General features: G+C 40.3%; 168 protein-coding genes, 8 tRNA genes and 2 pseudogenes (1 of these 178 running past the window's edge). 81 read left to right on the forward strand and 97 right to left on the reverse strand.

Annotated elements, in window-relative coordinates; translation table 11 throughout:
- From AC21OH_RS08170 to infA, 5 genes are all read left to right on the forward strand, one after another.
- Positions 1 to 432: the end of a type IV pilus assembly protein FimV gene (locus AC21OH_RS08170; RefSeq protein ID WP_487371380.1), read on the forward strand. Its footprint begins 1,515 nt before the window's first position; 432 of the gene's 1,947 nt are visible here — the last part of the coding sequence; its start codon lies beyond the left edge, outside the window; it ends in the stop codon at positions 430 to 432.
- A gap of 340 nt (positions 433 to 772) precedes the next feature.
- A complete protein-coding gene (locus tag AC21OH_RS08175) occupies positions 773 to 2,317 on the forward strand; it encodes a FimV/HubP family polar landmark protein (RefSeq protein WP_487371381.1) in 1,545 nt (514 codons plus the stop codon).
- Positions 2,318 to 2,586: 269 nt separating this feature from the next.
- The gene (locus AC21OH_RS08180) at positions 2,587 to 3,675 is read left to right on the forward strand and encodes an asparaginase (RefSeq protein WP_487371382.1); all 1,089 of its coding nucleotides are present in this window, start codon (positions 2,587 to 2,589) and stop codon (positions 3,673 to 3,675) included.
- A 102-nt stretch (positions 3,676 to 3,777) separates the two neighbouring features.
- Positions 3,778 to 4,644: a tRNA pseudouridine(38-40) synthase TruA gene (gene truA / locus AC21OH_RS08185; protein WP_487371383.1), complete on the forward strand. Its 867-nt coding sequence runs from the start codon at positions 3,778 to 3,780 to the stop codon at positions 4,642 to 4,644.
- Positions 4,645 to 4,824: 180 nt separating this feature from the next.
- Positions 4,825 to 5,049, forward strand: coding sequence for a translation initiation factor IF-1 (infA, locus tag AC21OH_RS08190; RefSeq protein WP_007395612.1), 225 nt, complete (start codon positions 4,825 to 4,827; stop codon positions 5,047 to 5,049).
- A gap of 141 nt (positions 5,050 to 5,190) precedes the next feature.
- On the opposite strand, the gene AC21OH_RS08195 is transcribed toward infA, so the two are convergent.
- The 4 genes from AC21OH_RS08195 to leuC all read right to left on the reverse strand — a co-directional run bounded on the left by AC21OH_RS08195 (position 5,191) and on the right by leuC (position 9,917).
- Positions 5,191 to 6,294 (reverse strand): L,D-transpeptidase family protein, encoded by a 1,104-nt coding sequence (locus AC21OH_RS08195; protein ID WP_487371384.1) that lies wholly within the window; start codon positions 6,292 to 6,294, stop codon positions 5,191 to 5,193.
- A 291-nt stretch (positions 6,295 to 6,585) separates the two neighbouring features.
- Positions 6,586 to 7,695 carry a 3-isopropylmalate dehydrogenase gene (gene leuB / locus AC21OH_RS08200; RefSeq protein WP_487371385.1) on the reverse strand — a complete coding sequence of 370 codons (1,110 nt, stop codon included), beginning with the start codon at positions 7,693 to 7,695 and terminating at the stop codon, positions 6,586 to 6,588.
- An 82-nt stretch (positions 7,696 to 7,777) separates the two neighbouring features.
- The gene (gene leuD / locus AC21OH_RS08205) at positions 7,778 to 8,440 is read right to left on the reverse strand and encodes a 3-isopropylmalate dehydratase small subunit (protein ID WP_487371386.1); all 663 of its coding nucleotides are present in this window, start codon (positions 8,438 to 8,440) and stop codon (positions 7,778 to 7,780) included.
- A gap of 37 nt (positions 8,441 to 8,477) precedes the next feature.
- Positions 8,478 to 9,917: a 3-isopropylmalate dehydratase large subunit gene (gene leuC, locus AC21OH_RS08210; RefSeq protein ID WP_486536695.1), complete on the reverse strand. Its 1,440-nt coding sequence runs from the start codon at positions 9,915 to 9,917 to the stop codon at positions 8,478 to 8,480.
- A gap of 229 nt (positions 9,918 to 10,146) precedes the next feature.
- On the opposite strand from leuC, the gene AC21OH_RS08215 reads away from it, so the two are divergent.
- Together AC21OH_RS08215 and putP are read left to right on the forward strand one after the other, a co-directional pair.
- The gene (locus AC21OH_RS08215) at positions 10,147 to 11,049 is read left to right on the forward strand and encodes a LysR family transcriptional regulator (RefSeq protein WP_486536694.1); all 903 of its coding nucleotides are present in this window, start codon (positions 10,147 to 10,149) and stop codon (positions 11,047 to 11,049) included.
- Positions 11,050 to 11,355: 306 nt separating this feature from the next.
- Positions 11,356 to 12,852 (forward strand): sodium/proline symporter PutP, encoded by a 1,497-nt coding sequence (putP, locus tag AC21OH_RS08220; RefSeq protein WP_487371561.1) that lies wholly within the window; start codon positions 11,356 to 11,358, stop codon positions 12,850 to 12,852.
- Positions 12,853 to 13,146: 294 nt separating this feature from the next.
- Here putP and AC21OH_RS08225 read toward each other — a convergent pair whose 3' ends face one another.
- From AC21OH_RS08225 to AC21OH_RS08250, 6 genes are all read right to left on the reverse strand, one after another.
- The gene (locus AC21OH_RS08225) at positions 13,147 to 14,709 is read right to left on the reverse strand and encodes a surface lipoprotein assembly modifier (RefSeq protein ID WP_487371560.1); all 1,563 of its coding nucleotides are present in this window, start codon (positions 14,707 to 14,709) and stop codon (positions 13,147 to 13,149) included.
- Between the two features lie 279 nt (positions 14,710 to 14,988).
- Positions 14,989 to 23,694, reverse strand: a complete 8,706-nt coding sequence (locus AC21OH_RS08230) for a transferrin-binding protein-like solute binding protein (protein ID WP_491139528.1) — start codon at positions 23,692 to 23,694, stop codon at positions 14,989 to 14,991.
- Positions 23,695 to 24,084: 390 nt separating this feature from the next.
- Entirely contained in the window at positions 24,085 to 25,461 is a 1,377-nt protein-coding gene (locus AC21OH_RS08235) for a hypothetical protein (RefSeq protein WP_487370944.1), read from the reverse strand.
- Positions 25,462 to 25,818: 357 nt separating this feature from the next.
- Complete coding sequence (locus AC21OH_RS08240) at positions 25,819 to 26,226, reverse strand: hypothetical protein (protein ID WP_487370943.1); 408 nt, start codon at positions 26,224 to 26,226, stop codon at positions 25,819 to 25,821.
- A 646-nt stretch (positions 26,227 to 26,872) separates the two neighbouring features.
- Positions 26,873 to 28,249 (reverse strand): hypothetical protein, encoded by a 1,377-nt coding sequence (locus tag AC21OH_RS08245; RefSeq protein ID WP_487370942.1) that lies wholly within the window; start codon positions 28,247 to 28,249, stop codon positions 26,873 to 26,875.
- A gap of 245 nt (positions 28,250 to 28,494) precedes the next feature.
- On the reverse strand, positions 28,495 to 28,773 hold the full coding sequence (locus AC21OH_RS08250; RefSeq protein ID WP_487370941.1) for a SlyX family protein: 279 nt from the start codon (positions 28,771 to 28,773) through the stop codon (positions 28,495 to 28,497).
- A gap of 340 nt (positions 28,774 to 29,113) precedes the next feature.
- Between AC21OH_RS08250 and AC21OH_RS08255 the strand changes: the two genes are divergently transcribed.
- Both AC21OH_RS08255 and AC21OH_RS08260 read left to right on the forward strand, forming a co-directional pair.
- The gene (locus tag AC21OH_RS08255) at positions 29,114 to 31,054 is read left to right on the forward strand and encodes an ATP-binding cassette domain-containing protein (RefSeq protein ID WP_487370940.1); all 1,941 of its coding nucleotides are present in this window, start codon (positions 29,114 to 29,116) and stop codon (positions 31,052 to 31,054) included.
- Between the two features lie 294 nt (positions 31,055 to 31,348).
- Positions 31,349 to 32,344: an LpxL/LpxP family acyltransferase gene (locus tag AC21OH_RS08260; RefSeq protein WP_487370947.1), complete on the forward strand. Its 996-nt coding sequence runs from the start codon at positions 31,349 to 31,351 to the stop codon at positions 32,342 to 32,344.
- 194 nt (positions 32,345 to 32,538) lie between these two features.
- On the opposite strand, the gene AC21OH_RS08265 is transcribed toward AC21OH_RS08260, so the two are convergent.
- Positions 32,539 to 34,410, reverse strand: coding sequence for a calcium-binding protein (locus tag AC21OH_RS08265; RefSeq protein WP_491139531.1), 1,872 nt, complete (start codon positions 34,408 to 34,410; stop codon positions 32,539 to 32,541).
- Between the two features lie 404 nt (positions 34,411 to 34,814).
- Positions 34,815 to 36,689 carry a calcium-binding protein gene (locus tag AC21OH_RS08270; protein ID WP_491139533.1) on the reverse strand — a complete coding sequence of 625 codons (1,875 nt, stop codon included), beginning with the start codon at positions 36,687 to 36,689 and terminating at the stop codon, positions 34,815 to 34,817.
- 386 nt (positions 36,690 to 37,075) lie between these two features.
- On the opposite strand from AC21OH_RS08270, the gene trpS reads away from it, so the two are divergent.
- The 5 genes from trpS (at position 37,076) to rluB (ending at position 42,099) form a co-directional block, all read left to right on the forward strand.
- Positions 37,076 to 38,170, forward strand: a complete 1,095-nt coding sequence (trpS, locus tag AC21OH_RS08275) for a tryptophan--tRNA ligase (RefSeq protein ID WP_487370936.1) — start codon at positions 37,076 to 37,078, stop codon at positions 38,168 to 38,170.
- A gap of 95 nt (positions 38,171 to 38,265) precedes the next feature.
- Positions 38,266 to 39,135 (forward strand): segregation and condensation protein A, encoded by an 870-nt coding sequence (locus tag AC21OH_RS08280; protein WP_486535645.1) that lies wholly within the window; start codon positions 38,266 to 38,268, stop codon positions 39,133 to 39,135.
- Positions 39,136 to 39,223: 88 nt separating this feature from the next.
- Entirely contained in the window at positions 39,224 to 39,895 is a 672-nt protein-coding gene (gene scpB, locus AC21OH_RS08285; protein WP_487370935.1) for an SMC-Scp complex subunit ScpB, read from the forward strand.
- A 103-nt stretch (positions 39,896 to 39,998) separates the two neighbouring features.
- Positions 39,999 to 40,982, forward strand: coding sequence for an alpha/beta fold hydrolase (locus AC21OH_RS08290; RefSeq protein ID WP_487370934.1), 984 nt, complete (start codon positions 39,999 to 40,001; stop codon positions 40,980 to 40,982).
- A 262-nt stretch (positions 40,983 to 41,244) separates the two neighbouring features.
- Complete coding sequence (gene rluB / locus AC21OH_RS08295) at positions 41,245 to 42,099, forward strand: 23S rRNA pseudouridine(2605) synthase RluB (RefSeq protein ID WP_491140417.1); 855 nt, start codon at positions 41,245 to 41,247, stop codon at positions 42,097 to 42,099.
- 97 nt (positions 42,100 to 42,196) lie between these two features.
- Here rluB and AC21OH_RS08300 read toward each other — a convergent pair whose 3' ends face one another.
- Positions 42,197 to 42,814: a hypothetical protein gene (locus AC21OH_RS08300; RefSeq protein ID WP_487370933.1), complete on the reverse strand. Its 618-nt coding sequence runs from the start codon at positions 42,812 to 42,814 to the stop codon at positions 42,197 to 42,199.
- Between the two features lie 117 nt (positions 42,815 to 42,931).
- Positions 42,932 to 43,519: a hypothetical protein gene (locus tag AC21OH_RS08305; RefSeq protein WP_487370932.1), complete on the reverse strand. Its 588-nt coding sequence runs from the start codon at positions 43,517 to 43,519 to the stop codon at positions 42,932 to 42,934.
- A gap of 146 nt (positions 43,520 to 43,665) precedes the next feature.
- Here AC21OH_RS08305 and AC21OH_RS08310 point away from each other — a divergent pair, with 146 nt between their 5' ends.
- On the forward strand, positions 43,666 to 44,259 hold the full coding sequence (locus tag AC21OH_RS08310; RefSeq protein WP_486535555.1) for a LysE/ArgO family amino acid transporter: 594 nt from the start codon (positions 43,666 to 43,668) through the stop codon (positions 44,257 to 44,259).
- Between the two features lie 261 nt (positions 44,260 to 44,520).
- Here the strand turns inward: AC21OH_RS08310 and AC21OH_RS08315 are convergent, their stop codons facing one another.
- The 3 genes from AC21OH_RS08315 to AC21OH_RS08325 all read right to left on the reverse strand — a co-directional run bounded on the left by AC21OH_RS08315 (position 44,521) and on the right by AC21OH_RS08325 (position 47,787).
- Positions 44,521 to 45,171 carry a MarC family protein gene (locus tag AC21OH_RS08315; RefSeq protein ID WP_486535556.1) on the reverse strand — a complete coding sequence of 217 codons (651 nt, stop codon included), beginning with the start codon at positions 45,169 to 45,171 and terminating at the stop codon, positions 44,521 to 44,523.
- A gap of 228 nt (positions 45,172 to 45,399) precedes the next feature.
- Positions 45,400 to 46,314 (reverse strand): carboxylating nicotinate-nucleotide diphosphorylase, encoded by a 915-nt coding sequence (gene nadC, locus AC21OH_RS08320; protein ID WP_487370931.1) that lies wholly within the window; start codon positions 46,312 to 46,314, stop codon positions 45,400 to 45,402.
- Positions 46,315 to 46,674: 360 nt separating this feature from the next.
- A complete protein-coding gene (locus AC21OH_RS08325) occupies positions 46,675 to 47,787 on the reverse strand; it encodes an NUDIX hydrolase (protein WP_487370930.1) in 1,113 nt (370 codons plus the stop codon).
- Positions 47,788 to 48,085: 298 nt separating this feature from the next.
- Between AC21OH_RS08325 and nadA the strand changes: the two genes are divergently transcribed.
- From nadA to AC21OH_RS08340, 3 genes are all read left to right on the forward strand, one after another.
- The gene (gene nadA / locus AC21OH_RS08330; protein ID WP_487370929.1) at positions 48,086 to 49,288 is read left to right on the forward strand and encodes a quinolinate synthase NadA; all 1,203 of its coding nucleotides are present in this window, start codon (positions 48,086 to 48,088) and stop codon (positions 49,286 to 49,288) included.
- A 91-nt stretch (positions 49,289 to 49,379) separates the two neighbouring features.
- A complete protein-coding gene (gene nadB / locus AC21OH_RS08335) occupies positions 49,380 to 51,416 on the forward strand; it encodes an L-aspartate oxidase (RefSeq protein WP_487370928.1) in 2,037 nt (678 codons plus the stop codon).
- A 167-nt stretch (positions 51,417 to 51,583) separates the two neighbouring features.
- Positions 51,584 to 52,510 (forward strand): LysO family transporter, encoded by a 927-nt coding sequence (locus AC21OH_RS08340; RefSeq protein WP_487370927.1) that lies wholly within the window; start codon positions 51,584 to 51,586, stop codon positions 52,508 to 52,510.
- Positions 52,511 to 52,565: 55 nt separating this feature from the next.
- Here the strand turns inward: AC21OH_RS08340 and AC21OH_RS08345 are convergent, their stop codons facing one another.
- Together AC21OH_RS08345 and AC21OH_RS08350 are read right to left on the reverse strand one after the other, a co-directional pair.
- Positions 52,566 to 53,831: an FAD-dependent oxidoreductase gene (locus AC21OH_RS08345; protein ID WP_487370926.1), complete on the reverse strand. Its 1,266-nt coding sequence runs from the start codon at positions 53,829 to 53,831 to the stop codon at positions 52,566 to 52,568.
- Between the two features lie 65 nt (positions 53,832 to 53,896).
- Positions 53,897 to 55,255 carry a UbiH/UbiF/VisC/COQ6 family ubiquinone biosynthesis hydroxylase gene (locus AC21OH_RS08350; RefSeq protein WP_487370925.1) on the reverse strand — a complete coding sequence of 453 codons (1,359 nt, stop codon included), beginning with the start codon at positions 55,253 to 55,255 and terminating at the stop codon, positions 53,897 to 53,899.
- Between the two features lie 418 nt (positions 55,256 to 55,673).
- Here AC21OH_RS08350 and AC21OH_RS08355 point away from each other — a divergent pair, with 418 nt between their 5' ends.
- The 3 genes from AC21OH_RS08355 (at position 55,674) to AC21OH_RS08365 (ending at position 58,013) form a co-directional block, all read left to right on the forward strand.
- On the forward strand, positions 55,674 to 56,777 hold the full coding sequence (locus tag AC21OH_RS08355) for a PhoH family protein (RefSeq protein ID WP_486535564.1): 1,104 nt from the start codon (positions 55,674 to 55,676) through the stop codon (positions 56,775 to 56,777).
- A gap of 122 nt (positions 56,778 to 56,899) precedes the next feature.
- A complete protein-coding gene (gene ybeY, locus AC21OH_RS08360; RefSeq protein ID WP_487370924.1) occupies positions 56,900 to 57,448 on the forward strand; it encodes an rRNA maturation RNase YbeY in 549 nt (182 codons plus the stop codon).
- A gap of 205 nt (positions 57,449 to 57,653) precedes the next feature.
- Positions 57,654 to 58,013: a hypothetical protein gene (locus tag AC21OH_RS08365; RefSeq protein ID WP_487370923.1), complete on the forward strand. Its 360-nt coding sequence runs from the start codon at positions 57,654 to 57,656 to the stop codon at positions 58,011 to 58,013.
- Positions 58,014 to 58,083: 70 nt separating this feature from the next.
- Here AC21OH_RS08365 and fumC read toward each other — a convergent pair whose 3' ends face one another.
- The gene (gene fumC, locus AC21OH_RS08370; RefSeq protein ID WP_487370922.1) at positions 58,084 to 59,472 is read right to left on the reverse strand and encodes a class II fumarate hydratase; all 1,389 of its coding nucleotides are present in this window, start codon (positions 59,470 to 59,472) and stop codon (positions 58,084 to 58,086) included.
- A 246-nt stretch (positions 59,473 to 59,718) separates the two neighbouring features.
- Between fumC and AC21OH_RS08375 the strand changes: the two genes are divergently transcribed.
- The 3 genes from AC21OH_RS08375 to AC21OH_RS08385 are packed head-to-tail and all read left to right on the forward strand — an operon-like array spanning position 59,719 to position 61,074.
- Positions 59,719 to 60,333: a 5-formyltetrahydrofolate cyclo-ligase gene (locus tag AC21OH_RS08375; protein WP_487370921.1), complete on the forward strand. Its 615-nt coding sequence runs from the start codon at positions 59,719 to 59,721 to the stop codon at positions 60,331 to 60,333.
- Entirely contained in the window at positions 60,330 to 60,617 is a 288-nt protein-coding gene (locus AC21OH_RS08380; protein WP_487370920.1) for a hypothetical protein, read from the forward strand. Before AC21OH_RS08375 ends, AC21OH_RS08380 begins: the two co-directional genes overlap by 4 nt.
- Positions 60,618 to 60,642: 25 nt before the next feature.
- A complete protein-coding gene (locus AC21OH_RS08385) occupies positions 60,643 to 61,074 on the forward strand; it encodes a hypothetical protein (protein WP_487370919.1) in 432 nt (143 codons plus the stop codon).
- Positions 61,075 to 61,158: 84 nt separating this feature from the next.
- Here the strand turns inward: AC21OH_RS08385 and AC21OH_RS08390 are convergent, their stop codons facing one another.
- A complete protein-coding gene (locus AC21OH_RS08390; protein WP_487370918.1) occupies positions 61,159 to 62,610 on the reverse strand; it encodes a Na+/H+ antiporter family protein in 1,452 nt (483 codons plus the stop codon).
- A 440-nt stretch (positions 62,611 to 63,050) separates the two neighbouring features.
- Here AC21OH_RS08390 and lon point away from each other — a divergent pair, with 440 nt between their 5' ends.
- The 5 genes from lon to AC21OH_RS08415 all read left to right on the forward strand — a co-directional run bounded on the left by lon (position 63,051) and on the right by AC21OH_RS08415 (position 71,570).
- The gene (gene lon, locus AC21OH_RS08395) at positions 63,051 to 65,423 is read left to right on the forward strand and encodes an endopeptidase La (RefSeq protein ID WP_487370946.1); all 2,373 of its coding nucleotides are present in this window, start codon (positions 63,051 to 63,053) and stop codon (positions 65,421 to 65,423) included.
- A gap of 871 nt (positions 65,424 to 66,294) precedes the next feature.
- A complete protein-coding gene (locus AC21OH_RS08400) occupies positions 66,295 to 66,861 on the forward strand; it encodes a superoxide dismutase family protein (RefSeq protein WP_487370917.1) in 567 nt (188 codons plus the stop codon).
- A 772-nt stretch (positions 66,862 to 67,633) separates the two neighbouring features.
- Positions 67,634 to 68,683 (forward strand): recombinase RecA, encoded by a 1,050-nt coding sequence (gene recA, locus AC21OH_RS08405; RefSeq protein ID WP_487370916.1) that lies wholly within the window; start codon positions 67,634 to 67,636, stop codon positions 68,681 to 68,683.
- A 28-nt stretch (positions 68,684 to 68,711) separates the two neighbouring features.
- The gene (locus AC21OH_RS08410; protein ID WP_487370915.1) at positions 68,712 to 69,761 is read left to right on the forward strand and encodes a regulatory protein RecX; all 1,050 of its coding nucleotides are present in this window, start codon (positions 68,712 to 68,714) and stop codon (positions 69,759 to 69,761) included.
- 423 nt (positions 69,762 to 70,184) lie between these two features.
- Positions 70,185 to 71,570: a hypothetical protein gene (locus AC21OH_RS08415; RefSeq protein ID WP_487370106.1), complete on the forward strand. Its 1,386-nt coding sequence runs from the start codon at positions 70,185 to 70,187 to the stop codon at positions 71,568 to 71,570.
- A gap of 34 nt (positions 71,571 to 71,604) precedes the next feature.
- Here AC21OH_RS08415 and AC21OH_RS08420 read toward each other — a convergent pair whose 3' ends face one another.
- Entirely contained in the window at positions 71,605 to 72,228 is a 624-nt protein-coding gene (locus tag AC21OH_RS08420) for a GNAT family N-acetyltransferase (protein WP_487370105.1), read from the reverse strand.
- A 173-nt stretch (positions 72,229 to 72,401) separates the two neighbouring features.
- Between AC21OH_RS08420 and truD the strand changes: the two genes are divergently transcribed.
- A complete protein-coding gene (gene truD / locus AC21OH_RS08425; protein ID WP_487370103.1) occupies positions 72,402 to 73,685 on the forward strand; it encodes a tRNA pseudouridine(13) synthase TruD in 1,284 nt (427 codons plus the stop codon).
- Positions 73,686 to 73,842: 157 nt separating this feature from the next.
- Here truD and AC21OH_RS08430 read toward each other — a convergent pair whose 3' ends face one another.
- The gene (locus AC21OH_RS08430) at positions 73,843 to 74,745 is read right to left on the reverse strand and encodes a PHP domain-containing protein (RefSeq protein WP_487370109.1); all 903 of its coding nucleotides are present in this window, start codon (positions 74,743 to 74,745) and stop codon (positions 73,843 to 73,845) included.
- A gap of 556 nt (positions 74,746 to 75,301) precedes the next feature.
- On the opposite strand from AC21OH_RS08430, the gene AC21OH_RS08435 reads away from it, so the two are divergent.
- The 4 genes from AC21OH_RS08435 (at position 75,302) to mnmC2 (ending at position 79,302) form a co-directional block, all read left to right on the forward strand.
- Positions 75,302 to 75,865 (forward strand): inner membrane-spanning protein YciB, encoded by a 564-nt coding sequence (locus AC21OH_RS08435; protein WP_487370102.1) that lies wholly within the window; start codon positions 75,302 to 75,304, stop codon positions 75,863 to 75,865.
- 195 nt (positions 75,866 to 76,060) lie between these two features.
- Positions 76,061 to 76,357: a YciI family protein gene (locus tag AC21OH_RS08440; RefSeq protein WP_486535579.1), complete on the forward strand. Its 297-nt coding sequence runs from the start codon at positions 76,061 to 76,063 to the stop codon at positions 76,355 to 76,357.
- A complete protein-coding gene (locus AC21OH_RS08445; RefSeq protein WP_487370101.1) occupies positions 76,314 to 76,943 on the forward strand; it encodes a hypothetical protein in 630 nt (209 codons plus the stop codon). Before AC21OH_RS08440 ends, AC21OH_RS08445 begins: the two co-directional genes overlap by 44 nt.
- A gap of 187 nt (positions 76,944 to 77,130) precedes the next feature.
- Positions 77,131 to 79,302 carry a tRNA (5-methylaminomethyl-2-thiouridine)(34)-methyltransferase MnmC2 gene (mnmC2, locus tag AC21OH_RS08450; protein ID WP_487370100.1) on the forward strand — a complete coding sequence of 724 codons (2,172 nt, stop codon included), beginning with the start codon at positions 77,131 to 77,133 and terminating at the stop codon, positions 79,300 to 79,302.
- Between the two features lie 39 nt (positions 79,303 to 79,341).
- On the opposite strand, the gene AC21OH_RS08455 is transcribed toward mnmC2, so the two are convergent.
- From AC21OH_RS08455 to AC21OH_RS08490, 8 genes are all read right to left on the reverse strand, one after another.
- Positions 79,342 to 80,274: a tRNA threonylcarbamoyladenosine dehydratase gene (locus AC21OH_RS08455; protein ID WP_487370099.1), complete on the reverse strand. Its 933-nt coding sequence runs from the start codon at positions 80,272 to 80,274 to the stop codon at positions 79,342 to 79,344.
- A gap of 81 nt (positions 80,275 to 80,355) precedes the next feature.
- Positions 80,356 to 81,216 (reverse strand): TatD family hydrolase, encoded by an 861-nt coding sequence (locus tag AC21OH_RS08460; RefSeq protein WP_487370098.1) that lies wholly within the window; start codon positions 81,214 to 81,216, stop codon positions 80,356 to 80,358.
- A gap of 240 nt (positions 81,217 to 81,456) precedes the next feature.
- The gene (locus AC21OH_RS08465) at positions 81,457 to 81,726 is read right to left on the reverse strand and encodes a hypothetical protein (protein WP_487370097.1); all 270 of its coding nucleotides are present in this window, start codon (positions 81,724 to 81,726) and stop codon (positions 81,457 to 81,459) included.
- Positions 81,727 to 81,799: 73 nt separating this feature from the next.
- Positions 81,800 to 84,172, reverse strand: coding sequence for a type II secretion system secretin GspD (gspD, locus tag AC21OH_RS08470; RefSeq protein ID WP_487370096.1), 2,373 nt, complete (start codon positions 84,170 to 84,172; stop codon positions 81,800 to 81,802).
- A gap of 247 nt (positions 84,173 to 84,419) precedes the next feature.
- Positions 84,420 to 85,391, reverse strand: a complete 972-nt coding sequence (locus AC21OH_RS08475; RefSeq protein WP_487370095.1) for a type II secretion system protein N — start codon at positions 85,389 to 85,391, stop codon at positions 84,420 to 84,422.
- Positions 85,391 to 86,227 carry a type II secretion system protein N gene (gene gspN, locus AC21OH_RS08480; RefSeq protein WP_487370094.1) on the reverse strand — a complete coding sequence of 279 codons (837 nt, stop codon included), beginning with the start codon at positions 86,225 to 86,227 and terminating at the stop codon, positions 85,391 to 85,393. The genes AC21OH_RS08475 and gspN overlap by 1 nt, the downstream gene beginning before the upstream one ends.
- Before the next feature lie 357 nt (positions 86,228 to 86,584).
- Positions 86,585 to 87,187 (reverse strand): single-stranded DNA-binding protein, encoded by a 603-nt coding sequence (ssb, locus tag AC21OH_RS08485; protein ID WP_486535588.1) that lies wholly within the window; start codon positions 87,185 to 87,187, stop codon positions 86,585 to 86,587.
- A 107-nt stretch (positions 87,188 to 87,294) separates the two neighbouring features.
- Complete coding sequence (locus AC21OH_RS08490; protein ID WP_487370093.1) at positions 87,295 to 88,659, reverse strand: MFS transporter; 1,365 nt, start codon at positions 88,657 to 88,659, stop codon at positions 87,295 to 87,297.
- Between the two features lie 438 nt (positions 88,660 to 89,097).
- On the opposite strand from AC21OH_RS08490, the gene uvrA reads away from it, so the two are divergent.
- The 10 genes and pseudogenes from uvrA to AC21OH_RS08540 all read left to right on the forward strand — a co-directional run bounded on the left by uvrA (position 89,098) and on the right by AC21OH_RS08540 (position 102,671).
- Complete coding sequence (uvrA, locus tag AC21OH_RS08495) at positions 89,098 to 92,082, forward strand: excinuclease ABC subunit UvrA (protein WP_487370092.1); 2,985 nt, start codon at positions 89,098 to 89,100, stop codon at positions 92,080 to 92,082.
- 335 nt (positions 92,083 to 92,417) lie between these two features.
- Positions 92,418 to 93,857, forward strand: a complete 1,440-nt coding sequence (locus AC21OH_RS08500; protein ID WP_487370091.1) for a hypothetical protein — start codon at positions 92,418 to 92,420, stop codon at positions 93,855 to 93,857.
- A gap of 94 nt (positions 93,858 to 93,951) precedes the next feature.
- Positions 93,952 to 94,161, forward strand: a pseudogene (locus tag AC21OH_RS08505) (hypothetical protein); the annotation flags it as partial.
- Between the two features lie 162 nt (positions 94,162 to 94,323).
- Positions 94,324 to 96,342: a carboxypeptidase-like regulatory domain-containing protein gene (locus tag AC21OH_RS08510; protein WP_487370090.1), complete on the forward strand. Its 2,019-nt coding sequence runs from the start codon at positions 94,324 to 94,326 to the stop codon at positions 96,340 to 96,342.
- Between the two features lie 476 nt (positions 96,343 to 96,818).
- Positions 96,819 to 97,559 carry a hypothetical protein gene (locus tag AC21OH_RS08515; protein WP_487370089.1) on the forward strand — a complete coding sequence of 247 codons (741 nt, stop codon included), beginning with the start codon at positions 96,819 to 96,821 and terminating at the stop codon, positions 97,557 to 97,559.
- Between the two features lie 261 nt (positions 97,560 to 97,820).
- Positions 97,821 to 99,884 carry a bifunctional metallophosphatase/5'-nucleotidase gene (locus AC21OH_RS08520; protein WP_487370088.1) on the forward strand — a complete coding sequence of 688 codons (2,064 nt, stop codon included), beginning with the start codon at positions 97,821 to 97,823 and terminating at the stop codon, positions 99,882 to 99,884.
- 317 nt (positions 99,885 to 100,201) lie between these two features.
- Positions 100,202 to 100,558 carry a DMT family transporter gene (locus tag AC21OH_RS08525; RefSeq protein WP_487370087.1) on the forward strand — a complete coding sequence of 119 codons (357 nt, stop codon included), beginning with the start codon at positions 100,202 to 100,204 and terminating at the stop codon, positions 100,556 to 100,558.
- A 272-nt stretch (positions 100,559 to 100,830) separates the two neighbouring features.
- Entirely contained in the window at positions 100,831 to 101,856 is a 1,026-nt protein-coding gene (locus tag AC21OH_RS08530) for a DUF368 domain-containing protein (protein ID WP_487370085.1), read from the forward strand.
- 274 nt (positions 101,857 to 102,130) lie between these two features.
- A complete protein-coding gene (locus tag AC21OH_RS08535; RefSeq protein ID WP_491140418.1) occupies positions 102,131 to 102,295 on the forward strand; it encodes a PAAR domain-containing protein in 165 nt (54 codons plus the stop codon).
- A 190-nt stretch (positions 102,296 to 102,485) separates the two neighbouring features.
- A complete protein-coding gene (locus AC21OH_RS08540) occupies positions 102,486 to 102,671 on the forward strand; it encodes a peptidase associated/transthyretin-like domain-containing protein (RefSeq protein ID WP_487370084.1) in 186 nt (61 codons plus the stop codon).
- A 153-nt stretch (positions 102,672 to 102,824) separates the two neighbouring features.
- Here the strand turns inward: AC21OH_RS08540 and AC21OH_RS08545 are convergent, their stop codons facing one another.
- Positions 102,825 to 103,925, reverse strand: coding sequence for an XAC2610-related protein (locus AC21OH_RS08545; RefSeq protein ID WP_487370083.1), 1,101 nt, complete (start codon positions 103,923 to 103,925; stop codon positions 102,825 to 102,827).
- A 246-nt stretch (positions 103,926 to 104,171) separates the two neighbouring features.
- On the opposite strand from AC21OH_RS08545, the gene gorA reads away from it, so the two are divergent.
- The 3 genes from gorA to AC21OH_RS08560 all read left to right on the forward strand — a co-directional run bounded on the left by gorA (position 104,172) and on the right by AC21OH_RS08560 (position 106,759).
- A complete protein-coding gene (gene gorA, locus AC21OH_RS08550) occupies positions 104,172 to 105,527 on the forward strand; it encodes a glutathione-disulfide reductase (protein ID WP_487370082.1) in 1,356 nt (451 codons plus the stop codon).
- A 323-nt stretch (positions 105,528 to 105,850) separates the two neighbouring features.
- A complete protein-coding gene (locus AC21OH_RS08555) occupies positions 105,851 to 106,051 on the forward strand; it encodes a hypothetical protein (RefSeq protein WP_487370081.1) in 201 nt (66 codons plus the stop codon).
- A gap of 219 nt (positions 106,052 to 106,270) precedes the next feature.
- On the forward strand, positions 106,271 to 106,759 hold the full coding sequence (locus AC21OH_RS08560; RefSeq protein ID WP_487370080.1) for a hypothetical protein: 489 nt from the start codon (positions 106,271 to 106,273) through the stop codon (positions 106,757 to 106,759).
- 11 nt (positions 106,760 to 106,770) lie between these two features.
- On the opposite strand, the gene AC21OH_RS08565 is transcribed toward AC21OH_RS08560, so the two are convergent.
- The 3 genes from AC21OH_RS08565 to smpB form a co-directional block, all read right to left on the reverse strand.
- A complete protein-coding gene (locus AC21OH_RS08565; RefSeq protein ID WP_487370079.1) occupies positions 106,771 to 108,681 on the reverse strand; it encodes an AMP-binding protein in 1,911 nt (636 codons plus the stop codon).
- A gap of 57 nt (positions 108,682 to 108,738) precedes the next feature.
- Positions 108,739 to 109,662: an SDR family NAD(P)-dependent oxidoreductase gene (locus tag AC21OH_RS08570; RefSeq protein ID WP_487370078.1), complete on the reverse strand. Its 924-nt coding sequence runs from the start codon at positions 109,660 to 109,662 to the stop codon at positions 108,739 to 108,741.
- A gap of 165 nt (positions 109,663 to 109,827) precedes the next feature.
- Positions 109,828 to 110,304: an SsrA-binding protein SmpB gene (gene smpB, locus AC21OH_RS08575; protein WP_487370076.1), complete on the reverse strand. Its 477-nt coding sequence runs from the start codon at positions 110,302 to 110,304 to the stop codon at positions 109,828 to 109,830.
- Between the two features lie 333 nt (positions 110,305 to 110,637).
- On the opposite strand from smpB, the gene coaD reads away from it, so the two are divergent.
- The 8 genes from coaD (at position 110,638) to AC21OH_RS08615 (ending at position 121,144) form a co-directional block, all read left to right on the forward strand.
- On the forward strand, positions 110,638 to 111,147 hold the full coding sequence (gene coaD, locus AC21OH_RS08580) for a pantetheine-phosphate adenylyltransferase (RefSeq protein WP_486535605.1): 510 nt from the start codon (positions 110,638 to 110,640) through the stop codon (positions 111,145 to 111,147).
- 241 nt (positions 111,148 to 111,388) lie between these two features.
- Positions 111,389 to 111,640, forward strand: coding sequence for a YfhL family 4Fe-4S dicluster ferredoxin (locus AC21OH_RS08585; RefSeq protein WP_486535606.1), 252 nt, complete (start codon positions 111,389 to 111,391; stop codon positions 111,638 to 111,640).
- 846 nt (positions 111,641 to 112,486) lie between these two features.
- Positions 112,487 to 115,045, forward strand: coding sequence for a YgiQ family radical SAM protein (locus AC21OH_RS08590; protein WP_487370075.1), 2,559 nt, complete (start codon positions 112,487 to 112,489; stop codon positions 115,043 to 115,045).
- Between the two features lie 37 nt (positions 115,046 to 115,082).
- Positions 115,083 to 115,919 (forward strand): DsbC family protein, encoded by an 837-nt coding sequence (locus tag AC21OH_RS08595; protein ID WP_487370074.1) that lies wholly within the window; start codon positions 115,083 to 115,085, stop codon positions 115,917 to 115,919.
- Positions 115,920 to 116,198: 279 nt separating this feature from the next.
- Positions 116,199 to 117,518, forward strand: a complete 1,320-nt coding sequence (locus tag AC21OH_RS08600; RefSeq protein ID WP_487370073.1) for a homoserine dehydrogenase — start codon at positions 116,199 to 116,201, stop codon at positions 117,516 to 117,518.
- A 120-nt stretch (positions 117,519 to 117,638) separates the two neighbouring features.
- Complete coding sequence (locus tag AC21OH_RS08605) at positions 117,639 to 118,820, forward strand: thiolase family protein (RefSeq protein WP_486535610.1); 1,182 nt, start codon at positions 117,639 to 117,641, stop codon at positions 118,818 to 118,820.
- 578 nt (positions 118,821 to 119,398) lie between these two features.
- A complete protein-coding gene (locus AC21OH_RS08610; RefSeq protein ID WP_486535611.1) occupies positions 119,399 to 120,247 on the forward strand; it encodes a DUF2382 domain-containing protein in 849 nt (282 codons plus the stop codon).
- Positions 120,248 to 120,502: 255 nt separating this feature from the next.
- The gene (locus AC21OH_RS08615; RefSeq protein ID WP_487370071.1) at positions 120,503 to 121,144 is read left to right on the forward strand and encodes a YsnF/AvaK domain-containing protein; all 642 of its coding nucleotides are present in this window, start codon (positions 120,503 to 120,505) and stop codon (positions 121,142 to 121,144) included.
- Between the two features lie 353 nt (positions 121,145 to 121,497).
- Here AC21OH_RS08615 and AC21OH_RS08620 read toward each other — a convergent pair whose 3' ends face one another.
- Positions 121,498 to 121,872 carry a hypothetical protein gene (locus AC21OH_RS08620; RefSeq protein WP_487370070.1) on the reverse strand — a complete coding sequence of 125 codons (375 nt, stop codon included), beginning with the start codon at positions 121,870 to 121,872 and terminating at the stop codon, positions 121,498 to 121,500.
- A gap of 363 nt (positions 121,873 to 122,235) precedes the next feature.
- Positions 122,236 to 125,025 (reverse strand): preprotein translocase subunit SecA, encoded by a 2,790-nt coding sequence (secA, locus tag AC21OH_RS08625; RefSeq protein ID WP_487370069.1) that lies wholly within the window; start codon positions 125,023 to 125,025, stop codon positions 122,236 to 122,238.
- Positions 125,026 to 125,452: 427 nt separating this feature from the next.
- Here secA and mutS point away from each other — a divergent pair, with 427 nt between their 5' ends.
- Both mutS and fdxA read left to right on the forward strand, forming a co-directional pair.
- Positions 125,453 to 128,665 carry a DNA mismatch repair protein MutS gene (mutS, locus tag AC21OH_RS08630; RefSeq protein ID WP_487370068.1) on the forward strand — a complete coding sequence of 1,071 codons (3,213 nt, stop codon included), beginning with the start codon at positions 125,453 to 125,455 and terminating at the stop codon, positions 128,663 to 128,665.
- 240 nt (positions 128,666 to 128,905) lie between these two features.
- Positions 128,906 to 129,229, forward strand: coding sequence for a ferredoxin FdxA (fdxA, locus tag AC21OH_RS08635; protein ID WP_486535616.1), 324 nt, complete (start codon positions 128,906 to 128,908; stop codon positions 129,227 to 129,229).
- Positions 129,230 to 129,410: 181 nt separating this feature from the next.
- Here fdxA and AC21OH_RS08640 read toward each other — a convergent pair whose 3' ends face one another.
- The 19 genes from AC21OH_RS08640 to AC21OH_RS08730 all read right to left on the reverse strand — a co-directional run bounded on the left by AC21OH_RS08640 (position 129,411) and on the right by AC21OH_RS08730 (position 152,844).
- Complete coding sequence (locus AC21OH_RS08640) at positions 129,411 to 129,806, reverse strand: pilin (RefSeq protein ID WP_487370067.1); 396 nt, start codon at positions 129,804 to 129,806, stop codon at positions 129,411 to 129,413.
- Positions 129,807 to 130,106: 300 nt separating this feature from the next.
- Positions 130,107 to 130,604, reverse strand: coding sequence for a type IV pilin protein (locus AC21OH_RS08645; protein ID WP_487370066.1), 498 nt, complete (start codon positions 130,602 to 130,604; stop codon positions 130,107 to 130,109).
- A gap of 181 nt (positions 130,605 to 130,785) precedes the next feature.
- Entirely contained in the window at positions 130,786 to 135,390 is a 4,605-nt protein-coding gene (locus tag AC21OH_RS08650) for a pilus assembly protein (RefSeq protein WP_487370065.1), read from the reverse strand.
- Between the two features lie 143 nt (positions 135,391 to 135,533).
- Positions 135,534 to 136,376: a hypothetical protein gene (locus AC21OH_RS08655; RefSeq protein ID WP_487370064.1), complete on the reverse strand. Its 843-nt coding sequence runs from the start codon at positions 136,374 to 136,376 to the stop codon at positions 135,534 to 135,536.
- On the reverse strand, positions 136,373 to 137,389 hold the full coding sequence (locus AC21OH_RS08660) for a PilW family protein (protein ID WP_487370063.1): 1,017 nt from the start codon (positions 137,387 to 137,389) through the stop codon (positions 136,373 to 136,375). Before AC21OH_RS08660 ends, AC21OH_RS08655 begins: the two co-directional genes overlap by 4 nt.
- Positions 137,389 to 137,958 (reverse strand): type IV pilus modification protein PilV, encoded by a 570-nt coding sequence (gene pilV, locus AC21OH_RS08665; RefSeq protein ID WP_486535622.1) that lies wholly within the window; start codon positions 137,956 to 137,958, stop codon positions 137,389 to 137,391. Before pilV ends, AC21OH_RS08660 begins: the two co-directional genes overlap by 1 nt.
- Before the next feature lie 326 nt (positions 137,959 to 138,284).
- Complete coding sequence (locus AC21OH_RS08670; protein WP_487370062.1) at positions 138,285 to 138,797, reverse strand: pilus assembly FimT family protein; 513 nt, start codon at positions 138,795 to 138,797, stop codon at positions 138,285 to 138,287.
- A gap of 204 nt (positions 138,798 to 139,001) precedes the next feature.
- Entirely contained in the window at positions 139,002 to 139,424 is a 423-nt protein-coding gene (locus AC21OH_RS08675) for a type IV pilin protein (RefSeq protein ID WP_487370061.1), read from the reverse strand.
- Between the two features lie 280 nt (positions 139,425 to 139,704).
- Positions 139,705 to 140,778, reverse strand: coding sequence for a ComF family protein (locus AC21OH_RS08680; RefSeq protein WP_487370060.1), 1,074 nt, complete (start codon positions 140,776 to 140,778; stop codon positions 139,705 to 139,707).
- A 20-nt stretch (positions 140,779 to 140,798) separates the two neighbouring features.
- Positions 140,799 to 142,124, reverse strand: a complete 1,326-nt coding sequence (locus AC21OH_RS08685; protein WP_487370059.1) for a phospholipase A — start codon at positions 142,122 to 142,124, stop codon at positions 140,799 to 140,801.
- Positions 142,125 to 142,306: 182 nt separating this feature from the next.
- Positions 142,307 to 144,886 carry a protein-disulfide reductase DsbD family protein gene (locus AC21OH_RS08690; RefSeq protein ID WP_487370058.1) on the reverse strand — a complete coding sequence of 860 codons (2,580 nt, stop codon included), beginning with the start codon at positions 144,884 to 144,886 and terminating at the stop codon, positions 142,307 to 142,309.
- Between the two features lie 290 nt (positions 144,887 to 145,176).
- Positions 145,177 to 145,623, reverse strand: coding sequence for a type II secretion system major pseudopilin GspG (gene gspG, locus AC21OH_RS08695; RefSeq protein WP_487370057.1), 447 nt, complete (start codon positions 145,621 to 145,623; stop codon positions 145,177 to 145,179).
- A gap of 205 nt (positions 145,624 to 145,828) precedes the next feature.
- Complete coding sequence (gene gspF / locus AC21OH_RS08700; protein ID WP_486535630.1) at positions 145,829 to 147,028, reverse strand: type II secretion system inner membrane protein GspF; 1,200 nt, start codon at positions 147,026 to 147,028, stop codon at positions 145,829 to 145,831.
- Between the two features lie 205 nt (positions 147,029 to 147,233).
- Positions 147,234 to 148,277, reverse strand: coding sequence for a hypothetical protein (locus AC21OH_RS08705; protein ID WP_487370056.1), 1,044 nt, complete (start codon positions 148,275 to 148,277; stop codon positions 147,234 to 147,236).
- Between the two features lie 443 nt (positions 148,278 to 148,720).
- Positions 148,721 to 148,796: transfer RNA gene (locus AC21OH_RS08710), tRNA-His, on the reverse strand.
- A 101-nt stretch (positions 148,797 to 148,897) separates the two neighbouring features.
- Positions 148,898 to 148,974, reverse strand: a tRNA-Arg gene (locus AC21OH_RS08715).
- Between the two features lie 101 nt (positions 148,975 to 149,075).
- Positions 149,076 to 149,152: transfer RNA gene (locus tag AC21OH_RS08720), tRNA-Pro, on the reverse strand.
- A 234-nt stretch (positions 149,153 to 149,386) separates the two neighbouring features.
- Entirely contained in the window at positions 149,387 to 151,057 is a 1,671-nt protein-coding gene (locus tag AC21OH_RS08725) for a 5-methylcytosine restriction system specificity protein McrC (RefSeq protein WP_487370055.1), read from the reverse strand.
- A 386-nt stretch (positions 151,058 to 151,443) separates the two neighbouring features.
- Positions 151,444 to 152,844, reverse strand: coding sequence for an McrB family protein (locus AC21OH_RS08730; protein WP_487370054.1), 1,401 nt, complete (start codon positions 152,842 to 152,844; stop codon positions 151,444 to 151,446).
- Positions 152,845 to 153,074: 230 nt separating this feature from the next.
- Here AC21OH_RS08730 and AC21OH_RS08735 point away from each other — a divergent pair, with 230 nt between their 5' ends.
- Positions 153,075 to 153,743, forward strand: a complete 669-nt coding sequence (locus tag AC21OH_RS08735) for a DUF4442 domain-containing protein (RefSeq protein ID WP_487370053.1) — start codon at positions 153,075 to 153,077, stop codon at positions 153,741 to 153,743.
- Between the two features lie 224 nt (positions 153,744 to 153,967).
- On the opposite strand, the gene AC21OH_RS08740 is transcribed toward AC21OH_RS08735, so the two are convergent.
- From AC21OH_RS08740 to AC21OH_RS08830, 19 genes are all read right to left on the reverse strand, one after another.
- Positions 153,968 to 154,477, reverse strand: a complete 510-nt coding sequence (locus tag AC21OH_RS08740; protein WP_487370052.1) for a DUF6586 family protein — start codon at positions 154,475 to 154,477, stop codon at positions 153,968 to 153,970.
- A gap of 268 nt (positions 154,478 to 154,745) precedes the next feature.
- The gene (gene rpoC, locus AC21OH_RS08745; RefSeq protein WP_487370051.1) at positions 154,746 to 158,966 is read right to left on the reverse strand and encodes a DNA-directed RNA polymerase subunit beta'; all 4,221 of its coding nucleotides are present in this window, start codon (positions 158,964 to 158,966) and stop codon (positions 154,746 to 154,748) included.
- Positions 158,967 to 159,085: 119 nt separating this feature from the next.
- Entirely contained in the window at positions 159,086 to 163,204 is a 4,119-nt protein-coding gene (gene rpoB / locus AC21OH_RS08750) for a DNA-directed RNA polymerase subunit beta (protein ID WP_487370050.1), read from the reverse strand.
- 634 nt (positions 163,205 to 163,838) lie between these two features.
- Positions 163,839 to 164,216: a 50S ribosomal protein L7/L12 gene (gene rplL / locus AC21OH_RS08755; RefSeq protein WP_486535638.1), complete on the reverse strand. Its 378-nt coding sequence runs from the start codon at positions 164,214 to 164,216 to the stop codon at positions 163,839 to 163,841.
- 127 nt (positions 164,217 to 164,343) lie between these two features.
- Positions 164,344 to 164,871, reverse strand: a complete 528-nt coding sequence (rplJ, locus tag AC21OH_RS08760) for a 50S ribosomal protein L10 (RefSeq protein WP_487370049.1) — start codon at positions 164,869 to 164,871, stop codon at positions 164,344 to 164,346.
- 445 nt (positions 164,872 to 165,316) lie between these two features.
- Positions 165,317 to 166,018, reverse strand: coding sequence for a 50S ribosomal protein L1 (gene rplA / locus AC21OH_RS08765; protein WP_486535640.1), 702 nt, complete (start codon positions 166,016 to 166,018; stop codon positions 165,317 to 165,319).
- Positions 166,019 to 166,450, reverse strand: a complete 432-nt coding sequence (rplK, locus tag AC21OH_RS08770; protein ID WP_486535641.1) for a 50S ribosomal protein L11 — start codon at positions 166,448 to 166,450, stop codon at positions 166,019 to 166,021. It lies immediately after the preceding gene.
- Between the two features lie 146 nt (positions 166,451 to 166,596).
- Positions 166,597 to 167,127 (reverse strand): transcription termination/antitermination protein NusG, encoded by a 531-nt coding sequence (gene nusG / locus AC21OH_RS08775; RefSeq protein ID WP_486535642.1) that lies wholly within the window; start codon positions 167,125 to 167,127, stop codon positions 166,597 to 166,599.
- A gap of 163 nt (positions 167,128 to 167,290) precedes the next feature.
- Positions 167,291 to 167,779, reverse strand: coding sequence for a preprotein translocase subunit SecE (secE, locus tag AC21OH_RS08780; RefSeq protein ID WP_486535643.1), 489 nt, complete (start codon positions 167,777 to 167,779; stop codon positions 167,291 to 167,293).
- A gap of 97 nt (positions 167,780 to 167,876) precedes the next feature.
- Positions 167,877 to 167,952, reverse strand: a tRNA-Trp gene (locus AC21OH_RS08785).
- A 322-nt stretch (positions 167,953 to 168,274) separates the two neighbouring features.
- Positions 168,275 to 169,465, reverse strand: a complete 1,191-nt coding sequence (gene tuf, locus AC21OH_RS08790; RefSeq protein WP_486535648.1) for an elongation factor Tu — start codon at positions 169,463 to 169,465, stop codon at positions 168,275 to 168,277.
- Positions 169,466 to 169,800: 335 nt separating this feature from the next.
- Positions 169,801 to 169,875 (reverse strand) — tRNA-Thr (locus AC21OH_RS08795).
- A gap of 28 nt (positions 169,876 to 169,903) precedes the next feature.
- A tRNA-Gly gene (locus AC21OH_RS08800) sits at positions 169,904 to 169,977 on the reverse strand.
- A gap of 93 nt (positions 169,978 to 170,070) precedes the next feature.
- Positions 170,071 to 170,154 (reverse strand) — tRNA-Tyr (locus AC21OH_RS08805).
- Between the two features lie 113 nt (positions 170,155 to 170,267).
- A tRNA-Thr gene (locus AC21OH_RS08810) sits at positions 170,268 to 170,343 on the reverse strand.
- A gap of 95 nt (positions 170,344 to 170,438) precedes the next feature.
- Positions 170,439 to 171,650, reverse strand: coding sequence for an FHA domain-containing protein (locus AC21OH_RS08815; protein WP_487371188.1), 1,212 nt, complete (start codon positions 171,648 to 171,650; stop codon positions 170,439 to 170,441).
- Positions 171,651 to 171,789: 139 nt separating this feature from the next.
- A complete protein-coding gene (locus tag AC21OH_RS08820) occupies positions 171,790 to 172,749 on the reverse strand; it encodes an RsiV family protein (RefSeq protein ID WP_487371189.1) in 960 nt (319 codons plus the stop codon).
- A 731-nt stretch (positions 172,750 to 173,480) separates the two neighbouring features.
- Positions 173,481 to 175,076 (reverse strand): peptide chain release factor 3, encoded by a 1,596-nt coding sequence (locus AC21OH_RS08825; RefSeq protein WP_487371190.1) that lies wholly within the window; start codon positions 175,074 to 175,076, stop codon positions 173,481 to 173,483.
- Positions 175,077 to 175,221: 145 nt separating this feature from the next.
- Entirely contained in the window at positions 175,222 to 176,136 is a 915-nt protein-coding gene (locus AC21OH_RS08830; RefSeq protein ID WP_487371191.1) for a hypothetical protein, read from the reverse strand.
- Between the two features lie 387 nt (positions 176,137 to 176,523).
- Here AC21OH_RS08830 and AC21OH_RS08835 point away from each other — a divergent pair, with 387 nt between their 5' ends.
- The 7 genes from AC21OH_RS08835 (at position 176,524) to AC21OH_RS08865 (ending at position 184,095) form a co-directional block, all read left to right on the forward strand.
- Positions 176,524 to 176,940, forward strand: coding sequence for an Ohr family peroxiredoxin (locus tag AC21OH_RS08835; RefSeq protein ID WP_487371192.1), 417 nt, complete (start codon positions 176,524 to 176,526; stop codon positions 176,938 to 176,940).
- A 288-nt stretch (positions 176,941 to 177,228) separates the two neighbouring features.
- Entirely contained in the window at positions 177,229 to 180,228 is a 3,000-nt protein-coding gene (gene polA / locus AC21OH_RS08840) for a DNA polymerase I (protein WP_487371206.1), read from the forward strand.
- Between the two features lie 362 nt (positions 180,229 to 180,590).
- Positions 180,591 to 181,145, forward strand: a complete 555-nt coding sequence (locus tag AC21OH_RS08845) for a DUF8453 domain-containing protein (RefSeq protein WP_487371193.1) — start codon at positions 180,591 to 180,593, stop codon at positions 181,143 to 181,145.
- 203 nt (positions 181,146 to 181,348) lie between these two features.
- A complete protein-coding gene (locus AC21OH_RS08850; RefSeq protein WP_487371194.1) occupies positions 181,349 to 181,855 on the forward strand; it encodes a hypothetical protein in 507 nt (168 codons plus the stop codon).
- 253 nt (positions 181,856 to 182,108) lie between these two features.
- A complete protein-coding gene (locus AC21OH_RS08855; RefSeq protein ID WP_487371195.1) occupies positions 182,109 to 182,879 on the forward strand; it encodes a hypothetical protein in 771 nt (256 codons plus the stop codon).
- 81 nt (positions 182,880 to 182,960) lie between these two features.
- Positions 182,961 to 183,731 carry a hypothetical protein gene (locus AC21OH_RS08860; RefSeq protein WP_487371196.1) on the forward strand — a complete coding sequence of 257 codons (771 nt, stop codon included), beginning with the start codon at positions 182,961 to 182,963 and terminating at the stop codon, positions 183,729 to 183,731.
- A gap of 208 nt (positions 183,732 to 183,939) precedes the next feature.
- A complete protein-coding gene (locus AC21OH_RS08865) occupies positions 183,940 to 184,095 on the forward strand; it encodes a hypothetical protein (RefSeq protein ID WP_487371197.1) in 156 nt (51 codons plus the stop codon).
- Positions 184,096 to 184,274: 179 nt separating this feature from the next.
- On the opposite strand, the gene AC21OH_RS08870 is transcribed toward AC21OH_RS08865, so the two are convergent.
- A complete protein-coding gene (locus AC21OH_RS08870; RefSeq protein WP_487371198.1) occupies positions 184,275 to 185,063 on the reverse strand; it encodes a hypothetical protein in 789 nt (262 codons plus the stop codon).
- A 56-nt stretch (positions 185,064 to 185,119) separates the two neighbouring features.
- On the opposite strand from AC21OH_RS08870, the gene AC21OH_RS08875 reads away from it, so the two are divergent.
- Together AC21OH_RS08875 and AC21OH_RS08880 are read left to right on the forward strand one after the other, a co-directional pair.
- Entirely contained in the window at positions 185,120 to 185,437 is a 318-nt protein-coding gene (locus AC21OH_RS08875; protein WP_487371199.1) for a hypothetical protein, read from the forward strand.
- A 123-nt stretch (positions 185,438 to 185,560) separates the two neighbouring features.
- Positions 185,561 to 187,183: a hypothetical protein gene (locus AC21OH_RS08880; protein WP_487371200.1), complete on the forward strand. Its 1,623-nt coding sequence runs from the start codon at positions 185,561 to 185,563 to the stop codon at positions 187,181 to 187,183.
- 757 nt (positions 187,184 to 187,940) lie between these two features.
- On the opposite strand, the gene AC21OH_RS08885 is transcribed toward AC21OH_RS08880, so the two are convergent.
- On the reverse strand, positions 187,941 to 188,468 hold the full coding sequence (locus AC21OH_RS08885) for a peroxiredoxin (RefSeq protein WP_487371201.1): 528 nt from the start codon (positions 188,466 to 188,468) through the stop codon (positions 187,941 to 187,943).
- Between the two features lie 433 nt (positions 188,469 to 188,901).
- Here AC21OH_RS08885 and AC21OH_RS08890 point away from each other — a divergent pair, with 433 nt between their 5' ends.
- Positions 188,902 to 189,771 (forward strand): MipA/OmpV family protein, encoded by an 870-nt coding sequence (locus tag AC21OH_RS08890; RefSeq protein WP_487371202.1) that lies wholly within the window; start codon positions 188,902 to 188,904, stop codon positions 189,769 to 189,771.
- A 314-nt stretch (positions 189,772 to 190,085) separates the two neighbouring features.
- On the opposite strand, the gene AC21OH_RS08895 is transcribed toward AC21OH_RS08890, so the two are convergent.
- On the reverse strand, positions 190,086 to 191,012 hold the full coding sequence (locus tag AC21OH_RS08895) for a DUF4424 family protein (protein ID WP_487371203.1): 927 nt from the start codon (positions 191,010 to 191,012) through the stop codon (positions 190,086 to 190,088).
- Positions 191,013 to 191,561: 549 nt separating this feature from the next.
- Between AC21OH_RS08895 and AC21OH_RS08900 the strand changes: the two genes are divergently transcribed.
- The gene (locus AC21OH_RS08900) at positions 191,562 to 192,719 is read left to right on the forward strand and encodes a catalase family protein (protein ID WP_486536298.1); all 1,158 of its coding nucleotides are present in this window, start codon (positions 191,562 to 191,564) and stop codon (positions 192,717 to 192,719) included.
- A 306-nt stretch (positions 192,720 to 193,025) separates the two neighbouring features.
- On the forward strand, positions 193,026 to 194,153 hold the full coding sequence (locus AC21OH_RS08905; protein ID WP_486536299.1) for a hypothetical protein: 1,128 nt from the start codon (positions 193,026 to 193,028) through the stop codon (positions 194,151 to 194,153).
- Between the two features lie 121 nt (positions 194,154 to 194,274).
- Here AC21OH_RS08905 and AC21OH_RS08910 read toward each other — a convergent pair whose 3' ends face one another.
- From AC21OH_RS08910 to AC21OH_RS08920, 3 genes and pseudogenes are all read right to left on the reverse strand, one after another.
- Positions 194,275 to 196,008 (reverse strand): amidohydrolase, encoded by a 1,734-nt coding sequence (locus AC21OH_RS08910; RefSeq protein WP_487371204.1) that lies wholly within the window; start codon positions 196,006 to 196,008, stop codon positions 194,275 to 194,277.
- Positions 196,009 to 196,162: 154 nt separating this feature from the next.
- Positions 196,163 to 197,238 (reverse strand): IS3 family transposase gene (locus tag AC21OH_RS08915; protein WP_491139564.1). Its coding sequence is split into 2 segments (ribosomal slippage): positions 196,163 to 196,983 and positions 196,983 to 197,238, totalling 1,077 coding nucleotides; the frame shifts between segments, so codons are not numbered across the junction.
- A gap of 50 nt (positions 197,239 to 197,288) precedes the next feature.
- A pseudogene (locus AC21OH_RS08920) lies at positions 197,289 to 198,053 on the reverse strand (glucose 1-dehydrogenase).
- Positions 198,054 to 198,453: 400 nt separating this feature from the next.
- On the opposite strand from AC21OH_RS08920, the gene AC21OH_RS08925 reads away from it, so the two are divergent.
- Together AC21OH_RS08925 and AC21OH_RS08930 are read left to right on the forward strand one after the other, a co-directional pair.
- Positions 198,454 to 198,996, forward strand: coding sequence for a ferritin (locus tag AC21OH_RS08925; RefSeq protein WP_486536302.1), 543 nt, complete (start codon positions 198,454 to 198,456; stop codon positions 198,994 to 198,996).
- 65 nt (positions 198,997 to 199,061) lie between these two features.
- Positions 199,062 to 199,274 (forward strand): hypothetical protein, encoded by a 213-nt coding sequence (locus AC21OH_RS08930; protein WP_486536303.1) that lies wholly within the window; start codon positions 199,062 to 199,064, stop codon positions 199,272 to 199,274.
- A gap of 165 nt (positions 199,275 to 199,439) precedes the next feature.
- Here AC21OH_RS08930 and hemH read toward each other — a convergent pair whose 3' ends face one another.
- The gene (gene hemH / locus AC21OH_RS08935; RefSeq protein ID WP_486536304.1) at positions 199,440 to 200,459 is read right to left on the reverse strand and encodes a ferrochelatase; all 1,020 of its coding nucleotides are present in this window, start codon (positions 200,457 to 200,459) and stop codon (positions 199,440 to 199,442) included.
- Between the two features lie 632 nt (positions 200,460 to 201,091).
- On the opposite strand from hemH, the gene metX reads away from it, so the two are divergent.
- A complete protein-coding gene (gene metX / locus AC21OH_RS08940) occupies positions 201,092 to 202,258 on the forward strand; it encodes a homoserine O-succinyltransferase MetX (RefSeq protein WP_491140419.1) in 1,167 nt (388 codons plus the stop codon).
- Positions 202,248 to 202,868, forward strand: coding sequence for a methionine biosynthesis protein MetW (gene metW / locus AC21OH_RS08945; RefSeq protein ID WP_487371597.1), 621 nt, complete (start codon positions 202,248 to 202,250; stop codon positions 202,866 to 202,868). The genes metX and metW overlap by 11 nt, the downstream gene beginning before the upstream one ends.
- Before the next feature lie 136 nt (positions 202,869 to 203,004).
- Here the strand turns inward: metW and uraH are convergent, their stop codons facing one another.
- The gene (gene uraH / locus AC21OH_RS08950; RefSeq protein ID WP_487371598.1) at positions 203,005 to 203,526 is read right to left on the reverse strand and encodes a hydroxyisourate hydrolase; all 522 of its coding nucleotides are present in this window, start codon (positions 203,524 to 203,526) and stop codon (positions 203,005 to 203,007) included.
- A gap of 547 nt (positions 203,527 to 204,073) precedes the next feature.
- Here uraH and AC21OH_RS08955 point away from each other — a divergent pair.
- Positions 204,074 to 204,655, forward strand: coding sequence for a tetratricopeptide repeat protein (locus tag AC21OH_RS08955; protein ID WP_486536309.1), 582 nt, complete (start codon positions 204,074 to 204,076; stop codon positions 204,653 to 204,655).
- A 272-nt stretch (positions 204,656 to 204,927) separates the two neighbouring features.
- Here the strand turns inward: AC21OH_RS08955 and AC21OH_RS08960 are convergent, their stop codons facing one another.
- The 6 genes from AC21OH_RS08960 to AC21OH_RS08985 form a co-directional block, all read right to left on the reverse strand.
- On the reverse strand, positions 204,928 to 206,115 hold the full coding sequence (locus AC21OH_RS08960) for an isovaleryl-CoA dehydrogenase (RefSeq protein WP_487370283.1): 1,188 nt from the start codon (positions 206,113 to 206,115) through the stop codon (positions 204,928 to 204,930).
- Between the two features lie 74 nt (positions 206,116 to 206,189).
- Positions 206,190 to 207,110, reverse strand: a complete 921-nt coding sequence (locus AC21OH_RS08965) for a hydroxymethylglutaryl-CoA lyase (protein WP_487370282.1) — start codon at positions 207,108 to 207,110, stop codon at positions 206,190 to 206,192.
- A gap of 129 nt (positions 207,111 to 207,239) precedes the next feature.
- Positions 207,240 to 209,417: an acetyl/propionyl/methylcrotonyl-CoA carboxylase subunit alpha gene (locus AC21OH_RS08970; RefSeq protein WP_487370281.1), complete on the reverse strand. Its 2,178-nt coding sequence runs from the start codon at positions 209,415 to 209,417 to the stop codon at positions 207,240 to 207,242.
- Positions 209,418 to 209,642: 225 nt separating this feature from the next.
- Complete coding sequence (locus AC21OH_RS08975; RefSeq protein ID WP_487370280.1) at positions 209,643 to 210,476, reverse strand: enoyl-CoA hydratase/isomerase family protein; 834 nt, start codon at positions 210,474 to 210,476, stop codon at positions 209,643 to 209,645.
- Positions 210,477 to 210,770: 294 nt separating this feature from the next.
- Positions 210,771 to 212,381 carry a carboxyl transferase domain-containing protein gene (locus AC21OH_RS08980; protein WP_487370279.1) on the reverse strand — a complete coding sequence of 537 codons (1,611 nt, stop codon included), beginning with the start codon at positions 212,379 to 212,381 and terminating at the stop codon, positions 210,771 to 210,773.
- A gap of 108 nt (positions 212,382 to 212,489) precedes the next feature.
- Positions 212,490 to 214,271: an AMP-binding protein gene (locus AC21OH_RS08985; RefSeq protein WP_487370278.1), complete on the reverse strand. Its 1,782-nt coding sequence runs from the start codon at positions 214,269 to 214,271 to the stop codon at positions 212,490 to 212,492.
- 463 nt (positions 214,272 to 214,734) lie between these two features.
- On the opposite strand from AC21OH_RS08985, the gene hslO reads away from it, so the two are divergent.
- Entirely contained in the window at positions 214,735 to 215,682 is a 948-nt protein-coding gene (hslO, locus tag AC21OH_RS08990) for an Hsp33 family molecular chaperone HslO (RefSeq protein ID WP_487370286.1), read from the forward strand.
- A gap of 330 nt (positions 215,683 to 216,012) precedes the next feature.
- Here the strand turns inward: hslO and AC21OH_RS08995 are convergent, their stop codons facing one another.
- The 7 genes from AC21OH_RS08995 to AC21OH_RS09025 all read right to left on the reverse strand — a co-directional run bounded on the left by AC21OH_RS08995 (position 216,013) and on the right by AC21OH_RS09025 (position 223,016).
- Positions 216,013 to 217,497, reverse strand: coding sequence for a PGAP1-like alpha/beta domain-containing protein (locus AC21OH_RS08995; RefSeq protein ID WP_487370277.1), 1,485 nt, complete (start codon positions 217,495 to 217,497; stop codon positions 216,013 to 216,015).
- Between the two features lie 217 nt (positions 217,498 to 217,714).
- Complete coding sequence (locus tag AC21OH_RS09000; RefSeq protein ID WP_487370276.1) at positions 217,715 to 218,380, reverse strand: fumarylacetoacetate hydrolase family protein; 666 nt, start codon at positions 218,378 to 218,380, stop codon at positions 217,715 to 217,717.
- 260 nt (positions 218,381 to 218,640) lie between these two features.
- Entirely contained in the window at positions 218,641 to 219,366 is a 726-nt protein-coding gene (locus AC21OH_RS09005; protein ID WP_487370275.1) for an ABC transporter permease, read from the reverse strand.
- 9 nt (positions 219,367 to 219,375) lie between these two features.
- Positions 219,376 to 220,116 (reverse strand): ABC transporter permease, encoded by a 741-nt coding sequence (locus AC21OH_RS09010; protein WP_487370274.1) that lies wholly within the window; start codon positions 220,114 to 220,116, stop codon positions 219,376 to 219,378.
- Positions 220,117 to 220,302: 186 nt separating this feature from the next.
- A complete protein-coding gene (locus AC21OH_RS09015; RefSeq protein ID WP_486536320.1) occupies positions 220,303 to 221,127 on the reverse strand; it encodes a transporter substrate-binding domain-containing protein in 825 nt (274 codons plus the stop codon).
- 340 nt (positions 221,128 to 221,467) lie between these two features.
- The gene (locus AC21OH_RS09020) at positions 221,468 to 222,271 is read right to left on the reverse strand and encodes an ABC transporter ATP-binding protein (protein WP_487370273.1); all 804 of its coding nucleotides are present in this window, start codon (positions 222,269 to 222,271) and stop codon (positions 221,468 to 221,470) included.
- Between the two features lie 427 nt (positions 222,272 to 222,698).
- Positions 222,699 to 223,016, reverse strand: coding sequence for a hypothetical protein (locus AC21OH_RS09025; protein ID WP_487370272.1), 318 nt, complete (start codon positions 223,014 to 223,016; stop codon positions 222,699 to 222,701).
- A gap of 518 nt (positions 223,017 to 223,534) precedes the next feature.
- On the opposite strand from AC21OH_RS09025, the gene AC21OH_RS09030 reads away from it, so the two are divergent.
- The 5 genes from AC21OH_RS09030 to gltS all read left to right on the forward strand — a co-directional run bounded on the left by AC21OH_RS09030 (position 223,535) and on the right by gltS (position 228,715).
- Complete coding sequence (locus AC21OH_RS09030; RefSeq protein WP_487370271.1) at positions 223,535 to 224,833, forward strand: glutamate-5-semialdehyde dehydrogenase; 1,299 nt, start codon at positions 223,535 to 223,537, stop codon at positions 224,831 to 224,833.
- A gap of 202 nt (positions 224,834 to 225,035) precedes the next feature.
- Positions 225,036 to 225,734 carry a ZIP family metal transporter gene (locus AC21OH_RS09035; RefSeq protein ID WP_486536324.1) on the forward strand — a complete coding sequence of 233 codons (699 nt, stop codon included), beginning with the start codon at positions 225,036 to 225,038 and terminating at the stop codon, positions 225,732 to 225,734.
- A 222-nt stretch (positions 225,735 to 225,956) separates the two neighbouring features.
- The gene (locus AC21OH_RS09040) at positions 225,957 to 226,805 is read left to right on the forward strand and encodes a ribonuclease domain-containing protein (RefSeq protein ID WP_487370270.1); all 849 of its coding nucleotides are present in this window, start codon (positions 225,957 to 225,959) and stop codon (positions 226,803 to 226,805) included.
- Position 226,806: 1 nt separating this feature from the next.
- Positions 226,807 to 227,148 carry a barstar family protein gene (locus AC21OH_RS09045; protein WP_487370269.1) on the forward strand — a complete coding sequence of 114 codons (342 nt, stop codon included), beginning with the start codon at positions 226,807 to 226,809 and terminating at the stop codon, positions 227,146 to 227,148.
- 292 nt (positions 227,149 to 227,440) lie between these two features.
- Positions 227,441 to 228,715, forward strand: a complete 1,275-nt coding sequence (gene gltS / locus AC21OH_RS09050; protein WP_487370268.1) for a sodium/glutamate symporter — start codon at positions 227,441 to 227,443, stop codon at positions 228,713 to 228,715.
- Positions 228,716 to 228,945: 230 nt separating this feature from the next.
- On the opposite strand, the gene glyA is transcribed toward gltS, so the two are convergent.
- Positions 228,946 to 230,202, reverse strand: a complete 1,257-nt coding sequence (gene glyA / locus AC21OH_RS09055) for a serine hydroxymethyltransferase (protein WP_487370267.1) — start codon at positions 230,200 to 230,202, stop codon at positions 228,946 to 228,948.
- Positions 230,203 to 230,686 lie beyond the last annotated feature (484 nt).

Below are 230,686 nucleotides of genomic sequence, written 5' to 3' on the forward strand. Positions count from 1 at the left end.
AATGGTGATGACTATTTTGCTTCTTCTGATTCGCTAAGTTTATCTACAATTGATCCCTTAGCACAAGTTAAGGTTGCCAATTCAGCGCTGCAAGATTTATATGAGCCTTCTTCAAATTTAGAAAATTTAAACTCGGATGTAGAGATAGCGGCGCCACGGTTTGAATCAGAACCAATACTTGTCGTAACTGAAAAGCGCACTGTTTTAAATTTAGAGGACGATTATCCTATTGAGGAAGACACATCGATAATAACCGTGCGACAGCCTAATAGTATTGAAGCCATTTTGAATTCTGTGAACGATGATTCTGCTATAACCAGTGACCAAGATGAGGTGCTCATAAGCTCAAACAAAAATATCACTGAAATAACTCAATTACCTACGTCCATGGCTTTAGAAGCCTCACTGTCTAGTCCAATCTATCATTTCTAGTTACAATCAGTCACAATCGAATTATGGCTTTATACCTAATAGATTGATCCATAAATGATTGATATTAAATAGACTGATACCGAATAGATTGACTAGTGCTAGTCTAGATACTGCAAAAATTACGTATCTTTGCTAATCTATAACCATTTATAAGATTATGTTAATGTATTATAGTTTGCATAGGGTCATGTATTCGATCTGAATCGTACTAAATTAGTTCTAAACACTGTCATTAGTTTTAAACGCTATATAAATTGACGCTTCATTCAAAAAACTTTCAAATCGTCTGCTATAGTAACCTTATATAATCGTTACCATTATATGAGACGAGGGATTACATATGTCTATAAGAGTTATAACTTTTATTGTTTTGATTGCTCTACTTGCACTATTAGTATTCATAATGCTGCGAAATAACCGATCAATACGTAAAGATGAAGACTTACTTCTCTCGCCTTCTGCACCCACGCGCCCACCCAAACAAGAAATCAATTATCTGGATAGTGCTCAAGAGATGATTGAGCAGCAGCGCTATGATGATGCCATTCTTGAATTAAAAATAGGGGCACGTAAACAACCTGATAATGACGCCATTACGCTTAAATTATTAAAAGTATATGCGCTGGTTAAAAAACCGCATGAATTTAATACGCTGTACAAACGTTTGATTGTCCATTCAAATCCTGAAATAGTAAAAGAAGCCAATCAAATAAAGGATATGATGGATGAAGAGAATCGACTGTCTTCACCAAATTCTTTAACCTCCCACTACTCCGATATACCTTCTACGCCTTCTATTCACTACACACATGCTGATTCAACTAATATTGAAAGTGCAGATAGCATAGATAGTACTTATATAGATAGTACAGATAGTATAGATAGAGATAGTACAGATAACTTATCATCTTCCTTAAATGAGAAACATGATGATATAGCTGATACTGCTAATTTTACTGACAACGTTCATACTAAGCAGCCTATCGCAAACACTGACCCTTCTCTTCAAAGTAGTGATGATGATATTGATTGGCAGATACATACCAATGACTCAGATCAAGCGCGCAATAACTATCAGCATCAAGATCAAGATCAAAACGATGAACAAAATTTATCAAGTGAAGATGCGGCTGAGTTTGATTTAGCGGAACTCGAGAAAAGTATAGAAGAGACTACTTTAGAGGGCCCTATAGAACAAGATATAGGTAATACAGATCTTGAAAACTTAGAGTTTAATTGGGATGACGATTCTGAGACGCTCGATGCGACTGATACGCAGTACGCTGTTTCGCAGACATCTGATAGCTCAGACACCAACGATATAATTGTAGATGAAACAGACTTAAAAGAAACAGATTTACTAAAATCGGTTACAGAGAATACGGCAAAGTTAGAAGATATAAGTAAGCCTGACGATAATGATATAGAATTTGATAGCCTTGAATCAGAAACCCTTGAATTAGATCATTCTAAGACAGCTAGCTATGATGCCGATGATATAAAGTTAGAGAGCACTGACGCCAAAACAAGTGTAGACGATACTACTTTAGATCCTCAAGCAGAACAAATTGATTCAACTGACTTTGATACCTCATCAGAATTAGACGAGCTTGATTCAGAAGATATTGAAGACGAAATAACTTCCGATGCGTCAGAATCTCCGGTAGATCTTGAAGATAGTGCTGTTGATATTACTAATGATATGCCAACGTTTGATGGTGTAAAAGATATTGACAGCTCGCAATTGACTTTGGATTTAGCGGAGCAGTATTTAGAAGTAGGAGAATATGATGGTGCTAAACGTTTGGTAAAAGAAGTTATTGAAGGTAAAGCTACGGATGCACAAAAAGAAACAGCCAAAAAGATTTTAGATAGCTTGTATTAGCCATCCAACAATTATGAGGGTTATTACTGTCTATCTATTGTTAAGTAATTATGGCCTCAAATAGATTATACTCATCATTTAGATAGTAGGTCTATACTTAAAGACGCTATACTTAGACATGGACAGGCAATTCAATTATCATTATATATACTCATAAGGTATGAAGCTTAGGCCTCATACCTTTTTTTATTTGAATCGCTTTGTTTCTTTAAATAGAGCGGTATAATGCATTATTTAAATTCAGAAACAACCTACCAATAGATCAAATTATGACCAACAAAGATTCACGCTTAATAAATACGTTAGCCGATCAAGCTAATCCTAATAAGGTAAAGCTTATTTATACTGGAGGTACTTTTGGAAGCTATGGTAAACCTTTAACAACGCTACCCGCTGACACCTTCTTACCCCTTTTAATAGATAAAATCCATCAAAATTTAAATACGAATATAGAGTCGATTGCAAATGACTGTGTAAAGGACAGTAGCCAACTCAATCCTGTTGATTTCACCCATTTTTTTAAGCTGATATTAGATCAATATGCAGAAGGAAATCGTCAATTTGTTCTCATAACTGGGACAGACACCTTAAGTTATTTGGGTGCGTTCTTAGCAGAAGCCTTTGCAGGTTCAGATATCTGTATTGTCTTAACTGCCAGTATGCGTCCACTGTTCGACACCAATGATATCTATGATTACAAGATTGATCCTAATAGTGACGCTTGGGGTAATTTATCCGAAGCAGTTGGACTAGCAACCTATGGGGAACCAGGTGTCATCATCACATTCTCAGGTGAAACCTGGCCGGCCCAAACGGTGCAGAAAATTCATAGTCATGACCTAATGGCGTTTACCGGTCATAGCCGTGCAGGCTATCCAGCCAATTCTTATACCAAAATCCTACCAGCTGCACGGCGTGAAAACTGGATTGAAGATACTCAAGAGAAATTGACTCAAATAAGTACTGCATCAAAGTCAATAGTTATACCGACACTCTATTGCGTCCCAAATGATGTCGAGTGGTTAAACACTCAACTTAATACATTGTTAGATGTATCTCCAACAGGTATTATTCTATTAGGATTTGGTACGGGAAATATACCTTACAGCGAGACTGTGGCGCAAACTATGGATACTTTATATCAACGTGGCCATATATTAGTCTGTTCCACTCAGTGCCCTTACGGGGGTGTGAACGACGCTTATGCAGCAGGCAGTTGGCAATATGATCACCATGTACTGTCTGCGGGTCGTCTGACAATTGCTGCTGTATATGCTCGATTGTTATGGCTTCATTTAGCCTTCGATACCCCAGCACGTAGGCGTCAACGCTGGACTTATAGTGTAGGGAAGGTATAGCTCATAAAAGCTAGTATTAATTTAGACTCATCGATAGGAGTCTGCTGCATCGCGTAATATGATAATTGGTAGTCATTTTTTAACAAGTAGGTCAAATGAATAATGAATTCTGATGTTTTTTCAAATAGATCTAATGACTTTCAACCGCACAGTCAGGCTGACACCCAAACTAAAACCTACGCATTAGGTATTGAGTTTGTTGGATCAAATTATCGAGGATGGCAAAGACAACAAGAAGTACTGTGCGTACAACAAGTGGTGGAAGAAGCCATAAGCAAGATCGCTAACGAAAAAGTCGAAGTCGTTGCAGCTGGGCGAACCGATGCTGGCGTGCATGGGGGAAACATGATAGCGCACTTTAAAACGAGTGCAGATCGCGGGATTTATAACTGGTTACGTGGTACTAATAGTATATTACCGGGTGATATCGCCATACGCTGGCTACAGCCAATGCCACATGATTTTCACGCTAGATTTAATGCTATAGCACGTCGTTACCGATACATCACCTTAAATCAACCTCAGCGTCCGGCCATGCTGAATCATATGGTGACACATATTCATGAACCTTTGAACGTTACAAACATGCAAAACGCTGCCGATTATATTCAAGGTACGCATGATTTTAGTAGTTTTAGGGCTGCCGCGTGTCAGTCGAATCAACCTATCCGAAACATTCACCATGCCAAATTGTTCGAGCACGGTCAGTTTTTAGTATTGGATATCAAAGCAGATGGCTTTTTACATCATATGGTAAGAAACTTGATGGGGACACTATATGCCATAGGTAAAGGCGAGATGGAAACCAGTGATTATTTAAGAATTTTGCATGCTAAAGATAGAACCATTGCACCCCCTACCGCTGCGCCTGATGGACTATACTTCATTAACGCCTATTATCCAGAGCCTTTGCAAGCATTGTTACCGCAACTGCCATTAACCCCTCAATGGTTAAATTTACCTAGCTAACTAACCTCTGCCTAACTGCTTAACTGTCTAACCCTAAATTGAACATTAAACTCTTATTTATCAAACAGCTTAAGAAATTAAATATACAATTGACACACATAGCATAATTTGCTTAAATCTTTAATTTTACGTATAATAATGACCTAAATTTTCATTCGTAACGGGTTAACCCAAATAATTATGGCAAAAAAAGACGATATTATTGAATTTGAAGGTGAAGTCATTGACACCCTTCCTAATACATTATTTAAAGTACGCCTTGAAAATGGGCATGAAATCATTGCTCATATCTCGGGTAAAATGCGTAAGCACTATATCCGTATCTTGACGGGTGATAAAGTTAAAGTTGAAATGACACCTTATGATTTATCAAAAGGTCGTATTACCTATCGTGGTAAGACTTAATATATCTGATTTATTGTAAAGTAAATGGTCTATATATATGGCCAAATAAAACCGCTCCTTATAAAGAGCGGTTTTTTAGTTTTTAAGATCAATTTGATAGCTTGTCGTTCCTATATATACTTTATCGTACCTATATATACCTTATCTGAATTCAACAGTTGCATCATCATCTATTGTACCCAATAATGCCAATGCATCCCAATTGGTCAGACGCACACAACCTGCTGACGCTTGACGACTGATACGTTCTGGATCAGGTGAGCCATGTATACCATACGAGGGTTTTGTTAATCCAATCCATACTAGTCCTACTGGGTTGTTAGGACCAGGCGGAATTATCACCTGTCCACCATTATTATCTGAATACGTATAGTTTGGCTCATGTACCTTAACTTCTACTTTATGCGTTCCAGAAGGTGACGGGGTGGCCGTACTACCGACGGTAGTCGGATAGCTGGCAACCAATTTACCATAACTATCAAAAGCGAATAACGTTTGAGTATTCTTATCAGCTATTACTCGGCTAACTGCGGTTGTATTAGGATCGCCAGGGTTATATACAGTCAATGTTTCCCCTGCTGTGAAACTTGCATTAGGATTGAGCACTTTTAGATACTTTAAACTCATATGAAATTTTTCAGCGATAGCCTCTGGCACACTTTCATAATACATTCCTTCAAGGTTGCCTTTCGCTTGGGCTCCTGCTGGTATATTTGTGGTTTTAATATTCACATCTGAGTTCTTGAGCGTATAATTTACCAATACTGGCTGCTCTGCAATGCTGCTATTACTATTTAACGCATCCCATGTTTCTTGGTTTAAGTTATTAGTCTGCTGTAGCCCATTAGCCTTTTGGAACGCTTGCATTGCTTTTCGTGTATTTTTCCCCCAATACCCATCAATAGCGCCGACGCCATGATTATTCCAGTTAAGCAAAGCTTGTAACTTTGTTCCGACCGTACGATTAATATCCTCACCTGCTTTCCATGAGCTATTATTAACTTTTTGTGCAGTTTCAGATAGATTGTTGGTGGAATACTTGATGGTAGGCAATATATCATTTAGCGTTGTACTGACAGAGTCACTGCCTTCAATTTTTTGGCTAATCCCGCCTTGTGCAGTAGCCAACCCGGATAATAAAGAAGCGCATGCAAACGCAAGTGTCTTTTTAGCTAATTGTTTTTTAAAAATATGTGCTTTATGAATATGTGACTGATATTGGTTGTATATATTATTAATAGACATTCAATTTTCCTCAAGGTTACTATATTTATTGGCGCTTAAAGCTAATTATATAATTATATGTTTCGTTATATTTTTAATGTATATTAACTTGAAAGGCTTTCTTAGATAAATTGTACAAGCGTAAAGCTATGCTAACTTATGTACCTCATCTTTGTATTTAATTATAATTACAAAACTGCGTTATCTATAACCAATCATGTGATACAAAAAGGTCGGAATATTGCTAATATTCCGACCTTATCAATTATAGACACCACAGTTCGGTTAAATTTAAGATAGCCGACTTTTACATTAGATAGCTGTTAATTTAGACAATACCGCTTCACCCATTTGTGTGCAGCCGACTAGATTCAAACCGGACTCATCTTCATCCATGATGTCTGCAGTACGTAGGCCATCATCAAGAACATCGCTGACCGCTTGTTCTATAGCTAATGCAGAATCTTCATGCTTAAAGGTATAACGCAACATCATAGCAACCGATAAAATTGTTGCTAAAGGATTGGCTTTATCTTGTCCTGCTATATCTGGCGCACTGCCATGGCAAGGTTCGTACATGCCTTTTCCTTGCTCATCTAAACTGGCTGATGGCAACATTCCAATAGAGCCTGTTAACATTGCAGCCTCATCAGATAAGATATCGCCGAACATATTACCCGTCACCATAACGTCAAATTGTTTCGGATTATTTACAAGCTGCATACAGGCGTTATCGGCATACATATGACTGAGCGCCACATCGCTATATTCAGCTTCCTGAAGCTTAATCATTGTCTGCTTCCAAAGCTCAGTAACTTCTAGCACATTGGCTTTGTCAATTGAACAGACTTTTGCAGGTACGCCTTTGGCTTTAGCACGTACTTTCGCTAAATTAAAAGCCACTTTACCAATACGCTCAATCTCAGAGGTTTTGTAAACCATGGTGTTGTAGCCTTGCTGCTCACCATTATCAAGTGTACGAATGCCGCGCGGCTCGCCAAAATATATGCCACCCGTCAGCTCACGCACAATCAATAAGTCAAGACCTGATATAACCTCAGGCTTTAGACTTGAGGCATTCACTAGCTGCGGATATAACTTAGCAACACGTAAGTTTGCAAACAGTCCTAATGCGCTACGAATTTGTAATAACCCGCGCTCAGGACGGATACTACGTTCAATTCCATCCCATTTTGGTCCACCAACAGCGCCTAATAATATGGCATCTGCTGCTACCGCTTTCTCAAGCGTATCCTCTGGTAAGGGCACACCCGCTCTATCAATAGCAGCGCCGCCCAAATCCCCTTCTTCAAGCGTCAAGCCTAACTCAAATTTATCATTCACAGCTTTAAGTACATTCACGGCTTGAGTCATGATTTCAGGGCCAATGCCATCGCCTGCTAAAGTTAATACGGTCGCCATATAGTGTTTTCCTAATTTATCGTTTTAAGTTTGATATTTATTTCAGCTAATTATGATCGGGTTCAGCTTATTAAGAGTTAGTTTAAGCCTTCACGTCGTTGAAAATCCAAGGTGTTTTTTGTTTCATTTTCTCTTCATACGCTCTAATAGCGTCTTCTTGTTGCAAAGTCAGACCAATATCATCAAGACCATTAAGCAAACAGTGCTTGCGAAACTCGTCGACTTCGAATGGAAATTCCTTACCTTCAGGAGTCACTACAACTTGACGCTCAAGGTCAGCGGTTAATTCATAGCCTTCATTTGCAAAGCACGCTTCAAATAATTCATCTACTTGTTCTTCAGGTAAAACAATAGGTAACATGCCATTTTTGAAGCAGTTGTTATAAAAAATATCTGCAAAACATGGCGCAATCACAGTACGAAACCCATATTCTGATAAAGCCCAAGGTGCATGTTCACGACTTGATCCACAGCCAAAGTTATGGCGAGCCAATAATATTATCGCATCTTTGTAACGGGGTTTATTTAATACAAAGTCTGGGTTGATAGGACGTTTGCTTTGATCTTGTCCCCCATTTATAGAAGGTACACCTTCATCTAAATAGCGCCAATCATCAAATAAGTTAACGCCAAATCCAGTACGTTTAATAGATTTTAAAAATTGCTTTGGGATAATTTGGTCAGTATCGACGTTTGAGCGATCAAGTGGACAAACAATACCTGTTTGGGTGTTATAAGCTTGCATAATATTTCCTTTTAAATATTTTTTATTAGCTATGGGATTAAAACGTTCTAACATCCACAAAGTGACCCGCCAATGCTGCTGCCGCTGCCATCGCAGGACTTACCAAATGGGTACGACCGCCATTGCCTTGACGACCTTCAAAGTTACGGTTGGAGGTCGAGGCACAGTGCTCACCTGGCTCAAGCTTGTCAGCATTCATTGCCAAACACATAGAGCAGCCAGGCTCGCGCCATTCAAAGCCCGCCTCAACAAACACCTTATCTAAACCCTCTTCTTCAGCTTGCTGTTTAACTTGTCCAGACCCTGCGACTACTATCGCCTCTTTTACATTATCTGCCACAGTACGACCTTTTATGACTGAGGCGGCAGAACGTAAATCTTCGATACGAGAATTGGTGCAAGAGCCGATAAAGATTCGGTCTAGGTTAATATCAGTAATCGCTTGATCCGGTTTAAGACCCATATACTCATAAGCGCGCTCCCACGCCTCACGCTGAACGTCGTCTTGAGCATCCGCTAAAGTGGGTATATGGTCAGTCACATCGATCACCATTTCAGGTGACGTGCCCCAAGAGACTTGCGGTGCAATATGATTACCATCTATTTCAACCACAGCATCAAAATCAGCACCAGCATCGCTATGCAGTGTATGCCAATATTCTACCGCCTGCTCCCATTGTCCACCTTTTGGCGCATAGGGACGGCCCTTTACATATTCAATAGTCGTATTATCGACGGCTACCATTCCCACGCGCGCGCCTGCCTCAATTGCCATATTACAGACGGTCATGCGCCCTTCCATGCTCATATTCTCGAATACGTCGCCTGCAAATTCGATGGCATAACCGGTACCACCTGCCGTACCTATTTTGGCAATGATAGCTAATACCACATCTTTGGCAGTAACACCTTCACCAAGCGTACCATCCACTCGAATAAGCATGTTTTTTGACTTTTTTTGAACCAAACACTGCGTTGCTAAAACATGCTCAACTTCTGAGGTACCAATACCATGCGCAAGACAACCCAATGCGCCGTGAGTTGCAGTATGTGAGTCTCCGCACACCACGGTCATACCCGGCAATACAAGTCCTTGCTCTGGACCAACAACATGGACAATACCTTGACGGTCATCATTTATGGTAAATTCTGCAATATCGAATTTGGCACAGTTATCATCTAACGTTTTCACCTGTAAACGTGAAACTTGATCTTTAATACCGCTAACCCCTTCTAATCTTTCTTTGCGCACTGTTGGCACATTGTGATCAGGCGTGGCTATATTAGCTGATAAACGCCATGGTTCACGATTTGCCAAAGCCAAACCTTCAAATGCTTGCGGGCTTGTGACTTCGTGCAGCAAATGACGATCGATATATATAAGGCTTGATCCATCATCTCGTTGGGTGACCAAATGGGCATCCCACAATTTGTCATAAAGGGTTTTGGCTGTATTTATTGGCGATGCTATTGACATGGAAACTGTCCTTACTGGCTTATAAATTTAGGGAGTAAAGCGTATTATATTCAGAATTGAACGAATATATGTGATTTAAATTAAGCTTATATTATTGACTATTTAACTATTGTGATTATAACATTTAAGTAATATAATAATAATTGATGATTTTTATAAACTAGCAAACTTTATATTATATGTTTTTATTTATACCTATTATAAATACTAATTTCCTCATAGGAAGATTATGAATACTACGAATTTGATAACCTTTATTACGGTGATGCAAACGGGCAGCATATCTGGCGCTGCTGAGAAGCTTTTTATAACTCAGCCAGCGGTTAGCAAACGTATTAAGAATTTAGAAGATGAATTTAAGGTTACCTTATTTGATACTTTAGGACGTGGTATTGTTCCTACTGCAGCGGCGAATGAGCTACTACCGCATGCAAAAAGATGGTTAGATGATTATGATAATTTCAAGATTAATATTCAAAACTCTCAGCAAACGATATCTGGAAAATTAGTAATTGGTACGAGTCATCATATTGGACTGCACCATTTGCCACCCGTCTTAAAGCAGTTTATCCAAACCTACCCCTCCGTACAGTTAGAAGTTCACTTTGTGGATTCAGAAACTGCGCATAAATCTGTACTAGATGGCGAGTTGTCTCTGGCATTTTTGACCCTGCCGCCTGTATATGACAAACGCTTAACTTACTACACTCTATGGTCAGACCCCCTATTCTTCGTCACAGGTACATTGTCGAGTCTTGCACATAAAAATAAAGTTACTTTGGAGCAGTTGGCCCACTATTCAGCAATATTACCAGCAGCAAATACATTTACCAGCCAAATTACGCTCGCTGAGTTTGCCAAACAGAATCTTAAACCTTATGCCACAATGACTACCAATCCATTAGAATCTATTCGTATGTTAGTCTCTGTGGGATTAGGGTGGTCAGTATTACCCCAAACCTTGATCAACCAAGAGCTTGCCTGTATTGATATGGCAGATGATGAGCTTGAGCTTCAACGCCATCTAGGTGTAGTGATAAATCCAAGTCTTACTCGCTCGGCAAGCGTGGAAGCATTAATGCAGATGCTTGCGCCCATCAATCAGTTTAATGCACCAGTCGATAAAGAATAATTGTTTTTAGTAGTCGTTTACAATGATCTTTTTAAATGTCTGTTTTTAATAATCATGTCTAATAATGCCATTCGTAATTAAGCCTAACTTCCTATATAATGCTACCATATTGCCAAAAGTTAATAGAATGTAACTTGCTATATAGAGTTTAAAATCTATCTCATTTTGTTAAAGGTTAGGACTACTAATTAACGCTATTAAATCTCATTAACTTTTGTTGATACATTTTATCATCCTAATTAACCATTATGATAATCGCTACATAATGGTTTTTTTGTGTTTATAAATTATCATAAGGATTACTTTATGAATGGAGTATCTACTGGAGTTTTAATTTCTCTTGGCCTCTATTTCCTACTAATGATTGGTATTGGTATTTGGGCCTACTTTAAAGCCTCTAACGATTCGTCGGGTTATATGCTCGGTGGTCGAAACCTAAGTCCTGGTGTGGCTGCATTGTCTGCAGGCGCATCAGATATGTCTGGCTGGTTATTACTTGGATTACCAGGATATATGTATAGTTCCGGTGTGGTTAGCATTTGGATTGCATTGGGTCTTACCATTGGGGCATTCGCAAACTATCTATTGGTAGCACCCAGACTAAGGGTTTATACAGAAATCGCGGATAATGCCATTACCCTACCAGATTATTTCGCCAACCGTTTTGAAGACAAGTCTCACTTGCTAAGAGTGATATCTGCATTGGTTATTATATTATTTTTCACCGTATATACAGCAGCCAGTTTGGCCGGTGGAGGTAAGCTATTTGATAGTGCTTTAGGCATGTCCTATTCTTCAGGTCTATGGGTCACAGCGGGTGTTGTTGTTATCTATACACTATTTGGTGGCTTTTTAGCAGTATCTACGACCGACTTTGTGCAAGGTATTATCATGCTTTTTGCAATGATAATCGTGCCTATCGTTGCTTTTACTGACCTTGGTGGCATATCTAATACTACAAATGCTTTACGTAATATCGACCCAAGCTTATTAGATATATTTAGTGGTATGAGCTTTGTAGGTATTATCTCGCTAATGGCATGGGGTTTGGGTTATTTTGGTCAGCCTCACATTATTGTGCGTTTTATGGCCATTCGCTCTGTTAAAGATGTGCCAACGGCACGACGTATCGGTATGAGCTGGATGATTGTGAGTCTGATTGGTGCGCTACTAACAGGGTTTGCAGGCCGCGCTTATGTTCAAAAAACGGCAATGACTTTAGATGATCCGGAAACCATATTTTTAGTATTTACTAACTTTTTGTTCCATCCTCTAGTTTCTGGATTTTTACTCGCAGCAATTTTGGCAGCGATTATGAGCACAATCTCCTCCCAGTTACTTGTCGTATCCAGCTCTCTAACTCGTGACGTCTATAAGCTATTTTTTGATAAAGAAGCGTCAGAAGCACGTCAGGTTTTTGTCGGTCGTATCTCAGTGGTTTTAGTAGCAGTTGTGGCTATATTTTTGGCCCGAGACCCTGACAGCTCTGTTCTATCCTTGGTTTCTAATGCATGGGCAGGATTTGGTGCCGCATTTGGACCGCTGGTTATCATCAGTTTAATGTGGCGACGCATGAACCGTAATGGTGCCTTAGCAGGTATGTTAGTTGGCGCACTCACGGTTATCGCTTGGATTTATGGTGGATTTGAGACTGCTAATGGTGTTGCATTAAATGATTGGTTGTATGCCATCATTCCAGGCTTTATTTTAAGCTCCATTGCTATTGTGATAGTGAGTTTGGCAACACCAGAACCAAGTCCTCATATACAAGCTAGATTTAAAGAAATGGAAACGAATCTATAGTTTTAATAGTAAAATTCATTTTGTTAGGTATCGTTTTATTTAATACGCTTTGTTCAATATCTTTTTATTAAACAGCAATGTATTAAAGGTTACTGGATATAGTTAACAAATCTTTAAGCTGTAGAAATTTCAAGTTATAGACTATTGAGTTATATACTTCTAAGTTATCAAAATACCACGCAAATGTGCGTGGTATTTTTTTGCATGTATATCTTAATATTATGAGTATATCTTACGATTATTATTATCTATATAGCATTAACTTGTTAAATTACCATCATATTAAGACCAGCATTAAAACGTTTTAGTCAGCAATATGGTTGCGCTTTTATCATCACGGTCATCATAATACTTAAAGTTACTGCTTGTTTTTTCATAGTCTAGAACCAATCGTGGTGTTAGACCAAGAACGGTCAAATCACGTTTCCATACTTGAATATCAATTGAAGCTGTTTTGTCTTCACGACTGGTATCGTTCCCCTCTATCCTATAGGTTCTATAGAAAAACTCTGCAATATCATCAGAAGGCTTATCATAATCTTTGATAGCGTAGCTGACAGACGTTAATGTAGAAATTCCTTTAGTCCACTCCCTACCCCACCCTGCATTGACCGAATTACGGTCATAGCTTAAAAAACTGGTTTTATCGACATCGTTATCGTAGCGCCCAACACCGCCGTAAAAATATTCATTGGCATCTTTAAGATATAGTGCATTTAATCCCAAAAATAAGCCATCTGCCTCACGAAGATCGTCGTCATCATCGTCTATGGTTTCATTAGAATACATCGTAGATGCTGTCAATTTCAATTTAGGCTTGATCCATTTTGACCCGCTAATGGTCACTCCTTTTCGCCAGCTATAAGGATCTTCATCATAAAAGCGCTTCGTCACAAATGGTGTGGCTGATACATCAATCTTCGCATCATCATAACCTACCCCAGCAGATGCCGTTACAAGATAATCATTATAATCGCTATTGTCCCAATAACCTTTTAACGAGACATTACTACCAGCAGTCGCATAAAAGTTTTTATCCAAATTAATGCGCTTTTTAGCACTTGCGGAGACTTGAACGCCCTTACCTGATTCAGGTTCGACAGTGGTCCCGTATAAGGATTCAATCGAACTTTCAGGAACCCCATTTAGATTGTCGTCTTGGATGTAGCTTAATGACGCATTGAATCGCCATTCTTCTTGCTGATCAATACGCGTAATTAAACGATCGACACTGTTTAAAACAGGCTGAGGTATATCTGCAGCTTTTAGTTTTTGCAACTGGTCACGTGCTGAGGCGTATTGTTTGTCTGCATACAAGGCTTGAGCCATGTTAAGACGAACGGGGTGAAAATCTGGATTATTAACAAGCATCTTTTTATAGATAGATATCGCTTTTTTATTTTCTCCCTGACTACGGTATACCAATGCATCTGCAAAATTAATGAGCATGGGATCATTCGTTTGCAGGGCTTTGTAGTGAGGAAGTAAGGCACTTACAGTGGCCATATCTTGAGCCGCTATAGCAGAATTTAAAAACTGAGTAAACGCTACAGGATCAGCTTTAAGCGCATTTAAATCGTAACCTAGCGCAGATTTTAGTTTTTGACGTTCATCCAAGGCTTTCTGAGCTTCTATATCTGATACTTTTGCGCTTGGAACGTAGGTGCCTGGAATGAGGTTCTGACGTTCACGCTTAATTAATTCTTCTGCTTGATCAGTATTTGCTTGAGTGTCTTCAATAAAATTTGAAGGGATATCATCGATATTATCCGTTGCCGCAAGTGCAGTGGATGAATAAACGGCACCGTAAATAACGACTGTTTTTGTAAGCGTCTTTAATAGATGTGATTGCGACATAGTTTTCCCTAACTTAATTCCTGAATAATAATATTCAGCGTCCATTTTTATATACTATCGTGTGTATTATACCTAGCCTAGGTAGGTAGTGAATTATTTAAATTTGAATAAATATATTACACTATTTAAAAAGTATAAGTATAAGATATTACTAAATTTTAGTAGTTGTTACTTGGTTTTTAGTAGTGATTATTAAATCCTGAGTATAAACAAAGCGCCCTAAGGCGCTTTTGTTGTTTAGCTATATTATAAAGTGTCTTAATTTATGAGCTCATTGACTTATTGCTTAGTAGCGCCAAACGTACCTTGGAAGGTGGTACCGGTGCCAGCACCTGTACCTGAGCCGCCTTTAGTTTGATTCTCTTGATAAATACCTCCTAAGAATTGAGCATCTTCACCAAAGAAACCACCTGAGGTATGTACTGAATTGGCTACATTATCATTAGCAAACGTATTACCAGTTATGCTAGCTTCGATACCAATTTGATTCCCCTGTGGCATATATTCATAATTACCCTCTGGGAATAACAATGTACCTTCAAGTTTTGAATTGATAAAGTCTACACTAAATTCTGATGAACCATTAAGTACAGGAGACATTGCAGTACCATCAAGTAAATGAATATTCTCAACGTATGTGGCATCACCTTGATATGCGACTAGTCCATCATTGATGTTGTTATTCACATTGTATTGAGCAAGGGCTTTCATGTAGTCCATATCTTCTTGAGCAGTAGCTTTACCTATAGCATAGACATTAGCATATCTAGACTTAATACCTGCAGCAAATCCTTCTTTGCGAAGATTACCGTACACATGCCCAATTTGCATGACTTCATTAAAATTCTTATACACTGAATTATAATCGACTTTTAATTCAATCTTACCAACTGGCGAATCGGCATTTTGAATAGCATCGGTATTCTGTGAATTTGATTTATAAAAACCATTTACGGCATCTATATCATCTGATCTTACAGTGGTTAGAACGACAGATTCTTCAAACTGTTCAGGTTTAACAGTATCTAAACGAGCATCAAACTTAGTAAAGTCTTTGAAATTTTGAATGCTGTCTTTTTCTTTTAGTATAGGCATTGTTTCGCCATTTTCATCTGTACCCGTTGCTGTAAAGTACTGTTTATCATTTACAAATTGACGGTATCCGATACGTTCCTCTGTTCCTAACCCTTCTTCACTGCTTAAAGTATTACTCATAAACCCACCGATATCTTCATTAGCAGGAGCAGTAGGATTTAAGGGTTCAACAGTAGGATCTATTGGATCAACTGGCTCAGTAGGCTCTGGTTCTGGTTTTACTCTTTCAGCACCATAGGTACCTTCAGCGTCATTTCCAGAATATACCCCACCTAATAGATCTGCACCACTACCATAGAAGCCGCCTGAGGTTTTAATACCATTAACATTACCAGCAAACTTATTACCTGAAATCGTAGCGCCAATCGTAATATCATCACTTGAGTCAAATTTAAGCTGACCATCAACTGACTTATTCACGAAGTCAACATTAAAGCTCGATTTACCATTTACATCAACAGTATCTCCATTTTTATAGGTAGCGACACCTGAATATTGGGCTTTACCGTTTTCAGTCTCTTTACCATCAGCAAGCTTTTGAATATCTGCTAAGTTAGTAGCGTTACCTTGAACATACGTAGTTGCAAGCTCATCTCTATCGAAAGTACGTCTCACCTTGCCATAGACATGACCAATTTGCATTTCATTATCAAAGTTATTATAAACTGACGTATAGTTGAAAGTACTTTGGACTGGCGTATTTACAGCATTTTTACCTAATACAGCAACTGAGCCATTACTTTGGGTAAAGCCATTACCAACATCCGTGGCATTTTCTGCGTCAAGATTTACAACAATAGGAGAGCGTACTATATTCTCATCTAATTCGTTAGTGCGAAGTACTAACTGATCATAACCTCCTGAGAAATTTTCGCCTTCGAAACTCTTATCGTCATATCCGGTATTTTGAACACCTGATAATGATGAGTCAGCAGCAACAAATTGATTTGCCAACTCTTCGGCTGCATCTGCACGAGCCTGAGCTTCCTGTGCAGCTAACTCAGCGGCTTCTTTCGCCTGTAATGCTTCATCTTTAGCCTCTTCAGCTGCATTTGCTTTTTGCTGAGCAGCTGTAGTAGCTGCATTGGCGGCTTCTACTTCTTCATTAGCCGTTTCAACTAATGCTTGAGCAGCTTCTACACGTGCATCAGCTTCTGCCTTAGCTTCACCAATGGCGAGCTCAGCTGCTGCTTTCTCGGCCTCAAGCGCTTGTTCTGCCGCTACTTTAGCTTCTAATGCTGCTTGTTCTGACTGTTGTGCGGTTTGAGCAGCTTGCTCGGCTGCTGCTTGAGCGTCTCTAGCCGCTTGTTCTGCTGCTTCTGCTGCTGCTGCTCGTTCTAATGCGGCTGCAAGTCCTCCATCTCCACCTTCGCCTGCATTGGCTAAGGCGTCTTCAGCTCTTGCTAAGGCTTCTTGGGCTCTAATCGCATCGGCTTGTGCCTGCTCTGCTGCTGCTTGCGCCGCTTCTGCTTTGGCTTGTTCGGCTGCTACTGCTGCTTGCGCCGCTTCTGCTTGCTCTTGTGCTGCTGTCGCGGCTGCTTCTGCTGCGGTTTGGGTGTCCGATTTAGCACCGTAGGTACCTTGAGCGCCATTGCCCTCATAGATACCACCGATGTACTGAGCGTCACCACCATAGAAACTACCTTCGGTTGCATAACCACTATTGGCTTCTGCAGAACCTGAGACCTGGTTACCGTTGATACCTGCTGTTAGACTAATATCACCTGCATTATCAAAGCTTAAGGTGCCATCAAGCGTCTTCGCGACAAAGTCTGCGGTAAATACTGATGATCCAAATTCAATTGCATTGCCTATACCAAGCGTGCGATACGTCGCATCACCGGTATAACCTGCTGTCCCTTCTGTTGGTACATTCGCCTCTTGTGTCGCATTACCTATGACTGCAATACCATCTACTGGAATTTCAGTACCTTGCAAACTTGCTGCGCCATCAATATGACCGATACGCATATCATCGCCATAGTCCTTATAAACAGATGTGTACTCTAATGGTAAGTCACCTAAAGCAGTCGGGATGATTGTATTGTCGGTATGACTCTTGAACCCATTCGCAAGATTAGTATCTTCATCACCTGATATATTAACGTCAACCTTTGGAAGAAGATCATTTGAAGCGATATCAGCTCTAGCAATAACATTGTCTTGTCCAATTTCAAAATCACGTGTAGTAACCACGAAATCTTCTAGACCAGCGACTGATGTACCCACATTAATAGATTGCACACCAGATTTGTCAGCTTCTGGATCATTCTTAATCTGTGCTGCTGTCTGTGCTTCTTGTGCCTCTGTCGTGGCTTGATTCGCTGCCACTATTTGTTCTTCCGCGGCTTGCTGTGCTGTCGCTGATGCCTGCTCTGCTGCCGCTTGGTCTGCTTGCGCCGCTTCTAGAGCTGCTTGACGACGCTCTACTTCTGCTTGTAGGGCGTCTGTGTTACCGCCGCCTGCTAGAGCATCTGCTAAGGCTTGTTCTGCTGCTTCAAGCGCTTCTTGCGCCGCTACTAGTTGTTCTTTAGCTTGCGCCGCTTCGTTTGCCGCGGCGTCCGCTTTCGCTTTTTCTGCTGCCGCTTGTTCTTGTGCAGTTTGGGCTGCTTGCTGCGCTGCTGCTGCTTCTTGCTGCGCTGCCTGTGTTTGTTCGTTTGCTTCGGCTACGGCTGCGTCTGCTTGAGCTTTTATCTCTTCGGCTTCTGCTTGGGTCGCTTCAAGTTGCGCGGCCGCCGCTACTGCCTGCTCTTTAGCCGCTTCGGCTTCAGCTTCTGCTGCTGCTACTGCCGCTTGTGCTTCTTCTTGCGCTTCCCCTATGGCAAGCTCTGCTGCTGCTTTCTCAGCCTCAAGCGCTTGTTCTGCTGCTGCTTGTGCTGCTGTCGCTGCTTGCGCGGCTTCTTGCGCTGTTTGCGCAGCTTGCTCGGCTGCTGCTTGCGCCGCTTCTGCTGCCGCTGCTCGTTCTAATGCGGCTGCAAGTCCTCCATCTCCACCTTCGCCTGCATTGGCTAAGGCGTCTTCGGCTCTTGCTAAGGCTTCTTGCGCGGCTGCTGCCTCTGCTTGTGCCTGCTCTGCTGCTGCTTGCGCCGCTTCTGCTTTGGCTTGTTCGGCTGCTACTGCTGCTTGCGCCGCTTCTGCTTGTTCTTGTGCAGCTGTCGCGGCTGCTTCTGCTTCGGTTTGGGTGTCCGATTTAGCACCGTAGGTACCTTGAGCCTCTTCATTGGCGTATACACCACCTAGGTACTGAGCATCACCGCCATAGAATCCACCTTCGGTTGCATAGCCTGCATTGTCTGCGGCTGCACCTGTGAATTGATTGCCTGTTATGTTGGCAGTTAGGTTGATATCCCCTACATTATCAAAGCTTAAGGTGCCATCAAGCGTCTTCGCGACAAAGTCTGCGGTAAATACTGATGATCCAAATTCAATAGCATTGCCTATGCCAAGCATGCGATACGTCGCATCACCGGTATAACCTGCTGTCCCTTCTGTTGGTACATTCGCCTCTTGTGTCGCATTACCGATAACGGCAGCACCGTTAACGGGTAAGGCACTGGTACCTAAGGCGGCTGATCCATCAATATGACCGATGCGCATGTCATCGCCAAAGTCTTTGTAAGTTGAGGTGTAGGTTAACGGTAGGTCTGCTGTGATTGGTGAGGTAATCGAAATGGTCGCTTCACCTTCGTATTCTTTAAAGCCATTTCCAGCATCTGCGTCATTATCTGATGAGGTGGTAATCTGTACGTCTGGTAGTAGACTATCCGAGGCGATATCTGAGCGTGCTTGTACACTGTCACTATCGGCTGTGAAGTCACGTGTGGTAGTGTTAAACACGCCAAGTGGGCCTGCGTTGACGTTAAGTGTTTGCACACCAGATTTGTCAGCTTCTGGATCATTCTTAATCTGTGCGGCTGTCTGTGCTTCTTGTGCCTCTGTCGTGGCTTGATTCGCTGCCACTATTTGTTCTTCCGCGGCTTGCTGTGCTGCCGCTGCTGCCTGCTCTGCTGCCGCTTGGTCTGCTTGCGCCGCTTCTAGAGCTGCTTGACGACGCTCTACTTCTGCTTGTAGGGCGTCTGTGTTACCGCCGCCTGCTAGAGCATCTGCTAAGGCTTGTTCTGCTGCTTCAAGCGCTTCTTGCGCCGCTACTAGTTGTTCTTTAGCTTGCGCTGCCTCATTTGCCGCGGCGTCCGCTTTCGCTTTTTCTGCTGCCGCTTGTTCTTGTGCAGTTTGGGCTGCTTGCTGCGCTGCTGCTGCTTCTTGCTGCGCTGCCTGTGTTTGTTCGTTTGCTTCGGCTACGGCTGCGTCTGCTTGAGCTTTTATCTCTTCGGCTTCTGCTTGGGTCGCTTCAAGTTGCGCGGCCGCCGCTGCTGCCTGCTCTTTAGCCGCTTCGGCTTCAGCTTCTGCTGCTGCTACTGCCGCTTGTGCTTCTTCTTGCGCTTCCCCTATGGCAAGCTCTGCTGCTGCTTTCTCAGCCTCAAGCGCTTGTTCTGCTGCTGCTTGTGCTGCTGTCGCTGCTTGCGCGGCTTCTTGCGCTGTTTGCGCAGCTTGCTCGGCTGCTGCTTGCGCCGCTTCTGCTGCCGCTGCTCGTTCTAATGCGGCTGCAAGTCCTCCATCTCCACCTTCGCCTGCATTGGCTAAGGCGTCTTCGGCTCTTGCTAAGGCTTCTTGCGCGGCTGCTGCCTCTGCTTGTGCCTGCTCTGCTGCTGCTTGCGCCGCTTCTGCTTTGGCTTGTTCGGCTGCTACTGCTGCTTGCGCCGCTTCTGCTTGTTCTTGTGCAGCTGTCACGGCTGCTTCTGCTTCGGTTTGGGTGTCCGATTTAGCACCGTAGGTACCTTGAGCCTCTTCATTGGCGTATACACCACCTAGGTACTGAGCATCACCGCCATAGAATCCACCTTCGGTTGCATAGCCTGCATTGTCTGCGGCTGCACCTGTGAATTGATTGCCTGTTATGTTGGCAGTTAGGTTGATATCCCCTACATTATCAAAGCTTAAGGTGCCATCAAGCGTCTTCGCGACAAAGTCTGCGGTAAATACTGATGATCCAAATTCAATAGCATTGCCTATGCCAAGCATGCGATACGTCGCATCACCGGTATAACCTGCTGTCCCTTCTGTTGGTACATTCGCCTCTTGTGTCGCATTACCGATAACGGCAGCACCGTTAACGGGTAAGGCACTGGTACCTAAGGCGGCTGATCCATCAATATGACCGATGCGCATGTCATCGCCAAAGTCTTTGTAAGTTGAGGTGTAGGTTAACGGTAGGTCTGCTGTGATTGGTGAGGTAATCGAAATGGTCGCTTCACCTTCGTATTCTTTAAAGCCATTTCCAGCATCTGCGTCATTATCTGATGAGGTGGTAATCTGTACGTCTGGTAGTAGACTATCCGAGGCGATATCTGAGCGTGCTTGTACACTGTCACTATCGGCTGTGAAGTCACGTGTGGTAGTGTTAAACACGCCAAGTGGGCCTGCGTTGACGTTAAGTGTTTGCACACCAGATTTGTCAGCTTCTGGATCATTCTTAATCTGTGCGGCTGTCTGTGCTTCTTGTGCCTCTGTCGTGGCTTGATTCGCTGCCACTATTTGTTCTTCCGCGGCTTGCTGTGCTGTCGCTGATGCCTGCTCTGCTGCCGCTTGGTCTGCTTGCGCCGCTTCTAGAGCTGCTTGACGACGCTCTACTTCTGCTTGTAGGGCGTCTGTGTTACCGCCGCCTGCTAGAGCATCTGCTAAGGCTTGTTCTGCTGCTTCAAGCGCTTCTTGCGCCGCTACTAGTTGTTCTTTAGCTTGCGCCGCTTCGTTTGCCGCGGCGTCCGCTTTCGCTTTTTCTGCTGCCGCTTGTTCTTGTGCAGTTTGGGCTGCTTGCTGCGCTGCTGCTGCTTCTTGCTGCGCTGCCTGTGTTTGTTCGTTTGCTTCGGCTACGGCTGCGTCTGCTTGAGCTTTTATCTCTTCGGCTTCTGCTTGGGTCGCTTCAAGTTGCGCGGCCGCCGCTACTGCCTGCTCTTTAGCCGCTTCGGCTTCAGCTTCTGCTGCTGCTACTGCCGCTTGTGCTTCTTCTTGCGCTTCCCCTATGGCAAGCTCTGCTGCTGCTTTCTCAGCCTCAAGCGCTTGTTCTGCTGCTGCTTGTGCTGCTGTCGCTGCTTGCGCGGCTTCTTGCGCTGTTTGCGCAGCTTGCTCGGCTGCTGCTTGCGCCGCTTCTGCTGCCGCTGCTCGTTCTAATGCGGCTGCAAGTCCTCCATCTCCACCTTCGCCTGCATTGGCTAAGGCGTCTTCGGCTCTTGCTAAGGCTTCTTGCGCGGCTGCTGCCTCTGCTTGTGCCTGCTCTGCTGCTGCTTGCGCCGCTTCTGCTTTGGCTTGTTCGGCTGCTACTGCTGCTTGCGCCGCTTCTGCTTGTTCTTGTGCAGCTGTCGCGGCTGCTTCTGCTTCGGTTTGGGTGTCCGATTTAGCACCGTAGGTACCTTGAGCCTCTTCATTGGCGTATACACCACCTAGGTACTGAGCATCACCGCCATAGAATCCACCTTCGGTTGCATAGCCTGCATTGTCTGCGGCTGCACCTGTGAATTGATTGCCTGTTATGTTGGCAGTTAGGTTGATATCCCCTACATTATCAAAGCTTAAGGTGCCATCAAGCGTCTTCGCGACAAAGTCTGCGGTAAATACTGATGATCCAAATTCAATAGCATTGCCTATGCCAAGCATGCGATACGTCGCATCACCGGTATAACCTGCTGTCCCTTCTGTTGGTACATTCGCCTCTTGTGTCGCATTACCGATAACGGCAGCACCGTTAACGGGTAAGGCACTGGTACCTAAGGCGGCTGATCCATCAATATGACCGATGCGCATGTCATCGCCAAAGTCTTTGTAAGTTGAGGTGTAGGTTAACGGTAGGTCTGCTGTGATTGGTGAGGTAATCGAAATGGTCGCTTCACCTTCGTATTCTTTAAAGCCATTTCCAGCATCTGCGTCATTATCTGATGAGGTGGTAATCTGTACGTCTGGTAGTAGACTATCCGAGGCGATATCTGAGCGTGCTTGTACACTGTCACTATCGGCTGTGAAGTCACGTGTGGTAGTGTTAAACACGCCAAGTGGGCCTGCGTTGACGTTAAGTGTTTGCACACCAGATTTGTCAGCTTCTGGATCATTCTTAATCTGTGCGGCTGTCTGTGCTTCTTGTGCCTCTGTCGTGGCTTGATTCGCTGCCACTATTTGTTCTTCCGCGGCTTGCTGTGCTGCCGCTGCTGCCTGCTCTGCTGCCGCTTGGTCTGCTTGCGCCGCTTCTAGAGCTGCTTGACGACGCTCTACTTCTGCTTGTAGGGCGTCTGTGTTACCGCCGCCTGCTAGAGCATCTGCTAAGGCTTGTTCTGCTGCTTCAAGCGCTTCTTGCGCCGCTACTAGTTGTTCTTTAGCTTGCGCCGCTTCCTCTGCCGCGGCGTCCGCTTTCGCTTTTTCTGCTGCCGCTTGTTCTTTTTGTGCAGCTGCTTCTTGTTTAGCACTTTCTAATTCTGCTTTTAAGGCTTGTAGTTCTTCATCGCTGATACTGTTTTCATTGCCACCGTTATCACCGCCACCGCTATCACCGCCGCCGTTATCACCGCCGCCGTTATCACCACCGCCGTTTTCACCGCCACCGTTATCACCGCCACCGTTTTCACCGCCACCGTTTTCACCACCGCCGTCTTCATCACCACCGTCTTCATCACCACCACCTGGAATAGTCGTTGTTGGTGGATTGACATAGGGGTCACTATTTGAACCGCCACAAGCAGCTAAGAGAACTGACGTAATCAGTACTACACTAGCTTTTAAAGGCGTGTTGATTTTTTTTGCTGATGAAAGCGATGAGATAGGTGCAATAGAAGTTTGCTGAAATGACATTAGTCTTCCTCCATGAAAGATGATAATAGTCCATTAAAATAATTGGTTCTTAAAGCTCAAAACTAAACTAACTAAATTATGAGGTTGATAATTTGAGTACTATTAAATATTAATATAACAGTTAATACAATAGTTTATAAAGTTTTTTGAAAATAATGCCCCGTTAGGACATTTAATTTGTAACATATTTTATTTAATACATACAAAATTATTATCCATCTAAACGTGTTATGTATTGATTTTTAAAAGGTTAAAGTAACTTAACCGCATAATAGCACAATGATTAATTTTAATTCAGAATTATAGAATTTAACAGGCAACTCTTTAAACTAAAAGCCCACTCATGTTCATAAGTAAGCTTTTTAAAATAAAATTATAATATTGTATGAGTTATAAACTTTGATAAGACAGTTTAACGCCAGCTATATAACCATCGTTTTCTTCAAACTTACTTACCGTACTTCCATTAGGTAACGCACCCGTTGCATCACCAAAGTTCAAATATTTACCACCGGCAGAAATAGCCCACTCAGGGGTCATATTAAACTTCATACCACCGCCAATACTATAATAACCATCAATGGTTCCTAATGTGCTCGTTGGATCACCTGCGCCGCTGTCCCAACCAACAACTATAGAGCCTGCCAACCTTTCATTAAATCGTTTAGCCAGCCCAACATCAACCTTCCATTGATCTTCGCCATATGCAATTAATGGTAATCCATCTGGATCATCGACAGAGGCTTTAGATAAAGCGTTATATAATGGTGGCACAATAGAAAAGTCACTCCACGGCACCCAGCGTACATCAAGTGTACCTAGAAGCTGGTATTTCTCGCTCAATCCAGTTTGGAAATTAAGATTAACAGACTCAGGGGTTTTAACGTTTGCTTCATTAACCCCTCTACCTCCATTTGCAACCGCATCCGTGATCAAAGTTGATGTACTTACTGATGGCGGAAGTTGACTCACAACTAATCCACTAATAGCACTACCTGCAATTGGTAAATATTCGGCAACAGGCGCTTCATGTTCAATTTTAGAGCGGTAGGTAAGATTCGCTTTTAATGCAATTTCTGGAACACTATATCCCACACCAGCCACCCAACCGACTGCCGAATCAGTGTTAATACTCGCATTATAACCAGTTAAGGGTCCGTAAGCTTGCCCGCTGAGTCTGACGTTCGCTTTAGCTTTTTGAAGAACGGGTCCACCAAAGATTCGTAAGCCGTCTGCTTTATAGCCAAGCAGTCCTGTCCATGACTCTGTATGTACAGACACTTTTGAGTTTGGTTTATAATTAGGATTATTAAGCTGAGGGTTTATAAGATCACTTTGAAAGCCAATCTGTAGTTTGCCACTGACTATATTTTGCTTACCAGGCTGTCCAACAAACTTACTATTGCCTTCATATTCAACTTCAGCGCCCCATGGCTCATCATAAAAAACGCCAATACTAAAAGCATCATTTACATCTGTCTTAACGCCATAACGCATAAAGGTATAACTATCTTGGGTCATGTTGCCAGTTGGGCCGCCTTTTATATAATCTTCATCAGCAGATACACCATAAATATTAGCATCGTTATCATAACCTGAAATATCAGTATCGATATAGGCATAGTCAACTTCTGCATAGGTACCATCGTTAAAGAATCCTTTGATATCTTGACCAGATCTATCAAGGCCGGCAGCATGTGTTAAAGAAGCTACGGGTAAGGATAAGATTGCAAGAGTAAGTTTAGAGATTGGTAAAATTTGAGACATTTGTGTTCCTCCTTAAAAATAGTCACCGAATGCGTCATGTATAAAACATAAACATTTCAGTGTGTGGCATTCCTTTGCCGTAATACTAGGGCGTGTACCTAGTCAAATGATTAGATAAGCTATCTACTTATAATATAAAAACACATCATAGTCAAAAGTCATTATAACAATGAACGCTTTATTATCACGTTGACGATGCTTAATGCTGTCTATAATTAATGTTTATAAGTATCAATTAAATTACCTTTAAATTAATAATGTTGCCCAATTAAAAAGTACTGGTCAATATAAAAGGTAGCATACTTATGCTCCCTCTATTTCAGGTTTTGTATAGGCAAAACCTGCGAGCCAGCCTGTTTAACGATCGGGCGTAATGGTCATGTTATAGCCATTAAATGGTCCATATGCTATACCACGAAGCTCAACCTCGCCTTCTGCACGTTGCAAGACTGGCCCAGCATATACCTGAAATTCTTTGCTTTGACCAAACTTAGCCCCTAATATGCCAGTTAAACCATAGGTACGCACACTGACATCCGTGCCGCTACCTGCTGTTGATTGGCTAGCAGCAAGCGCGCTGCCTTGAAGTAGTGCAGCTTGACTTGATGTTATAAATCCAGCGGCTACCGCATTTTGTAGGCTACCCGCCTGTGCGACAATAGCATCTATACGGTTTTGAAAGCCAGCCGCATCGTAAGCGCCATTTGCCACAAAGTTACTTGAATCGCGATAGGCAGCTTCTGCACCATAGGGCTCATCATACAATACTCCTATACTAAAGGTGTCATCAAGATCAGTCTTAACCCCATAACGGAAAAAGTCATACTCATCGGCAATATCACCAGTTTTATTACCAGAAGTATCTACACCTTTGACATCAACATCTTAATACGTATAGACGGCTTCAGCATAGGTACCATCTTGGAAAAAAGCACTTGTATCCTAACCTGATCGATCTCGACCAGCAGAATGTGACAATGATGCCAAAGACAGTGCAATAAGCACTAAGGTAAGTTTTGATAAAGGGGATTTTTTGAACATTTGGAACTCTCTATGAAAAATTATTCTCTATTTCATGTATATAAACATTTGTAGTAAAGAATTAGGTACATCCTGTACTTGATAATCCAGCGGTCCAAATTAAGACACCTTATATAAGGCGTTTAAAACAATAAAAAGGCTAACCATTTAAACTGATTTAAACATGAGTTTAAATCTGACAACTGTTGTCATCATAGTTAAAGTTTGGAGTGATATCAATCAAAGCATTTGTATTTGTCCATAAAAAAAGCGGCCCCAGAGCCGCTTATTTTATAAAACATTGATAAGACATTGAAATTGATAAAATCAATAAGTAGTGACTTAAATGTCTACATTTATAAGCGTATTTAGGCAACCTTGCCTCAAAAGCTTATTTGTCTTGGTAAGCCAATTTAACACCCGCTATGAATCCGTCATTGTCATCGAATTTACTAACAATTGAACCGCTAGGTATTCTGCCTTTTGCATCACCAAACATCAAATATTTACCACCTGCTGATAAGGCCCAGTTTTTATTTAGGTCATACTTGGCACCAAGTCCCACACTATAATAGCCTTCAATAGGTCCTAAAGAAGTGGTCGGATTGCCTGCGCCACTGTCCCAGCCTATTGAACCTGAAACTGCTAAATTAGGGGCAACACGTTTACCTAAGCCTAATTCAACTAGCCATTGATCGTCTTCATAATCTACAAGATTCAATCCTGATGGACCGAATCGACCCGAAGTTTTGGTTACGCCATTATATAAAGGCGGTGTGATAGCAAAATCACCCCATGGCACCCAGCGTACTCTTGCCGTAGCTAAGGTAGTAGGATTAATACCCGTTTGGAAATCGAAGTTAACGGACTCTGGCGTCGTAATTTTCATATCGTTGGTTTGGATAGGAGAAGTACCCACTAATGCCGCTAAAGGAAAGGTTTCAGCCGCCGTGACATCATGATCGATCTCAGAGCGATACGTTAAAGCTGCTTTTAGCGCAATTTCTGGCTTGCTGTATTTAAAACCTGCAATCCAGCCATAATCTGTATCTGGATTAACGTTTAAGTCGTAAGCCGTTGCAGTCTCATAAGCATCCCCACGCAAATGTACTTCTGCAGTTAAACGCTGAGCAACGGGACCACCATAAACTTGAAACTCTTTATTTTGACCAAAATTCACGCCTAAAATGCCTGTAATACTTTCAGAACGTACCTCCACATTGGTTTCATCATTGCTAGATAACACGCCATCAAGTACAGCTTCAAGCCCTCTTAAACGAGTAACATCAGCAACAGTTGCGCCACCAGGCTGTCCAACAGAACTTGCTACCACATTTACATATTGTTTGAACCCAGCGACATTAGTGATTGGTGTATTACCAAGGCTTAGCCCTTGAGATTGAATGACCTTATCTGCATAAATCGACGGCGGGGCGATAAAGGCGTTATCACCTTGATAATCAGCAGCAGCACCCCACGGCTCATCATATAAAATACCAATACTAAAGGTATCATCGATGTCTGCTTTTACACCATAACGGAAGAAGTCATAATCTTCAGCAATATCTTTAACTTTATTGCCATAAATATCTTTACCAGTGATATCTGCATCAATGTAAGCATAACTGGCTTCGGCATACGTACCGTCTTGAAAAAAGGCAGTAGTATCTTGACCTGAACGATCTAATCCTGCAGCTGATGCAACGCTTGCAACAGAAAATGTAGCAATAGCAGTCACTAGCAATTTAATATTTGAGTTTATCGACATAGATGTCTCCAAAGTCCATTTTAAGAACGGATATAGGTGTTAAATAGTGAATAAATAATAAAGATAGGAACACTCAAAAAATAGATAATATAGAAATATTAATCTCGGCTTTTAAGCTAACGCTAATATTACTCAAGTGTTAATTCAATTGCAACATATTGATACAATTAAACTTATCATTATACTCCTTTAACTTAGTGATTATTTATAGCAGTGAAGATAAAGGTAGCTATTCGGATCAGACCCTAATAGTGAGGGGGTACTTCAGATGCAGGATCAAAATGCGCAATGCTTGATTCGTTTTGACGGTTTATCTGACCATATAATAATTGCAGTTGTCGCTGCATGTCTTGAATTTGTTTGTCTTGACGAGCGATAACCTCATCTAAGCTATCAACAGATAATTCTAAATGCGCGACTTTAGACTGCAAATCCATAATGGTATTATGGTCATCTGAATCGTTGCTGGTTGAATCAGTACTAGCTAAGTTGATGCTAGATGGTAGGCTAGGTACATTACTCATAAGGCACATTACTCATAAATGATGGCTTCTCGGTTTAAAGCTAATACACGGTTGCTGAAATAAATTCACCGCCCCGGCTTTCAATGATTTCTATGCGAACACAATATATTACCTTACTCTCAACACATTGCGTAGGCTGTAGCTTTAGACCAGCATATAAAATTAATAGATACGTTTGGCTGGGCTAAAAGCATCAGCCTACAATGGATTGTAATAAGTTGAGAGTGAGGTATACGTTATATTTATATAACTAAAGCAATCAATGTATAGCCGCATGATATACTGTATCCAATATTAACATGTAATCCTTAATTAAATACACCGTGGTAATTTTATATATATGGCACTTATTAACTTAAAAGATGTACATCTGGCTTTCGGCATTGCCCCCATACTTGATGGTATCAATCTAAGTATTGAAGCTGGGGAACGTGTTTGTCTCATTGGACGTAATGGCGAAGGCAAATCTACGCTATTTAAACTTATTGATGGAAGAATCCAACCTGATGGTGGTGAAGTTATCATCAATAGCAGCGTCAAAGTGGCCATGCTCGAACAAGACGTACCTGAAACTAACGGACGTATTTTAGACATCGTTATGGGCGGAGATAAAAAAATAGCAGACTTATTAATTGCCTATAACCAAAAAGCGGATGCTTGTGCTTCAGGCGATATGGATGCCTGTGAAGACATGTCGCATCTGCAACATGATATTGATGCCGCTCATGGTTGGGATTTAGAGCGAGAAGCTCGTCAGATCATAACTACTATGGGACTTGACCCTGAAGATGATTTGTCTTCATTGTCAGGCGGACGAAAACGCCGTGTGTTACTCGCCCGCTCATTAGTCACTAAGCCGGATATTCTTTTGCTTGATGAGCCAACCAACCATCTAGATGTCGCCAGTATCGAATGGTTAGAGCAGTTTTTAAAAGACTGGCAAGGTTTAACCTTGTTGTTTGTTACCCATGATAGGGCTTTTGTCGACAAGTTAGCGACCCGCATAATCGAATTAGATCGTGGTAAGCTTTCAAGCTATGATGTGACTCAGGGGGCTCGCGGTTATGCCCGTTATCAAGAGCTTAAAGAACAGCAGCTTTTGGCTGAAGAGAAAAATAATGCTAATTTTGATAAAAAACTGGCCCAAGAAGAAGTTTGGATTCGTCAAGGGATAAAGGCGCGTCGTACCCGTAATGAGGGCCGCGTTCGAGATTTAAAGAAACTACGTGAAGAACGTCAGCAGCGTCGTGAACAAGTCGGTAATGTCAATATCACCATGACCAGCGGCGATAAGAGTGGCAAGCTAGTCTGTAAAGTTAAAAACCTGCATCTAGAATACGATGGTAATGTACTGGTAAATGACTTTAGTACTACTATTATTCGTGGTGATAAAATTGGCATTATTGGCCCTAATGGTGCGGGTAAAACTACTCTGATAAAAGCCATTTTAGGCGAGTCTGATGATGAGGTGATCAAAAGAGGTAGCGTCACTTTAGGTACTAATTTACAGATTGCCTTTTTTGATCAGCTGCGCGATCAGTTAGATCTAGAAGCGAGTGTGGCTCAAAACGTCTCTGAAGGTTCTGACTTTATTGAGATTGGTGGTAAAAAAACCCACATAATGAGCTACCTACAAGACTTCTTATTTGCACCAGAGCGCGCCCGAACACCAGTTAAAGCCTTATCAGGTGGTGAAAGAAACCGAGTGCTACTAGCTAAGCAGTTGTTAAAACCTGCCAATATTATGGTACTTGATGAGCCAACTAATGATTTAGACATGGCCACACTTGAGTTACTTGAAGAAGCGGTGGCTAATTTTGATGGTACTATTTTACTCATTAGTCACGACCGTGCCTTTATGGACAATGTGGTTACGTCAACTTGGGTGTTTGATCAAGATGATGATGGCAATGGCATTGTTAAAGAGTATGTTGGCGGCTATCAAGATTACTTAGTTCAAAAGCTGCGTGAAACCGCTCAATTGAATAAACCGAATGCGTCAAAAAATAAGAAACATACGAACACCACTGTTGTTTCTAAAGACAAAGAAGCAACACCTGCTAAACGCAAGCTAAGTTACAATGAACAACGTGAGTTCGATGCTTTACCTAATCAGATTTCTAAGCTTGAGCAAGAACAAAATGAACTACAGCAAAAACTGGCAGATGGATCTTGGTTTACTACTGATTTAAAAGCCGCAACGGCTGCTAGTGAACGACTCACTAAGATTGATGACGAATTGATGAGCAAATTGGAACGGTGGGATGAACTAGATAGTTAAATCGTTTTCTATTAGGCATTTTTAGTCACTCCTACCCCTATATTGAATATTATATTTATTATGACAGACGCTAAGCACACCGCATCAAGCACTACCAATCAGACGTCAAAAACGTCTGAGGACAATGCTGTTCAGCAGTTTAAACCGTCAAACACAGGTTCGGGTCATACCAAAATTAATACAGTCACTTTAAAAGATACAAAAAAGCATACTGAATCAGCAAAAGCTGGGAGCGCGATTAACAGTCAAAATTTTGGGCAAGGTCAGCCAAAGCCTATACCAATCCCTTCTGGTATGCCAAGTATCACTGAAAACCACAAACAAACCTACGTGACTGACAAACGTCCTTTTGAATGGTCATTCCTACATCCAAAGTATTGGAGTACTTGGCTAATTTTGGGACTTATACTTCCTTTGATTTATCTACCCTTACGTTTTCAATTTTGGATAGGTCGTAAACTGGGTATTTTAGTCTATACAGTTGCTAAGCGCAGACAGCGTGATACGTTAGTTAATCTTAAACTTGCTTTTCCAGAAAAGTCAGCAGAAGATCGTGAACGCATGGCAAAGCAGGTTTTTGTCAATCAAGGTATTGGTATTTTTGAGACCTTATGCGCTTGGTTTCGTCCTAATGTCTTCACACGTACTTTTTCAATATCAGGATTTCAGCACATCGTAAAGGCTCAAAAAGAAGGTCGCGGTGTTCTGCTATTGGGTGCTCACTACACCATGCTTGATCTAAGCGGTCGATTATTCGCTCAGTTTGCCCCCTTTCATTGTATGTATCGTCCGCAAAATAATGCGTTGCTGGATTGGTTTGTCTTCAATGCACGGCGTCATATGTGTGAAGAGCAGATTAGCTATCGCAACATGCGCGGTCTTGTTAAGAGTCTGTGGGAACGCAATATAGCGTGGTACTCTGTAGATCAAGATTTTGGTTTAAAACATGGGGTTATGGCGCCCTTCTTTGGGGTGCCTGCAGCTACTATTACCTCCCCGCGCCGCTTGGCTGAAATCGGTAAAAGCTCTGATCTAGAACCTGCACTTATTGGTATGCACTGTTATCGGCAAACGCCTGACAAATTACCTCGTGGTAAACGTCCGCATTATCATATAACGCTTACCCCACCACTTGAAAATTATCCAACAGAGGATGAAGTCGCAGATGCCACGAGCATTAATGAGATGCTTGAAGGCCTAATTCGTATTGCGCCCACGCAGTGGATGTGGTTCCATAAACGGTTTAAACATTCTGAAACGGGACGCTCAAAGTATTATGACGAGTCTTAAGGTTTTCAAGCTATACAAACATTATCGCTGATGGTATCCATACGCTTATTTAAATAACTTAGAAGTTTAGAATAGGAAAAGACGACAGAATTAATTCTGCCGTCTTTTTAAATGGTCATGTTAATTAATAAATAAACGTCAGCTCAATAAAGCAGCGCTCTAGCAATAAAAAAAGTTTGATATATAAACCAAGTTTAAATAATGATTGAATGACTGAGCACCTCATCTAAATGAGTATTAAGTACCGTCAATTGCTCGCCGCCATTTAAATTAATCATCACATTATCCACAACTTGAGCAGCGTGGCTTACAAGGTCAGAAACATCTTCAAACAAATCCGATGAAAATTGAATAATATCAATGTACCCAACGTCATTATTAAAATCTACGATAGTATCCGATTCAGAATCCTTATTGATAACAAACACATCATCACCAATGCCGCCTATTAATTCATCGTCACCAGCACCCCCATTTAAGACATCGTTGCCTTCTGCACCATACAACCGATCATTACCACCGAGTGCTATTATGACATCATCACCTCTACCGGCATGCAAAGTATCTTCGCTTTGAGTACCTTTGATACCGTCATCTCCTTCACGAGCGAAAACAATTTGACCAGCTAGCTCATCATCTCCGATAGTGCCTTCTTCGTGATCTAAAAAGCTTTTTTGACCACGTTTAAACCATTTCATAAAGAAACGACTGTCTTGTAAGCCACTGTTGGTAATGTCGTAATTAGAATAATGACTGAATACCTCATTTTGAAAGCTGACAGATTCCACGTTGTCTGCTTCAACTAAGTTAATGCCATCTTTATCAACAAAGAATAAGGTGTCATCGGACATTTTGTACATGTCCCAGTCACGACTACGCCCTTCTATTCGTACTTCATCATTACCCGTATTGCCATCGATATGATCAACGCCGATGCCAGCTCTGATAATATCATCACCTTGACCACCATCTATATAGTCATAGTTGGTGCCACCCGCTATTTTGTCGCCATACTTTGTGCCAATTAAAAAAGCTGAGGTGCCAAAGTGGCTTGAAGTAGGCGATGCATCATCTTCAACCCAAACCCTATTCCGTTTTGAGGCAGACAACTGGGACACTATCACGGTGCTATCTTGCTGAGTATCGTCATAAAAAGAGGAGCTGATAACGCGATTTATCGCATCCGTAGTAATACCATTTATATGAGTATAGCCACCAGACAAAAGGTTTATAAACGAAAAGGGGCTAATATCCCAAAGGGGTGAGGCGTACCAGTCGTTAAACAACACAAAGTTGTCGACACTACTACTAAAGTCTTTATCGGGATTAACAAGGCCAGGGTCTGTGGCTTGAAGAGCTGATAAAAAATCAGGTTCATTACCGGTAAAACGATGCGTGACATCATTCTCATAACCAACGTTTAAGACCACATCACTATTGTCATAAATTGTTGGCACGGCATGCCCGATGTAATCAGAATCGGTAAAAAAGCCATCTACGATGTTTTCTCGCTCTGCTGCCAATACGTTGGTAATGGATGCGCCTAAACTATAGCCACTAAATACAATATCTGATGCTTCAAGACCATTTTCTAACGCATAGTCTCTTACCATCTCTAAAATAGGCTCATACAGCTCAACACCCTCACGCGTATTCAGGTTAAAAAAGTCAAGTATGTCTGTTAGAGCATTAGTGCCCGCTACATTAAAGTTAATACGGACTAACTCTCCAGCATCATCATACTGACCAAAGATTTTAGCTTGAGGTCCTGGCAGAACAGTACCACTATAAAGACTTGGAATGGAAAAATAGCCAACTTTATCCACACTATCTTCACTTACGCCAAAGTCTGAAGGTGTCAACTCACGCCATCCATCGGGAATACCCACGTCAATAGTATTTGCAGAATAGTCGCCTAATAGTCCACCAAATGAGTTTAGGGCATCTACACCAGGAATAAAATTAAATAAGTTATACGAGTTGGTATATGCAGCGAGTTTACTGGTGTCTTCTACAAGTCTTGTAGATTCTTGAACAGAGTAGTTTTTATAATCGAACATACCCATAAAAGTGCATCCTTACATAGTTTGGGAAGTGGGGAGTGGAAAATTTGAGATATTATATAATGAGGAAATTGTATTCATGCAATAGCGTTTAATAATTAAGTACGCTATCGAGTGAAAGTATTATTCATAAATTTAGAATAAGCAATTTAAAGGTTTAATTAAGACTATACTAATAATAATAGATAACAATTTGTAATGATTTAAAGTTTTTGGTGCACATTTTAAAATATATATCGTGATCTAGTCGTCGCCACAATTTATTATTTTATCTACAAGTATAGTAATTTATTATCAATTTATTAATGTTTACTTCCTTCAAAATAAATTAAAAAACCTCAAACACATTAGTACTTGAGATTTTTGTTCAGTATATATAACTAGCACTTTAAATTAGCAATACTGATTTAAATAACGACAGCACAGCTTAACACGTCATCAACCATGCAGTTTTCAACCGTCAATACATAGTCATTGCCAAGCGCTACTGAAACATTGTCACCGTTTTGACTGGTTTGAGCGCTAAGTCCACTGACATCACTAAATAGGTCTGATGAGAACTGTAGCATGTCTGTATAACCTGCATCATTGTTAAAATCTTTGATGACATCATTTCCAGATAGGGCATCGAAAACAAAGGTATCATTGCCAACGCCACCGATTAACGTATCATTTCCCGCACCGCCATCAATAACATCATCGCCTTCAGCGCCATAGACACGATCATTACCACCCATCGCCATGATGACATCATCGCCACGTCCTGCATGTAAGATATCGGCCTGGCTAGTACCGGTGACAGTATCGTTACCTTCACGAGCGAAAACAGTTTGACCAGCTAGCTCATCATCTCCGATAGTGCCTTCTTCGTGATCTAAAAAGCTTTTTTGACCACGTTTAAACCATTTCATAAAGAAACGACTGTCTTGTAAGCCACTGTTGGTGATGTCGTAATTGGAATAATGACTGAATATCTCATTTTGGAAGCTTACAGATTCCACGTTGTCTGCTTCAACTAAGTTAATGCCATCTTTATCAACAAAGAATAAGGTGTCATCGGACATTTTGTACATGTCCCAGTCACGACTACGCCCTTCTATTCGTACTTCATCATTACCCGTATTGCCATCGATATGATCAACGCCGATGCCAGCTCTGATAATATCATCACCTTGACCACCATCTATATAGTCATAGTTGGTGCCACCCGCTATTTTGTCGCCATACTTTGTGCCAATTAAAAAAGCTGAGGTGCCAAAGTGGCTTGAGCTTGTAGGCGCATAATCGTCCTCTACCCAAACTCTGTTTCGTTTTGAGGCAGACAACTGGGACACTATCACGGTGCTATCTTGCTGAGTATCATCATAAAATGAAGAGTCGATAACACGTGAGATGGCATCGGAAGTAATGCCATTAACATGTGCATACCAACCGGTTGCTATGTTTATAAAAGAGAATGGGCTGACATCCCATATAGAAGACGCGTATACGTCATTATAGAGCACAAAGTTGTCAGTAGAGCTACTAAACTCTTTATCCGGATTAACAAGGCCAGGGTCTGCAGCTTGAATGGCAGATATAAAATCAGGCTCGTTACCAGTCACACGGTGAGTCACATCGTTTTCATAACCGACGTTTAAGACCACATCACCATTATCATAGATTGTTGGCACGGCATGCGCAATATAATCAGAATCGGTAAAAAAGCCATCGACAATATTTTCTCGCTCTGCTGCCAACACATTGGTAACAGATGCCCCTAAACTATAGCCACTAAATACCACATCAGTAGCATCTAACCCATTATCAAGGGCAAAATCACGGACCATCTCTAAAATAGGCTCATACAGCTCAACACCCTCGCGCGTATTCAGGTTAAAATAGTCAAGTATGTCTGTTAGAGCATTAGTGCCTGCTACATTAAAATTAATACGGACTAACTCTCCAGCATCATTATACTGACCAAAGATTTTGGCTTGAGGTCCTGGCAATGCGGTGCCCGTATAAAGACTTGGAATGGTAAAATAGCCGGCATTATCGACACTATCTTTACTGACACCAAAGTCTGAAGAGGTTAACTCACGCCATCCATCAGGAACACTGACATCAATAGTATTTGCAGAATAGTCGCCTAATAATCCACCAAGTGAATTTAGGGCATCTACACCAGGAATGAAATTAAAAAAGCTAAATGAATTGGTATATGCAGCCAGTTTGCTGGTATCTTCTACAAGTTTTGTAGATTCTTCAATAGAGTAGTTTTTATAGTCGAACATGCCCATAACGTGTATCCTTACGTAGTTGAGGGAGTATGATAATTGAGTTGGTGAAGGAAGAGGTAATAGCTTGTATGCAATAGCGTTTTATCCTTAAGTACGCCATATCACTCAAGTATTATGTAAAAATTTCAAATAATCAACTTAAAAATTTCATAAAGATCAGATTAATATCGATAGATAAGTAATTAGGAATGGGTTGAAAGATGATAAAAACCTCTTATGCTTGATAACTTTTGAACTCTCATTCAGAAAAACTACAAAGATTTGATATACTGTTGCATTACATATTTAGTAACTTATTCATCCGTTGAAAGTTATCTATCAACCTTAATTCATTAACTCCTTACCCATAATAAATCAAATAAGCTATTATATAAATCGGGAACATTATGAGCCACACTGACGTCAATCAAACCCAAACAACCTCAGCAGACAGCCAACCTAAACGTGTTCTTACTGGAGTCACAACAACGGGTATCCCGCATTTGGGAAATTATGTCGGCGCTATCCGCCCTGCTATACGGTCCTCACAAAATCGCCTGAATGATCAAGACCAGTCGTTCTTCTTTTTAGCAGATTATCATGGCATTATTAAATGCTATGACCCCAAGCAAATTCATGAGTCAACCAAAGCGATTGCTGCAACGTGGCTGGCTTGTGGTTTAGATCCAGAAAAAGTCGTGTTTTATCGTCAATCTGACGTGCCCGAAATACCTGAGCTTGCATGGGTTTTAAATTGTTCTTGCTCAAAAGGGCTAATGAACCGTGCTCATGCCTATAAAGCAGCGGTTGATGCCAACTTAGAGAAGGCCAATGTCGACGCTGACCATAATATTACCATGGGGCTATTTGGCTACCCTGTTTTAATGGCTGCAGATATCTTGATGTTCAATGCTACTCATGTGCCTGTCGGACGCGATCAAATCCAACATATTGAAATGGCGCGTGATATTGCCGGCACCTTCAATCATAAGTACAAAGACTTATTTACCCTACCGTCAGCAGTCGTTGATGATGACATACCCCTGTTGACAGGTCTTGACGGTCGCAAAATGAGCAAAAGTTATGGCAATACCATTCCTTTATTTGGGGAATACAACCCTCAAATGGACGCCGAAAAGCAGCTTCGCAAAGCGGTGATGCAGATTGTCACAAACTCACAAGCACCAGAGGAACCCAAAGACCCCGACGATTCGGTGATATTTGAGATTTATAAAGCGTTTGCGACCCCTGAAGAGGTTGCCGACTTACGCTCACAGTTTGAAGCCGGTATTGCTTGGGGCGATGCCAAGCAAATCCTATTTGAAAAGATCAATGGCGAAATTGCGCCCTTCCGTGAGCGCTATTTTAAGCTAATGGCTAATCCAAAAGAGCTGGAAGAAATACTACAGATGGGGGCGGATAAAGCTCGCCGCTATAGTCGTAAACAACTGGACAAGACCCGCCGAGCTATTGGTATTAAGCCATTGGCAAAGCTAAAGTAAATGTTGGGTGATCATTAGCGACTCCACTCACTTAAATTAAGGTAAATAAGGACTTGAATACGCTCTCAGGGAACTTGAAGCAGCAGGCAGTACAGATTGATAACGACTCTGAATCTACTCCTGCAAACGAGCTTAGTGTCCGGATCTATACCACGCCTGTGCAATCATTGCCTGAGGATTTATATATCCCACCTCAGGCGTTTGCAATTTGGTTAGAGCAGTTTGAAGGACCACTAGACTTTTTACTGTATCTGGTAAAAAAGAATAATTTTGATATTACAGATACCGCTATCTTGCCCATTACAGAGCAATATCTGGCGTATATAGATGAGCTAGATGCCGATCATTTTGAGTTGGCAGGTGACTATCTGCTAATGGCCTCTACTTTAATTGCTATTAAAACTGAGCTGCTATTACCTGCTCCAGAGAAGGTTGATGATGAGCGTGACCCAAAAGCTGAATTGATTTCACGTTTAGAGGATTACGCTCAAATCAAAGAAGCCGCTCGTCGTCTTGATACCTTAATACGCCTTGAGCGTGACGTGTTCTTAGCCATGACTAGCTTGCCTGAGCCCGAAATTATGGCCGCACAGTTACCCAGCTATCCTGCCGAGATGTTAGTAGAGAGTCTGCTTAAGATGCAATTAAAGCCTGACTATCAGATGCATAATATTAAAGTAGACCCAGTGCCATTATCGGATCGTATCGCTAGTATTAGTCGTCAGCTGAGTGCACGCGGTGAAGGCTCATTTGTAGAACTACTTGATAACCGTCAAGGACGATTGGGCGTAGTGGTCAGCTTTGTCGCTGTACTTGAACTGATGAAAAGACAGTTTATAGAAGTAATTGAAAACATAAGTGTTAATGAAGACGTTATAGACAATAAAACCGTGATTCTTGAGTTAGATAACCAAACCGATAACAGCGACACCCTATCGACTTTAAAACTGCGCTGGGTGGCTTAACTTAAGTCTTAGTCCATTAGCTACTTTCTAATCCTATTTAAGTTCAACACCTTTTCCAATTTTATATTTTAATAGCCAGTAAATTTTAATGCCGAAATTAACCAATGACCCTATGAATATCAAAGCAGAAGCAGATAGCACTCTTGATTCAGCAGTTAAAAAAGCAGAAGAAGCAGCAACCCCATCAGAAATACCCTCAATAAAACAGTCTGCAAATAAGGATGAGTTAACGACGTTCAATCGTTATGATTTATTAAGCCGCCGGATTGAGGTACTATTACACGCTTCAGAAACGCCACTAACTGCCAGCCAGCTTAGAAAATTTTTATCCTTGTCCAAGCAAGAATTAGAAACTGCACTGGTAGTTTTGCAGCAGCGACTGAGCACAGGGGTGTTATCTTTAAGCGAGTCAGCCAGTGGATATCGACTGCAAATACGTAGTGAGTATAGCGCGCTTATACAAGAGGTTTTCCCGCAGCGGTTGGAGAATTTAAGTCAGGCGTTGCTTGAAACCTTAAGCGTCATTGCTTATAAGCAGCCAGTCACCCGTAGTGATATTGAACAAGTGCGCGGCGTTACTGTCTCAAGTAATATCTTAAGACAATTGTTCGATAAAGGCTGGATAATTGAGAAAGGCTATCGCGAAACTTTAGGTCGCCCTGCTCTACTTTATACAACGCCTGAGTTTTTGGACGCTTTTGGGTTAGAGGGTCTGGCTCAGCTTCCACCTTTGCCAGAATTGAATCTGACACGTGATTAGTTGATACTTCTTATTAGTTGATACTTCTTATTAGTTAATACTACTATAGGGTATCCTGTTACATGGAGTACAGCCCACTACTTATAAGGATATAAGATACTTGATGACCATAAATAAAACCCTAAACTTAGTAACTACGACTGACAATCAACAGATAGCGGTTTGGAAAATAAACGATGCAGATGTCGTCGCTGAGCAAGCTGAAAACAAACTTTATTATGAGCAAAAGCAAACCATATTGTTTGTGCATGGTGCGTTCTCAGATAAAGGGGTATGCTTAGGGATTGCCAGTTATTTTGCCTCGTTAGGGTTTCAGTGCTACATCATGGAATGGCGCGGTCATGGCAGTAGCAGCAAACCGCAAACCGGTTATAATGTGGAAGATATTGGCCTTTATGATGTGCAAGCCACATTAAGCTATTTATTGAACGATCTTAAATTAGAAAACCTTCACTGCGTGACTCATAGTGGTGGTGGCATTTGTTTGACGATATGCTTAACTCAATATCCTCAGTTTGTTGACAAAATAAATAGCATTACTATGTTTGCTTGCCAAGCCTTTGCTGCCGCAAGCACTCCATTACACTTCGTAAAGTTAATGACTCTAAAGGCCATTACTCGCAAGCTTGGGGTTGTCAAAGGCAAATCTCTTAAGCTTGGTACCATGAATGAAAGCTATTATCTACTGTCGCAATGGATGGACTGGAATTTAAATCAGAACTTCAACAGCTATACACCTACCCCTATTAAACAGCAGCTATTACGTTCGACTGCTTTGTGCTACAAAGGACATAACCTTAAAACTCCTAATACGATCACAACCTCTCAAATTCTCGATTATTGCAGTCTTATGCCAAACATTACTACGCCAATCTATGCTATATGTGCTGCAGGTGATACGATCGCGCCTCCTAACGGCTGTCTTCAATACTTACAGGCTTTTAAAAAATCCAAAAACCGGTACCGAGAGTTTGCAGTGGCTAAGGGAGATTTAAACGATTATAACCATACAAGTGTATTTTTAAGTCGTCATGCTGCTAAAGAGGTCTGGCCAACGGTTTTGGACTGGGTTACTAAGCACAGTTAGATTCTTATTTAAGAACCAATAACATTACTTATATTTTATTTAACCCTACAATATCTTAATTGACGTATAATGCACTTCTAAAATCAGTCAATCCTGATTAAAAACTTATCTACATTGTGAAATGTAGCCACTCACCGATTCAAGGATGCATACTATGCCTCATTCAAATCAAAACGATATTAATCCTCAAACCACATCAACGCCTTCAACCACTCAGACCAGTACAGCTGGTACGGAAAAACTGCAAAAAGCCTTAGCCCGTATGGGACTAGGTTCACGTCGTCAAATGGAAGAAGTCATTAAGTCAGGTCGAGTTTCTATAAATCAAAAGCCTGCAACTATTGGCGACCGCGTAGAACAAGGTGATGAAATTCGTGTTGATGGCCGTTTAATCAAGTATAAATCTGAGCGTGAAAAACGTCGCCGTGTATTGGCGTATTACAAGCCTGAAGGTGAAATTTGTTCGGCTAATGACCCTGAGGGACGTACCACAGTATTTGAACGTCTACCAAAGCTAACCCATGATCGCTGGATTATGGTTGGCCGTTTGGACATCAACTCTACGGGTTTATTATTATTTACTAACGATGGTGAATTAGCGCATCGTTTAATGCACCCGTCTAATGAAATTGTTCGCGAATACGCAGTACGTGTATTGGGCGAATTGACCCCTGAAATGATGAGAAACCTAACTGATGGGGTTACCTTAGAAGATGGCTTGGCCAAGTTTGAAGACATTAGGCAAGGTGGCGGTGAAGGCGTTAATAAATGGTATCACGTTAAGCTTAAAGAAGGCCGTAATCGTGAAGTACGCCGCCTAATCGAATCTCAAGGTCTTAAAGTGAGTCGCTTATTACGCACCAGTTATGGTTCAGTGGATTTACCGAAAGAATTGCGTACGGGACGTTTTATTGAACTCGATAGAAAAGAGATTCACCGTTTGATTGATTTGGTAGGTCTACGCCCTCGTGAAGACATGGGCGTGCACGGCAAAGCGAAAGAGAAAAAAGAGCGCTTTAAAAAGAAACCGCTCAAAGCTCGCCCAGCTCGCAGCAACTCTAGAACTCGTAATAATACTTCTAATATAAGTTCTGGCAACCGCGGTAGCAAACGTTAAATTTGACTTTGTATAAGTTAATGTTTTAGATCTAAAAAGCCCTTAGTTTATGACTAAGGGCTTAATTTTGGGTTTATATAATTGATCATTTAAGCGTTTACTTTCGCTGTTCTAAATAACGTTGCATCACTTGCAAAGCGTCACTTTGACAACTCTCTAACAAGCCATCAAGTTTGGTTTCGATTTTAACCAGTATTTCCTCAAGCAATCCTAATGCACGTGCCTCATTATCACTGATTTGGTTTTCACTGATTAGAGCTCTATTTTTTGAGGCGGATGATATAGACTTTGTTTTGCTTTTACTTTTAGCTATATGCTCTGTTTGTTGCAGCATTTGCTCGTGATGTGCAATACGTTGATAACTGTTTATTAGTTCTGGCAATCGGGTTTGTAGCAGTTTACTCACCAAAAACTCATCTTCAGAAATGGCAGGCGTTTTACTGGCTGCAATTGCTTCATTACGCCACTGCTGAAAAATATCCGCTTTGCCATCAATACGTAAAAGCTGCTGAACCACGACAGTCGGTAAGCCATTAATTTGATCTTCAGTTAAAGTAAGCTGCAACATAGGCGGTGGTGCTAATTGTGCAGGGTCCACATACTCAAGCTTGCCCGGTGTAATACCTACCGCGCGGTGGAAAGCAAGCCATCCTTTTCGGCCAACATAGCCTGTAGCTACTATTGCCAATATGCCAGCCCCTATAAGCACACTCATTAAAACCCTATACTCCTACCTGTTAATTTATCTGTATACTCTATTTTCTAACTATACTGCTGTTTATAATAATGCTATAAAAAAATAAAAAAACTTTTGAGTTTAACTTTTTAAAGTTTAGTTTTCGAAACGTTGCTGTAAATAGCGATTGGTTGCTAATAGCTTTTGACCATCTTGATGGTATGCAGCATCTAACAATCCATCAAACTGACTGTCTACTGTATTCAATACTTCCATTAAAGCTTCTCTACCAGTCATATTCGAATTTTTGATCTTAGTGGTATCAGCGCGGCTCTCTTCACTGCTTTTTTCTGCAGAAAGCACAACAGTTTTATTGGGTTTGCTATCTAAGTCATGAAGGCGTCGATAATCAGCCACAGCTTCAGGGATGTGAGTGTCCATAACTTTTTTTATCATGATATAAGTTTCAGTTACCGCATCTGTATCATCAATCACACCGTCGTTATTGGTATCTCCATAAAGCGTTTTTAACTTCTCACCTTTGTCATTGATGACATCTAACTTCTGCCTTACGTCAGTAGGTAGACTCTTCTCAGGGATATAACCCAACTCTGGCATCGATTTATACTCAAGCATTTTTGGTTGAGTTAATTTTTTGATACCACGATAGCCTAAATATATTCCAGTTGCTGGTAGCAAACCGTATAGTATAAACATCAGTACCATTGCCGTTGCTTGAGTCATATTACCATCCTTAAGTTTTTAACAATTATTTGAGGAATTAAACTCATTTTAAGCTAATCTCCATTATAATTAAGCTTCCATTAAATTTTTTAGTCAAATTTATAACTTCATGACCCTATTTTAATAATTTACCCTGAGATAACTAGATGGATTATGTATCAGGCTTTGCCCTGGGCTTATCACTTATATTAGCAATTGGTTCACAAAATGCTTTTATTTTAAAACAAGGCTTAAAAAGACAGCATGTTTTCGCTATATGTTTGTTTTGTGCGGTATCAGATGCTTTATTAATAACAGCTGGAGTCGCTGGATTTGGGAGTATTACCGCTAAATATCCCGATGTGGTAAATATTGCAAAACTTGGCGGCGCTTTATTCTTATTAGTCTATGGATTACTAAGTCTTTATGCCAGTATTACTAAATCTCATGCCTTAACTCAAGATACCCAAAATGTAGCGAGTCTAAAAAAAGCCCTTCTTTTATGTTTTGGATTTACTTGGCTCAACCCGCATGTTTATTTAGACACTTTAGTCTTAGTGGGAATGGTATCTACTGGCGCAGACAGTAAACTGTGGTTTGGATTAGGTGCAGTGAGTGCATCGTTCGTGTTCTTTTTTTGCTTGGGCTATGGGGCAAGACTATTATCCCCTCTGTTTACTAAACCTAAAGCATGGAATATATTAGACGCCATGGTTGGGATATTAATGCTTTATTTGGCATGGCATTTATACAGCAGTTGACTCGTCTAGTTAGTAACAGAACTATTTGGTTGATTGATTTATTTATTTTTTACTTAAAAACCCCACACAACTTATTTCAAATCGATGTAAGCTGGTGCTTCAAGCCTAGCGTAATGTATTTTTACCCTGATACGCTGGGCTAAAACCCCAGCCTACGTCAAGAGTTGAAAGTGAGGTATAAAAAAGGTCTCTGCAAATCTACTGAGACCTTATTAATACCATGATAGATGCAATCAAGAGGGACATCTAAAGATTGTAATCCTACATGAGCTGAGGAAAAATAGTTCTTAAACCACTGACTAATATCTCAATAGATACTGCAGCCAATAACATCCCCATCACCCGGCTTATAATGTTTAGACCCGTATCGCCTAAAAAGCGGCTGAGTCTACCTGCAGCCATTAAAGAAATATAACAAAATATAGCGATAATAAGACCAGATACGATAATAGCAAGTTTTTGTTTCCAAGATGTCACTTGAGAAGAATAAATAATTACCGTAGAAATACCCCCAGGCCCGATAATCATAGGTATAGCTAGAGGAACAACTGCAGCAGCGATATTACCCTCCATAGGCGTCCAGTCCGTCCATTCATCCCATTCCACATTATCTTGATCTGGTTTAACCGGGTTACCCTCACCATTCATCATGTTAATGGCAATTAAAAATACCAAGATACCGCCCGCTACTTGGAAAGACCCTATCGAAATCCCTAAGGCACGAAGAAGCAATTCACCGGCTATAGTAAAAAAGGTGATGGTAATGAACACAGTAGCTACCGCAACTCTAGCGAAGCTACGTCTATCGTCGGGTTTAAACCCACGAGTAGAATCTAGGAATAAAGTCAAGGCACTAAATGGATTAATTAGTACCACAAATGCCAAAATTATTTTGACAATTTCGGTGTCCATAATGGGCGCCTCAGCCTACAAAAAGTGGCGATTTTAACACATACATTAAATTGTAAAAACCCTAGCTTATAAGGTTATCAGCCAATTGTGTATCTTCAATGTATCATATTGCAACATAAACCAAGTGAGACCTTATCGCATAGGTAATATCATATAATTAATATCGAATATTCAAATCGCATAAATAAAATACAACATTGTACCCAAAAATAGATATTAATTAGTACTTTATGCAGAAAAGTCCATACCAATATCTAGCGCTTTAGTACTATGAGTTAAATATCCCATAGCTATAAAATCAACCCCAGCTTTGGCGACTTCTACCACTTTATCTGGGGTGATGCCCCCTGAAGCTTCGGTCTTAATGCGACCACTTGGATGATTTTTGCATATTGCTACCGCTTTACTTAATGTTTCAGGACTCATATTGTCCAATAGTACCAGCTCTGCACCGGCATCAATAGCTTGTTGCAACTGCTCTAGAGTATCAACCTCAATCTCAATAGGTATTAAATGACCTGCCAATTGTTTTGACTGAGCGATAGCATTAGCAATGTTACCGGCTATCGCAATGTGGTTGTCTTTAATTAAGATGGCATCATCTAATCCTAAACGATGATTACGGCCACCACCGCAGCGCACCGCATACTTTTGCACTGTTCTTAAACCAGGTATGGTTTTACGAGTACAAGTTATTTGTGCCGGATAATCGGCAACCAAATCTACTACTTTTTTAGTTGCCGTAGCAATACCGCTTAAATGGGTCATAAAATTCAACGCCGTACGCTCAGCGGTTAATAACTTGCGGGCATTACCACTAATGGTTGCCAGAGTCTGACCGGCTGTAACCCAAGCACCATCCTGAGTGTGTGCTGTAAATTCGATAGAGGCATCCACTTGAGCAAATGCCAGTCTTGCTAGATCTATACCGCACACTACACCTTCATCGCGGACAGTCAATGTCAGCGTTGCTTGCTTAACTGCTGGAATAGTCGCTTGTGAAGTGACATCTCCTCTACGACCTAAATCCTCTATGAGTGCAGCTTCAACTAAAGGCGCTAATATGACATCATTTAAAGGGGGCTCAATGGTATTCTTACCTTTATTGTCAAGTTTAGCGATGTTATCAATAGAAGCAGGCATAGGTGGTCCTTAGCAGTTATATAGATTGGTATATATAGATTATTATGGTAGTCAGTTTTAAATATAACCTAAAAATACTAAAAACAAATAAACTTTAAACTCACATATCATATTTAAACTTGTTTTAATAATACTCATTATGAGCATAAATATAACGGAGATAAAAGAGATTAGCAATATATTATCTTTTATTAATTACTGCAAAGGTCGATTAAAGCCGTTTATACATACTTAGTTGCAGCCCATTTTGCATTGCAAATTATCATTGCAATAGCTATATATATTAATATCCCTACCTATTGAGGGCATAATAATTTAAGACCTATTTATTTAAGACCTATTTATTTAATGCCTATTTATTTAACGATAGCTACTCTTAGGCAGCTTACTGTCCATCAGTAAACTCTGTAAACCTATATCAAAACGGAAACGATACAGTTTAGCGGGTCTTCCTCGACCTGTTTGGCTACTATTACCTGTGGGCTGTAGTAGATCTTGGCTTTCAAGCAGCCGTCTAAAGTTTTGTTTATGTAACGGGACGCCAGACAAAGCTTCGACACTTTGCTGTAGCTGTAACAGGGTGAACTCTTCGGGCATTAACCCGAAAATCAGAGGACGATACTCAATCTTTGCTCGTAATCTTGAAATCGCAGTGGCAATCACCCGTCGGTGATCATAGTACATAGGTTCGCCGATGACTTGTTGCCAATTATTAGGAAGCTTGGTGGCATTATATTCTGGAGACTCTGGCAATAACCCAGCTTCATATAACATCTCATAACGCAGAAGCGCGTGTTCGGCCACCCATTTATTAAACATCTCTTTGGCCGAGCTGCTATGACTGTCTTTACTAGCCATCACCTCTTTAAAATCTGAATCTTGCTCCCAATCACCACCCCAACATAAATAAATACGCTGTAACCGCTTGGTTCGCTCTGTACTGATTTTTGCTGATTCCGCCCATTTTTTAAGCTTTTGGATGATTTGAGTATTATTATTTTGTGGTTGTAGATGGTTTTCCCAAGGAAAGTAATCGTACCAATCTCGCCAGCGCGCCCCATTTTCAGAACTCAATTGAGAGGAATATTGAGTAGCATTTGAGCGATAGTCATCGCTGTTTTTAGACGTAGCTTTTTGAACTGCTTCTTGTCTTGCTTCTTGTACGGCCTCTTGTACTAGGCCCATGTAACTGACATACACTAAAGCATGACCGTCTTTGTTACGACGGTTGGTATCGACGAAGGTATAAAGCTGTTCAATATATCCTAAAGGTTGTTGTGTCTGTTCTTCTACCCATTGACGCACCCCTGCTTGCAATGAACGGTGCAATGGCATAAGCGGCCCATTAGGCAATAACTTACCCCCATCTACGGTAAGAACTCGGGCCCGATTATTGGTTATTGCAATAAGTACCGCTACCACCTCGGTGGTACCACTACCTTCGCTGTGGGCGTGTGAAAAAGACAAAGTCATATTTATTATTAATCTAAATAATATTTATTATTAATCTAAATAAAGCGTTGCTGACAATTTAGATGATGCTATTTTAGTGCTGCTATTTTGAGGGTTTTGCAGTTCATAAAACCTAATCTATTAGTATATCGTTTAATCTTTACAATTACACTACGACTAACTTAAACACTACTTGATAAACATCACCTTAAACTCTAGATAAAAAAATTCTTGTAATTATGCTCAAAATGAGCATAATTAGAGTACACCTTTTGGAAATAGCTATCTATTAAATTTTAACCGTGTAATAGGGATTATTATGACAGCCTCTCAAGCCAGTCCAGTCTTCATAGATAAAGTAAGAACAGCAGAAAAAGTAGAGCTCTTTGCCTATGACGCCCCTACTATTTCGCAAAGTAACCATCCGTCTAAGGCTAATAATATAGCAATCGAGTATGCGCAAGCTAAGATACCCGCAGAGCTTTCTCGTAGTGAACGTCAACAAGTTGTCGCTAATATCAAACGTTTATTAAAACAACACAATGCGGTACTAGTAGCGCATTATTATGTCGATCCTTATATTCAAGATTTAGCCCTTGAGACTGGTGGCTGCGTTGGTGATTCCTTAGAGATGGCCCGTTTCGGTAAAGAGCATGAAGCCGATACCTTAGTAGTTGCTGGCGTTCGCTTTATGGGCGAATCGGCAAAAATTTTAAGTATGGAAAAGACAGTACTTATGGCTGATTTAGAGGCAGAATGTTCGCTCGATTTAGGCTGCCCGATTGATGAATTTAGTGCATTTTGTGATCTACATCCCGACCGCACTGTGGTGGTCTATGCCAATACCAGTGCTGAAGTTAAGGCGCGTGCTGATTGGGTCGTAACATCATCAGTTGGTTTAGAGATTGTCACTCATCTGCATGAACGTGGTGAAAAAATTATTTGGGGTCCTGACCGCCACTTAGGTAAGTACATCCAAAAAGAAACCGGCGCTGATATGTTGCTATGGCAAGGCTCATGTATTGTTCACAATGAGTTTAAAGCTAAAGAGTTACATCAATTAAAAGCCGATTACCCCGATGCGATAGTCTTGGTACACCCAGAGTCACCTGACAGTGTGGTGCAATTGGCAGATGTGGTTGGCTCAACCAGTAAATTATTAAATGCTACCAAAGAAATGGACGCTAAAACCTTTATCGTCGGTACTGACCTTGGGATATTGCACGAAATGCAAAAGCAGTCACCGGATAAGCTATTTTTGGCAGCACCGACTGCTGGTGAGAGCGCTACATGTAAAAGCTGTGCTTTCTGCCCGTGGATGGCAATGAATGGTCTAAAAGGTATTGAACAATGCTTAGAAGAAGGCACAGGTGAAATTCATCTAGATCCCAAATTAGCAGAAGCTGCCTTAAGACCTTTGCAGCGTATGCTCGATTTCGCTGCTGAACAAAAACGCCGAGTGGCTGCTAGTGGAGATTTTATTAAGGATCGTGAGCTATTTAAAAATGTAGGCGCAGCGTAATTGTACATACCGCTTAATTTATAAATTTGCCTAAGATACTACTGATTCAGTTTATAGCAGATCTAATTTAAACCTTTACGAGATAAAAGTTATGACAATATGTCAAACAGCTAAAATAGATAACCCATCGTATAATGCACAATCGGATTCACACTGTGATGTGTTGGTTATTGGGGCAGGTTTGGCAGGTTTGGCAACCGCTTTATCACTACCGAAGCATTTAAAAGTGACGGTATTGGCTAAAGAAGCACTCAGCGACTGCTCAAGCTATTATGCTCAAGGCGGTATAGCCGCAGTGATTGATAGTGATGATAAGGTCTGCGATCATGTAAGCGATACTTTAATCGCTGGGGATGGCTTGTGTGAAGCTGATGCAACCACCCAAATTTTAACCCAGGGCGCCTATGCCATTGAGTGGTTACTCGAACGCGACGTAGCTTTTACTACCAAGGCTCATGTACTTCCTGACTCATGCTCCAGGAATAATAATTCAAATTTATCAAATAACGCTACTTTAGCAGATTTACATCTGACTCAAGAAGGGGGACATGGGTGCCGCCGCGTAGCCCATGCCGATGATGCAACTGGCAGACATATTATGACTCAGTTACATCAGCAAGCCCAAGCTGCTGAAAACATTAATCTATTGCCTTACACTGAAGCGCTACAATTAATTACTGTTACTACTAAGGACGACGTTAATATTAAGAGTGATTTTGATAGTAGTGCTAGCAACTTAGAAGGTCATGAATGTCTTGAAGGTCATGGCAACGAGGTTAAAAAATGTGTAGGCGCAGAAGTTATAAATACCCAGACCAATGAATTATTAAGTATTATCAGTAAAACCGTCGTCCTAGCCAGCGGTGGTTTGGGCCAGTTATTTAGACGAGCTACCGCCCCTAATGTCTGTGTCGGTGATGGCATAATGATGGCTTGGGAAGCGGGTTGTCGTTTGGCCAATCTAGAATTTATTCAGTTCCATCCGACGGGCTTGTTCTATGAGGATAAAAATGGCAGCAGTAATTTTCTAATTTCTGAAGCTGTTCGGGGGGAAGGCGGTCTACTCCGCTGTCCATTAACTCATGAACGCTTTATGCCAAACTATGATGCTCGTGAAGAGTTGGCCCCACGAGATATCGTGGCAAGAGCCATTGCTAATGAGATAGCAAAAAATGGCTTAGGTTATGTGCATTTAGACATCTCGCACAAACCAGCTCAATTTATCAAACAACATTTTCCTGATATTTATGCTCAGTGTTTAAGTCTAGGTATAGATATAACTAAGCATCCAATACCTGTAGCACCCACCGCCCACTATACCTGTGGTGGGGTATTAACCAATGCTCGGGGACAAACGGATGTCCAAGGTTTGTATGCAGCAGGGGAAGTTGCCAATACCGGTTTGCATGGTGCCAATCGTTTGGCCAGTAACTCACTACTAGAGTGTGTGGTCGTTGGTCGCGCCATAGCCTCACAACTGGCTACACGCTTTAAATCAAATATATCTGACTCTGATGCGTTAGTTGAGTTGAAGACAGAGTCCTTGCAACTGCCACACTTTAATGTCTCTTTAGACTATTTGACTCAATCCAATTTCAATAGTGAGGAGTCAGCTTCTAATAAACAGCACCCTACTTCCCTGAACTTAAGGTCTCTATTAACTGACACAAAGCAATTAATGACCTCTAATATGGGCATACAACGCAATAAAAGCGATTTACAGCATGCCTTGCGTGAAGTTATGATGTCTAAGCAGCAGTTGCAGTATCTACCTTCAACCAACCAATTATCGAAGCCTAGTCATTTAGAGCTATTCCGCTTACGACGGCTACTAACTTTAGCATCGCTCATGTTGCAATCTGCCCTTACTCGTACTGAAAGTCGTGGTGGTCATTATAGAGAGGACTTTCCCACTCTTAACGAAACTGCTAGTACCAGTATTATCGCGCCTTTAACTGTTGAAAAATACAATGAAAGATACAGTGAAAAGTCCAATGAAAACTACATTAAAAACCGCTATAAAAACAAGGAACATACCAAAACATCATCTAATGATGATAATGAGCAATCAGCGACTACAAAGAAATTTAAACCATACCCTTATGATTCAATAGTTCAAGCTTCCTAGAATCCTTAACAACTATATAGGAATAGGATTGCCCCTAATCCATATAGCTATGGTAAAATCGCTGTCTGTTTGTCTTGGCTTGCGTGACTCAAAGGCTAGTTTGTTAACTACTTTGAATCGAGCAGCCAAGACGTAATCTACTCTACTGTGCCTGAATATTACCCCTCATGCAAACACCCCATAATATAGACAATTTGATCACCTTAATTCTGGTATTAACCCCATTATTTATCGGATTCGCCTTACCGTTAAATAAAACCTTGGTCCATTATTCAGAAAAAATGCTCGGCTATCTGGTCTATATTATCCTAACTTTAATCGGTATAGAGTTGGCACAGGTGGAAGGTTTGGGCAGTCAGATTAACGATATTATTTTTTATGTTGGGGTTTTATCAGTACTCACTATTGGTTGCGGTCTAGCTGGCTTGATGCTATTTGATCGATTGATACCTTGGCACCCCTCATCTAAGACTACTACCACTGAGCATAAAATTAGTATTCGTGGTAGTCTGATTCAAGTATTTTGTGTGTTATTTGGATTTCTGATTGGCGGAATATTACCACTAAGCATGACCCCTCCAGAGACCACCATGACCGGTCTTTTGATGTTGCTGATCTTGCTAGTAGGTATCGGTCTTAAAGGCTCAGGCATTACATTAAAAGAAGTCTTACTTAGTAAACGCGGTATGCAGACCAGTATCATTTTCACCCTGTCGGTATTGGTAGGCGGCGTTTTATTTTGGTTACTCATCGATGAAGTAAGCTTAACTCAAAGTCTGGCTTTAGCGTCTGGTTTTGGCTGGTATTCTTTATCAGCCATTGTAATGACCGATGCTTATGGTGCTGTCTGGGGTAGTATCGCTTTATTTAATGATTTGGTTCGTGAATTTTTCGCTTTATTATTTATTCCTTTTTTTATGAGACGTTATCCCTCAGCCGCTGTTGGGCTAGGCGGCGCCACAAGCTTAGACTTTACGTTACCGGTTATTCAACAATCTGGCGGCTTAGGTATTGTCCCTTTAGCGATTAGCTTTGGTTTTATTATTAATATAGTAGCGCCGGTGTTGATGGTGATTTTCGCTTCTTTTGGATAATGGTACATCTATACTACAAAGATTATAGTTTAATGTTTCCCAAAAATTAGTTCTTTTATATCCCACTCGCCTTCTGAGTAAAAAACCGCATTAACGGCTTAATTTTACCAACTTGATACATGCCTTCACTTCGCAACTGCTGTACCGGACGCAAAGTCGCAAAGTCACCAGCGAACAATCCGTTAATAGCTGAGAAACTATGCATCATTACACTATTATGAGGGCGGCGCGTACGCTCATACCGACGCAAGGTCGCAAGCTCGCCCCAACATCTACCGCCACTACGCTGATAATCCTCACCTAATATCTCAACCAAAGCTGCCACATCGAGCATACCCAAATTCAGACCTTGACCGGCTAAAGGGTGTACCCCATGTGCGGCATCTCCAATCAGCACTAAATTATCTTTCACGTAGTGTTTGGCTTGCTGAGCGTTTAATGGAAAGCTTGCAATGGATTCAAGCTGATCGATATCGCCTAAAGCATATTGGCTCGCCGCTGCCAACTCTCTGCGTAAAGTATCGCTATCTTGTTCATTAAGCTGTAGTAATTCAATGGCTCTATTACGCGGTAAACTCCAAACCACCGACTGCCAGTGTTGTGGATTGCTTTTATCTTCCTCAGTGACATCTGCCAATGGCAATAAGGCCAAAGTCCCAGTAGGCAACATCAATTGACGGGCTGTAGCACGATGTGGCTTTTGAGTCTTAATCGCACAACATATAGCCGTTTGATGGTAATCAAAAGTGTCTAGACCGATACCCGCCTCTCGTCTGACCAGGGATCCACGACCATCCGCGCCAACCAACAACTTACCTTGTAACTTATCGCCATTATCTAAGTGAACTTGATAGCCTTGTTCGCTGCCTAACCAATCCAGCATAGTCACTTTATGACCTGCTACTAAGTTTAAGTATTTAGCCACATCTTCTTCGCCTAACCTTTGATATAGGGCTTGTTCAATCACAAAAGGTTCGACCATTGAACCCAATAATTGTGGCACTTTTTCATCGCCAAAATTCAGCTCACCTTTACCATCTTGCTGCCAGACTTGCATTTGGGTGTAATCTGCTTTGCGTTTAGACTGAGCAATAATCTGCCAAGCACCGACCTGCTTTAATAGCTCAATACTGGCCAAACTTAAAGCAAATACACGAGCATCCCGTTGCAGCAGTTTTTGTTGCCATTGAGCCGCAGTAAGTTTGGGACGCGCATCAATCAAAATAACTTTGTGTTGCTGTAAGGCTAATTTTAAAGCCAAAGTGGCACCGACAATGCCACCACCAATTATTAGAGTTTGTGTTGAAGTAGGTGTTGCCATAAAGCAGTCCAGAGTTTTTATCAATCAGTTAAAATCAAAATTGCTGCCATCCAAATCTGCATAATTTAGGACTTAAGCCCCATTGCATAATTCGCTACCAAAGGTTTTACATTGGGTAGCTTATCAAAGGCAATCAATGCCACATTTCTTGCCAGTTTTACTGCCGGATTAGGATGGGTAAAGCCATGCACTACCGCATCACAAAAACGAATCACCCGTTTTTGATCTTTTTGACGCGCCTGTTCATAAGCTTTTAACGTTTGGTTATCGCCAATGTCTTCGCCGCGCATGACTTGATTACCTAGCATCTTTGCCAGCACTTGAGCGTCACGCATACATAAGTTAAACCCTTGCCCAGCAACAGGATGTAAGGTATGGGCGGCATTACCCATAATCACCACACGGCCCTCTACCTGACGCTCTGCCAATACTCGAGTCAACGGATAAGCACCACGTCTTCCCGTTTCTACAAAAGTACCAGCACGTTGACCAAAGGCTTGCTGTAGGGTCTTCATAAACAGCTGATCATTGTCCAAATATTGTTGCTCTTCACCTCTAGGACAGACCCACACTACTGAACGACGATAGCCCGCTTGAACGGGATTATTACCATCGCCATCCGCATCGGTTAATGGCAATACTGCCAATGGACCTGCCGGACTAAAGCGTTCAATAGCAATATGCTCGTGCGGCTTATCGGTCTGAACTACCCCAACAATAGCAGACTGACCATAATCATAATCCTTAGTAGAAATGCCTAATAAGTTACGTACTGTTGAATCACGTCCATCGCAAGCTACTATCAGCTCAGCAGTTAAGGTCTGTTGTTTTTCATCGTCTGTATCATAAGTGATGGTTGCTGATTTTGATGACTGTTTAACTTGAGTTACTGTGGCACCATCGATTAATACTATTAAGGGGTTTTGTTGTACCGCTAATAGTAACTTGCGCCCAAGCCATGCGTTTTCCATCACTTGCCCAAAAGACTCTACGTTTTCTTCTTCTTTATTGAGCTGAGCATAACCAAAGCTACCTTGCTCGCTTACTTGCACTGAGTCAATACGGCAAGCATGGCTTTGCAGCTCATCCCAAAGTCCTATTTCATTATAAATTTGTACCGTACGTCTGGACAAAGCCGTATTGCGACTGTCTAGGTAATGGGTTCTTTTAGCATCTTCGTTGGGACTGATCTTGGGATACGTATTACGCTCAACAATCGTACTGGCTATGCCTTGATTGGATAATAATAAAGCGAATGATAAGCCCACATGCCCACCACCCGCGATAATCACTTTTTGCTCAGTTATGGTATTTTTATTAACAGCAGTGTCATTTTTATGATCTAAAGTAGATTCAGGCTGCTTTAAGGTTTGATTATTATTTGCTGATTGAGTAATAGTATTACTATGTGATTGGTTTGTCATAATTTACTCTTAGAATTTTTCCACTTAAATAATTTTTGCATTTATTAATAAGAAAGACTTATATTTAATTTTTAATAAATTTCTTTAATTTTTAAGGACGATTCATTGCACTATTCTATGCTAGTCTTATTAGTATCTTAACATGATACCCTAAGGTTTGGCTTTATTATCACTGGCTTTAAATAGTATAGTTTGTTTGGCCTACTCTACGTAAGATAACTGATTTATTTAACGGTTACTCATATCTATAATTTAAGTTCAGCTTTTCAAAATTAAAAGCCATCTAAACTTATAATTTACAAAAATCGTCTAACACTGTGGCCGCATTCGCTTGAATTTCCCTATTAAACATCCATAATAATTAAGCAACCAAAATAAATATATTGCTTTAAAATATACATTACAAAAGGATTCTAACTTGACTGATACCGTCACTCGTAAAATTAATCTTGATTTTCTGACTTCTTCTCAGCTAAAGATTCTGGTTGGTGAATACAATAACAACCTTAAGTACATAGAAGAGCGTCTTGGCATCCATATCAATCAACGTCAACACAAGTTCATCTTAGCCGGAGATTTAACTGCTGTAGAGCGCGGGGATTTCATCCTTAATAAGCTGGCAGATGAGGCTCAGTCTGAAAAAGACATTACCCCTCAAGAATTGCATTTGGTTATCCAAGCCAGCATGTCACGTGATTTTGATACTTTTGCTAGTCCTAAAAAGACTGAAGAAAAACAAGATTCAGATGATTATGAGTACGATGAACAAGCCAATTATGACTCAATTGCACTTAAGACTCGAAAAGGTAAAATCATCCCACGCGGTGGCAATCAGCAGCGCTATGTGCAGCGTATCTTGACCTCTGATGTGTCTTTTGGTGTCGGTCCTGCCGGTACGGGTAAAACTTATCTAGCAGTAGCTTGCGCTGTCGATATGTTAGAGCGTAATGAAATCGAGCGTATTTTATTAGTACGTCCAGCGGTTGAAGCTGGCGAGAAGCTTGGATTTTTACCCGGTGATTTAACCCAGAAAATTGATCCCTACTTACGGCCTTTATATGACGCACTTTATGAAATGCTTGGCTTTGAGAAAGTAGGTAAATTAATCGAGAAGCAGATCATTGAAATTGCACCATTAGCCTATATGCGTGGTCGTACTTTGAACAATTCATTTGTTATTTTAGATGAAGCTCAAAACACCACACCTGAACAGATGAAAATGTTCTTAACTCGATTAGGCTTTGGTTCTCGAGCAGTCATTACCGGTGACGTCACCCAGGTCGACTTACCGCGTGGACACAAGTCAGGATTGGCTCAAGCCATTCAAATTTTAGGTAAAATTGATGAAATCCACATCACTAAATTTGAGTCTAAAGATGTGGTCCGCCATCAATTAGTACAAAAAATTGTTGAGGCTTATGGTGTTTGGGACGAAGAGCAAGAAGTACTTAAAGAATCTCGTAAGCAGGCACGTAGAGCAGAACATGAACGTAAACTAGCTGAAGCTAATAGCAACTCTTAACTGTTTTTTTGGTTAGGTTTAATTTTAAATTTGGTTTGATTTTATAACCAGTCGGATAGCATTATCCGGCTTTTTATTTTCTATAAACTTATCCCTCTTATTTTTATTGGATTAAACTGATCATGACTGACTCTGTTTCGCACATCATAGACGTGAGCACTTCTGACGCTGTTAAGAATGAGGTGGTGGAGAAGTTCTACCCTCAGTCTCACCTCCAAACCGTACTAAACACCACTTTGCAATATATACAAACACAGTTAGTAACCCTGCCCTATTTTGCAGAGTTTAATGAGTCAACTTGGCTATCAAAACCCAAGCAACTCGGGGTATATCTGACGGACAGCAATGAAGGTCGAGCACTTAATTTAGAAGCTCGCGGTAAAGACTATGCGACTAACATCCTCTCCTATCCAAGCGAATTACCTGGGTTTATATTATTAGAGATACCTGAAATACCCCTTGGTGAATTAATCATTTGTCATGAAGTGGTAGCCCAACAAGCTAAAGAGCAGTATAAGACCATTGCCGATCATGTCACCCATCTGCTGGTACATGGTATTTTACATTTACTAGGTTTTGATCATGAGCTTGGACAAGCTGAACAAGATGAGATGGAAAAGTTTGAAATTGACATTTTAAATGAGCTTGGTATTAACAATCCTTACGTATAACGTGCAGAATAAACAGCTTATTAAACCTAAAGTCTCAACGTTTTCATGGCTGTGTTACTACTTTTTAGGACTTATTAGGACTCTACCTTTACACAATTTAATATGTCAGGATAGAAGTTGAATAATATCAAAACGTTGATTGTGATTAATAACACCCTAACCAGTCAACGCTTCAAAAAATTATAATAGAAAAAGAAAACGCGTTATGACTCAATCGAAACAGGGCTACTTAGTTAATACATTGATTATTGGGATACTTTTATTTCCACTTATCGCTTATGGCATTCTGTTTAGTATCCGCTACTTACAGCTGCACAATGATGATTGGATACTGAATCATGCTCATATTAAGTATTGTAATGGCGCTGTAGGTCTCAGTGATACTTTATTCTCTTGTAATGCATCAACCGAATGTCTTTTGAAAGATAATAAAATAGACTTATTACTACCAAATCAAACGCAATGGCAAACTGTAGAGATTATAAAACGTGAAATGAGAATTGACCTTATGCCTATACTGTATATTAAACATAAAGAAGGCTTAAGTGAATACTGTGTTAAATAACCAATTAAAAAAACACCCTGCCATATCAATGACAGGGTGTTTTTTGAATGTTGGACTTGGCTAAAGTGGCTTATTTAGGCGTGACCATGTCTTCTGGGATAACCCACTCGTCAAACTGATCTTCGGTTAATAAGTCTAGCTCAACCGCAACCTGTTTTAGCGTTTTGTTTTCTTTATACGCCGTTTTGGCGATTAGCGCTGCATTTTCATAGCCAACATGACGGTTTAGCGCTGTGACCAGCATGAGCGAGTTGTGTAAGAAATGATCGATTTTCTCTTTCACGGGCTGAATGCCGCTTGCACAGTTTTCGTTAAAGCTGTTGCACGCATCGCCCAGCAGCTTGATAGATTGCAGTAAGTTATAAGCAATCACCGGCTTATAAACGTTTAGCTCAAAGTTGCCCGATGCGCCCGCCATGCTGATGGTGGTATCGTTACCCATTACTTGAGCCACGACCATGGTCATCGCTTCTGATTGAGTTGGGTTAACCTTACCCGGCATGATAGATGAGCCTGGCTCATTGGCTGGGATTTCTAGCTCGCCAAGACCACAGCGAGGCCCTGATGCCAACCAGCGTACGTCGTTGGCGATTTTGTTTAAGCTTGCGGCTAGGGTTTTTAGCGCACCTGAGGCGAAAACTTCGGCGTCACGAGCGGCCAAGGCTTCAAATTTGTTGGGGGCGGTAACAAATGGCAGACCGGTTAGCTCGGAGAGCTGCTTGGCAGCATTTACTGCATAATCAGGGTGTGAGTTTAGACCTGTACCGACAGCAGTACCGCCTAGTGGCAGTTGATACAGCCCTTGTAGGGCGTTATCGATACGCACTAGGGCGAGGTCTAGTTGGGCGACGTAACCGCTGAATTCTTGACCCAATGTTAACGGGGTGGCGTCTTGCAAGTGAGTACGCCCAATTTTTACGATACTGTCGAACTCTTTGGCTTTGGCGTCCAGCGTGTCTCGCAGGGCTTTTACCGCTGGGATGAGCAAGCTGTTGATTTGGCGAGCGGCGGCAACACGAATGGCAGTTGGGAAGCTGTCATTGGTAGATTGTGCGTGGTTTACGTGGTCATTTGGATGTACAGGCTTGTATGTGCCTCGCTCGCTACCCGCAATTTCGTTAGCACGGTTGGCAAGCACTTCGTTCATGTTCATGTTTGACTGCGTACCAGAACCCGTCTGCCACACCACCAGCGGAAACTGGTCGGTAAGACCGCCGTTAATGACTTCGTCAGTTGCTTTTACGATAAGATCCCGTTGTTCTTCTTCGATACGACCAAGGCTAGCGTTGGTGATGGCGGCCGCTTTTTTGACCATTGCCATCGCTTCAATCATCGGGCGTGGTAGGGTTTCGCCGCCAATTTTGAAGTTTTCACGGCTACGCTGGGTTTGAGCGCCCCAATAGGCGTCTGCTGGTACTTCTACGTTACCCATGGTGTCTTTTTCTATGCGAGTTGACATGATGTCTCCTGTTTTTTATAAAATTTGAAGTTTATTATGGTGTAAATAATTGAGATTTATACTTTGTTTCGATTTGTCTTTATTATAAAAACTCTAATAAATATGGTGCGATTATAATAGCACGAGTTGCGAGCAATCGCATTTATGTTAATGTATGAGGCTGCCTTGAACTTGGTGTGTAAAGTTAAATATTCACAAAATACACATCGAATTTATTTAATGAAACAGCCTTAAGGCCACAATAAGATGACTCAAAAAGTTGATAGACGTACCATTAACCGTCAACGTCGAGCATTATCAGACTCGCAAAGACGGACGGCCGCTAACCAAGCCAAACCTTTTTTAAATCGCCTTAATACACGTCTGCCAAAGCGTGCTAAAGTTGCCTTATACATTGATGATTTTGGTGAACTGCCCACACAGCCCATTTTAGATTGGTGTAGGCGAATGAAATTTGATGCCTACCTACCTGTTATCTATACGTTCGGCAAAGATAGTAGGCAGATGCGCTTTATTCGCATCAAGCACACTCATTTAACAAACGTACGTACGGTACGCCATGCATTTGGCATGAAGGAGCCTAAACAGCGTCATTTAGTACGCCCAGATGATTTGGATGTGGTTTTTTTTCCGTTAGTAGCCGCAGATGAAAATGGCAATAGAATGGGCATGGGCGGCGGTTTTTATGACACGACATTTACTAAATCTTACCAATACAGCAGTTCTAAAAATCTACGCAGACATCCGCTTCGGGTAGGTTGGTGTTATGAGTTTCAAGTGGTCAAGCAACTTGACACTCGACCTTGGGATGTGCCTTTAAATGCATTAATTACCCCTACCAAAATTAGGTGGTTTTCATGAGTAACGACTCATCAGATAAAATTAAAGACGCTACCAAAATCAATACCATGCAGACAGCTTCAAACCACACAGTTTCAAGTGCAGAAAATGTCGATCAGCATTTGCAGCAGATTGAAAACAATGCTACGGGTAATCCTCAACGCCAATTATCCCCAGAAGAGCAATTGTTTACCGAAGAGGAGCTTGCTCGCCTGGTTAATCCTGATAAACTTAAATTGCTAATGGAAAGTGGGGATGACTTAGTGGGCTATCTAACTGCTGAGATTGATAAGTTTGAAGACTGAGGAAAACGTTTAAATAAAGGATAATATGAAATATACAAGGCAGTATCTACCTTCAGTTATCGGTTATATCAAAGCCCATCCGTTTAAGGTTGTCTTTGTCATTTTGTGGGCAGTGTTCGTTTATCAAATTATTATGGCGGGATATACGCCTGACCCATTCGCTTTACTTTATTCTAAAGATTCTGATTCAAACAGCTATCCTATCGACTTAATTATCAATATGAATGCGGTGATGTTTTTTCATATAACTGTATTGGGGGTGATTGATTATTATATAAAAAGTCGCTGGAAGTTCCTGCTGATGTTAGCCATCACTTTGTTGCTACTCAGCTTCTTTATACTCTTTATTATGCACGCATCGCCACCACTGGCTAACCTTGTATTTTGGCTATTACTCTCTTTTGCTTATCTGTTATTAACCTGCATTTGGCAAGTGTGTCGCTATTTTTATAATTAGACCTAATCTCGATCCACAAAAAAACTAATATCGAACCATTGACACTCGCTTTTTTATTTTAAAATTTACTACATAAACAGTAGGTTACAATACCATTGCCGCAATCCAGCCAAAGATTAACAAGGGAATATTAAAGTGTAAAAAGGTTGGAATCACACTGTCTTTAATATGATCGTGCTGCCCGTCTACATTCAAACCCGAAGTAGGTCCAAGCGTCGAATCTGACGCAGGTGAGCCCGCATCACCGAGCGCACCCGCTGTGCCAATTATAGCCACAGTAGCTAATGGGGAGAAACCCATAGATATACACAGAGGCACATAAATGGCTGCAATAATAGGAATGGTTGAGAACGAAGACCCAATGCCCATCGTAACGATCAATCCAATCGATAACATCACGAACGCAGCAATTGCTTTATTACCTGCAAATAAATTGGTCGCCCCATCGATTAAAGGTGCAATCTGATCTGTTGCTTTCATAACCTCTGCAAACCCTTGAGCGGTGATCATAATAAAGCCAATCATCGCCATGAGCTTTATACCTTCATTAAATACGTTGTCGGCTTCATTCCATTTCACCACGCCCGTTGCCATGAATACGCCAAACCCAAATAACGAGCCTAATAATAATGAATCCGTGTATAACTGCACTACAAAGGCTGTAATAATGGCCAGCAGCGCTACAATCGTTTTCCCTGTACTCGGTAATTGAATATTGGTTGCGGTATTGGAGAATATCTCCTGGGTATTCGTAGCTTGTAATTGAGAAGATTGGGTTTGATTAGCGTGATTAACCTGGCTTTGATTAGCGTGGCTTTGATTAGCGTGGCTTTGATTAGCGTGGTTTTGAGAATCAGCAACCTCCACCGTCAGAGTATATTGACGCGGCTTTCGATAGCTAAAAAACACCGCTGTAAACAAACCAACTAACATACCTAATGCAGGAATAGCCATCGCTTTCATCACAGATATATTTTCGATATTCAACCCTGCTTCACCGACATTTTTTAGCATGATCTGCTTTAAATAAATCTCACCAAAGCCGTAAGGGATAAACATATAAGTAGTGACTAGCCCAAAAGTCATCAAGCAAGTTAAGACACGTCTGTCGATTTGCATACGATTAAATACCATCAACAAAGGCGGTATAATCAAAGGTATGAACGCAATATGAATGGGGATTAGGTTTTGACTAAATACACTCATTAGCACCAAACCAAAAAACAACACCCACTTAGTTGAACCAAGTCCAGAGCCTTGTTGATTATTAATTTGGTTAATGATCTTATTTGATAAAGTCTGCGGTAATCCTGAATGAGCAATAGCCACGGCAAAAGCCCCAAGCAAGGCGTAAGATAAGGCAATCAGCGCACCGTTTTTTATACCATCTTGGAACGCAGTAAGGGTAGCATCGACCCCTAGTCCGCCTACCAACCCTCCGACCATCGCCCCTATCAGCAAGCTTAATACCACATGCACGCGAGCCAGTGATAGACCTAACATGACTATAACTGCCAATAATACCGCATTAACCATTGTATGCCCTGTTTATAAGATCAATGAAAAAGTCGCAAAAGGTATATTTTACCGATTTTAGTAAGCTAAGACTATAATTGAGCGTAAATCACTACTAAATGCGCTTGTAATTATCACTACTTACCACCATTTAGATAGTCATAGCATAAAAAACTTCGACTATAGAAGATTTATGTCACATGATAATAGGAAAATATATGAGTAAATCAGATAAAAACTACAATAGTGACGCTGAGCAGATTGATGACGTTACCCCAACTGAGCTTGATCGAGGTGAGCTTGAGCAATTCGCTTTTGACACAATTAAAGCCAGTGCGCAATCTGCTGATGACTCTAATAACGATCCCATCTTAGAGTCTGATGATGACTCAGCTTCTGTTATTGATGAGCCAACTGAGCTACCTCTACTTGCTCTGCGAGATGTGGTGGTTTATCCGCACATGCAGATTGCATTATTTGTAGGCCGGTTAAATTCAGTCAACGCTATTGAGTTGGCTCAAGCTGAGTATGGTGACAAAGTATTTGTTGTGGCGCAAAAAGACTCTATTACCGAAGAGATTTATGAAGAGAACTTATATAGATATGGTACCGTTTGTCGTATTGTGAGCACTATGCCGCATGACAGCGATGACAACTGTATCAAAGTTCTAATTGAAGGTGAATATCGCGCCCATATGGATGAGGTCGACACCATCAGCCGTGATAATGTATTCACCGCGACTTTCACCCGTCGCGATATGTCCATTGATATGAGTGACAACCAACTCGAAAACACCATGCAGGCGTTACGTAGCCTATTTGCTCAATATGCTGAAGCGCGTCTACGCAATAGCCGTGAGCTTATTCGTGTGTCTGAACGCATTGATGACTTACTTGAATTGGTTTATTTTATTGCCACTCGAGTATCTATGGAGCTATCTACCAAACAGATGCTTCTTGAGAAAGACGATATCAATGAGCATATCAATACGCTGACAGAATACTTAGCAAGACAAAGTGCCGAGCAGTCAATTGAGCAAGACATTCAAGACGCGGTTCGCAGTCAAATGGAGAGTAACCAGCGTGAATACTTCTTGAATGAAAAGCTCAAAGCCATTAAGAATGAGCTGTCTGAAGTAAGCGATGGTGCTTTTGATGCAGATGATGACATTGAGGAGCTTGAAAAACGTTTAAAAGAAGCGGACTTGCCTGATGAGGTACGTAAAAAAGCGGAACAAGAATTTAAAAAGCTTAAAATGATGCCACCGGCCTCTAGTGAATCTTCTGTGGTGCGCAATTATATCGAGTGGATCTTAGATACGCCTTGGAAAAAGACCAGCAAAGTATCTATCAAGCTCGACAAAGCGCAGGAAGTATTGGACGCTGACCATTATGGGTTAAAAGATGTGAAAGACCGTATCTTAGAATATTTAGCGGTGCAGTCACGGGTTAAAAAAATACGTGGTCCTATTCTATGTTTGGTCGGTCCTCCAGGTGTGGGTAAAACTTCACTGGGTGAGTCAATCGCGCGTGCGACAGGCCGTAAATTTGTGCGCATGGCATTAGGCGGTGTGCGTGATGAGGCGGAAATCCGTGGTCACCGCCGTACTTATATTGGTGCGATGCCGGGTAAAATTGTTCAGTCATTGGCGAAAGTTGAAGTCAAAAACCCGCTGTTCTTGTTAGATGAAATTGACAAGATGGCACAAGACTTCCGTGGTGACCCTGCTTCTGCGCTACTAGAGGTTTTGGACCCGTCACAAAATGATAAGTTTAACGACCATTATCTAGATATGGATTTGGACTTATCGCAAGTAATGTTTATCTGTACGGCTAACAGTATGGACATTCCACCTGCACTTCTTGACCGTATGGAAGTGATTCGTCTACCGGGCTATACCGAAGATGAAAAAATCAACATTGCTGAGAAGTACTTAGTTCCTAAAGCCATTAAGCAAAATGGCTTAAAAAACCATGAGATTGAAATCGTACCAGAAGCGCTACATAGTATTGTACAGCGCTATACACGTGAAGCTGGCGTGCGTAACCTTGAGCGAGAGGTTAATAAAATTTGCCGTAAAGTAGTCCGTGAGTCCATTGAGAAGTACGGTATTCGCCCATCGAAGAAAACCAAAATCGAAACAGTGGTGGTTGACGATAAGAACATCAGTGATTACCTAGGCGTTCATCAGTACGATTATGGGTTGGCTGAAGAAGAGCCAGAAGTTGGCCGTGTGACTGGACTGGCGTGGACCAGTGTGGGTGGTGAGCTATTGACCATCGAAGCCATCACCATGCCAGGCAAAGGCGAATTTGTCTATACTGGATCGTTAGGTGATGTGATGAAGGAGTCTATCCGAGCAGCATTGAGCGTAGTACGAGCCCGCGGAGAGTTATTAGGCATTGATTATGAAAGCATTAAGTCACAAGACATACACGTCCATATGCCTGAAGGGGCAACGCCTAAAGATGGTCCTTCTGCAGGTATTGCCTTAACCACTGCCTTAGTTTCAGCATTAACTGGTATTGCAATACGTCCAGATATTGCCATGACAGGTGAGGTTACGCTACGTGGTAAGGTGCTGCGTATTGGTGGTCTAAAAGAGAAATTACTGGCGGCACATCGTGGTGGTATCAAACATGTACTGATTCCAGAGTCAAACGAGCGCGATTTGGATGAGATACCTGACAATGTTAAAGAAGGACTGTCCATTCAGCCTGTTTCAAGTATAGATGAGGTTTTAAAGGTGGCATTGATAAAAATGCCAAAACCTTTGAAGCCCTCTAAAGTAACGGTTGATACCACAAATTCAAAAAAGGTATTACGAAGCTAATATTCAAAGACCGCATGTAAATTATTTTTAATAAATTTGGGCTGCTCAATGAGTAGCCCTTTTTTATATCTAAGGGATCATTGAACATTCATCTTCTTAGGCAAAAATTAGCTCGTTTTCACAAGAAATAAAATTTTCATTGAACTTAAATGGCTAATTATAGTCAAATAAGTCTAAAATGGTTACTAGGCGGCCGAGTGCAAGTATTACTCAATTAGGCTTAGAGAGGTTAACGCCATAACTTTTTAGTAGTTCGCTGACTATAATATAGGTATAAATATTAAACAGACACTAGGGGCTGTATAGAATTGATTCATGGAACTGGCAGTGGCTATTTTTTAGTCAATATGCAGGGAAATTTTCGCAGCTTAGTTGTTCTAAGTTAGATAATTTCACAATATATTGGCAAAAAATAGCCCTGACCTGTAAGGCTGATGCTAAAATTGCCCCAAACGTTGTTGTAAACCTAGCTAAGGTCTAGACATTATCAGCGGTTTACGCCTAGTTTGGAACAATTTTAGCTATCAGCAGTCCTAATTAATCAATTCTATACAACCCCTAGTCTATTTACAATTTATAACCTATAGAAACGTATAGGCTAATGGGTTTATTGCCAGTTTGATTATAATTTAATAGAAGTACAATAAATTATTGATCAATCCAAAGAATATTGAATAGTGTCTCTTTCCAAAAAGTCTTCCCAAGAAGTTTTGGCAATGAGTATTGGCTAGAAGTATTGACCTCACTTTTTTTGTATCTTTAGGTCAATAGTAGATGCTCAATAGAGCGAACCACCAATAAGAATTTTATATTATTTTACTAGTTTTTATTTTCTCTTGAACTATCTATTATAAATAATAAGGAGTAACTCATGAAAAAGCTATTTACGACTACCGCAGCATTAGCGACTGCCTTAACTCTAAGTGCCTGTCAGAGTACACCTCAAACGCCTACCCCGACACCTGTCGCAATAAGCCCTGTCCTCACGTCCAGTATTCATACGACTGATCAAAACCAAACGCATATTGGCAACATGTACTTACGCCCTGTTCAAAGCGGCGTGCAAATATATGGTGACATTACAGGATTAACACCGGGTGAAACTGTGGCTATTCATATCCACGAATTTGGTAATTGTGGCAATATGGGCAAAAATGCAGGTGGTCATTATAATCCAACAAACCAACCACACGGTATTCCAAATTTAGCACAGAGTCATGCAGGAGACCTGCCAAACATTACAGCTAATGCGAATGGTGTGGCATCTTTGAACTTTGTTAAACAAGGTATTTCGCTATCTTCTAATGGCGTTAACAGTGTTTACAAGCGTGCCTTTATCGTTCATGAAGGACAAGACGATTACCGCAGCCAGCCGTCAGGTGATGCTGGTAGCCGTATAGCGTGTGGCATTATCGAACCTTATGCTATGGCGCGCTAGTCCATTGCTATGTCAGTATATACTTGAGTAGTTTTTTTAAGAATGCTCAATAGACCCTAGTGATGATATATATAAGTAAGCTATTTAAGTCAAAACTACTAAGTTAGATTTAGCTAAATAGTTCTATCTAAAACACTTAGGCTATTTTAAGACCAATTTCTATCATTAGAAATTGGTCTTTATTTTCTTTAGTCTTTAAGTCTATAGGTTTTAAATCTGTAAACCTTCAAATGTTTAGGGTTTTAAGTCTTTAAAGCATTTAAGTGACTACGATATGAACGTTATATATAGCCTTATAAAAGCATGAACACCTAACGACAGTATGTGTCGTTTACTGTCATCGTTACCCTATTCATTAGGTAGCTATTTGTTATAATAAGCACAGACAAACTAAATATATCCAGTTTCAAAATCTTATTATTAGCTATCAGGATCGTTTTAACGACTTACTAATTCTATATTTTCTTTCCAACACTGTTAATTTAAACCTTATACTCAGACTATCAACTTTACTCTCTTCATTATTTAAAAATTTGTAGACGACACTTTATTTAATCATCATTGTATCGACAACGTATCTTATTAATGAATGACTACTTACAGATCAATGTACAGCATTTTATAAATTCAATTTAAATAACACAATTTAAGTAATATAAATTATCGCGTAATAGATAATTATGGAATAAATCCATCATTTATCATTACTAAACTTTCATTTTAGCTTTATAATCTAAAACACTTTTCAATTATATATTATTAGGACATCATTATGGATGACAACAAAGCCAAAGCGTTAAAAGCGGCACTAGGTCAAATCGAAAAGCAATTCGGTAAAAACACCATCATGCATCTTGGCGATAATTCAGCCACTTTAGATGTCGATGTGGTTTCTACAGGCTCATTAGGTTTAGACATTGCGTTAGGAATAGGCGGCCTGCCTAAAGGTCGTATCGTAGAGATTTACGGCCCTGAAAGCTCAGGTAAAACAACGCTTACCCTTCAAGCCATTGCTGAATGTCAAAAGCAAGGCGGTACCTGTGCATTTATCGACGCCGAGCACGCTCTTGACCCAATTTATGCACGCAAACTGGGTGTGAATACCGATGATCTTTTGGTCTCTCAACCTGATAATGGCGAACAAGCCTTAGAGATTACTGACATGTTGGTACGCTCAGGTGCTCTTGATATGATCGTTATTGACTCGGTAGCTGCTCTTACCCCGCGCGCTGAAATCGAAGGCGAAATGGGTGACAGTCACATGGGTCTGCAAGCAAGATTAATGAGTCAGGCGCTGCGTAAAATTACAGGTAACGCCAAACGTTCAAACTGTATGGTTATCTTTATTAACCAGATTCGTATGAAGATTGGGGTGATGTTTGGCTCTCCTGAAACCACTACTGGTGGTAACGCCCTGAAATTCTACGCGTCAGTTCGACTAGACATCCGCCGTATCGGTGCAGTAAAAAGCGGTGATGAGATCATTGGTAACCAAACAAGAGTTAAAGTTATTAAAAACAAAATGGCACCGCCTTTCCGTCAAGCTGAATTTGAAATCACTTACGGCGAAGGCACCAACCATCTAGCCGAAGTTATCGATCTTGGTGTGGATATTGGTGTCGTGGGTAAAGCGGGTGCTTGGTATAGCTATGGCGATGAAAAGATTGGTCAAGGTAAAGCCAATTCAGTGTTGTTCTTAAAGGACAATTCTGCTATTGCCGAAGAGATTGAAGCTAAAATTCGTGCTGAAAAGCTAGCGGTCGCTAATCCTGAAGGGGAAGAAAAAGCCTCTGAAGAAGAGTTGCCAAGCGCAGATGCCTAACCTTATATAGATTTGCAAACGATATCTTATGCAGATAAAAACACTTGCTGAAATCCTTGCTGAAACGAGCAAGGACGATAACCCCTCAAAGCGTTCGACGAAACGCAAAACTTTAAATCAGCAAACTTACGTCCAAAAAAAACAATCGCGGGTAAAGGATCGCTTTGCCCGTGATTTTGACGTGTCTGAAGATTATGAAATACCAGATGCGTCATTAACTATAAAACCTACTAGAGAACCTACTAGAGAGCCACCAAAAAGAACAACTAAAAAACGCAAAAAGAAAAAAACCTTCCATCCGGCCTCTCCCTATCAACCAAAAACTCATATCAACGAGCCGATAAAAGAAGTTAATCCTAATAGTATTAAAAGTATATTGGCTCAAATCAAAGAAGAAGTCACTGATGAGCGCCATTCAGAGATTAATGATTCATCAAAAGAATTAAACAATCAAACTTTTGACTCCTTAACTTCCCTAGATAACTTGCCAACTGCGCTAAAAGCTTATCTAAAAACTCCTGAGCAGCGCCAAGCGGAAAAGGAAGAAATCAAGGCAAACAGTCGCTTGCGTTGGTTGGCCTTTTATTACTTATCGAGACGTGAACACTCAGCAGGAGAGCTGCGTCAGAAGCTTATTGACAAAGAGCAAGACCCGCAGAAAATTGATGAGTTGCTACAAGAGTTTGCGGAAAAAGGCTATCAAAGTGATTACCGTACTGCACTCATGCTGATTCGTGAAGGTATACGTAAAAGGCGTGGCCGCGTTCGTATTAAGAATGACTTTTATAAACGTAAGGTAGAAGTCCCTGCAAATATCGATGAATTAATTGATATGGCGACGGAGGACAACGAAGAGTTTGTGGACGTGTTATCAGACAATGATATGGTTGATGGTGTAGATTGGCTACGCTTAGCGGTAGAGGCTCGGGTAAAAAAATATGGTAAAGACATTCCTACAGATCCCAAAATCAAGGCGCGCCAGCTAAGATTTTTACAATATCGTGGCTTTAAACCAGACATTTGCTTTCAAGCTATTAACTACAACCTTGATACTATTGATAATAGATATTGGAAATAGGTCCTGATAATAGAGTCTGTTTAACTATAATCCTAAAGTATTTTTGTAAGATACTTATAAACCGTAGAACAATTATAAATCGTGGAATACTTATGAATCATAAACTATTTATAGGTGTTAAAATTTTTCATACAAAATTCTTATTTTTTACGCACTAAAGTCGCTCATCTATTTTCTTTTTTTGCTTTAATAAACGTATTCAGAGTTTAAACCTTATTTTTAATCCTAATAGTCCCTATTCAAATGTGATTTTTATTAAATAAGAAGGGGCTGTCTTTTTATCAATCTGAATAGTCACTATTAATTATAATGACATATGGATTAAATTTATTAATTTAATATAAACTATATAATGTCGTAAGTTTTACTACACCTAACCTGATAACTTTGATCTTACACATTAACTTAAGGAATATTTTAAATATGGAACTTTTCTCCTCTAATACTCATCAAGCCTCTAAAACAACATTTATGAGACGCAATGCGCTTTCATCTTTCAACAAAGATAAAATCGTTAATCAGTATCTTTCTACAATAGCAAATAAGTCTACATTCGCCCTCAAAGCGCTTACGCTTACTGTAGCATCAACACTAACCTTATCCGCTTACGCCCAACAAGTTATACAGCCTCAGCAATCTTATGCTGGTGAGCTCACAGAAAGTAGTATGGTAGATGAGTATAGTGGAAAGTTGCATAATTTATATACCTTAAAAGGTAGTCCTGGCAGATACCTAAAAATCGATATGATATCTAATCACATTGACCCACAACTATTGGTAGGAGAATCTCTAGCACAGTTCAATTCTTACTGTAACGAGTGTATAGAAGATGATGACAGTGGCATTGATACAAATAGCCGAGTCATTTATAAAGTCCCAAGTAGCGGTAACGTTTATATTCAAGCCAGATCTTATGAAGAAGAGCTGGGCCCTTATATTATAAGTGCTAACTATCTTCCAAAAACTTCAGCATCCCAAGTGATTGACCTGCCCAAAAACGGCATTGTTTCAAATGTATTCTCGACCACTACTACGATAGATGACTCAGGATATTTTTATAATCTTTACCGCCTGCAAGGGAAACCGGGTGAAGTTGTTAGACTTGAAGTCATCTCAGAAGATTTAGATGCCATTATTGGGCTTGGTGAGATGAAAAACGGCAAATTTGTTTCAATTGAAGATGCTGATTCAAGGTCATTAAGCCTAAGTGATGGCAATAAACGTAAGACATTTAAGCTAGATAGTACGGGTCGAGCTGTGGCAAAAGTGTCCTCTGATAGAGTCTGGGATTTGGGTGAATATTTGATTGCAAATACCTCTTTAAACGTTATGACAGATTATAAGCCTGTATATGAATTAGAAGCCAATCGAATTGCTAAAACTCAGCTAACAACCCTTGATCCTTTATATCAAGGTGATTATTACGCCCATACATATAAAATAAATGGAACACCAGGACAACGTTATAGTATTACCACAACCTCCGATGATTTAGACACGCGACTGTTGTGGGGCCGCATGGTTAACGGAAACTTTCTCATTGATCAAGAAAATGATGATGCAAGCGATGACGTAAGTGCTGATGAAATCTATGCAACAGAAGAAGCTTACGAAGAGATCTATATCGATGAAACGACTTCTGAAAGTTATGAGACATCTGAAGCTTATGTAGAAGAAATTGCATCAGTTGACGACATAGATTCGAAGCTATCCGTCATTTTGGATCGTACTGGTCAACAAATCCTTATAGTAACTACGTATGAGCCTGAACAAACTGGCAGTTACAGTTTGAAGGTTGTAGAAGAGTAATTATGACGTTATAGCTAATAAAAATGGTACGCTCTTATACCCGTTTTTCTAACTCAAGCAGCTCTAAGTCTGAGCGCTTGGGTTCCCCATTGTTACCATCGTTAGGAAAAGGTAAGCTTGCGCCAGTTAAAGCATATCCGCGCCGCTGGTAATAAGCGAGTAATTCTGGACGGTGGCTTAGTATACTCATGGTTAGCCGAATGGGTTTGCTAGCATTATTAGATTTTAAATGACGATTAGCAAACGTCTCTACCGCTTCTAGCATCTTATTTCCAACACCTAGACCCTGCAAATCGGGATGTACCGCAAACATACCTATGTAGGCGGTATTTATTTTGGTTTGAATTTGCACCGCAATACTGCCCAATATCTTTCCAGTCTCTATCGAATCGATTCGCTCAGGATAAACGAATAAATAATGGCGCTTATCATCAACTACTTTTTTTAATTCAGCTCCCGTTGTACGTATCCCGCCTATCAATTCAGATTCATTTGTCCAGCCTACATCGTCGCGATAGCAGAGGTTCAATAAACTTAATAATGCTGATATATCATTTAAGGTGGCTTGACGCAATGTGACAATAGGCTTAGTCGTAGTAGGCTTAGATTTAGTAGGCGTGGTCATAAAGGTTCTCCATACATCGTTATGTTTTGCCATAGTTTTCTACCATTTTTATTAATATTCTTTTTTAAACGAACTGTTATTAAAGGGTATGTTTTATTCAGTATATGGCATCCGCTTATTAAAGCTTGCATAAAACATGTTACTATCAAATACATAATTGATGAGGTTTAATTACCTTGTCGTTTCTTTCTTTGTATGAGCTTTATATGACAGCCTTATTGACTGACACAGACATCACATCAGAACACATTGCCAAATTAACTCAAGTAGAACGACTTAATCAACCTTATCTTGCTCCCATATTAAGTGCAGGCTTTAAAAACGCCCCAGAAGATTTTGAAGTTAATGAAGTGCTTGATATTAAGCTAAGCGCAGAAGGTGAGCATTTATGGATGCTGATAAGAAAAACAGGTATGAATACAATTTTTGTTGCACAGCTATTGGCTAAGTGGGCGGATATTTCAAATCGAGATGTGGGGTATTCGGGTTTAAAAGACCGACACGCGATCACAACCCAGTGGTTTAGCTTAAGATTACCTAAACGTCAATTACCAGAAATGAGCTTTGCAGATTTCGTGACTAATAATCAATCCACTACTTTACAATCACAATCACAATCACAATCACAATCACAATCACAATCGTCTCATACTATAGCTGCACCAATATCTAAGTCTAAATCTGGACCTACTTCTACTGACTCTACAGTCTTTTCGGTTAAGTCTTATGAGAAATTAGAAGTACTTGATTCAATGTGGCACAGCAAGAAACTACATAAAGGCGCCCACAAAGCCAATCACTTTATCATTACCTTACGAGATGTTCAGTTCAATCCAGAGCGCGAAGAAGCAATAGATGAAGTGGATGCGACACTACATCATATTAAAACCGCAGGCGTACCCAATTATTTCGGTTCACAGCGCTTTGGCAATCAAGGTAGCAATATTATCACGGCGCTTGAATGGTTAGAACAAGGTACTATTCATGGACGCAGACCTCATCCAAAAAAGGGGAGAGATACTCAGTCGATATATTTATCAGCTGCCCGTAGTGCCATATTTAATCAAATCCTCAATAAGCGTGTTAAAGCCGCTAACTGGAACACGGGGCTAGAAGGCGATGTCTTTAATTTAGATGGCTCGGGGTCGGTATTTACTACCGAAACCATTGATGATGAGATAAAACAGCGTTTAGATTCTGGCGATATCCACCCTACTGGTCCGCTTTGGGGTATAAAGAATGATAAAGTAGCAGCAGAGGCCAAACGTATCGAGCAGGATACTATTAAGGAAGATCAGATATTAAGTAGATTGGCGACTGGTCTTGAAGATAAGAAAATTAAAACCATGCGCCGATCGCTCAGATTACCAGTTGCCAACCTGTCATGGTCATGGAAAGACGACACGACATTGGTATTAGACTTTACATTAACAACAGGTAGCTTTGCCACCAGCGTACTTGCAAGCTTGGTAAAACAATTTGAAAACTAGGACTAGATTATAAATAGGGTAAATTATTATAAAAGTGGCTGTAAAAAAGGCGCTTGACTATAGTATAACTCAACCGTCAATCAATCGCTTAGTCATTGGTCGCGCTTAGTCATTGGTCGCTTAGTCATTGGTCAATAAAATATAAACGGCTATTTAACTAGTTAATTATCGCCTCTATCACAAGCATCTGACCCTCTGCTAAGCTTGGTACATCACCCAGCTTGCGCCACGGCATACTGCTACCATGAAAATCGCTTCCTATCGACACTTGTAAACCATGCTCAGCAATTGTGCGATCAATCATACGACGTTTACTAATAGGCTCATCATTACTGGGTAATTCGCAGCCATCACCACCAAGTTGAGCAAATTCGGCAATGAGCTTTCTAACCCGAGTGGCAGATAGGTTGTAGCGAGTAGGATGCGCCAATACCGCTTTACCACCGCAGCGATGAATCAATTCGATTGTTTGCTGCATACTTAAAGTCTCAATAGCCACGTATGCAGGTTTGTTATCTGCTAAAAATTTATCGAAGGCTTTTTGCATTGTCGGTACAATATCTTGCTCAACCAATACTTTAGCAATGTGCGCACGTCCTACCGCCTCAACATTGCCATTGGCTTTGTCTAACACTGAGGCCCATAACTTTTCAAAATCTTGTCCGGTGAGCTCTGAAACTTTCTCAACGATTTTTCGACCTCTGTTACCGCGGCTTGCTTGGATATAAATTAATTTCTCATTCATTTCTTCAAAATTATCAAAACCAAGCCCTAATACATGTATGACTTTGTCTTGGCTTTTATTTTTCCCATACCCTCCAGTTAAGGTATGCTGGCAGCTAATTTCTACACCGTTTATCAGTGTAATACCGTGCTTTTGGGCAAACGCTCGAGCTTCTACAATGCCTAACAGCGTATCGTGATCAGTTAAGGCGAACACATCGATACCTGCATCGCTTGCCTTTTGTAACAACTGCTCGGGGTCATTACTACCGTCTGAATAGGTACTGTGGCTGTGTAAGTCAATCTTTTTATAGGCGAGTGTACGAGACGGCGTCATATCGTTAACTGCTGCATCAGGATTGGTGGCATTAGTGACAGTATTAGCGTTGTTAGCACTGTTAGCGCTGTTAGCGCTGTTACCATTAGAAGTTTTGTTAGCATTTTTAACATGGTTAAACGCATTTGGTTTGAAATGTTTGGAGCATGATGTAGAAGATACTGCTGTACTTGATTGTGTCATATGCAAATTGTCTTGTGCGAGTGAAGGCGTTAAAATCTATTAAATAACAGAACTGTAATTGCACCTATGATGAGAATCTAAGCCCTATTATATATGCACTATTATAAAGGTTAATTAGTTTGAAGGTTGATTTATTAATAAGAGAATTGAATGAATACATTATAGTGACATCACTGTTTATAGTAACATCACTGTTTAGGTCTTCACTAAATGTTTTGAGATTAACAAAATTATGTGTAGCTTATAATATAAGCTGAGCTTTTAATCGTAGCGCTTTTTTTTAAGTGTCAGGGCGTGTAAACTATGGCATCTTATATTTTTCAACTTATTAAATTAATTATTAACCGACTTTTAACTAACTTTAGTGGTATCTATGAAAGCATTGCTTGATTTTATTCCTTTGATTGCATTTTTCTATGTTGCCAAAAAATATGGTATTTTGGCGGGTGCAGGTGCCATTCTGATTGCGACAGTAGCGGTGGCTATTGTTCATATGGTTACCCAGCGGGGTAAACTCGATAAGCAGCAATCTATAACCTTAATATTAACTATTGCGTTGTGTGGTCTCACTTTATTGCTTAATGATGATATATATCTTAAATGGAAATCTACGGTTATTAACGGTATTTTCGCTTTTGCGCTTATATTTAGCGTATTTATTAAAAAGCCTTTACTAAAAATGGCGATGAAAAATGTATTTTTACTTAAGCAATCAGGCTGGAATAAATTAACATTGACGTGGGCAGGATATTTTATATTAATGGCAGGATTGCAATACTACTTTGCTTTTTATACCAGCGATCAAACATGGATTGACTTTAAAACCTACGGCTGGATTCCATTCATGTTAGTATTTATGATAGGTCAATTTGTGGTACTAAAAAACCATTTAAACCCCAAGCTTACTGAAGACAGCACAACCAAAGACAAACAGTAATAGTTATAACGTTTTTATTTTAAAAAGTCTTATACTCATCTTTACCCTGTTGATCTTACTTAGTACTTAAATTACTTAGGTCTTAAAGTCTAGAGTACTTAAAGCAAATGGTACTAAAAGCGTTCCTCGATACTTTCGTTTATTTACAGTTAATAGCGGTTATTAACGGTTAGCCAAACTTTATAAGGATTTATCATGTCGTTATTTATGATAGTGGGTCACGATGTGGCAAATTCTACGGAGCTTAGAAAGCAAACTCGTGATGATCATGTTGCGAGGTTAAAGCTTCTTGAAGCCGAAGATCGTTTGTTATTGGCAGGTCCATGCCCTATAGAGCATGGTAGCAACGACATGTGTGGCAGTCTTATTGTGGCTGAATTTGAGGATTTAGAAGCGGTACAACAGTGGGCGAATGAAGAACCCTATCTAAAAGCTGGCGTATATAGCCATGTGGACATTAGGCCGTTTATTAAGACGCTACCGAGCCATTAGTTCACTGGTTAACCAGATACCCTATTTATTGGAAATGACTGTCATGTTCTTTGCAGCTTCACAATCTAAAAACGATAACTCTGTAGAACTACCAATGGCTCGCAGACGGGCCCTGCATATTGCATTGGCCTATGGTTTGTTATTGCATGTATTACCGGCGATGGCTGCAAATGAACCTACTGTAATTGTTCATAATCAAGACAATCAGCAACAAAATGGACAGCAGTCTACAGATCCTCAAGTCGCTCCGCAGCCAAACACGCCATTTGTTGAAAATACGGAACAATCTATTTCGGTAATATCCAATCAAGGCGCGCTTAATAACTCAAACCCACTCACTAATCCTGACAGTTTAGCCAGTAGCATGCAGCCTACGGAAGCTGAGCTAACCGCTGCCAATCAGGAGTTGTTGGGCCGTAATGCGCAGCTTCAGCGTGATGTAAATGAGTTACAAACCCGTGTCAACGTATTGGTTAATGAACATAGTGGTCAATTGTTTATGTACGGTGCGGTAACGGTAGCCGTCTCTCTACTATTGGGCTTCTTATTGGGCGTATTTGTATTTAGTCGCCGTGATCGCTGGTAACACTTAATTTATAAATGTTAGTTGATAAATGTTAGTTGATAGTAGGCACTAGTTGATAAATTATTAGTGGCCGTATATCAAGATTTAAATATATTTAACCTATTTGAAGACAGTTGTAAGACTGATGTTCTGATGAATTGAAACCCCGCTCTAATCACTATGCCTTTATATTTAAGTACTAAATATTATGTCACCCACTCCTGCTTCCACTCCTAAATTACCTCCCTCGCTAAACCTCAAAGATATCGATGACACCATATCACCTGCAACATTAGTATGGCGTGAAGATGAGCAGGGCAATATGGTGCCATTTTCAAATACGTTTGGCGATGTTTACTATTCGTTAAAAGACGGCTTAGCTGAATCTCGTCATGTGTTTATTGATAATAATAATCTTCCTAGACGCTTTGAAGATTTATTTGTTGCTGCAGAAGAGCGCGCCGATCATTCTACTCAGAATTTCACGATTGTAGAGTTAGGATTTGGTACAGGTCTTAATTTGTTAGCTACATGGCAGCTATGGGATGAGGTTAAACATCGCGCGTTTGGTGATAATTATACGTCAAAAACATCTACAACCAGCCTGCCTCGACTACACTTTATTAGTACCGAAAAATTCCCTTTAACTCATGAAGATATGCACCGCAGTCTGGAAAGTTGGAAAATTCAAGACGTACGCTTGAGTCCTTATATTGATGAATTCTTAGCACATTATCCTGTACTAATTAATGGCTGTAATCGTTTAATACTTGCCGATGATGTGACGTTAGATTTGTGGCTTGGCGATGCCGTCTTAAGTTTGCAAAATTTGATTCAAACGTATGAAAATGACTCGTGTGGTTTAAACCCTCCATATGTTGATGCATGGTATCTTGATGGGTTTGCTCCCTCATGCAATGAAGCATTGTGGGCGCAGCAAGTGTTCGAAAACATGGAGCGCTTGTCCAAACCTGGTACTACGGTGGCTACTTTTAGTAGTGCCGGTATTGTAAAACGGGGTTTAAAAAACGCAGGATTCGAAGTTACCAAAGTAAAGGGATTTGGTAAAAAAAGAGAGATGCTCACTGCTGTCAAACCTAGTGGCACTTCAACACATCATTATGCGGTAAAAAACCCTATTGCTCATGTTGCGGTAATTGGCTGCGGCATCTCAGGATTGATGGCGGCTTGGTCATTAGCCATGCGCAGTATTAAAGTGACCATAATTGATAAAGTAGCCCCGTTGGCGGGCGCATCAGGCAATCCTCGTGCGCTGCTTGCGCCAAAAATGACGCCGCTGCCTCATGTGGCTGAGCATTTACACACCATGAGCTATTTATACAGTCAACGACGCTATAAGCAATTCGATGCCAAACGAGACGGCTTAGATAGCGAAGATGGCGATAATAGTATCAGTAGAAACAGCAAGATATTTGAAGATACGGGTACACTCGATTTGCTACTAAAAACCAATGTGGATCAGGCACAAATTGCAGCCTACCCTAATGAGATGGCGACCTCACTGATAGGGGCTGAAGCTAACCGTATAAGTGGATTGGCGTATCATGATTTAAAGCATAATCTATATTTACCTCAAGCAGGCTTAGTAAATCCCAAAGCGTTATCAGATTATATATTGGCGCATTCCAATATCTCATTTCAACAATCAACAGTAGATCAAATTGAAATAAATAACGGTGCCCGCGGTGACTTAGAAAGAAGCACTGTTAAATTGAACACATCGACTGGCATGATACATTGCGATGCCGTAGTGATTGCGGCGGCTTATGAAAGTCAAAATTTAGACCCGCGTATCTTTGAATATCGTAAAATACGTGGGCAACTGTCTTGGTTTGAACCTACCGCCGCTCAGCTTATGAACTTACCAAAGCTACCGCTTAAATATGGCGGATATTGTAGTATATTTAGACCACAGCATGATGATCATAAAGTAAATCCTGTGTCATTCAATACCCCTACATTTTTGTTGGGGGCAAGCTTTGTGCGTAATCAAACTGATACCGGTATCCGCCAAACTGAACATGCTATAAATTATGTAAAGCTTACGACTGCCATACCAGAGCTTTTAAGCACGCTTGAAACAGATAAAGAGAATGGATTCAAAAACTGGCAGGCCCGAGTAGGCATTCGTGCTCAAACGCCAGACTACCACCCACTGGTAGGTAACATTGATGAGGACGCAAAGATATGGACACTAAGTGGCATGGGGTCAAAGGGTTATGCATTTGCGCCCTTATGTGCTGAAGTGCTGGCAGATATGATGACAGGACAGTTTGCGCCCCTACCCGCTGCATTACTGGCCAAATTGTCCCCTCATCGTAAAGTATTACAAAAGCCACTTAGTAAGCCATGCTCCTAGTAAACCGTACACTTAATAAAGCAGTATAGTTAAACTGTTTCAACTTTTACTAAGCAGCGTTAGCGTCTCACTGACCATAATCATACCCACCACAGATGTAATCACGACTGCAGAACCATAACCTCCACAATGCAATCCTCCAGTATGGCAACTTGCATCCGCTGACTTATTAACGATTGGAGGCTGGGTTGAATACACGCATTTGATACCGAACTTTTCTTTCATGTCTGTATTAATACCCATTTCGTGCCGTAATTTACTACGTAGACGAGCCAATAAGGGATCTTGATACGTCTCTTTTAAGTCGCTGACCGTTATTTGTAATGGATCAGTTTTGCCACCTGCGCCGCCTGCACATATCAGCTTTAATTTATTAAATCGGCAATGCAATGCGATAGCGACTTTGGCATTCATGTCATCGGTACAATCAAGCACAATCGTGCGTTCACCCTCTGCCAATCTTTGCTTGGCTTGTTGACGATTAGGTAATAAGGTCGCCACATTTTGGGGCGTCAAAAAATCATCTACTAATGTTAAACTAATATGGGGATTGATTTGTTTGGCACGCTCAGCCATTACTTCAATCTTGCTACGTCCGAATGTACTGTCCATCGCAGGTAGTTGCCGATTGACGTTTGACGCCACTAATACGTCCAAATCCACTAACGTCATCTTACCGACACCTGTACGCACCAAACCCTCTACCACCCATGTACCAACGCCACCTATACCAATAACGATGACATGCGCCTGCTCAAATTTATCAAAGCTATTTTCACCATATAAGGTTTTTGTGCCTTTATAACGTCGATCGTATTGAGCTGAATTTAGAGGAGAGTTTAGGTCTGAACTTAGGTCTGAATTTTGATCTAAGTTTTGGTCTGAATTTTGATCTAGGTTTTGGTCTAAATTCTGGTCTGAGTTAGGATCGGGATGTAGTTCAAAGTGCTGAGCTTGATTAAGTGTTGACATATAAGTTGGCATCCTAATAACTGCCTGACAGCAAAATAATGATAATAGCGTTTGTTTGGAAAAGTTAGGTATTAAGCCTATTTAAACTGGATAAGGCCAATCTACGTTTAGGGCATCGCAGCTATTTTGCCATAACTGTTTTGCCAGACTCGATTTTTCAATGTCTAGTAAACTGCTTAAACAATCCAGTACGGCGCTTAAATTAGCAGGCACATTACGCATTGACTCATCCCCCTTTTGACAACATACAGGTGTCATATCAGGGCAATCTGTTTCAAGCACCAAGCACTCAATACCATATTCTTTAACAGCTTCTGTTAACGCACGGCGCAGCTTTTTAGCGTTCGGATTGGTTACCTGTCCAGTGATACCAAGTTTAAATCCCAGCTTCACAAATGCTTTGGCTTCTTGCTCACCACCACTAAAGCTATGTGCAATACCGCCCAATTTATGAGCATCATAATCATGTGACTTGAGTAATGCCAAACACTCCGCATGCGCTTTTCTGATATGCAATAGCACTGGTAATTGATGGTTCACGGCCAAATCTAATTGCTTGGTGAAAAAATACTTTTGCTTTTCAACAGACGCCTCCGTTTTGAGCTCATCGGTAAACGTATCAAGTCCAATTTCACCAATCGCAATTTGCTGATACTCATCAACAAATTCTGTTAAGTACTCTAAATCTGCTTCGGTGTGGTCGTGAATATATGCAGGATGCAACCCTGATGCCAAATGAGCTTTAGGTACTTGATGCGACTGTTCATACGCTTCTAACTGCTGCTGCGTTTGGTTGAGTCTATCTAAGTATTTTGCTAGATATCCGATAAGCAATAAATGTTTAACGCCAGACTGATAGGCAGCTTTAGCTTGTTCAAGTCTGTCTTGATCGAATACAAAGTTATCAAAATGAGTGTGAGTATCTATGAGAGGATAATACACGTGTGCATCTCCTATAACTTAATATGTTTGGGTGTCATTTATCGACAAAATAAAATATTGAGTAAAGCAAATAAAGGGGGTTGTAAAATTGCAATTTTAAAAGCTGTTGTTTACATTCGGGTAGTTTAGTATTCAAGCAGGTGCACATTAAGATAATGGTAAATTAGCACCTCATTCGTATTTGGTTAAATCACACTGTTGGCTCAACTTAGATATGGTTTTGCTTATTGAAAGTGTTACTTATTTAAAATCCTGCTCACTAGAATCATACTGATCGTGATTGTAATTACCATCAACTTTGAGTCTGTCTTTGTCTTTGTCTTTGTCTTTGTCGTTGCCATTGTAATCGTCATGCCCGATATTATCGCACTCGGCATCGTCACCCTTGATTTGGCAACATTTACGATCGTCTTTTTTAGTGCTCCCATCTGCTTGATGGCTACTACGACGTGGAATCAATAACAAACCCAAACCAACAGCGCCAAGTTTTATCCATTTAGAATAACGCACAAACACCTCATGTATTGCTCAAATATTGCAGCATAAAAAACATTAAATCATAAAAATTGAATTTTATTTGTCACTACTGTGTTGTGAAATCTATAAAACCATCCTGCTGACTATTACCTAACGGGTTGCTATTTACAGGGTAGCTTACGTTTGGTGCTGACTGTGTAGGTTGGCTATATGCCGGCTGTCCATAAACAGGCGATGTGGATGATGGCGGTAGCGGTGCGGGACGGTTATAGTTAGATACAGGATGCAAAGGGGCAAGCTGATAATTTGGGGTTTGAGTATTGGGATCATCCCAGTCACTCGCCCCTGACATCGGAATCTTTTTAATGGTTCCATTTTGATCAATGATAAGCTGCATAACGCGCATTTGGTTGTATCTTTTTTCAGTCACACTAGCAACAGCGCCACCATCTCTTAAGATAGTAGGTTGTAAAAATATAATCAAATTACTTTTGTCCGTGTTGCTGTTATCAGAGCGGAATAATCGGCCGACGATAGGCACATTGCCAAGCCCAGGAACTTTTTGAACGCCTGATGTGGTGTTATCGCGCATCAATCCACCTAAGGCTATGGTCTGCTTGTCATCTGCTAATATTGTTGTGTTAATTAAGCTTTTATTAGTGATAAGCCCGTTAGCATTATTGGTAGTACCATTTACCACAGAGGAGACTTCTTGTGATACCTCTAAACGAACCGTACCATTTTCACCAATGTGAGGAATGACATTGAGATTAATACCAATATCTTGGCGTTCGATTGTCTGAAAAGGATTGGTTGAAGAGTTGCCACTGGTGGTATATGAGCCCGTCACAAAGGGTACATTTTGACCCACTAATATACTGGCCTTCTCATTATCTAGCGTCATGATAGACGGCATTGATAATAGATTGGCACTATTGGTTTGATCGAGCGCCTGTAGGATTGCACCGTAAAATTCTGTATTACCATTGCTGTCTTTACGGCTATCGCCAATACCCAAAAATGCTCCCGCTATCGCACTTGCGGCACTACTAACACCTGAGCCACTTAAGGCAGCTGAGGCTAGCGCAGTCGCACTGGCGCCGACATTATTGAAGTTAACCACGCCGTAGCCACTATTGGCATTGCCAAGTGCCCACTGAACACCCAATTGCTTGGCATCATTTCCTGATACCTCAATAATTGCCGCCTGAATCAATACTTGAGCACGGCGCGTATCTAGCTGAGTAATCGCCTCTTCTACTTCACTCATCAAAACCGGATCACCATTTACGATAATTGCATTTTGAGTTTCATCCGCAATAATACTAAATGGCTTGCCTGCACTACCGCCTGAACGCGATGAACTACCTGATAGGCTACCAGCAGTTGATGAACTGGCACGAGTTCCTGTATTTGAGCTCGATGCACCTTGAGCCGCTGTATCTGTTAATGAGGCAGACTCGAGGGTTGATATGGCTCCTGTGCTGTCGATTGATTGGTTAGATAACAACCCGCGCAGCATGCTTGCTACATGTGCTGCACTGGCGTATTTTAAACGAAAAACACGCAGTCCACTTAATCGCTTAGAGGAGGCCACATCTAGCTGATTTACCATGGCACGCACTTTGGCAATCATCTCAGGTGTGCCTTTTATCAATAGACGATCACTGGCAGAGTCGGCAATGACTTTTAGATGCCCCCTGCTACCTGAGCCACTTGTAGCACTGGCCGTAAGTCCGTCAATTAGCTCAAGCATGCGTTCAGCATCGACATAACGTAATGGGATGACGCTTAACGCATTGTTATTATTACTATCTAAATCGCGTATTAAGGTAGTGATCTGATTCAAGCTATCGGCTCTGTCCGATAATACCAGCGCATTCACATCGGGCACAGCGGCGGCATGTGCAGACTGCGGCATCAGCGGACGTATCACCGTTAAGATTTGAGCAGCTTGAGCGTTTTCAAGATAAACAACCCTTGTGTGCAGTGCCTCTCCTTGGCTGGTGCCTCTTAAATCAACAGAAATACCAGATTGTTTGGCCACATTATCTGGGACAAGCTTTGTGGTGGTACCGGTGTCAATCGCCGCTATACCATTTACTTGCATCACACTTAAAAACAGCTGATACACTTCAGCTTCTGATAAGGCACGGTTAGAAATGACAGTAACGTTGCCATTAATACGCGGATCAAGAACGAAGTTTTTATTCGTTATGGTCGCCACTTCATTGATAAAGGCTTTGATATTGGCATCTTGAAGGTTTACCTTCCAGCTCTCAGCATGTGCGGGCATGGCGATACTTACTGCTACTGGAATAATAACAGCGCTTATTGGACGCATAAATGGACCCGAAGGCAATGATCCATAAAGCGAGGTATACGTCATTCGCTTAGTTGAAATTCTTAAGCATAGCATAGCCTGCGAGAGCTTACTGGCTATGGGCTTGATGGTTTTTGAGTAACTCAAATTAAACATGCAATATCGTACCTAGGTTGTGACGTCTATACATTGTATATACTTAACATTTCAGATTTATGCAATGTAATTCTTTTAAAGACTTAAAGTTTATAAAATAAGGTGTATTGAATATTAAAATATTAGGGCTGCTTCATCGGTGACACTATCGTCATAGGTGATACTATAGTATGAAACGACACGATCTTAAAAAATAACACTATAGTAAAAGATTAAACTATAGTAAAAGACAGCATCTAGGCAAAAATTAATCAAAATTTTGGCGTACGGTCAAGGTCTGATCACCTCGTCTAATCTCAATAGTCGCCTGTCCAGATTGTTTAACCTCGTTTAGTAAATCAGCATCGCTAGCCGGATTATTACCGACAGTCTGTCCGTTAACCGACATGACGCGATCGCCAGGTTCAAGACCTATTTTTTTACGCAGATTTTCAGGCATTGCCTTAGTTACTTGATAGCCCTCTCCTGTTGCCATTACCCCCATGTTACTAAGATAATCTACAGGATTTTGTCGCAGCTCATTGATTGCAGTATCTAAATTCTGTGCAGGCGTATCGGAAGTCTGAGTATTGTTAGGATCAACAGACTGATTGACGCCAAGTCGTCTTCTTGGCTGACGAATATTACGTCTCGCATCATCAGGTGTATTATTAGCTTGTGCTTGGGGTAATCTATTATTAGCGGCGTTTGCAGCATTGTTCGCGGCGTTCGTGGCATTATTTTGCGCGCCAGGTTGTGACCCTTGATCCAAAGACATTCGCTCAGGCATTTTTATAACCGACTGTCGTCCTCGATTGTCTTCAACGAGAACACTATCCCACATTACATCAACCAATGTATAGTTTGTACCTGTAAGCTGTTCGCCCACCCTATAGTTAGCTATTTGACCATTTACACTTAATAATGCGGATGATAATGAGCGTTTTGATGAGGTCATAACGCCAGTTAATATCATATTGGGTGGAGGCTGTGCTTGTTGTGTTTGTGGTGTGGGTGCTTCAAATATAGCCAAAGCTCGGCTAGCATCAACGCGTTCAACTTGCGGGGTTTGAATTTGTAAAACTGGTAGATTCGGCGCATGATGCGGTGCAAGTAATAACCATACGATTCTCGCGATTCCCCAACATAACCAAATAATAGCGAGCAGAAGCAACCAACCAGACAGTTTATTTAAACTATTTATCAAAGGTTTAGCAATAGAAGTCAATGCATTCGCCATCAGTTAGCGTCCTTATTATTCAATCCACCTAATAAGGGTTGACGGACATTAACAACAGTCGTATCAGCAGCAGCATTACCTTTGTAATTTGGCATGTTTTCCAGCAGTCTTTGGGTCAGCCCGACATCAATCATACCATTAGCATCTAAATAAATATCACCAAGTCGCTTACTATTGACATCAACCAGATTGGCATGAATGACTTGAGCATCGTTTCTAGTTTCTTGTGTCAAGTCAGCACGCATTGCAGGTAGATTAATTCGATATACTTGTCCACCATTTGGGTAGCCAAGCTCACCTCCTGCCCAAGTAAGCTGTCCATCGACATCTATTAACCCCTTAGATTCATGCAAAGTTCCAGATAATGCATTAACTTGAATCGGTGCATCAGGTAGATTCCAGCTGACAATAGAAGCCAATGTCTGCTTATCAACTTTACCAGATAAATCAGAGACAGCGACACTATTTAAACTACGGCTTAACTGCCCATCAAGCTGAGTCTGCCCTGAATTAATATCCACATCTGCACTTAGCTTACCTAAAAATAAAGATAATGGTTTAAGCTTCCATGTCACCGTTGCCATCATGGGTTGATTGGATTTGGCATTTAAATACTGAACGGGTACCTGTGTGACTGCCGACCCTTGCCATATATTGCCTGATACTTGCTGTAAGTACGATGAATTTGGCATAAATTGATTAATCAGCCATGCAGCTGGCATTTGAATAATAATACACAAGCATAGCAATAGGATACCAAGTAGCCACCATAAGGCGCTTGGACGAGCCGCTTTGGACTCGTTAGATTTCAAAGGGGTCAGTACTGTAGATTGCAAAATTAAGCCCAGACGTTTGCCATGAATAAAACATTTTATTAAGCGTTTCTAAATATTCACATAGTTTAATGCTCAAACACATCTTATCAATTAAAAATTAGGGATATTAGAACATTATCTGCTAAGCATACCTAATATTTATCAAATATTATACCTATTAGTAGCAATCAATTGAATCTACGCATAACTATTAAGTAGCTCAACAAGGACTATAACCGAAGCAAGCTTGATTATTTAGGGCCTGTTGAACCTAAATTACTATCTGAAACAAAAAAATTAGGACACTATCAAAAAAAATAGCTCATTGAAATTTCAATGAGCTAATGAGTTATAAATACAATATTTAATTATTATATCCTAGAATGGGATATCATCATCTTTTGGCGTATCAGTCATCCCACCTGCAGGATTTGTGGTTTGATTATTAAATTCAGGAGCTTGCTGAGCGCCCTGATTGTTTGCTGGGCTTTGATTGCCTTGGTTGCCTTGATTAAAGGTGTTTTGATTACCGCCACCTTGATTGCCAACTTGTGGATAGTTACCCTGCTGTGGCTGGTTGCCTTGATTATAATTGCCTTCGTTTTGACCCCCAAAGCTGCCACCTTGTTGACCCATACCGCCGCCACTACCACCGCCTAGCATCTGCATTTGGTCAGCACGTATTTCGGTCGTATAACGGTCTTGTCCATTTTGATCCTGCCATTTGCGAGTGCGCAAACTGCCTTCAATATAAACCTGGCTACCTTTACGCAGATATTGTGCAGCAATCTCGCCTAAACGATTAAACAAAGAAATACGGTGCCATTCAGTTGCTTCGCGTTTTTCACCTGTTTGCTTGTCTGTCCATTGTTCTGAGGTCGCAACCGATATATTAGTCACGCTGCCGCCATTACTAAACTGACGTGATTCTGGATCGGCGCCTAAATTACCGACAATAATTACTTTGTTAACTCCGCGCATAAAATTTCCTTTTGTTTATAAACGTTAAATTTGATAATTAATATAACTTTTAAATTTGATATTAATATAACCACAGTTTGTTGCGTTTCACTTTACCCAAATTTGCTTTAAATATCTAGCTGAGTTTCAGTTAATTGTGACAACTGGTGTCGTGAAGTATCATCAAGCTTTTGTTTGTCTAGTTTAAGATAAGCGACACCTTCTGAAGCCATAACCACAATATCGTCCACACCGTCTATCGCCATCATTTGATTTGACCATGCTTGTACATCAGCCGCCTTCGGTATCGCTAATGTCGTGCTGGTTAGATAAGGGGGCTGACGAATAGGAATAAGTAAAAGTAATGCAGTTGCCATCACGCAGCCCAATAACCCCCACCCCATCCAATTAGGCTGAGTCAATAGCCATCCGCCAATCGCACCGCCAACAAATGCCCCAAAAAACTGGCTTGAAGAGTTAATACCCATTGCCGTGGCTTTATTACTGACAGGGGCACGCTTAGATATCCAAGAGGGGATTGTCGCTTCTAATAAGTTAAAGCCTATAAAGTACAGACCCAACCCGAACAATAAGACAATACTCAATTGGCTGCCGAGCGCTAATGCGATAAATGCTAACACCATTAGGGCTACCGCCGCTAGAAATACCTGACGCATCTTGCGTTTTTTTTCAGCAACGATAATAAAAGGAATAGCAATAGCAAAGCCGATAAATAATAATGGTAAATACACCAAGCCTTGCTGACGCACACTAAGGTCCAATACCTCTGACAATTGATGCGGGATAATGACAAATATAGCCGTCATGGTCAGATGAAGCGCGAAAATACTCACATGTAATCGGTTTAAATCACCAATATTTAGCACTTCACGTAACTGCTGACCGATGGTTTTATCTGCTAAATTGTGCTTAAGAACACGCATAGGCGTGGGAACGACAAACAGCAATAACATGGCCAAAACTGCAAACAAGGAGGTCATCCAAAACAGCCCTGACATACCCACACTGGCCACCATCATTGGCCCTAGTGCAAAGGACAACATAATAGAGGTAGCTATGGTCAGCCCCATCGTCGCCATTGCCTTAGTGCGTACTTGCTCGCGGGTGACATCCGCAAGTAGCGCCATCAGTATGGCAGACACTGCGCCACTACCTGCCAGTGCGCGACCGATAATAACTTGATATATGGTGTCAGCAGTTGCCGCCACAACACCGCCTAAAGCGAACAATAACAAACCTAAGAATATCATCGGCTTACGAGGGAACTTATCGGCAGCAAGGCTCATGGGTATTTGAAACACCGCTTGACCTAAGCCATAAATACCTACGGCCAACCCAATTAATAAAGGCGTGGAATAGGCATAGTCGCCGCCATATACTGAGAAAACAGGTACTATCATGAAAAGACCAATCATACGTAGCGCAAAAATACCGCCAATACCCGCAATCGCGCGTTTCTCAATACTATTCATACGGCTCCCACGTTCATGTCATTTTTGAAATTTAATACTTTTATCTGACCAGTTTTCACAATATTGCCTTGTTAGTGCGTCATTATAATGGATTAATCTACACCATGCGCACTAACCTTTATCTAATTTTGATAGCTGCTATTGATAGCCTCTAAAGCTTAACATTCATTTTTTGAGGTTATCGCTTACTTTTTTTTGACCTGCACATTCATTTATTAGTACTTATGACAACTTGAAATAAAGTCAATTGAGACCCATTAATAGCCATACTAACTTATACATATATTTAACTCACGGCTAATTTAACTTATCAAAAAACTCAGTTATGCTTTAAAACAAAGCCAGGTATTTATTCGTTTTCTATAGCAAGCTAACTACTTTTAAACCTCTAAACAGAACTGCCCTAATACTAAATAATTCAATAACACAAGGTTCTATATGGCACACGAACATATTAAAATTCGCGGCGCGCGCACCCATAATCTTAAAGACGTTAACATAGATATACCACGTGATAAATTTGTTGTAATTACTGGTTTATCGGGATCAGGTAAATCTTCACTGGCTTTTGATACGCTATATGCTGAAGGGCAGCGTCGATATGTGGAGAGCTTATCAGCTTATGCGCGTCAGTTCTTATCGCAAATGGACAAACCTGAAGTAGATAGCATTGAAGGCTTATCACCTGCCATTGCCATTGAACAAAAATCCACCAACCACAATCCGCGCTCGACCGTGGGTACGATTACCGAGATTTATGATTACCTGCGTTTATTGTATGCTCGCGTTGGAACGCCCTATTGCCCAGTGCATGACGAGCCGATGGTAGCACAAACCATTACTGAAATGGTTGATGACATCATGGCGTTGCCAGAAGGCACCAAGCTTATGATATTAGCGCCTGTAATTCGTGATCGTAAGGGTGAGCACGTTGTGCTGTTAGAGCAATTGGTCGGTCAGGGTTTTGTGCGTGTTCGTGTCGATGGTCATGTCTATGATATGGACGAATTACCCGATTTAGAAAAAAATAAAAAACACACCATTGAAGTGGTGGTTGATCGCTTTAAAGTTCGTGAAGACTTAGGCAATCGTGTTGCTGAAAGTTTAGAGACGGCGCTGCGCTTGGGTGGTGATTTAGCCATCTTGCACTATATGGATGGCAACCCCAATCCTGACGCGTCAATCAATTCTGCCACTGGAAACAGTGATGATCAAGTGCTGTCGGCCAAACATTCCTGCCCTGTGTGTGATCGAGCGGTGGGTGAATTAGAACCGCGTTTGTTTAGTTTTAACAACCCGTATGGTGCGTGTCCTGCTTGTGATGGACTTGGCAAACGTCAGTACTTTGCGGCTGAAAAATTAGTCAATAATCCTGAAAAAACCTTAAATCAAGGCGCAATAAGTGGGTGGGACAAGCGTCATGCCTATTATTTTGGCTTATTAAACACGGTTACCAGACACTTTAATATAGATATGGATACCCCGTGGCAGGAGCTATCTAAAGAGCATCGTAATATCATTCTTAAAGGGTCTGGTAAAGAGAAAATCCAATTTAACTTTACCGATGAGCGTGGCCGCAAAACTAAAAAGACAACGCCATTTGAAGGGGTACTCCCCTACCTTGAGCGTCGTTATGCGAAGACGCAAAGTAACTTTGTTCGTGATGAATTGGCTAAATATTTAGCCGACACCACCTGTAACGTCTGCGACGGTGCTCGTTTGAATGAAATCGCACGCAACGTTCGAGTAGATGGCCGTGGTATTGCCGAAATAGTTCAGTTATCGATTGGGGATGCAGCAAACTATTATAGCGATTTGCACATGGGCGGTGCTAAAGGTGAAGTGAGTGAAAAAATCTTCAAAGAGATTAATGAGCGCCTAAACTTCTTGGTCAGTGTTGGTCTCGATTACTTAAACCTCGCTCGCTCTGCTGAGACTTTATCAGGCGGTGAAGCACAGCGTATCCGTCTTGCCAGTCAAATTGGTGCGGGCCTTATGGGCGTGATGTATGTGCTTGATGAGCCGTCTATCGGTTTGCATCAACGTGATAATGATCGTCTGCTACAAACCTTGGTTCGCTTACGTGATCTGGGCAATACGGTCTTGGTTGTTGAGCATGATGAAGATGCCATTCGTCAAGCCGATCATGTGATTGATATTGGTGTGGGCGCTGGCGTACATGGCGGTCATGTGATTGCTGAGGGCACCATGCAAGACATTATGGATGTTGAAGAGTCGTTAACTGGGCAGTACTTGTCTGGTGAGAAAAAGATAGAGATTCCTAAAACTCGTCATAAAGCTAAAACCATTGATCTTAATAATCCGCCTGAAAAAGCGCGTATTATGCCAATGGGTAAAGCCAAAGCTGCTGCCGCAAAAAAGGCCGCTAAGAACAAAAAGCCAAAGCCCAAAAAGATTGTACCGATGCAAATTGAGCTAAAAGGCGCCACAGGCAACAACTTACAAGACGTTGATTTGACGCTACCCATTGGTACTTTTACATGTATCACTGGGGTGTCCGGGTCTGGTAAATCAACCTTAATTAACCGTACCTTGATGCCACTCGCAGCAACTCAATTAAACAATGCATCAACCTTAGTGCCTGATCATTATGAAAGTATCACGGGGCTTGAGTATCTGGATAAAATGGTTGATATTGACCAAAGCCCGATTGGGCGTACACCACGCTCCAATCCTGCCACGTATACGGGTGTGTTTACTCCAATACGTGATTTGTTCTCGCAAACGCAAGAGGCCAAAGCACGGGGTTATAAAGCCGGTCGCTTTAGCTTTAATGTAAAAGGTGGACGCTGTGAGACCTGTCAGGGTGATGGTTTGATTAAAGTTGAGATGCATTTCTTGCCTGATATGTACGTGCCTTGTGATAGCTGTCATGGCAAACGCTATAATCGCGAGACGCTTGAAATACATTACAAAGGCAAAAGCATTGCCGAGGTGTTGGACATGACGGTAGAGGATGCTACTGAGTTCTTCTCTGCCATTCCGCCGATTCATCGTCGCTTGCAAGCATTAATGGATGTGGGCTTGAGCTATATTCGATTGGGGCAGTCTGCCCCTACCCTATCTGGAGGTGAAGCACAGCGTGTCAAGCTGGCTCGTGAGCTTGCCAAGCGTGATACCGGTCAGACGCTGTATATCTTGGATGAGCCGACCACAGGTCTGCATTTCCATGACATTTACAAACTACTTAATATCCTGCATGCCTTACGTGATAAGGGCAACACCATTGTAGTCATTGAGCACAATTTGGACGTGATTAAAACCGCCGATTGGATTATCGACTTAGGTCCTGAAGGGGGTAAGAATGGCGGCATGATTATTGCTGAAGGCACGCCTGAGGACGTGGCTGAGAGTAAGGTATCGTTTACGGGACAGTTTTTAAAGCCGATGCTTGCGAGTTAGAAACTTAGTTGTTGTTTGTTTTTTATAGAAAGGCTACGCTTTAGGGAGTGGCTTTTTTATTGTCGTTTATTCTGTAGCAATTACCGCTTTTCGCTACTATCTTGGCTAGCACAGTGGCGGGCGCTAATAGCAAGTTTCGTTCCTGTTTCCTCGATAACGCCCCTTGCTAAGCGCCCGCAACTCTGTGCATTGCCAAGTATATCCGCTGCAATCGGGGCTAAACCGCACCTTCGAGGTTGAGTTTCATATTTCAATTAAACAATCAAATCATACTGAATGTATAATATTCATCAAATTAAGTTTATTATCTCATCATACTTACAAATGAGGTTTTTATGAACAGGTGGATTGTTGGTTTCAATGATATACAAAATTCATGGATTGATGTAAAACAAATTGCTGATTCTTTTGAGCAGGAAGATATTGAAAATGAAGAGATCCTTATTGAGATGCAAAGAACTTTAGAAGTAATAGACTTTATAGATAGAATGTGGAGTAGGATAAATGCAGCTTTAGTTCCTTTAAGCTTTCTTTCTCAAGCCTCAAATAGCATTCAAAGTATTTATTCAACTTTAATAAAGTTCGAGTCTCAGAAATCACTTCAGATGATAAAGCAAGTTAATACTCAAATTGACGCTTTATTAACTTTAATTTATCCATACATCCTAACTCCATCATTAATAGTAGAGAACGAAGAAGAGTCGTTAATTATTTCTAGTCAAAGAGTATCTCAATTAGCATCTGACTTCATGGAAGATATTGGTATTTACAATAAACGTTTTTCTGATAAAGAATTTCAGATAGATGATATTTATCAAAAAATAAAGAAGATTGAGGGTTCAAGTAATAGTTTTGCAGAAGCTTTTTTAGATGAGTATAGCCCAAATGATATGCTTTCAATTGAAGCACAAATTAATGATTTAAAAACAGAGATTGAGAGCAAAAAGTCTATAATTGATGAGTTCTATAATAGTGTTTTCGAAGGCGACAACTCAATACAAAACGAAATAAAACAATCAAAAAACTCAGCTTTTGAGTTATTGAAAGAAATAGAGCAACACTATGAGGCATGTAAGGACCGTCTAGAAGAACTAATGAGCTATTACCATGCTGTTTTTGAGGAAACTATTGATGAAAATGGTAAAACAGTCCATAAAGGCTTGAAAGAGGAAATTGACTCTCAAAGAAAGCGCTACGAAAAGTTAAAAGAAGATATTGAAATTCTAATCCCTGGGGCTACAAGTGCTGGATTAGCCAGTGCTTATCATAATTTGAATAAATCTTATGATAAGCCAATTAAAACGTACACATTGATATTCTATAGTGTTTTGATAGCTATTATCTTGATATCTTTATATTTATCAATAGATACATTAACATTCTTCCCCTTCTCTTTGAAGCTTAGAGAATATCAATCACTTGAAGAACTGGGCATAGCACTAGCCTTTAAGATACCTATTCTAATACCTGCAATATGGCTAGCTTTTTTCTCAGCTAATAGACGTAAAGAATCTGAAAGACTTAAACAAGAATATGCTCATAAAGAAGCTTTAGCTAAATCTTATGAAGGTTTCAAAATCCAAATAGAACAACTAGATGATGAGAAGCAAGAGCCTTTATTGGAAAAGCTGCTTACAATAGCTATTGATACAATAGGTATGAATGCGTCATCTACACTAGATAGACCTTATAAAAATGACTTACCCAGTTCCGAAATGAGTACTAAGCTAATTGAAATGGGAGATAATATTAAGAAGATAGTCAAAAGCGATTAGTACGGTAGTATTAGGTTGGAAGCAACGACACCCAACGAATAAATATAATCCAGACTTATAATTTTTTGGGTCTCGTACCTCGACACCCAACCTACTATTAAATATTTTGCATTTTAATGGCAATACTATTAATGTGATTGAGCATAATTTGGACATAATTAAAACCGCCGATTGAATTATTGATTTGGGTCCTAAAGGTGGTAAGAATGGTGGCACGATTATCGCTGAGGGTACGCTAGAGAAAGTGGCTGAGAGTAAAGTGCCGTATACGGGGCAATTCTTAAAGCCGATGCTTGCGGGTTAGATATAGAAATTTATTGATAAATGTTTTTAATAGGGCTACTCTTGATGAGTAGCCTTTTTATTTAAATAGATTTTGTAGTTTTCATTAATGCACATATAGTTTGTTTTACCCCCAATTCTGCTTAGCAAATAAAGTTAATTTCTACATAATATAGGATTTATAATGTTGTCCTCTTCAAAGTATACACTCAATTTATGCACCCTTGCTGTCGCATCCATTCTCGCTCTAACAGCATGTGGCGGCGATAGCGATAATAGCCCTACTACCAATAGTCAAAGTGGTTCAGATAATTCTAACAATCCGCCCGTTGCAGTTATTCAAAAAACAACTATTGATGGTACGATTACGGACAGTAATGGCAATCCACTTGCCGATGCCATAGTCACCAATGGCGTGATGACTACTAATACAGATGCTTCAGGTAACTACTCCTTAACGCTGGATAAATCTGATAACGTCAAAATGACCGTGATGGCTAAAAAGGCAGGTTATTTAACTACGTCTCGTGAAATTACTGTAATGCCGGAACAAAAGTATGACCTAGATTTTTCACTTAATGAAGATCAGGTGAGTACTGCGTTTGATAGTCGTACCGGACTAAACAATCTAGAGGTATCGGGCGCAAAGGTAAGCATTCCTGCCAATGCCGTGGTTAACCAAGATGGATCAACCTACTTAGGCACCGTTCAAATTAATGCTAATTATTATAACCCTGACTCGATATCAGGTATGCGGTCATTCGCTCAACCTTTTGCAGGACAAGACGCATCTGGAGAAAATCGAACAAACTTAGTTACTGTAGGGGTCATTGATGTCAAGCTTACAGATCCAGTGACTAATAGTGAGCTTACCCTTAAAGGTGATGAAACAGCCACACTTATTTTCCCAGAAGCAACAACAGATCAAGATTTAGACACCATTCCATTATGGTACTATGATGAAAATGAGCTTATATGGATTAAAGATGGCGTAGCCACTCGTCAACCTGATGGCACCTATCTAGGTAAGGTCAACCATTTCACACTTTGGAATTTAGACATCCCTGTCGACGAATACTCTGCACTACTTGAGGGATGTGTCTCTAGCGATGATACAGATAAACTTGAAGACTATTTTTTAGCCAGTATTCAAGGACGTGGTTATAAAAACTATGGCGGCGTAGATGAACAAGGTAACTTTAGTATTCGTGTGCCGATAAATACTCCATTGACATTAACCTCAGGGAATAGCTACTATTCGTTCGATGCTATTAGTATTCCTGCACAAGGTATGGATAACACATACGATATTAATGGTGGGCAATGTATTGACGTTACCCCATTCAACACACCCCAAATCATCGATTATGACGATTTTCTTGATACGTTATTTGCGCAGCTTGCGCCCTCACCAGTGATAGTAACCCCTATCGAACAACCAGCACTATCTTCGGGCGTGTATGGTTATCAGATTTTAGCAAATGTCGACACTGATGATGCAGGAGAGCTTGGATTATTTGGTACAGGGGTTGTTGAACATGAAGATAAATCTGACTCAACAACCTCTACCTTGACTGTTTCACAAGGTGCATTTCAAGGTAATCCTTCTGATATTACTAAATTCATGGCGTTAACCGAGCAAGGTGTGAGCGTTTTCAAAACCAATCAAACGCTTAATGAACGTACTATTCAGGAAGAATATCCAAACGCTAGCTTCGATGATAATAAATTTATACAACGACTAGACAACGGTTATACGGCTATCACAACCTATAAAGATAAAGACCTTTCAGGCAGCCGTATAGGTGACACTGGCAGTTTTGACTCCCTAAGTAATGATTATTTAAACTCACTGGGTAATGTTGGTACATTTTCAATTGATGCCAGTTGTAAAGTCATGGTGAGTACTGGTATAAACATGGATTACTTCTCGTTTGTTGATATCGAAGTTCCCTTTACTTTTGAAGAAGGGGTAAATGACTTAACTAACCCCAATCAAGGCGTATGGAGTGGCACACCTTGGGCTTATGATAATAACGATGACGCTGTCGTTAGGTATCAAGATACAGTTTATGATGCATCATATGAGCAAGCCTATCAAATTGATGATGTTAGTGTTGTTATGCCCGAAGAATGTGTCTATTTCAATGAAACTGCTAAAGACAATATTTTAAGAGCGTTTAATACACTTCCTGCTAAATAAGTAGAATTAAGCACGTAGGTTGGGTGAAGGCAACGACACCCAACAATTATATAGAGTTACAACACTACTTGCCCCAATCCAAATTAAGCAAACCATCATATACATGTTGATGAAACGACTAATATTGCCAATCTTTGACCTGTGATACATATCCATGTTTAACAGACATGAATCATATGGATATAATCAATATGAGAACTATAATCTTCATCGTTATGCATGGAATGCTCCCAAAAACTTCTTTGCCATACCCTACGCTTGTCTTTTTTTGCTCGACTATTTGATATTCTTTAGGTTTTAGAAATGTTTTATGAAAAATAAATCAAGCTTTACTACTGCATTACCCTAATAAACATTAAAACCCTAACTTTGTCCATAAAAATATAACAATGAGCAATGTAATAAAGACAGCATCATTATTTTAATGTTAAGGTTAAGTTAAATACCTACATATGACAATGAGAAAAGACTAAACCATGACCAACTTAACTTATAAACAAGGGCTTAAACTTGCCTCAAAAAGCATAGCACTGCTTCTAACTGGAATAATTGGCATCAATGCGCCCAGCCATGCAAATTTAAATAACACCAACTTGTCATCAAGTTCTGACAAGGACAGACCCACCGCAGCTGATATTTACACGCCTGATATGTTAGCTGCCTATAAGGGTTTTCAAGCAGATGCGGACATTATCCGGCTTAGGCAGCTAAAGTACTGGGTCGACTTAATCGAAACCTATCACGATAAGACTGGACACTACCCTCTACAAACCTCTGATAATCAGACCATAACAGTCTTCATTGCCACACCTAACCAAAAGCAATTTACCTATCAATTACCCGGATCTGAATATGCCGATATAAAGCAATTCGTTGATACCTTAGAATCAGGTCTTGGTTACTCTATTGATGAGCGTTATGACCCGCAATATGTACCAGATGCTAAACCCAACTTTTATATTTATATGCTTGAAAGAGGCGATTATTTCTTTGCCATTCACACCCATCAAAATTACTCATTTAGTCGACCAGTCGCACCCGATTATAATAAGGTTGAGGTTTCTAATCGTTATTCCCAATACACACCTAAAATACTGACTTCCAAAATGCTGTTTGATTCATCAGCTTATAAAGAAGCGGCTACTAAGCCCATCCAGAACCCTGAGTTTTTCAAAAATCGAGAAGCTCTGACTTTACAAGCAACTAAAGCTGAATAATAACGATAATAGTGGCCTCTATCTTTCTAATTAACCAGCGCTCTTGTATCTTTAGATGCAGCATTCCTCTTCATGTAGTTTAGAAAATCTTGCGAAGTAAATCACCAATAATCTGTAGTAGTACACCCCATAATTTAGGGCTATTTATAGTCCTTATTAATAAATGTGTTTCATATCTTTGTCATCAATGTCAGCTACTCTTACTTAACTGTTGTTAAGTCTACGTTATTTCACTGGTGCTGTTATAAAGGTATAGTTCTCATGAAAATAGTTAAAAATCTTCTCACTCCCTCATCGTCTCTGTCTTCAACTACTACACACTCTTATAAACCAAAACAACCTATCAAAGTGGGTCTATTGTCTGCCCTATTGGCCGTAAGTTGTACAACTTTGGTTGCATGCGGAGACGACAACGATAATCTCGACACTGCTTTTGAAGATATAAATAAAGATGGGGGTTCATCGTCACCTACCCCAACCTTTGTACCAACAAAGCTTACCATCGCTCATATTAATGATCACCATTCACATTTGGAATCAGAAGGCAGACAAACATTTGTCATAGATGGTACGACTTATCGCAGTGAGCGTGGTGGATTTGCACGTTTGAAAAGTGTATTTGATGAATTAGAAGCCCGTTATGGTAATGATAATTTTTTAAAACTTGAAGCAGGCGATGCCTTAACGGGGTCAAGCTATTTTAGTTTTTTTCAAGGTGAAGCCGACGCCGATATGATGAATACCATCTGCTTTGATGCATTTGCACTGGGTAATCATGAGTTCGATGAAGGCGATGCAGGTTTAAAACGCTTTATAGACCGCCTACATGGTAGTGACAACAATCCCAATGATTGTCAAACTCCTGTATTAGGCGCAAATGTGAAACCAGCTTTGGGTACGCCTCTTGCACCCAGTAATGTCGATGATTATATCAAGCCTTATACCATTACCACGACGCGTGAAGGCGTTAAAGTAGGTATCATAGGAATCGACATCGAAGGTAAAACGAGACATTCATCACGCCCCTTAGCCAGTACAGATTTTTTGGATGAAACCACGACTGCTCAAACGTATATAGATGAATTAAAAGCTCAAGGTATCGAGCATATCGTTTTATTAACTCACTATACTTATGTTAATGATATCGACTTAGCAGCCGCACTCACCGATGTGGACGTTATCATAGGGGGCGATTCACATACCTTATTGGGTGACTTTACCCGCTACGGCCAGTCCGCTGAAGATAATTTTGGTGCTCAAGGAGCCTATCCTACTGTATTAACTAACAAAGATGGCGATACCGTGTGCGTCGGTCAAGCTTGGGAATATACCAAGGCGGTAGGTGTTATGCAGGTTGCCTTTAATGATAAAGGTAGTGTAGATAGCTGTACTGGGTCAGCAATTATTCCTGTCGGTGAAACTTTCGAGCGTTATGATGTGAATAGTGCTGAATTTATGGCGACTGATTCTACAAACAATCAGGCTATCTTGGACAGCCTGTTAAGCCAGTCACAGTTTTTACTTGATAAGGATTTAATTCTACCTTATGCGCCAAACTCTCAAGCTGCTTCTATATTAGAAAGTTACACTGTTCAAATTGATGATAAATTGCAACAAATTATCGCAACCTCAAGTGAGCCTTTATGTTTGGTTCGGGTACCCGGCACCACACGTTCAGCTGATATCACTGGGTGTGAAGATACAGCCACGCAGTCTCGCGGTAGTGATGCCGCCCAAGTGGTCGCCAAAGCCTTTTTGGACGGTGCATTAGAAGCAGATTTTGGTATACAAAATGCAGGCGGGGTGCGCGAGACCATTATGCAGGGTGATGTGAGCTATGACACTGCTTACACGGTATTGCCATTTGGTAATACTTTGGTGAATCTTCAAATGACCGCTCAACAAGTTAAGGATACGCTTGAAGATGCCATTGCCAACCATATGGACTTGAATGGTTCATCAGGTTCACATCCCTATGCCGATGGACTGCGTTGGGATTTAGATTTGACTCAACCTCGTGGTCAGCGCGTTTACAATATCGAAGTTCGTGATCGTGATACAGGCATATGGTCAATGTTTGATTTAAATGACACCGCCAAGACCTATACAGTAGTCACTAACGACTATATAGCTGAAGGGCGCGATGGCTATACTACATTAGGTACTGTTTTCGCTGATAAAAGCAAGGTGGTCGACACCAAACTTTTATACACTCAATCCTTTATTGACTATGCTGAAAAAGTAGGTACGTTGCAGCGTCCAGACCGCAGTGAGTATTCACACAAAAATGTCATAACAGCCGATGGCACTCAGCTGTCATATTAACCTTAATTGTCTAATTAAAGAAAAGACTTTCAATATGAAAGTCTTTTCTGCTTTAAGTGCTGCACCTTGTTTACTAAACGTTATTAGACGTCTATGGTCTTTAGATACACGATTATTATCTACACTACTCTAAAACAATCCAATCCACTGCACGCTAAAGTCAAATTTAACTCAACACTTATTACACTAAAATTTTGACATCAATGTCACCTATTTAAAAAATATCGTATTGACCTTATTCATCTTCATATTACAATGGCGTTAAAATTCAATATTTAGTATCCATAGATATTTCTAGCTTATTCTGGTTAACGCTTATGCCCTTCACCGTATCTACGCTCACTATGGCTTATATCTACCTAGCCACTGCTATCATTTGCGAAGTAGCAGGTACTACCTTTTTAGCAAAGTCAGAAGAGTTTACTCGCCTATTACCAACTGCCCTAATGGTGGTTTTATATGGGCTGTCTTTCTACATGCTCGCAAAATCCATCAAAGTCATTCCATTAGGTATTGCTTATGCTTTGTGGGGCGGCATAGGTATTATCTTGACCGCTGGCATGGGAGTGATTGTATTTAAACAACACATTGACCTGCCAGCCACGATTGGTATTTCTCTTATCGTTGCTGGGGTTGTCGTCCTAAATATATTCTCCAATTCTGTAGGCCATTAATTTGGCCTTATGATATTGATAAAACCTTATAACTATATATAAAAAGCTATTAAAGAGTATGTGCAGTCAAGTGGCCGATTTAAAATAAGTAATTAAGCTTATTACATTATTGAAAATGATTACTATGAAGTATATTTTCTTAAATCGGTTTGTTATTCTCAATATGCAAAACCCATACTCATGTTAAAATGCATTCAATTCTAGAATACCTTAAACCTAATCAGTCAACTTACTTATTATTGTCTTATTTACTTATCCAGTAAGGAATGTCGATGACGACCCCTAATTCTCAACGACCTGAATCAAAAGCGTCGTCTTCTTCATTAAAAGCAGCTCAGCCCAATAACCCTTCGAACCTTGTAGATAACCCAAGCCACAGTCCAAAAAACAATCCGAAAAATCTTGTAGCTGTTTATATAAAAGGCATGGCGATGGGTGCAGCGGATATTGTGCCTGGTGTATCGGGTGGTACCATCGCGCTTATTTCTGGTATCTACGAGCGTTTGATTGGTGCAATTAGTCGTATTGGTCCAAACTTATGGCAGATCTATCGTCATAAAGGCGGTCTAAAAGGATTGCTCGCTATCTGGCGCGAAGTAGATGCCACTTTTTTATTGGTTTTGCTTTTAGGTATTGTTACTAGTTTTGCAACCTTAGCTGGAATTATTAAAAACCTATTAGACAATCAACCGTTGTTAATTTGGTCTTTCTTCTTTGGTTTGGTTATTGCCACTGTATTTATATTATTAGGTGAAATCAAACGCTGGAATTTAGCCAGAGTTAGCTTATTTTTAATTGGTATTATTGCTGCAGTTGGTATTAGTAGCATGCCTTTGGTCACCACAGAGCCAAGCCTGCTCTATATCTTCTTTTCAGGGGCGATTGCCATTTGCGCCATGGTGTTACCGGGTATTTCAGGTTCTTTTATCCTATTGTTGCTAGGGGTTTATGATCGGGTATTGGAGGCGGTTCATAACTTCAATTTACCTATCATCATTACCCTAATGGCTGGTATGGTCACTGGACTGTTATTGTTCACTAAAGCCCTTAAATGGTTGTTATCACGTTACTATCAAGGGACGTTAGCTTTATTAACTGGCTTTATTGCTGGCTCTTTGATGAAGGTCTGGCCTTGGAAGGTGGATGAGTTAGGCACTTTGGCTGGTGATGCGATAATTAATGTAGCCCCTTGGCACTATCCTGAAGGTGCTCAGTGGTTGGTTACTATTGGGCTTATGCTATTGGGTGCCATATTAGTTACTGCATTATCTTGGTGGGGACTCAAAAAGAGTGATTAAGGTTAAATCTTATTTGAAGTAGGTTTAAACACGTTAAGTATATCTATCAATATTATTCATGTTGTAAATACAGAGTTCTAATTGATTTCATTAAGATGCCTTGTTCAAACATATAATATACGCGTTTTATATTCATCATCAATTTAAATTTAATAGGGTCTGTTGAAAATGAATTAGTTACTTACGCAATGCTAGTTTAAATACATTTATACCAAGAAAGCTCATTGCAGCATATATAACTATTGGCGCGAAGAAAACGCATGGCAGAACAGTTATCAGTGGCTCACCTAACACTTCCCATAACGGCATACCCGTTGCTCGTAAAGGCGATAAATTCTCTTGTAAAAAGTTGCAAAAAATAGTCGCTATTGCTATTAACAAGTTTCTAAAAAGGTACATCAAGAAGGAAGTACCATTCATAAATACAATAAGACTATAATAATTGAGAGGGATGGGTTTATTAGTGACGTCTATAACAGCCATTTATTAAATACTGTTGGATAATTTACAGTGGTTGAAAATAATACTAGAAACCTTTACATAAGAGCTTGATGAAGCTTAAGAAATCATGTGTTGCAATAATAACTATTATCTTGACCCAAATTGGCTGTCAACAAAAGGTGCACTGCATGACACCAGAGATTACAGAACAAGTCATAGATAAAAAGACTAATCAACCCTTAAGCGATGTTGTAATCATCAAAAATAGCATTCATGACACTAAAACCAACAGTAATGGTAACTTCAAATTACCTGCTTTCATGTACTCTTATAGCTCCTCAGATTATGACGTTATCTTATTGAATGAGGCATAAGATGGTGATTTTTATGTTTACAAAGATTAGTATGCCGCTAAAAGCTACTGGAACTTTGGACTCAAACCCCCATTACTTACTGTACTGACAACTGTTTAATCAAGAGCCTGAGCAGCCTATTGATAATTTGAGCGTTTATTTAAATGATGGTTTTTAAATTAGTTTGACATTCTCGTACTTTAATAAATTAATTAGTTTACCCTGAACAGAATTAGACTTTGATTCTAAAAATCGAGTCTTATTAGGCGTTTGTACCCGTATTCCCTTATCGTTTATCACGTAGGTCACCGGCTTATTATAAAAAGATATCGTGTTAGCATGATGATCATAGACAAACTCTCCTTCATAAAACAGCTCAATCCGATCATTTTGGTCTGCAAACGCATAATATAGACGCTTTTCATCATAGCTTCCCAACAATAATTTCTTATTATTAATGAGAGTAACGCTATAAAAAGAATTCGGTACCTGCTCATCAGAGGAGGGTAGAATTAAAAAACTGTCTATATGTTTGTCATCATCTTCAAAAGTAGTTACCGTTATTTTAAAGAAGCCTCTGACATCCCCCTCCTCTACTATATCCTGTTCAATCACTGGTTTGTTATCAACCACTTTATATACGCTATATTTATGCCAAGCTGCCCCACTTTTGGTCATGGTATGTAAGGTCTGTGTTTCCTTATCAATATTAAAAAATCCACAATTACCGTATGTAAGATCTGTAAACGTGTCGCTATATATAAACCCATTATCTTGATTCAAATAAATTTTATAAGAAGTTCCACCATAACACCCGTGCCTGCCATCCTTTAGCGCCAAATCTTTTTGATTATCAAAGTTGAAGTCGTCATAAATGAGTACATTATGGCTACCATATGGCGCTTCAACGATGTTGGCGCTGATAACATTATTTTTTGAGCTATCATCAATACTGTCACTTAACTCATATTCAATATTAATATCTGAGGGTTGATTGATAATCACTTCTTGAGTATCAGCATCTTTGACTACAATACTGACCTGTTGCTCATCTAATTCTTTGTTAACTAGAATTTCAGCGTCGTACCTATCTGAGAAATCTGCTACTTTGTATTTTTGTATATTGTCAGCTTCAATAAAAGTTGTACTGGATTGTGATTGCGCCAATGTAGAATAAGAGATCAATAATCCTGTTCCTACAATTAGTGCAGCAAACAGTTCATTAAACCTTAAATGTTTAAAAGTTTTTTTTCGTTCACGATTGTTGATAATCATAGGGCTACCTTGTTGGGTCTGTTTAACATTTAAATAAGTCACACCTAGCAGATTAGCATATCTTATACGTGACTCAAATAGAGTCAAAAACAAATATAAGGTAACATTAGATCTGAATTATCAAACTAGGCTTTATACCAAAATTTATAAGGCTCTTATTTAAAAAGCTTCTATTTAATCGGTTATTAATCAATATAGCTATTAGCAAACATCTAAAATTTCACATAATAAATATAAGGTTTAAATATGACTAAACATTATGACTATATTTCTATTGGCGGTGGCAGTGGCGGTATCGCTTCAATTAACCGTGCGGCTATGTATGGTAAAAAGTGCGCAATTATTGAGGCCAACCATTTAGGAGGAACTTGCGTTAATTTAGGCTGCGTGCCCAAAAAAGTTATGTGGTATGGCGCCCAAGTTGCTGAAGCCATTCATAAATACGCACCAGATTATGGCTTTGATATTGATGTTAAAGATTTTGACTTTAGTAAGCTGATCGAAACCCGTGAAAAATATATTAGCAATATACACGCTGCTTATGAGAGAAATCTGGGTAAAAACAACGTCGAAGTGATTAACGGCTTTGCTAAATTTGTAGATGCAAAAACGGTTGAAGTAAATGGCGAACATATTACTGCTGACCATATACTCATTGCTACTGGCGGTCGTCCTATCTTCCCTGATATCAAAGGTGCTAAATATGGCATTGACTCTGATGGTTTATTTGCATTAGACGAATTACCAAAACGAGTAGCTATCGTTGGTGCTGGCTACGTATCGGTTGAAATCGCAGGCGTATTACGCAGCTTAGGCTCAGAAGTCAGTCTATACGTGCGTAAACATTCCCCACTACGCTCATTCGATCATAGTGTGGTTAATGTTTTGATAGAAGAGATGGCGAAAGAAGGCATCTATATTCACACTCACAGCACTATAAAAGAGGTCGTTAAAAACGATGACGGTAGCCTGACGATTAACTTGGAAGATGAGCGCAGCAACACAGTAGACTGCTTAATTTGGGCGATTGGTCGTAAACCGAATACTGATACTATCAACCTTGAAGTGACTGGGGTCGAAACCAACTCAATCGGCAAAATAAAAGTCGATAAATATCAAAACACCAATATCGAAGGTATTTATTCAGTGGGTGATATCATTGAAAATAGTATCGACTTGACTCCAGTTGCTGTCGCTGCCGGCCGCCGGTTGTCTGAACGCTTATTTAACAATAAACCTGATGAGCATTTAGACTATAATTTGATTCCAACGGTTATCTTTACCCACCCTCCAATTGGAACTATCGGCGTGTCTGAAATGCAAGCTATTGATCAGTATGGGGAAGAAGATATCAAATGCTATACGTCGACCTTTACCCCTATGTACAGTGCCGTCACCCAGCATCGTCAAAAGTGCTTTATGAAACTGGTATGCTTAGGTGAAGAAGAAAAAATCATCGGTTTACATGGCATCGGTTTTGGTGTCGATGAAATGATTCAAGGTTTTGCTGTTGCTATCAAAATGGGCGCAACCAAAGCGGACTTTGACAATACGGTTGCTATTCATCCTACTGGCTCTGAAGAGTATGTGACGATGCGTTAAGTGAATGAATGCTCTAAGTTCGGGTGTTATTTATGTGCTTGCACTTGATGCATTATCATTTGATTCGCTTAATCCTTAAATTGTATTTAGGGCAACCAAATTTATAAAAACCATTGATGGCGATATAATTTTATAACTAGTTCTTCTTATAACTAAGTTCTTCAAAATTTGTAAATGATAAAGGTAGTAATTGTTTATATTACTGCCTTTTTTTATTTATTGTCTTAATCGTTTATATTCTAAAAAAATTATTACCTTTAAATTATGTTAATCTAAAGAGTCTATATATCCTACTAACTTATAACCTAAATAAAGATCAGCTGATGAATAATAAACCGTCTAAAAATGAAGACAATCAGTCAGACTCTACTACTGATAACGCTTCAAGTAAGCCTAACACTACAGTAAAAAAAAGCGCCATAAATAGTGCTCCAAAAGATAAATCAAAATTTTGGGAAGGCTTTGTTTTAGGTGTGGCGACGATCTTATTAATAGGCTTTAGTTTTTGTGCAATAATTTTTTAATTTGATATTGGCGGTAGTAGTTATAATGACGCAAATATTAGAAAACAAAATAAGATCGTACTTGATCAACTGTCAAAAGATGCTTTAAATACGGATAATTATGCTACCGCTAAATGGCGATACTCACGCGTATTAAGAAATCAAGAACTTAAAGAACTTAAAGAACAATTAGATCCGAGTACTACTCAAGAAGCAGCTGAAATTCAAGCCAACAACTTAATGGAACAGGCTATAGCACTAAAAGAACCGAACGCCTTGAATGCTGCTGGTCAGAATTTAATAGATCGCTCTATACGCTTCGAAGATGATAGCGGTACTCATGATTATATTGATTACCAGGTAGAACCTATTCAAAATTCGCAATTAGTTAGTGAGGGCATAGAGTATTTAGCCGAAGCCTATGCTAAAGAATGTGACTTTGAATACTTAGATGATGATTCTTATGAACTCATGCACGCATTTAAAAGTGACGTATTACGCGAGTCTTATAATAACTACACCCTTCTAAAACTGCTATCGTATTCAAGTCTACAAACCCACAAAGTACAAATACACGCTGTTATAGCCTTATTGATTCGTAACAATATCTATTGCTCACCTGATTACCAATTTGAAAGATTATTAGATCGTCAGGCTTTGACTTATACGTCCGACTATAGTCTAAAACATCGAGCATTTGATTATGTTTTATATGGTCTTAGTATCTAACGAAGAGAGTCTTAACCCTCGCATAAATGTTGTCTTAATAAAACATGACTCACCTTTCCTGTTTTGGTAATTGGCATTTCATCTACTAAGACAACTTTCTTAGGCATTTGATAGCGAGCCAGCTTGGGCTTTAGCCATTGTTCAAGTTGGCTCTCTATTTTTATCTTGTGAGTGTCAGAGAGTTCATTATTTAAACATTTAATATTAGTTTCATTGTTATCGATTGCCTTTTCTCTGTTATTAAAATCTCTGTTATTGAAACAAACGAAAGCCACTAAACGTTTCCCAAACCCTTCACTCTCAACTGCAATAACTGCCGCCTGTCCAACGTCTGGATGTTGTTTAAGTACGTTTTCAATATCAACGGGATATACATTCTCACCACCACTAACGATCATGTCATCCGCCCTTCCTTTTAAAAACAAATACCCTTCTGTATTTGAATATGCAAGATCCCCAGTACTGATAAATTTATTGCATTTACTTAATTCTAAACAGCTTTTTTTAGATTTTATAATAGATGAATCATCCATCGACCAAGCCGTTCTTAAACTCAATATTCCTATATTTTCTTCTGTCTTAACGTTTCCGTCTATACTTTTATCAGATTTACGATCTTTCGTATCATTATCAGCTTGCTCTATAGGCAAAAGCCGTAGCCTAACTCCCTTAATAGCTTTACCAATACTATCTGGATAGCGATGCAAATCAGCTGGAGTAGCCATGACGCAGAAACCTGCTTCTGAGGTTCCATAAAGATTAAATAAAGTATCTCCAGTATGTTGCAAAGTCTGCTTAGCAAGAGAGTCTTCTAGCTTTGCTCCTCCTGAGATAATTCGTCTCACTGAATCGAAAACCGAAGTTCTATGCGCTCCAGCTTTTAACTCTTCTTTTGTAAAGTCCTTTTTATTTAGATCATAAGCTAACAAACGGTTTAGCATAGTAGGAACCAATAACAAAGCTTCGATTTGATGCTTTTGAATCAACTGAGCAGCAGTTTCGGTTTTAAATTTATCACTGGTAAATATTCTGGCTGATAACAGCACTGAAATAATGAGCGAAGCCAGTCCATAACCATGATAAAAAGGCACTGCTATATAAACGGACTGATACTTTGCAAGCTCTACCTCATTTAACAATGCAATAAAAGGGATCATCATAGCAAGCGGTGAGGGTTTGCGATTGGCGAATTTAATACGGCCACTGGTTCCACCTGTTAGTACATTGATGGTACCTGATGCATATCGAGGCAACGTAACATCATTATTCTTGGTATCTTTTAACCTTGTGGCAATAACATGATCAATTTGTTGCTTTGAAATAATATAAGGGCTGTGAATTTGGCCCGAAGTATTGGCTTTAGGAGTAATAGCTGTCTTTAGATTATTAGCAAACTCTTCATCACAAATAATCATGTCATAATCTTTCTGGTTAATTATTTGCTGGAGCTGAGTCTGGCTCATTTCTGTATTTATTAGACTAAGATCTGCTCCCAATCGTGCTAAACCAAATAAAGCTAAAACACTACTGCTATGATTGGTACAAATCATTGCCACTCTTGGGGATGGTTTTTTAACCGTGCGATTTTGGTTAAGCTTTCGCCATATATCAGCGAAATAGACTGCTAAAGATAAAGCCAACTCATAACATTGCTTATAACTGTATTGCTCATTTAAAGTCAGCCTGTCAGGGGTTTTGGCGCTGGCAAATTGCAGCAATACCATTAAGTTTGGGCCATGTGTATTGATAGATTTGACTGCCGTTGCAACCCCTTTAGTCGTCAGTAATCCCATTCGTTTCAAATTACGTAGACTCTGGAGCGTCCAACTCAATGTGGACTCAGATGACTTATTTTTATGTAGCTGACTTTTATGCGGTTGGCTTTTATGCGGTTGGCTTTTATGCGGTTGCAAGTTTTGCATCGAATACTCTATTGTTTAAAAGGTAATTATTAACGGTGCAGTTATATTAAATGGCATTTAACGACAGTTTTTATAACGATAAAGCTGTCTTATGAAATACTCTAAAGGTGCCTTGAATAACGTGGCCATGGGTTCAACTATATATAACCACCAAGGTTTAAAATTTATAGCTTTGCTAATAATAACTCTTCCTATTAGGGATGCTACTTGTTCAGAAGACATAGCAGGCGCTGAACGATATATCGTAGTAGGCGCAATCATTCGAGTTCTTACCAAAGGTAGGTATAAGGTGCTGGCATCGATAGCATTTGCATTTAATTCAGGTAAGGCTGAGCGGAACCATTGATCGAAAGCTGTCTTTGAAGCCTGATAGGCAGACCATTCAGGCATGGGTGGTAATAATACGTTTAATGCTGATACATTTATAATTTGTCCCCTATTTGCTTTTAGCTTAGGGATTAGACTTAGACACAGCTTCACGGGCGCTAAATAATTTAGACTGATGGTGCGCTGAAAATCATGGCTGCGGTCCAGTGATTGCATGACGGGCCGCTTAATAGATTGACCTGCATTATTAATGAATATATCCACATTCTCAGCTTGCAAGTAATTTATAAACTGCTGCAATTGCTCTTCATCTCTTAGATCTAATGAATAAATCTCCGCCCGACCTCCCAACTTCAAAACTTGCGACTGTACTTGTTTTAATTTGTCAGTAGTTCTTCCTATTAATAATAGCTTAGGAGGGCTTTTAAAGCTTGAGTGTGAGTCTGTCAAAACAGATGCCAGAAGATAGGCAAGGGACTCGCCAATACCGAAACTGGCACCAGTGATTAAAATGGTCTTACCAGATACAATTTTCGCTAGCTTTTGCTTTTGTGTTAATGACATTCTTCTACTCGGAAACAATATCTTTTGCAATAACCGAATCACTAATGAGGGTTGTTCATTTAGGTTTTTATTTCTATTTTTGATATTCATTAATTTTTTATACCATCAAAGTATTAAAAGAAAAAATCTTTTTTAATTAGGGGCTGAATAGAATTGATTCATGGAACTGACAGAAATAAAAAAAAGGCAGAAAATAACTGCCATATTTTATTATTAAGCTAACGATTCACTATTTAAAAAAGTGATAATTAACGATTAATTCAAATGCTGCTTAAACCCGCGCTGTTGGTCTCGCTCCCAGTCTCTTTCCTTGATAGTTTTACGCTTATCGTGCAGTTTCTTACCTTTGGCTAAACCAATTTTGCATTTTACCAGTGAATTTTTCCAATACACTTCTAGCGGCACGCAGGCATAGCCTTTTTGATTAACAGCGCCAAACAAGGTGTCGATTTCTTTGCGATGCAGGAGCAGTTTACGAGTACGAATACTGTCTGGATCTATATGCGTTGAGCTGGATAATAAAGGCTGAATATGAGCGCCAAATAAAAACGCTTCATTACCCCTAAACACTACATAAGCTTCGGTGATACTCATCTTACCTGCCCGAATCGCTTTAACTTCCCAACCTTGCAGCTCTAAGCCTGCTTCAAAGGTTTCTTCAATAAAATACTCGTGCCGCGCTTTTTTATTAGCGGCAATTTGATTTGATGGTTTTCTAGATTTTTTAGCCATATAAATTAGTCTCTTAAATTACTAGAGCGTGTCCCTATCTTTATAATATTTAAGTGGATATAACGTTTATGCTGAGTTGTCGTTTGAGCATAGATAATAACTTAACTAATGGTTTGATTCAGATAATGATTTAGCTCTTACATTAACATACGCTTATAAGCTTGCAGCTCAAAATATAACTCACATTATAGAGTGCTATAAAGATAGGTCGAGCCTCAATTATACCAAATTTAAAACCAATACTTTTTCATAGCTTTGTAAGCAGTTATCACTTACGTCAATGCTTAAAATTTGCTACGATAACCCCTCATTCAACTATCCTTAAAAACCATCATGAACAAACCTTCGTCACTGCACACCAAAGTCGTCTACCCAGGCACATTCGATCCTATCACTAATGGACATCGCGATTTAGTTCAAAGGGCTGTTAAGCTGTTTGATGAAGTCGTGATTGCTGTCGCTTTAGGTCATCATAAAAAACCTATGTTTAGCTTTGAGGAACGAGTTGAATTGGTTGAGACTGTTTTTGATGATTTGCCCCAAGTTTCGGTAGTTGGGTTTGAAGGGCTTTTGGTTGAATTTATGCGTGAACAAAATGCCACAGCTGTACTGCGCGGTTTACGTGCTATGTCAGATTTCGAATATGAATTTCAGCTCGCTAATATGAACCGTGAGCTTGATGAGAACTTTGAAGCGGTATTTTTAACACCAGCGCCCGAATTCTCATTCATCTCCTCTACCATGATAAGAGAGATTGCAAAACTAAGTGGGGATGTAGACAAATTTGTACCCCCATGTGTTCAGAAAGCCTTTGATGACAAACGCAATAATGAGTGGAAATAGAGTTAAAATATAAGTGTAGAAAAACGCTTTGTAATTTATCAAAGTCTAGGTTTTAGTTATGACATATTCGATCATATATACACGACCTATTAAAATCATTGAGTCTACAAATAAGATTAACAGGCGATAATTTAATCCAAAGCAATCTAATTCATTTGCTATTCATTAAGCTTAGTAAGGTTAATAATTTAACCGTTAAAACTTATTATTGCGTCGACTCTATGTTAAATAAGGAGCTGAAATGGCACTTTTTATCACCGATGAATGTATTAACTGTGATGTTTGTGAACCTGAATGCCCCAATGAAGCTATTTATGAGGGGGATGAGATTTATGAAATCAACCCTGATTTATGCACTGAATGTGTAGGGCATTTTGATGAACCGCAATGCGTCCAAATATGTCCCGTAGATTGTATCCCTAAAGACCCCAATCACGTTGAATCCGAAGAAGAGTTAGTGGCTAAATATAAGCGTATTACTGGAAACGATTAAGAAAGTATGGCATTAGGGAGACATATATAAGATAAACGTACAACATAATTACCATCACAAATGCATCAATATAGTAGCAATGATTAAGTTGTATTATGCAAGATATACCGTAATTAAATGGCATAATAAATAAACCGATTATAGGGAAAATCAATGCAATTTTTGCATGTCTTATAGCAAATTGTTTTGAATGGTATTTGTTCTTTTTAATAAAATATACTATTAAAATCAGATGTATTAATACCAATACAATAAGCAATCTATTGTACATCATATTATAGTATCCAGGCCTTAGATGTTCGTACTGAGATAAGTCGACTTTAGCATTGGCCATAGATGCCAGTATCATTACCATAGTGATACCCATGACATACAACGAAGTATGCATTAAGTATTTAAAGTTGATACAATTCAAAAATGACATACTTAATTAACCTACCTAATTTATTTTAAATAGCATTTTTCTATACACTTAAACATTCAACGCCATCTACTCTTTACAATTCGTATTTTTTCCGATGAATTAGCTATTGCGCTATATAATGGTTATATAATTTTATAACATCGCTGACTTGCTATACCTCTTGACAAAAAAGATTACTTGAAAGAAACATATTTTGAATGAGGTACTTTTAATTATTAGACTCATACGTAAATTATTCTAATTAAGGAATGGTTAAACAGTAATTATATATCAATCATCTATTTAAAATGCTCAACATAAACCCTATTCATGTTAAAATGAGCGTCATTCTTTTTTATCACCCCTCTTGTACTAACTCTCGTTTTACTATTGATCTTTTTAATTGCTCTTTAGATTTTCAAATCATTATCTAGGTTATTCCCATGTCTGCTGAAACCATCGCCCGCACTGCCTTTAAACAAGGTGTTACGCCCTTATACGACTACGATAAACACTGGGCCAGCTGCTACGAACCAGCGCCGTTTCTGCCTATGAGTCGCCGTGAGATGGATGAGCTGGGCTGGGATGCGTGCGATGTGATTATTGTCTCAGGCGACGCCTATGTTGACCATCCAAGCTTTGGGATGGCGATTATTGGTCGTTTGCTTGAGGCGCAGGGCTTTCGTGTAGGTATCATCGCTCAGCCTGATTGGACGAGCAAAGATGCGTTTATGGAACTGGGTAAACCTGTCTATGCTTATGGTGTGACGGCTGGCAACATGGACAGCATGATTAACCGCTATACAGCCGATCGCCGTATACGTAGTGATGATGCTTATTCGCCCAATAATGCGCCAGACAAACGCCCTGATCGCGCCGCTATTGTTTATAGTCAGCGTTGCCGTGAGGCGTATCCTGATGTACCAATTATACTGGGTGGTATTGAGGGAAGCTTACGCCGTATTGCACACTATGATTATTGGTCGGATAAAGTGCGCCGTAGCGTATTATTAGATAGCCGTGCCGATGTTCTTTTGTATGGTAACGCTGAGCGTGCCATCGTGGATGTGGTACATGGCTTGTCAAAGGGCTATACCTTTGAGCAGATGAGCGATCTTAGAGGTACGGCTTATTTGATTACGCCGTCTCGCCGCCACTGGAAGGCAGATATGATCGAGATTGAAAGTAACGATGTCGATACGGTGGGCCGCGTTGATCCGATTATTAATCCGTATGTGATGACTGAGGATTTAGACAGCTGCTCTATTGAGAAAGATAAAGGCAATAGCAAGCAAGCTTATAATGACAGCAAATCTAGCATAGAGCGCCCTTCTGCTTTTGAACAACAATATCAAGGCTTTAAAGCAGAGCCGGTTCAAAACAAAGTCTTGAACGCGGATCAGGTAAATGATGATGTACAGCCAGTTAAGATGATGGGACTTGAAGTTACGAATGCAGATACAAAACCGAAAACTGCACGTAAACACAAAATAAAACTACCCCCGCGTGCTAAGTCTGTCATTCGCTTACCTGATTATAGTGACGTTAAATCTGACCCTGTGTTATACGCGCACGCCAACCGTATTTTGCATATGGAAACCAACCCGGGTAACGCGCGCGCTTTGGTTCAGCGTCATAGATCAGGTAAAAATAAGGACGGCGGCAACACAAAAACAGACATCGATGTGTGGTTAAACCCGCCACCGCTTCCGTTATCGATGGAGGAAATGGATTATGTGTTCGACTTACCTTATGCGCGTGTGCCACATCCTAGCTATGGTGATGCCCGTATCCCTGCGTTTGACATGATTAAGTTTTCGGTCAATATCATGCGCGGCTGCTTTGGTGGTTGTACCTTCTGTTCGATTACCGAGCATGAGGGACGTATTATTCAAAATCGCTCTGAGGAGTCTATCCTACGTGAAGTTGAGGCAATTCGTGATACGGCGCCGAATTTCACAGGGGTTATTTCAGACTTAGGTGGACCAACAGCCAACATGTATCGCCTGAGCTGTAAAGATGAAACCATTGAGAAAAACTGTCGTAAACCCTCTTGTGTTTACCCAGGTATTTGCGATAACTTAATTACTGATCATCGCCATTTGACTCAGCTGTATCGGAATGCTCGAGAGGTTAAAGGGGTCAAAAAAATCCTCATCGCGTCTGGACTGCGTTATGATCTAGCGGTTAAAGATCCTGAATATGTCAAAGAGCTGGTGACGCATCATGTCGGCGGCTATCTTAAGATTGCGCCTGAGCACTCTGAGGAAGGAGTGCTGTCTAAAATGATGAAGCCTGGCATGGGTACGTATGATGAGTTTAAACAGATGTTTGAACAGTTTAGTGCTGAGGCAGGTAAAGAGCAGTACCTTATCCCCTACTTTATTGCTGCCCATCCGGGTACGACGGATGAGGACATGATGAATTTGGCGCTGTGGCTTAAGCGGCATGACTTTAGAACCGATCAGGTGCAAGCCTTCTATCCAAGCCCTATGGCGACTGCAACAACCATGTATCACACGCACAAAGACCCGCTGCACAAAGTGACTCGCACCCAAGGTGATGTCGATATTGTAAAATCAGGTAAACAGCGTAAACTACATAAGGCCTTTTTACGTTATCATGATCCTATGAACTGGGGTATGCTACGTGCGGCTTTAAAACGTCTGGGTCGGCAAGATCTTATTGGGACGGCGCGGCATTGTTTGATACCCCCGTTTAATTCAAGACTTGAAGGTAAAAATAGCGAGACGTATCAATCGGCACGCAAGAAGAACAGCCGAATTGGTTCGGATTCTGTGAAGCGTCAACACAGCAATCAAGCCAATAACCAAGCTAATAAGCGGTCTAATAAAACGGCAGGCAAGTCTTCAACGGCGCAGCGGCCCAAAAACCAAAAGGCTAATAATATAAAGACTGCGAATAAAGCGCAAAATAAACAAGTAAGTAAAGGCAACTTTCAGACGCAGCATACAGGCATGCCACCAAGAGCGACTAAATAACCAAAACCTACATACCCTAATATATAGAGATAAGTTTATGTCATCGTTTATTAATAAGTTATCTTTTAGAAACAGCTTCTATGCGTCTAAAGCAGGACTTATCACGCTTGCTGTCGCAATTGCTGGGTGCAACAGCAATACTACTGAGGCGAACACGCCTAATACGGATAGCTCTACAGCAGTTAATAATACCTCAGCGCCGCTTCAGAACTCAGATGCCGACGTGGTAAATGCCCTTGAAGCAAATTTTAAGGCATCTGGATTTGAACAAAATATTATATCTGCTATTCCTACCAAAATGGATGACATATATTGGGTAACTGGTGAAGGCATACCTTCATTTTTTAGTGATAAAGATGGCCGTTATATTATTCAAGGTCAGATTGTCCAAATCGGTCAAGACCGTCCAATCGATATCAGCGCTGATCTGATTGCTGCAAACGTTAAAACGACGCTTGCTAAGGTAGATAAGCAAGAGATGATTACTTATCCTGCCAAAGGCAATACAAAGGCGTCCGTTTACGTCTTTACCGATGCTGATTGTCCCTATTGCACTAAGTTACATCAAGAAATGGATGATGTTAACAACCTAGGTATTGCGGTACATTATCTAGCTTGGCCTCGCAGTGAGCGTAGCGTTCCAAAAATGGAATCAGTATGGTGTAGCGAGGATCGTATTGCTGCTATGAACCAAGCGAAGTCAGGACAAAATCCGATGGCTCCCGCATGCGATAGTCCTGTACGTGATCATATGCGACTAGGTATGCGTCTTGGGGTTAGCGGCACGCCTGCTATATTCACTGAATCGGGGCATCAAATTGGGGGGTACCTTCCCGCTAATCAACTTGCTAAAGCGGCCATTGCAAACAAATAAAACATGGGTTATATAGTCCGTGAACTGCTAAACGGTTACTGTGTTAACGTTAACATCGCTAAGCCTTCATAAGTAGTAATTCAGTAGTAGTAATTGCACTCGATGTCTTGTCACTATTGTAGACTACATTGACTATGCCTATTGAGTATGCGCGTCAAATAATGCAATTTAGAATTGAAAGCTTTAGAATGAATGATAAGTTCCACCTAGCCAATTCTATTCAAACCAATTACACTTATATCGACTCTAAATATAACACATAAAACAACTGAGGATATCGTGAGTAAATCTATAAAACTTGCCATACTAGGACTGGGTACTGTAGGTACTGGCGTACTTAACCTGCTAAACGACAACTTATCAGAGCTTAAAAGACGCAGTGGTCATGACATTGTAATTACTCAAGTTGGCGTCCGTCGCCGACGTGATGATATTGATCCTAATATTAAACAAGAAAGCGACTTGATGGCTATTGCTGAGAGTGATGATGTTGATATTATTATCGAAGTCATCGGTGGTCAAACGATTGCCAAAGAAGTTATTTTCCATGCTATCAAACATGGTAAACATGTGGTAACGGCCAACAAAGCCTTACTTGCTGAACATGGTAATGAGATTTTCTCTTTAGCGGATCAACATCAAGTCCATGTTGCTTATGAAGCGGCAGTAGCAGGCGGTATTCCGATTATTAAAGTAATGCGTGAAGCATTAGCCGCCAACAAAGTCGATTGGTTGACGGGTATTATTAATGGTACTGGCAACTTTATTATGTCTGAGATGCGCGATAAAGGTCGTAGCTTTGAAGATGTGTTAGCAGAAGCACAAGAATTAGGCTATGCCGAAGCTGACCCAACCTTCGATGTCGAAGGAATTGATGCCGCGCACAAATTAGCGCTACTTGCATCCATTGCTTTTGGGATACCCCTTCAGTTTGATAAAGTATATTGTGAAGGCATCACTAACGTTACCTTGCAAGATGTGACTTATGCCGAAGAGCTTGGATACCGCATTAAGCATTTAGGCTTCGCAGTACGTCGTTATAATGATGACGATACAGCTAATGGCATAGAGCTTCGAGTACATCCAACGCTGATTCCACAAGATAAACTGCTTGCTAATGTCAATGGTGTCAAAAATGCAGTTTTAGTCAATTCTCATCCACTAGGCCAAACCCTCTATTATGGTGATGGTGCTGGTGCTGGAGCCACTGCGTCGGCGGTCATGGCAGATGTGATGGATCTCATCCGTGTCTTAACTGTCGAAAATGGTCATCACGTGCCACACTTAGCGTTTATGCCAAATGAGCTATCTGATACGCCAGTTTTAAGTGCAGATGACATGGTAGCGGGATACTATCTACGCTTACAAGCAGATGACACACCAGGAGTATTAGCGGATGTTACTCGTATTCTGAGCGATGCAGGTATAAATATAGACGCCATTTTACAAAAGCCTGCACATCAAATGGGTCAAGTACCGATTATTATATTGACATTGCCTGTCGTTGAAAGCCAGATGAATGTCGCCATTAATAAAATAGAAACATTGGAACAAATTACCTCTGATGTGGTACGTATCCGTTTGCATGAGTTAGACTAGGGGCTATCAGATTGAGCTATAAGAAGTAAGCCAGACTCAAGACAAGGATTTAAATTTAATATTTGGTTCAATGTATGAATCAATTGTTTTAATACAACACGAATAATTAAGGATAGAATTATGTCATCAGATTCAGTAGTTATTGTCAGCGGTGCCCGTACTCCTATGGGCGGATTTCAAGGTGATCTTTCTAGTGCGACATCGCCTGAATTAGGTGCTGCTGCTATCAAAGCATCGGTTGAACGTGCGGGTATAGATCCACAACAAATTGACGAAGTTATTATGGGCTGTATTTTGACAGCGGGAGTGGGTCAAGGCCCAGCACGTCAGGCAATGCGTAATGCCGGCATTCCAGACAGCACAGGCGCCGTGACTATTAACAAACTGTGCGGCTCAGGTCTAAAAGCAGTCATGCAAGCTAATGATTCTATTAAAGCAGGTAATGCGGATATCATCGTTGCTGGTGGTATGGAATCTATGACCAATGCGCCTTATATATTGCCTAAAGCTCGTCAAGGCTACCGTATGGGTCATAGCGAAGTTAAAGACCATATGTTTTTAGATGGTTTAGAAGATGCGGACACCGGCAAGCTTATGGGACAATTTGCTCAAGAGATGGCCAATGAAAAAGGGTATACCCGTGAGCAGATGGATGACTTTGCGATCGAGTCTCTTAACCGCGCGTTAACAGCCATCAATGAAGGTCATTTTGATAATGAAGTTACCCCAGTCACAATTAAGACCCGTAAAGGTGAGTTGGTTGTTGAAAGTGATGAACAGCCTGCAAAAGCGGATGCAGAACGTATCCCTAAGTTGCGTGCCGCCTTTGCTAAAGATGGGACTATTACCGCAGCGAATGCCAGCTCGATTTCAGATGGTGCTGCTGCTGTAGTCGTAACCTCAGAGAGTACGGCCAAAGAAAAAAACTTAAACATTGAAGCTCGTATTATCGCCAGTGCTTCAAACTCACGTCATCCATCTGAATTTACTATTGCCCCTATTGGGTCTATTGAAAAAGTTTTAGACAAAGCTGGCTGGTCAGTAGATGAGGTTGATTTGTGGGAGATTAATGAAGCGTTTGCTATGGTTACCATGGTAACGATGGATGAATTGAACATTTCACACGACAAAGTAAACATTGAAGGTGGTGCTTGTGCTTTAGGACATCCTGTAGGCTGTTCGGGTGCGCGTATTCTAGTCACATTGATTAATTCACTAAAACGTACTGGTGGCAAGAAAGGTGTCGCATCATTATGTATTGGTGGCGGTGAAGCAGTAGCAGTGGCTATCGAACTGCCTTAAATCAATACTTAATCCCAGTATTTCTTTGTAAACAATATAATTAAAAAAGAGCTGGTAATGAAGTTCTTGAGTAAGCAACAATTACTGCTAAAACCTCTAAATATAATAAATAATAAGAGTCTCATATGAGGCTCTTTTTTTATTTTAACAATGTCTGTTAGTAAATGTAAAACTGAATGAAGGTCATGTTATTGAATTTACATCGTTTAACACTGAATTACGTAACTTAATACTGTGATACGTGTTTACTATTTAAGTAGTGCTTACCACTTGTTAATCTATTACCAAGTCGTCGAGAGTAGAATTCTTAAAAATTCATATTAATGTTAATACTTTTAATAAGTAATATTAAAACTAGAACTACTAACAAATTTCTATAATTAGAATGCTTATTAATAATTAGCTTCTTTGATAATAAATTCTTGTTAGAATTTTTCAATTAGGAATTCAGTGATGGCTAGCTAAGAGATATGTCACAATTCTCAAAAATTTACAATAACCAATAAATTTGAGAATTTTTTACTCGACTTAATTTTAGATTTTTATTTTTAAATTCACAATAATATAAGGAAAAAATAATGAGTAACTTATTCCGTTTAAATGACATTCAAAGCACTAGTAATGATCTATTAGGTGATGACTATTATGATCCAACTGGTAAAACAGCTTATGGTGTAAACGAAGAAAAGATTGGTAAAGTTGATGGTGCATTAGTAGAAGAAGCTACTGGCCGTATCCGCTACTTAATCGTAGATGCTGGTGGTTGGTTTAGCTCTAAGCAAGTATTAGTACCAGCTGGTCTAGCTCGTATTACAGGTGATGACGTGTTCTTTGACAACTTAACTAAATCACAAGTTGAAGCAATGGATGTTTATGATCCTGATTATCAGTATAGTTATGAAGAGCAAGTTAACAAAGATCGTCAAGCATTTGTAGCAGACACTGTACCTGCTGAAGAACGTCTAGATTTTAAAGAAGATTATTATGATGCACCTAATACACTAGAGCTTCTTGAAGAACGTTTAACAGTAAATAAAGATCGTATTGTTGCAGGTTTAGTGAGCGTGGGCAAACACGTTGTATCTGAAGATCGTAAAGTAGAGGTTGAGCTTGAAGAAGAGCATGCACATATTGAGCGTACCGATGTAAACCGTCCTACAGATCGTAGAATTGGTGATGACGCTGGTGCGGACTCTATTCAAGTTGAACTTGAAGCAGAACGTGCTCGTGTAAATAAAGAAACATATGTTACTGAAGAAGTAAATGTTGGCAAAACTACTGAACGTCATACAGAAACAATACACGAAACCATCAAGCGTGAAGAGTTAGATATCGACCGTGATGGTAATGTTGTTGACCGTGAAGGCAACATTGTAAATCGTGATGATATCACTGCTGATGATGTACGTGCAGCTCGCGGTCTATAATAAGTTATTGACCTTAATTTATCGAGGTTAACTCAATAGTTATGAGTTAAGCACGAAAAAGCCAGAGTTCACGCTCTGGCTTTTTTATTATCTAACATTATTTAGTCTCTTTATTGAATATTTAATGATATGAATTTATATGTGACCTTATTACGGTTTATTTTAATTTAATTTCTATCAATATTTACAAGCCATTTCCCTTAAATTCTAACTTATAGCATGCGCATATTAAAATATTAACTTAAGGAAATTCTAATGAATAGCCAGAATTCAAAAGGCAGTACCCTTCATAACCAAACCTCTAGGACCCCTAATACAAATGATACAGATATCGATGCTTCTAATCAATTAACAACGGACAATACCTTGACGAATACTAATACAGATAAGCTAATAGATAATAATCCTAAATTGGTAGGCAATTTAGAGCTTTTAGAAGAACGTGCAGAAGTTAGTAAAGAGCGTCTAAACATTGGTAAGGTCATTGTAAGTAAGCAAACCCGTACTAAGACTGTTCAGGTCCCAATCGAACTTACTGAAGAAGTATTAATTGTTGAAGCGCATTATACTGATGATGAAAGCAGATCTAAGTTAGCTCACTCAGTTAATGAAGAAGATATAATTCGTTATTTAGAGCCAAGCTTAGAGCATTCGCCACATATTACGGTAGATGGTAGACAGTTAGACATTGGTAATGAACCTATCGAAATCGTCTTATCTCGCGAAGTTGCAACCGTTGAAAAACATACCTATGCGGTTCAAAATGTAGATATTAAAAAGACGGTACACAAGCATACGGACGAATTTGATATAGAGTTAAAACATGAAGAGTTGGATGTCCACGAAGAAGGCTATTTAGAAGAAAACTATGTTAATGATAACGATTTTAATCGCTAGTTCTTTATATAGTCGGCGAACTTATAAAGAGTCACGGTGTTAACCTCGTTAAGCCTACCCTAGTAGTACTTGCACTCGGTTGCCTTGTGACTACTTTAAAGTTCTTGGACTATAGCTAATCGTTAATAGTTAATTACTAACTTCCAATTCTCAAGTAATTTTAGAACATAAAAAAGGTTCTTATACATAACTGATAAGAACCTTTTGTTTTAACTAGAGCGTGTACCTATTTGGTTGGTAAGGCTAAAAATGAGATAGGTTTTTGCTAATCACAGTAAATTTTGCAGAGAACATAGCCATTTTTGACCATCAATCTTATGATTAGCAATTAGGGACACGCCCTAATAACTTATTTATTCAGCAGGTGCGTTTTGAGTAGGCGCATTCTCTTCAAGCACAGTCCCTTCTGCTGGACCAATTTGAGAGTCAGTTACTGGTGCGTTGGCAATAGGATCTATACTACTGCTATCTTGTATAGGAGAGGTTGAAGGATCGATGTCTGCACCATCCTCGACACCTTCATACTCAGGCTGTTCTTCTAGGTTCTCAATATCATCTGCTACGATGGCTGAACCACTATTTTCAGCAGGTTCAGCTGACATTGGGGCATCCGTATTGACTTCTGGTTCTGGTGTCTCTTCTGCCTGCTTCTGACACGCCGTTAACCCCAGTAATACAGTTAATGAAGAGGTTAACAATAATGTTTTAATAGTTTGATTGGTTTTCATTCTATATTTTCCTAAAAGTTGATGAATGTCATTGTATAAATAAGTATAGGGTCTAACAGTCTTTCAAGGTTTAATAAAAGGTTGCTTTTTTACAAGTTCATTTTTTATAAAGACAATAGGGTCTGTTGAGCCATGCTATCTATTATCATTACTACTAAGTATAGCCTCTACTGATAATTATAACCTCAAATGCTAACTATGGCTTCTACTTTAGTATGCTACTAATAATTTAATAAAGCCACAGTTATTAAAACAGTTATTAAAGATATCTTATACTTAGGCTATTCTATTTTAAGCAATAGTCTTTTGTTCAGTAAATTATTTAATAAATTATTTAGTATGCTGCCTCAGTAAATACTCTCACTAAATCTTACCATGACACTGTTTATACTTTAATCCAGAACCGCAAGGGCATGGAGCATTACGGCTAATATTAAGATTTGCGTATTCACCACCTTCATTAGCACCCGACGCAGGATTTGATCCTGATTGAACACTAGCAGTGATGTTTTGCGTATTTTGATTCTGTGAATTTGGCTGAGGCGCATTCTCTCTTTCACCCGTTAAACTATTGATCTCCGCATGTTCAAACATCATCTTCTGGCGCTCAGCTTGCGCTAAACGCTCAGCTTCCATAGCTTCTAGCTCTTCTTTGGTCGGAATATGAACGCGAGATAAATCTTGAACCGTATCTGATTTGATAGCACCTAACATCATTTGGAACAAATCAAAAGATTCACGTTTATATTCTTGTTCTGGATTTTTTTGAGCATAGCCGCGTAGATGAATCCCTTTACGTAGCTGATCCATTTGCGTTAAGTGCTCTTTCCAGTGGCGATCTAAGCTCTGTAGCATAAAGTGGCGCTCAAGCTGAGCCGCATTTTCAGGAGACATTTGTTCGCGGCGATAACGATATCGATCGATAGCGGTTTGAATGATTTTTTCGCGCAGACCTTCTTCATCTAGACGGCGATCTTCATCTAGCCAGTCGTTAATAGGAATATAGTATTTGAATTCGCTTTCAAGCTCATCTTCAAGACCATCGATATTCCACTGATCATCAATAGATCCAGGGGGTATGAATTGGCTTATGAGCGCATCATAAACATCACGGTGCATCTCTTCAATCGCATCTTTTAAGTCCGCTTCTGCTAGTAAATCATCACGCTGAGAGTAGATAACCTTACGTTGCTCATTTGCGACATCGTCATACTTAAGCAAGCTTTTACGTGCATCAAAGTCACGACTCTCAACCTTACCTTGAGCATTCTCAATGGAGCGCGATACCATTTTGTGCTCAATGGCTTCATCTTCTTTTAGACCCATAGCGCGCATCATATTGACCACACGATCGCCTGCGAAGATACGCATTAAGTCGTCTTCTAAAGATAAAAAGAAACGGGATTGTCCAGGGTCACCTTGACGGCCTGCACGGCCTCGTAACTGGTTATCAATGCGTCGAGACTCATGACGCTCAGAGCCTATAATGTGTAACCCGCCTGCAGCAATGACTTCATCATGCTTTTTCTGCCACGCATCTTTAAGGCGTTTCATCTCCTCAGGACTCACATTCTCAGGATCAGTAATATAAGCCTGCCAGTTACCACCCAAGATGATATCCGTACCACGGCCCGCCATGTTAGTCGCGATGGTTACCGCTCTAGGACTACCCGCCTGCGCAATAATTTCAGCTTCACGCTCATGCTGCTTAGCATTAAGTACATTATGTTTGATACCTTCTTGATCCATCAAATAAGACAGCTCTTCACTGGCCTCAATCGTTGCCGTACCAACAAGTACCGGAGCGCCTTTGGCCTGAATCTCTTTGATCTCTCGGATAATACCTTTGTATTTGCCTAATTTTGATAAGAATATCTGATCGTCCAAATCAATACGGGCGATAGGCATATGTGTTGGAATAACCACCACATCCATATCATATGTAGATTTAAATTCTGCCGCTTCGGTATCGGCGGTACCGGTCATGCCTGATAACTTATCATACAGACGGAAATAGTTTTGGAAAGTAGTAGTCGCAAGCGTTTGGTTCTCAGCTTGAATCTCAACGCCCTCTTTGGCCTCTACTGCTTGATGCAGACCATCGGACCAGCGGCGTCCAGGCATGGTACGGCCAGTATTTTCATCAACAATAACAACTTCGCCGTCATCGACAATGTAATGCACGTTTTTTACAAATATATGGTGCGCACGAATTGCCGCTTGTACGTGTGCCAATAATGGCAAACGTGTTGGGCTATATAAACTTTCGTTTTCGCCAAGCTCTCCGACTTCGACTAAAAACGATTCAATCTTCTCATAGCCTTTTTCACTAATTTCAATCGAACGGTTCTTTTCATCAATCCAAAAGTCGCCGTCTTCGTTATTTTTGTTGGCTTCTTCATCGGAAGAACGAATCAGACGAGGGATGATTTGATTAATTAATGCGTAAGTTGCCGAAGAGTCTTCTGCTTGACCTGAGATAATAAGCGGGGTACGCGCTTCATCAATTAAGATTGAGTCAATCTCATCGATAATACAAAAGTTTAGCGCACGCTGTTTTTTCTCCGCTAAGCTAAATACCATATTGTCACGTAGGTAATCAAACCCATATTCGTTGTTGGTACCGTAGGTAATATCTGCTTGATACGCATCTACTTTTTCCTGGGGCGGCTGCTGAGAGTAAATCACGCCCACCGTCAATCCCAAAAAGTTAAACAAAGGACGGTTTAAGTCCGCATCACGCGCGGCCAAGTAATCGTTCACAGTAACAACGTGCACCCCTTTGCCGCTTAATGCATTTAGGTACATGGCTAAGGTCGCCATTAGGGTTTTACCCTCACCCGTACGCATCTCCGCAATCTTACCCTCATGCAAGGTAATACCACCGATAATCTGCACATCGTAGTGACGCATACCCAGCACACGCATCGAGGCTTCACGGCACACCGCAAAGGCTTCGGGTAATAAAGAATCTAAGCTTGCGCCCTCATCGAAACGGCGTTTAAATTCTGCCGTTTTTTCTCGAAGCTGCTCATCTGAGAGCGATGACACGTTAGATTCTTGATCGTTCACCTTAGCGACTATCTGGCGCATGCGTTTGAGTTCGCGATCGTTTTTGGTACCAATAACGCTTCCGATTATTTTTGACAACATATTATAAAAGACCTACATTCGACATAGTCGAGCATATTAAACTGCCGACCTAAAAAAATTTTTATTTATTATATATGGTAACAGCATCGATAGATACAAGGGTATATGTTTACTCAGACACAATATTATGAATAATTTTACAATTAGAGGCTGTCGATAAAACATCTACTGCTAAAATAGGGGTTTAGCTACAATACTTGATATAATATATCATCATAGCGTTTTTAAAATCATCACGCATTTAAGTACATTTAACATTTAAGTACATTTAACATTTAAGTACATAGCGTTTTAAAGAACATTACGTTTTCAAGAACCTTGTATCTGTCGACACGCTTAATGCTGTCATTTAATGCTATAGTTTAATGCTATGGTTAATTGATGTTCACCCGCTCTACTATACTCTGCACAATTAATAAGTCTTATTATGTCAAAAACGCCACACAATACCCATATTATCAATATTGCTGGTACTGAGTACGACCTGAACAACCACACCCCAATGATGGTTCAGTATTTAACCCTAAAAGCACAGTATCCTCAGGCATTATTGCTATATCGAATGGGCGATTTTTATGAATTATTTTTTGAAGATGCCGAGCGTGCTGCCAATATATTGGATATTACCTTAACACGGCGTGGCAATGACAAAGCGGGTAACAACATTGCGATGGCAGGCGTACCTTTTCATGCAGCAGAAAGCTACATGGCAAGATTGATAGCTGCTGGTGAAACTGTGGTTATTTGTGAACAAGTCGACGACAATGAGCCAAATGATGAGTTATTAGAGAACGAAAAGTCTGGTGACAATAAAGCGTCTGGCGCCTCGGAGGCCTCTAACAAACAAAATGAAAAAGAAACTAAGCCTGCCGGCAAGGGCATCATGCGCCGTGAAGTGGTTAAGACCCTTACGGCAGGTACGCTAACAGATGATGCGCTTATTGCGCCAAATCACACCCCTAGTGTCGTCGCCATTGATCTATATCATCCTAAAGCTGCAAACAAACAGTCGAAACTGGCTGCAGGTATCAGTCAGCTAGATATCAATGCTGGCACCATCCGTACGCAAACGCTCGTTGTTAATTCGGACGCCTCAAACCCAGTCCCTGACACATCCTTAGCGACTGACTCAGACTCAGCTAAGGCCGGTGACGTTCAGAACCTTGAGTACGAGACGCTTGATTATGAAGCTTTAATCAAACAGCGCCTGCTTACTGTATTAAATCGCTTTGAACCCAGCGAGGTTATCATACCCGAAACGATGTCAGATGACTGGCGTCACTGGCTACAAGATACGCTTTATTGCCCAGTCATTAGTGTGGCGGCGAGCGACTTTAACCCTGAGCACGCAGACGATACGTTGTGCCGTCAATTTAAGGTTCAAACCTTAGAGGGCGTGGGTATCGCTGATAGCCCGTTGTCTCAAACCAGTAGCGCGGCGCTCATTCACTATGCACAGCAAACTCAGCAGCGCCATACCCCGCAAGTGACCGAGCTTATTATCGAGAGGGATGAAGACTATTTAATTATTGATGATATAAGCAGTCGTAACTTAGAATTATTTGAATCCGTGAGCAGTACGGGCACTAGCCTATTAAAGGTGGTCAATAAATGCCCCACACCTATGGGCAGGCGTCTATTATCCAATCAGCTTAAGCGCCCGCTTCGTTTAGCACAGGCACATAGTACGCTGAGCAACCGATTAGACGCGGTGCAGTGGTTTACCAATCAGCCTACGCTATCAGCCTTAACCGCTCTACAAGAGACTTTACAAAAAATCGCTGATATTGAGCGTATTAGCAGTCGTATAGGACTACGTAGCGCCAAACCCCGCGATTTACGCCGATTGGCGCAAAGTATTCGCTATAGTCATCAATTGGCGAACCAACTTATTGAGCTTGGGTTAGACCTGCAAGGCTTTGGTTTGCTGCCGTTATTGGCAGCACACTTACCTAATGTTCATGTAACCCATACCGCCCATACTGCCCATACTGCCCATACCGAGCTTGAGGACATTGCAGATTTGATAGAACGTGCCATTGTTGAGGCGCCTCCTGCACATATTAGAGAGGGCGGGATGATTGGCTCAGGATATGATGAGGACTTCGATCGGCTGGTCAGTTTGCATTACAATATTCAAGACACTTTAGACAATATGGCAGCCCAAGCACGTGACGCGTACAACTTACCTAGCCTAAAAGTTGGATTTAATAAAGTAAGTGGCTTTTATTTTGAATTACCAAAAGGTCAAGCTGCGCAGGCGCCTGAACAATTCATACGTCGTCAAACTTTAAAAAATAGCGAACGCTTTATCACCGAACCGCTCAAAAACCTTGAGGTTGAGTATTTAGATGCCCAGACCAACGCTTTAGCTCGTGAAAAAGCCCTATATCAAAAGTTATTGCATGATTTAAGCGAGCAGCTACATCATCTTCAGCGTCTTAGTGCTGCCATTGCCCAAATAGATGTGCTGCTGAACTGGGCTGTATTGGCAAAAGACAATCACTGGGTGCGTCCAAAGCTCGATGCTCAAAAGAGCTATATCTATATCCAGCAAGGGCGTCACTTGGTCGTTGAGGCCATGAGTAAACCCAACTCTACTGGCAGTACAAGCGCTATCGTCAATGCACCTCAGCACTTTGTGGCAAACGATTGCGAAATGGGAACCTCGCCGCACGCTGAGCGATTACTTTTGATTACCGGACCGAACATGGGCGGTAAATCCACTTATATGCGCCAAACTGCTTTGATTGTATTGCTGGCATGTTGTGGCAGCTTTGTGCCTGCAACTAGCGCCACTATCGGAGATATCGACCGAATATTTACCCGAATTGGATCGGCTGATGATTTAGCGGGTGGTAAGTCGACTTTTATGGTGGAGATGATCGAAACCGCGCAAATATTAAACCTAGCAACAGATCGCTCGTTGGTCCTCATGGATGAGGTTGGTCGCGGCACCTCTACCACAGATGGACTGGCAATTGCACATGCGTGTGCAATTCAGCTTTGTAACATGGGTAGCCTAACCTTATTTGCTACGCACTATTTTGAGTTGACCCAATTAGTCAATCAAGAAGCATTAAATCAAAAAATTCGTAATGTACACGTCGCAGCTAGTGAGGTCGATGGTCAATTATTACTATTACACCGTATACAAGACGGCGCAGCAAGCTCAAGCTTTGGGTTGCATGTTGCCAAGATGGCAGGTATTCCGAATACGGTGTTAGAAGCGGCTGAGCAATATCTTGTCGAGCAGAGCCAGCATCTTGAGCAATCGGCTAATTCGCTAAACCTATGTAGTGGAGCTAGTGACGGCATTAAGCGTGGCGACACTGAGCTTAACTCTCATGCTAAATTAGATAAAGCTTATGCAAATGATGCTAATAACAGTAATGAGAGTCCTAACTTTGATGTCAATGAACACGTTGATTCGTTTTCAAATACAATAGAATCGCCAAATAAGGCGGACAATAAAGCTCATAAAGCGACTAACCATGAGACTGCACCGCCCCTTTTGAATGCAAAGGCTAAAGCATTACTTAATACTCTAAATGATATTGAGCCCGATGAGCTGTCGCCTAAACAAGCACTAGATTTAATATATAAGTTGAAACAAGATGTAAAAGCGGATTTATCATAATTTGTGAAATAGTGCGTTACAAGGTAAAATAGCGACCTAATTATATTTTAGTAGATATCTGATAGTAGATATTAGTAGATATCTGGTATTCATTTCTTCCAACTCATCTTGATAGTTAGCCCATTTAGCCAAGTATCCTTTTTATTACGTCATTGTTGATTCATTAATACATATGATAACAGGGCATGCCAAAGTGGTCGTTTGATTCTATCAAGATACAATATACAAAGGTAGCTCGCTATGACATTTGTTGTCACTGATAACTGCATTCGCTGCAAATACACTGATTGTGTTGAAGTCTGCCCTGTAGACTGTTTTTATGAAGGGCCGAACTTTTTGGTCATTCATCCTGACGAATGTATTGACTGCGCCTTGTGTGAGCCTGAATGTCCAGCAAATGCTATTTTTTCTGAAGATGAAGTACCTAAAGGTCAAGAAGAATTTATTGAAATTAATGCAGAGCTTGCAGACGAATGGCCTAATATTACTGAAATGAAAGACCAGTTACCTGACGCTGAAAAGTGGGATGGTGTAGAAGGTAAGATCCAGTATCTAGAGCGTTAATTAATTATTTGCAATTTTTAAAGCGTAGCGTTAAATTAAAAAAGCGACCTAAATGGTCGCTTTTTTATTGTTTAAACTGAATATTTAAGAATTTAAGATAACTATAGAATTTAAAGTATATATTGAAATATCACCTTAATCATTATTGGGTCCCATTAGATTCGGTATTCGAATCATCTAATCATTCGGGAATTACGACGACTTCATCTTTTAATTCACATTTACCACTTTCAGCACTACATTCCGTAACACGTAATTTATCTTTACTGCCCCGTTGTTGTGGTGTAAATGTAATATCACCAGTAAAAGCAGTTAAGCGAGCAGCAGCGTCATCTTTTACTAAATCATCTTTATCTACCTTAGCACATGCAGACACGTTAAATTTACTTAGATCATTATCTGTTGCTTTATCTGCAATAGAAATACCTACGTATGAGCGAGCTTCAGCTAAACATGCGGTATTAGCAGCACGTTGTGTATAATCTTGATACGCAGGTAAAGCAATCAATGCCAAAATTGCAATAATTCCAATTACAATCATTAATTCGATTAACGTAAAACCTTTTTGGTTTTGCATAGTGTTTCCTTTGAGTAATATTAATAGATAGTTTAATACCAACTACCTAAATTTGATATATACATTTAACTAGCTATAAATATAGCTCAATTGATATATAGAGTTTTAGAGAATAAGCTTAAACTTAATAATTAATTTAAGCCTACTTGAGAGTATTTTAATACAAAAACTACAAGTTTACAAAATTAAATATAAAAATTACGTTCAGTAATATTCATACAATTATTTCGATGAATATTTGGCTTCAATATCAAGCGGTTAGGATACAGAAATACAGTTATATTTTCGAAATTTTTTTTATCACCAAGTCGATGCGCCGATATCATCACAAGATTTACCCGCTGCATAGAGTTGAGCAACGTTTAAATTGCTACTTGAAACCAAAGCACATTCACCGCCGAGACTATCGGCATAATAAATCGGTGAGTGTTTTACCAATTGATCATTTGGATTGGGCGTTGCCAGTATTTGCCATTCTTGACTACTGGCTGTATAAACGACTCTATATTTATAGTCTGATGGACTACTGTCCTTAGGTAGATACAAGTTGCCATCAGCGTCCACTGTCTCACGTGGCTCAAATCCTGCGTAACTTAACCGCTTTGCCTTCCATCTTGAGAGTTGATCAGAGATAAACATGATCTGCTGACGTGCTTGATACTCAACATTATTTCGCACATATTTTCGATAACTGGGTATGGCAATGCTCATTATAATCGTCAATATAGCCACAACGATCATAAGCTCAACAAGCGTAAAGCCAAACTCTCTTGAGGTACGTTTGTTGTAAGCACTCATAATTTATATCCCATCTATAGTTAAAGAAGTCTAAAATGGTTACAAGCCAACCGAGTGCAAGTACTATTCATATAGGCGTAAAGGTAACGCCGTAACCGTTTCGTAGTTCGCTGACTATACCACCGCATAAACGTTAAGGCACATAATGCCAAAACGTTATGAAGTTATAGATTCTAAGGTGTTATTGATTGACGGTTGGGCCTTCTTTTTTACGCTCGATTTTTGATTGTAAATCAAACCAAGCCAAGGGCTTAAGTGAGCCTTTGAACGAGAAGCTAGATTTTACCTCAGGGGCCCCGTCACTATTAAGCTCAGTAAACACATTGGTCTGCGTATCTTGACCGATTAAACTGCGCGACATGGTGTCCTCACTACCTACTTCAAAGCCTGTACCAAATGAGGGAATCATAATCCCTTTACCCGCTCTAAAGCGCTGGTAATGATTGCTACTGCTGCCGCTAATATTACATATACCGTAAGGTAAGCAGTATTGATGAATTTCAGTGGTTCCTAATACTTCAGGTAGACACGCGTTTTGAGTGTTTTTAAGTCCGTCATTTGGATTGTACGCAGAGACATACAATCTATTAGCGATAGCCGCTAATGGCCCCATGGCTTTGATACTGTCTGTGGTAATACCAACATTACTTTGGCTAGAGCCACTTCCGTACTGAGTGAGCGGCGACATCCAACCATCGTAATCTTGATACGCGCTGCCAGTTGAACTTGATGAGTTATAAGCTCCGTTAGGCTTATAGTTTAAGACCAGACCATCTAGTGACTGGACACCTAAGGCTAAGTTGGGTTTGCTTGCCGTAATGGTACTGCTCAAACGATAGCTGTCTTTAAATACGCCTGATTGAGCCACATCCTTATCATACAGCGTATATAACGTATCTACATGATTTGATAGGTTTTGCGCCAATGGATTACTTCTGTCTCCCGAGGCAACACTAACGGTCGCAAACTTAGTCCCTTTACGATTGGTTTGTATGGTCACCGTCGGTGCTTCATAAAATCTTAGGCCAGGCTGGTTAGCATTAGCATTCAAATCTGCAATACGCTGCACTCTGACTCGAGAAGCCGTCTGGGCATCAGACACTTTATTGTTAATGTCCATTCTAAATACCTGACCATTTAAATCTGCAAAATAGATATGATCGGTAAGTTCATCCGCGTCCCTATCCAATACTTTGACGCCACCAGGAATACTATATTTCATATGGCTATTTAACGCCGCTATGGTTTTGGATCCCGTAACGAATTTATCATCCGCATTATTGGCGGTCGTATCCCCTGCATTCTCACCTGTATTGCTGGCTGATATCAACAGATCGCCCGTCGTCGCATCAACGATATAGATAGCATTACCAAGTGTTTGCTGATTGGTAAAGGTACCAGAGCCTGCCTCATCAATTCTTTGTTGGTCGGTCTTGTCGTATTCGGTATCATAGCCACCTGATAATACCACTACCAATTTTGGAGCACCCTGCCAGCGAATTTTGGTAACCACTGGCTTCGCCCACGTATAACCCAGACGGTTAAAGTCGCCTGTATTGGTAATCGTAAATAGCTGTTCGGGGGATTTATCTTGATCAATATCTGTTAAATCCAAACCGTAGTATGCTTGAGCACCTAACCTTGCACCACCATACGCATAAATTTTATCTGCTTTTAATTTTTTGTCTTTGGCTTTATACGAGGTGTATACTGCCCAAGGGCCATCTACACCAAAACTTGGGGTGTTATCATCTAATGTACCCGTCAGCTCTGAGGTAATGCCTTTGTATTGACCTTTATTGGTCAGGACTTCTCTTGGGAAGAAAGAGAATACCTCTTCTCCATTAGAGTTGTCGACGATATGCAGCGCATTGTCCATCGCTCCAAATAATACATACTCTTTTTCTGGAGTATAAACGCCATCTTCACCTATACTGGCGGAAGATACAAACGAGACTGGGGTAGAATGAATGACTGCGCCCATCACTTTTTCAGAGGTTTCACCATCTGCGCTGTTTAATATGTCTACATTCTTTGTTGCATTGGGGTCGTAATCCTTAATTGGATAACCCATATAGTTTAATAAAAGGCGTTGTGTAACGACATCTCTACTATCTAGCGCCTCACTTGATGATGAGAACAACTTAACCTTGTTAATACTATTGCTACCCACATCGCGAAGCGGGCTAATTTTGGTAAGCGGCCCTTTATCTGCACGGCTTAGATAGATTGTTCTAGCACTTGCTGAGTCTTGGCTACTGGCAGGTTTGATATTTTCATACACGCCGCCTGCCTGATCTGTAGACCGGTATGATTCGTTCGCCCAATAGTCTTTTGATGTCGCTGCTAAAATGGTATTAGCCGCCGCGATCCCAGAGCCATTTGAAAACGGACTTGAACCAGACTGACCTTGGTATCCTGTTGCCGTGGACTTATACTTACGTAAATTTCCAATCCACTGTGACTTACCCGATCCTGGATTTGGCGCGACCAGTGGCAAATACCCATAACTCATTAGCTCGCCAGGACGTAAGCTATTGCCTGGAACGGCGATGGGCGCACTGGGTACGAGTCCAAACTGCGTCGATTCATCCCCACCTAACGCATTAATTTGTGTCTTTATCTGATTGGCAAATTGCTTAATGCTTGCCGCATCCGTATTGGTAGTGGTCTGATTGAAGCCGCCGCCGCCGTAATCACTTGATCCTAATTTGCATGAGTTTTTGAGGCTATTTTTGCGATTATTATCTAGAGGCCCACCTGTTATTAAGGCCGCAGACCCACTCACATTACAGGTATCGGGATCAACGCTAACATCAAGGGGAGTAATTAAATGAACGCCTGTTTGAATAGCGCGAGAGCTTGGATTGTTTGAAGAGTTTAAGCGCCGAGAATACGCGCCCATACAGCCCCAATGAGAAATAGAGCTGCCATTATCCAAACCACTGGTCTGACATGCATATTTGTACTGAGGATCGCCAGTAAGCCTATCAACCACCCCATACTGAATCAGTTTGGCTTGCTCAGTGGCATTATCTTCCTCAGGGTATAAGCCCAAAGACTTATTCATCTCATTGCGTGGCGGTACTGCAGCTGAGCTTGGAATACCCGCAGTTAGAAAAAATATGCCAGCATTTTGAACAATTGAAACTTCTTCTGTTGCTCGGTTATCAGGGTTAGACTGATAGGGATTTACGCCCGTTGGAGCGTCATAATTTGGGGTGCATATTCGATAGTTGGGCTGATCATATTTATAACTTTGAAATCTTCTCACTTCTGGCGGTAAGTTACGAATACCCGAACTTGAAAAGTTATTATTTAAAGTAGGCGGCAGTGCATAATAATTGCCAAGATATCCTGCTTTATAATAATAACGCCAGCCATTATAAGGGTTTAAAATAGCGTCGTAGAAATAATTCTCATCAACACCATCGCTCGTAATATCGATACCATCTATACCGGCAGGGCGGGTATTGCCCCAATTCACTTCTGGATAGTCTTGCGCGTTATTTCTGTTAACCGTTACCCAATCTTCTTCATTACACATAAAGCGATATGAAGAATAAATGTAATTCACCATTTCGGCTTTATCAAAGGCACAATACTGCCATTCTGTTTTGAACGCTTGCCAGTTAAAGCGGGTACGGTATTTACGATATAATAATTCAGGCACTAAAGCTGACTTAGGCTCCACCGTTGCATCATAATAATAAGTGAAGCCATCAGGTGCGCCCCAACTTCTATCATTTGGGGTACTGTCTTCTGTTTTTCTATTTACAAATGCTTTATCTTCTTTAAAATGATAATCTCTTAAATTAAGCGTTACCGGACTTATTTTGCTTCTATCATATACGGTATCGATTGGCCAAGGCTTCCTCCCTCTCCAAATGATGTCGTAGAGATTCTTACCTTCATCCGCTAACTTTTGAATTTCAGCTGCGGATGCCGCATTATCGCTATCATCTTCTAATCCTGAAGCCCAGTTCCAACTCGCTACATTATCTTCATCTATTTCTACCCATCCTGACTCACCATTATTCAGCGTTTCAGGGCACTCCAATCTTGCATGGGCAACTTTTACTTTACCCGATGCATCTTTGTTCTCATAAATATTTAACTGGCGGTTTTCTGGAGGACAATATTCCCAGTCATCATCGTCTTTTCTTAATTCTCGGGTAAAAATTTGAACATCAGGATAATCATCTAGCGTATCAGAATCACTAGTATCTAGACTCAGTTTGCTGGTGGTAGTGCCCATCATATACGCCCCTGCTTCTGCATATGCAGGTGCCATAGGGCTAAGGGTTGGCGTACTGCCCAATTGCTCAACAAACTGTATGATCTTATTACGATGCGCAGATCCTATAGGGCCGATACGACCTACAGGTACAAAAATACCTGCCGTAATACCATCTCCGCTTAGGCCTTTATTTTGAATAGACGAGCTTGGGTAGACGCCCAGACCGATTAAGGTATTTTCATCAATTCTATCTGCACTGGTATCCGTCATGAGATGCTTGATGGTTTCGATCATTTTTTCTTTACGTTTGTTAAACTCGCCAACCGTGACTTGACCATCGACCGAACTCATGTCTAACATTAATAATGCAGCATTCCCTGATGGTAAGCTTTGTTCACCTGAATTTGAGCCGATTTCACCTGTCGGCAGCCCGCCTTTATAAATTTCCAAATCACCTTGACTAGCAGCTTGCGACGTAACACTAGGTACAGCAGCTAGCGATGCAGCTACTGCAAGTGTTAAGGGCAGAACTTTAAAATTATTCATGTATCTTGGGCCTTTTGGTACCTAGTCTTTTTATTAACGCTGTCATTGTTTACGCCGAAGTCTATTATTCACGCCAAACTCTAATAGTTGAAATAATAATTATATATTTTAATTAAATATTAATTTAACCTATTTTAATATTATTATTCGTAACCGTTTTGATAACTAAAATCTTGAATCTGTATATTTTTGGGTACATTTGTATCATTTAAGCATTTAATTTGATTATTCTCAGCACTGTCACCAGCCAGATTACCTACTGCAAGCTTAAGACAATCGTTAACATCTTGCTTACTATCGGCCATGGCAGGTAATACAGAAGTTACAGCAGCTCGAATTTGAATATTATTAGCTCCGTTATAGCTAGCAGGATCACCACCCTCTTTCACCCCGCTAAATGGAGGAATTTCAACACCATCTTCTAACTCTGATTCGGCTGACTTACGATATAGCGACACTTGCGTTGCTACGGTTTCTCTTTGGCTAGTATAAGATTCAGAATTGTTTAAATTACAGTATTTATCGGTATTTATGGTTCTACCGTCTAACATAATACGGTGCTCACTGGTACCCGCGTATAATGCATTACGTTCTGTGGGTTCATAACACAAAACATACTCTGACAGCTTTTGTTCCCCTTCAAGCTGCATAAATCTTATCGGTGCTAGATCCTCAGCAGTAAGCTTCTCAAGCTCATCCTTATTCTCAGAGATTCTTTTTAATTTAACTAAAGGCACATCAGAGGATTGAAATAATAGCTGATTGACTTGGGCAGTCGTGGTTAAGCCAAGCGACGTTCTAGAGCTGGTAATCATTATTGTTGCCGCTATCGCTAATAGCAGCACGATCATTAACACCACAACCAAAGCCACACCTTGTTGCTGGGTTTGATTCAAGTAATCATTAGAATGCGTTTTGGCTGAGCCGTCCAATGGCATTTTAGATGGCGCTTTATATAAAGCCCTTAATGATGACGTACGCCTCATAACTCACTCCTACTATTACGCAGACTAATCACGCTTTCGTATACTCGGCGAATATAGTTTTGTCCATTCTCAATAGTGAAACCTTTGCCATTAACAATAAATGTGTTTTTTGTATCACCACTCACTGTATTATTCCCGCGCGTTATAACCCCCATTTGAATAGCAACTATGGCAGCATCGACATCGTAGTTGTTATTGGTTTTTTTCATGTAGTCTGACACAGGTATATACACAAGCCCCTCTGGGGACAATACGCCAAATCTGATACCAAAATAATCGACACGATTGACTAATATTGTGCCTGCATCACCAAAGCCGGTAATCGTTATAGAGTCTGTGGTTATATTCTCAGGATTAAAACCATCATTTATACTGTAACGACCTGCATCACACGCTAAGACGATAGCCAAATTGTTTGTGGAGGTTTCTCCTAGATTCAACTGATTGTCCAATCGCGTAAAGAACCGCTCAATCACCATTTCGTTTTGTTCATATGCGTTGCCTTCACAATCGACACCATCGTAAGGCGCCTGATATTGAATAGTCAGCTGATCACTATTTATCGCTGGGGATACATTGCTATATCCTGTATTAGCTTTGGTACTTGGACTTTGGGTCAATAAGCTGTCATCAATAGTTATGCCGCGCATATTACCAGTCAATAGTGCTTCATTATTTTTGTTTGTTACATTAGAGTTTATCGACCCTGTGAGTACCACGCCTGACCAAGGTGTTTCTTGCATCATCGGTGTCGGCGCGCCAAGGTTTGCCTTAGCGATCTCTTTTTTCATATAGTTTAAGTTGAAAATAGCCGCTTCTTGAACATCAGAGGCCGACGATTGAATGCGCTGATTATTAATACTTCCTGTAAATAATTGGAAGGCGGCGGCAACGACAATAAGGCCAATTAACAAAGCAATAATAAGCTCAATAAGGGTAAACCCTTGTTGCGACTTTATATTATATGCAGGTTGAGTTAAGCCATGGTGATTAGAAGTATGATGCGTTCCCATCAATAAGCCTCCATGTATATACAATCGGCTTTAGGTAAATAAACTCCTTGCGCGTCCAAACAGGCTTGAGCACCTTCGTCTGTTGCGGTGTCGCTATCCTCGTTTGAGATAGCTAATATAGGGCTTGTGCCATTCCATGCTGCAATAAAACACTTGGTGCTACCTTTAGATGCGGTGCCTGGACAAGTAATCATTCCAAGCCTAATGCCATTTGCATCTGCTTGCTCTTGCAATACGGCAACATCGTTTTTAGCCGTTTGCAGCGCATCACAAGGGCTTGATGCCGTACATTCGACAGCTGATATTGATCCCACATTGTTAATGAGCTTTTGATATTCCTCTAATACGGTGCTATTCGTACTATTTACTCTAATACGCTCTGTAAGATTACCCAGGATCAATTGTGCCTCTGTACGCGTAAGAGATTCATCTGTAGATTCGACCGAGCGTGCTTGAAGGGCAGTATACCCTAACGCTGCAACTGCTAATAACAATAAGGCGACCAGTACTTCAACAAGACCAACGCCTTGTTGACTGATGTGAGCATTGCCCTGTACGGCTGACATCATGTGAGACTTCCTTATCTTTAACAATAAAACCGCTTTAACCGGTTTATTATTTTCAGTTTCATATTTATATTCATAAAGCTTATAGCCACCCTATGCTCAATACTCATAGCTTATTGTAAATATTATATCTAGGGCATGTCTTCAATTGGATTACGTGGCTAAAAATGAGATAAATTTCTTGTCAAACAAGGATAATTTCGCAGATAATATAGATATATTAGCTTGAAATTAGACTCAATTTGGCGAAAATATAGCCATTTTTAGTCCATAAATTTAAAAGCTCCAAATGAAGATACGCCTTAATAATGGATTGAATTTCATAGCGGCTACTCGCATGATAGGTTTAATATATTATTAGTCGATGAAGACATCTTGCCAGAACCATATTTAGCAACACCGCGAGCATTTATCCAAACACTATAACCGCCTACTTCACTACCTTGTGCATCACAAACTCTAAAGTAGTTATCGCCACCTTCAATCGACCCATTAGGATAAACCGTCAATTCACTATCAGCGCTGCTGGTAATCTTTACTCTGTCTTCAAGCTGTTGCTGCGCGGTAACTTTATTCCCTACAACTACCTCAAAACTTTGATTAGAACTATCTATCTTTAAGGTTATGGGACGGTTTGCTAATGCAGCGCTCGATCGAGCTTCATTAAATATCGAAACAATCTGCATACCCGCTTTTTGAGTTCTTTTTTTCGCTATTTGATTACTAAAACTTGGTATGGCTATTGAGGCGATGATGGCAAGTAAAGCAAGGGTAATCATCAGTTCAATGAGTGTAAACCCTATCTGAGTATTTAATACCATTTTGACTGGTTTAGTTGACATCTTTACCTCTTAGAGTACGACGTTAAACCCTCACTGAGTACTTTTTATCGATGACTGAACAATAATGAGTGAGCCCTTATTGCTTTTAAATTCTTACTTTTCAACTATTACTTTTAAATTATTGCTAAACACTTATTACAAATCACCGCTCACTTAGTACGTCTAACTTAACTCTTGAAGTTTATAATACGCAAATGCATAAACTTAGCGCCATTCATCATTAAACCCACATGAATTTTTATGACATTTTTTGCCCGTATGATCGATGCTTAAAACGCCATCATCTGCCATTCTTGTTCCGGCTATGGGCTTAGCCGTTAATACCCATTCACCCGTCTCAAGATTATCAATGGACAAGTCATATTGAGCTTTGTCTGTATAAGGATAGGTAGTGCGATTGTTATTGACGGTAGTAAAGGTTAACTCTTGGTATCGACCTAATGCAATTTTTTTCGATTCAATAGTGGCTGCTATATTCTGTAGCTCACCCATCATATCGGTACGCTGAGTTTTAATGACATAATTCTGATAATTTGGATAGGCAATTAACGCCAATATACCTAATATGGCAACCACAATCATCATTTCGACAAGTGTAAATCCACGATGAGTATTCGGCTGCTGCATTTACCCTACGTTCCTATAAAAATAATGTCTAAACTGAAAAAATCAAAAAAACTAATAATAAAAATCTTACTTGCAATAAAAATTATCAATATAGACCTGTTGAATAAAAATCACTAACTAATTAACGATCAAGCTTTTAAAGTAGTCTTTAATCATGGTAGCAAGCTCAGATTAAGCATATTAAAAGCTAATTGATTAACTCTTATTTACCATTATAAAACATTAAGTTTAATTTAATAACTTAATAATAACTAATTTATACTATAAATACACTTTTATTTTAACAAGTCAAAGTATATGCCTGTAAATTTGAGCGATTATCATGTCTCATTAGGGTCGCCGCCAACTCGGACAATGTGGTGCCTGTCGTCGTGACATCGTCAAAAATTAATAGGTTTTTTACTGGAGGTTCTTCATTGAGTCTAAAGGCATGATGAATATTTTGCTTACGTTCCTGTCTTTCTAACCCTTGCTGACGCACTGTATCATCAACCCGGCTCATACCATCCCACAAAGGTATACCCCAATGTTTTGATAAATGATAGGCAAGGATTTGGGTAGGATCAAAGCCGCGATCACGCAATCGGCTAGGGGTTGTAGGTACCGAGATTATGAGGCTATTTTCGTTGTAACATCCTTTGGGACGTGGCAATTGTCTTAGCGCATGTACCAATACAGGTAACGCACTCAACTCTTCTTTATATTTAAACGCAATCATCGCAGCCCGCACAAAGCCACGGTGCAACGCAGCTGATTGTATACTTAATGTGGCTGGGTTAAAACTTTCAGAAGTAGACAAGTTTGAGAGATTGTCGCTGTGATCGTCTTTAAGATCGTCATTGAGATTGTCATTGGATTTGTCATTGCGCTCGGACTTGGGAATGCGATTGATCTCTTGTTTATGATTGAGATTCTCCAGTGTAACCGATTGATGACTGTCTTGCAGGTCAATCGGTATCGTTGCTACATCTGGCAACCACGCTATGTCATCATGACAATTTTGACACAATAAAGTTGCAGGGCGCCTCCAAATTTTTGAAGTAGTGTCTTTGAGGATAGTGTCGCTGAGGACAGTTTTATTAGAAAAATGGTTATTGAGGGGAATGTCTATCAGAGTATGGTTGTTAGAGGTGATATGAGTATCAGCAATGTCATTAGAAACGGCTTTATTTGTATTCAAAGCATTTGGGGTTAAGATATTTGATTTTGAAGCTAAAGTAATAGAGTTTAAAAAATGTGAGTTTATGCTATGTGGAGTGATGACATCCGCATCGTTAATTAAACAAACGCAGCATCTTTTTTGTATGAACTCTACCCGCCATAATCCTAGATGATAGTAGGCGGGTGTGAACATTTGGCGTAATGAAGTAAAAATTATAGACCTTTCCAGTCATTCAAAGAAATACCAATGCCCACGGCGGTTGTCTCTTCATTGTAGTCAATGATGGACTCACCATACCCATGAAATATTTGTACAAATCCATGAATATCATTGGCAAGTGGACGAGAATAGCCGAGTTGAATGGCTCCATTCTCATCATCAAAGTTATAACGACCTGTTGCCGTTATCGTTTCACCATCCCCTATATTGTATAGGGCGCTAATTTCACCGTGTCCATAGTAATCAACAATATCTGGATTATCACTTGGATCTGAGTCTGAATCATTTTTTATATGCGCCCAGACTTTGGGTATCACACTGAGTTTGCCCCATTCAGCACCACTCATGAGATATACACGGTTCCATGAGCGTGACCATGGATCAGACTGACCATTAGAATGATGAATAACACCAGCACCTAACATACGCAAGCGGCCGTTGAAAGGTAAATTGGCTTTGACAGGCTGTGTTATAAATACTTCTGGCATATAGTCTGTCGCGCGAAACGGGCGAGAGTTGTCTTCATTGTAAACCTGCCAATACATTTGCTGAGTATACCCAAACCATACATCTGCACTGGTATCAAATATATCTTCTGCAATTTTAGTTTTTAGTGATATTTGTGCTTTTAACTCTAGTGAATTATCATATTGTTTGCCGTATTCTTCAAACTCTTCATCTGTTGGGCTTTGTGTTGGCGTCGTAGGCGTACGATTTGGATCATAATGCACAAAAGCAGGCAATAAATAATTAGGTCTATAAGGTCTAATCGTCCAATTGCCAAGCTCACTATTTTTGTCTAAATCATAGGCCAAACTCAGCGGCGTATACGGCTCCAAATCATCAATCGTTAAGCCCACAGCTGAAAGTGCTTCATTGCCTGAAGCCGTTGGCGCACCTGCATCTGTCGATGTTGCATCTTGCGTATATTGTGCACTATCAGCATACTGGGCATCGTCAGCATACACAGCTGTTGGTTTTAAATCACTGATACTGGCTTTCACAGATTCAGCCAAATCTAAAGCTTGCTTACCTCGCCCTCGTGTGGTCACATCTCCCATGATTGCTTTGTCATAACATGCCAGTCTAGCGGCTTCCAGCTTCAGGTTAGAACATTGATAAAACGCATCGGTGCTGAGTGGCGTCATCTCTTGAGTATCTTCGGTTTCAGCAGCTTGGATTGAAGACATAAAAATAACTGGTGACAAACACACCGCCGCAATCGGCCCAGTTATAGATCTAGTAATAAACCTAGTAAGTGGCTTTAATTTTGAAGACTCAAAGCCTGAATTAGACGCCATGGGCTGTTTTAAAGACATGCCTATTCCTAATGAAATTTATAAAATTAAGGATATGTTAAATATCGTATTTGAAAATAGACTCTATTATAGATTAATTAGTCTCATAAATAATCATTTTTTTAGAAGTCATGAAGTCATAGAGGATATTTTACTTAAATAACAACAAACATTTTAATAAACACTCTACCAAAGCGCTTAAACTATAAACGGCGTAGCGTTTGTTCAAACTCCTCACGCCCAACCTCAGCCACTTGTTGTTCTTTAAGCTCTCCATCAACGATATACAATAAAGCAGGGGGACCAAACAAACGCAGCTCAGATAGCACGCGTGCAGACTCGTCATTGGTTTCAGTAATGTCTAATCTGACAAACTGCCACTCTTTCATCAATGCAGGTCTATTCGTAAACAATGTTTTGTCCATGATCCGGCATTCTATACACCAATCAGCAGTGACATCAACCAACACCTTGGGATATTGTTCGACAACTTTGATGAGTTCATCAATTGAAGTGATATGAATATCCGAATTATAGTTTAATTCTACACTTGGGACAGATCCTACTTCTGAACTCACTGAAGCTTGATTGGTAGCGGTATTAATAGGAGCTCCTGTAGAACTTGAAGGGGTAGATGTATTTTGGTCAAACTCTGTTACTGGCTGGGCTGCTTCAATAAATACACCTGAAACAGTTGATGGCTTATAAGCTGTTTGTACATTAGTTGCAGTAAATACCCGCAAAGGTTGCCAGACATCACTACTGCCTGCAGCAGCACCGACCATCAATAACGTTGCCCATATACCCATTAATATTCCCAATGTTCTTGTAATAATAATACCGCGGCCAACCCAATACCAGGCCCATACGGCCACCACCACAAACCACACGGCCCATAGCATTAACATAACTGGTGACATTAATACTCGCTCGATAAGCAATAAGGCCACAGCGAACAGTAAAAGTGCAAACCCTTGTTTTACCCAGTTCATCCACGCGCCAGCTTTGGGCATTAACTTACTTTGACTAGCACCGAGCACCATGAGAGGCGCAGATAATCCAAATCCAAGCATAAATAACGCTGCAAAACCCAATAGCGGATTGCCGATGGTAGATACAGCCAACAAGGCGCCAAATAAAGGCGCAGACACACAAGGAGATACCACTAAAGCTGACAACAAACCTGCAACAAAGCTACCTGCGGTGCTTCCTAAATACTTGTCACCTGTCTGGCTGATGGCATGAGTCCGCTTACGAATGGCATTAGGAACGGGTACTTTAATGACATCAAGCATATATAAGGCGAGTAGAACAAATATGGCAGCAAAAGCTAATAGGATAGTCGGGTTTTGCAACCAGCCTATAATACCTAACTGCTCACCAAATACTGCGATAATCGCTCCCAAAATACCATAAGCAACTGAAACGCCTAACGCATAACTACCACTTAATATCAGGCCTCTTTTTGGAGTTGGGGTGTGCTGACGCGCCACAATATTGCTCACAATAGGCAGCATGGGTAACACACAGGGTGTGAATGCCAATCCTAAGCCTGCTAAGAACAAAAGGAGTAAAGCCAACCAAGGATGCTTAGCTAAACCAAAAGGATCTTGATTGACTACGTTTTCACCGCCAAATAATGATCCTTCATTTGTTGTTGAAAGCTTGGCACTTTGGTTGTTGCTTTGAGCGTCAACCGTTGAATTGGTCGTGATATTATTTGCAACGTTCGTATTATTCGTATCCCCTAAAATAGTGTCAGCTGTACTGTTATCAAAATTATAAGGACTATCAATATTTTCACCTTGCGCAGTATCAACAGATGACTCATTAACAGCAGAGTCATCTTCAATGCCAACGCTATTGTATGGTATAGATGACTTATTGATCGGGTCGCTAGCTACAATATCGGTATTTTGAGTTAAGTTTGCTTGGGCCTTATTATCTGCTGCAGTTTGTGCAGACGCCGCTGTGGCAGAAGATGACTTTGAAGACGCTGAACTTGGAGCAGTTGATTTTGAGTTACTAGTGGACTCAGAAGCAAGTGTTGTCGAGGAGGTTTGCGACGATGACGCTGAGGTCGATGCTGGAATTGACGCTGGAATTGATGATGAGTTTGATGCTGGAGTTGATGTCAGGTTCGAAGGTGCAGCAGCTTTTAAATTAATCTTTACTGATTGGTTTTGCGGTGGATAACACAGCCCAGCATCCGCACAGCCTTGCCACTTCAAGGTAATATTTTGTTTTATAGCTGAGGAAGTGTTGTTCGTTAATGAGGCCGTCGCAGTCACCAAAGGCTGTTTAAATACAGCAACTTTGCCAAACGTAGGGTCATCGACGGTCGTTGAAGGCTGTGAGAACTTAAATGCAGATGCGGTCACACCATCAGGTAGCTTTAATGCAAGCTTGTCTTTATATACGTAGTGTCCAGGTGTGATATTAAGATTAACTAAAACCTTATCACCTTGCTGCACTGCACTCACATCAAAGGCATCTTTCACATTCAAAAAATCACTTTGAGCAAATTGTGCTGAATCACTTCCAAAAAGATCGCCCAAGCTGGCAGCATGAGCAGGCGTTGAATCGATAATATGAGGCGCTGTAAATAAGGCAATAGCACAGGACGCGATAATACCGGTACGCTGTAAACGCGATACTGTACCTTGATTTTTTACAAGCTGGCGATTATCACTCACCGTGAATTTATCGGCATCTGTATTGTCTGATGCTCTATTAAAGTTATTATTATCAGATTTGCGATAAACCTTATTAAAATCTCTCATCACATCAACTTATCTTAGAATTTATACAAACGGCTATTATTGTATTTAGGCAATTATTAAATTTGGATATCTATGACGTGAACCTTATTAAAAAGGTCCCGATTAGAAGTTATCGAATAGCAGGTATCGATTATATTGAATACACCTGCTATGTCATAAGCAATAGGGAATTATCGATAACTAATTAACAATAAATCATCAATAATGTACCAAAAACGCATAGCCACTACCATCGATATAAAGGGGCCTAAAACAGGGGTTAACAGTTATATGATTAAAGGCAATAAACATTATGGCTTGGCATAAATGTCCGCGTTCACCCCTTCCCCTCCTTGCTTACCATCTGCCCCTAACGAGAATAAATCATAAACTCGTCCTTCTGAACCAGGTGAGACATATTGAAGATCATTTTCCCAAGCATCGGTTGGATAGTCACCTTTAATGTACCCACCTTCAGGATAATTCTTAGCATCTTCAGGCGGCGTGATGAGCGCCTCCAAACCTTGAGCAGTCGTCGGATATTTTGAGTTATCCACTCGATATGAATCCAAAGAGTTCGATACGGTAGCTAATATGGTTTTAGTAGTCCCTATACGTGCTTTATCACTTTGGCCCACGACTCTAGGGACAACAATGCCCGCGAGGATAACTAAGATAACAATGACGACCATAATTTCAATAAGGGTAAAGCCAGATTGAGACTTGGTGGGTAAAATGTATTGATTGCTTCGCTTCATAATGTCTTCTTTAAAATATGTATTAGATTTAATATGTAGAATATATATAGTGTTAATAAAGTTAAATATAATAATTTATTGATTAAATAAAGTCATTTAAAGTCTTTTTTAAGCCAAACCAATTTTATCAAATCATTCAGGCTTAACCAATTGCTTAAACCAATCTATCCTAATCAATCAAGCTAAACCCATCCAGCTTAATACTTTAAGCCAAATCATTCATATTAACGATAGGCAACATAACTGCCATAACAATTATTAGGACGACTACCCCCATAAACACTAGCATTAATGGGGTAATCAGAGCCAGCAAAGTGCTAATATAATTAGTAGCCTCCGCTTCTTGCATATCCGCAGCCCGACCTAACATGTTTTCAAGCTCTCCCGAATTTTCTCCACTTTTAATCATTTGAATCATCATGGGAGGGAAATAAGGCGACTTCTCTAATTGACTCGAAAGACTTGCGCCTTCTGTCACTTTTATAGCTGCCAGATTTATCGTATCTGTAATATAAGTATTAGTGGTGACAGCCGCGCTGATTTGCAAGGCTTCAATCAAAGGCACACCCGATCGCACAAGAATAGATAAGGTGCTGCCAAATCGAGCCGCATTAAGACTTTTTGTCAACCGTGCTAATACTGGTAGCTTTAGTACAAGCCTGTCAATACCCCGCTGCCCTGTCTCAGTTCTAGCAAAACGAAGTATCAATAACGCTACTACGGCACCGACGATGGCGATAAGCCACCACCATTGTGTAATCGTATTTGATAACCCCATCACCACTTGCGTAATCAAAGGCAGTGCTTGTTCAGATTGTTCAAATACTTTAACAATCTTTGGTACTACGAAGCTCATCAGCCCAATAACCACAACAAGTGAAATGACCATTAATATTAAAGGATAAATCATAGCCACTTTAATCTTATTTTGCAGGGCAAAACGATTTTCGGTGTATTCGGCCAATTGCTTTAATATCAAATCCAAATGACCTGAGCGCTCGCCAGCTGCTACTGTCGCGACATATAGCGTTGGAAAATTAGACACACGTTCCAATGCTTCAGCCAACCCATACCCTTCTAACACAAAAGAACGAACAGACAAGATGACAGACTTCACATGAGGCTTTTCTGATTGCTTCGCCACTGATCCTAACGCTTCTTCAAGGGGAATAGCAGCTGCTAAAAGAACCGATAACTGCCGAGTTACTAATGCAAGCTCATACGCTGAAAGCTTTTTTTGATGACGCACTTTATCATTAGTAACTGTCTGCACCGCATCCACTTCTATCGGCAATAGTGACTGCGTTCTAAGCTCTTGGCGAACTTGACGTGAGGAGTCTCCTTGCATTACCCCTTTCTTAATTTTTCCAGCAGTGTCTAGGGCTTTGTAGTGATATGCTGGCATAATGCGCTCTTTATGGATCTAACTGGATCTTATGCAGTTATAAGATAAATGTATTAATATGAAAATAGCGGTTATAAAATAGCCGATATACAATGGTAGTCATAAAACATGTATTATAAAATAGAGGTTGTAAAGTGCCTTATAGAACGCCCATCATAATCTGTTCATCCTACAAAATGATTAATTTTTAGAAGCTTTTGGCGGTTTATTTATCACCAGTAGTACCCGGGAAGATTTTGTCTTCGATCATATCTGGCATATCAGGCATGAGTCCATTATTTAATAGCATGTCTAAATGTGTTATTTGCTGCTTTTTATCAAACTCATTCACTTCTGCAATTAATAGCTTTTCAGCATATTTATCAATCTTATAACTGCTTAACCGCGCGCATAGTACGGCCAACTGATATATACGTCGCTTACAGTGCACGTCTACACCTTGTAATAATCGAACCATTTTTGGGGTTTCTAAAGAGACGTAATCATAATCTGCTACTGTCTTCTCAGGCAATGGCGTCACGCCGTATGCAATAGATAAATGGGCTAAATAATAACAGCAAAATAAATACCCCATAACGTGACCAATATAATAAGCTCGATCATACGTATAGCTCATTACCCCAAAATGTCCCATTACATAACTGGTCAAACTGCCCTGATCAGCTATGGTAAGAGTATCTCGCAAACGACCAACAGTAGGCAGCTTTAAATGATTCTTACTGGCGGATGTAAGTTGCCATCCGACTGGTTTTTGCGCGGGCATATGTCGAACGATATCTACAATCAAATCATCCACAACATGGATTTGCTGCCAAGTTAGCTCAAGCTTATCTAAGTCTAAGATACCGCGCTGGTCTAGAACACGTACCATCTGATACTGCTCATATTCATCAAATTGCGGTTTTAAAATTTGAACCATGTACGTGGGTCTAATCGACGTATGCGCGGTGTAAAAAAACTCATTGCGCTGCTGTTGTCGTCGATATAATGCTGCCCGCTCATCAGCAATAACCAAAAGATCTTTACTATTCGCTGTCGTATATAGTTTTAAAGGCTCCGTACGATACAAATCTATCAACTGCTCTTTGGTGTTAGGCTTTCTAGGCGTTTGTTTGGTCGCAGAGTCTGTTTCATGCTCGGTTTCACCTTGGGCTTTAGCATCCATAGAATTTTCACCAGCAGAATCATTTGGCTGTTTGTTCGCTAATTTTGTATTGGTAGCAGTTACGGTAACGGAGGGTCGTGCCATAATATTAGCTCTTACATATCTTCTTTAAATTTAATAAATTGCGTCATAAAATCTATTTCATAATACCATTAATGATAACAGGTACACAGAGGTTTAAAAGAGGTGATTCTAAGTTGAAAGCTTTATGGCTCTTTTTATGGCAATTCATCATATTTTTGTTGTGTATAAAAAATTGAACCAGTGGGGGAGCTCAGATATCTATTATCCAATAGCAGAGATTAATATAGGGGCTGTATAAATGAATTTAATATGAGCGTTTGAAATTTAACAATATTATAGAGGTTATAGAGATTGTCAGCGGTATTTTAATAGCTATATCGTTACTATCTATACATTAATGTAGACTTATATTGCGAAACAATAGACCAAAAAAAACCAATCGTAGCATAGGCTAGATTAGTATAAAAAAGTCAATAAATATAGGATAAATACTATTTAAAATATGGGGCGAATGACGGGACTTGAACCCGCGACAACCGAGATCACAACCCGGGGCTCTACCAACTGAGCTACATCCGCCATAATAGATGTATTGATGTTATAAAGAAGTTAAGCGCGATACATAGTCTATTTAGTACTTATGCAATAGCTACTTGCTTTATAAGGTTATCAGGCAAAAATGGTGCGCCTGGCAGGATTCGAACCTGCGACCACCTGCTTAGAAGGCAGATGCTCTATCCAACTGAGCTACAGGCGCTCATAGTACTGACCATATTCATTATAACTATAAAATAGGCTATAAACGAATAGTGTCTTATTTAAAGCATAAAAAAAAGCCTGTAAGGCTCTAGTAAAAAGTGGTCGGAGTGATAGGATTCGAACCTACGACCCTCTGGTCCCAAACCAGATGCGCTACCAAACTGCGCCACACTCCGATGCTTTACTTTTTATTCGAATACAAGACGTTAAATGTTTAAATCATCAGCGTCATCGCTATCGAGGTGCATATAATAGGATTAATAGAACATTCTGTCAACACCTTTTTTAAATAAATATATAGATCGTTATAAAATTTTGCAAAATCTTATTATCAAGGTTATCGTCCTAATGGTTGAATATTCACAGAACCTTATATAAGTTGTCCGTAGTCCATATACGTGAGGATTCAACTAGCCCAACCTCCCCTCTTTAACTTTGAACGGTATAACATGCATTTCGCATCTATTTTTCTGTTTTGAACAGTTACCTTTATATGAGTTATCTTTATATGAGTTATCTTCGTATGAGTTATCTTCGTTTAATTTATCTTGATATAAGTTTGCAGTGACCTTTATCTTATTTTTTAATCCGCCCGTAGTAGGATAAATTAGCCATGCATTTTGACATCTTAAATATTGCTGATAGGTCCATAATTGCTGCCAATCACTGCCGCTTATCTCATTCACACGCGTAAGCTTTTTATATTTTATGTCAATTACGTGAGTTATACTCCCCGTGGCGTCAATAATACAAGCATCTGGTATTAATTTTTGAATAACAGCACTGTGTTGACACTCAATGTCTTTATTGGGAGGAGTATTTGTATGCAGATGCTGAGTTGGTTTTAAACTCAAACGTTGATTAGATTCTGCAACCGCATTGTCGGTCAGCCAATTGAAGCTTGGCTGAATAATTAATTCTGACGTTGGCATATTATTCTTAACGTCATTAGCAACTTTACCTAATACCCACCGTTCAAAAGCGTGATTCATATTTATCATTAACGTGGGCTGCGGCATATACGCGGTGTCACTTACCCCATGACCACTCCTAGACTTAGCGGTATTATTTAGAATCCACCAGCACCAATCAATGGCATCTAGTAGTACGTGATATTGTTTAGATGAAAATTGACTACGCCATTGCGTCGCTTGTTTAAGCAGCTTATTGTAAGTAGGCTGCCATTGTTTTGGTGGCAATACATTGTGACGTTTTAGAGCCTGATGTTTTAAAGCGCTATGTTTTAAAGCGCTATGTTTTAAAGAGCCGTGTTTTAAATTGCGATGTTTTACAACCTTTGACGTCGCTGATTGTATCGAAAGCCGTTTGGCGAGTTTAGGTTCGCTTTGTAATTGATGAGTAGACTGGTTTAATTGTTTACTTTGTAGTGAGATTTTATCTATTAAGGGATTGGCGCCTTGCAATCTTTGCAATTGCTGCCAGCCCGTCGCCAGAAATTGAAGCAGTAAGGCGTCTGTTTCAAATATAGAATGTTCACTATATAAATAATGCGGGCGGTGCCAATTTAATCTTAGTTGAGATTTTAGGTTGATTCGGCCTTGCGCTTTCGGATTATTTTGTACTTGAGTTTGATACTGATTGGGTAGAAAGTTTGCCGCTTTTTCTATATACAACTCCGCCGTTTTTAATAAGCCGATATGCCATGGCTGCTCATCGCCATGTGTAGTATTACTATTAGCCACTTCGTGATTAGCATTGGAGCTTTTATTTTTAGCATTTGATCTTTTATTTTTAGCATTTGATCTTTTATTTTTAGCATTGAAGCTTTTATTAAAAGTAGCGGGTATAGATAGGCTATCTAGGATCGTCTTCGGATAGCGGTTAGAACTAACCGAAGTTTGGGCAAGCGATGCCGAGGATATCGACTTTAAGTTTAGCGAAGCGTCAAGATCGTCGGATGCGATATCTTTTAGCATCTGCGCTACCCAAGCTCTGGATTCTCGAACGGCTGCTAGGTTCTCAGTGCTTACATTTGATTGAGTCCCTGTATTCGTTTTTATATCACTGATTTTAGGTAGGATTTCTAAAACAGTACCGCTAGGTAGTACAATTGAAGCCAAATAATGACTGACCCTTAAAACTACCTGGCCGCGCTTAACCTGAATATTAAAGCATGGCAAATCTTCTTCGATAAGATAATTAAAATCTTCAGGTAATAGAAAATCATGAATACTTAAGTGTTGATGCTCTAAACAGCTTATTAAATTCGCCGTCGCTGGATCAGACTATTGATTTGTTTGATGCTGGGACACTACTTTTGTATTCCTTTGACAGAGCTTGGTTTCGCGTCAAATAGCGCTAAATAACGTGCAATACCATTGAATACTATCTATATACCTTTATAAATAAAGTGGAAATATAGAAGTGTATTTACAATAGCGGTTTAGCTAGGTTCATAAGCTTGATTTATAAACTTAAATCATAAGCTAAGTTCAAGTTACTAAAACTAACTAGACTCGTAAAACCGTGTATATGTATTCGCCATCAAGTAGGGTGAAGCCTTTTTTGTGCGCACCTCACTATCCTTGTTGTTAACGTCTTCTTGGGTTCTAGATACCTCTTTATTTGCTATATCTTCAAATTCTACAGCTAACTGTATTCTAGAGGTTGCCAACTCATCATTTGACTCAAATAAGCTTGGTGGTTTATTTTGCTCAACAGGAGTGTACTCGTAACCGTATAATATCTGCCCGAGAACCTCGTGAATTTGATGCGCAGCGACAGACTGGTTCAGATGCTGCATAATTTGTGGAATGATTTGGCGATATAGCCGCGTAGCTAAGCCCTGTACATCATTAATATTCATAAAATAAGACTGACCTAATTGTGCCTCTACACCAATCAAAGAGGCTAATCGCTGATTGATAGCCTGCATCATTTTAGCTAAATCAACTTCCTGTCCCCACTGATCTGCTACCTCGCCAACAACGCTATTATCTGGCGCACATTCTATAAAATCAAAACGACGACGAAACGCCATATCTAAGGTTGCTAAAGACATATCTTGGGTATTCATTGTTGCATATATATCCACGTTACTAGGTACCGTGAATTGACGCCCCGAATACGCTAGACGCACACTCATTGGCGTATCGCTGCCGGCACGTTTGCTAGGTTCAATAACGCTCATGAGTTCACCGAACACTTGTGCCGTATTCGCACGATTAATCTCATCAATCAGCATCGCATAGCGATTTTGTGGATCGGCTTGAGCTTTGGCACATAATGCTAAAAAAGCACCGTCCTGTACAGTGTACTGCATTTGACCTGTTTGAGGATTAATTCTAGGTCGTATCCCTTCTACAAACTCATCGTATCCATAAGATTGATGAAAGCTCACCAAACAACTGCGACTAACAACATGATCTTGAATATGGTGCTTGATCGCATCAGAGTTATAAAGAGAGATGAGTTCTTCTAAGCGACTTTGAAGAATAGGTGTCATCTCATCTAGTAGATACCATTGACTTGATTCGGTTTTATCAAAGTAGTAATTAGCAGAGCGTTTGCTTGAGTTAACCGTCGTGGACTCTGGATGCGCATGCTGATTCAACTGAACCCATAACGTTTGATTAATATTATCATGTCGCTCATTGGCTTGGGCTTTGTCTCTAATCAATGCATGACGCATTATTTCAGGGACGGTCATCATACGATTTTCTAATAATAGTACCGCACACACCACATCACACCAGCTATAAGACTTAACCTGCTGCAACCGCCAGTCGTCCCATGAATGGTCTATAACTTGGTCATAGCGTTGCTGAATCTGTAACAAACGATGCGTTTTACCAGTACCAGCTACGCCAGTAAAAATTATATTAGTCGGTTGGTTAGGCTGTGTCATAAAGGTCTTATTCTAATATATAACAACTATTGTGGATCTAACATCACATTTTTATCTGTCTATAAGTATCGCTTAAGCTACTTTATACTAGTGTTCACAAGAGTTTTTAAATCAAACTATGTATAAGATAATCAATCTGTGCGTACGCGCGTCACTCACTTATTCTACTGACGGTGATATAATGTCTCATTATTTACTAAATCTATGATTTTACACATTTAAGGATATATATGAGCCATTTAGGACAGATAATTAATCAGGTTACCAAAGTTGCTCAAAATGCTCTTTCTACCGTCTCTCAGATCAGTCCCATAGATTTATCAAAGTTATCTAACCATAATAATGATGCTGAATCTTCCGTTCCCAACGTTCACAATCCATTTACCACCATATTAAAAGCGGTGCACGTATTGCCTAAATCTGCGCAATCGTTCGTATTAACTCAGGCATTTAGTCGCATTGTACCGTATGTCGGTACAACTGGCATTGTTTATGAAAGTGTGACGCCTAATAAACTTGTGGTGAGCCTAGATAATGATAAACACGTTCAAAATCACATCGGCTCTGTGCATGCAGTGGCAGTGACGCTCTTAGCAGAAACCGCCACAGGCTTTATTTTAGGTATCAATCTACCTTCTGATCGCATATTATTGGTCAAGTCTTATGAAGTCAACTTCTATCGCCCCTTACAAAAAGGACAAATTGCTGCCATTTCGACGTTAACCGATGAGCAACGTCAGTATATTTTAGACAACCATAAAGGAGAGATGGTCATTCCCTGTGTTATTGATGATCGCGAGTCAAGCAGTGAACGCGATCCAATCACAGTAGAAATGACTTGGGCTTGGATACCAAAATCAGAACTCAAACAGCGCCGTGAAGGTGAAGCGAAGTCTTAAACTTTGACTAAAAAATGTTATCACTTCTATTATTTTCACTCAAATATCATAACTCCAATATAACAACTCTAATGTCTAAACTTTAAAGTCTCTTTAAGCCTATAATCTTAATCTCACGTCATTAAGATTATAGGCGTGATACTGAGTTCATAATTAAAAGGTCTGTAATTCAATTCATGTATATGACAGACTTAATAACGTTGATAGTTGTTAGAAAAGTCTTATTAATACTCTATCATTCCTCCGCGCATCTCATCAACGAGTGTCATAAATTGACCACGCCATTCTCGGATCGTTTGTTCATCTGGTAGCCATTGATTAGATAACGTGACAACATTAACAATAAGATCACGGTTGGTGGTCTCCATACTTTTACTATCTGGCTCTGGCGCGTACTGACATCGTTCAAACGCTTTATTTATATTTGCAAGTACGCCCGTCTCTAAAGATATCTTTATACGTTTTAATTCTGGTGAAACAAGCGTTTTTTTCGCAAGTTCATTCTCTATATACTCAACCGTAGGATGGCTAGTGTCTAGATTATAAAAATGAGCCAACTCTTGTAATAAAGCCAATAATGCGCCTTGTAAATGAAAAATAGCCGTTTCGCAATGCGCTTGATAATGCTGTTTGTCCGCTGTTTCTCCAGCTTGTTTGCATGCAATTCGGCAAAAATAAAATTTCTGATTGGTTCGATCTGCTTGATAACGAGCGACTCTACCCTTATCTGCCATACCATGTCCTCATTTTTTCGTTTTATAATTCTAGCCATTTAATAATTCGCTGAGTATAGTTTTAATATATAGTCGGCGAACTTATAAAGAGTCACGGTGTTAACCTCGTTAAGTCTACCCTAGTAGTAATTGCACTCAGTTGCCTTGTGACTACTTAAAAGTTCTTTGACTATAGAACTCACCTTATGCCATTAATGTACCATAAAAAAAGCCAGCATTACGCTGGCTTTTCTATTACAAAATAAATTTATAAGCTGAACCGATATAATTATTTATCTTGACTTAACTCTTGAGCGAAGGCTTCATCAAAGCTCTTGAAGTCTTGAGAAGGATTGGTCGCTTCTATATCGAATGCAGCATCTAATGCACTTTCAACATCATAAGCAGGCTGGCCTTCTTTGGCTTTTTTGCGTGCTGCATGATAAGCAAGACCAGTACCCGCTGGAATCAGGCGTCCAACAACGACGTTTTCTTTCAAGCCGCGTAACTCATCAACCTTACCTTCAACAGCAGCAGCAGTTAAGACACGGGTTGTTTCTTGGAACGATGCCGCTGAGATAAAGCTTTCAGTCGCTAAGCTTGCTTTAGTAATACCCAATAGTTGACGCTGGAATTTAACTGGGAACTTATCTTCAGCAAGTAGCTTCTCATTTGTGGCTTTCACATCAGCATATTCGACCTGATCGCCTTTAAAGTAGCTAGAATCACCTGCATCGGTAATCTCAACTTTACGCAACATCTGACGGATAATAACTTCGATGTGCTTATCGTTGATCTTAACCCCTTGCAGACGATATACATCTTGTACTTCATCAACAATATAGTTAGCCAGTGCCGTTTCACCTTGCAGACGTAAGATGTCATGCGGATTTAATGGACCATCTGCAATGACTTCACCACGCTCAACCGTCTCGTTTTCAAAGACGTTAATCTGACGCCATTTAGGAATCAACTCTTCATGAGCCTCACCATCTTCATTGGTGATAATAAAGCGGTTCTTACCTTTAGTCGCCGTACCGAAGCTCACTACACCTGACATCTCTGCCATGATGGCATGATCTTTAGGACGACGTGCTTCAAACAAGTCAGCAACACGTGGCAGACCACCTGTAATATCTTTAGTACCAGACGTCGCTTGAGGTACACGGCCTAGTACAGAACCGGCAGTCACATCTTCGCCATCAGACACACGAATAATCGTTTCAGAAGGTAAGAAGTAAACCACTTCTTTTCCTTCGGTGGTATCTAGAATAATTGCTGGACGTAAATCTTTAGCATTAGACGGACGATCTTTAGCACCAAGAATTTCAAACGAGCTCATACCAGTAGCATCATCGATTTTGACGGTAGCCGTTGACCCATCAATAATGTCACTAAAGCGTGCTTTACCAGCGAATTCAGTGATAATCGGATGCGTATGTGGATCCCATTTAGCGATTGACTGCCCACTTTCAACATCGTCGCCATCTTTAACTAATACGCTTGAACCGTAAGGGACTTTATAACGCTCGCGTTCACGACCTACGTCATCAGCAACACCAATTTCAGCTGAACGAGAAACAATAACGAGGTGACCATCAGCATGTTCAACTGTTTTCATGTTATGGAAACGAACAGAACCTGAGTTTCTTACAGAAACACTATTATCAACAGATGTCGAGCTTGCTGCTCCACCAACGTGGAACGTACGCATGGTTAACTGAGTACCTGGCTCACCAATTGATTGCGCTGCCATGACACCCACAGACTCACCAATATTCACTTTGTGACCACGTGCAAGGTCACGGCCATAACACTGAGCACAAACGCCATGGGGTACATCACAAGTAATAACAGAGCGTACCCATACCACATCGATACCATTACCATCAATAACTTGAACGCCATGCTCATCGATAAGCGTACCTGCTGCTAATAGTACTTCATAATCACGGCTAACCACATCCTGAGCTACGACACGACCTAATACACGATCGCCTAGTTTCTCAATGATTTCGCCGCCTTGGATATGTGGCGTCATACGTACGCCTTTATCTGTACCACAGTCATCACCAGTAATTACTAAATCTTGCGCCACGTCAACCAGACGACGCGTTAAGTAACCTGAGTTTGCTGTCTTAAGCGCGGTATCGGCCAAACCTTTACGAGCACCGTGAGTCGAAATAAAGTACTGTAGTACTGACAGACCTTCACGGAAGTTGGCTTTAATAGGTGTCTCAATGATTGACCCATCCGGCTTAGCCATCAAACCACGCATACCGGCTAACTGACGAATCTGTGCCGCACTACCACGAGCACCAGAGTCTGACATGATGAAGATGGAGTTGAAAGATTTTTGCTCTTCCTCATCACCTTCGGCATTGATAACTTTGTCAGTAGCTAGGTTGTCCATCATCGCTTTAGCAACCTTATCATTGGTACGCGACCAGATATCGACGACTTTGTTATAACGCTCACCTGCGGTAACAAAACCTTGCTCGAACTGTTGTTCAATTTCACGAACTTCAGCATCTGCTGCGTCGATTAATTCCTTCTTCTTAGGCGGAATAACCATATCTTCGATACCGATTGATACACCAGATAGTGTTGCTTGTGCAAAACCTAGGTACATCAATTGGTCAGCGAAAATTACACTGTTTTTTACGCCGCGAGTACGATAGCAAGAGTTCATCAGTTTAGAGATGTTTTTCTTGGTCATCTCAACATTACACTCTTCAAACTTCATACCTTTAGGCATGATGTTCCAAATTAAAAGACGACCTGCAACCGTGTCTTTAAGTGACGTGGTTTCAGTCTCGTTACCGTCATCATCAATTACCGTCTCAGTAACACGTACTTTAATTTTAGCGTTAACGTGTAGATCATTTGAACCAATGGCACGCAATGCTTCGTTAACGGTGGCAAATATCATGCCCTCGCCTTTAGCATTAATAGACGAACGACTAATATAGTAAAGACCTAAGACCACGTCTTGTGACGGAACGATAATAGGATCACCGTTAGCAGGTGATAAAATGTTATTCGTCGACATCATCAGCGTACGACACTCAAGCTGGGCTTCAAGTGTTAATGGTACATGAACCGCCATTTGGTCACCATCAAAGTCGGCGTTAAATGCGGTACAAACTAGCGGGTGAAGCTGAATGGCCTTACCTTCAATCAATACCGGTTCAAACGCCTGAAGACCAAGTCTGTGCAGTGTTGGAGCACGGTTTAGCATAACTGGATGCTCACGAATAACCATGGCCAGCATATCCCAAACTTGCGGCTCTTCGCGCTCTACCATCTTCTTAGCTTGTTTGATGGTTGTCGCCATACCGTGTGATAACAATTTTGAGTAAGTAAATGGCTTAAATAACTCAAGGGCCATTTTCTTAGGTAAACCACACTGATGTAAACGTAGCGTTGGACCAACAACAATCACCGAACGGCCAGAGTAGTCAACACGTTTACCCAATAAGTTTTGGCGGAAACGACCTTGCTTACCTTTTATCATATCGGCAAGTGACTTCAACGGACGCTTATTACTACCTGTGATAGCACGGCCACGACGACCGTTATCTAATAGCGCATCAACTGACTCTTGTAGCATACGTTTTTCGTTACGTACGATAATGTCAGGCGCATTGAGCTCTAAGAGACGCTTTAAACGGTTGTTACGGTTAATAACGCGGCGATATAAATCATTTAGATCTGAGGTCGCAAAACGGCCACCTTCTAGAGGAACTAGAGGACGTAAATCTGGTGGAAGTACCGGTAAGATACTCATTACCATCCACTCAGGCTTATTATTAGAATCACGGAAAGCTTCTAATAATTTTAAGCGCTTAGACATCTTTTTAAGCTTCGTCTCAGAACCCGTATTTGGGATTTCTTCGCGTAGATCATCAATTTCTAAATCAATATCGATATCTTTTAATAAATCTTGAACCGCTTCTGCGCCCATTTTGGCGGTAAATTCATCACCAAATTCTTCTAGGGCTTTGTAATAGTCTTCATCATCTAGTAATTGGTACTTCTCTAGAGAAGTCATACCAGGTTCAGTCACGACATAGCTTTCAAAATACAATACACGCTCGATATCACGCAAGGTCATATCAAGTAACAAACCAATACGGCTTGGTAAAGATTTTAAGAACCAAATGTGCGCAACTGGGCTGGCTAAATCAATGTGACCCATACGATCTCGACGTACTTTGGCAGTCGTTACTTCTACGCCACATTTTTCACAAATGACACCTTGGAATTTACGACGCTTGTATTTACCACATAAACATTCGAAATCCTTTACAGGGCCAAAAATTTTAGCACAGAACAAACCGTCGCGCTCAGGTTTGAAGGTACGATAGTTGATGGTTTCAGGCTTTTTAACTTCACCATGTGACCATGATTTGACAGTCTCAGGAGCAGCCAATGATATTTGAATGCTATCAAATTCACGTTTGCCATTGTCGGCAGGGCTTTTCATAATATCGAGTAAATCTTTCAAGTTGCTTCTCCGTTATAAGTGTTCATGATAGTTGGGTCATATGTATTTGTATATTTACTGACACCAACTACCATTTGAAGGCAATGAATCTGATTGAGCTAAAGGTTTAAAGTAAGGTTTTAGTTACTTTCTTTTAACTCAATATTGATACCCAGGGACTTAATCTCTTTGGTCAGTACGTTGAACGATTCAGGCATACCTGGATCCATGTACTGCTCACCATCAACGATGTTCTTATACATACGTGTACGACCTTCAACATCATCCGATTTCACTGTTAGCATCTCTTGCAACGTATAGGTTGCGCCGTAAGCTTCTAGCGCCCACACTTCCATCTCTCCGAAGCGCTGACCACCAAATTGAGCTTTACCACCTAGGGGCTGCTGGGTTACTAAAGAGTAAGAGCCGGTAGAACGGGCATGCATCTTATCGTCAACTAAGTGATTAAGTTTCAACATATACATATAGCCAACGGTGACAGGGCGGTCAAACTTAACCCCTGTGCGACCATCATATAAAGTTTGCTGACCAGATTTTGAATAGCCTGCAAGCTCTAGCAGCTCATCAATTTGAACTTCACGAGCGCCATCAAATACAGCGGTACCCATAGGTACACCGCCGCGTAAGTTTTGTGCAAGCGCCATAACATCATCGTCAGTCAAGCTGTCAAGATCAACCTGCTCGCCGCCTACTTTATTATAAATCTTATCTAAGAAATCACGTAGTTCAGCAACCGCTGCTTGAGCCTTTACCATGCCATTTATCTTATCACCAAGACCTTTAGCCGCCATACCCAAGTGAGTCTCAAGTACCTGACCGATGTTCATACGCGATGGGACACCCAGCGGGTTCAATACGATATCAACTGGGTTACCATTTTCATCGTAAGGCATGTCTTCAACTGGCATAATACGAGACACAACACCCTTGTTACCATGACGACCAGCCATTTTATCACCAGGCTGGATACGGCGCTTAACTGCCAGATATACTTTAACGATTTTTTGAACACCATGCTGTAGATCATCACCTGCTGTTAGCTTACGCTTTTTCTCAGCAAACTTAGTATCGATGTCTTTTTGCTTATCAACCAAGAACTCTTGGATTTGAGTCATACGTTCAGCAATTTCTTCTTCTACTGGCTGTATATCAAGCAAAGTCTCAAGCGTCATGTCTGACAACTCTTTAGTAGACAAATTAGTACCAGATTTTAGACCAGCACCACCACTGATAGACTGATTATCTAACAAATTGACAATACGACTACGCGCAGCTTCTTCAAAAATACGTAATTCTTCTTTTAAATCCTTACGATAATTATCAAGTTGTGACTTCTCAATCGCTTTGGCACGCTCGTCTTTATCAACGCCATCGCGCGTAAAGACTTGCACGTCAATGACGGTACCTTTGGTGGACGTTGGCACACGTAAAGAGGTATCTTTCACATCTGCCGCTTTCTCACCAAAAATAGCTCTCAGTAGTTTCTCTTCTGGCGTAAGCTGGGTTTCACCTTTTGGGGTTACTTTACCCACTAGGATATCACCCGCATCAACTTCGGCACCGATATAGACGATACCAGACTCATCTAAACTAGATAAGGCAGCTTCGCCAACGTTTGGAATATCAGCAGTAATTTCTTCAGTACCAAGCTTAGTATCACGCGCCACACAGGTTAATTCTTGAATGTGAACAGTTGTGAAACGGTCTTCTTTGACCACACGTTCAGATAATAAAATCGAATCCTCGAAGTTATAACCATTCCATGGCATAAACGCCACACGCATGTTCTGACCTAATGCCAACTCGCCTAAATCCGTTGACGGACCATCGGCTAAAATATCACCACCTGCAATTTCATCACCTTGGTTTACAATGATACGCTGGTTAATACATGTATTCTGGTTAGAACGTGTGTATTTGATTAGGTTATAAATATCAATACCCGCTTCACCCGCTTGGATTTCGTCTTCATTCACACGCACAACGATACGTGATGCATCAACGTCTTCAATAACACCACCACGTTTGGCAATCACACATACACCCGAATCACGGGCAACATGACGCTCCATACCAGTACCGACTAATGGCTTATCAGCACGTAAAGTAGGTACCGCTTGGCGTTGCATGTTTGAACCCATCAATGCACGGTTAGCATCATCGTGCTCAAGAAATGGAATCAAACTTGCAGCAACTGACACTACTTGACTTGGTGATACGTCCATATGCGTCACTTTATCACTTGGCATACGAACTGATTCACCGCCACTACGTACCATGACCATATCTTCGGCAAGCTCACCATTGTCATCAAGCTCAGAGTCTGCCTGTGCAATAACCGTACCTGCTTCTTCAATTGCAGATAAATATTCGATGTCGTCGGTTACTTTACCATCTACAACCTTACGATAAGGCGTTTCTAAGAAACCAAACTCGTTGGTCTTAGCGAATGTCGCTAACGAGTTAATCAAACCAATATTTGGACCTTCTGGTGTTTCGATTGGGCACACACGACCGTAGTGAGTATTGTGAACATCTCGAACCTCAAAGCCTGCACGCTCACGGGTTAAACCGCCTGGGCCTAAAGCCGAAATACGGCGTTTGTGCGTCACTTCTGATAACGGGTTATTTTGATCCATAAACTGCGATAACTGACTCGAGCCAAAGAATTCTTTAACCGCAGCTGCTACAGGTTTGGAGTTAATTAAGTCTTGTGGTGACAAGTTGTCAGACTCAGCTGAGCTTAAACGCTCTTTGACGGCACGTTCAACACGTACTAAACCCACACGGAATTGGTTTTCAGCCATTTCGCCCACAGAACGAATGCGGCGGTTACCTAAATGGTCGATATCATCGACTTCACCAATACCGTTACGAATATTAATAAGCTCTTTCAAAACATCGATGATGTCTTCTTTAGTCAGAACGCTTTGCTCACGTTTAACATCTGAATCATCTGTGTTTTCAAAATCACGACCCAAACGGCGGTTAAACTTCATGCGGCCAACGTTAGATAAATCATAACGATCTGCATTAAAGAACATGCTTTCAAATAATTTTTCAGCAGTATCGATGGTTGGTGGCTCGCCTGGGCGCATCACTTTATAGATTTCGATAAGCGCTTCTTCACGACTTCCTGTCGTATCTGCACGAAGCGTATCAGCGATGTAGGTTCCATGGTCGATATCATTAGTGAATAGAATCTTAAATTCTTTGATTGAATCACTGGCTTCAAAACCACTTAATTTAACCAATAATTCATGATCAATTAACGTATTGGCTTTAGCAATAACCTCGTCATTAACAACAATATCTTCAGCGAGTACGCGTTCGTACAGATACTCATCAGGTACCGCTAACTTTTCCATGCCTGATTTTTCAATTTGGCGAATGCGGCGCGCGTTGATGCGCTTACCTTGCTCAACCAATACCTCACCATCTGGCGACACAATATCAAATTGCGCCATTTCGCCACGCAGACGATCTGGCACTAAATCAATTTCGAACTGCTCTTCACCTTTATAAACAGAAACTTTATCAAAGAAAGTATCTAAGATCTCATTAGTTTCCATGCCAAGAGCACGAAGAATAATCGTACCCAACAACTTACGGCGACGGTCAATACGAGCGAATACTAAGTCTTTTGCGTCAAATTCAAAGTCTAACCAAGACCCACGATAAGGAATGATACGAGCGTTATATAACACCTTACCACTTGAATGTGATTTACCTTTATCATGATCGAAGAACACACCAGGTGAACGATGTAGCTGAGATACAATGACACGCTCAGTACCGTTAATGATAAAAGTACCGTTATTGGTCATTAATGGGATTTCACCCATGTATACATTTTGTTCGCGAATGTCTTTAATAGCCGCTTTACTGTTTTTGTCTTTGCTATCTTTATCTTTAATAACCAAACGGATTTTTACACGTAGAGGTGCTGCAAAAGTAGAGCCGCGAGAAATACACTCACGCTCATCAAACTCAGGGGCACCTAGATAGTATTCAACAAATTGTAGTTCTGCGTTGTTAGAATTACTTTCGATTGGGAAAATAGATGAAAATGCAGCTTGTAAACCTGTATTTTCGCGCACTTTTGGCTTTTTATTTTCCTGCAAAAATTGCTCATAGGAATCCACTTGAATTGCCAATAGATAGGGAATATCCATGACATGTGGCAACTCGGCAAAACTTTTGCGAATACGTTTTTTTTCAGTATAGGAATATGCCATCGAGAGTCCTTACAGTAGACAGTAGAATAAATACGATTGGGTTCAAGCTATTACTATGAAATGATTTATCAAATCAATAGTTTGGACCGCAATCATCAAATTGAAACAGTGGGATTGACCTGTGATAAATGTCTGTTGTACATTACTATCATAACGTTCATACTTGTTATATAAGTGTCAACGCTGCCAAACCCATTACAAAAAATTTATAGCTAAGAGTGATGTCTGATTTATAAGTAAAATCAGGGAGTTATATTCATAATTTAGGGTTTAAGATACATACAATAGATGCAAAAAAATCCCAAGTACAGACGTACCTAGGTTAAGTTAAAAGGATAGAAGCTAAAGATGTCATAAACATACAAATTGTCTGTCCCTTAGTCTGTATTAATCGCTAAACGTTTGTTAAGCAGATATAGATATAAAAATTAGCGTGACGCTTGCCAACCATTTAGGCTAATACAAAAGGTCAAGTGCGGAATTATACATCATTAATAATTGCTTTGCAATATAATTCATTCCTTCTAAAAGTCATGCACAACTAAAAAGCCAACAATGCTTATCACATTGTTGGCTTTATGATTGACTAGACCATTAGCCTATTCAATCAAACTTTAATATAGATTAAAATCTATTATTTAAGTTCTACAGAAGCACCCGCTTCTTCAAGCTTTTTCTTAAGCTCTTCAGCTTCAACTTTGTTAGCGCCTTCTTTAATTGGAGCAGGAGCGCCTTCAACTAGTTCTTTAGCTTCTTTAAGACCAAGGCCAGTAGCTTCACGAACTGCTTTAATAACAGCAACTTTCTTCTCACCAAAGCTTGCTAATACTACATCGAACTCGTCTTTTTCAGCAGCAGCAGCGCCACCTTCAGCAGCAGCAGCTGGTGCAGCAGCAACAGCGGCAGCAGCAGTTACGCCAAATTTCTCTTCCATATCGTTAATTAGCTCAACGATATCCATTACTGACATTTCAGCGATTGCGTTTAACACGTCATCTTTAGATAGTGCCATGGGATTTCTCCAGTTTCTGATAAATTTAAATTGATTAATTATGGTCGTAACAATATGTGTTACACATATAAGCGATAATCATCAAATTGTGTGGACCGAAAACAGCTTATTAACTTACTAATATAAGCTAAGCGGCTTCTTTTGCGTCTTTTACTGCTGCAACAGTGCGTACAAATTTGCTTGGAACTTCGTTCAAAGTTTGAGCAAGTTTGGTTACTGGTGCTTTCATCGTTGCCATCAAAATAGATAGTGCTTCGTCACGTGTTGGAAGCTTAGCTACGCGCTCAAGCTCCTCAGGACCAAACAATTCGCCACCGACTGATACAAGCTTAGCTTCTAAAGCGTCATTTTCTTTTGCAAACTCGTTAATAACACGAGCAGCAGAACCTAAATCTTCAGTAGAAAAAGCCAGTAACAATGGGCCGACCATCTTATCTGACATGCACTCAAAATCTGTACCTTCAAAAGCACGCTTAGCAAGCGTATTTTTAACAACTTTAAGTACAACGCCTTTCTCACGAGCTTGGTTACGTAACTCAGTTAACTGAGATACTTCAAGTCCATGATAATCGGCAGCAACTGCTGAATAAGCATTTGCAGCAACTTCAGACACTTCAGCCACAACTTTTTGTTTCTGTTCTAGCGTTAATGCCATGAGTTGACTCCTTAATCTCATCAATATCGACAAGCGATACTGAATTGACGTTTCTGTTATTTAAGTAAGCTTAATTATACATAAGCGCTTAAATAACGCGAATACGGCACCTTTATCAGAATGAAGAGAAACTAGAGGTTAGTACCCTCTAAATTTCCATTTTCAATCAATATTGGTCACCGTCTGCGTAGGCCAATATCTAGCTGTACAATAAATACACAGCATAAATATCAATTAACAGCGTTCAATAATTATTAAGAATTCTATTGAACAACCTACCTACGGTCTTAGACAGCATAGCTTTGGCTAAGCTGACCTAATTTTAAAATTTTGTTAGTAATTTTTTGAACAATCTTTATAGAGTAAACCTATCAAGTAACCTTTATAAAGTAAATTGAATTAGTACTCTAAAAAACTTACTTAAATTAGTGACTATGAAGAATACTTATTTAATCAAACGGTATGGTACTGGATCTAAGGTGATACCAGGACCCATAGTGCTTGATAACGTAATCTTCTTAATAAATATACCTTTAGAGGTAGCTGGTTTAGCACGGCGAATATCAGACAACAACGCTTTAACGTTTTGTTCAATCTGATCAACAGTGAAACCAACCTGACCGATAGTGGTATGGATAATACCCGCTTTATCAACACGGTAAGTTGCCTGACCTGCTTTAGCATTGGTGACGGCTTCTGCAACATTAGGGGTTACAGTTCCAACTTTAGGGTTAGGCATTAAGCCACGTGGACCTAAAATTGTACCTAATTGACCAACCACACGCATTGCGTCAGGCGCAGCAATAACAACATCAAAGTCTAGATTGCCTGATTTAACTTGTTCTGCAAGATCTTCCATACCAACTACGTCCGCACCAGCTTCTTTTGCAGCTTCTGCAGCAGCACCCTGAGCAAACACAGCGACACGCTTAGTTTTACCAGTACCCGCAGGTAAGTTAGTAGCACCGCGTACAACTTGATCAGATTTACGTGGATCTACGCCTAAGTTGATAGCAATATCTACAGACTCTTTAAACTTCAAAGGTGGTAATTCATTTAAAATTGTCACCGCTTCTTCAAGTGTGTATAACTTTTCGTTTTCAACACGCTCAGCGATTTGTTTTTGACGTTTTGTAAGCTTACTCATTTACACACCCTCCACTTCGATACCCATTGAACGCGCAGTACCAGCAATAGTACGTACAGCAGCATCCATATCGGCGGCAGTTAAATCAGCATTCTTAGTTTGAACAATTTCTTCAAGCTGTGCGCGAGTTACTTTACCTACTTTGGTCATGTTTGGAACACCAGAACCTTTGGCAATACCAGCAGCTTTACGCAGCAAGAATGCAGCAGGTGGTGACTTCATGATAAAAGTGAAAGATTTATCGGCGTAAACTGTAATCTCTGTAGGAATCGGTAAACCTGGTTCCATGCTAGCTGTCGCTGCATTGAACTCTTTACAAAATGCCATGATGTTCACACCTTTTTGACCCAGTGCAGGACCAATCGGTGGTGAAGGATTTGCTTTACCAGCAGGCACTTGTAGTTTGATGTAACCATCAATCTTCTTAGCCATGAGTTTTCTCCTTTACGGGTGATAACGCTTATTACTTATCGAAGCTATTTTAAAGTTCTAAAGATTTACAGAATTAAAATATCAACGCTAAGCTTTCAGCTCCCCGGTGGGTATTATATTTAGTTTAGTTGAATGCTTTTAGCAAATTAGCTTATTTTTTCAACTTTACTAAACTCTAATTCGACCTGAGTTGGTCTGTTAAATACGTTTACTGTTAACTGTAATTTGGATTTTTCGTAATCTACTTTTTCTACCAAACCTTTGAAGTCTGTGAATGGACCATCAATGACCAGAACTTCTTCACCTGGCTCGAATAATGTTTTCGGACGCGGTGCTTCTTCAGTTTGCTTCAAGCGGTTTAATATACGATCCGCTTCAACCTTAGTGATTGGCGCTGGATTCTCAGGTGTACCCCCGATAAAACCAGTTATGCGAGGACAATCATTGACAATATGCCAAGTATCATCATTCATTTCCATTTCTACTAATACATAGCCTGGAAAGAACTTGCGCTCACTTTTACGCTTTTTGCCGTCTTTCATTTCAACGACTTCTTCGGTAGGCACTAATACCTCACCGAATTTATCAGCGAACTCACTACGATTAATACGATCCGTCAAATAGCGTTGGACTTGCTTTTCATATCCTGAAAATGCTTGGACGATATACCAGCGCATAAAGTTCTCCATTGACGTTAATCAGACGTTGCTGAATAAAAACAAGCCGAGTAACTTAAGTTTATTTATAAGCTCAGCCAAAAATGTGTGTTTATATTTGCTATTTAATGTTAGCTGTATACCTATTGACGATATAACTTGTAATACATCTGTCTAAATTAATTTAGCCAATAAAAATACCAACCAGCCAATTAAAGAAGTTATCTAATAACCAAACGATAACGGCAACTATGCCAATAACAAGTAAAGTCTGCCACGTATATTGGATAGTTTCACTTTTAGTTGGCCACGTAACACGGCGTAATTCTATACTTGCATCTTTTAATAAGACCTTAAAACTACGACCTTGGTTAGTCAAAGCTAGGCAGATAAACGCGAATACAATTAATGATGCCGTTATACCGACCCGCACCCAAATGTCATTAGCAGGCTGCCAAATACCAGGCAGTTTATAAATAACTAGAGTTGCGCTGATTAATGCTATAAATGCAAGCGTCCATAGTGCCATATCTTTCGGCGAACGGGTCTTTGCAACTTCCACTGCACTGGCTTTATTCACGGTGTTAGTTGGCAGTTTACCATCTAACGTTTTATGAGCGCCCCGCTTCGCGTCAGATAACTTGTCTTTTAAATTATCTCGTAGATTGCTCATAATTGACTTGCCTTACGACGCAGACGGATAATACTAGCCGTCTAATTGTATAGGTGAAAGAAAGGTGCTTTTTAAAGCTCAGACAGTATTTTAAGTGTGGCAGGCGATGAGGGACTCGAACCCCCAACCCTCGGTTTTGGAAACCGATGCTCTACCAATTGAGCCAATCGCCTTTAGTTAAGGTTGCCTATTATACAATCTTTTTTAGGGAATGCAAGCCTTGTAATTAAGTCAACTTTCAAAGCCTAACAAACTCATAATAGTTGTATTAGAATTTCACTTTTTAGCATTGTATATCAAAATTTATAGCGGTTTGGACTACTTGTGATTACTAATATACTAACTCATAAAAGGGAGCTCAACCTATTGAAAAATTTAGACAAAAAAAAGACCATCTCAAAGAGACAGTCTTTTTAGCTTAGTGCTTGGCTACTACTACTATTACTATTGCTACTAAATAACAGCAGCTGACCTAGCAACGTTCAACCAATATCATTAGTCCTTAACGTTAGCAACAACACCAGCACCTACAGTACGGCCACCTTCGCGAATTGCGAAACGTAAGCCTTTATCCATTGCGATTGGAAAGATTAGCTTCACGCTCATCTCAACGTTATCGCCAGGCATTACCATTTCAGTACCGTCTTGTAGAATGATTTCACCTGTTACGTCTGTAGTACGGAAGTAGAACTGTGGACGGTAACCATTTAGGAATGGTGTATGACGGCCACCTTCTTCTTTTGATAGTACATATACTTCGGCATCAAAGTCTGTATGCGGTGTGATAGATCCAGGCGCTGCTAGTACTTGGCCACGCTGTACGTCTTCACGCTTTGTACCACGTAGTAGTACACCACAGTTTTCACCAGCACGACCTTCGTCTAGTAGCTTACGGAACATCTCTACACCTGTACAGGTGGTTTTTTGAGTGTCTCTAATACCTACGATTTCGATTTCATCGCCTACTTTGATGATACCTGATTCTACACGGCCTGTTACTACGGTACCGCGTCCTGAGATTGAGAACACGTCTTCGATTGGCATTAGGAATGCTTTATCGATGTCACGCTCTGGCTCTGGGATATATGTATCTAGTACTTCTAGTAGTTCGATTACTGCAGGTTCGCCATATGGACCGTCATTGCCGTTTAGGGCTTCTAGCGCTGATCCTTTGATGATTGGGGTGTCATCACCTGGGAAGTCATAGTCTGATAGTAATTCACGTACTTCCATTTCTACGAGCTCTAGTAGTTCTTCGTCATCTACCATGTCACATTTGTTCATGAATACGATGATGTATGGTACGCCTACCTGACGTGATAGTAGGATGTGCTCACGTGTTTGTGGCATTGGGCCATCTGTCGCTGATACGACTAGAATTGCGCCATCCATCTGTGCGGCACCAGTAATCATGTTTTTCACATAGTCTGCGTGACCTGGGCAGTCTACGTGTGCGTAGTGACGTGCTTCGGTGTCATATTCGATGTGTGAGGTGTTGATTGTGATACCACGTGCTTTTTCTTCTGGTGCTGAGTCAATCGCTGCGTAGTCTTTTGCGTCGCCGCCTGATGTTTTGGCTGCTACGGTTGCGATTGCTGCGGTTAGTGTGGTTTTACCGTGGTCAACGTGTCCAATGGTTCCTACGTTAACGTGCGGCTTATTTCTTTCAAACTTGGCCTTTGCCATGGGTGTGTCCTCTTTTTTTGGGTTATTTAAACAAATTCTATTACAAATTGATTTGGATTAAAACGATTATAGTTTAATTAATCCAACTTTAGATTTTAACCAACTCTTTTAAATTTAGCTTAGCCTTTTGCAACACTAAAAGGCAACACTAAGTGCTGCCTATCAATTTATTAATTATGCATGTGGTTCGTTGTGCAAGGTCATTATGTGCCCTTGAGAATGTCTTATACAGTCACCTAACGCTCATTTATATATAAATCGATAGAATTATTAATCGCTAAAATTATAAATAAATACTAATTAGGCCATCATTATAATTTCAGTAAAACATATAATGGAGCTCATATCGAGAATTGAACTCGAGACCTCTCCCTTACCAAGGGAGTGCTCTACCGCTGAGCTATATGAGCATACTTAAAACGATATTACCACTAAAAATGGAGCGGGTGGCGGGAATCGAACCCGCGCCATCAGCTTGGAAGGCTGAGGTTCTACCATTAAACCACACCCGCAATATTACAGCGAAAACGCTTTAAAATACATAATAGCAGTTTATGCTGATTTAGGTAGAAGGTTGAACACTTATTGAAAATAGTACTAGAAAATGGTGGTGGGGGAAGGATTCGAACCTTCGAAGCTTTCGCGACAGATTTACAGTCTGTTGGGTTTGACCGCTCCCCAACCCCACCTAACGTAAAACTAAAATAGATAATAGTTTTACTAAGTTGTTATTTGTAATATTGAAAACTACAAGTAACTTATATTACTGCTATTACTTATTAATAGCTATTACTGCGAGAAATGGTGCCGACTGCCGGAATCGAACTGGCGACCTACTGATTACAAGTCAGTTGCTCTACCAACTGAGCTAAGTCGGCTTGTTCTCTCGAAGTGGGGAGTATTCTAGCAAATATTTAGTATAACGCAACCCTTTTTTATAAATTTATTTAAAAAAAACGTTTTTTAATCAAATTTATAATAGCTCACCTGAATTAAATAGCCATAAAGCCGCAGCTAATGCTAGCAATATTAAAACTATCCATAAGGTTGTGTTTGATCCTGTTTTTTTAGGCGGCTGCGGTACTGAGGTTGAATTCTTAACATGAGCGACATCATGCGGCTTTTGCTCATCAACTGTATTAAACGTTTCATTAGGCTTTGTATCAACTGGCTTCGTTTCATTAGGCTTTGTATCAACTGGCTTCGTTTCAACTGGCTTCGTTTCAACTGGCTTTGTGTCTACGGGTTTAGTATCCGTAGGTTTCGACTTTTGTAAAGGCTCAGTGGTTACCGGCTTTTCTTTGGGTATAGGTGCTTTATTGACCGAAGCTTCCTTAACTGGTGCTTCCTTAACTGGTGCTTCCTTAACTGGTGCTTCCTTAACTGGTGCTTTGTCATCTGCTACTTTTTGATCAACAGCACGTTTATAAGAGGTATCTACTGAATCAGGGATTTCTTCATGAATATCAGTAGTCGCTGACATTTTTGCACTTGCCGCTTGCTTTGATCGGTGCACCTCAGGGTCAGCTTCAGCAGCTAATTCGTTGTAATACTCTGCCTTATCGTTAACTTCTTGGTCTGGATTACCAAACGCAATTGGTTCTTCTAATTCTTGCTCAAGCTTTTGTTCAAGCTCCGCTTTATTCATATCATCGATGTGAGCATCTTCAACCGCCTTAGCATTTGTTCTAGCTCGCTCAGTGGCTTCACTGGCTGAGGTGGTCTTTTTAGTTAATGCTTCTTTATAGGTTGAATCAGTTTTTGTTGATTCAGCTTCAAGATTGTCTTTTTGAGTTTCAACCACTCTAGGTTCATCAACTGAGTCTTGAACACCCGTTGCTGGCACCGTCATTGATACAGCTTGAGCCATTTTATTTACTTTGAAGCTAAAAGCTGCAAAAGTAATGACATCATTTTCAGATAATGTTTCAGGTTGATGCGCGTTTAGCTTTTTATCATTAACCAATGTGCCATTAGAGGAGCCTAAATCTTCGATAGTCAAACCATCATCAACCAATGCTAACTGCGCATGCTGCCGTGAAACCTGCTTACTTCCAAGTACAACATCATTGTCTTGTCCACGTCCTACAGTAAGCTTATCACTAATAGGTAGAGTCAAATCTCCAAGTGCATCAGTAATTGCTGACAACTGCCATTGTTTAGCATTAGATTCAGAATTATTCATATAAGTCCCTCTAGTTCTGTTAGTTATAAAATCAGTTAGTTAATCAGTTATTGATTAGATTAAAAGTGATTTATAGTGTTTAGTTTATAAGAAGCTACAACTAGTTATATCTTGTCAGTGACCAAAGTTTGACGTGTAACTACGGCATAAATTCGGGTCTGATTATCCCATTAAGTTTAGCATAGGGTAAGGTTAATTGAGGCATGCCATAAACATAAGGCGTAATTTCATAAAATTGATAGGTTAATCGAATTCCGTCTTTATTTAATACGGCATTATCTGTCAGCGTAAAAGGCCAGTCTTTTTCGTACGCTTCAGGATCAATATCAGTATCTTTAAGCCAGTCTTTAAATTCAGCATGCGCCAAAGCTTTAAGTTTTATGGTCTGACCGGGCAACACTATATCATGAAGGTGCAGTTGTTTTTTTGCTGCCATATCAAACATGAGATACTCAGAGACCCCTATACCATGCGCGCCACCTGTATAAATATAGGTAATAACTTCGAACATATCTACATTTTTATACTGACCCAAATAACTCGGTTCAACCGAGAAAGTGTAATTTAAACGGCTGGTTAAAGGAATATCTTCTATTTGCGCTTTGGCAAAGTTATCTAGACGCTGCTTGATCTCGAATTGAGATAAGTTATGAAACCTAGCTGGTGTGTCTGCTTGATCACTTGCCTGCATATCTGGGATCGTGTCATTAATTAATGCATTTATATTGTCATTAATCCAATCTACATTTGTATTAACATACGTTACTGAAAGTTCAGGGCAAGCATAATCTTTGTTCATATAACAGATATCAGTAACCGACTTAGGCAACGTATAGTCTAAACGTCTTTCATCATACACAATATCAGATTTAACGGGCTCATTAGGCGTAACTTGCTCTTGTGCATATATTAGACTATCGGTTTGAACAGCGGGTGTCACACACGCGCTTAACACAATTAGCATCAACACTGAACCAAGCGCGTACTTTATTGGCTGAACATAGCTTATAGGTTGAACATAGCTTATTGGCTGAACACTATTGTTAACCACAGCATTAAGCTGACTTGATGTGTCAATCGGGTCAAATGATTGCGGCATAAGCTGTCCTTTTTTTAGTATTATCAGGGCGAGTCCTTAATTGGTACTCTCAAGATTTATGGCCAAAAAATGACTATATTCTCGCTAATCTTTACAAATTTTTAGATAATATATCTATATTCTCTGCAAAATTTAGTGTGATTAGCAAAAATCTATCTCATTTTAGCCTCACCAACCAAATAGGGACATGCCTCACAACTGATCTCGCATATCATCAATATAAAAACCTGAAACCTTTATAGACTAAATATATAGCAATTTTAAAATCTATGTGTTTAAACTGTGTTTAATCCTTTGTTTAACCATTTATTTTTAAGCTTGTGGCTATTTTATAAAGCATTTGTTTATTTATAAAGCAGCCCTCTATAAAGTACTGACTATAAAACACATGTCTTGAAGTACTGTCTATAAATTACTTACTCATAGTTATCAAACTTGACGGGGCTCATGCGTTTATGTAGGGGCTTACGCGTTTATGTAGGGGCTCACGCGTTTATGAAGATTATATCCACCATCTTTAATAGCAGTAGGAAACAATAAAGGGAAGATAAAACAATAGAAGATAAAACAATAGAAGTTAAAAAGCTGTAGACACAAAAAAAGCGCTCTATAAAGCGCCTTTTATTTCTTTAAAATTTTACTATTAGACACATTTGATAATGTTCTATTTTTGCGATCAGCAGTTCTAATGTTAGAATGTTTGAATGTTCAACAGACCTTAACAAGAGCGTTTAATGCTCACGCGTATTACTAAATGTGATCTCAGGATAGCGGTCTTGCATCAGTTGCAAATTGACTCGACTCGGTGCAAGATACGTTAAATAACCGCCCCCATCGATCGACAATTGGTCGTGGGCTTTTTTCTTAAACTTCGCTAATGCTACGTCATCGTCACAATGAATCCAGCGTACGGTTGCAATCGATACTGGCTCAAAGGTGCATTGAACTTTGTACTCTTCTTTTAAACGGTGTGCCACCACTTCAAACTGGAGCACACCGACTGCGCCTAAAATCAAATCATTATTAATTTGGGGCATAAACACCTGAGTGGCACCTTCTTCTGAAAGCTGCTGTAACCCTTTTTGCAGCGCTTTAGATTTTAAAGGATCTTTGAGGACTACTCGGCGGAACAGCTCTGGTGCAAAGTGAGGGATGCCGGTAAAATTTAGTATCTCCCCTTCGGTAAAGCTATCGCCAATCCCAATCGTACCGTGGTTATGTAAACCAATGATGTCACCGGGATAGGCTTCTTCTAACGCTGAGCGGTCCCCTGCTAAAAAAGTTAACGCATCGGTAATACGTACATCCTTACCAAGACGGACATGGCGCATTTTCATGCCTTTCTCGTATTTACCTGAACACACTCTTAAAAATGCAATGCGGTCACGGTGACGCGGGTCCATATTGGCCTGAATCTTAAATACAAATCCGCTAAAGTCAGTCTCTGTCGCTTCAACAGTGCGCTCATTGGTTGGGTGGTTTTTCGGAGGTGGTGAGTACTCAACTAACGTATCGAGTACCATATTAACCCCAAAGTTACCTAGCGCCGTACCAAATAGTACGGGAGTCATCTCACCCTTTAGGAACATATCCACATCAAAGTCTTCAAGTGCCATTTGTACCAGCTCTAAAGACTCCTCAAAGGCGGCAAAAGCTAATTCGCCCAAACGCTCTCTGACGTCTGGATAATCGTAGCCGTCGCGCGTCTCTATTTCGGTAATTTCACCTCCATGACCTTTTTCATAAAAATAGGTTTTATCTTCGGTCAAGTGATAGACGCCGACAAAATCTTGCCCCATGCCTACAGGCCAAGTTAACGGCACGCATTGAATGCCCAATACGCTCTCAATCTCACTTAATAAATCGAGCGGATCACGAATTTGGCGATCAAGCTTGTTGACAAAGGAGATGATAGGCGTGTCGCGCATGCGGCACACCTCCATAAGCTTGACAGTACGTGCTTCAACACCTTTTGCCCCGTCAATCATCATAAGTGCACTGTCTACCGCTGTTAACGTGCGGTAAGTATCCTCTGAGAAGTCGGCGTGACCTGGGGTATCTAGCAAGTTGACGATATTGTTTTTGTAAGGAAACTGCATGACCGAGGTAGTGATTGAAATGCCACGCTCTTGTTCCATACTCATCCAGTCGGAGGTGGCATGACGGTCTGATTTGCGTCCTTTAATTTCACCTGTTACCTGAATGGCCTGACCCCATAGTAGGAGCTTTTCGGTCATGGTGGTTTTACCCGCATCGGGGTGAGAGATAATAGCAAAGGTGCGGCGTTTGGCCACTTCTGCATTTAAAGTTTTTTGGTCTACGCTCATAGTTTGGGTTCAGCTTACATGTATTGATAAATTTAATGAGCGTATTGTAGCGGATTTTGTGGAATGGTGCAGAGTCAAAACAAGATACACCTTCAAAGTATCCTTAGAAAGTGTTTAGTATTGTGTAGGTAATAAATATAATATATTAATAGTATTTTACGATTTGCTCTTCTAAGAAGTCAGCAGCGATGTCATTGACTAACGAGCAATCGACAACACCTGCGTTGGGGTCCATGTTTTCAGAAACCGAACTATTATGTACGAAATCTGCCATATAAATAGTATTTTCATAATTTATAGCATTATAGTTTAAATATTCTTCTCTTGGATCAGTTTCGAATATCAATCGTACTACTGGATACTGGTTCATTGTACCTACTAACATCTCTTCAGTGCGTATTAGAGCATTGTTTGACACGGTACTATACGCTCTAGTCCAAGCTTGTAGTGAATCAAAGTCAGTTGCGTCGTTTTGAAATCTAAAATTAAGGAAAGGTATGGTGCTTGATTGTTTGATAACATAACACACTGATCCTGCTGGGAAACTATTAGTGTTTGGTATTTGATCATATTCGACTAGATCGGTGTAGATGCCTGTATTATCCCTACTATTAAAACTGCTACGATCGATACCTGATAAATCAACTTCTTGTAGCTCTATTGAATATGTTTCAGTACGATCAGAATTCAATGCTTTCATAGGATAAGTAATTGTATGACCTTCAACCTTAATATTGCGTTTTGCTAATTCGCTTTCAAAATTTGAGGCCAGAACCACACTATCATCATTATCTAGACCCCCTCTTAAATTAACTCCCACAATATCTTCTTGAACGAGCTCTCGATTACCATTTGAAAACTTCCATTGAACACGTTTTATACCAACAGAATTCGTATTTGGATTATATTTGGAATCAAATAGATTACCTACTAAAACGGCACCTGTATCTGAATTGCTTCCATACACTCCGTTGTTACTATCGCTATCTCCACCACAACCTACCATACCCATTGAAGCCATAATAAATATTATTAGTCCGTTAACTACTTTGCTATTCATAAACCACTCCTCGGTTTGTGGGTGTCATTACCATTGGTAATTCTATAAACATTAATCTTATGTCATTTACTTCATAATAATATTTATGAGCTAACTAGTAGCACTAGCTAATTAAAGTTATAAAAAACAATATACGTATATATGATTATTTTATCACTATGAATTTAAATATACTAAACATTTATTTAACCTTATAAGTTTCAAATTCAATTTAGGTTACAAACTCTTAGCAAACTATTACAACCTAAAACTAAGCAGGACTTTGATATTTGGTAATGTGGTTTGATGAAATTGTAGTTTGGTAATGTTTGATAATATTGTTACGTTCAATACAAACCAATTATTCAATTCAAATTAATTCATTTAAAAATAACCCAAGGAACAACTATGAAACCACTTTATACTACTAATGCAACTGTAACAGGCGGTCGTATGGGTACGGCTAAAATCGATGACAGCGATTTTGAAGTTAAGATGTCACCACCAGGTTCTGGTAAAGAAGGAAGCAACCCTGAACAGTTATTTGCGATGGGATTCGCTGCTTGCTTTGATAGTGCCCTTGGTGTAGTCAAAAAAATGCAAGGCTTGAGCTTTGGTTCAACCACCAAATCTGAAGTATCATTGCTACAAGGTGACAACCATGATTATAAATTAGCGGTTAAACTACACGTGATTGCTGATAGCACCGATGCCAGCGAAGCTGACATTCAAAAAGTAGTAGAAACAGCACATGAAGTTTGCCCTTATTCAAAAGCGACTAATGGTAATATTGAAGTGACGGTAACCTCTGAAGTTAAATCTTAAGTTTTTTAATAATTATTGTTTGGCGTTAAACTTAATATAATAAAAACCCAAATCGTTTACGGCGGTTTGGGTTTTTTTATAATTGAATAACTTTAAGAGACGCTAACCCTGCTCAATATTTTCGTTATAATAAATATCAAATTCTCATCTGAAATACATTCTTTCTTAATTTTTAAAACAATACCTATCAAAGTGACCCCTATGACAGATAACAGCACTGACAAGACTGAAACTCCAGACATTGACACAACTACCGACACCTCCCACGACGCCTTAGACCCAACAGTGATGCCAACATTTGACACCATGCCCAATGTTGCCACGATGGACACCAGCCATGTGGACAAAGAAACACCGCCTTTTATCTTAGTCGACGGATCGTATTACTTGTTTCGTACCTATCATGCACTGCCCAAAACCATGATGAACACCCAAGGGCTCGTGACCAACGCCATCCGTGGTACGCTCAATGCGCTACTAAAGCTGATGCGTCGCTATCATCCGACCCACATGGCAGTGTGTTTTGACACCAAATCGCCGACTTTCCGCCACACCATGTCAGAAGAATACAAAGCCAATCGACCCAAAATGGATATCGAATTAGCCGAGCAAATCCCCTATATCCACCGCTTGGTAAGAGGGTTAGGCATTCCGCTATTGCGTATCGAAGGCGCTGAAGCCGATGACATTATCGGCACACTCACTCATCGAGCCGTAGAAGAAGGTCATCATGTGGTTATCTCCAGTGGCGACAAAGACATGATGCAACTGATTAACGATGCGGTGATATTGGAGGACAGCTTTGCCGGCAAAGTCGTGGACATACAAGGCGTAGAGGACAAATACGGAATTAAGCCTTATCAGATGATTGACTTTTTGACCCTAATGGGCGATTCCTCCGACGGCATTAAAGGCGTGGCAGGCGTGGGGAAAAAGCGGGCGAAGGACCTATTGGTCGAATTTGACACTATTGATAATATCTTAGCCAATGCCACCAATATTAAAGGTAAAGTGGGCGTCACCTTACAGGAATCCGTTGACACCATCGCCCATGACAAACAACTGGCAACCATCGTCACCAATCTTGATATTGGTCAAAATTGGGAAGACTTGCGTATCAATACCGACGCCAAACAGTTTGTCGACGAATTGCGCGACCTGTATAGCGAGCTCGAATTTAAAAACGAACTCGCTTCACTCGCCCATCCCAATCACCCTGCCAACATTGACAACAATACTGGCAACAATGCGCAAAGCGTTGGCGGCAGTAAAGCGGATAGCGAATCGCAAGCGCAAATCGCTAAAACCTTACAAAGCCAACAGCAAGCCACCATCATTGAAAACATCAAAGACAGTAAGACTCACGATAAAGCATGGCACACCGTGCTTGATGAGAATATGCTAGATACTTTATTTCATAAGTTGCAAAGTGCACCCCACTTTGCCGTCGATACCGAGACCACCAGTGTTAATTGGCGAGAAGCGGAAATTGTCGGCTTATCCTTCTCACTGCAAGCGCACGAAGCCTACTATATTCCGCTTGAACATGTCGCCTATTCAGAACCTCTAAAAAAGCCAAAGAATAAAAAGGAAGAAGCGGAACAAGCCGAACTCATCGCCAATGCAGAAGTAGATCCGTTAATCGCTAAACAGCTAGATCGTGATACGGTGCTTACCAAGTTAAAACCCATTTTAGAAAACCCAGAAATCGGTAAAATTGGTCAACATCTTAAATACGACGCGCATGTGTTGTCGAAGTATGGCATCAATATCAACACGACACCTAAAAACTGGGCTGTTGACACGATGCTGGCTAGCTACGTCATCAATGCGGCGGCTACTCGACATGGTATGGACGAGCTTGCCCGCCATTATTTACATACCCAAACCATCAGCTTTGAAGATGTTGCAGGTAAAGGCGCAAAACAACTCACCTTTGATAAAGTGGCTATTGAGATTGCCAGTGACTACGCCTGTGAAGATGCGGACATTACCTATCAACTGTTTGAGCTGTTCCAAGACAAACTCAAAGACGATACGGTCAACGGGCGTCTATTACACGAATTAGAAATACCCGTCGCCCAAATCTTATGTCAAATGGAGTCCGAGGGCATTCTCATTAAACGCTCATTTTTAAACGAGTTATCCGAGCGATTTGATGAAGAAATTGGCGAGCTCGAGAAGCAAGCCTATGAGCAGGCTGGCGAGGAATTCAACTTAGGTTCTCCCAAGCAATTGGGCGAGATCTTATTTGATAAACTGGGCGTAATAGGTGGTAAAAAAACCAAATCAGGACAATACTCAACGGGTGAAGCGGTACTTAATAAAATTGACCATCCGCTTGCCGACATTGCGCTTGAATACCGAAGCCTTGCCAAACTTAAAAACACCTATACCGATGCCCTCGATGCGGTAGCCGACCCAGACACCGACCGTGTGCACACCAGTTACCATCAAGCGCTCACCAGTACCGGACGTTTGTCGTCGACGGATCCGAACCTGCAAAACATTCCGATTCGTACCAAAACCGGTCGCCTAATCCGCCAAGCCTTTATCGCCCCCGAAGGTCGGGTGTTGCTCGCCGCCGACTACTCGCAGATTGAGCTACGCTTAATGGCGCATTTTTCTGGCGATAAAAACCTGACTAAAGCTTTTAAAGAAGGACTCGACATTCACACCGCCACTGCTGCCGAAGTGCTGGGCAAAGCCGTTGACGACGTTACCCCTACCGAGCGCCGTAACGCCAAAGCCATTAACTTTGGTCTACTGTATGGCATGAGTGCGTTTGGCTTGGCAAAACAATTACAGATGAGCCGAGGTGAAGCGCAAGACTATATCGACCTCTACTTTAGCCGTTATCCGGGCGTTAAGCAGTACATGCAAGACACCCGTGACAGTGCGGTCAACAACGGCTATATCGAAACCATATTGGGTCGCAAACTCTACACCCCAGACATCAAACATAGCAATCAAATGGTACGCCGCGGTGCTGAACGTGCCGCTATTAACGCCCCGCTACAAGGCAGTGCCGCCGATATTATTAAGCTAGCGATGATAGCCGTAGATAAGGTATTACCTACCGATAATGCCAAAATGCTATTGCAAGTTCATGATGAATTGGTATTTGAAGTGGATAGCGATAAAGCTGATGAGATTGGTGAGCTGATTAAAAGCGCCATGCAAGATGTATTAAGCGATACGGCTAAGCAAATGGGCTGGGACGTTGACTTTGCCGTGCCGCTGTTGGTTGAAACTGGTATTGGTTTTAACTGGGATGAGGCGCATTAGTAGCTATTTCCCGCTTTACGTTCCTATCTTGCTTGCCCTGAGGGGGGATAAAGTGAAGCATTGCTTCACCCTGACGCAAGAGAAAATCTATGATTTTCTAGAGCGGTGACTCAAACTAGATTCGTTCCTGCAAAGAGATAGCGCTTCTAGCTAAGTCACCGCAATCTAGTGGTCAATCAAGGATATACATTACAATCAGGGCTAATCCGCTCCTCCGATGCGACGTTGGTGTTTTAATCAAACCTTTAAACGTGCATAATTATTGTAAGGTGCATCTCATACACTATTTAAGTTCTAATATTCAATCGGTGCGTGAAACGTACCCTGCAAGTTTGGTTAACTTTTACTACGGAAAGGTATGAATGGATATTATCAACGTCTTAGTTCTAATAATAGCTTTGCTCTCTTTATTAGTAAGTTATGCAGTATTTAAATCTAATGATGAGCCGAGAATAATTATATACATTGAACCTGATTATGAAAAAGAATCTTTGGTTAATCTAGTAGTTGAGAATATCGGTAATTCACCAGCTTTTAATACTACCTTTGAAAGTGATAGAAGAATACCTGAAAAAGCTTTTGGTTTAGCTGGTCTAAATGACACAATTGAGTACTTTGAGAGTGGTATATTTATACATGGAGTCAAGGTATTTAATCCTAGTCAAAAATTCGTATTTGAATGGGGTCAACTTAACGGTATCAAAGAAGCATTAGATAATAAACCACTATATATATACGCTAAGTACGATTATAAACGTCCCCTAAACGTATGGACCAGTCACATCACTGACTTGTCAATAATAAATATAAGTGAACTTGAAAGACTACCTATGAGTCGAGGAGGTATTAACAAGTCATTAAAAGATATAGTTAAAAAATTATCTGAAATTAATTCTACTCTTTCAAAAACTAAATAAGCGAATAGCATGAGTGATAATCCACGACTGGATCTATCAATCCGTGGGCTCCACTACACTATATTGCACCCACGCTACCTAACTTATTAGTTATTCTAATGAAGGTTTTTACTGGGAATCTTTTATGAATAGGACTGTTACTTTTGAACTTACTTACTAAATTTTGGTTATGTATAGGTTAAAATTCGGCTCAGTTACAAACTTTGATAGGTATTTTTGCAGTTATAATTGGTATTAGAGCTGCACTATACGCAAGAAAACAGATAATTATTGCTAATAAGCAAAGAAATGATAGTCTTAAATTAGCTAAATTTGATTTACAACTTAAGTTGTTAGAAAAAGCTTACGATTGTGAAAAGGAAATTGAAACCTTTAAAAGACAATATCAACTTGAGTTTCTTAGAAAATTAAATAACGCACAAAATCAAAATTTGGTTAATCTAGATATAAAGGTACCTGGATATGAGGTTACATTTAGAGAAACTTTTAATTTACCGTTTGAACTTCTAAAAAGTGGGGAAACTGCTACTAGTAAAGTAATCAAAGAGCTTACTTCAAATCAAGATAGCGAACTAAGTAGAGGAGAGCTGGAGTTAATCTTAAAAAAGTTAATAGGAATAACTTCTATAATCCGCAAATCAACTACTGGGATGATAACTAATACAAGCTTACTTGATGAGAAACTACAGAATATAAGTAAAAGTAGTTAGTAGTATGTGCACCTTACGTACCATTCGTAATAAACTTTTGAAATCATAAAGTTTACTTTCGAAATGACCTATCAAACTTTCACAACCAATTGACGAAACTATCCTTTTACAAGTTAATTGGTGCGCAAGTCGCACCCTACCTTTCACTTCTATATCATTCAAAAACGCATAACTTAAACCACGATAAAACTTTGCAAGAACATGGTGTTACCGCTAGCCTTGATTGCAGCGGTTATCCTTAAGGAAACAGCTAATGTTTACAGCCTACCGACTTTTACCTCTGTTACTTGCTGGTTATTTAACCAGCTGTCACACTGTGCAACCGACTGATATGTCGGCTATGACCACCAAAGCCCCATCAGCAGATACCTCCACTATTGCAAAGGATAATGCGACAGTAGCAGAGTTACCTAATCTAGCCGAGCTTTGTAATCCGCCATACGTTGCGCATTTAGTATTAGCGCCCCCACCGAAAACGGGCACGGAAAGAGCAGAGCCTATCGTCTTTATGACTCGAAAAGAGTTCAATGAAAAAATAAAACTCTCCCCATTATGGGACTCTTTATACAATAAAAGGGTACGCAATGGCAGCTATGGTAACAATTATAGCTTTAAAACGTTGGGGGACTTAATCGGTTCAAATAGTTATATTACTGTCGATAGTGGCCTTGATGGTCGTAAATGGAGGGAATCTCAGAGGATTACACAGTTAAGTTATAGTAACTATGGCACGGCTCAACGCATCCCCTACAAACATCAGCTACTACCCCAAGAGCGCTGGGAGATGATTGAAACCATTACCTTAGTGATTGATGATAGAGCAAAAGCCACTGACATTGTCGATACGCTATATCAGCAGTATATGGATAAGGTCAATCATGAGCAGTTTCTGTCTGATGGCAAAACCATTCATACCTATCTTGAATATGATGGTAAGTATTTTGCACTATGGGGTGCTAAACTAAAAGGACATGATAACCCTATTTGTAATTATGAACTATTAAACGGGCTTATTATTAACTAGGATGTTTTAATCGCTGCTTTATGCTTTTATAACATACTATTCGTTATTATGAACAGCTATTAGTACGCGAAAGGAAAGTCAATGCGTCGTTTTCTACCTTTGTTACTTATATTACCTACTGGTTTTTTAACCAGCTGTCACACTGTGCAACCGACTGATATGTCGGCTATGACCACAAAAGCCCCAACTGCCGATAACTCCACTGTTGTAAAGGATAATGCGACAGTGGCAGAGTTACCCAATCTAGCCGAGCTTTGTAATCCGCCATACGTTGCGCATTTAGTATTACCGCCCCCACCAAAAACAGGCACTGAAAGAGCTTATCCTATTGTCTTAATGACTCGAGCAGAGTTCAATGAAAAAATAAAGCACTCTCCATTATGGGATTCTTTAAATGATAAAGAGCTACAGTATGGTAGCTATGGACATAGCTATTATTTTAGTACACTATTTAAACAGATTGGAATCGCAAGTCGCATTTATTTGATTAGTGAATTAGACGGACAGTTTTGGAAAGAGAATCAAAGAATCACTAAAATCAACTATGGAAGGTTTTATAGCTATAAAAGAAGTCTTTATAAACACCAATTATTGCCACAAGAACGTAAGGAGATGATTGAAACCATTACCTTAGTGATTGATGATAGAGCAAAAGCCACTGACATTGTCGATACGCTATATCAGCAGTATATGGATAAGGTCAATAATAAGCAGTATCTGTCTGATGGGCAAACCATTCATACGCATATTGAATATGACGGCAAATACTTTTCTTTACAAGGTAAGCATGTCACAGGATATGATGAACCTGTCTGTAATTATGACTCATTACAAGGATTAATTATCAACTGATGCTGACAGTTCAGTATGTGTGCTAATTGCACCATTCAAAAAAACATTAGGACTATATAACCATTATAAGAAAATTCTGACAAGCTGTCCTAATCAACGTTTAAGTTACCTTTTGATAATCGATTTGGTGCGCAGGGCGCACCCTACCGTTCACCTCTATATCGTCCAATAACGTATAACTTAAACCACGATAAAACTCCGCAAGAACATGATGTTACCGCTAGCCTCGATAGCAGCGGTTATCCTTGGTGCAGCAAGGCGATACAGGCACTTTGCAAAGGGCGTTATCGCTGAGTCAGGAACGACATTTGCTATTAGTGCCTGTCGCCTTGCCAGCCAAGATAATAGCGAAAAGCGAGAATAGCTACTCACATCAGATAAAATAATAGCCATTCCACTTAACTTAACGGTATTATATCAGTAGCTGTAGGCTGTGGCTTTTAGCTCAGCATCATGATCTAAAAATTGTACATTAGTTGTGCAAAATGCCCTACCTAAGCCCGCTGCTCTACGAATATTCATTAAACTTGAGTTATCCTGTGTTTACTTTACTTGCTCAAATTTTTGGCTTGTTTGGTTATAGTGATACAAACTTTGATCCTTTGACTTTTTTATATTCTTCGAGTCTAAATCATCATTGTGAAATCCTGTCACTGAACTTAGTATCGTTTTGATAGGATAATACCCACCAACTTGTGGCGCTGAATAATCAAAGCTTACATCGTTTTCAGCTTTATAATAGTTACCATGAGTTAAGCTTGCAGAATAGGTTGTATAACTTATATCCGCTATTTGTTTAATATACCCATCTGACATGGGGACATAAAGCTCCCAAATACATCCCGAGTGCCCACCAGCGCCAGAGCCGCAATGCTCGCCATACCAGCCATATTTATCGTCACCCACCTCTCCAAATTCAAACCTATCCATCTGACTTCTGCCAGCACCGCCATTGTAAATATACGGCTCACTGGCAGATATCACCCATGACGTACCTGATTTGTATGCGCTAAACAAACCAGACAGCCCCGGTGTCGCTCTTGCACCCTCATCTACGGTGTTTCCTGATATTAATACAAAAAGGGTATCCTTATTATGGATTTCTTTTTTATTAAAGCGAATTGGCGACATACAATATTGCTCATTTCCTGCCTGATATAGCCAACATCCACGCAATTTATCGTAGTCTTTTCCGTAGTTTATAGTCATATATTTGCTAATAAGTTGCTTGATATCTTCTGAGATCTGACCTTGAGGTAATGCGATTGCTGCGGATGTACTAAACATAGATACCGTTACTAATAAGAGGTTTAAAGCGACTTTTTTTAACATATTTAAATACCAATATTTATAATAATCTTGTTTATTAACAGTTTGTGTCTTAAGTGATGATTAAGCAAGTAGATACCGTACATTATTTAATTATTAAAGATTACTATCAAGAAGAAATTAAGTTTAAGATTTCACCTAATCCGCCAATGGATTGGCTGGTCTTAGCCATACCGACCAGTAATGGCTACAAGAACTATCATTTTGATAGAATGTATTTTTGCGAACAATTAAAACATGCTGTTATAGAATTTATGCATCATAATAATTTAAATTTTATTGGCAGTCCCACTATAGTTGATGAAATTAAAGACCCTGATCTCACCTCAATAATGTACAGGCCATTAAAGACCTCCGAGAACAATACCCTGAGCTAAGCTTGCTTAAAGCTAATGAATAATGGATACAGGAGTAAGCCCTAGTATCAGTTCGACAAACCCTAAACAATTCATAATTGTTGCTATACTATAGGTCAATATCTACTAACCATTGCCTATACTATGTCGAATAGACCTTATACTCTAACCCCCTATCTAAAGTTGACCTTGTGTCTAATAATCATGCTTAGTGGCATACCATTTGCCTATGCTAATAAGATTGACATAGCGCCCAAACTGATTACGATGTTGGTCGAGAAGCATTGTTCAAATGCGATACCTAACCTTAGTAACGCTACTACTGAAAGCCTACCACTCTATTATGAATGCTTCGATGATCCAGAAAACCAATTGGACACTGCCTACAATCTGAAACTAATCCCATTAATAGTCAAAGACTTTAATGAAGACGGCATTAAGGATATTGCTATAGAAGTACGTTCCTTAGGACCTGTAGGCGGGAGCGCATACACAACGACTTCAATATACTATCTCTTATTGAATGAGAATATGGACGTTGTCGACGATCATAGTATCTTACTTTATGCGCCTTTTAGTGAACATATTGTTAACTATGCGGTTGAAGACAATCGTATTATTTATGAAGCTTCCCCAAACTTTCGAGCCCACCCAGAAGCTTATGATGGATCTGGGAATCTTATAGAAACACCAAAAGTTTTCGAGATTAACTGGCCAAATCATCAACCCATAACCAGCTATTATCAAGAGAATTGTCGTATTGCGTCCTTGAATCCACAGCTTCCGTTAAAGAAAATAAACAGCCCTAAATACTTTAGTGGTATCGGAATGCACGAATATGATCGCTATCAAATACAGCATGTTGAGATTGAAAAGCTTGACATCTATGCCTCTTTAACAGGTTGCGATGAGATTGAAATATCTTTTGAGGTTCAGCCTAAAGAGGGTAGCCCTTTGCCAGTGTTGGCGAGCATAATCCAACTGTTGCTTGATAAGACAAATTATGACAACGCATTAATAGATTTGCAGACACTTGAAAAGCTAGGAGAAATGACATTCGGTCAAAAAATGCAACTTAATGACGATTGGGATATAAGCGTTTATATTAATCGCAACTCAACTGTTGCGAAAATAATGATTCAGCTTACGGAAAGAGATATACCACCTCCTTTTGAACTGCCAGAAGATATGGAAGCTGATATTACTTCAATAGATTTTGACGGAAATGGCATCGACGACAAAATTTATTTCGGTCATTCTCCACAATCTGATACCTTTCAAGAAATTTGGGTCAAAGACGATGGTACGTTCTTTCTTAAATTAGACGACATGCCACCACAGCATTTTTATCGCTTTACTGACCTAGATAATGATGGTGATAATGAGGCCATACTTATTAGAGGTTGGGAGGATGGCAGTGATGCACAAGTCGCCGACATTGACTTCAACAACCAATCTTTAGAAACCCTGTTTTACTTTAAACCTTATGTCTATCAAGAGGGTAAAACCTATTGGGGTTACGCTTGGGATTTGGACAATCTAATAATTGATAATGACGGTAAGATATTAAGTGCCTACCAAACCTATGCTAATAAAGACTATGCTAACGAAGACTATAATTATGCTATGGGACAATCTCAAACCCAGTTGCCCATACTTTTATTCTCAGCTAATGATAATTTTGAACCTCAGTGGGAAGATGAGCCGTTGAGTAATGTGAGCTTCCATACCTTTGATCAAATCTACAGGTTTAGTGTTAGAGATTAGCCGATTCTCTACCCAGTTTGCTAGCTTATTGACTTACTCATGCTACTGATTCAAACTCTTGTTTTGCTTCATTATACCGATACATACTTATCACGACTGATTTTTTGATTGACATAGGTCCTATCTCATTATCACTATCCATATGTCCTGTTTATAAACTTGATATTGACTTAACTATCTAAAATCCGCTACTCATTAAAACGTTTCGTCAAAATAGACATCAGAATCTGTCTTACATCTTATGGTATAGCGACTTGGGGTGAAGCATGACTTACCATTGGCAGAGTCATTATGCTACCGCATAGTCCCGTAGGTGCGCCCTGAGCACTATTTAAGAGAACGATTTTAGAAATATAAAACCACTTATAAGAAAATTCTGGTAAGCCGTCCTAATCAACGGTTAAATTACCTTTTAATAATCGATTTGGTGCGCATGGCGTACCCTACCGTTCACCTCTATATCGTCCAATAACGCATAATTTAAACCACGATAAAACTCTTCAAGAACCTAATGTTACCGCTAGCCTCGATTGCAGCGGTTATACTGCTTGGATGGGCGAATTGTGCTGGCTTGGTTTGGCATGTCTACGCGAAGCAAGAGACATGACAAACCTTAGCTAGCGCTTCGCGCAAACAGGCAGATAGTAGCGTAAAGCGAGAATAGCTACTCTCATCAGACAAAATAATAGCCATTCAAACTTGAAGTTGAATGGCTTTAATATAGTTTGCTATGTGTTCGCTATTAAAGCAAATACGCTTAAGCATTCTCTTTTAGATACTTGAGCATGGTATCGGCATCGGACACCTCAAATGGGTCGATGGGGCAATTGTCGCCATAATCTGGCTCAACAAATGCTTTTTTGATTTCTTTGTTGTCTACAACCATCGAATAACGCCACGAGCGCATGCCAAAGCCAAGATTGCTTTTATCCACCAGCATACCCATTTTACGTGTGAATTCGCCATTGCCATCGGGTAGCAAGAAGACGTTTTCACGGTTTTGCTTTAAGCCCCACTGATACATGACAAAGGCATCGTTAACCGAAATACAAACAATTTCATCTATACCGAGTGCTTTAAACTCATCGTATAGCGCTTCATAGCGCGGTAAATGACTGGTCGAACACGTTGGCGTAAAGGCGCCTGGCAAGGAGAAAACCACTACTTTTTTGTTCGCAAATAACTCGTCTGTGGTTAGGTCATGCCACTTAAAGGGATTGTCGCCACCGATAGACTCATCACGGACACGGGTTTTAAAGGTTACATCAGGAACATATTTAATCATTATTTTTCTCCGATTTAGATTACTATCGTTATTAGGTTGCTTTATTAAGTACAAACTTATGTAAAACTTAGGTACATACAGAGATATCACCTTTTGATATCCCTGATATGTTTATTACGTATGTTGAAGATACCAAAAAGTACTTAAGGGTTTAGTTGCATTACTTTGCTGTTTGGTTTCTTTTTATAACTGTTTGAGTCTACACAGTCATAAAGTGATATATGAGACGTTTGATAGTTGCAAATTTGAGCGGCTGGCTATTTAATCATAAGTTATTTTGTTATCAATGTGGTTTTTTTAATAAGCTAGGCTGATAAATTGATTACATAATAAGACTGTTTTGTTTTGGGTTATTTAGTTTACATTTAGGGTATGCAGTTTTAATGGACATGCACTTTTATTTTTATATAAACGCAATGGGAGCAACGGGACTATGCCAATGATGCCAAATTACTTGCAGCTATTTAAAAATAGCTCACCATCGATTTTAAAAACAACGTCTGCACTGACATTTTTACTTATAAGCGGTTATACGTTTGCGCAAGATGGTGCTTATAGTACTAATAGTATGAATAACTATGATCGTGCAGCGACGAGCAGTTATTCTACCGATACGAAGCCCGATCCTGAGCATCAATTAAGTATTGGTGCTTCGGTCATGTACATTAGTAATGGCTATGATACCGATAATAAAGTTCGAGTATTGCCGAGTGTTTTTTATGATAATGGCAAGGTGTTTTTAAGAGGTGTTAAGCTTGGCGGATACTTGATGGATGATGGGACTCGTAAAGTCACAGCTTTTATCCAACCAGACGGCGCAAAGTTTGATCCCGATGATGCCAGTGGTGCGCTAAAAAGCTTAGATGAGCGTGATATTTCGGGCATGATTGGTCTTGGTTATCAGCATAGAATTGGTTACGCGGCGGTGAATACTCAAGTCGCCACAGATGTGCTAGGCAACAGCAAAGGTACAACGGCTCGAGCATCTATTGGGACTCGGCTTCCTGTGGGTGAATTGATGGTATTACCGAGTGTGGGCTTAGAATGGGTTAACGACGACTTTAACGATTATTACTATGGTGTGTCCGATAGCGAATCTCTTAAATCTGGCGTAAGCGCCTATGACGCCGACTCAAGTATTAGCCCCTACTTGAACGTGACTGCCAGTTATAAGATAGATGAGCAGTGGTCAGTGGTAATGAATCAAGGACTTAAATATTTGTCTGATGAACAGTATGACAGTCCTATGGTCGATGATAGAGTAAGCTGGCGTACGGCAATCGGCGCAACCTACACGTTTTAAGGACTAAACAGTGTTTGGATTGAATATCTTTATTTTATTAATTTTAAGTTCAATGATTTTTAGTTTCATACAAAGCAAGTGCGGGTATGCACTTGCTTAAGTTGTTGGTACTCAAAATATAGATTTTAAAGGGGCATTCATGTGGTATAACTTCGATGCTCTACCGACCATTTATAGTCAGTTAAATACTAAACGGTTACAGTGTTAACCCCGCTCGCCCTACTATAGTAGTACTAGGACTCGGTTGCCTTGTACTCATTTTAGACTTTTTTGATGATATTTAATTAATGATTCAATCCACTAAATTCACTTATTTAACGAATAAACGCCACATGAAAGTCATGAGTGGGGATGAAGTTTTTCTCTTTTATCTGAAAGGTAGTGGGGCCTATTTTATAAATTTCGCCCTCTCCTTCCCAGCAAAATGACATGATTTCATCAGGATCACGCTCAACCGTTAAGGTAAAGTCCTTGATCGGTGTCGCCCAATTTGCGCCTGTCGTCAAAATATATTTTAACTCACTATGCACATTAAGCTTTTCATGAGTGACATTGACCGTGCTGTCTGCACAAAAATTTTCATAATCATCTGACGTAAAATACATCGTGCCCCCCACTAATGGTTTATACGTATGTCTAACATGAGTGTTTGTATTAGCTTTAAAGGTCTGCTCCCAGCTATAGATGGGTTGTGATTCCCAATATATACCGTAATCAAAATTGCTATGACCCTCATTTTCTTTCTGAGTTTTGTGCTGGTTTTGCATTGCTTTTAGCGCAATATGGTCACAACTTAGCAATTTTTGATCTGAATGTGGGTTATTATAATCTAACCAATCCCCCATCATTTCTGATTCTGTAATTCCGCAATCCTCAAATAATTGAGTGGTATCAATCATTTCTGAATCACTGTCTCCGACATTACCCTGTGTTAAGGTTTCAACAGGCATAAAGGTACGAATATGTAAGTCTGGAATAATTCTTTCATCGTCTGTGTAAACTTTAAAGCTTTTGATGAGTTCTTCTGGATAAGCAAAATCTCCATCAAAAGGCTTTGCAAACGCAGGCAAAGGAAATAGCACCGTTTCTGTGATGTCTGTATTAGTAAGGTTGGCAAATTGATAATCTACCTTAAAAATTTCTTTGGAAATAAACAGGTCTTCACTTTGCATACTTATATCGTGGTTTTTTAGATATTGTACCCCGCCAGTACCAATATAGCCTGTAGAATCATTTGCCATTACAGTTCTTGAAAGCACTGTGATCAAGCTAACTATTATTATTTTAAATAACGGTAAAGCCTTAGATAAATCATCACTATTAGTTGATAAGTTATGGAGTGATAATCTCGCTGATTTTTTCATTAATTTAAATTCCAAAATTATTTGTACATACCCTTAGTAGATCTATCGCTAACACATACTAAAAGGGTATGAAGCAAACGAGCGATACTGATTGAGAACTGAGCTAATCAAGCACTAAGCTTATCGAGAACTCAACCGTACATTAGGATAATTGAATTCAATCTTTTTAATTTTCACACTTTTAATAGCTATTCTAAATAGCCATTATTAAAAACTAAACTTTTAAACTTGTCTTATAATATTATGTATTTAATCATTCTTATATTTATACTTATAAATGCGTAAATTTTGTGCATGAATGAGAGTTTAAGGTGCACAATGTTACGTTCTGACATCATAATTTTTCAGTTATTATCCCGATTTGTTTCTATTATAGAGGAGGCACCCATTTTAATATACTCAGTCATAATTATTAGGTAGCCCTTTATGCTAAAAAAATTATTCAACAGAAAACCAAAATACGTCAATTTCGACGAAAAATACACCAAGCTGACCGAACATGATGAAAAGGTTATGGAAATGGTGGTTGCCGACATTAAGGACTACGTCAAAAAAACCAAAAAGGTAAACCACCTTGACCATCATACCCGTGCCGTACATTCTAAAGGCTACTGCGCACTAAAAGCTAAGTTCGAAATATTGGATGATTTACCAGAAGAATATGCGCAAGGATTATACGCTAAGCCCGGTATTCACGACGCCGTTATTCGCTTCTCGAATGCGCAAGGCAACATCGCACCAGACAGACGCTTGGGTCTTGGCATTGGGCTGGCGTTTAAGATATTCGATGTGCCCGGCAAAAAACTGACACCGGATGACCCAGACTGCACCACCTTTGACTATGCTTTAATCAATGTACCTATCTTTTTCACCAACTCTATTGAAGACTATGCAATCTTGTCGAAGCTACTGTTTGCTTTTAATGAATATGCGGGCAACAGTACGCTTGGTTTAATGAAATTTGGCTTTAATTGGCTAACAAAATACGGTAAGAAACTGCCAGACAAGCAGGGTTTAGAAAGCTTAAAAGCGTTTAGAAAAATAGCCACGATCAAACCTAAAAACCCGTGGATGTATGATTTCTTCTCGTTAGGGGCGGTGCGTCATGGCGATTATATGGGTCGTATCAGAGTAACACCTACTAAGGAATCACTTGCCAAAATTAACGACCCTGACTTGAATTTATTGAGTGAAGACGACGCCATTCGTAACGCACTATTAAAAGAGATTACGGTGAATGATTACCAATTTGATGTGCAGATACAACTGTGTCGTGATTTGAAGAAACAACCGATTGAAATATTGACTAAAGAGTGGAAAGCGTCTGAAGCGCCATTTGTTACCATTGCTCGCCTGACTGTGCCTTGTCAAGACGTGCCCGAAGATGGCAACTTTTCTGTGATGGAGCATTTATCGTATTCGGTGTTTAGGTCGTTAGAAAAAAACCGTCCGATTGGTCGCATTCAGCAATCTCGCCTGCGTGCCTATCGTACTTCATCCATCGAGCGTCATAAGCAAAATGGCGTAAAACGTGAAGAGCCAGGTAGTTTAAAAGAAGCGTTTGCTAATAAGCTTGATTATTGATTATAGCTAATCCTTTTTTAAAGTATTGACTACGCTAGTATTAGTCCTATTATAAAGCGATCTAATCAAACCCTAAAGCGTTGATGCTCTCAACGCTTTGGGGTTTTGCTTGTCACTTAAAATCATTGATTATATATAGGTTACTCTATTTTATTATAAAGAGGTTTTCACTGAAAATTCGAAACATGATTAGCTGGTCATTAAATCTATCAATATAAATCTCTCATTTATAGTAAATTTAGGTACGCTAGTATATTATTCAAATCTTTAACCAACTTATTAAATATTGTTGCGAATCCCTCCTATATGAAAACGTCATTAAAAACCAAACCTTATCATTTATCTATATTGATATGCTCAACTCTAACTTTAACAGCCATAACTAATATTGCTCATGCAGAAACCACATTTAGTGACCCAACCGATACTACATATGAGGGGGAGCTTGATACTTTGTATGATGAAAATCCGGACGATGAAGATGACACCTCATTCATACCTGGCATGGCTACTCTTGATGAACTCAATAAAGACGCTACCGAGTGGGCTGACGATGCACGAGTAGACGTCAAAGAGCAACTTGGAGAGTGGGCTCACAAAATGGATGACTGGTTCGGTAATCCTGATCCAGAAGACCCTGCCACAGCAAGTCTACGATTGGTATTGGATACGCGCTGGGTAGATGATCCTGTTGAAGGTAGTGATGTTAAAGTGAAACCAAGGGTACGTGGTCGTCTTAAATTGCCCGTACTTGAAAAACGCTTTAGTTTGATTTTTGGTGATGATGAATTAGATGAAGAACAGGTTATCACCAAAGGTTCAGCACCACGTGAGCCTGGTATAGATGGTGTCAACGAAAGCAAAACCTTTGATAGAAAACAAGCGCGTGATGATAACGCATCTATCGCACTGCGCTGGTCTAAAATTGAAGACGCTTTAGGTATAGACGCGGATGTGGGTGTTCGCTCAAGAGATGATTTGTATTTTAAATTGGCGGTCGATCGTGACTTGTATTCCAAAGACTCTTGGAATGTGACAACCCGAAATTATTATCGTTATGGGAGGTCAAGTGAGCATACAATTAAGGGTGAATTAAACACACAATATATGTTGGATTATAACAGCTCCGTTAATAACAATATTAACATACGCTATCGGCATGAAGATGATGACGAGGAGACAACCTGGAGTAACGAGCTGCGTCAAATTCATCAGTTAGATACGCATAAAACCTTAGCATATGGTGTGTCCGCTTTTGGTAGCTTTGATGACAGTAAGCCTTCTCTGAACAGCTATGGTCCTACTCTTAGTTATCGTCAGCCTTTTTGGCGTGATTGGTTGTATTTGCAAACTGAGGTTAATTACTTCAATGATAAAGAAGAAGATAAAGACCACTTCCCGTCAGCGTTATTACGGTTAGAAGCTTTGTTTTAATCAGTATATCGTTAATACACTAATTTAAATATTGTTGAAATTGATTTGGCTTTGGATTGCACTACCATTATTCATTAAGGCAACCAAAGCCAAGATCAAATCTATCGCTTTACTTATGTCTCTAATTATTATCGCTATCTGATCGAGTAAAAATAACTTTACCGTTTTTAATCGTCTCCATTACTTTTATATCTTTAATCTCTGAGGGCTTAACTGTTAATGGGTTTTTATCTAATATAACTAAGTCTGCTATTTTTCCAACCTCTAGTGTACCTTTACTGTCCTCTTCAAACATCTCATATGCGGCGTGACTGGTAATCGCTTTCAAGGCTTGATAGGGGCTGGCTTGTTGTGCGGTGCCAATAACTTTACCACTGCGTGAGGTGCGATTTACCGCTGACCAAACTGTAAATAATGGATCTATTGGAGTCACAGTTGCATCTGAATGGTTTGTGTATTTAAGTCCTAAATCATCTGCTGCTACGATTGGGCTCAAAAACTCAGCGCGCTTCTTCCCTAAATTCTCAACATGCACATCTCCCCAAAAGAAAGCATGGTTGGTGAAAAATGACGGTTGCATGTTGTATTTTTTAAAGGTTCGCAGTTGATCAGGTCGCACAAATTGCGAGTGAATAACAATAGTTCGGCGATCCTTGTCTAGTGGCTGATTTAGTGCTTTAGCAGCGTATTTATGTGCCTCAATGATCATATCAATACTGGCATCGCCATTGGCATGGATAAACAACTGGTTATCAGCTGCGTAAGCGGTTTTAAACAAATCATTGAGTGCCTCTTGCGATAAACTTGGCAGTCCTTTACAGTCTTTAACGCACCCTTCGACTGGCGTTAAATACGGTTCAGTGAAATAGGCAGTCTTACCTTGAGGTGAGCCATCAGCAATAATCTTTGTGCCTTGCACTTTAAAGCCGTTGTTATAGGTCTTAAATTCAAGCTCGTTATCTTTTAAGTTACTCTCAAGCTCGCTAAATCCTGCCAGCGACACTAAGTCTATTTTTAATTTACCTTGATCCGCTTGCGACTGGAAAAAGCGAATCGCTTCTCTATCAGTCATGCCGTCTTGTGCCGTGGTAATACCATTTTGAGCATAGAAATCTTGGGTTTGCTCAAAAAATTCCGCCTGCTTATCATTTAAAACTTGCAGCATATGACCGACAAAAGGATACATGGCGGTTTCTTGTACTAAACCACTAGGTTCATCAGAGTTTGGTAATCGCGCTATTAAACCGCCTTCAGGATTCGGAGTATTGTTATCCACGTTCATCGCTTTTAAGCCCATAGAGTTTGCTACACCCATATGCCCGCTAGTATGCTGAATATATACGGGATTATTCGGTAAAACTTTATCTAATTCCATCTTATTCGGATGTCGCTTCTCATTTAATTGGCTTTCATCATAACCCCAGCCATATATCCACTCGCCGTCCTTGATATTGTTCTCAGTCTTATAGACTTTAAGCTTATTTAGTAGCTCATTGATACTTGCGACATCACCCACAGGTGGCGCATTTAAATCAACCTGCCCCATAGTATTAGATACCATGCCAAAATGGCTATGCGGGTCGATAAAGCTTGGCAGTAATGTTTTGCCCTTTAAGTCAACATAATTAGCATTTGAAAACTTTGATTTGGCTTGCGCTAAATCGCCCACATACACAATATTGCCTTTATTTTCCACTACCGCTTCGACTTCGCTAGGTGCAGCCGTGGTCATCGGTATGATGTGACCATTGTGGTAAATCTGCGCAGGCTGTGTATTTTTTTCAATTAATGTATCACTGGTACATCCAACCAGTACGCTTAGCGCCAAAGCGGAGGAGACAATATTTTTTAGCATGCTATATCCTGATTTAAAGTAAAGTTCAAATTCAAAATAACTCATGGTCGCCAATTTAGATAGATTCTAATTAAAGTTTTTAATCCAAAGTCTGTATACCACCACCATTAACATGTAAATACCCCATCTTTAACACAACATCATCGTAGAATCGTTAAGCCACCTGTCTGTACTGGGCAGGTGTCATATCATCAAGTGAATCATGGGGTCTTTGGGTGTTATAAACCTCAATCCAATCTTCAGTCAGTTGATTGACCTCGTTTAAATTGTTGAAAAGGTAACAATCTAAAACCTCATTGCGATAACTGCGATTAAACCGTTCAATATAAGCATTCTGATAAGGACAACCAGGTTCGATATAGTCAATGTAAATACCGTGAGCCGATGCCCAATCAGTGAATACGTGTGAGGTAAACTCACTACCATTATCCACACGAATTTGCTTAGGGTAACCATGCCACTCGGCTAGCTGATCAAGGTAGCGAATCACTCGAAGTGAGGGGATGCTGGTACCAATATCAATGCCTAATACTTCACGGTTATAATCATCAATCACATTAAAGGTTCGAAAGCGAATATTGTTATGTAGCTTATTGCTCATAAAGTCCATAGACCAAGTATGCCCAAATGCACTTGGCACACTTAGCGGCTGAGGATTGCGTGCTGGCAGTCGCCTTTTAGTCTTACGGCGTAGGTTTAAGTTTAACGCTTTGTAAACACGATGTACGCGCTTGTGATTCCATGAATAGCCAAGTGCTCGCATACGCTTAAAGCACTTTGGAAAACCCCAGCGATTATGCTTGTCAGTAAGCTCATTTAAGACATCAATAATCTCACTGTCATCAGATAGTTTAGGCTTGTAGTAATAAGCAGTTCGACTCATGCAGACCACCTGACAGCTAACCACAATACTAACACCATACTGCGCCTGCAGTTCTTGTGCCCAGACTTTACGTTCAAGGACAGGCGCTATAGCTTTTTTATGATTTCTTCCTGCATTTGTGATTTGAGGCTTAAATCAGCATACATCTGTTTAAGCCTACGGTTTTCTTCTTCTAGTTCTTTTAGTCGCTTGACGTCAGAGGCTTCCATACCTCCGTATTTAGACTTCCACTTGTAGTAGGTTGAACTAGCAATACCGTATTTACGGCACAGCTCTTTGGCAGGTATTCCAGCTTCTGCTTCTTTTAAAATTGATACTATTTGGGTTTCAGTCATTCGTTTGCTCATGTTAAAACTCCTTATGGGTATTTTATAAGAAATTCTACGTTTGAGCTGTGTTATTTTAGGGGATAGTTACAAACAAACAGCGTCTGGCCACTTACCCATTCAGAAATTGGGGAGGCAAAATAGAGCATGGCACCCGCAATATCCTCCACTTCACCCAAGCGTTTTATGGGGGTATGTTCTAACATTTTTTCTTTAATTTCGGGCGTTAACACGCTTTCAAGAGCAGCGGTTCTGGTTGCGCCAGGGCCTACCGCGTTAATACGTACTTCAGGGCCAAAGTCGTGAGCTAGGTTAGCAACCATATGGTTAACCGCAGCTTTAGATCCGCCATAGCCGCTCATATTTGGGCTTTTGTTAATACTGGACATAGAGGTGGTAAATACGATTGAGCCATAACCTGCTTCTTTCATATGTGGTACCACAAGCTGGCACAGGCGCCAACCACTAAAGACATTCAATTCAAAGTCGCGTCTGATATCATCCACATCAATTTTAAATGGATTTTCACGTCCACCCCCGCCGCCACCAGCATTGTTAATAAGAATATGAATCCCACCAAATTCTTTAACCGCTTGTTCAGTAAGATTCTCAAGATGTTCATCTTTTAGTACATTACACTAAACCGCTAATGCTTTAACGCCTAATGCTTCAATCTCTTTAGCTGCCGTTTTTGCATCATCTAGTTTTAAATCGGCAATAACAATATTGGCGCCATGCTTGGCAAGCATTAAGGCAGTTGCTTTACCAATGCCATTTGCCCCACCGGTTACGATGGCGGTTTTGTCAGATAAATCGAATAAATTTGAGTTTGTCATAGGTCTCTCTTTTATTATAGCTTGTGAATAGTAATTAATAATATTAAAGGTTTTGATAAGTTAACGTTAGCCGCTGTGCAAAGTACATTGTATATAGTCCTACTGCACATAGTCATTGAGTTCTATATGTTTTGTGATTCTTAAAATTTTAATTCAATGATTTATTAATTGTATCTATTGATTGTAATTATTAAGGTGTCTTATTAAATCAATTATTAAATTAGAATAACAGGGGACAAAAAATGTGATGCATAAATTTGATTATGTTAAGTTACATGTCTTAACGCCTCTCACAGAATTTGAACAACTCATAACTCGACCTAACTACGTTATCTAAATAAAGCTTTTATAATGTGTTCCACCCTACAAAATTTTATATAACTTTTAATAAGGAAGACATATGAGTGATAAACGTATTTCAGATCAGATGGAACAAGCTCTAAATGAGCAGATGAATAATGAGGCAGCACAGGCTCAAGCCTATTTATCTTTAGGCATATGGGCAGATTCTAATAACTATGCAGGTATAGCCGAATTCTTCTATAAGCATTCAGAAGAAGAGCGCCAGCACATGTTCAAATTTTTAGAATACATACAGACACGTGGTGGAGAGGCTAAAATTACGACTATTCCAGCCCCTCGTGATAATCCTGTAGATTTAGAGTCTTGTATTGAAGATGTATGGCAACATGAACTTGATAACTCTAAAAAGATTTATGCGTTAGTAGATAAAGCGTTTGATGAAAGAGATTGGCCAACATTTAATTTCTTACAATGGTTTGTTAAAGAGCAAATTGAAGAAGAAGCGTTAATTGATAAGCTACGTGATAAATTTGCTTTAGCCTCAGAAAGCAAAGACAACAATGCTAACTTCTACTCTTTAGACCGTGATATGGCGGGCGCTTCACAGGAAGCTGAGCTACCTCGTGATCAAACCCTATAAATACTTATAAAATTATTTACTGTAGCTATTTTTATTTCTTAGCTATTTATATTTAAGGATAAATTATGAAAGACCCAATTGATACTGCTATCGATTTAGATATTGCTAATGAAAGCGATAACTTACAAGAAGGTTTGACCCCAATGCACCGTCAGAATATCGATGAGGCTCGCATTGATGAGGTACTTATTGAAGATGCGTTGGACGATAAGGATTATCCACAGATTGAAGATATAGCGGATAAGGATGCAGTCTCTCACAGCTTTGAAGACGAATAATATTATGTATGAATTAATTTCAAACAAGCTTATACGTTAATGACACAAACGCTATTAGCTATTTAGTTTTGAGCGTTTAATTAATTAATCTTTTAGCTTTTAAACAAAGCCTCCTTAGTTTATAAGGAGGCTTTGTTAATTTTAATGATAGCTTTTGAAAATAAGCTACACCCACCCATCTAGGGTAGCGACCCATCCTTTGACTAAGGGCTTCGTTAGCGCTTCCATTAGGTCTATATGAGCGTCATCTGTATTTAGTGCAGGGATATAATGATATTCTTTACCGCCAGCATTTATAAAGTTGTCGCGGTTCTCCATTGCAAGCTCTTCTAAAGTCTCTAAGCAGTCGGCTGAAAAAGCGGGACTGACCACTTGTACTGAATTCACGCCCGCTTGTCCCCACTCTTCTAAGGTCACATCAGTATAAGGCTTCACCCACTCTTGTTTGCCAAAGCGTGATTGGAAGCTGATAATCCATTCATCTTCATTAAGTCCCAATTCATGCGCCACTTGTGCTGCTGTACATTTACAGCGCTTAGGGTACGGATCACCTTTGTCTGCGTACGGCTGCGGAATACCGTGGAAGCTAAACATTAGCTTATCAGGCTTGCCATGCTCAGCTTGGAAGCGTCTGATAGAGTCGGCCAGCGCTTTAATATATAAAGGATGAGCAAAATAATCTTTAACAATAGTTAGATTTGGCAAGTTGCGCTGCTTTAAAGACCACTTGGTGACTGCATCATATACCGCGCCGCCAGAGGTAGCTGAGTACTGTGGAAACAGCGGCAGAATGACAAAATGATCAACGCCTTCACGACGCAGGTTATCCATAACATCAGGGAGACCTGGATTACCATAGGTCATGGCGGGATGTACAGAGACTTCAAACGGTGCAACTGAATTGACTAAGCGCTTTTGCAATAGGTCCACTTGCTCACCTAATATTCTGCGTATGGGTGAATCCCCTTCCCACACACTGGCATACGCTTCGGCAACACGCTTTGGCCGTGTTGGCAGTACAAACAAATTTAAGATAATTGCCCACAAAAACTGAGGAATTTCAATAACTCGAGGATCCGATAAAAACTGCTTTAAATAGCGACGTACTGCGGGTGCAGTCGGCTCATCAGGGGTACCAAGGTTTACCAATAAAACAGCAATACGAGGGGGATTATTCGGTTTCATAGTATGAAAAATGTCCTTTCTGAAACATTTGAACGAGCGAGAATAAAGCGTTCTATGATAATTTAAACCATATTTGATTATACAATGACGTTCATAACTCATAGTTTAGGTTCTGTGAGTGTACCATTATATTCAGCGAACTACTAAACGGTTACGGCGTTAACCAAGCTAAGCCTACATGAGTAGTACTTGCAATCGGTTGCCTTGTGACCATTTTAGACTTCTTTGAATAAAGTTGATGCTATTTTGACTATACTGAGCTCATGCTTTAATAAGTATGTTATACGTTAGTCTTTCTAAATAGGACTTTTCTATCTATACAGACTTTGTTTAAGTGTGTTGGCTTAGGTATATCGGCTCAGTTACTACAGAAGTAAGTTGTACTTATTCGTCCTTACCCCTAAAATAGCAAAAGCCATATCCTTTTACTTTCATTATTCGTATAGTTAGGGGCTGTATCATAAGGTTTGGCGGTTCTAACCTCTTTAAAAGCCATTGAAGGAACTATCAACACACACGAAGCAAATATCATAATTGAGGTAATTTTGAGTACCCTTTCAAATTTAAGTGCAAAAGCGACACCGACAGATCCAAAACTTGCTAATTCTGTGGGTATTGTTACCCCGCAGACGATGCATTTCGATACCCCGTTAACTTTAGAATGTAATCGTACTTTACCAAAGTTTGATCTCGTTTATGAAACTTATGGAACGCTAAATGCTGATAAATCAAATGCAATCTTAATATGTCATGCGCTCTCTGGTAGCCATCATGCGGCAGGATGGCACAGTGAAGACGACAAAAAACCAGGCTGGTGGGACAACATGATTGGCCCAAACAAAGCTATCGATACCAACAAATATTATGTGGTTTGTTTAAATAACATTGGCAGTTGTCATGGCTCGACAGGACCAACTACCATCAATCCAGAAACGGGTCAGCCTTATGGGCCTGACTTTCCACTTATTACAATCAAGGACTGGGTATATACGCAAGCTCTATTTTCTGATCGATTAGGTATTGAGACTTGGTATTCGATTGTGGGTGGCTCGATGGGCGGCATGCAGGCACTACAATGGTCAGTTGATTACCCCAACCGTTTAAAACGCTGCATTATTATTGCTAGCACGCCCAAATTATCCGCGCAAAACATTGCTTTTAATGAAGTTGCGCGTCAGTCGATATTGTCAGACCCGGATTTTAATAAGGGTCGCTATTTAGAAGTAGGCACCTATCCGCGTCGTGGGCTTATATTGGCACGTATGGTTGGGCATATTACTTATCTTACCGAAGATGCGATGAAGTCTAAGTTTGGGCGTGATTTAAAGTCTGGTAAGTTTATGTATGGCTATGATGTCGAATTTCAGGTTGAAAGCTATTTGCGCTACCAAGGTGAGCGCTTTAGTAAAAATTTCGATGCCAATACCTATCTTTTGATGACCAAAGCCTTAGATTATTTCGATACCAGTCGAGATTATGTTGAGGATGAAAGTTTGACTGACCAGCAAGCATTAGAGCTAACGCTAGCCCATACCCAGTGCCAGTTTTTGGTCGTGTCATTTACTACCGATTGGCGTTTTGCACCAAGCCGTTCTGAAGAAATTGTCGATGCCTTGATGGCTAATAACAAAGCGGTGAGTTATGTAAATGTTGATGCTCCGCATGGCCACGATTCTTTTTTATTCGACATTCCTAGGTATATGGGCGCAGTAAGTGGGTTTTTGAATGCCCCTTTATTAGATACTTTGAATCAAAAGTCATCAACACATTCGGTTAGGAGTGCCTCATATGAGAATTGATCATGAACTTACCAAACGCTGGATCAAACCCAATTCTCGTGTACTGGATCTGGGGTGCGGTGATGGCTCACTATTAGAACATATGCATAAAACGCTCAATGTGACAGGTTACGGCCTTGAGCTTGATGAAGATAAAATAAATGAAGGTATCACTAAAGGTCTTAATATTATTGAACAAGATCTAAATGATGGGTTGGCAAGATTTGCTGATAATAGCTTTGATACAGTAGTCATGGCACGAGCGCTTCAAGCGGTAAAAGAACCCGATATTCTACTACTTGACATGCTGCGTGTTGGACGAGAGGCCGTAATCACTTTCCCAAACTTTGCCCACTGGCAAAATCGTTTACATCTAGGTATTAAAGGTCTTATGCCTGTCTCAGAGGCTTTGCCCTACGAGTGGTATAACACGCCAAATATACATCTTTGCACCTTTAAAGATTTTGAAAAGCTATGTTTTGACCATGATATTAAGATTGTTAATCGATACGCCGTCACAGATTCTGGCTTTGGTACCGATAAGCGTTCAAGCCTAATGAGTAAAGTTGTAAAAAAAGCCCCTAACTTACTCGCTGAGGTAGCGATATATCGTGTGACTAAACCGCTATAGTCATGTTCATTGTTAAAGAATAGGTAAAATAATCGCGCTCATTAGCATCTCCTAAAATTGATTATTTTAAAAAGATAAGCCTTCAACTTTGAAAGGTTATCTTTTTTTGTACTTACATTGCGTATTTTTTGAATATCTAGCTACCTCGATACGTACTATAACCATAAGGCGACAAAGTAATCGGGACATGATAATGTGCGTCATCTTCTATTTTAAAATTAACTTCAATATAAGGGTAAAAGGATTTGACACCTTGCTTAAAGAAATAGGGCGTGGTCTCAAAAATTAACTTGTACGTCCCCTCGTGACTGGCATTACCTGGCAGAAAATCATTAACTCGACCATTTTCATCTGTTCGCTTAGCATTTAATAACGTCCAAGTGCCGTTATTTTGTTGCATCATCAGCTGAATTTTGACATTGGGAGCAGGCTTGCCTGTACTGATGTCGAGAACATGGCTTGATAACTGATAGCTGCCCTTATCCAAATCTGCAAGTGCAGGTGTTGCTAGTGACAATAAAGCGCCACTGACAGCAGAAGCCAGTAAAAATCTTTTAACTGATATTTTTGGCATGCTTTTGACGGACACTTTAGGTGTGGTTGTAGCCGCCGCGTTTGGCATAGTTTTTGATATAGTTTTTGGCATAGATTTAGACATAGCTTCCCCCGCTTATAAATTCAAAATAGTTAGGTAATAAAATAGTCGAATGCTAAACATCGTGTAACACATTATTTATCATATATAAAAATTAACGACATTGCTATTATTAAGATAACCTAATAATGATTATAAATAAGTCACTTACTTTAATACTTTAACAAATATTCAACTACTCATACTTTTAAATGATTTAAGACCCACCCTAGTACCTTTAAAAAAAATACTAATTCAAATTACACTGATTAAAATTTAAAATTAATAGTTATATTTTTCTATAGATTAATAAAATTTAATATAAATGTTCAGAATAATTACGTATCAATTTGGTTTGAGTTTACGATTACGCAATGTTAAGCTATGTAAAACCTGTTATATATGTGTTATCTAAATCATCAAATTTATTCTGATTTTAAATTTTAAACGCTATTGACGAGTATTTTATTATTATAGAATACGCGCATTGGTTTATATTGAAGACATAGATTTAGTTTACCCATTAAGTTCACTCTATTATTAAACACAGTTAGATTTTGGAATAATCCGTATGAAACTTTTTAAAGCTGCCTTATTTACTGCCTTGTTTGCTACCGCTGGTATGGCTCAAGCTGAGCTAATTTCAAATGTACCTTTAGATACGTCTCGTTTCGAGATTATGAGCGTTAGCGATTTAACTGCTCGTGCGAATCAAGGCAATGATCATGCTCAGTTTTATTTAGCGAAGCGCTACCAAAAAGGAATTGGCGTGCAAAAAGACACACGTAAAGCCATCGAATGGTATACCCGTGCTGCCAATCAAAATATAACACCTGCTCAACTTAACCTCGGTATCATGTACGCCCGTGGCGAAGGGGTTGCAGTTAATGAACAACAAGCTCGTTTTTGGTTAGAGCGTGCTGCTAAGCGTGGTGATAATCGTGCCAGCTATACCTTAGCTTTAATCGATGAGAAGCAGCGTAACCTTGTAGATGCGTATAAATGGTATGACTTATCTGCTCGTGATGGCATGCTAAATGAAAAAGTACGTGATAAAGCCCGTGGTAAGATTGGTAAGCTTGCGTTAAACCTCTCAAACTCTGATATGGCCACTGCCCGCAGTCAAGCAGATAGCTGGTTCCAGACTCAATAGCCCTCTATGCTGATGAGCTAAACATTGATTCTAAATAGAAAACCCAGCTTAAGCTGGGTTTTTTATTAAGTATGCTCTTGGCTGTGGATCTAAAGAACTAATGAATTTATCAGCTTATTATATAGTCAAAGAAGTCTAAAATGGTTACAAGGCAACCGAGTGCTAGTACTACTATTGTAGGGCTAGCGAGGTTAACGCTGTAACCGTTTAATAATTCGCTGACTATATTTTGACTCGTTAATAATCAACACTACTTTAATACAACCTACGGGCTATTTGGTTTCATTAAACAATTCACGTCCTATCAACATGCGACGAATCTCACTTGTACCAGCACCAATCTCATACAGTTTGGCATCACGCCAGAATCGACCTAAGGGATATTCGTTAGTATAGCCATTACCGCCAAATATTTGAATACCTTCGCCAGCCATCCATGTCGCTTTTTCAGCACACCACAATATAACACTGGCGCAGTCTTTACGCACCTGACGGCTATGCCCTTCACCGCGAGCATCTAACATATCTAGGTTCTTACCCACCGTATATAAGAAGCTTCGGCCTGCTTGTAAAATGGTATACATATCGGCTACTTTACCTTGGATCAGTTGAAACTCACCAATCGGCTGACCAAACTGCTTTCGGTCGTGAATGTAGGGAACCACGTTATCCATAACCGCTTGCATAATGCCCACTGGACCCGCTGCCAATACAGCGCGTTCGTAATCTAAACCGCTCATTAAGACTTTAACGCCATTATTTAACCCGCCCATAATGTTTTCTTCAGGCACAAATACATCATTAAAGATCATCTCTCCTGTATTACTGCCACGCATACCCAGCTTATCGAGTTTTTGCGCCGTACCAAAGCCCTCCATCCCTTTTTCAACTATAAATGCAGTAATACCTTTTGCACCGAGCTCTGGACTGGTTTTGGCATATACCACCATCACATCCGCATCAGGCCCGTTGGTAATCCACATTTTACTGCCGCTTAGCACATAGCCGCCGTCTTTAGCTTCAGCGCGTAGCTTCATACTGGTGACATCCGAGCCAGCACCTGGCTCACTCATGGCCAATGCGCCTATAAATTCACCACTAATAAGTTTGGGTAAAAACTTGTGTTTCTGCGCGTCACTGCCGTTGCGTTTTAGCTGATTAATACATAAGTTTGAGTGGGCGCCATAGCTTAACGCCACAGAAGCTGACGCTCGGCTTATCTCTTCCATAGCAATCATATGCGCCACGTAACCCATTTCTACACCGCCATACTCTTCTGGTACGGTGATACCATGCAGGCCTAAATCGCCCATCTTTTCCCATAAGTCCATCGGGAACGCATCGCTGCTATCAATCTCAGCAGCTCGCGGTATGATCTCTTTTTCTGCAAAAGCACGCACGGTATCGCGCAGTGCCTGAATGTCTTCACCTAATTGAAAATCTAATCCTGGTAAACTCATAAAAATCCTTATTTGTTCATCGTCATGAAGATTAATGTCATGTTATTAAAGGAGCGCTTAACTTAAACTGCTATTTAGCACTGCTGTTGGTTTAAAAGCGCAGTGGCTACTTTGGAGCCGTTTTTGCGCTGTAAAAAGTCGCTGATACGTTGTCCTGCAAGGGCAAGCTTATCTAAATCAATACCGGTTTCGATACCCATACCGTGTAACATATAGACCACATCTTCGGTCGCTACATTACCTGTTGCTCCTTTAGCATATGGACATCCCCCTAAACCTGCTGCTGAGGTGTCAAATTGAGCAACACCTAAGCTTAGTGATGCCAAAATATTTGCTAAAGCTTGCCCATAGGTATCATGGAAATGACCAGAAATATGTTGTACGTCGATATATTCAAAAGCTGCTTTTAAGGCATTTTGTACTTTTATGGGGGTGCCCACCCCAATCGTATCAGCGATACCAATATGCTCAGCACCAATATCGACCAAACGCTTTGTGACATACGCGACTTGGCTCGGTTCAATCTCACCTTCATAAGGACAGCCCACAGTACACGAAATAACTCCGCGCACCTTAATACCAGCGTCTTTTGCTGCCGCTGTAACAGGAGCAAAGCGCTCAATACTTTCATCTATACTACAATTTATATTCTTTTGGCTAAATGTTTCGCTGGCTGAACCGAATATAACCACTTCATCTGGTGAAAAAACCAGCGCATTGTCAAAGCCGCGCATATTTGGGGTTAATACCGAATAGCAAACCTCTGGTCGGCGTGATTCATTAATCCGCTGCATCAGCTCACCATTGTCTCCCATTTGCGGCACCCATTTTGGCGACACAAAACTGGTCGCTTCTAACTTTTTAATACCCGCCTCAATCAAATCTTCAATAAGTTTGAATTTTATCTCAGTAGGTACTGTCTGCTTTTCGTTTTGCAGTCCATCGCGGGGGCTGACATCTATAATTTCAACGTGATCTGGATAGTTTATTGACATAACTTTATCTAATTTAGGTTTATTACAATATAATGGTACATTTGAGTGAAATACATTTAGGGTTAATACCGCTTTTGAGCGATAGCGCTGTTTGGGTTAACGTATAATTCACAAATACCATGTATCTGCTTATTCGGTATCCAATCTTAACAGCTCATCTCCATCTGCTACTAAATCACCTGGTGCGAATAACAGCTCAGCGACCACACCATCGGCCGGTGCGTTAATCGTATGCTCAATTTTCATCGCTTCAATGACTGCTAAAGGGTCGCCTTGTTTGACGTTATCACCCTCAGAAACTTTGAAGGTCACTACTTGTCCTGGCATCGGAGACTTTAAACTACCCGCCGCTTGCGTGTCACCTTCCACATGTGCCATCGCATCGATTAGGGTGATAATTCCACTGCCGCTATGGGTGAATATATGTAACTTTTCACCCTCAATCCAGCTTTGAACAGTTAGACGCTTTTTGTCTAACCATAATATATAAGTATCGCCATTTGTCACTTTATATTCTATTTGACTGCTATAGACACTCTTATTTTTAGTGGTATTTTGAGTAGTATCTTGAGTGGCATCAGGCAGTAATGTCATAGGCTGTGGCTTACTAACATCCTCATCTGCGCTTAGGGGTCGAATCGTTAAAGTAAGTTTACCACTTTGTTCCTGCCCCGACATATCATCTACTGGCTCACACTCACTAATGATAGCCACATAATGCTGCTCATCGCTATCATCATCATTAATTACCAGACTAAATTGCCGTGTATAGTCGCTAAACCCGCGCCAACCCCCATAGCGAGTAAAGGGATCAAAACCCTGTGCATGCGCTTTATCATTATGCCAAGTTTGCTGATCTTCATTAAGCTTATGCACAACAGCAGCCGATACCAGGGTCTCAAGCGATAATGGCTGCTGATTAAATAAGTTCTCTTTTTCCCGTTCAATCAAAGCGGTATCTAGTTTGGCTTGACTAAATGATTCGGTAGCAAGTATGTGGCGTAAAAAAGCCACGTTATTAGGTAAACCTACGATTCTAGTTTGTGCCAATGCCTGATCCAACTTTGCAAGCGCTTGGTCGCGAGTTGGGGCATGTACAATAAGTTTTGCAATCATAGAGTCATAAAAGGGGCTGATGACATCACCTTCTTCTACCCCATCATCCACCCGTACTGAACCCACTGTAAACTTTGTATGCTCAGGCTTTCGGTACGTATATAAGCTACCTGTTGCTGGCAAAAAGTCATTATCAGGGTTTTCAGCGCAGATACGCGCTTCAATCGAATGACCATGAATAGCTAAGTCTTCTTGCTTTAATGGAATCTCGCCGCCAGCTGCCACTAATAGCTGCCACTTTACCAGATCTACGCCAGTAATGGCTTCGGTGACGGGGTGCTCAACTTGTAGGCGGGTATTCATCTCCATGAAATAAAAACCCATCTCGACTTTGCCATCGGCATTTGGGCGCTGCTCAATGATAAATTCTACCGTACCCGCCCCCACATAGTTGACCGCACGCGCTGCATTAATGGCCGCAGTGCCCATTGCCTCACGCATGGTCTCATCAACCCCTGGCGCTGGCGCTTCCTCTAATACTTTTTGATGGCGGCGCTGTACCGAACAATCGCGCTCAAACAGATGCACATAATTACCATGACTATCACCAAATACTTGAATCTCAATATGACGCGGATTTAACGCATATTTTTCAAGTAATACGGCATCGTTACCGAAACTTGTAATGGCTTCACGGCGACAAGAATCCAATAGGCTAATAAAGTCTTCACTGCGCTCAACCAAACGCATGCCTTTACCGCCACCCCCGGAACTGGCTTTAATAAGTAAGGGATAGCCAATTCTGTCTGCTTCTTTATGCAAAAATTCAGGATCTTGATTATCACCATGATAACCTGGGATTAATGGCACGCCAGCAGTTTCCATCAGCTGCTTTGACTCAGACTTTAAACCCATAGCGGTAATGGCTGATGCAGAAGGCCCGATAAATACAACACCTGCCTCCTCGCAAGCTTTTGCAAACGAGGCATTTTCACTCAAAAAGCCATAGCCAGGATGTATGGCCTCAGCCCTTGTCTCCTTAGCAATTTGAATCAATAAGTCGCCCTTAAGATAACTGTCTTTCGGGGCTGAGCCGCCCAAATATACCGCTTCATCACATACACTAACGTGCTTTGCGTGTCTGTCTGCATCTGAATACACAGCTACTGTGCGTACACCCATCAGTTTGGCACTCGCAGCAACGCGGCAGGCAATCTCTCCACGATTGGCGATTAGTATCTTAGAAAACATGTTTATTCCTTTAATGTAAGCTCTTTTAATCTGGCCCTATCAGTAGATGTCTTTTATAGCATGTCGCTTAGCGCATTACGTCAATTGCTTATTAAAGACCAATAGAGGGTATATGAGAGTATCTGTAGCATGATTAAGTCGTGTCAATTGTCAACAAATAGCTTCGCTAACGTTTGGATCTGTTGGTATTAATATTGGCACTAAAATTGGCATTAATATTGACATTTAAAGCAACCAATTAGGCTTACGCTTTTGTAAAAACGACTGAACCCCTTCTTTGCCCTCATTAGATGCTCTAATGTCTGCAATACCCGCTACTGTCTTTGAAATAAGCGAGTCATCAATAGTCTCACCTGCCACATTATGCAATAATTGCTTGCATACAGTGACAGCATTAGGGCTATTGTTACTAAGCTTTTTAATTATGGTTGCTATTTTTTCTTCAAGCGCATCTTGTTGGACGTATTCGTGAATAAGTCCAATACGCTGAGCTTCTTTAGCATCGAACACCTCAGCCGTTAAGAAATAACGATGAGCGGCGCGTGCGCCCATTGCCCGTATAACATAAGGGCTTATGGTCGTTGGCGCTAATCCTAAACGTACTTCACTCAAACAAAAGTTTGCAGTGTCGACTGCTATCGCGATATCGCACGCTGAGATGAGTCCAATTCCCCCTGCATAAACATCGCCTTGAATAGCTGCTACCGTAGGTTTAGGACAGTCGTAAATGACTCTAAGCATCTGAGCCAACTTATCTGCATCGGCTAAGTTTTCAGTACGGGTATAATCTGCCATTGCCCGCATCCAATTCAAATCAGCACCTGCACAAAAGGCTTTACCTTGTGCCGCTAGGACGATCACACGCACCTCATCCGCTAGCGAGTTACTAAGCTGCGTAAACGCTCGGTTTAACTCTTCTATAACCTCGTCATTAAAGGCATTGCGCTTATCGGGACGTGCTAAAGTAACGGTTGCGATATAATTGCTAATCGTTAGGTTTAAGGTGGACAGCTTATCCAAATTGGCGAATGAACTGGATAGCGTGTTTTTTTCAGTCATAAATATCTCATTGAGTTAAGCGTTCAATATATAAATAAAAGTCAGAAAGAGTTAATATAGTCAGCGAAATACTAAACGGTTACGGTGTTAACCTCGCTCGCCCTACAATAGTAGTACTTGCACTCGGCTGCCTTGTAACCATTTAAGATTTCTTTGATTATAGTATGTTAATAAAGGCCGTTCATGAAACAATTTAAACCGATACTTCTTAGCTTTAATGGCTTTAGCTAAACTTTAACCTGAACTTTTAAAAAAACCTTAAGGTAAATCGTAAGTTACAAGTTGAACAGTAAGTTAAATCCTAAACACACCAAATGTCGTTTCTTCAATATCTGCGTTATAAGCAGCGCTTAAGCCGAGTGCTAATACATTGCGAGTGTCGGCAGGATCAATCACCCCATCGTCCCAAAGTCGCGCGCTGGCGTAATAAGGATGACCTTGCTGCTCATACATCTCTTTATATGGCGCTTTAAAAGCTTCTTCTTCCTCAGCGCTCCATGTCTCACCTTTACGCTCAATATTGTCACGCTTTACCGTTGCCAATACCGAAGCAGCTTGATCGCCGCCCATCACTGAGATACGCGCGTTCGGCCACATCCATAAGAACCTTGGACTATAAGCACGTCCACACATACCATAGTTACCCGCACCAAAGGAGCCGCCGACAATGACTGTAAATTTAGGCACACTGGCATTGGCAACTGCCATCACCATTTTGGCACCATGACGTGCTATGCCCTCATTTTCGTATTTTCGGCCTACCATAAACCCTGTAATGTTTTGCAAAAATACCAAAGGAATTTTGCGTTTGCAGCACAGCTCAATAAAGTGAGTACCTTTTTGGGCTGACTCACTAAATAAAATACCATTATTGGCAATGATGCCCACTTTCATGCCTTCAATATGAGCAAAGCCGCATACCAAGGTAGTACCAAAGCGTGATTTAAATTCATCAAATTCACTGGCATCCACAATACGTGCAATAATTTCTCTGATATCAAATGGCTTTCGCGTATCGGTCGGGATTACGCCATATAATTCTTTAGCATCGTACTTAGGTGGTCTTGGCTCGATTTGATTTGTTACGTTTTTGGGTTCACGGTTAAGGTTACCTACGATATCCCGTGCAAGCGACAAGGCATGTAAATCATTTTGAGCGAGATAATCGACCACGCCTGATAGCCGAGTATGAACATCACCGCCGCCCAAATCTTCTGCGCTGACCACCTCTCCTGTGGCGGCTTTCACCAAAGGCGGACCACCCAAAAAGATAGTGCCTTGGTCTTTTACAATAATAGATTCATCGCTCATAGCGGGCACATAGGCGCCGCCCGCCGTACAGCTACCCATTACCACAGCTATTTGCGGTATTCCTGCTGCACTCATGTTAGCTTGGTTAAAGAAGATACGTCCAAAATGCTCTTTATCAGGGAACACCTCATCTTGGTTAGGCAAGTTCGCACCGCCCGAATCTACCAAATACACACATGGTAAATTATTCTCTTTAGCAATCTCTTGGGCGCGCAAGTGTTTTTTGACAGTCATCGGATAATAAGTGCCGCCTTTGACAGTCGCATCATTACACACGATCATGCACTCTATACCATTGATACGCCCAATCCCTGCTATAACACCTGCTGCGGGGATGTCTGCATCGTACATATTAAAAGCCGCCATAGGTGCAACTTCTAAAAAAGCCGTATTTGGATCTAAGAGCCGCTCCACGCGCTCACGAGGTAGGAGTTTGCCTCGGGCAAGATGCTTAAGACGAGATCGCTCAGGCCCACCTTGAGCAATTCTTTTAAGATGGGCATGCAAGTCATCTACTAAAGCCTGCATGGCAGCCGTATTATTGGCAAATTCCTTTGAATTTGGACTCATCTTACTGTTAATAGTGGCACTCATGTCGTCCCTTTTCTATCCTAAATGTGGATGCAATATTGAATAATGCTTTCAGTGAATCAATGTTTTAAACAATTAAAGTAGTTATGGTTGTATCCATCAGCGTGCGCATTATAAACCAATCTCTTCGATCATCATATCTGTGATTTTATACTTTTGGATTTTTCCTGTGATGGTCATAGGATATTCTTTCACAAAGCGGTAGTACTGTGGCACTTTATAATAAGCGATATTTTCTTTACAGAACTGCTTTACCTCATCTTCTGTAAGCTCGGTGTCTTTTTTGGGAATAATCCAAGCGGCCAATACTTCTCCGTATTTTTTGTCTGGTACGCCAACTATTTGAACATCGCTAATCTTCGGATGACGATATAAGTAATTCTCTATCTCAACAGGATAGATATTCTCGCCCCCTCTGATTACCATATCCTTACTGCGTCCAACAACTTTAATATAGCCATCTTCATCCATTGTGGCGAGGTCGCCGGTATGCATCCAGCCGTCTTGAATGGCTTGTTTAGTTTTAAATCGGCTGCCCCAATAGCATTTCATTACCGAATAGCCTCGGGTTAATAACTCGCCCGTTTCTCCAATTGGTACCACCTCACCAGATTCTGTATCGACGATTTTAACTTCGATATTGGGCTGCACCAATCCCACAGTAGATACCTGCTTATCAAGCGGCGTATGCTTATTGGTTTGACAAGAGACAGGGCTGGTTTCTGTCATACCGTAGGCGATGGTCACCTCATCCATGTGCATCTCATCAATCACACGGCGCATGACCTCAATTGGACAGCTTGATCCTGCCATAATGCCGGTACGCAGCGTTGATAGATCGTATTGATTAAACTCTGGATGATCTAACTCTGCGATAAACATCGTCGGCACGCCGTGCAGAGCGGTACATTTTTCTTTTTCAACGGCCTTGAGTACGCTTAAGGGCTCAAACCCATCGTTGGGATAAACAATACAGCCACCATGTGTCATTATTGCTAAATTCCCCAGTACCATACCAAAGCAGTGATATAGTGGTACAGGAATACATAAGCGATCGTCTGAACTTAAGTCCATTGCCTCGCCGATAAAATAACCATTGTTTAGAATATTGCGGTGAGTTAAGGTAGCGCCTTTTGGCGTTCCTGTTGTACCACTGGTAAACTGGACGTTAATTGGATCGGTGTTTTTGAGCTGTGCTTGGCGCTCTGCCACTCGTGGGTCGTTAGCGTCCCCTTCTTGCATCCATTCGGAGAACTTTTGCATAAAGCTGAACGTTTCGTCAGTGTCCTGCTCGTCAATCCAAATGATGCGTTCTACTGTAGGAATTTCAACCAAATCTAACTGAGTATACGTTTTATGATATATCTCAGGACATAATTCACGCACAATATTGGCATAATCACTCGTTTTAAAATGGCGCATGAGTACCAGTGCCGAGCACCCTAACTTATTAAGCGCATATTGCAGCTCAAAGCTTCGGTAGGCTGGATTAATATTGACTAAAACAACCCCGACTTTAGCCGTAGCTAGCTGCATGAGCAGCCATTCAGCATTATTATGTGACCAGATTCCGACGCGATCGCCTATCTCTAATCCCATTTCTATCATAGCACTGGCAAGCTGATTTACTTTTTGGTGTAGCTCACGATAGGTCCAGCGGATGTCTTGGTGACATACCACCAAAGCTTCTTGGTCAGGATATTTGGCTACGATGGCATCAAAGAAGTCCCCAATGGTCGCTTCGATTAAAGCCGTTTTTGGGCCTGCATCATGGCTAGTATTTAGGGGGGCATTAGCAGATTTAGCACCCATGCTAATACTGGGTATTTGGCTAAAATCTAGTGAAGCATTAGCAGTAGGTAATGAGGGGGTAGAATGGGTATTACCAATCATAACGAATCCTTTCGCTTTAATTATACGTTGACACGCAACAGTCCTGTTATAGGCTAGACACTGCTATTCATACCAACACGTTGACTTAATTCCATTTAATAAACTTATTTATTCTATTTAAACTTCTTTATACTAACTATATCTATTCAAAAACTATCAGCAATACTTATTTATCTAAGTCAGTTATTTCAGAATACAGTTGTTAACTGTTTGTAGTTTAAATCTTCATAACAACCTGTGTCAAATAAAAGAAAATATCAGTAGTCATTTTTAAATTTAGCCATATATCTTTTAATTCTGGTTAGCGTCATAAGTCTATACTTCTACCAAAATTAGATGCAGATATTGAATAAAAGTCGTCTCACCCCATATAAATAAAACTGTATATTTATCGGATAAATTTATGACTCAAAATAATAACACTCAAAATTCTATGTCTAAAAAACCTATGTCTGAAAACCCTATGTCAAAAAACGATGAGACTGCAACCGCAAACGATTTACGCCAACGCTTTTTTATTGAAGACTCCCCTGTGCGTGGAGACGTTGTTCGTCTACAACAAAGCTATGCCACCATTACCGCTCAGCGTGACTATCCAGAATCTATAAAACGATTACTAGGTGAAATGCTAACTGCGGCAAGCTTGTTGATCGGTACCTTAAAAATCGATGGTACGCTATCCATTCAATTGCAATCATCTGATGAAACCTCATTATTAAACTGGGCAATGGCAGAATGTGACCAAAGTGGCATAATTAGGGCGCTCGCAAGCTGGAAACATGATACCGAAGAGCAGCAGCAGGCATGGTCTCACAAAACCACGGCTAATGAAGCCTTTGCTGAGCTTGGCGACTTAGGTAAAGGGGTAATGTTTATTAATATCCAGCCTCGTCAAGGAGAGGCTTATCAAGGTATCGTAGAACGTGGTTATGATAATCTTGCTGAATGTTTGGCTCATTATCAACTACAATCGGCGCAAATCCCTTCACTCATTAATTTGGCATGTGATGGGTTGCAAGCGGGCGGAATTTTAGTGCAAATGCTGCCTCGTACTGCTGATGAACTTTACGAAGTTGAACAAGATGAGGCAGCGGGTATTGATGATGACTTATGGACACGTTTAACCCTATTAACACGTACGGTTAAGTTTGAAGAATTGACCACTTTGGATGCAAGCGAAATTATCTATCGTTTATATAATGAAGAAAAAGTCGTCGCACCAAGCCCTGTATCGCTTGAATTTGGCTGTACCTGCTCTCGTGAAAAGTGCGAAGCGGCATTACGCCAACTGGGTCAAGCCGAAGCGAATGACATCATTGAAGAACAAGAAGGTTTATTTGAAATGGACTGTTCATTTTGTGGTTCAGTTTACAAATTTGATCAATCAGATGTTGAAGAGATCTTTAGTTAATATAGTCAAAGAACTTTAAAGTAGTCACAAGGCAACCGAGTGCAAGTACTACTAGGGTAGGCTTAACGAGGTTAACACCGTGACTCTTTATAAGTTCGCCGACTATAGCTGTTCATAATTAATAAAAGCATCAAGCCCTCTAATGTATAGACATTAGAGGGCTTGTTAGTTTAAAATTTTATGGTTGAACAGACTTTTGACTGAATATAGATAGTCGAGTCGATTGATTGATTGACTGATTGATAGACAGTTAAATTAGTGGACAGTTAAATTAATGGACAGTTAAAATGATTGACTGTTTAATTGATAGACTGTTTAAATGATAGGCAGTTAAATAGGCTCTCTAATGAGCTGATAGGGATAAGACTGAACCCGAAATTCCATGGAAAAATCGCTTTTACCATTATCTTCAAGCCATGCCACCACTTGATCATGAACGCGCCTGTCATATTGAAGATTGATATGATTGACTTCATAAAAGACGGCTTTATGCCCTTCAGGTACCACCAACGTATGCTCTAACGAGTCTTCACCTAATGCTGATTCCACTGAGACCAAACCGTCACCTACCAGACTTGTCGCTCTTGAATCATACAAGCCACCAACAATATTACCTGCTATAAAAAAAGCGTTAATGTGTTTGGGTAATTTAACCGGATGACGGAAATCTTCTGGAAGCACATCACGTTTATCTAAGTGCATCCAATCTTCATCACAGACACTGCCATGACGCAAATCTATGATACCGGCACTACGAATGCTTCCTAAACGTGATAAAGAGCCTGCAAATGGCACACCGCCTATAATATCTAATACATGCGCCCCAATACGCTCGAGCACTGCGCCCTGATGTGGTGAGCCAATAGTCACTAGATTGCCAATTCTTTCGTACCAGTTTAAACCCAGCTGATCAGCATAGAACATAGCGCTACGGGCGACCAAGCCACCCATGCTATATCCCACCAAATCAATCTGAGTGATGTCAGGATTTTGCTCGACCAATTGATGAATTAGATGCGCCAAACACCGACCATTTTGCGATATACGGCGCCCTGTATTGTAATCTAAATATAAAATGGTGTCCTGCGGCATTGCTTTTGCAATGTTCTCACCAAGGCTATCTTCTTGACACGGATGCCAAGATGAATAACTTAGGCATAGCCCATGACACATAATAATGATACGACCTGACAACTTATGACTGTTGCTATGAATTTGACCATATCTGTCATAAAAACTAATAGGTACCGCAAGTGGATTATTGAGACGAACGAGATGATCCCCCATCACACCATTCAAAACATTGACAAAAGATTTAAGCACATCGGGCAAAGGCTTGACACGACGTTTAGAGATGCCTTTATAAAATTTGGAGCCTGATGAGGTTAAGCGGCTGCCCGTATGATGCATAGAGAATCGTACAAGATTATAAGCCTGTCTGGTTACGCCCCTTTGCCATCGACTGCGATGATGGTCATTAAATCTACCAAAAGGTCGTAAGAGGATTTCAGAATGAATGTCTTCTATAATTTTGGTGACCTCAACCACGCCAGTCACCATGAGCTGACCTAAGCCTTCAAACAAATCATTTAGAGTAACAGGATCGTCTTTTATTGATGCGCAGCTGTCCATTAACGAGTACGAAATTTCATCGACATCGAGATAGTCTAATTCGTTAAGCTTTTCAGACAGTTCGTTTAAATAAATAGGGTCACCATGAGTTATCAAATCACACTTTGCATATTTAGGGTATTTTCCACGTTTTGCGTATCTTTCGTGCGTGGTGTCGTTTTCACCAAATTTAAGTTTAGACATGACTTCATATTACCCAAATAATTAAGTATTAAATAGTATCTATTATTTATGTAAATGTATAAAGCTCAAATGTAACCTCAAAGTTATCTCGTTGTGGTCGGCTTTAACTAAATATAATGCAATGACCTTAAATGCAAATCTCATAATCAGTTTTAAGTATCTCTTTTAATATTTAGCTTTTCGTTTTGTAAGCATTTATACACTAAAAACTTTATTTTTAAAGTACAGTAGTTTGCCATTCATGTGAATTTAGCTTTAATAATAGACTATCTCCACGTTGCAATACGCCCACCCCACTTGGTGTACCCGTCATGATGACATCACCAGCCTGTAGACTGAACGCATAACTAACTTCACTTAGCAGCTCATATATGGGAAATAACATTAATTTTGTATCCCCGTCTTGAGTGAGCTTATCATTGATAAAAAGCTGATACCTTAAGCGGTTTAAATCATTAAAATTATCAGCTGATACCCAATCGCATAAGATACAGGACCCATCAAAGCATTTGGAACGCTCCCACGGATGACCTTTTGCCTTTAAAGCACTTTGTAAGTCTCTCAATGTCAAATCCAGTCCTAGGGTAACGGCATCAATTAACCCGTCAATGGATTTCACGGTATCTACTGACGCTGAATTCAGCGGTTTTGCGATACGCAAACATAATTCGGCTTCGTAATGAACCACATAAGTAGTATCGCGAGGGGTATCTACAACTTGACTCGCAATAGGCTCATCAATACTGATCACGCTAGAGGCGGGCTTGATAAACAAAATGGGTCGTGTCGGCACCTCATTGCCAAGCTCTTTAGCATGAGCAGCATAATTTCGGCCAACGCATACGACTTTGCCGATAGGGGTAGATTCAGTTTGAGTAGACAACTGTTTATCCTTTTAAGTTAAGTGTTCAAATTAGAAACAGACGTAGACTTTATAAGGTCGATAAACAACTTATAGAATTTTGACTTAGGGTTTATTGATTGATACATGTAGATATTCGATTTATAGCTCGCTACTTAGGTTACTCAAACTTATAAAGCAATACAAGCACAAAAAAACCAGCCTATAAGCTGGTTAATTAGTTTAACGAATGGAGGGTAACTGAGTGACCTAATTTAATGCATGGGAAGTTAATACATGGGTTAGGGTACAGTCGTCGTCATCACCTCTGGTGGCACATAGCTCATGTAACGGTTAAAACGCTTCTCGGCTAACTTGAATATGAATAATATAATCCAAGTTAGTACTAGATAAACAATACCTGCGGCAAAATACAATTCCATATTCGTATAAGTCACGGCACTGATTGTTTTGGCAACACCCGTGATGTCTAATAAGGTTATTGTCATTGCAAGCGCGCTACCTTTGAGCATAAAAATAACTTCATTACTATAAGCTGGCAACATAATCCCAAAGGCTCTTGGTAAAATAATACGCTTAAACTTTTGCGTATAAGACATTCCAATGGCATCGGCAGCTTCCAATTCACCTTCAGGTATGGCCAATATGGCACCGCGAATAATCTCAGCAATATAGGCGCTTGTATTTAATGTAAAAGCAATCGTTGCGCACCAAAAAGCATTTTTAAATACAGGCTCCCACAAAAATGAGTTTTTGAGAAAATCGAACTGCTGAAACCCGAAATAAATCAGATAAATCTGAACCAGTAAAGGGGTACCGCGAAAAAAAAATATATATAAAAACGCCAGACTTTTTAAAAGCTTATTATTCGATAAGCGCATTAGTGCGAATATAAAACCTAAGAACAAACCGATGACACCGGACAACACCACCAGCTCAATAGTGACAACTGCGCCCCATAAGAGATCAGGGAACGATTCAAATATAACTTTCCAGCTCCAGTCCATATCGTCGCCCTACTCTTTAATGAGATTAATAGGAAAAAAGGAGGACGGCTTATTTAGCCGTTTGGCATATCGTGCAGCTGGGTTTGCACGCCATTCAAGGAACATAACAATACCAGTAATAATTACGGTCAGCCCTAAATAGATTAAAGCCGCTGCCATGTAAAAGGTGAATGAATCCTGAGTAGCTGCTTTACCGCGATTAGCCTGAAAGATAATATCTTGTAAGCCCACTACTGATACGAGTGCCGTATCTTTTAATAACACCAAAAATAAGTTACCTAAACCTGGTAAAGCAAGTTGCCAAAACTGCGGCATGGTTATTCTAAAATATATTTGAATAGGACGCATACCTATCGCTTCAGCAGCTTCACGTTGACCTTCTGGAATCTCTTGCATGGCCATCCGAAACACTTCGGTTGCATACGCACCAAACGCGATAGAGAGGGCTAGAACGCCAGCAATAAAAGGACTGAAATCATGATATTGATGGTAACCAAGCTTATTTAAAAGAGCATTTAATATAACAAAGCCGCCATTATATATAAACAGCACCAATAGTAACTCAGGTATACCCCGCATGGTTGACGTATACACCGTTGCAAGATTGCGCAATATCCAGACTTTGGAAAGTTTCGCAGAAGCACCGAATAAGCCTAATATCATGCCAAAAAACAAACTTACTACAGCAAGTTTAATAGTGACAAGTGCGCCACTCAAAAGTAATGGCCCAAAACCTTGCAAATCCATCACGTCATTCACACCTTAATTATGTTAAAAATAATATAGGCCGGCTAAAATTCAATATTAACCGGCCTATACGAATATGAGTAAAGGTCACCGGTTCTCTACCTTGTTTGAAAAGACAACATACCGATTGATTAAGCTAGAATATAACTACCCATATTTTAAATTAACATTTTAATCCTATTTTAAATATTAGAAATACTGACCTCTGATTTCGTCATATTTACCGCTCTCTTTAACAGAGGCAAGCGCTTCATTAAACTTCTCTCTTAATGGATCTTCTTTGCGCACAGCAATACCAAAATTATCGTCATTATCTATTTCATCTCCGATAATTTCGTAATTTGTCTTGCCATCACTTAACCAGTTTACAACAGGTGCGGTATCAGAAAGAATACCATCTAAACGACCCGCTTCTAAATCTAAGAAAGCATCGCCAATGGTGTCATATAATTTTGCATTCGTATTCGGTAAGTTATCGCCCAACCACTGTGCGGCAATAGTTGCACGTTGAGTGCCTAGGGTAAGTCCTTCTAAAGACGTCTTATCTTCTGGATTTAAATCTGACCCTTTTTCAGCAACAAATACCAAAGAGTTTTCAAAATAAGAATCAGTAAAATCTACCTGCTCTGCGCGTTCTGGCGTGATAGACATGCCCGCAATGACTGCATCATACTTACCATTTTTTAGTCCTGGGATAATACCGTCCCAATCTTGAGCCTGTAGCTGGCAGTTTGCTTGTATCTCGTCACATAGCGCATTAATTAAGTCAATATCGAAACCAACTAAATTACCGTCACTGTCAGTTGCATTAAAGGGAGCATAGGCGCCTTCCGTAGCAATGCGAATGGGTTCTTGAGTGCTCATCTCAGTAGTTGCATCTGTCGCCACTTCTTCAGAAGTTGTTTGCTCAGTATTGTTACAGCCTACTAATAACGTCATTGATAGGCCAGTCGCTAAAGCGATGGCTGATTTGACTAGCGTATTGAAACCAGTCTGTGTCGAAGTGTTTTGCATTTGGTACTTCCTTTTAATGTTAAAAATGCCCAGTAATTACAAGTTATCTATTTTGGCGTAGAGAATTTTAATGTGAAGCTAATAATTAAATTCTATAAACAACTCAGCTTTGCAATAGCATTATTTAATTACAGTTTAAGTATTCTAACAGCATTAATTTCATACTAACTGAAACTTATAGCACTAAAGTCTTATCGGCTGTTGACAAAAATAATACCCGAGCAATGTCATAAAAACAAATATTTTATTGCGTAAACCTAATTTTAAAGGATTCAATTGCAAATGAATTCTATTATAGGCGCTTAATTTTTACTTTTTTACAAAAATAACGTTATTAGATTTAAATCGTATTTGCATCTGCTCTATGCGATGCCATAAATTCACGCACTCGAGTCGATTTGGGATTATCAAAAACTTGTTCAGGAGTTCCCATCTCTTCTATACGCCCCTCATGCAAGAAAACAACTTTAGACGACACATCACGTGCAAAGCGCATTTCATGCGTCACGATTAACATGGTACGGCCTTCAGCAGCCAACTCACGCATAACCGCCAATACTTCATTCACAAGCTCTGGGTCAAGGGCTGAGGTTGGCTCATCAAATAACAGTACTTGCGGCTTCATAGCTAGGGCACGAGCAATGGCCACGCGCTGACGCTGACCACCCGATAAGTTATCAGGGTAGGCATCTTTTTTATCGTGAAGTCCTACCTTTTTTAGTAATGCCTCTGCTTCTTGCATCGCCTCACTCTTTTTCATTTTTAAAACTTGAGTTGGCCCTTCAATGATATTTTCCAAAATTGTTTTGTGTGGCCACAAATTAAAATTTTGAAATACAAATCCTACCCGTGCTCTCAAATTTTCAAGCTGCGCACGGTTTTTGGCTTGAAGCTCACCTGACTTGCTTGGGACGAGGTCAAGCGTTTCATTACCTAAGGTAATCGTGCCTTTATTGGGCTTTTCAAGTAGATTAATACAGCGAAGCAGTGTGGACTTGCCCGAGCCTGAAGAGCCCAGTATGGAGATAACATCACCATCATAAGCAGTTATCGACGCTCCTTTTAATACCTCAAGCGATCCATAGCTTTTATATATATTTTGCAAATCAAGGGCAACAGGTCGATCTGAAGTAGCATTTGACATAAAGGTGAACGGTATCCGATATTTAATATTATTAATTTAAGCAAGCGCATTATAACCCATAGTTTTTAGACTGACATACAGCTTAATTAAGTATTAAGCCATAAAAAAGCAGTCATACCCGACAGACTTCTATACCAAATATGGTATAGGCAGTTATATGCCTTGCTATTAAGGTTTATATTGTCTCTTAAAACCTATTAAATAAGCAACTAATTATATAAGCAGTTAAATAAGTAACCTATATAAATAAGCTAATAGATAAGCAACTAATTTAGCGCAGTACCTTTACCTGACTATTAAATTCAATCACGTATAAAGCTATAAGACCAATGCATATGCAAACCTCGCCTAGACAGTCATACATGCATTGGTCGCATTTTATTTAGCTGACATCATACACGATGTTCTAAACTTATGAATTTAATACTTAATAGGTGGATACGTGCTCTTCTTGCTCAGTACCATCTAGTATTTCGGCATCGTCCGCTGAGTCAAGTTGTTCTTCTTGAGCCGCTAAACTCTCTTCACTTGCCTCAACATCTGGATCTGCAAGCTCAATGTCATTGTCATTGCCAATATGCGTACTGTCAGTATCGTTAGATTCAGTTTCAATAGTTTGAGACTCTTCGGCTTCGGCGCCTTCAACCTCGGCTTCCTGCTCAGGGCTGCTACATGCAGAGACACCTAGTGTTAGAATACTCGCTGCTAATACCTGTGCAATAAGTGATGTTTTAAAGTTTTTCATATGAGTACCTATTCATTTATGTTGCACTTAAATTTATCTTAAACTAAGTTATTTGTGAGCTTAAAGCACTGGGTACTTAAAGCTTTTATAATGAAGTGTCTGTAACTTTTTTACCAGTCATACATAATTTACCAGTCATACATAATTTACCAGTCATACATTAATTTCAGTCATATATTAAAAGATATGCACTAAAAATCATGTAATAAAAGATATGTAATAAAAGAATTATAGACACTCAAGCACTATTATAAACCATCCTTTCTTAAAGTTGTTTCTCACTAACTCATAGTTTCTTGCAAATAGCTAATTAATAACGGCTACTTACTTAAGTTACTACTAATCTTTAACATGCAAAAGCAGAATTTAGTAATGCTTTGTGAGCGTATGTCCTTAAGTATAATTTTGCCAGTATAAGTGTGGGTCGCAAACCGCTTTACTAATATCTCTATCTGCTTTATGTTATAACAAAAGTTATCTTATCTTTATACTTTTCTTCATCTATTAGGACACTGTAAATGGGACAGAACATAACGGATATCAAACAATACATGCAGCAAGTAGGCAAACAAGCTAGAGCTGCCTCAAGAGAGCTGGCTGCTGCGAGTACGGGTAAAAAAAATAACGCCTTGCTTTGCATATATGACAAATTGCAAGCCGCTAAATCTGACATTTTGACTGCCAATAAAATCGATATGGATAAAGGTCGTAGTAATAATTTAGAATCCGCCTTACTTGATCGATTAGAATTAACAGACGCACGCTTTAAGGGCATGTTACAAGGCTTAAAAGATGTCTCAAATCTGCCAGATCCTATTGGTGAGGTTACGGATATGACGTACCGCCCATCTGGCATACAATTGGGTAAAATGCGTGTGCCATTAGGCGTGGTCGGTATGATTTATGAATCTCGCCCCAATGTGACCTTAGAAGCTGCTTCGTTAGCTTTAAAATCTGGTAATGCCATTATCTTACGCGGCGGCTCTGAGGCATTTGAGTCCAATCAAGCTATTGCCAAGTGTATCATAGAGGGCTTGAAAGAATCAGGTTTGCCAGAGCATGGCGTTCAAGTATTGCAAACTACCGATCGAGCTGCTGTGGGCGAATTGATTACAATGACTGATTATGTTGATGTGATTGTACCGCGCGGCGGCAAGGGTCTTATCGAACGTATTAGTAATGATGCAAAAGTACCCGTTATTAAACATTTAGACGGAAATTGTCATACCTTTATAGATAGTGATGCAGATCCTAAAATTGCTATTGATGTCAGTGTCAATGCCAAAACACACCGCTATGGCACATGCAATACGATGGAGACGCTATTAATAGATAAAGATATTGCAGAATCTCTATTACCTAAAGTTGCCGAAGCCATTGTCGATGCGGACGACGCCATGCAGCTTCGTCTTGATGCCGTATCGATGACTATCTTAGATGATAACCTAAAGCTGTCAGGTCATTTAAGTGACGCTAATGATGCGGACTGGGATACGGAGTATTTGGCTCCTATTTTAGCCATTAAGATAGTCGAGAACATAGATGAGGCCATTCAACATATCAATACGCATGGTAGTCATCATACCGATGCTATTATTACGGACAATTACACCAAATCTCAACGTTTTATTCGTGAGGTCGACTCTTCAAGCGTTATGATTAATGCTTCAAGCCGATTTGCAGATGGTTTTGAATATGGCCTTGGCGCAGAAATTGGTATCTCCACCGATAAGATTCATGCTCGTGGTCCAGTCGGGCTTGAAGGATTAACGTCTCAGAAGTGGATTGTTTATGGGCATGGCGAGGTGCGTAGTTAAACTAATAACTTAATATAAAAATCACGAGACCTATAAATGCCAGTATAATCTGGCATTTTTTTGATTGATCCAATTATTTTATAGCATCATACAGTGTGAGTTTTATCAAAAATATATTGTTACTAAAATATTGCTAATGGTGACAATTAAATCTAATATTTTTGATATCGTTACGCGTATAAAGTAATAAGAGGTATCCGTTATGATGATGTTTTTAGTAATATTGGTCGTGTCTAGCGCATTGATAGTGGGTGCACTATGGGGCGTTTATGGCAAGCTCCCAGACTGGATGCAAGGCAACCTTTTAGCAATAGCAGGTGGCGCGCTGATGCTAGCGGTCGCCTTAGAGATGTTGCAACCTGCAATATCAGAAGGTGGGCTGCTAAATGCTGTTATATTCACCATGATTGGTGCAATGGTATTCACAGGTGTCGATTATCTCATTGATGAAAAGATGGACAGTAGCGGCGGTGGCGGTCTTTTGGCTGCGGTTACTTTAGATGGTGTGCCTGAGAACTTAGCGTTAGGCGTCTCTTTAATTAGTGGAAACCCAATGCAAGTCGCTGCATTAGCAGGATCTATATTACTATCTAACTTACCAGAAGCAGCGGGCGGCGCAAAACAAATGAAAGAAGGCGGCGCTAATAAAAAAACCATCATTTTAATTTGGATAGGCGCCGCAGTACTATTGTCAGTCGCTGCTATATTGGGTAATTTACTACTTAGAGATGTATCAAAGTCCGCTTTAAGCTCTATCGACTGTTTCGCCGCTGGTGCTGTCATCGCATCATTAGCCACCGAGCTATTCCCTGAAGCTTTCAAAAAAGGCAACCACTGGGCTGGTATTAGTACTGCAATTGGTTTGGTAATAGCCTTAGCGCTTAATCAATTAGGTGGTTAAATAATTAGCTACTATCTTAAGGTTATATTAATCTTTGGGGTTATATCTATTTTGTTTACCTACTATTTTTATGCCAATCAACGCCCATACTATTCATTACATTTAAAGACTGTTGTTTAGGCACTGTTATTCTTTTTTAAACGCAGCTTTTTAAACTTAACTTTTCAGACATAGCTTTTTAAACATAGCTATTTAAAACACGGTTATAAGGACGACTGCTTCATGCAAAGTGGTAAGATAAAGTATTGGAATGAGAACAAAGGTTACGGATTTATTGACGTCGACTCTCAGTCTGAAGACGTTTTTTTCCATATCAGTCATTCAAGATTAGAGGGGCCAATACAGGTAGGTCAGCACGTCATATTTAATAGTGAGCGCGACGAGCAAAACCGTCTTAATGCAATCGAAGTTACTAATACAGAGTTTGACTTATCATCTGACTCTGCATTAGGTTCACATAAGGCTTCTACAATCTTAGATACTCAGTCTACTCATAAGCCCTTAAATAGCAGTCAGCTCAATAACCGCCAAACTAATAGCAACGGCGCACACAGTAATAGAGCCAAGATTCATGTAGCAGACAAAAGCTGGCTATCACGATTGATGACGATCATAGCGATTGTAGCTGTCGCCATATATGTCTTTGGTGATTTAAATCTTAGTAACACGTCCGCAAGCGATAATCCTTCAAATATTACACAATCATCATCTATAGGTTCTGACAGCTCAAGCACTTACCCAGCTATCAAAGAGGATGATGGGTCTATTGAAGTTACTGGTATAGAAGTTACTAAAACAGATATCACTGGAGATGCACAAGTTGACCAGACGATTGCCTTGATTCAACAAGGTGGACCTTACCCCTATCCTCGTAAGGACGGTTCAACTTTTTATAATCGAGAAGGTCGCTTGCCTAACAAGCCTAATGGGTATTATCGAGAGTACACGGTACCTACGCCAGGAGTATCACATCGAGGAGCACGGCGTATCGTCACGGGTGGTAATCCGCCTACCGTATATTATCTAACCGTAGATCACTATGACAGTTTCAAACCACTCAAGGTCGATTAATATGACACAAGCGATTCTCTTTATTCCAAAGCATCCTCATATGATGGATACTATACCCGCAAACGCTAAATTGTTACCTTTAACAAATGAGATAAACAAACAAACCTTATTGAAAGCGCTTGATGACGCTTGTTATTTTCCCAGTTACTTTGCACACAATTGGGATAGCGCATGGGACTGTTTGACCGACAGTGATGTTGAGAACTTAAGCTTAGATTTGACCGCCATCGATACTATAAATACCGAAGACTTCAATGTATTTAAAAACATGATTCAAGATGCATTCCAAGACTTTGGAAAGCCAAAGCTGTGGGTAATCGTAAATGAAGAGCCTAATAGATGAACCTAAATAGTAATAGAGGTAGAGTCAGATAACCATAAGTTTATATTAGGTGTGAATCAAATCTGTAAATAGAATCTTTGAATAGCATTTTTTAAATAACTTACTTGAATAACTGCTTTAAAAGGCCTCTTCACATAAGACAGATATAACATAAAATCTTATGGCTTAACAACACTCCACATTATTTATAGACGACTTAACGTTAATTATTAAACTATAATAATCCATATTTTTAATCTTCATGTGGTAACACGTATAAAAAAGAGAAAATATAAGTAATAAGGATAGACTTATGGATGTTACTTTGAATGGCTATTACACCCTTATATTAGCCACTTTGGTCTTATTATTAGGACGTTTTTTAGTAAAAAGAATAAAGTTTTTAGAGGACTTCAACATCCCAGAACCCGTTGCGGGTGGTCTAGTTGCTGCGGTGATTGTTTATGTCCTCAATCTAATCTGGGGCTATAGTTTTAACTTTCAGCAAGAGCTACAGACAGCTTGTATGTTAATGTTCTTTGCCTCTATTGGACTCAGTGCTGACTTTGGACGATTAAAGGCTGGGGGTACGCCTTTATTGATATTCACCGCTGTAGTTTCTTCATTCATTGTCGTGCAAGACATTGTTGGTGTTTCTATGGCCTCATTGCTGGGACTTGATCCTTTATTAGGTTTGGTTACTGGCTCTATCGCCTTAACTGGCGGGCATGGTACTGCAGGGGCGTGGGGTATCACTTTGGAAGAGCAGTATGGCGTGGTGGGCGCCACTACATTAGGTATCGCAGTGGCGACCTATGGCCTTGTTGCAGGTGGCGTTATTGGTGGCCCAGTTGCTCGCCGTCTTATTAATAAATTAGGCGTTGAGCCTGCGCCAGTAAATCTTAACCCTAGTGAAACTGAGCGCCTTGCAGGACAGCAATCCCTTTATAGCACAAAGCATAATGAAGAGGATGCACACAGAAATAAAGAGATATTTGAAAAACCAGACAACATACGTCTTATTACCGCTTCTTCTACTATTGAATCGTTGGCCTTGTTTGCTGCAGCATTAGCATTCGCAGATGTTATGACCCTACTAGGTGATGGCACTTGGTTTGATTTGCCGACTTTCGTTTGGGCGCTGGCTGGCGGCGTTATTATCCGTAACGTATTGACTTTAGTTTTTGACTTCAACATGTTTGATCGTGCCATTGATGTGATCGGTAATGCTTCTTTGAGCTTATTCTTAGCCATGGCTTTATTATCACTAAAACTATGGCAGCTAACCGATTTGGCAGGCCCTGTACTTATTATCCTAATCGTACAAACGCTGATCATGATTCTATACGTTTATCTACTGACTTTTAGAATTATGGGTAAAGACTATGATGCCGCCGTATTATCTGCAGGACACTGCGGGTTTGGTATGGGCGCGACCCCAACTGCGATTGCTAATATGCAAGCCGTAACGGACCGTTATCTGCCATCACCTAAAGCCTTTTTGATTGTGCCTATGGTTGGCGCATTCTTTGTGGATATCGTCAATGCCACCGTACTACAAATATTTGTGAACTTACCATTTATGTAGTTGGTAGCGTCAAAGTGCTTAATAAAATTAAGGCGCTTTGATTTTATAGTTCATATCTACAATAAGCTTTAAGACAAAAACCGCCTAGCCATAAGCTAAGCGGTTTTTTTATCAAGCGTTTATACAATCCAATGCATACAAAGCAACCCAACGCATACAAGTCAATCTAATGCATACAAGTCAATCTAACGCATACAAGGCAATCTTACGCATTAAAGCAACAACGCTAATTACTGATTGCTTTCATAAACTGGCAATTCTGCACAGATTTTCTGTACTTTCTCACGCGTCTCAGCGATTACTTTTTCATCACCACGGCTGTCTAACACATTACAAATCCAGCCGGCTAACTCGCTAGATTGTTCTTCGTTAAAGCCGCGCGTGGTAATGGCTGGCGTACCAATACGAATACCAGAAGTCACAAACGGTGATTTAGGGTCATTTGGTACGGCGTTTTTGTTAACAGTAATACCTGCATCACCCAACCATTTGTCTGCTTCTTTACCCGTCATCTCTTGCTTCACTAAACTTATTAGCATTAGATGGTTTTCAGTACCCCCAGAGATGATGTCATAACCGCGCTGTTGGATAACTTTCGCCATCGCTTGAGCATTTTTAACCACTTGATGCTGATAAGTTTTAAAGTCATCTTGCAAGGCTTCTTTAAAGCAAACCGCTTTTGCTGCGATGGCGTGCATCAATGGGCCACCTTGGTTGCCTGGGAATACAGCCGAATTTAGCTTCTTAGCTAATTTGTCATCACGAGATAGGATTAGACCTGAACGTGGGCCACGCAAGGTTTTGTGAGTGGTGGTCGTTACCACATCAGCAAAAGGAACTGGGCTTGGATACACACCTGCCGCTACTAGACCTGCGACATGCGCCATATCGACAAAGAAATATGCACCTACTTGGTCTGCTATATCACGGAAACGCTGCCAATCCACTACTTGCGAATAGGCAGAGAAGCCGGCAATAATCATTTTTGGTTTGTGCACTTTTGCCAAACGCTCAACTTCATCATAGTCAATTAGACCGGTTTCTTCGACTAAGCCATATTGAACCGCATTGTAGTTGATGCCTGAGAAGTTCACGTGTGCGCCATGAGTTAAGTGACCACCAGCGTCTAAGCTCATACCCAGTACCGTGTCACCAGCATCAAGCAGGGCTAAAAATACCGCAGAGTTGGCTTGGCTACCGGCATGGGGCTGGACGTTGGCGTACTCTGCACCAAATAATTCTTTTGCGCGGTCAATGGCTAACTGCTCAACGATATCGACATACTCACAACCGCCATAATAGCGCTTACCAGGATAGCCTTCCGCATATTTGTTGGTTAAATCTGAACCTTGAGCTTCCATAACTGCTGGTGAGCAATAGTTTTCAGAAGCGATTAACTCAATATGGCTCTCTTGACGCTTGGTTTCTGACTGCATAGCGTCATGTAATTCTGGATCGTAATCTTTAATGCTAATATCTTTAAACATAGTATTATCCTATAAAGTCTTTTTTTAAACGTTGTTAACGATGTAAAACGGATGCAGAACCAAACTAAGCCAACTTATTTATCAAAATTCGATAGCTAAAACTAACGGCACCTAATGCGCTAAGCGATTTAAGCAGTGTTATGCCACATGTATCTTGTTTATAGTCAGCGAATTACTAAACGGTTACGGTGTTAACCTTGATACACATACATGAGCTCAGCCTATATGAACTTGGCCTATAAGAACTTGGCCTACATGAATGGTACTTGTACTCGGTTGCCTTGTAACTATTTTAGACTTCTTTTTAGTCTTATTCGACTATACATGCCGTCCGTTTGCAATTAATTAGTTTGTAATAAGTTAGTTTGCAATGTGTCGTTTGAAATTAGATAGTAAGTTTAACATGAAATTTTAAAGTCTAAAGACAAATAACCCGCAATAAGATGATGAATATTTAGGTTTCGATGATTAAGGGCTGTATATA

It is taken from the genome of Psychrobacter sp. CX10, assembly GCF_057621575.2.

Excerpts from the sequence above, each read along its gene's own strand:
- rplA (WP_486535640.1), bottom strand. The coding sequence starts at position 166,018 with ATGAGTAAGCTTACAAAACGTCAAAAACAAATCGCTGAGCGTGTTGAA.
- fumC (WP_487370922.1), bottom strand. The coding sequence starts at position 59,472 with ATGTCAACTCGCATAGAAAAAGACACCATGGGTAACGTAGAAGTACCA.
- AC21OH_RS08890 (WP_487371202.1), top strand. The coding sequence starts at position 188,902 with ATGCCAATGATGCCAAATTACTTGCAGCTATTTAAAAATAGCTCACCA.
- AC21OH_RS08215 (WP_486536694.1), top strand. The coding sequence starts at position 10,147 with ATGAATACTACGAATTTGATAACCTTTATTACGGTGATGCAAACGGGC.
- gspG (WP_487370057.1), bottom strand. The coding sequence starts at position 145,623 with ATGAAGCGAAGCAATCAATACATTTTACCCACCAAGTCTCAATCTGGC.
- AC21OH_RS08910 (WP_487371204.1), bottom strand. The coding sequence starts at position 196,008 with ATGCTAAAAAATATTGTCTCCTCCGCTTTGGCGCTAAGCGTACTGGTT.
- AC21OH_RS08820 (WP_487371189.1), bottom strand. The coding sequence starts at position 172,749 with ATGCCGCAATCATTTGACCCGATTGACACATCAAGTCAGCTTAATGCT.
- uvrA (WP_487370092.1), top strand. The coding sequence starts at position 89,098 with ATGGCACACGAACATATTAAAATTCGCGGCGCGCGCACCCATAATCTT.
- AC21OH_RS09030 (WP_487370271.1), top strand. The coding sequence starts at position 223,535 with ATGGGACAGAACATAACGGATATCAAACAATACATGCAGCAAGTAGGC.
- secE (WP_486535643.1), bottom strand. The coding sequence starts at position 167,779 with ATGAGCAATCTACGAGATAATTTAAAAGACAAGTTATCTGACGCGAAG.
- AC21OH_RS08655 (WP_487370064.1), bottom strand. The coding sequence starts at position 136,376 with ATGAGGCGTACGTCATCATTAAGGGCTTTATATAAAGCGCCATCTAAA.
- AC21OH_RS08310 (WP_486535555.1), top strand. The coding sequence starts at position 43,666 with ATGGATTATGTATCAGGCTTTGCCCTGGGCTTATCACTTATATTAGCA.
- AC21OH_RS08980 (WP_487370279.1), bottom strand. The coding sequence starts at position 212,381 with ATGAGTGCCACTATTAACAGTAAGATGAGTCCAAATTCAAAGGAATTT.
- metX (WP_491140419.1), top strand. The coding sequence starts at position 201,092 with ATGCATTTCGATACCCCGTTAACTTTAGAATGTAATCGTACTTTACCA.
- AC21OH_RS08930 (WP_486536303.1), top strand. The coding sequence starts at position 199,062 with ATGAAAGACCCAATTGATACTGCTATCGATTTAGATATTGCTAATGAA.
- AC21OH_RS08685 (WP_487370059.1), bottom strand. The coding sequence starts at position 142,124 with ATGTCTTTAAAACAGCCCATGGCGTCTAATTCAGGCTTTGAGTCTTCA.
- polA (WP_487371206.1), top strand. The coding sequence starts at position 177,229 with ATGCCAACATTTGACACCATGCCCAATGTTGCCACGATGGACACCAGC.
- AC21OH_RS08530 (WP_487370085.1), top strand. The coding sequence starts at position 100,831 with ATGACGACCCCTAATTCTCAACGACCTGAATCAAAAGCGTCGTCTTCT.
- AC21OH_RS08490 (WP_487370093.1), bottom strand. The coding sequence starts at position 88,659 with ATGAATAGTATTGAGAAACGCGCGATTGCGGGTATTGGCGGTATTTTT.
- AC21OH_RS08260 (WP_487370947.1), top strand. The coding sequence starts at position 31,349 with ATGCCAAGTATCACTGAAAACCACAAACAAACCTACGTGACTGACAAA.
- AC21OH_RS08230 (WP_491139528.1), bottom strand. The coding sequence starts at position 23,694 with ATGTCATTTCAGCAAACTTCTATTGCACCTATCTCATCGCTTTCATCA.
- AC21OH_RS08385 (WP_487370919.1), top strand. The coding sequence starts at position 60,643 with ATGAAATATACAAGGCAGTATCTACCTTCAGTTATCGGTTATATCAAA.
- nadB (WP_487370928.1), top strand. The coding sequence starts at position 49,380 with ATGACAATATGTCAAACAGCTAAAATAGATAACCCATCGTATAATGCA.
- AC21OH_RS08225 (WP_487371560.1), bottom strand. The coding sequence starts at position 14,709 with ATGTCGCAATCACATCTATTAAAGACGCTTACAAAAACAGTCGTTATT.
- AC21OH_RS08985 (WP_487370278.1), bottom strand. The coding sequence starts at position 214,271 with ATGATTGGTAATACCCATTCTACCCCCTCATTACCTACTGCTAATGCT.
- rplK (WP_486535641.1), bottom strand. The coding sequence starts at position 166,450 with ATGGCTAAGAAGATTGATGGTTACATCAAACTACAAGTGCCTGCTGGT.
- AC21OH_RS08560 (WP_487370080.1), top strand. The coding sequence starts at position 106,271 with ATGGAACAGGCTATAGCACTAAAAGAACCGAACGCCTTGAATGCTGCT.
- AC21OH_RS08500 (WP_487370091.1), top strand. The coding sequence starts at position 92,418 with ATGAACAGGTGGATTGTTGGTTTCAATGATATACAAAATTCATGGATT.
- scpB (WP_487370935.1), top strand. The coding sequence starts at position 39,224 with ATGCCGAAATTAACCAATGACCCTATGAATATCAAAGCAGAAGCAGAT.
- AC21OH_RS08730 (WP_487370054.1), bottom strand. The coding sequence starts at position 152,844 with ATGACACAGCCTAACCAACCGACTAATATAATTTTTACTGGCGTAGCT.
- gspF (WP_486535630.1), bottom strand. The coding sequence starts at position 147,028 with ATGCCAGCATATCACTACAAAGCCCTAGACACTGCTGGAAAAATTAAG.
- hslO (WP_487370286.1), top strand. The coding sequence starts at position 214,735 with ATGTCAAAAAACGATGAGACTGCAACCGCAAACGATTTACGCCAACGC.
- AC21OH_RS08735 (WP_487370053.1), top strand. The coding sequence starts at position 153,075 with ATGAGCCATTTAGGACAGATAATTAATCAGGTTACCAAAGTTGCTCAA.
- coaD (WP_486535605.1), top strand. The coding sequence starts at position 110,638 with ATGAACAAACCTTCGTCACTGCACACCAAAGTCGTCTACCCAGGCACA.
- AC21OH_RS08565 (WP_487370079.1), bottom strand. The coding sequence starts at position 108,681 with ATGCAAAACTTGCAACCGCATAAAAGCCAACCGCATAAAAGCCAACCG.
- AC21OH_RS08365 (WP_487370923.1), top strand. The coding sequence starts at position 57,654 with ATGACTCAATCGAAACAGGGCTACTTAGTTAATACATTGATTATTGGG.
- mutS (WP_487370068.1), top strand. The coding sequence starts at position 125,453 with ATGTCAAAAACGCCACACAATACCCATATTATCAATATTGCTGGTACT.
- AC21OH_RS08510 (WP_487370090.1), top strand. The coding sequence starts at position 94,324 with ATGTTGTCCTCTTCAAAGTATACACTCAATTTATGCACCCTTGCTGTC.
- truD (WP_487370103.1), top strand. The coding sequence starts at position 72,402 with ATGACAGCCTTATTGACTGACACAGACATCACATCAGAACACATTGCC.
- leuD (WP_487371386.1), bottom strand. The coding sequence starts at position 8,440 with ATGCAAGCTTATAACACCCAAACAGGTATTGTTTGTCCACTTGATCGC.
- AC21OH_RS08605 (WP_486535610.1), top strand. The coding sequence starts at position 117,639 with ATGTCATCAGATTCAGTAGTTATTGTCAGCGGTGCCCGTACTCCTATG.
- AC21OH_RS08430 (WP_487370109.1), bottom strand. The coding sequence starts at position 74,745 with ATGACGCCGTCTCGTACACTCGCCTATAAAAAGATTGACTTACACAGC.
- AC21OH_RS08265 (WP_491139531.1), bottom strand. The coding sequence starts at position 34,410 with ATGGGTATGTTCGATTATAAAAACTACTCTGTTCAAGAATCTACAAGA.
- uraH (WP_487371598.1), bottom strand. The coding sequence starts at position 203,526 with ATGTCTAAATCTATGCCAAAAACTATATCAAAAACTATGCCAAACGCG.
- rpoB (WP_487370050.1), bottom strand. The coding sequence starts at position 163,204 with ATGGCATATTCCTATACTGAAAAAAAACGTATTCGCAAAAGTTTTGCC.
- AC21OH_RS08675 (WP_487370061.1), bottom strand. The coding sequence starts at position 139,424 with ATGCAGCAGCCGAATACTCATCGTGGATTTACACTTGTCGAAATGATG.
- AC21OH_RS08975 (WP_487370280.1), bottom strand. The coding sequence starts at position 210,476 with ATGACTGAAAAAAACACGCTATCCAGTTCATTCGCCAATTTGGATAAG.
- rplL (WP_486535638.1), bottom strand. The coding sequence starts at position 164,216 with ATGGCACTATCTAAAGATGACGTGTTAAACGCAATCGCTGAAATGTCA.
- AC21OH_RS08415 (WP_487370106.1), top strand. The coding sequence starts at position 70,185 with ATGGAACTTTTCTCCTCTAATACTCATCAAGCCTCTAAAACAACATTT.
- leuB (WP_487371385.1), bottom strand. The coding sequence starts at position 7,695 with ATGGCGACCGTATTAACTTTAGCAGGCGATGGCATTGGCCCTGAAATC.
- smpB (WP_487370076.1), bottom strand. The coding sequence starts at position 110,304 with ATGGCTAAAAAATCTAGAAAACCATCAAATCAAATTGCCGCTAATAAA.
- AC21OH_RS08375 (WP_487370921.1), top strand. The coding sequence starts at position 59,719 with ATGACTCAAAAAGTTGATAGACGTACCATTAACCGTCAACGTCGAGCA.
- gspD (WP_487370096.1), bottom strand. The coding sequence starts at position 84,172 with ATGTTTAATTTGAGTTACTCAAAAACCATCAAGCCCATAGCCAGTAAG.
- AC21OH_RS08300 (WP_487370933.1), bottom strand. The coding sequence starts at position 42,814 with ATGAGTGTGCTTATAGGGGCTGGCATATTGGCAATAGTAGCTACAGGC.
- AC21OH_RS08835 (WP_487371192.1), top strand. The coding sequence starts at position 176,524 with ATGAAACCACTTTATACTACTAATGCAACTGTAACAGGCGGTCGTATG.
- AC21OH_RS08615 (WP_487370071.1), top strand. The coding sequence starts at position 120,503 with ATGAATAGCCAGAATTCAAAAGGCAGTACCCTTCATAACCAAACCTCT.
- AC21OH_RS08865 (WP_487371197.1), top strand. The coding sequence starts at position 183,940 with ATGATGTTACCGCTAGCCTCGATAGCAGCGGTTATCCTTGGTGCAGCA.
- AC21OH_RS08590 (WP_487370075.1), top strand. The coding sequence starts at position 112,487 with ATGTCTGCTGAAACCATCGCCCGCACTGCCTTTAAACAAGGTGTTACG.
- AC21OH_RS09035 (WP_486536324.1), top strand. The coding sequence starts at position 225,036 with ATGATGATGTTTTTAGTAATATTGGTCGTGTCTAGCGCATTGATAGTG.
- AC21OH_RS08740 (WP_487370052.1), bottom strand. The coding sequence starts at position 154,477 with ATGGCAGATAAGGGTAGAGTCGCTCGTTATCAAGCAGATCGAACCAAT.
- AC21OH_RS08345 (WP_487370926.1), bottom strand. The coding sequence starts at position 53,831 with ATGGCAACACCTACTTCAACACAAACTCTAATAATTGGTGGTGGCATT.
- AC21OH_RS08585 (WP_486535606.1), top strand. The coding sequence starts at position 111,389 with ATGGCACTTTTTATCACCGATGAATGTATTAACTGTGATGTTTGTGAA.
- AC21OH_RS08315 (WP_486535556.1), bottom strand. The coding sequence starts at position 45,171 with ATGGACACCGAAATTGTCAAAATAATTTTGGCATTTGTGGTACTAATT.
- AC21OH_RS08670 (WP_487370062.1), bottom strand. The coding sequence starts at position 138,797 with ATGTCAACTAAACCAGTCAAAATGGTATTAAATACTCAGATAGGGTTT.
- AC21OH_RS08520 (WP_487370088.1), top strand. The coding sequence starts at position 97,821 with ATGAAAATAGTTAAAAATCTTCTCACTCCCTCATCGTCTCTGTCTTCA.
- AC21OH_RS08555 (WP_487370081.1), top strand. The coding sequence starts at position 105,851 with ATGAATAATAAACCGTCTAAAAATGAAGACAATCAGTCAGACTCTACT.
- AC21OH_RS08235 (WP_487370944.1), bottom strand. The coding sequence starts at position 25,461 with ATGTCTCAAATTTTACCAATCTCTAAACTTACTCTTGCAATCTTATCC.
- AC21OH_RS08545 (WP_487370083.1), bottom strand. The coding sequence starts at position 103,925 with ATGATTATCAACAATCGTGAACGAAAAAAAACTTTTAAACATTTAAGG.
- tuf (WP_486535648.1), bottom strand. The coding sequence starts at position 169,465 with ATGGCAAAGGCCAAGTTTGAAAGAAATAAGCCGCACGTTAACGTAGGA.
- AC21OH_RS08445 (WP_487370101.1), top strand. The coding sequence starts at position 76,314 with ATGTGGACATTAGGCCGTTTATTAAGACGCTACCGAGCCATTAGTTCA.
- mnmC2 (WP_487370100.1), top strand. The coding sequence starts at position 77,131 with ATGTCACCCACTCCTGCTTCCACTCCTAAATTACCTCCCTCGCTAAAC.
- AC21OH_RS08475 (WP_487370095.1), bottom strand. The coding sequence starts at position 85,391 with ATGGCGAATGCATTGACTTCTATTGCTAAACCTTTGATAAATAGTTTA.
- AC21OH_RS08245 (WP_487370942.1), bottom strand. The coding sequence starts at position 28,249 with ATGTCGATAAACTCAAATATTAAATTGCTAGTGACTGCTATTGCTACA.
- AC21OH_RS08400 (WP_487370917.1), top strand. The coding sequence starts at position 66,295 with ATGAAAAAGCTATTTACGACTACCGCAGCATTAGCGACTGCCTTAACT.
- nusG (WP_486535642.1), bottom strand. The coding sequence starts at position 167,127 with ATGCGCTGGTATATCGTCCAAGCATTTTCAGGATATGAAAAGCAAGTC.
- AC21OH_RS08645 (WP_487370066.1), bottom strand. The coding sequence starts at position 130,604 with ATGAGTGCTTACAACAAACGTACCTCAAGAGAGTTTGGCTTTACGCTT.
- nadC (WP_487370931.1), bottom strand. The coding sequence starts at position 46,314 with ATGCCTGCTTCTATTGATAACATCGCTAAACTTGACAATAAAGGTAAG.
- AC21OH_RS08690 (WP_487370058.1), bottom strand. The coding sequence starts at position 144,886 with ATGAGAGATTTTAATAAGGTTTATCGCAAATCTGATAATAATAACTTT.
- AC21OH_RS08435 (WP_487370102.1), top strand. The coding sequence starts at position 75,302 with ATGAAAGCATTGCTTGATTTTATTCCTTTGATTGCATTTTTCTATGTT.
- metW (WP_487371597.1), top strand. The coding sequence starts at position 202,248 with ATGAGAATTGATCATGAACTTACCAAACGCTGGATCAAACCCAATTCT.
- AC21OH_RS08825 (WP_487371190.1), bottom strand. The coding sequence starts at position 175,076 with ATGAGCGTAGACCAAAAAACTTTAAATGCAGAAGTGGCCAAACGCCGC.
- AC21OH_RS08870 (WP_487371198.1), bottom strand. The coding sequence starts at position 185,063 with ATGTTAAAAAAAGTCGCTTTAAACCTCTTATTAGTAACGGTATCTATG.
- AC21OH_RS08255 (WP_487370940.1), top strand. The coding sequence starts at position 29,114 with ATGGCACTTATTAACTTAAAAGATGTACATCTGGCTTTCGGCATTGCC.
- AC21OH_RS08350 (WP_487370925.1), bottom strand. The coding sequence starts at position 55,255 with ATGACAAACCAATCACATAGTAATACTATTACTCAATCAGCAAATAAT.
- gltS (WP_487370268.1), top strand. The coding sequence starts at position 227,441 with ATGGATGTTACTTTGAATGGCTATTACACCCTTATATTAGCCACTTTG.
- AC21OH_RS08175 (WP_487371381.1), top strand. The coding sequence starts at position 773 with ATGTCTATAAGAGTTATAACTTTTATTGTTTTGATTGCTCTACTTGCA.
- AC21OH_RS08195 (WP_487371384.1), bottom strand. The coding sequence starts at position 6,294 with ATGTCTATTAATAATATATACAACCAATATCAGTCACATATTCATAAA.
- AC21OH_RS08995 (WP_487370277.1), bottom strand. The coding sequence starts at position 217,497 with ATGTCTAAACTTAAATTTGGTGAAAACGACACCACGCACGAAAGATAC.
- AC21OH_RS08660 (WP_487370063.1), bottom strand. The coding sequence starts at position 137,389 with ATGGGAACGCATCATACTTCTAATCACCATGGCTTAACTCAACCTGCA.
- trpS (WP_487370936.1), top strand. The coding sequence starts at position 37,076 with ATGAGCCACACTGACGTCAATCAAACCCAAACAACCTCAGCAGACAGC.
- leuC (WP_486536695.1), bottom strand. The coding sequence starts at position 9,917 with ATGTCAATAGCATCGCCAATAAATACAGCCAAAACCCTTTATGACAAA.
- rluB (WP_491140417.1), top strand. The coding sequence starts at position 41,245 with ATGGGACTAGGTTCACGTCGTCAAATGGAAGAAGTCATTAAGTCAGGT.
- AC21OH_RS08390 (WP_487370918.1), bottom strand. The coding sequence starts at position 62,610 with ATGGTTAATGCGGTATTATTGGCAGTTATAGTCATGTTAGGTCTATCA.
- AC21OH_RS08455 (WP_487370099.1), bottom strand. The coding sequence starts at position 80,274 with ATGTCAACACTTAATCAAGCTCAGCACTTTGAACTACATCCCGATCCT.
- AC21OH_RS09015 (WP_486536320.1), bottom strand. The coding sequence starts at position 221,127 with ATGCAAAACACTTCGACACAGACTGGTTTCAATACGCTAGTCAAATCA.
- AC21OH_RS08180 (WP_487371382.1), top strand. The coding sequence starts at position 2,587 with ATGACCAACAAAGATTCACGCTTAATAAATACGTTAGCCGATCAAGCT.
- AC21OH_RS08885 (WP_487371201.1), bottom strand. The coding sequence starts at position 188,468 with ATGATTAAATATGTTCCTGATGTAACCTTTAAAACCCGTGTCCGTGAT.
- AC21OH_RS09005 (WP_487370275.1), bottom strand. The coding sequence starts at position 219,366 with ATGGACTGGAGCTGGAAAGTTATATTTGAATCGTTCCCTGATCTCTTA.
- AC21OH_RS08270 (WP_491139533.1), bottom strand. The coding sequence starts at position 36,689 with ATGGGCATGTTCGACTATAAAAACTACTCTATTGAAGAATCTACAAAA.
- AC21OH_RS08855 (WP_487371195.1), top strand. The coding sequence starts at position 182,109 with ATGTTTACAGCCTACCGACTTTTACCTCTGTTACTTGCTGGTTATTTA.
- AC21OH_RS08875 (WP_487371199.1), top strand. The coding sequence starts at position 185,120 with ATGATTAAGCAAGTAGATACCGTACATTATTTAATTATTAAAGATTAC.
- AC21OH_RS08845 (WP_487371193.1), top strand. The coding sequence starts at position 180,591 with ATGGATATTATCAACGTCTTAGTTCTAATAATAGCTTTGCTCTCTTTA.
- ybeY (WP_487370924.1), top strand. The coding sequence starts at position 56,900 with ATGACTGACTCTGTTTCGCACATCATAGACGTGAGCACTTCTGACGCT.
- AC21OH_RS08895 (WP_487371203.1), bottom strand. The coding sequence starts at position 191,012 with ATGGCAAATGATTCTACAGGCTATATTGGTACTGGCGGGGTACAATAT.
- AC21OH_RS08680 (WP_487370060.1), bottom strand. The coding sequence starts at position 140,778 with ATGTTCACACCCGCCTACTATCATCTAGGATTATGGCGGGTAGAGTTC.
- AC21OH_RS08960 (WP_487370283.1), bottom strand. The coding sequence starts at position 206,115 with ATGAGTTTACCAGGATTAGATTTTCAATTAGGTGAAGACATTCAGGCA.
- AC21OH_RS08900 (WP_486536298.1), top strand. The coding sequence starts at position 191,562 with ATGCTAAAAAAATTATTCAACAGAAAACCAAAATACGTCAATTTCGAC.
- AC21OH_RS08880 (WP_487371200.1), top strand. The coding sequence starts at position 185,561 with ATGTCGAATAGACCTTATACTCTAACCCCCTATCTAAAGTTGACCTTG.
- AC21OH_RS08340 (WP_487370927.1), top strand. The coding sequence starts at position 51,584 with ATGCAAACACCCCATAATATAGACAATTTGATCACCTTAATTCTGGTA.
- AC21OH_RS08965 (WP_487370282.1), bottom strand. The coding sequence starts at position 207,110 with ATGTCAATAAACTATCCAGATCACGTTGAAATTATAGATGTCAGCCCC.
- nadA (WP_487370929.1), top strand. The coding sequence starts at position 48,086 with ATGACAGCCTCTCAAGCCAGTCCAGTCTTCATAGATAAAGTAAGAACA.
- hemH (WP_486536304.1), bottom strand. The coding sequence starts at position 200,459 with ATGAAACCGAATAATCCCCCTCGTATTGCTGTTTTATTGGTAAACCTT.
- AC21OH_RS08570 (WP_487370078.1), bottom strand. The coding sequence starts at position 109,662 with ATGAATATCAAAAATAGAAATAAAAACCTAAATGAACAACCCTCATTA.
- AC21OH_RS08595 (WP_487370074.1), top strand. The coding sequence starts at position 115,083 with ATGTCATCGTTTATTAATAAGTTATCTTTTAGAAACAGCTTCTATGCG.
- AC21OH_RS09025 (WP_487370272.1), bottom strand. The coding sequence starts at position 223,016 with ATGAAAAACTTTAAAACATCACTTATTGCACAGGTATTAGCAGCGAGT.
- truA (WP_487371383.1), top strand. The coding sequence starts at position 3,778 with ATGAATTCTGATGTTTTTTCAAATAGATCTAATGACTTTCAACCGCAC.
- lon (WP_487370946.1), top strand. The coding sequence starts at position 63,051 with ATGCAGATTGCATTATTTGTAGGCCGGTTAAATTCAGTCAACGCTATT.
- AC21OH_RS08830 (WP_487371191.1), bottom strand. The coding sequence starts at position 176,136 with ATGAATAGCAAAGTAGTTAACGGACTAATAATATTTATTATGGCTTCA.
- gorA (WP_487370082.1), top strand. The coding sequence starts at position 104,172 with ATGACTAAACATTATGACTATATTTCTATTGGCGGTGGCAGTGGCGGT.
- AC21OH_RS08305 (WP_487370932.1), bottom strand. The coding sequence starts at position 43,519 with ATGACTCAAGCAACGGCAATGGTACTGATGTTTATACTATACGGTTTG.
- AC21OH_RS08515 (WP_487370089.1), top strand. The coding sequence starts at position 96,819 with ATGACCAACTTAACTTATAAACAAGGGCTTAAACTTGCCTCAAAAAGC.
- infA (WP_007395612.1), top strand. The coding sequence starts at position 4,825 with ATGGCAAAAAAAGACGATATTATTGAATTTGAAGGTGAAGTCATTGAC.
- AC21OH_RS08640 (WP_487370067.1), bottom strand. The coding sequence starts at position 129,806 with ATGCAAAACCAAAAAGGTTTTACGTTAATCGAATTAATGATTGTAATT.
- AC21OH_RS08970 (WP_487370281.1), bottom strand. The coding sequence starts at position 209,417 with ATGTTTTCTAAGATACTAATCGCCAATCGTGGAGAGATTGCCTGCCGC.
- AC21OH_RS08620 (WP_487370070.1), bottom strand. The coding sequence starts at position 121,872 with ATGAAAACCAATCAAACTATTAAAACATTATTGTTAACCTCTTCATTA.
- AC21OH_RS08525 (WP_487370087.1), top strand. The coding sequence starts at position 100,202 with ATGCCCTTCACCGTATCTACGCTCACTATGGCTTATATCTACCTAGCC.
- AC21OH_RS08380 (WP_487370920.1), top strand. The coding sequence starts at position 60,330 with ATGAGTAACGACTCATCAGATAAAATTAAAGACGCTACCAAAATCAAT.
- AC21OH_RS08650 (WP_487370065.1), bottom strand. The coding sequence starts at position 135,390 with ATGAATAATTTTAAAGTTCTGCCCTTAACACTTGCAGTAGCTGCATCG.
- AC21OH_RS08250 (WP_487370941.1), bottom strand. The coding sequence starts at position 28,773 with ATGAGTAATGTACCTAGCCTACCATCTAGCATCAACTTAGCTAGTACT.
- AC21OH_RS08925 (WP_486536302.1), top strand. The coding sequence starts at position 198,454 with ATGAGTGATAAACGTATTTCAGATCAGATGGAACAAGCTCTAAATGAG.
- fdxA (WP_486535616.1), top strand. The coding sequence starts at position 128,906 with ATGACATTTGTTGTCACTGATAACTGCATTCGCTGCAAATACACTGAT.
- AC21OH_RS08410 (WP_487370915.1), top strand. The coding sequence starts at position 68,712 with ATGCAGATAAAAACACTTGCTGAAATCCTTGCTGAAACGAGCAAGGAC.
- AC21OH_RS08420 (WP_487370105.1), bottom strand. The coding sequence starts at position 72,228 with ATGGCAAAACATAACGATGTATGGAGAACCTTTATGACCACGCCTACT.
- AC21OH_RS09040 (WP_487370270.1), top strand. The coding sequence starts at position 225,957 with ATGCAAAGTGGTAAGATAAAGTATTGGAATGAGAACAAAGGTTACGGA.
- AC21OH_RS08290 (WP_487370934.1), top strand. The coding sequence starts at position 39,999 with ATGACCATAAATAAAACCCTAAACTTAGTAACTACGACTGACAATCAA.
- recA (WP_487370916.1), top strand. The coding sequence starts at position 67,634 with ATGGATGACAACAAAGCCAAAGCGTTAAAAGCGGCACTAGGTCAAATC.
- pilV (WP_486535622.1), bottom strand. The coding sequence starts at position 137,958 with ATGATGTCAGCCGTACAGGGCAATGCTCACATCAGTCAACAAGGCGTT.
- rplJ (WP_487370049.1), bottom strand. The coding sequence starts at position 164,871 with ATGGCATTAACGCTAGAACAGAAACAAAAAGTTGTGGCTGAAGTGTCT.
- AC21OH_RS08905 (WP_486536299.1), top strand. The coding sequence starts at position 193,026 with ATGAAAACGTCATTAAAAACCAAACCTTATCATTTATCTATATTGATA.
- AC21OH_RS08540 (WP_487370084.1), top strand. The coding sequence starts at position 102,486 with ATGACACCAGAGATTACAGAACAAGTCATAGATAAAAAGACTAATCAA.
- AC21OH_RS09045 (WP_487370269.1), top strand. The coding sequence starts at position 226,807 with ATGACACAAGCGATTCTCTTTATTCCAAAGCATCCTCATATGATGGAT.
- glyA (WP_487370267.1), bottom strand. The coding sequence starts at position 230,202 with ATGTTTAAAGATATTAGCATTAAAGATTACGATCCAGAATTACATGAC.
- AC21OH_RS08440 (WP_486535579.1), top strand. The coding sequence starts at position 76,061 with ATGTCGTTATTTATGATAGTGGGTCACGATGTGGCAAATTCTACGGAG.
- ssb (WP_486535588.1), bottom strand. The coding sequence starts at position 87,187 with ATGCGCGGAGTTAACAAAGTAATTATTGTCGGTAATTTAGGCGCCGAT.
- AC21OH_RS08860 (WP_487371196.1), top strand. The coding sequence starts at position 182,961 with ATGCGTCGTTTTCTACCTTTGTTACTTATATTACCTACTGGTTTTTTA.
- putP (WP_487371561.1), top strand. The coding sequence starts at position 11,356 with ATGAATGGAGTATCTACTGGAGTTTTAATTTCTCTTGGCCTCTATTTC.
- AC21OH_RS08705 (WP_487370056.1), bottom strand. The coding sequence starts at position 148,277 with ATGGCACGACCCTCCGTTACCGTAACTGCTACCAATACAAAATTAGCG.
- AC21OH_RS09020 (WP_487370273.1), bottom strand. The coding sequence starts at position 222,271 with ATGTCAAATGCTACTTCAGATCGACCTGTTGCCCTTGATTTGCAAAAT.
- AC21OH_RS08610 (WP_486535611.1), top strand. The coding sequence starts at position 119,399 with ATGAGTAACTTATTCCGTTTAAATGACATTCAAAGCACTAGTAATGAT.
- AC21OH_RS08815 (WP_487371188.1), bottom strand. The coding sequence starts at position 171,650 with ATGAATAATTCTGAATCTAATGCTAAACAATGGCAGTTGTCAGCAATT.
- AC21OH_RS08325 (WP_487370930.1), bottom strand. The coding sequence starts at position 47,787 with ATGACTTTGTCTTTTTCACACGCCCACAGCGAAGGTAGTGGTACCACC.
- secA (WP_487370069.1), bottom strand. The coding sequence starts at position 125,025 with ATGTTGTCAAAAATAATCGGAAGCGTTATTGGTACCAAAAACGATCGC.
- AC21OH_RS08955 (WP_486536309.1), top strand. The coding sequence starts at position 204,074 with ATGAAACTTTTTAAAGCTGCCTTATTTACTGCCTTGTTTGCTACCGCT.